The organism is Idiomarina seosinensis, assembly GCF_003987275.1.
GTDB lineage: Bacteria > Pseudomonadota > Gammaproteobacteria > Enterobacterales > Alteromonadaceae > Idiomarina > Idiomarina seosinensis.
The window spans coordinates 517,696-748,381 of the sequence record NZ_PIQF01000001.1 but is presented as its reverse complement, the minus strand read 5'-3'; the positions used below and the strand labels follow the sequence as shown (position 1 = coordinate 748,381).

At 46.7% G+C, this 230,686-nt stretch carries 227 protein-coding genes and 6 tRNA genes (3 of these 233 only partly in view); 101 read left to right on the top strand and 132 right to left on the bottom strand.

The window, feature by feature from the left end:
• Nucleotides 1-9, bottom strand: the start of a protein-coding gene (locus CWI81_RS03625) for a sulfite exporter TauE/SafE family protein (RefSeq protein ID WP_241970334.1). Its footprint begins 660 nt before the window's first position; only the first 9 of its 669 coding nucleotides appear in the window; the start codon lies at nt 7-9; the stop codon falls past the left edge of the window.
• Nucleotides 1-184: the 5' portion of a cbb3-type cytochrome oxidase assembly protein CcoS gene (gene ccoS / locus CWI81_RS03620; protein ID WP_126783855.1), read on the bottom strand. 2 nt of this gene lie to the left of the window's left edge; only the first 184 of its 186 coding nucleotides appear in the window; its start codon is at nt 182-184; only part of the stop codon is in view: it crosses the left edge, with 1 base visible at nt 1. Before ccoS ends, CWI81_RS03625 begins: the two co-directional genes overlap by 11 nt.
• The gene (locus CWI81_RS03615; RefSeq protein ID WP_126783854.1) at nt 181-2,580 is read right to left on the bottom strand and encodes a heavy metal translocating P-type ATPase; all 2,400 of its coding nucleotides are present in this window, start codon (nt 2,578-2,580) and stop codon (nt 181-183) included. The genes ccoS and CWI81_RS03615 overlap by 4 nt, the downstream gene beginning before the upstream one ends.
• Before the next feature lie 2 nt (nt 2,581-2,582).
• Nucleotides 2,583-3,080: a FixH family protein gene (locus CWI81_RS03610; RefSeq protein WP_126783853.1), complete on the bottom strand. Its 498-nt coding sequence runs from the start codon at nt 3,078-3,080 to the stop codon at nt 2,583-2,585.
• Between the two features lie 58 nt (nt 3,081-3,138).
• Nucleotides 3,139-4,089, bottom strand: coding sequence for a cytochrome-c oxidase, cbb3-type subunit III (gene ccoP, locus CWI81_RS03605; RefSeq protein ID WP_126783852.1), 951 nt, complete (start codon nt 4,087-4,089; stop codon nt 3,139-3,141).
• Nucleotides 4,082-4,273 carry a cbb3-type cytochrome oxidase subunit 3 gene (locus CWI81_RS03600; protein ID WP_126783851.1) on the bottom strand — a complete coding sequence of 64 codons (192 nt, stop codon included), beginning with the start codon at nt 4,271-4,273 and terminating at the stop codon, nt 4,082-4,084. Before CWI81_RS03600 ends, ccoP begins: the two co-directional genes overlap by 8 nt.
• On the bottom strand, nt 4,273-4,893 hold the full coding sequence (gene ccoO, locus CWI81_RS03595) for a cytochrome-c oxidase, cbb3-type subunit II (protein ID WP_126783850.1): 621 nt from the start codon (nt 4,891-4,893) through the stop codon (nt 4,273-4,275). Before ccoO ends, CWI81_RS03600 begins: the two co-directional genes overlap by 1 nt.
• An 11-nt stretch (nt 4,894-4,904) precedes the next feature.
• Nucleotides 4,905-6,341, bottom strand: a complete 1,437-nt coding sequence (gene ccoN, locus CWI81_RS03590; protein ID WP_126783849.1) for a cytochrome-c oxidase, cbb3-type subunit I — start codon at nt 6,339-6,341, stop codon at nt 4,905-4,907.
• Between the two features lie 151 nt (nt 6,342-6,492).
• Complete coding sequence (locus tag CWI81_RS03585; RefSeq protein ID WP_126783848.1) at nt 6,493-8,133, bottom strand: methyl-accepting chemotaxis protein; 1,641 nt, start codon at nt 8,131-8,133, stop codon at nt 6,493-6,495.
• Between the two features lie 122 nt (nt 8,134-8,255).
• Nucleotides 8,256-11,390: an efflux RND transporter permease subunit gene (locus CWI81_RS03580; RefSeq protein ID WP_126783847.1), complete on the bottom strand. Its 3,135-nt coding sequence runs from the start codon at nt 11,388-11,390 to the stop codon at nt 8,256-8,258.
• Complete coding sequence (locus CWI81_RS03575) at nt 11,383-12,456, bottom strand: efflux RND transporter periplasmic adaptor subunit (protein WP_126783846.1); 1,074 nt, start codon at nt 12,454-12,456, stop codon at nt 11,383-11,385. Before CWI81_RS03575 ends, CWI81_RS03580 begins: the two co-directional genes overlap by 8 nt.
• An 84-nt stretch (nt 12,457-12,540) precedes the next feature.
• Nucleotides 12,541-13,104, bottom strand: coding sequence for an FMN-dependent NADH-azoreductase (locus tag CWI81_RS03570; protein WP_126783845.1), 564 nt, complete (start codon nt 13,102-13,104; stop codon nt 12,541-12,543).
• Between the two features lie 99 nt (nt 13,105-13,203).
• On the opposite strand from CWI81_RS03570, the gene CWI81_RS03565 reads away from it, so the two are divergent.
• From CWI81_RS03565 to fabA, 3 genes are all read left to right on the top strand, one after another.
• Complete coding sequence (locus CWI81_RS03565; RefSeq protein WP_126783844.1) at nt 13,204-14,118, top strand: LysR substrate-binding domain-containing protein; 915 nt, start codon at nt 13,204-13,206, stop codon at nt 14,116-14,118.
• Nucleotides 14,119-14,234: 116 nt separating this feature from the next.
• Entirely contained in the window at nt 14,235-16,181 is a 1,947-nt protein-coding gene (locus CWI81_RS03560) for an AAA family ATPase (protein WP_241970333.1), read from the top strand.
• 95 nt (nt 16,182-16,276) lie between these two features.
• Nucleotides 16,277-16,789, top strand: a complete 513-nt coding sequence (fabA, locus tag CWI81_RS03555; protein WP_126783843.1) for a bifunctional 3-hydroxydecanoyl-ACP dehydratase/trans-2-decenoyl-ACP isomerase — start codon at nt 16,277-16,279, stop codon at nt 16,787-16,789.
• Nucleotides 16,790-16,873: 84 nt separating this feature from the next.
• Here fabA and rmf read toward each other — a convergent pair whose 3' ends face one another.
• From rmf to rlmKL, 5 genes are all read right to left on the bottom strand, one after another.
• Nucleotides 16,874-17,050 carry a ribosome modulation factor gene (gene rmf, locus CWI81_RS03550; protein WP_126783842.1) on the bottom strand — a complete coding sequence of 59 codons (177 nt, stop codon included), beginning with the start codon at nt 17,048-17,050 and terminating at the stop codon, nt 16,874-16,876.
• A 174-nt stretch (nt 17,051-17,224) separates the two neighbouring features.
• On the bottom strand, nt 17,225-18,946 hold the full coding sequence (locus CWI81_RS03545; RefSeq protein WP_126783841.1) for a DUF3466 family protein: 1,722 nt from the start codon (nt 18,944-18,946) through the stop codon (nt 17,225-17,227).
• Nucleotides 18,947-18,949: 3 nt separating this feature from the next.
• On the bottom strand, nt 18,950-20,866 hold the full coding sequence (gene uup, locus CWI81_RS03540) for an ATP-binding cassette ATPase Uup (protein ID WP_126783840.1): 1,917 nt from the start codon (nt 20,864-20,866) through the stop codon (nt 18,950-18,952).
• Nucleotides 20,863-21,099 carry a glutaredoxin family protein gene (locus CWI81_RS03535; RefSeq protein ID WP_126783839.1) on the bottom strand — a complete coding sequence of 79 codons (237 nt, stop codon included), beginning with the start codon at nt 21,097-21,099 and terminating at the stop codon, nt 20,863-20,865. The genes uup and CWI81_RS03535 overlap by 4 nt, the downstream gene beginning before the upstream one ends.
• Before the next feature lie 8 nt (nt 21,100-21,107).
• Nucleotides 21,108-23,231: a bifunctional 23S rRNA (guanine(2069)-N(7))-methyltransferase RlmK/23S rRNA (guanine(2445)-N(2))-methyltransferase RlmL gene (gene rlmKL / locus CWI81_RS03530; protein ID WP_126783838.1), complete on the bottom strand. Its 2,124-nt coding sequence runs from the start codon at nt 23,229-23,231 to the stop codon at nt 21,108-21,110.
• A gap of 185 nt (nt 23,232-23,416) precedes the next feature.
• Between rlmKL and CWI81_RS03525 the strand changes: the two genes are divergently transcribed.
• Nucleotides 23,417-23,493 (top strand) — tRNA-Met (locus CWI81_RS03525).
• Nucleotides 23,494-23,544: 51 nt separating this feature from the next.
• On the opposite strand, the gene CWI81_RS03520 is transcribed toward CWI81_RS03525, so the two are convergent.
• The 16 genes from CWI81_RS03520 to CWI81_RS03445 form a co-directional block, all read right to left on the bottom strand.
• On the bottom strand, nt 23,545-24,099 hold the full coding sequence (locus CWI81_RS03520) for a cell division protein ZapC domain-containing protein (RefSeq protein WP_126783837.1): 555 nt from the start codon (nt 24,097-24,099) through the stop codon (nt 23,545-23,547).
• Between the two features lie 77 nt (nt 24,100-24,176).
• The gene (locus CWI81_RS03515) at nt 24,177-25,184 is read right to left on the bottom strand and encodes a quinone-dependent dihydroorotate dehydrogenase (protein WP_126783836.1); all 1,008 of its coding nucleotides are present in this window, start codon (nt 25,182-25,184) and stop codon (nt 24,177-24,179) included.
• A complete protein-coding gene (locus CWI81_RS03510) occupies nt 25,184-30,028 on the bottom strand; it encodes an NAD-glutamate dehydrogenase (RefSeq protein WP_126783835.1) in 4,845 nt (1,614 codons plus the stop codon). Before CWI81_RS03510 ends, CWI81_RS03515 begins: the two co-directional genes overlap by 1 nt.
• A gap of 189 nt (nt 30,029-30,217) precedes the next feature.
• On the bottom strand, nt 30,218-30,445 hold the full coding sequence (locus CWI81_RS03505) for a DUF2835 family protein (protein WP_126783834.1): 228 nt from the start codon (nt 30,443-30,445) through the stop codon (nt 30,218-30,220).
• A gap of 49 nt (nt 30,446-30,494) precedes the next feature.
• Nucleotides 30,495-33,104: an aminopeptidase N gene (gene pepN, locus CWI81_RS03500; RefSeq protein WP_126783833.1), complete on the bottom strand. Its 2,610-nt coding sequence runs from the start codon at nt 33,102-33,104 to the stop codon at nt 30,495-30,497.
• A 9-nt stretch (nt 33,105-33,113) separates the two neighbouring features.
• Nucleotides 33,114-34,568 (bottom strand): Na+/H+ antiporter NhaC, encoded by a 1,455-nt coding sequence (gene nhaC, locus CWI81_RS03495; RefSeq protein ID WP_126783832.1) that lies wholly within the window; start codon nt 34,566-34,568, stop codon nt 33,114-33,116.
• A gap of 11 nt (nt 34,569-34,579) precedes the next feature.
• Nucleotides 34,580-35,962, bottom strand: a complete 1,383-nt coding sequence (locus CWI81_RS03490; RefSeq protein WP_126783831.1) for a sodium-dependent transporter — start codon at nt 35,960-35,962, stop codon at nt 34,580-34,582.
• 119 nt (nt 35,963-36,081) lie between these two features.
• The gene (gene prc / locus CWI81_RS03485) at nt 36,082-38,145 is read right to left on the bottom strand and encodes a carboxy terminal-processing peptidase (protein ID WP_126783830.1); all 2,064 of its coding nucleotides are present in this window, start codon (nt 38,143-38,145) and stop codon (nt 36,082-36,084) included.
• A gap of 25 nt (nt 38,146-38,170) precedes the next feature.
• On the bottom strand, nt 38,171-38,824 hold the full coding sequence (gene proQ / locus CWI81_RS03480; RefSeq protein ID WP_126783829.1) for an RNA chaperone ProQ: 654 nt from the start codon (nt 38,822-38,824) through the stop codon (nt 38,171-38,173).
• The gene (locus CWI81_RS03475; protein ID WP_126783828.1) at nt 38,817-39,107 is read right to left on the bottom strand and encodes a hypothetical protein; all 291 of its coding nucleotides are present in this window, start codon (nt 39,105-39,107) and stop codon (nt 38,817-38,819) included. Before CWI81_RS03475 ends, proQ begins: the two co-directional genes overlap by 8 nt.
• 9 nt (nt 39,108-39,116) lie before the next feature.
• A complete protein-coding gene (locus CWI81_RS03470) occupies nt 39,117-39,590 on the bottom strand; it encodes a GAF domain-containing protein (protein WP_126783827.1) in 474 nt (157 codons plus the stop codon).
• Nucleotides 39,591-39,598: 8 nt separating this feature from the next.
• Nucleotides 39,599-39,901: a YeaC family protein gene (locus CWI81_RS03465; protein WP_126783826.1), complete on the bottom strand. Its 303-nt coding sequence runs from the start codon at nt 39,899-39,901 to the stop codon at nt 39,599-39,601.
• Nucleotides 39,902-39,912: 11 nt separating this feature from the next.
• Nucleotides 39,913-40,242 carry an eL43 family ribosomal protein gene (locus CWI81_RS03460; protein ID WP_126783825.1) on the bottom strand — a complete coding sequence of 110 codons (330 nt, stop codon included), beginning with the start codon at nt 40,240-40,242 and terminating at the stop codon, nt 39,913-39,915.
• 28 nt (nt 40,243-40,270) lie between these two features.
• On the bottom strand, nt 40,271-41,947 hold the full coding sequence (locus CWI81_RS03455; RefSeq protein WP_126783824.1) for an alanine/glycine:cation symporter family protein: 1,677 nt from the start codon (nt 41,945-41,947) through the stop codon (nt 40,271-40,273).
• A gap of 54 nt (nt 41,948-42,001) precedes the next feature.
• Nucleotides 42,002-43,129 carry a M14 family metallopeptidase gene (locus CWI81_RS03450; protein ID WP_126783823.1) on the bottom strand — a complete coding sequence of 376 codons (1,128 nt, stop codon included), beginning with the start codon at nt 43,127-43,129 and terminating at the stop codon, nt 42,002-42,004.
• 77 nt (nt 43,130-43,206) lie between these two features.
• The gene (locus CWI81_RS03445) at nt 43,207-44,652 is read right to left on the bottom strand and encodes a glyceraldehyde-3-phosphate dehydrogenase (RefSeq protein WP_126783822.1); all 1,446 of its coding nucleotides are present in this window, start codon (nt 44,650-44,652) and stop codon (nt 43,207-43,209) included.
• A 99-nt stretch (nt 44,653-44,751) separates the two neighbouring features.
• Between CWI81_RS03445 and CWI81_RS03440 the strand changes: the two genes are divergently transcribed.
• Nucleotides 44,752-45,570, top strand: a complete 819-nt coding sequence (locus tag CWI81_RS03440; RefSeq protein ID WP_126783821.1) for a DUF2989 domain-containing protein — start codon at nt 44,752-44,754, stop codon at nt 45,568-45,570.
• Here CWI81_RS03440 and msrB read toward each other — a convergent pair.
• Entirely contained in the window at nt 45,545-45,958 is a 414-nt protein-coding gene (msrB, locus tag CWI81_RS03435; RefSeq protein WP_126783820.1) for a peptide-methionine (R)-S-oxide reductase MsrB, read from the bottom strand. The two genes, CWI81_RS03440 and msrB, sit on opposite strands and share 26 nt — an antisense overlap.
• An 85-nt stretch (nt 45,959-46,043) precedes the next feature.
• On the opposite strand from msrB, the gene pyk reads away from it, so the two are divergent.
• On the top strand, nt 46,044-47,474 hold the full coding sequence (gene pyk / locus CWI81_RS03430; RefSeq protein ID WP_126783819.1) for a pyruvate kinase: 1,431 nt from the start codon (nt 46,044-46,046) through the stop codon (nt 47,472-47,474).
• Here the strand turns inward: pyk and CWI81_RS03425 are convergent.
• The 4 genes from CWI81_RS03425 to CWI81_RS03410 are packed head-to-tail and all read right to left on the bottom strand — an operon-like array spanning nt 47,471 to nt 50,953.
• Nucleotides 47,471-48,319, bottom strand: a complete 849-nt coding sequence (locus tag CWI81_RS03425) for a DUF6279 family lipoprotein (RefSeq protein ID WP_126783818.1) — start codon at nt 48,317-48,319, stop codon at nt 47,471-47,473. The genes pyk and CWI81_RS03425 overlap by 4 nt on opposite strands.
• Nucleotides 48,319-49,146, bottom strand: coding sequence for a LytR/AlgR family response regulator transcription factor (locus CWI81_RS03420; RefSeq protein WP_126783817.1), 828 nt, complete (start codon nt 49,144-49,146; stop codon nt 48,319-48,321). The genes CWI81_RS03425 and CWI81_RS03420 overlap by 1 nt, the downstream gene beginning before the upstream one ends.
• Nucleotides 49,143-50,258, bottom strand: coding sequence for a sensor histidine kinase (locus CWI81_RS03415; RefSeq protein WP_126783816.1), 1,116 nt, complete (start codon nt 50,256-50,258; stop codon nt 49,143-49,145). The genes CWI81_RS03420 and CWI81_RS03415 overlap by 4 nt, the downstream gene beginning before the upstream one ends.
• Nucleotides 50,255-50,953: a flagellar brake domain-containing protein gene (locus tag CWI81_RS03410; protein ID WP_126783815.1), complete on the bottom strand. Its 699-nt coding sequence runs from the start codon at nt 50,951-50,953 to the stop codon at nt 50,255-50,257. The genes CWI81_RS03415 and CWI81_RS03410 overlap by 4 nt, the downstream gene beginning before the upstream one ends.
• A 54-nt stretch (nt 50,954-51,007) precedes the next feature.
• On the opposite strand from CWI81_RS03410, the gene CWI81_RS03405 reads away from it, so the two are divergent.
• Entirely contained in the window at nt 51,008-52,804 is a 1,797-nt protein-coding gene (locus CWI81_RS03405; RefSeq protein WP_241970332.1) for a M61 family metallopeptidase, read from the top strand.
• Here the strand turns inward: CWI81_RS03405 and CWI81_RS03400 are convergent, their stop codons facing one another.
• The 3 genes from CWI81_RS03400 to CWI81_RS03390 are packed head-to-tail and all read right to left on the bottom strand — an operon-like array spanning nt 52,805 to nt 55,173.
• Nucleotides 52,805-53,623, bottom strand: coding sequence for a M23 family metallopeptidase (locus tag CWI81_RS03400; protein WP_126783814.1), 819 nt, complete (start codon nt 53,621-53,623; stop codon nt 52,805-52,807).
• On the bottom strand, nt 53,616-54,500 hold the full coding sequence (locus CWI81_RS03395; RefSeq protein WP_126783813.1) for a 6-carboxytetrahydropterin synthase: 885 nt from the start codon (nt 54,498-54,500) through the stop codon (nt 53,616-53,618). Before CWI81_RS03395 ends, CWI81_RS03400 begins: the two co-directional genes overlap by 8 nt.
• Nucleotides 54,501-54,555: 55 nt before the next feature.
• Entirely contained in the window at nt 54,556-55,173 is a 618-nt protein-coding gene (locus CWI81_RS03390; RefSeq protein ID WP_241970331.1) for a LysE family translocator, read from the bottom strand.
• A 97-nt stretch (nt 55,174-55,270) separates the two neighbouring features.
• Between CWI81_RS03390 and CWI81_RS03385 the strand changes: the two genes are divergently transcribed.
• The 7 genes from CWI81_RS03385 to CWI81_RS03355 all read left to right on the top strand — a co-directional run bounded on the left by CWI81_RS03385 (nt 55,271) and on the right by CWI81_RS03355 (nt 63,070).
• On the top strand, nt 55,271-56,158 hold the full coding sequence (locus CWI81_RS03385; protein WP_126783811.1) for a LysR family transcriptional regulator: 888 nt from the start codon (nt 55,271-55,273) through the stop codon (nt 56,156-56,158).
• Between the two features lie 4 nt (nt 56,159-56,162).
• A complete protein-coding gene (alkB, locus tag CWI81_RS03380; RefSeq protein ID WP_126783810.1) occupies nt 56,163-56,801 on the top strand; it encodes a DNA oxidative demethylase AlkB in 639 nt (212 codons plus the stop codon).
• Nucleotides 56,802-56,821: 20 nt separating this feature from the next.
• Entirely contained in the window at nt 56,822-59,203 is a 2,382-nt protein-coding gene (locus tag CWI81_RS03375) for an intermembrane phospholipid transport YdbH family protein (RefSeq protein WP_126783809.1), read from the top strand.
• A gap of 12 nt (nt 59,204-59,215) precedes the next feature.
• Nucleotides 59,216-59,401, top strand: a complete 186-nt coding sequence (locus tag CWI81_RS03370; RefSeq protein ID WP_126783808.1) for a YnbE family lipoprotein — start codon at nt 59,216-59,218, stop codon at nt 59,399-59,401.
• An 18-nt stretch (nt 59,402-59,419) separates the two neighbouring features.
• Nucleotides 59,420-59,776, top strand: coding sequence for a YdbL family probable chaperone protein (locus tag CWI81_RS03365; RefSeq protein WP_126783807.1), 357 nt, complete (start codon nt 59,420-59,422; stop codon nt 59,774-59,776).
• Nucleotides 59,777-59,845: 69 nt separating this feature from the next.
• Entirely contained in the window at nt 59,846-61,237 is a 1,392-nt protein-coding gene (locus CWI81_RS03360; protein WP_126783806.1) for an amidohydrolase family protein, read from the top strand.
• A 90-nt stretch (nt 61,238-61,327) separates the two neighbouring features.
• Nucleotides 61,328-63,070: a sensor domain-containing phosphodiesterase gene (locus CWI81_RS03355; protein WP_126783805.1), complete on the top strand. Its 1,743-nt coding sequence runs from the start codon at nt 61,328-61,330 to the stop codon at nt 63,068-63,070.
• Between the two features lie 57 nt (nt 63,071-63,127).
• Here the strand turns inward: CWI81_RS03355 and CWI81_RS03350 are convergent, their stop codons facing one another.
• Nucleotides 63,128-64,150, bottom strand: a complete 1,023-nt coding sequence (locus CWI81_RS03350) for a hypothetical protein (RefSeq protein ID WP_126783804.1) — start codon at nt 64,148-64,150, stop codon at nt 63,128-63,130.
• Between the two features lie 172 nt (nt 64,151-64,322).
• Here CWI81_RS03350 and CWI81_RS03345 point away from each other — a divergent pair, with 172 nt between their 5' ends.
• The 5 genes from CWI81_RS03345 (at nt 64,323) to CWI81_RS03325 (ending at nt 68,190) form a co-directional block, all read left to right on the top strand.
• A complete protein-coding gene (locus CWI81_RS03345; RefSeq protein WP_126783803.1) occupies nt 64,323-64,997 on the top strand; it encodes an FAD-binding oxidoreductase in 675 nt (224 codons plus the stop codon).
• Between the two features lie 26 nt (nt 64,998-65,023).
• Entirely contained in the window at nt 65,024-65,815 is a 792-nt protein-coding gene (gene dkgB / locus CWI81_RS03340; RefSeq protein WP_126783802.1) for a 2,5-didehydrogluconate reductase DkgB, read from the top strand.
• A gap of 73 nt (nt 65,816-65,888) precedes the next feature.
• Entirely contained in the window at nt 65,889-66,746 is an 858-nt protein-coding gene (locus tag CWI81_RS03335; RefSeq protein WP_126783801.1) for a restriction endonuclease, read from the top strand.
• Nucleotides 66,747-66,845: 99 nt separating this feature from the next.
• Nucleotides 66,846-67,484, top strand: a complete 639-nt coding sequence (locus tag CWI81_RS03330) for an SOUL family heme-binding protein (protein WP_338067605.1) — start codon at nt 66,846-66,848, stop codon at nt 67,482-67,484.
• Between the two features lie 61 nt (nt 67,485-67,545).
• On the top strand, nt 67,546-68,190 hold the full coding sequence (locus tag CWI81_RS03325; RefSeq protein WP_126783800.1) for an SDR family oxidoreductase: 645 nt from the start codon (nt 67,546-67,548) through the stop codon (nt 68,188-68,190).
• A 21-nt stretch (nt 68,191-68,211) separates the two neighbouring features.
• On the opposite strand, the gene CWI81_RS03320 is transcribed toward CWI81_RS03325, so the two are convergent.
• Nucleotides 68,212-69,126 (bottom strand): LysR substrate-binding domain-containing protein, encoded by a 915-nt coding sequence (locus tag CWI81_RS03320; RefSeq protein WP_126783799.1) that lies wholly within the window; start codon nt 69,124-69,126, stop codon nt 68,212-68,214.
• A gap of 100 nt (nt 69,127-69,226) precedes the next feature.
• Between CWI81_RS03320 and CWI81_RS03315 the strand changes: the two genes are divergently transcribed.
• Entirely contained in the window at nt 69,227-70,075 is an 849-nt protein-coding gene (locus tag CWI81_RS03315) for a DMT family transporter (RefSeq protein ID WP_126783798.1), read from the top strand.
• Here CWI81_RS03315 and CWI81_RS03310 read toward each other — a convergent pair.
• Nucleotides 70,072-70,815, bottom strand: a complete 744-nt coding sequence (locus tag CWI81_RS03310; protein WP_126783797.1) for a thioredoxin domain-containing protein — start codon at nt 70,813-70,815, stop codon at nt 70,072-70,074. The two genes, CWI81_RS03315 and CWI81_RS03310, sit on opposite strands and share 4 nt — an antisense overlap.
• Before the next feature lie 197 nt (nt 70,816-71,012).
• On the opposite strand from CWI81_RS03310, the gene CWI81_RS03305 reads away from it, so the two are divergent.
• From CWI81_RS03305 to CWI81_RS03290, 4 genes are all read left to right on the top strand, one after another.
• Entirely contained in the window at nt 71,013-71,474 is a 462-nt protein-coding gene (locus tag CWI81_RS03305) for a GNAT family N-acetyltransferase (RefSeq protein ID WP_126783796.1), read from the top strand.
• Nucleotides 71,475-71,808: 334 nt separating this feature from the next.
• Nucleotides 71,809-74,280 (top strand): TonB-dependent receptor, encoded by a 2,472-nt coding sequence (locus tag CWI81_RS03300; RefSeq protein WP_126783795.1) that lies wholly within the window; start codon nt 71,809-71,811, stop codon nt 74,278-74,280.
• Between the two features lie 30 nt (nt 74,281-74,310).
• Nucleotides 74,311-75,885 (top strand): tetratricopeptide repeat-containing sulfotransferase family protein, encoded by a 1,575-nt coding sequence (locus tag CWI81_RS03295; RefSeq protein WP_126783794.1) that lies wholly within the window; start codon nt 74,311-74,313, stop codon nt 75,883-75,885.
• A gap of 51 nt (nt 75,886-75,936) precedes the next feature.
• Nucleotides 75,937-77,205 (top strand): MFS transporter, encoded by a 1,269-nt coding sequence (locus tag CWI81_RS03290; RefSeq protein WP_126783793.1) that lies wholly within the window; start codon nt 75,937-75,939, stop codon nt 77,203-77,205.
• Between the two features lie 33 nt (nt 77,206-77,238).
• Here CWI81_RS03290 and CWI81_RS03285 read toward each other — a convergent pair whose 3' ends face one another.
• Genes CWI81_RS03285 through CWI81_RS03270 form a run of 4 tightly spaced genes read right to left on the bottom strand, consistent with a single transcriptional unit; the run spans nt 77,239 to nt 79,571 of the window.
• The gene (locus CWI81_RS03285; RefSeq protein ID WP_126783792.1) at nt 77,239-77,925 is read right to left on the bottom strand and encodes a DUF799 domain-containing protein; all 687 of its coding nucleotides are present in this window, start codon (nt 77,923-77,925) and stop codon (nt 77,239-77,241) included.
• Nucleotides 77,922-78,275: a DUF4810 domain-containing protein gene (locus tag CWI81_RS03280; protein WP_126783791.1), complete on the bottom strand. Its 354-nt coding sequence runs from the start codon at nt 78,273-78,275 to the stop codon at nt 77,922-77,924. The genes CWI81_RS03285 and CWI81_RS03280 overlap by 4 nt, the downstream gene beginning before the upstream one ends.
• Nucleotides 78,268-78,597, bottom strand: a complete 330-nt coding sequence (locus CWI81_RS03275) for a hypothetical protein (protein WP_126783790.1) — start codon at nt 78,595-78,597, stop codon at nt 78,268-78,270. The genes CWI81_RS03280 and CWI81_RS03275 overlap by 8 nt, the downstream gene beginning before the upstream one ends.
• 2 nt (nt 78,598-78,599) lie before the next feature.
• Nucleotides 78,600-79,571 (bottom strand): CsgG/HfaB family protein, encoded by a 972-nt coding sequence (locus CWI81_RS03270; RefSeq protein WP_126783789.1) that lies wholly within the window; start codon nt 79,569-79,571, stop codon nt 78,600-78,602.
• A gap of 596 nt (nt 79,572-80,167) precedes the next feature.
• Here CWI81_RS03270 and CWI81_RS03265 point away from each other — a divergent pair.
• Complete coding sequence (locus tag CWI81_RS03265) at nt 80,168-80,389, top strand: TA system antitoxin ParD family protein (protein WP_126783788.1); 222 nt, start codon at nt 80,168-80,170, stop codon at nt 80,387-80,389.
• Nucleotides 80,382-80,672: a type II toxin-antitoxin system RelE/ParE family toxin gene (locus CWI81_RS03260; RefSeq protein ID WP_126783787.1), complete on the top strand. Its 291-nt coding sequence runs from the start codon at nt 80,382-80,384 to the stop codon at nt 80,670-80,672. Before CWI81_RS03265 ends, CWI81_RS03260 begins: the two co-directional genes overlap by 8 nt.
• Before the next feature lie 24 nt (nt 80,673-80,696).
• On the opposite strand, the gene CWI81_RS03255 is transcribed toward CWI81_RS03260, so the two are convergent.
• Entirely contained in the window at nt 80,697-80,912 is a 216-nt protein-coding gene (locus tag CWI81_RS03255; protein ID WP_126784452.1) for a TIGR02450 family Trp-rich protein, read from the bottom strand.
• 461 nt (nt 80,913-81,373) lie between these two features.
• Nucleotides 81,374-82,432: a hypothetical protein gene (locus CWI81_RS03250; protein ID WP_126783786.1), complete on the bottom strand. Its 1,059-nt coding sequence runs from the start codon at nt 82,430-82,432 to the stop codon at nt 81,374-81,376.
• Between the two features lie 162 nt (nt 82,433-82,594).
• On the opposite strand from CWI81_RS03250, the gene CWI81_RS03245 reads away from it, so the two are divergent.
• Nucleotides 82,595-84,031: a hypothetical protein gene (locus CWI81_RS03245; protein WP_126783785.1), complete on the top strand. Its 1,437-nt coding sequence runs from the start codon at nt 82,595-82,597 to the stop codon at nt 84,029-84,031.
• Between the two features lie 273 nt (nt 84,032-84,304).
• Nucleotides 84,305-84,988 (top strand): YagK/YfjJ domain-containing protein, encoded by a 684-nt coding sequence (locus CWI81_RS03240; protein WP_126783784.1) that lies wholly within the window; start codon nt 84,305-84,307, stop codon nt 84,986-84,988.
• A gap of 63 nt (nt 84,989-85,051) precedes the next feature.
• Here CWI81_RS03240 and radC read toward each other — a convergent pair whose 3' ends face one another.
• Entirely contained in the window at nt 85,052-85,525 is a 474-nt protein-coding gene (gene radC, locus CWI81_RS03235) for a RadC family protein (protein WP_126783783.1), read from the bottom strand.
• A gap of 134 nt (nt 85,526-85,659) precedes the next feature.
• Here radC and CWI81_RS03230 point away from each other — a divergent pair, with 134 nt between their 5' ends.
• The 6 genes from CWI81_RS03230 to CWI81_RS03205 all read left to right on the top strand — a co-directional run bounded on the left by CWI81_RS03230 (nt 85,660) and on the right by CWI81_RS03205 (nt 88,564).
• Nucleotides 85,660-85,866 carry a helix-turn-helix transcriptional regulator gene (locus CWI81_RS03230; protein WP_126783782.1) on the top strand — a complete coding sequence of 69 codons (207 nt, stop codon included), beginning with the start codon at nt 85,660-85,662 and terminating at the stop codon, nt 85,864-85,866.
• Between the two features lie 60 nt (nt 85,867-85,926).
• Nucleotides 85,927-86,475: a hypothetical protein gene (locus tag CWI81_RS03225; RefSeq protein WP_126783781.1), complete on the top strand. Its 549-nt coding sequence runs from the start codon at nt 85,927-85,929 to the stop codon at nt 86,473-86,475.
• 144 nt (nt 86,476-86,619) lie between these two features.
• The gene (locus CWI81_RS03220) at nt 86,620-87,249 is read left to right on the top strand and encodes a hypothetical protein (RefSeq protein WP_126783780.1); all 630 of its coding nucleotides are present in this window, start codon (nt 86,620-86,622) and stop codon (nt 87,247-87,249) included.
• Between the two features lie 128 nt (nt 87,250-87,377).
• Nucleotides 87,378-87,614 carry a hypothetical protein gene (locus CWI81_RS03215; RefSeq protein WP_126783779.1) on the top strand — a complete coding sequence of 79 codons (237 nt, stop codon included), beginning with the start codon at nt 87,378-87,380 and terminating at the stop codon, nt 87,612-87,614.
• A 265-nt stretch (nt 87,615-87,879) separates the two neighbouring features.
• On the top strand, nt 87,880-88,074 hold the full coding sequence (locus CWI81_RS03210) for a hypothetical protein (protein ID WP_126783778.1): 195 nt from the start codon (nt 87,880-87,882) through the stop codon (nt 88,072-88,074).
• Between the two features lie 7 nt (nt 88,075-88,081).
• Entirely contained in the window at nt 88,082-88,564 is a 483-nt protein-coding gene (locus CWI81_RS03205; RefSeq protein ID WP_126783777.1) for a type II toxin-antitoxin system YhaV family toxin, read from the top strand.
• Nucleotides 88,565-88,713: 149 nt separating this feature from the next.
• On the opposite strand, the gene CWI81_RS03200 is transcribed toward CWI81_RS03205, so the two are convergent.
• A complete protein-coding gene (locus CWI81_RS03200) occupies nt 88,714-89,055 on the bottom strand; it encodes a LytR/AlgR family response regulator transcription factor (protein ID WP_126783776.1) in 342 nt (113 codons plus the stop codon).
• Nucleotides 89,056-89,057: 2 nt separating this feature from the next.
• Nucleotides 89,058-89,435, bottom strand: a complete 378-nt coding sequence (locus tag CWI81_RS03195) for a hypothetical protein (protein WP_126783775.1) — start codon at nt 89,433-89,435, stop codon at nt 89,058-89,060.
• A 247-nt stretch (nt 89,436-89,682) separates the two neighbouring features.
• On the opposite strand from CWI81_RS03195, the gene CWI81_RS03190 reads away from it, so the two are divergent.
• From CWI81_RS03190 to CWI81_RS12855, 7 genes are all read left to right on the top strand, one after another.
• Entirely contained in the window at nt 89,683-89,886 is a 204-nt protein-coding gene (locus CWI81_RS03190; RefSeq protein WP_126783774.1) for a helix-turn-helix transcriptional regulator, read from the top strand.
• A 142-nt stretch (nt 89,887-90,028) separates the two neighbouring features.
• The gene (locus tag CWI81_RS03185; protein WP_126783773.1) at nt 90,029-92,011 is read left to right on the top strand and encodes a type I restriction-modification system subunit M; all 1,983 of its coding nucleotides are present in this window, start codon (nt 90,029-90,031) and stop codon (nt 92,009-92,011) included.
• On the top strand, nt 92,008-93,396 hold the full coding sequence (locus CWI81_RS03180; protein ID WP_126783772.1) for a restriction endonuclease subunit S: 1,389 nt from the start codon (nt 92,008-92,010) through the stop codon (nt 93,394-93,396). Before CWI81_RS03185 ends, CWI81_RS03180 begins: the two co-directional genes overlap by 4 nt.
• Nucleotides 93,389-96,553 (top strand): type I restriction endonuclease subunit R, encoded by a 3,165-nt coding sequence (locus CWI81_RS03175; RefSeq protein ID WP_126783771.1) that lies wholly within the window; start codon nt 93,389-93,391, stop codon nt 96,551-96,553. The genes CWI81_RS03180 and CWI81_RS03175 overlap by 8 nt, the downstream gene beginning before the upstream one ends.
• Before the next feature lie 36 nt (nt 96,554-96,589).
• On the top strand, nt 96,590-97,126 hold the full coding sequence (locus CWI81_RS03170) for an SIR2 family NAD-dependent protein deacylase (RefSeq protein ID WP_126783770.1): 537 nt from the start codon (nt 96,590-96,592) through the stop codon (nt 97,124-97,126).
• 11 nt (nt 97,127-97,137) lie between these two features.
• Nucleotides 97,138-97,605, top strand: a complete 468-nt coding sequence (locus CWI81_RS03165; RefSeq protein ID WP_126783769.1) for a hypothetical protein — start codon at nt 97,138-97,140, stop codon at nt 97,603-97,605.
• On the top strand, nt 97,583-97,705 hold the full coding sequence (locus CWI81_RS12855; RefSeq protein ID WP_276567835.1) for a hypothetical protein: 123 nt from the start codon (nt 97,583-97,585) through the stop codon (nt 97,703-97,705). Before CWI81_RS03165 ends, CWI81_RS12855 begins: the two co-directional genes overlap by 23 nt.
• Before the next feature lie 79 nt (nt 97,706-97,784).
• Here CWI81_RS12855 and CWI81_RS03160 read toward each other — a convergent pair whose 3' ends face one another.
• A complete protein-coding gene (locus CWI81_RS03160) occupies nt 97,785-98,345 on the bottom strand; it encodes a tyrosine-type recombinase/integrase (RefSeq protein WP_126783768.1) in 561 nt (186 codons plus the stop codon).
• A gap of 482 nt (nt 98,346-98,827) precedes the next feature.
• Here CWI81_RS03160 and CWI81_RS03155 point away from each other — a divergent pair, with 482 nt between their 5' ends.
• From CWI81_RS03155 to CWI81_RS03145, 3 genes are read left to right on the top strand one after another with little or no spacing between them, the layout of a single operon-like run.
• Complete coding sequence (locus CWI81_RS03155; RefSeq protein ID WP_126783767.1) at nt 98,828-100,060, top strand: ABC-three component system protein; 1,233 nt, start codon at nt 98,828-98,830, stop codon at nt 100,058-100,060.
• Nucleotides 100,050-100,715, top strand: coding sequence for an ABC-three component system middle component 1 (locus CWI81_RS03150; protein ID WP_126783766.1), 666 nt, complete (start codon nt 100,050-100,052; stop codon nt 100,713-100,715). Before CWI81_RS03155 ends, CWI81_RS03150 begins: the two co-directional genes overlap by 11 nt.
• Nucleotides 100,690-103,017: an AAA family ATPase gene (locus CWI81_RS03145; RefSeq protein WP_126783765.1), complete on the top strand. Its 2,328-nt coding sequence runs from the start codon at nt 100,690-100,692 to the stop codon at nt 103,015-103,017. Before CWI81_RS03150 ends, CWI81_RS03145 begins: the two co-directional genes overlap by 26 nt.
• A 90-nt stretch (nt 103,018-103,107) precedes the next feature.
• Here CWI81_RS03145 and CWI81_RS03140 read toward each other — a convergent pair whose 3' ends face one another.
• From CWI81_RS03140 to CWI81_RS03090, 11 genes are all read right to left on the bottom strand, one after another.
• Complete coding sequence (locus CWI81_RS03140) at nt 103,108-104,415, bottom strand: tyrosine-type recombinase/integrase (protein WP_126783764.1); 1,308 nt, start codon at nt 104,413-104,415, stop codon at nt 103,108-103,110.
• Nucleotides 104,416-104,576: 161 nt separating this feature from the next.
• A tRNA-Leu gene (locus tag CWI81_RS03135) sits at nt 104,577-104,663 on the bottom strand.
• A gap of 25 nt (nt 104,664-104,688) precedes the next feature.
• Nucleotides 104,689-104,762, bottom strand: a tRNA-Cys gene (locus CWI81_RS03130).
• A gap of 6 nt (nt 104,763-104,768) precedes the next feature.
• Nucleotides 104,769-104,843 (bottom strand) — tRNA-Gly (locus tag CWI81_RS03125).
• A 96-nt stretch (nt 104,844-104,939) separates the two neighbouring features.
• Nucleotides 104,940-105,488: a CDP-diacylglycerol--glycerol-3-phosphate 3-phosphatidyltransferase gene (pgsA, locus tag CWI81_RS03120; protein ID WP_126783763.1), complete on the bottom strand. Its 549-nt coding sequence runs from the start codon at nt 105,486-105,488 to the stop codon at nt 104,940-104,942.
• Between the two features lie 24 nt (nt 105,489-105,512).
• Entirely contained in the window at nt 105,513-107,336 is a 1,824-nt protein-coding gene (gene uvrC / locus CWI81_RS03115; RefSeq protein WP_126783762.1) for an excinuclease ABC subunit UvrC, read from the bottom strand.
• A complete protein-coding gene (locus CWI81_RS03110) occupies nt 107,333-107,983 on the bottom strand; it encodes a LuxR C-terminal-related transcriptional regulator (RefSeq protein ID WP_126783761.1) in 651 nt (216 codons plus the stop codon). The genes uvrC and CWI81_RS03110 overlap by 4 nt, the downstream gene beginning before the upstream one ends.
• A 177-nt stretch (nt 107,984-108,160) precedes the next feature.
• Nucleotides 108,161-108,766: a DNA-3-methyladenine glycosylase family protein gene (locus tag CWI81_RS03105; protein ID WP_126783760.1), complete on the bottom strand. Its 606-nt coding sequence runs from the start codon at nt 108,764-108,766 to the stop codon at nt 108,161-108,163.
• The gene (locus CWI81_RS03100) at nt 108,766-109,557 is read right to left on the bottom strand and encodes a thioesterase family protein (RefSeq protein ID WP_126783759.1); all 792 of its coding nucleotides are present in this window, start codon (nt 109,555-109,557) and stop codon (nt 108,766-108,768) included. Before CWI81_RS03100 ends, CWI81_RS03105 begins: the two co-directional genes overlap by 1 nt.
• Nucleotides 109,558-109,586: 29 nt before the next feature.
• On the bottom strand, nt 109,587-110,555 hold the full coding sequence (locus tag CWI81_RS03095; RefSeq protein WP_241970330.1) for a DUF3667 domain-containing protein: 969 nt from the start codon (nt 110,553-110,555) through the stop codon (nt 109,587-109,589).
• Nucleotides 110,556-110,709: 154 nt separating this feature from the next.
• Nucleotides 110,710-110,801: transfer RNA gene (locus CWI81_RS03090), tRNA-Ser, on the bottom strand.
• Nucleotides 110,802-111,098: 297 nt separating this feature from the next.
• Here CWI81_RS03090 and CWI81_RS03085 point away from each other — a divergent pair.
• The 5 genes from CWI81_RS03085 (at nt 111,099) to CWI81_RS03065 (ending at nt 113,119) form a co-directional block, all read left to right on the top strand.
• Nucleotides 111,099-111,767 carry a Bax inhibitor-1/YccA family protein gene (locus CWI81_RS03085; protein ID WP_126783758.1) on the top strand — a complete coding sequence of 223 codons (669 nt, stop codon included), beginning with the start codon at nt 111,099-111,101 and terminating at the stop codon, nt 111,765-111,767.
• Between the two features lie 83 nt (nt 111,768-111,850).
• Nucleotides 111,851-112,195, top strand: a complete 345-nt coding sequence (locus CWI81_RS03080; RefSeq protein ID WP_126783757.1) for a DsrE family protein — start codon at nt 111,851-111,853, stop codon at nt 112,193-112,195.
• Nucleotides 112,196-112,211: 16 nt separating this feature from the next.
• Nucleotides 112,212-112,526, top strand: a complete 315-nt coding sequence (locus CWI81_RS03075; RefSeq protein ID WP_126783756.1) for a DsrE family protein — start codon at nt 112,212-112,214, stop codon at nt 112,524-112,526.
• Nucleotides 112,523-112,780 (top strand): hypothetical protein, encoded by a 258-nt coding sequence (locus CWI81_RS03070; protein WP_126783755.1) that lies wholly within the window; start codon nt 112,523-112,525, stop codon nt 112,778-112,780. Before CWI81_RS03075 ends, CWI81_RS03070 begins: the two co-directional genes overlap by 4 nt.
• A gap of 9 nt (nt 112,781-112,789) precedes the next feature.
• Nucleotides 112,790-113,119 carry a TusE/DsrC/DsvC family sulfur relay protein gene (locus tag CWI81_RS03065; RefSeq protein ID WP_126783754.1) on the top strand — a complete coding sequence of 110 codons (330 nt, stop codon included), beginning with the start codon at nt 112,790-112,792 and terminating at the stop codon, nt 113,117-113,119.
• Here CWI81_RS03065 and serS read toward each other — a convergent pair.
• The 6 genes from serS to lrp all read right to left on the bottom strand — a co-directional run bounded on the left by serS (nt 113,116) and on the right by lrp (nt 119,775).
• Nucleotides 113,116-114,408, bottom strand: a complete 1,293-nt coding sequence (gene serS, locus CWI81_RS03060; RefSeq protein WP_126783753.1) for a serine--tRNA ligase — start codon at nt 114,406-114,408, stop codon at nt 113,116-113,118. The genes CWI81_RS03065 and serS overlap by 4 nt on opposite strands.
• A 7-nt stretch (nt 114,409-114,415) precedes the next feature.
• On the bottom strand, nt 114,416-114,811 hold the full coding sequence (gene crcB, locus CWI81_RS03055) for a fluoride efflux transporter CrcB (RefSeq protein ID WP_126783752.1): 396 nt from the start codon (nt 114,809-114,811) through the stop codon (nt 114,416-114,418).
• Nucleotides 114,798-116,153 (bottom strand): replication-associated recombination protein A, encoded by a 1,356-nt coding sequence (locus CWI81_RS03050; protein ID WP_126783751.1) that lies wholly within the window; start codon nt 116,151-116,153, stop codon nt 114,798-114,800. The genes crcB and CWI81_RS03050 overlap by 14 nt, the downstream gene beginning before the upstream one ends.
• Nucleotides 116,140-116,769 (bottom strand): outer membrane lipoprotein periplasmic chaperone LolA, encoded by a 630-nt coding sequence (lolA, locus tag CWI81_RS03045; RefSeq protein WP_157983290.1) that lies wholly within the window; start codon nt 116,767-116,769, stop codon nt 116,140-116,142. The genes CWI81_RS03050 and lolA overlap by 14 nt, the downstream gene beginning before the upstream one ends.
• A gap of 21 nt (nt 116,770-116,790) precedes the next feature.
• Complete coding sequence (locus CWI81_RS03040) at nt 116,791-119,208, bottom strand: DNA translocase FtsK (protein WP_126783749.1); 2,418 nt, start codon at nt 119,206-119,208, stop codon at nt 116,791-116,793.
• A 75-nt stretch (nt 119,209-119,283) separates the two neighbouring features.
• Nucleotides 119,284-119,775: a leucine-responsive transcriptional regulator Lrp gene (gene lrp, locus CWI81_RS03035; protein WP_126783748.1), complete on the bottom strand. Its 492-nt coding sequence runs from the start codon at nt 119,773-119,775 to the stop codon at nt 119,284-119,286.
• Between the two features lie 142 nt (nt 119,776-119,917).
• On the opposite strand from lrp, the gene ald reads away from it, so the two are divergent.
• From ald to infA, 5 genes are all read left to right on the top strand, one after another.
• Nucleotides 119,918-121,045: an alanine dehydrogenase gene (ald, locus tag CWI81_RS03030; protein WP_126783747.1), complete on the top strand. Its 1,128-nt coding sequence runs from the start codon at nt 119,918-119,920 to the stop codon at nt 121,043-121,045.
• Between the two features lie 148 nt (nt 121,046-121,193).
• Nucleotides 121,194-122,150 carry a thioredoxin-disulfide reductase gene (gene trxB / locus CWI81_RS03025; RefSeq protein WP_126783746.1) on the top strand — a complete coding sequence of 319 codons (957 nt, stop codon included), beginning with the start codon at nt 121,194-121,196 and terminating at the stop codon, nt 122,148-122,150.
• Between the two features lie 20 nt (nt 122,151-122,170).
• Complete coding sequence (gene aat / locus CWI81_RS03020) at nt 122,171-122,875, top strand: leucyl/phenylalanyl-tRNA--protein transferase (RefSeq protein ID WP_126783745.1); 705 nt, start codon at nt 122,171-122,173, stop codon at nt 122,873-122,875.
• Complete coding sequence (locus CWI81_RS03015) at nt 122,872-123,588, top strand: arginyltransferase (RefSeq protein WP_198678637.1); 717 nt, start codon at nt 122,872-122,874, stop codon at nt 123,586-123,588. Before aat ends, CWI81_RS03015 begins: the two co-directional genes overlap by 4 nt.
• Nucleotides 123,589-123,636: 48 nt before the next feature.
• Complete coding sequence (gene infA, locus CWI81_RS03010; RefSeq protein WP_105306291.1) at nt 123,637-123,855, top strand: translation initiation factor IF-1; 219 nt, start codon at nt 123,637-123,639, stop codon at nt 123,853-123,855.
• Between the two features lie 67 nt (nt 123,856-123,922).
• Here infA and clpA read toward each other — a convergent pair whose 3' ends face one another.
• A complete protein-coding gene (clpA, locus tag CWI81_RS03005; RefSeq protein ID WP_126783744.1) occupies nt 123,923-126,193 on the bottom strand; it encodes an ATP-dependent Clp protease ATP-binding subunit ClpA in 2,271 nt (756 codons plus the stop codon).
• Between the two features lie 26 nt (nt 126,194-126,219).
• The gene (clpS, locus tag CWI81_RS03000; RefSeq protein WP_126783743.1) at nt 126,220-126,534 is read right to left on the bottom strand and encodes an ATP-dependent Clp protease adapter ClpS; all 315 of its coding nucleotides are present in this window, start codon (nt 126,532-126,534) and stop codon (nt 126,220-126,222) included.
• Nucleotides 126,535-126,758: 224 nt separating this feature from the next.
• On the opposite strand from clpS, the gene cspD reads away from it, so the two are divergent.
• Nucleotides 126,759-126,974, top strand: a complete 216-nt coding sequence (gene cspD / locus CWI81_RS02995) for a cold shock domain-containing protein CspD (RefSeq protein WP_126783742.1) — start codon at nt 126,759-126,761, stop codon at nt 126,972-126,974.
• Nucleotides 126,975-127,056: 82 nt separating this feature from the next.
• On the opposite strand, the gene yejK is transcribed toward cspD, so the two are convergent.
• On the bottom strand, nt 127,057-128,100 hold the full coding sequence (gene yejK, locus CWI81_RS02990) for a nucleoid-associated protein YejK (RefSeq protein WP_126783741.1): 1,044 nt from the start codon (nt 128,098-128,100) through the stop codon (nt 127,057-127,059).
• A gap of 71 nt (nt 128,101-128,171) precedes the next feature.
• On the opposite strand from yejK, the gene CWI81_RS02985 reads away from it, so the two are divergent.
• Complete coding sequence (locus tag CWI81_RS02985; protein WP_126783740.1) at nt 128,172-129,812, top strand: DUF3413 domain-containing protein; 1,641 nt, start codon at nt 128,172-128,174, stop codon at nt 129,810-129,812.
• 82 nt (nt 129,813-129,894) lie between these two features.
• Nucleotides 129,895-129,971 (top strand) — tRNA-Pro (locus tag CWI81_RS02980).
• A 282-nt stretch (nt 129,972-130,253) separates the two neighbouring features.
• On the opposite strand, the gene CWI81_RS02975 is transcribed toward CWI81_RS02980, so the two are convergent.
• The 6 genes from CWI81_RS02975 to CWI81_RS02950 form a co-directional block, all read right to left on the bottom strand.
• Nucleotides 130,254-130,727: a hypothetical protein gene (locus tag CWI81_RS02975; RefSeq protein ID WP_126783739.1), complete on the bottom strand. Its 474-nt coding sequence runs from the start codon at nt 130,725-130,727 to the stop codon at nt 130,254-130,256.
• 81 nt (nt 130,728-130,808) lie between these two features.
• Complete coding sequence (locus CWI81_RS02970; RefSeq protein ID WP_126783738.1) at nt 130,809-131,462, bottom strand: hypothetical protein; 654 nt, start codon at nt 131,460-131,462, stop codon at nt 130,809-130,811.
• Nucleotides 131,463-131,558: 96 nt separating this feature from the next.
• Complete coding sequence (locus tag CWI81_RS02965) at nt 131,559-132,311, bottom strand: endonuclease/exonuclease/phosphatase family protein (RefSeq protein ID WP_126783737.1); 753 nt, start codon at nt 132,309-132,311, stop codon at nt 131,559-131,561.
• Nucleotides 132,312-132,390: 79 nt separating this feature from the next.
• A complete protein-coding gene (locus CWI81_RS02960; protein WP_241970329.1) occupies nt 132,391-133,344 on the bottom strand; it encodes an alpha/beta hydrolase in 954 nt (317 codons plus the stop codon).
• A 98-nt stretch (nt 133,345-133,442) separates the two neighbouring features.
• On the bottom strand, nt 133,443-134,021 hold the full coding sequence (locus CWI81_RS02955) for a hypothetical protein (protein ID WP_126783735.1): 579 nt from the start codon (nt 134,019-134,021) through the stop codon (nt 133,443-133,445).
• Between the two features lie 39 nt (nt 134,022-134,060).
• Nucleotides 134,061-134,579, bottom strand: coding sequence for a DUF1643 domain-containing protein (locus tag CWI81_RS02950; RefSeq protein ID WP_157983289.1), 519 nt, complete (start codon nt 134,577-134,579; stop codon nt 134,061-134,063).
• A 503-nt stretch (nt 134,580-135,082) separates the two neighbouring features.
• On the opposite strand from CWI81_RS02950, the gene CWI81_RS02945 reads away from it, so the two are divergent.
• The 4 genes from CWI81_RS02945 (at nt 135,083) to CWI81_RS02930 (ending at nt 137,708) form a co-directional block, all read left to right on the top strand.
• Nucleotides 135,083-135,628: a putative glycolipid-binding domain-containing protein gene (locus tag CWI81_RS02945; RefSeq protein ID WP_126783733.1), complete on the top strand. Its 546-nt coding sequence runs from the start codon at nt 135,083-135,085 to the stop codon at nt 135,626-135,628.
• A gap of 246 nt (nt 135,629-135,874) precedes the next feature.
• The gene (locus CWI81_RS02940) at nt 135,875-136,459 is read left to right on the top strand and encodes an alpha/beta fold hydrolase (protein WP_241970328.1); all 585 of its coding nucleotides are present in this window, start codon (nt 135,875-135,877) and stop codon (nt 136,457-136,459) included.
• Nucleotides 136,456-136,773, top strand: coding sequence for a hypothetical protein (locus CWI81_RS02935; RefSeq protein WP_126783731.1), 318 nt, complete (start codon nt 136,456-136,458; stop codon nt 136,771-136,773). The genes CWI81_RS02940 and CWI81_RS02935 overlap by 4 nt, the downstream gene beginning before the upstream one ends.
• Nucleotides 136,774-136,841: 68 nt before the next feature.
• Nucleotides 136,842-137,708 carry an AraC family transcriptional regulator gene (locus CWI81_RS02930; protein WP_126783730.1) on the top strand — a complete coding sequence of 289 codons (867 nt, stop codon included), beginning with the start codon at nt 136,842-136,844 and terminating at the stop codon, nt 137,706-137,708.
• Nucleotides 137,709-137,783: 75 nt separating this feature from the next.
• Here the strand turns inward: CWI81_RS02930 and CWI81_RS02925 are convergent, their stop codons facing one another.
• Nucleotides 137,784-138,395, bottom strand: a complete 612-nt coding sequence (locus CWI81_RS02925; protein WP_126783729.1) for a tyrosine-type recombinase/integrase — start codon at nt 138,393-138,395, stop codon at nt 137,784-137,786.
• Between the two features lie 134 nt (nt 138,396-138,529).
• Between CWI81_RS02925 and CWI81_RS12805 the strand changes: the two genes are divergently transcribed.
• The gene (locus CWI81_RS12805; protein WP_241970327.1) at nt 138,530-139,276 is read left to right on the top strand and encodes a hypothetical protein; all 747 of its coding nucleotides are present in this window, start codon (nt 138,530-138,532) and stop codon (nt 139,274-139,276) included.
• Nucleotides 139,277-139,285: 9 nt separating this feature from the next.
• Nucleotides 139,286-140,296 (top strand): hypothetical protein, encoded by a 1,011-nt coding sequence (locus CWI81_RS12800; protein WP_241970326.1) that lies wholly within the window; start codon nt 139,286-139,288, stop codon nt 140,294-140,296.
• 470 nt (nt 140,297-140,766) lie between these two features.
• On the opposite strand, the gene CWI81_RS02915 is transcribed toward CWI81_RS12800, so the two are convergent.
• The gene (locus CWI81_RS02915; protein WP_126783728.1) at nt 140,767-142,410 is read right to left on the bottom strand and encodes a diacylglycerol kinase family protein; all 1,644 of its coding nucleotides are present in this window, start codon (nt 142,408-142,410) and stop codon (nt 140,767-140,769) included.
• A gap of 98 nt (nt 142,411-142,508) precedes the next feature.
• Between CWI81_RS02915 and CWI81_RS02910 the strand changes: the two genes are divergently transcribed.
• Entirely contained in the window at nt 142,509-143,864 is a 1,356-nt protein-coding gene (locus CWI81_RS02910) for an MBL fold metallo-hydrolase RNA specificity domain-containing protein (RefSeq protein WP_126783727.1), read from the top strand.
• On the opposite strand, the gene CWI81_RS02905 is transcribed toward CWI81_RS02910, so the two are convergent.
• From CWI81_RS02905 to CWI81_RS02885, 5 genes are read right to left on the bottom strand one after another with little or no spacing between them, the layout of a single operon-like run.
• Complete coding sequence (locus CWI81_RS02905) at nt 143,821-144,819, bottom strand: Fic family protein (RefSeq protein ID WP_126783726.1); 999 nt, start codon at nt 144,817-144,819, stop codon at nt 143,821-143,823. The genes CWI81_RS02910 and CWI81_RS02905 overlap by 44 nt on opposite strands.
• Nucleotides 144,820-144,838: 19 nt before the next feature.
• The gene (locus CWI81_RS02900) at nt 144,839-146,914 is read right to left on the bottom strand and encodes a sensor domain-containing diguanylate cyclase (RefSeq protein ID WP_126783725.1); all 2,076 of its coding nucleotides are present in this window, start codon (nt 146,912-146,914) and stop codon (nt 144,839-144,841) included.
• 12 nt (nt 146,915-146,926) lie between these two features.
• A complete protein-coding gene (locus CWI81_RS02895) occupies nt 146,927-147,493 on the bottom strand; it encodes a biliverdin-producing heme oxygenase (protein ID WP_126783724.1) in 567 nt (188 codons plus the stop codon).
• A gap of 15 nt (nt 147,494-147,508) precedes the next feature.
• Nucleotides 147,509-147,928 carry an HIT domain-containing protein gene (locus CWI81_RS02890; RefSeq protein WP_126783723.1) on the bottom strand — a complete coding sequence of 140 codons (420 nt, stop codon included), beginning with the start codon at nt 147,926-147,928 and terminating at the stop codon, nt 147,509-147,511.
• A 2-nt stretch (nt 147,929-147,930) separates the two neighbouring features.
• Complete coding sequence (locus CWI81_RS02885) at nt 147,931-148,443, bottom strand: alpha/beta fold hydrolase (protein WP_126783722.1); 513 nt, start codon at nt 148,441-148,443, stop codon at nt 147,931-147,933.
• Between the two features lie 98 nt (nt 148,444-148,541).
• Here CWI81_RS02885 and CWI81_RS02880 point away from each other — a divergent pair, with 98 nt between their 5' ends.
• On the top strand, nt 148,542-149,072 hold the full coding sequence (locus CWI81_RS02880; RefSeq protein WP_126783721.1) for a hypothetical protein: 531 nt from the start codon (nt 148,542-148,544) through the stop codon (nt 149,070-149,072).
• Between the two features lie 16 nt (nt 149,073-149,088).
• The gene (locus tag CWI81_RS02875) at nt 149,089-149,928 is read left to right on the top strand and encodes a transporter substrate-binding domain-containing protein (RefSeq protein ID WP_126783720.1); all 840 of its coding nucleotides are present in this window, start codon (nt 149,089-149,091) and stop codon (nt 149,926-149,928) included.
• Here the strand turns inward: CWI81_RS02875 and CWI81_RS02870 are convergent, their stop codons facing one another.
• Nucleotides 149,929-151,206, bottom strand: a complete 1,278-nt coding sequence (locus tag CWI81_RS02870; RefSeq protein ID WP_126783719.1) for an acetyl-CoA hydrolase/transferase family protein — start codon at nt 151,204-151,206, stop codon at nt 149,929-149,931.
• Between the two features lie 188 nt (nt 151,207-151,394).
• Here CWI81_RS02870 and CWI81_RS02865 point away from each other — a divergent pair, with 188 nt between their 5' ends.
• On the top strand, nt 151,395-151,682 hold the full coding sequence (locus CWI81_RS02865) for a hypothetical protein (protein WP_126783718.1): 288 nt from the start codon (nt 151,395-151,397) through the stop codon (nt 151,680-151,682).
• Between the two features lie 5 nt (nt 151,683-151,687).
• Here the strand turns inward: CWI81_RS02865 and CWI81_RS02860 are convergent, their stop codons facing one another.
• Together CWI81_RS02860 and CWI81_RS02855 are read right to left on the bottom strand one after the other, a co-directional pair.
• Nucleotides 151,688-152,074, bottom strand: coding sequence for a glutaredoxin family protein (locus CWI81_RS02860; protein WP_126783717.1), 387 nt, complete (start codon nt 152,072-152,074; stop codon nt 151,688-151,690).
• Nucleotides 152,075-152,138: 64 nt separating this feature from the next.
• Nucleotides 152,139-153,119, bottom strand: a complete 981-nt coding sequence (locus CWI81_RS02855) for an LLM class flavin-dependent oxidoreductase (RefSeq protein ID WP_126783716.1) — start codon at nt 153,117-153,119, stop codon at nt 152,139-152,141.
• Between the two features lie 83 nt (nt 153,120-153,202).
• Between CWI81_RS02855 and CWI81_RS02850 the strand changes: the two genes are divergently transcribed.
• Nucleotides 153,203-154,426 carry a permease gene (locus CWI81_RS02850; protein WP_126783715.1) on the top strand — a complete coding sequence of 408 codons (1,224 nt, stop codon included), beginning with the start codon at nt 153,203-153,205 and terminating at the stop codon, nt 154,424-154,426.
• On the opposite strand, the gene CWI81_RS02845 is transcribed toward CWI81_RS02850, so the two are convergent.
• A complete protein-coding gene (locus CWI81_RS02845) occupies nt 154,407-155,180 on the bottom strand; it encodes a CLCA_X family protein (protein ID WP_126783714.1) in 774 nt (257 codons plus the stop codon). The two genes, CWI81_RS02850 and CWI81_RS02845, sit on opposite strands and share 20 nt — an antisense overlap.
• A gap of 25 nt (nt 155,181-155,205) precedes the next feature.
• Entirely contained in the window at nt 155,206-156,186 is a 981-nt protein-coding gene (gene asnA / locus CWI81_RS02840; protein WP_126783713.1) for an aspartate--ammonia ligase, read from the bottom strand.
• A 155-nt stretch (nt 156,187-156,341) separates the two neighbouring features.
• Here asnA and asnC point away from each other — a divergent pair, with 155 nt between their 5' ends.
• From asnC to CWI81_RS02800, 8 genes are all read left to right on the top strand, one after another.
• On the top strand, nt 156,342-156,800 hold the full coding sequence (gene asnC, locus CWI81_RS02835; RefSeq protein WP_241970365.1) for a transcriptional regulator AsnC: 459 nt from the start codon (nt 156,342-156,344) through the stop codon (nt 156,798-156,800).
• Nucleotides 156,797-157,834 carry a selenide, water dikinase SelD gene (gene selD / locus CWI81_RS02830; RefSeq protein ID WP_126783711.1) on the top strand — a complete coding sequence of 346 codons (1,038 nt, stop codon included), beginning with the start codon at nt 156,797-156,799 and terminating at the stop codon, nt 157,832-157,834. The genes asnC and selD overlap by 4 nt, the downstream gene beginning before the upstream one ends.
• Nucleotides 157,834-158,886 (top strand): tRNA 2-selenouridine(34) synthase MnmH, encoded by a 1,053-nt coding sequence (mnmH, locus tag CWI81_RS02825; RefSeq protein WP_126783710.1) that lies wholly within the window; start codon nt 157,834-157,836, stop codon nt 158,884-158,886. Before selD ends, mnmH begins: the two co-directional genes overlap by 1 nt.
• A 42-nt stretch (nt 158,887-158,928) precedes the next feature.
• On the top strand, nt 158,929-161,559 hold the full coding sequence (locus CWI81_RS02820; protein ID WP_126783709.1) for a M14 family zinc carboxypeptidase: 2,631 nt from the start codon (nt 158,929-158,931) through the stop codon (nt 161,557-161,559).
• Between the two features lie 129 nt (nt 161,560-161,688).
• A complete protein-coding gene (locus CWI81_RS02815) occupies nt 161,689-161,862 on the top strand; it encodes a DUF1328 family protein (protein WP_126783708.1) in 174 nt (57 codons plus the stop codon).
• Nucleotides 161,863-161,981: 119 nt separating this feature from the next.
• Nucleotides 161,982-163,661, top strand: coding sequence for a carbon starvation CstA family protein (locus tag CWI81_RS02810; RefSeq protein WP_126783707.1), 1,680 nt, complete (start codon nt 161,982-161,984; stop codon nt 163,659-163,661).
• Nucleotides 163,662-163,672: 11 nt separating this feature from the next.
• Nucleotides 163,673-163,945, top strand: a complete 273-nt coding sequence (locus CWI81_RS02805) for a cory-CC-star protein (RefSeq protein ID WP_126783706.1) — start codon at nt 163,673-163,675, stop codon at nt 163,943-163,945.
• A gap of 24 nt (nt 163,946-163,969) precedes the next feature.
• Complete coding sequence (locus CWI81_RS02800) at nt 163,970-164,986, top strand: ArsA family ATPase (RefSeq protein ID WP_126783705.1); 1,017 nt, start codon at nt 163,970-163,972, stop codon at nt 164,984-164,986.
• Here the strand turns inward: CWI81_RS02800 and CWI81_RS02795 are convergent.
• Nucleotides 164,953-165,696 carry a hypothetical protein gene (locus CWI81_RS02795; RefSeq protein WP_126783704.1) on the bottom strand — a complete coding sequence of 248 codons (744 nt, stop codon included), beginning with the start codon at nt 165,694-165,696 and terminating at the stop codon, nt 164,953-164,955. The two genes, CWI81_RS02800 and CWI81_RS02795, sit on opposite strands and share 34 nt — an antisense overlap.
• Nucleotides 165,697-165,809: 113 nt before the next feature.
• Here CWI81_RS02795 and CWI81_RS02790 point away from each other — a divergent pair, with 113 nt between their 5' ends.
• The 3 genes from CWI81_RS02790 to CWI81_RS02780 all read left to right on the top strand — a co-directional run bounded on the left by CWI81_RS02790 (nt 165,810) and on the right by CWI81_RS02780 (nt 171,193).
• The gene (locus tag CWI81_RS02790; protein ID WP_126783703.1) at nt 165,810-166,820 is read left to right on the top strand and encodes a zinc-binding alcohol dehydrogenase family protein; all 1,011 of its coding nucleotides are present in this window, start codon (nt 165,810-165,812) and stop codon (nt 166,818-166,820) included.
• Nucleotides 166,821-166,925: 105 nt separating this feature from the next.
• The gene (locus tag CWI81_RS02785) at nt 166,926-168,080 is read left to right on the top strand and encodes an efflux RND transporter periplasmic adaptor subunit (protein ID WP_126783702.1); all 1,155 of its coding nucleotides are present in this window, start codon (nt 166,926-166,928) and stop codon (nt 168,078-168,080) included.
• Nucleotides 168,081-168,091: 11 nt separating this feature from the next.
• The gene (locus tag CWI81_RS02780) at nt 168,092-171,193 is read left to right on the top strand and encodes an efflux RND transporter permease subunit (protein ID WP_126783701.1); all 3,102 of its coding nucleotides are present in this window, start codon (nt 168,092-168,094) and stop codon (nt 171,191-171,193) included.
• 60 nt (nt 171,194-171,253) lie between these two features.
• On the opposite strand, the gene CWI81_RS02775 is transcribed toward CWI81_RS02780, so the two are convergent.
• From CWI81_RS02775 to CWI81_RS02760, 4 genes are all read right to left on the bottom strand, one after another.
• On the bottom strand, nt 171,254-171,637 hold the full coding sequence (locus CWI81_RS02775; protein WP_126783700.1) for an FxsA family protein: 384 nt from the start codon (nt 171,635-171,637) through the stop codon (nt 171,254-171,256).
• 85 nt (nt 171,638-171,722) lie between these two features.
• Nucleotides 171,723-173,432 carry a M28 family metallopeptidase gene (locus CWI81_RS02770; RefSeq protein ID WP_126783699.1) on the bottom strand — a complete coding sequence of 570 codons (1,710 nt, stop codon included), beginning with the start codon at nt 173,430-173,432 and terminating at the stop codon, nt 171,723-171,725.
• Between the two features lie 35 nt (nt 173,433-173,467).
• Nucleotides 173,468-173,983: a DUF192 domain-containing protein gene (locus tag CWI81_RS02765; RefSeq protein ID WP_126783698.1), complete on the bottom strand. Its 516-nt coding sequence runs from the start codon at nt 173,981-173,983 to the stop codon at nt 173,468-173,470.
• 92 nt (nt 173,984-174,075) lie between these two features.
• Nucleotides 174,076-175,482, bottom strand: a complete 1,407-nt coding sequence (locus CWI81_RS02760; protein WP_126783697.1) for a protein adenylyltransferase SelO family protein — start codon at nt 175,480-175,482, stop codon at nt 174,076-174,078.
• 83 nt (nt 175,483-175,565) lie between these two features.
• Here CWI81_RS02760 and CWI81_RS02755 point away from each other — a divergent pair, with 83 nt between their 5' ends.
• Nucleotides 175,566-176,462 (top strand): gluconeogenesis factor YvcK family protein, encoded by an 897-nt coding sequence (locus CWI81_RS02755; RefSeq protein ID WP_126783696.1) that lies wholly within the window; start codon nt 175,566-175,568, stop codon nt 176,460-176,462.
• On the opposite strand, the gene dcd is transcribed toward CWI81_RS02755, so the two are convergent.
• Both dcd and apbC read right to left on the bottom strand, forming a co-directional pair.
• Nucleotides 176,459-177,046 (bottom strand): dCTP deaminase, encoded by a 588-nt coding sequence (gene dcd / locus CWI81_RS02750; protein ID WP_126783695.1) that lies wholly within the window; start codon nt 177,044-177,046, stop codon nt 176,459-176,461. The two genes, CWI81_RS02755 and dcd, sit on opposite strands and share 4 nt — an antisense overlap.
• A 35-nt stretch (nt 177,047-177,081) precedes the next feature.
• On the bottom strand, nt 177,082-178,116 hold the full coding sequence (apbC, locus tag CWI81_RS02745) for an iron-sulfur cluster carrier protein ApbC (RefSeq protein WP_126783694.1): 1,035 nt from the start codon (nt 178,114-178,116) through the stop codon (nt 177,082-177,084).
• A gap of 90 nt (nt 178,117-178,206) precedes the next feature.
• Between apbC and metG the strand changes: the two genes are divergently transcribed.
• The gene (gene metG, locus CWI81_RS02740) at nt 178,207-180,249 is read left to right on the top strand and encodes a methionine--tRNA ligase (protein ID WP_126783693.1); all 2,043 of its coding nucleotides are present in this window, start codon (nt 178,207-178,209) and stop codon (nt 180,247-180,249) included.
• An 11-nt stretch (nt 180,250-180,260) separates the two neighbouring features.
• Here metG and CWI81_RS02735 read toward each other — a convergent pair whose 3' ends face one another.
• Nucleotides 180,261-180,560 (bottom strand): PilZ domain-containing protein, encoded by a 300-nt coding sequence (locus CWI81_RS02735; protein WP_126783692.1) that lies wholly within the window; start codon nt 180,558-180,560, stop codon nt 180,261-180,263.
• A gap of 90 nt (nt 180,561-180,650) precedes the next feature.
• Between CWI81_RS02735 and hspQ the strand changes: the two genes are divergently transcribed.
• A complete protein-coding gene (gene hspQ / locus CWI81_RS02730) occupies nt 180,651-180,992 on the top strand; it encodes a heat shock protein HspQ (RefSeq protein WP_241970325.1) in 342 nt (113 codons plus the stop codon).
• Nucleotides 180,993-181,068: 76 nt separating this feature from the next.
• A complete protein-coding gene (locus CWI81_RS02725; RefSeq protein ID WP_126783691.1) occupies nt 181,069-181,437 on the top strand; it encodes a histidine triad nucleotide-binding protein in 369 nt (122 codons plus the stop codon).
• Here CWI81_RS02725 and CWI81_RS02720 read toward each other — a convergent pair.
• Both CWI81_RS02720 and ggt (CWI81_RS02715) read right to left on the bottom strand, forming a co-directional pair.
• Nucleotides 181,434-181,883, bottom strand: coding sequence for a hypothetical protein (locus tag CWI81_RS02720; RefSeq protein WP_241970324.1), 450 nt, complete (start codon nt 181,881-181,883; stop codon nt 181,434-181,436). The genes CWI81_RS02725 and CWI81_RS02720 overlap by 4 nt on opposite strands.
• 3 nt (nt 181,884-181,886) lie before the next feature.
• Entirely contained in the window at nt 181,887-183,653 is a 1,767-nt protein-coding gene (gene ggt, locus CWI81_RS02715; protein ID WP_126783690.1) for a gamma-glutamyltransferase, read from the bottom strand.
• Between the two features lie 74 nt (nt 183,654-183,727).
• Here ggt (CWI81_RS02715) and rrtA point away from each other — a divergent pair, with 74 nt between their 5' ends.
• On the top strand, nt 183,728-184,315 hold the full coding sequence (rrtA, locus tag CWI81_RS02710; protein WP_126783689.1) for a rhombosortase: 588 nt from the start codon (nt 183,728-183,730) through the stop codon (nt 184,313-184,315).
• Here the strand turns inward: rrtA and CWI81_RS02705 are convergent.
• The 14 genes from CWI81_RS02705 to pspA form a co-directional block, all read right to left on the bottom strand.
• Complete coding sequence (locus CWI81_RS02705) at nt 184,312-186,816, bottom strand: S9 family peptidase (protein ID WP_126783688.1); 2,505 nt, start codon at nt 186,814-186,816, stop codon at nt 184,312-184,314. The two genes, rrtA and CWI81_RS02705, sit on opposite strands and share 4 nt — an antisense overlap.
• A 10-nt stretch (nt 186,817-186,826) precedes the next feature.
• Complete coding sequence (gene maiA / locus CWI81_RS02700) at nt 186,827-187,465, bottom strand: maleylacetoacetate isomerase (protein WP_126784447.1); 639 nt, start codon at nt 187,463-187,465, stop codon at nt 186,827-186,829.
• Nucleotides 187,465-188,490 carry a fumarylacetoacetate hydrolase family protein gene (locus CWI81_RS02695; RefSeq protein ID WP_126783687.1) on the bottom strand — a complete coding sequence of 342 codons (1,026 nt, stop codon included), beginning with the start codon at nt 188,488-188,490 and terminating at the stop codon, nt 187,465-187,467. The genes maiA and CWI81_RS02695 overlap by 1 nt, the downstream gene beginning before the upstream one ends.
• Nucleotides 188,491-188,496: 6 nt before the next feature.
• A complete protein-coding gene (locus CWI81_RS02690) occupies nt 188,497-189,627 on the bottom strand; it encodes a homogentisate 1,2-dioxygenase (RefSeq protein WP_126783686.1) in 1,131 nt (376 codons plus the stop codon).
• Entirely contained in the window at nt 189,620-190,693 is a 1,074-nt protein-coding gene (hppD, locus tag CWI81_RS02685; protein ID WP_126783685.1) for a 4-hydroxyphenylpyruvate dioxygenase, read from the bottom strand. The genes CWI81_RS02690 and hppD overlap by 8 nt, the downstream gene beginning before the upstream one ends.
• Before the next feature lie 230 nt (nt 190,694-190,923).
• Complete coding sequence (gene tyrR, locus CWI81_RS02680) at nt 190,924-192,480, bottom strand: transcriptional regulator TyrR (RefSeq protein ID WP_126783684.1); 1,557 nt, start codon at nt 192,478-192,480, stop codon at nt 190,924-190,926.
• Between the two features lie 143 nt (nt 192,481-192,623).
• Entirely contained in the window at nt 192,624-192,962 is a 339-nt protein-coding gene (locus tag CWI81_RS02675; RefSeq protein ID WP_126783683.1) for a 4a-hydroxytetrahydrobiopterin dehydratase, read from the bottom strand.
• Between the two features lie 12 nt (nt 192,963-192,974).
• Nucleotides 192,975-193,778, bottom strand: coding sequence for a phenylalanine 4-monooxygenase (gene phhA / locus CWI81_RS02670; RefSeq protein WP_126783682.1), 804 nt, complete (start codon nt 193,776-193,778; stop codon nt 192,975-192,977).
• A gap of 16 nt (nt 193,779-193,794) precedes the next feature.
• Nucleotides 193,795-195,033, bottom strand: coding sequence for a methionine gamma-lyase (gene megL, locus CWI81_RS02665; RefSeq protein ID WP_126783681.1), 1,239 nt, complete (start codon nt 195,031-195,033; stop codon nt 193,795-193,797).
• Between the two features lie 124 nt (nt 195,034-195,157).
• Nucleotides 195,158-196,129, bottom strand: a complete 972-nt coding sequence (locus CWI81_RS02660) for a TIGR01620 family protein (RefSeq protein WP_126783680.1) — start codon at nt 196,127-196,129, stop codon at nt 195,158-195,160.
• Nucleotides 196,126-197,502: a YcjX family GTP-binding protein gene (locus CWI81_RS02655; protein ID WP_241970323.1), complete on the bottom strand. Its 1,377-nt coding sequence runs from the start codon at nt 197,500-197,502 to the stop codon at nt 196,126-196,128. The genes CWI81_RS02660 and CWI81_RS02655 overlap by 4 nt, the downstream gene beginning before the upstream one ends.
• 2 nt (nt 197,503-197,504) lie before the next feature.
• Entirely contained in the window at nt 197,505-197,885 is a 381-nt protein-coding gene (pspC, locus tag CWI81_RS02650) for an envelope stress response membrane protein PspC (protein ID WP_126783679.1), read from the bottom strand.
• A complete protein-coding gene (gene pspB, locus CWI81_RS02645; RefSeq protein ID WP_126783678.1) occupies nt 197,882-198,118 on the bottom strand; it encodes an envelope stress response membrane protein PspB in 237 nt (78 codons plus the stop codon). The genes pspC and pspB overlap by 4 nt, the downstream gene beginning before the upstream one ends.
• 25 nt (nt 198,119-198,143) lie before the next feature.
• A complete protein-coding gene (gene pspA, locus CWI81_RS02640) occupies nt 198,144-198,818 on the bottom strand; it encodes a phage shock protein PspA (RefSeq protein ID WP_126783677.1) in 675 nt (224 codons plus the stop codon).
• A gap of 209 nt (nt 198,819-199,027) precedes the next feature.
• Here pspA and pspF point away from each other — a divergent pair, with 209 nt between their 5' ends.
• The 8 genes from pspF to ggt (CWI81_RS02600) all read left to right on the top strand — a co-directional run bounded on the left by pspF (nt 199,028) and on the right by ggt (CWI81_RS02600) (nt 208,781).
• Complete coding sequence (gene pspF / locus CWI81_RS02635) at nt 199,028-200,110, top strand: phage shock protein operon transcriptional activator (protein ID WP_126783676.1); 1,083 nt, start codon at nt 199,028-199,030, stop codon at nt 200,108-200,110.
• Nucleotides 200,103-201,722, top strand: coding sequence for an ABC transporter substrate-binding protein (locus CWI81_RS02630; protein ID WP_126783675.1), 1,620 nt, complete (start codon nt 200,103-200,105; stop codon nt 201,720-201,722). The genes pspF and CWI81_RS02630 overlap by 8 nt, the downstream gene beginning before the upstream one ends.
• Nucleotides 201,719-202,747 carry an ABC transporter permease gene (locus CWI81_RS02625; protein ID WP_126783674.1) on the top strand — a complete coding sequence of 343 codons (1,029 nt, stop codon included), beginning with the start codon at nt 201,719-201,721 and terminating at the stop codon, nt 202,745-202,747. The genes CWI81_RS02630 and CWI81_RS02625 overlap by 4 nt, the downstream gene beginning before the upstream one ends.
• Nucleotides 202,734-203,627, top strand: coding sequence for an ABC transporter permease subunit (locus CWI81_RS02620; protein ID WP_126783673.1), 894 nt, complete (start codon nt 202,734-202,736; stop codon nt 203,625-203,627). Before CWI81_RS02625 ends, CWI81_RS02620 begins: the two co-directional genes overlap by 14 nt.
• On the top strand, nt 203,627-204,619 hold the full coding sequence (locus CWI81_RS02615; protein WP_126783672.1) for an oligopeptide/dipeptide ABC transporter ATP-binding protein: 993 nt from the start codon (nt 203,627-203,629) through the stop codon (nt 204,617-204,619). Before CWI81_RS02620 ends, CWI81_RS02615 begins: the two co-directional genes overlap by 1 nt.
• A complete protein-coding gene (locus CWI81_RS02610; RefSeq protein WP_420809716.1) occupies nt 204,613-205,416 on the top strand; it encodes an ATP-binding cassette domain-containing protein in 804 nt (267 codons plus the stop codon). The genes CWI81_RS02615 and CWI81_RS02610 overlap by 7 nt, the downstream gene beginning before the upstream one ends.
• 32 nt (nt 205,417-205,448) lie before the next feature.
• On the top strand, nt 205,449-206,972 hold the full coding sequence (putP, locus tag CWI81_RS02605; protein ID WP_126783671.1) for a sodium/proline symporter PutP: 1,524 nt from the start codon (nt 205,449-205,451) through the stop codon (nt 206,970-206,972).
• Nucleotides 206,973-207,074: 102 nt separating this feature from the next.
• Nucleotides 207,075-208,781, top strand: a complete 1,707-nt coding sequence (gene ggt, locus CWI81_RS02600) for a gamma-glutamyltransferase (protein ID WP_420809715.1) — start codon at nt 207,075-207,077, stop codon at nt 208,779-208,781.
• Here the strand turns inward: ggt (CWI81_RS02600) and rssA are convergent.
• The gene (gene rssA, locus CWI81_RS02595; protein WP_126783669.1) at nt 208,778-209,752 is read right to left on the bottom strand and encodes a patatin-like phospholipase RssA; all 975 of its coding nucleotides are present in this window, start codon (nt 209,750-209,752) and stop codon (nt 208,778-208,780) included. The two genes, ggt (CWI81_RS02600) and rssA, sit on opposite strands and share 4 nt — an antisense overlap.
• An 88-nt stretch (nt 209,753-209,840) precedes the next feature.
• On the opposite strand from rssA, the gene CWI81_RS02590 reads away from it, so the two are divergent.
• Entirely contained in the window at nt 209,841-211,052 is a 1,212-nt protein-coding gene (locus CWI81_RS02590; protein ID WP_126783668.1) for an EAL and HDOD domain-containing protein, read from the top strand.
• Nucleotides 211,053-211,070: 18 nt separating this feature from the next.
• Nucleotides 211,071-212,411: an anti-phage deoxyguanosine triphosphatase gene (locus CWI81_RS02585; RefSeq protein WP_126783667.1), complete on the top strand. Its 1,341-nt coding sequence runs from the start codon at nt 211,071-211,073 to the stop codon at nt 212,409-212,411.
• Here the strand turns inward: CWI81_RS02585 and recA are convergent.
• Nucleotides 212,408-213,484 carry a recombinase RecA gene (gene recA / locus CWI81_RS02580; RefSeq protein ID WP_126783666.1) on the bottom strand — a complete coding sequence of 359 codons (1,077 nt, stop codon included), beginning with the start codon at nt 213,482-213,484 and terminating at the stop codon, nt 212,408-212,410. The two genes, CWI81_RS02585 and recA, sit on opposite strands and share 4 nt — an antisense overlap.
• 65 nt (nt 213,485-213,549) lie before the next feature.
• Entirely contained in the window at nt 213,550-214,053 is a 504-nt protein-coding gene (locus CWI81_RS02575; protein WP_126783665.1) for a CinA family protein, read from the bottom strand.
• 34 nt (nt 214,054-214,087) lie between these two features.
• On the opposite strand from CWI81_RS02575, the gene mutS reads away from it, so the two are divergent.
• Nucleotides 214,088-216,661, top strand: coding sequence for a DNA mismatch repair protein MutS (gene mutS, locus CWI81_RS02570; protein ID WP_126783664.1), 2,574 nt, complete (start codon nt 214,088-214,090; stop codon nt 216,659-216,661).
• Nucleotides 216,662-216,671: 10 nt separating this feature from the next.
• Here mutS and rpoS read toward each other — a convergent pair whose 3' ends face one another.
• From rpoS to ftsB, 9 genes are all read right to left on the bottom strand, one after another.
• Nucleotides 216,672-217,673 (bottom strand): RNA polymerase sigma factor RpoS, encoded by a 1,002-nt coding sequence (rpoS, locus tag CWI81_RS02565; RefSeq protein WP_126783663.1) that lies wholly within the window; start codon nt 217,671-217,673, stop codon nt 216,672-216,674.
• A gap of 84 nt (nt 217,674-217,757) precedes the next feature.
• Nucleotides 217,758-218,660, bottom strand: coding sequence for a peptidoglycan DD-metalloendopeptidase family protein (locus CWI81_RS02560; protein ID WP_241970322.1), 903 nt, complete (start codon nt 218,658-218,660; stop codon nt 217,758-217,760).
• Nucleotides 218,661-218,699: 39 nt separating this feature from the next.
• The gene (locus tag CWI81_RS02555; protein ID WP_126783661.1) at nt 218,700-219,287 is read right to left on the bottom strand and encodes a YqaA family protein; all 588 of its coding nucleotides are present in this window, start codon (nt 219,285-219,287) and stop codon (nt 218,700-218,702) included.
• Complete coding sequence (locus tag CWI81_RS02550; RefSeq protein WP_126783660.1) at nt 219,284-219,922, bottom strand: protein-L-isoaspartate(D-aspartate) O-methyltransferase; 639 nt, start codon at nt 219,920-219,922, stop codon at nt 219,284-219,286. Before CWI81_RS02550 ends, CWI81_RS02555 begins: the two co-directional genes overlap by 4 nt.
• Nucleotides 219,919-220,671, bottom strand: a complete 753-nt coding sequence (gene surE / locus CWI81_RS02545; RefSeq protein WP_126783659.1) for a 5'/3'-nucleotidase SurE — start codon at nt 220,669-220,671, stop codon at nt 219,919-219,921. The genes CWI81_RS02550 and surE overlap by 4 nt, the downstream gene beginning before the upstream one ends.
• On the bottom strand, nt 220,649-221,686 hold the full coding sequence (gene truD / locus CWI81_RS02540; protein WP_126783658.1) for a tRNA pseudouridine(13) synthase TruD: 1,038 nt from the start codon (nt 221,684-221,686) through the stop codon (nt 220,649-220,651). The genes surE and truD overlap by 23 nt, the downstream gene beginning before the upstream one ends.
• Entirely contained in the window at nt 221,683-222,177 is a 495-nt protein-coding gene (ispF, locus tag CWI81_RS02535) for a 2-C-methyl-D-erythritol 2,4-cyclodiphosphate synthase (RefSeq protein ID WP_126783657.1), read from the bottom strand. Before ispF ends, truD begins: the two co-directional genes overlap by 4 nt.
• Before the next feature lie 19 nt (nt 222,178-222,196).
• Nucleotides 222,197-222,880, bottom strand: coding sequence for a 2-C-methyl-D-erythritol 4-phosphate cytidylyltransferase (gene ispD / locus CWI81_RS02530; RefSeq protein WP_126783656.1), 684 nt, complete (start codon nt 222,878-222,880; stop codon nt 222,197-222,199).
• Nucleotides 222,877-223,200: a cell division protein FtsB gene (gene ftsB / locus CWI81_RS02525; protein WP_126783655.1), complete on the bottom strand. Its 324-nt coding sequence runs from the start codon at nt 223,198-223,200 to the stop codon at nt 222,877-222,879. Before ftsB ends, ispD begins: the two co-directional genes overlap by 4 nt.
• 112 nt (nt 223,201-223,312) lie before the next feature.
• Here ftsB and CWI81_RS02520 point away from each other — a divergent pair, with 112 nt between their 5' ends.
• The 5 genes from CWI81_RS02520 to CWI81_RS02500 all read left to right on the top strand — a co-directional run bounded on the left by CWI81_RS02520 (nt 223,313) and on the right by CWI81_RS02500 (nt 226,423).
• Nucleotides 223,313-224,035, top strand: coding sequence for a sulfite exporter TauE/SafE family protein (locus tag CWI81_RS02520; protein WP_241970321.1), 723 nt, complete (start codon nt 223,313-223,315; stop codon nt 224,033-224,035).
• 28 nt (nt 224,036-224,063) lie between these two features.
• Nucleotides 224,064-224,357, top strand: coding sequence for a hypothetical protein (locus tag CWI81_RS02515; protein WP_126783654.1), 294 nt, complete (start codon nt 224,064-224,066; stop codon nt 224,355-224,357).
• An 11-nt stretch (nt 224,358-224,368) separates the two neighbouring features.
• A complete protein-coding gene (locus CWI81_RS02510; RefSeq protein ID WP_126783653.1) occupies nt 224,369-225,367 on the top strand; it encodes a branched-chain amino acid aminotransferase in 999 nt (332 codons plus the stop codon).
• 135 nt (nt 225,368-225,502) lie between these two features.
• Nucleotides 225,503-225,769: an autorepressor SdpR family transcription factor gene (locus CWI81_RS02505; protein WP_126783652.1), complete on the top strand. Its 267-nt coding sequence runs from the start codon at nt 225,503-225,505 to the stop codon at nt 225,767-225,769.
• Between the two features lie 3 nt (nt 225,770-225,772).
• The gene (locus CWI81_RS02500) at nt 225,773-226,423 is read left to right on the top strand and encodes an SdpI family protein (protein ID WP_126783651.1); all 651 of its coding nucleotides are present in this window, start codon (nt 225,773-225,775) and stop codon (nt 226,421-226,423) included.
• 8 nt (nt 226,424-226,431) lie between these two features.
• Here CWI81_RS02500 and CWI81_RS02495 read toward each other — a convergent pair whose 3' ends face one another.
• From CWI81_RS02495 to CWI81_RS02485, 3 genes are read right to left on the bottom strand one after another with little or no spacing between them, the layout of a single operon-like run.
• Nucleotides 226,432-227,118 (bottom strand): hypothetical protein, encoded by a 687-nt coding sequence (locus tag CWI81_RS02495; RefSeq protein ID WP_126783650.1) that lies wholly within the window; start codon nt 227,116-227,118, stop codon nt 226,432-226,434.
• Nucleotides 227,072-228,364, bottom strand: a complete 1,293-nt coding sequence (gene eno, locus CWI81_RS02490) for a phosphopyruvate hydratase (protein WP_126783649.1) — start codon at nt 228,362-228,364, stop codon at nt 227,072-227,074. The genes CWI81_RS02495 and eno overlap by 47 nt, the downstream gene beginning before the upstream one ends.
• A gap of 25 nt (nt 228,365-228,389) precedes the next feature.
• Nucleotides 228,390-230,027, bottom strand: coding sequence for a CTP synthase (locus CWI81_RS02485; RefSeq protein ID WP_126783648.1), 1,638 nt, complete (start codon nt 230,025-230,027; stop codon nt 228,390-228,392).
• Nucleotides 230,028-230,283: 256 nt separating this feature from the next.
• Between CWI81_RS02485 and CWI81_RS02480 the strand changes: the two genes are divergently transcribed.
• Nucleotides 230,284-230,562: a cation efflux transmembrane domain-containing protein gene (locus CWI81_RS02480; protein ID WP_420809712.1), complete on the top strand. Its 279-nt coding sequence runs from the start codon at nt 230,284-230,286 to the stop codon at nt 230,560-230,562.
• Here the strand turns inward: CWI81_RS02480 and CWI81_RS02475 are convergent.
• A protein-coding gene (locus tag CWI81_RS02475; protein WP_126783647.1) for a hypothetical protein crosses the window boundary here: on the bottom strand, nt 230,559-230,686 show its 3' portion. 325 nt of this gene lie beyond the right edge of the window; only the last 128 of its 453 coding nucleotides appear in the window; the start codon falls outside the window, past its right edge — the gene reads right to left on this strand; it ends in the stop codon at nt 230,559-230,561. The two genes, CWI81_RS02480 and CWI81_RS02475, sit on opposite strands and share 4 nt — an antisense overlap.

Genomic DNA, 230,686 nt, shown 5'->3' with positions numbered 1-230,686 from the left:
ATTTGTCATGGTTGCCGTTGTTGTCCTTCTTGTTTACCTGTTCTTCGTCGTCATCCAGTAGAATTCGCATTCCCTCGCGTTCGATGTCTTCAAACTGGTTAGATTTTACCGCCCAAAAAAATACAATGACCGCAATGATGACGAAAATAATGGCAACAGGAATTAGGGCATATATAACACTCATTCGCGATATAACCTCAGCGAGTTGGCAATGACCAACAATGAACTTAGCGACATACCCAAAGCGGCCGCCCAGGGAGCAATTAGTCCGAACGCGGCAACCGGCAGTATCGCAGTATTGTAGAGCACTGCCCAAGTAAAGTTCTGACGCATAATAGCACGTGATTGACGGGCACTTCGAATAACCTCGCCGACGCTAGTCAGTTGCTCTGACAAGATAACGACGTCAGCTGCGGTTTTTGCAAGGTCGGAGGCATTCGCAAAAGTCATCGATAAATGCGACTGAGCTAAAACCGGACCATCATTAAGTCCGTCTCCGACCATCCATACGGTATGTCCATTTGCTTGCAGATTTTTTATTAGTGCCAGCTTTTGTTCAGGTTTTTGCTCACTATGAGCTTCTTCTATGGCCATTTTTTCAGCCATATCCTGAACCCTTGGCTGACTGTCACCGCTAACCAGGATGGTCCGTATCCCTTGCGCCTGAAGTTGCTCTATCGTCTGTTTGGCATCGCTGCGAATATCATCTTCTATCCTAAACTGGGCCAATATCTGCTCTTGGTTAGCTAATACCACCGTGTAGCAATCGTCTAATTGAGCATCCGGATGCCACTCTCGAATAAAAGCGGGGCTACCGATACGGTATTGTTCATTTTCCGTAGGTTTAACCTCTAAGCCAGAGCCGGGAATATTATGAACCTGAGCCGAAAACTTACGCGGGTTTAGTGTCAATTGCTTTAACGGTACTGCCAAAGGGTGCTCGGAAAAGGCCTCAAGTCCTGCCGCAAGACGATTGATTTGTTCGCTATCAATAAAGTCTTTGCGCTGCGTTATTTTAAACTTGCCTTCGGTCAGGGTGCCGGTTTTGTCAAAACAGACAACATCAAGATTCTTAACCGATTCCAGCACTTGTGCGCCTTTTAGTAAAATACCGCGACGATTAAGTCGGTGAATAGTTCCGGTTATAGCGGTCGGCGCAGCCAGTGACAGTGCACAGGGACAAGTTGCTACCAACACAGCCAGGGTTACCCACAGTGCGTGTTCAGGTTCAATCCACCACCAACTGAAGAAAGTGATAGTTGCGATAACTAAGATACTACTGACAAAGTAGGTGGCCACACGGTCGATGACCTGCTGCACCTTAGGTTTATCCGCCAACGCCGAATCTTGCAGAGCGACAATTCCGGCTAATACTGTCTGCTGCGCGGCAGCAGTTACTTTTAACCGGATAGCTGACTGTTGGTTGATACTGCCAGCAACTAACAATTGTCCCTGTTGTTTAAAATTCGGTACGCTTTCACCACTCAATAAGCTTTCATCAACCCAGGCTGAATCAGATAGTAACTCACCATCTGCGGCTATCGTATCGCCGGGATTAACCACAATAACATCACCAACCTTTAACTGTTTAACCGCTACTGATTCAGATCCATCAGCAGTCTCCCGCGTTGCTAACTGAGGCATCAAGGTGAGTCGGTTAGTGGCAAATCGGAGGGCTTTTTCTTTTGCCAAAAGCTCCAGGTAGCGGCCAGATAACAAGAAAAATGTGAACATTGAAATAGATTCAAAATACACTTCTCCAGAACCTTTAGACACAGCATACAAACTAGCACTGTAGGCACCTAATAAGGCAATACTGACCGGCACGTCCATGTTCAGCGTGCGGGCTTGTAAGGCACGCATCGCCCCCATGTAAAATGGTTGAGCGCTGTATAAAATAACTGGCGTGGCAAATAGCAAGCTAACCACCCAAATATACTGGCGGGTTTCATCACTAAGATCGCTGACAACCCCAAAATAAAGGGCAAACGCCAACATCATAACTTGCATGGTGGCCAAGCCTGCAAGACCAAGCCGGCGGATGAACCCCTTGCGTTGCCGGCTAAATTGCTGCTCTTGTTGGTTCGCCTGAAACGGCAGTGCGTTATAACCGATCGCCGCCAAACGTTTAATCATGTCACTGATAGCAACTTGTTCTGGGTGCCAGGTTACCTGTAATCGTTGGCTGGATAGATTGACGACAGCACGCTCGACGCCTGGGGTTGCTTGTAACTCTCGCTCAATTAGCCAGGCGCAGGCGGAACAGGTCAGATTTGATACGGTAAGTGCTGCTTGTTGCAGATCGCCATTTAACTCGCGAACAAACTCCTTTTGCACGTCAGGATGATCGTAAACATCCAGATCTTTAAGCTCTTCCGGTAAAATCGGCGTTTGTTGAGGTTTGTCAGGATCCCGGTGCTTATAAAAGGCACTCAAACCGTGCTCAATAATCGTTTCAGCAACTGCCTGGCAACCGGCGCAACACACCGGCTGCTGTTGCTGCTGATAAGTCACTGTTAAATCGACTCCTTTGGGAATCGGCTGTAAACAATGAAAACAAGTAGATTGATTTGTTTTCATTGTTAAACACCATAGAGTAGGGGTTCAACAAGTGTCCATTCTGTTTTTGGTAAACGATATTTTTGGCTTACTTTCCATTGCCGGTCGAAAGGTTCAATCGTCACTGTCCATTTGCTATCGACATTGGCAGGGATGTCGGCTCGATAAATGCCGTCACTGGCGACAGTAACACGGCGAACAAAGTCTCTATCCTCGTCTGTCGCATGCACAAAGTTAACGGTTAACGCGCTAAGTTCTTCAGGCTCACCAGAATGATAACGAAGAGCTAGTTTGCCATCAGCCGCTTTAAACTGAAAACTAATATTCAGTTCCTGGGCCCGTTGCACGTTGGCAATAACTGCGTTTATTGTTTTACCGCGTTTGTAATAATCATCGACGACCATGGAGAAGTTGCCTTGCGTGACTGCAAGGTAAATGATGATCGCACATACAATCATAACCACAACCGGGACAGAAATTAGAAACCAAGGCCAAAACTGCTTATACCAGGGCTTCACCATAATTACTTACCTCATGTAAAAAACCCCGCCGTAGCGGGGTTTTGATGTTCAACGCTCGTTAATCGTTGGAAAGACTATAAATATAAGCCGAAACTACGTGGATTTTATCCTCACCGAGGATATCTTTCCAGGCCGGCATAACCCCGTTACGTCCATAGTGTAAGGTTTCTTCAATCTTATTGATTGAGCCGCCATACAACCAAACGTTGTCGGTTAAGTTAGGCGCGCCCAGCTGTTGATTGCCTTTACCATCCTGACCGTGACAAGCAGCACAAACGGCATAGTTTTGCTTGCCCGCTTCTGCCAGTTTCGGGTCAACACCGCGACCACTTAAGCTGGCGACATAGTTCGCCAATTCAGTGATTTCCTTATCGGAGAACTGTTCACCAAAGGCCGGCATATTACCCTGACGTCCATTTAGCAGCGTGTGCTTAATGTCCTCTGGCGCGCCACCATATAACCAGGCGTCATCCGTTAAGTTAGGGAAGCCGGGGCCGCCCATCGCATTAGAGCCATGGCATTGAGCACAGTTTTGCAGATACAGACGTTGACCAACGTCAAGCGCATCTTCATTCTTAGCCAGCTCAGGTATTGATTGCTCAGCAAAGGCTTCGAAGATTGGCCCGTATTTTTCTTCGGCATCACGTACTGCGCGATCATACTCTACGATAAGACCTTGCTCTTTTGCCTGTTCCATTGCCTGGCGTGATTCTTCCAGCGACTGCACGTCCTGATTAGAACTTTTCCAGCCTAACAGGCCCTGGAAATTACCCAGGCCCGGGTAAAGCGCCAGGTACAAGAAGCCCCAAACAAAGCAGGCCCAGAACAAATAGGTCCACCATTTTGGCAGCGGGTTATTAATTTCAACAATCCCATCGAATTCGTGGTCCATTTCCTGACCTTCTTCGATATGGGTGTAGTTTTTCATATTCCAACGCAGCAACCAAATTAGAACGACTAAGGTTCCTAACGTTAAAACGATTATCCATGCACTCCAGAAGCTACTCATCTTTCTTCGACTCCGGTTTGTCGCTGTCCTTTACTGATGAGGCATCCTCTTCTTCAAAAATTGAGTTAGCTGCTTCATCAAATTGTTTTTTTGCGCGTCGGCTAAAGAACGACCATAAAACGATGGCCAAAAACAAGACCAGTATTATGATCGTCCAAATGCCATGCCATTCACCAAATCCCATTACTTATCAGCCTGTGATAATGCGGTACCAAGTGACTGCAGATAAGCGATCAAGGCTTCCATTTCTGTCTTACCTTGAACAGCTTCACGAGCGCCGGCTATATCTTCTTCGGTATAGGGAACGCCCAGTTGCTTCATTACCTGCATCTTCTTCGCGGTATCTTCACCGGTTAGTTTATTCTCATCTAACCATGGAAACGCCGGCATATTAGATTCAGGAACCACGTTACGCGGATTCATTAAGTGAACGTGGTGCCACTCATCGCTGTAACGACCACCGACACGAGCCAGGTCAGGACCGGTACGCTTGGAGCCCCATAAAAATGGAAATTCCCAAACGTGCTCACCAGCTAATGAATAATGACCATAGCGTTCAGTTTCGGCACGGAAAGGTCGAATCATTTGGCTATGGCATTGGACACAGCCTTCACGCATGTAAATATCGCGGCCTTCAAGCTCCAAAGCAGTGTATGGTTCTAAACCATCAATAGGTTCCTGAACCTGACTTTGAAACAACAACGGTGTGATTTGAACGATACCACCAATGGATACCGCTAAAATCATTAGCACAGACAACCAGCCTAGGTGCTTTTCAACAAATTCGTGTTTAATGCGACTCATTGCTAACTCCCTTAGGCTGTTTGAACGATGTTACCGGCAGCCGTTTCGCGGCGACCTGCTTGGATAGTTTTGTAGCAGTTGTACGCCATTAACAGCATCCCAACAACAATGAAAACACCACCAACAAAACGTCCAGCCCAGAATGGATAGGAAGCTTGTACACTCTCTACAAAGCTGTAGGTGAGGGTGCCGTCTGCGTTCGTCGCGCGCCACATAAGGCCCTGCATAACGCCTGAGATCCACATTGATACGATGTAGAATACGACGCCAATAGTGTGTAACCAGAAGTGCATATTCACCAGTTTAATACTGTGAAGCTCTTTCTGGTTAAACAAACGCGGTACCAGATAATACATAGAGCCGATGGTGATCATTGCAACCCAGCCTAAAGCTCCAGAGTGTACGTGACCAACAGTCCAGTCGGTGTAATGCGATAGTGCGTTTACTGACTTGATCGCCATCATCGGGCCTTCGAAGGTCGACATGCCATAGAACGACAAAGACACAATCAGGAAGCGCAGAATTGGATCGGTACGCAGTTTATGCCAGGCACCAGACAGCGTCATGATACCGTTGATCATACCGCCCCATGAAGGCACAAACAGAATGACTGACATCACCATACCCAATGACTGTGTCCAGTCTGGCAGGGCAGTGTAGTGCAAATGGTGCGGGCCAGCCCAAATATACAATGAGATAAGAGCCCAGAAATGCACAACCGATAAACGGTAGGAGTAGACTGGACGCTCAGCTTGTTTTGGTACGAAGTAATACATCATTCCCAAAAAGCCCGCCGTCAGCAGGAAACCAACCGCATTGTGGCCGTACCACCATTGAATCATGGCATCTACTGCGCCAGAGTACATTGAATAGGACTTAGTGAATGATACTGGAACTGCCATGCTGTTAACGATGTGAAGCATAGCGATAACAACGATAAAGCCACCATAAAACCAGTTAGCTACGTATATGTGTGAGGTCTTACGTATCGCCAGAGTACCAAAGAACACAATCGCGTAAGCAATCCAGGTAACGGCAATCAGAATATCGATCGGCCATTCCAGCTCTGCGTATTCTTTAGTACTGGTTAAACCTAAAGGTAAGGTAATTACGGCTGAAACAATAACTGCTTGCCAGCCCCAGAAGGTAAAACTCGCCAACTTGTTCGAAAACAAAGGTGTGCGACAGGTTTTTTGCACCACGTAATACGAGGTTGCAAATAAAGCGCTGGTACCAAATGCAAAAATAACCGCATTAGTATGCAACGGGCGTAGTCGGGAGTAGGTTAGCCAAGGCGTATTAAAGTTTAATTCCGGCCACACTAACTGTGCCGCAATTAATACTCCCAACGCCATGCCGATGATACCCCAAATAATAGTCATAACGGTGAATTGCCGTACGACCTTCATATTATATTCGATCGGTTGTTGTGGAATTGTTTGACTCATCTTTTTATTCCGCGGTGATTGAGTTCAGGAAAATGGTGACTTTTACCCGCTTAACTAAAAGCCAGCATCCTTGTAAAAGTACTCGAATTTTACACCTTTAAAGAATAAAGGTACAGAGGGGATAATACTAATATCCCCATAATAATAAAGGCTATTCTGTCTTGAACCGCGACACCAATTGACTTAGATCAACACTGTTCTTGGTTAACTGCTGGCTAACTTGAGCAACTTGTTGATTTGCTGACTGATTGTCATTAGAGAGGTCGCTGATACCGGTAATGTTCTCACTTAACTCCCGGGTAACACGAGATTGTTCATCCGTGGCCGACGCAATTTGCACGTTCATTGACGAAATACTGGCCACCGCTTCCTGAATTTGTCCGATCGCTTGCTCAGCTTTAAGCGCCCCTTCATTAGTTGTTTTCGAGCGGTCCTCCACGGCTGAAATAATATGGGTAACATCTTTAATAGCCCCCTGGATACTGTCAACGATGGTCGAAATCTCATCGGTTGACTGTTGTGTCCTGGTTGCTAATGTTCTGACTTCGTCGGCAACCACGGCAAATCCGCGACCGGCTTCGCCGGCGCGGGCTGCTTCAATCGCCGCATTTAGGGCCAATAGATTGGTTTGTTCCGCGATCGCAACAATCACACCCAGGATATTGCCAATTTTATCTGAACCGTCTTGTAACAAACGAGCTTGATCGCCTGCTTTTTGCAGTTCGCCAGTAAGTGCCTCAATGTTATTAACCGCTTCCCGCACAATCACCGCTGAGCGACCCGACTCCTCATCAGCTGTATTTGCCGATTGCGCTGCCTCACGCGCGTGCTCGGCAACTTCGCTGGCAGAGGACGACATCTCATTAATAGCTGCTGCTACTGATTCAGTTTGAGCTTTTAATTCATCACTCTGAGCGCTACTTTGATTACTTAACTCTGACAGTCTTTCCGCTGCTTGTGCCTCTTCGCCGGCACTTACCTGGACGTTATGCACCAATTGCTGAATTTTACTGACAAAATCATTAAAAGAGGCGGCTAGTAATGAGAGTTCATCAGAGCCTGTTGAGTTTAATCGGCGGGTCAGATCGCCTTCACCCTGAGCAATATCAACCATCGCTGCATTAATATGTTTCATTGGGCGGGTAATGCTGCGAATGATAAGTACAAACAACAGTAACAAAGGAACCGAGAGAACGACTGCTAAGCCCGCGAGCTTGATGAATTCCTGCCACAACATGGAAGCGATGTTATCGGTGTACTGGCCTGTCCCCATAATCAAATTCCACGGTTCAAATACCCGAATGCGACTTATTTTGGGGACCAAATTACTGCTATCACTACCTTTTTGCCAAATATACTCGACGGTTCCGCGGTTTGAAGAGCGCGCCTTAGTCACCATTTGTTGGAACAGACGGGTACCTTCAGGATCTTCATAATCAAGTACATTTTTTCCAATTAACGACTCAGTGAAAGGGTGTTGCACCATGACACCTTTCTGGTTCAAGGTGAAAATGTACTCACTGCCTTCGTAGCGAATTTTATTGAGTCGGGCAAACGCCTGTTCCCGCGCTTGTTGCTCAGATAAGTTACCTTGCTGATATTGCTGGTAATAATGCTCAACAATAGTGTGTGCCGAGTCGAGTACCGCGTCGAGTTTACGCTTTTCTTCGTCGACCAGTAATCCGTTTAGAATAAACATCATAAACGCGACCATTAGTGCCGTGCCAAATGCTGCGATACCCAACAATGCAACCAGGCGTTGAGTAATTGTAAAGCGCTGAATAAAGCCCATATCGTTTCCTCTGATTATTCACGACTGCCTTGACCCTTAATCTACACAATAGTCACCCAAAACAAGTTAGACCAAAGTCAAAGTTAGTGCATAATCCTTTATCGGCCAATATGAGCTGTACTTCAGTGCTGAAGTTTTTTCTCCCTTTGTTTTAATGCAAGCACCGATAGCGCGGGCAGCGTTACCACTGTTACTATCGCTGCGCCGATCAGACCAAACATCACGATAATACCAACACCGCGATATAACTCGGTGCCTTCGCCGGGAATAAATACCAACGGCGCTATACCGCACAATGTCGTGAGCGTGGTTATAGCGATTGGCCTGACTCTCGATAACAACCCTTCTTTTACCGCATTAATCAATTGGTAGCCGTGTTCATCCCTTAAATACACCGCTCGTTCAATAACAAGAATTGGGTTGTTAATGACGGTTCCCATCAAAATCAGGAAGCCCAACATGGTGATCATATCGAACGGTTGATTAAACGGCTTAAGACCAATTAAAGGCATTAATTCACCAACCCCGTTCATTAGAGCAAGACCCAGAATACCGGCACTAATACCCATCGGTATGGTCAGCATAATCAACAGCGGATAACCCCAGTTAGCAAATATTGCCACCATTAATAAGTAGACAATAGCGATAGATAGTACGTAATTTTGACCAAGCGCAGCCTGAGTTTCTGCGAGTTGATCGGCAGCCCCCGACAGTTCAGTGGTAATATCCTGACCGATGTCGCCTTGCTCGCGTAAATAACCAATGACATTGTCACGCACAACCTCAACACCGTTTTCTAAGGCGACTGAATCCGGAGGGATGATGTTTAAAGTTACCGTACGCCGGCTATTAACGCGTCGCACGGTGCTGGTATCAACCGTTTCTCTGACTTCGGCTAAAGCTGACAGTGGGATAGGGTTGCCATTAACCTGATAGACTGGCATTTCTTCCAGGGACTGTGGGCTTACTTCGGTTCCAGCTTCACTGTAAAGATACATATCGATTTTGTCGTCACCCTGAAAATACTCGCCAACGAAAGCGCCATCAGTTAGTGCCGCAATGGTGTAACCAAAACTGTCCGAACCAATACCAACTTCACGTAAACGCGACCAGTCAGGTTTAATCTCCAATAACGGCTGCTGCAACGTGAGTGAATTAGGCGATGTTTGAATTCTGGGTTGTTCAAAAACACTTTCAGCGCGATTAAAAATGGCTCGCGCAGCCTGATACACTGAGGCTAAATCGGTGCCACCAACATCGACGTTAATACTGCGAGTACCACCGTCATTGCTGCTTATTATTGAGCCTTTAGTAGCAAAGGCCCGCATGCCCGGGTATCGCTGATAGACTTCTGTAATTCGATCCATTAGCTCTTCAATTCTGTCTGGATTGCGGGTCTCCGCGATAATTCGAATGTTTGTCGGCGACACGCTGTAACTAGCCGTTTGTAAAGCCGGAATGATAAGTCCTTGCTCAGTCTCCATCTGATTATCTTCGGTCGTTAATGCAGGATCAAATATGGCTCTAATTTCGTCGCCTATCGCTGACATTGTCTGCAAATTATAACCCGGTGGAGCGCTCATGGTTGCAAAGGTTTTCGCCTCTTCACCTTCTGGCAAGTATTCTGCTGGCGGGGTTAACAACCACCAGATTCCGACAACAATAATAAAGGTCCCGGACACTGTAGTAATTTGACGCTTTTTACTCGCCAATGTTTTATCTGCCAAAGAGGCTACTGCGTCGGTAAGTCGGTCAGTTACCTTTGTTTTGGCATGTGCCGGAAAGTACGCAGACAATAAAGGCACAAGGGTAACGGCGACAAACATTGAGGCAATGATCGCGGCAGAAATTGCGATAGCTATATCGGAGTAAAGTTGTCCGGCTTCCTGAACAATAAATAAAATCGGTAAAAACACCATTACCGTGGTTAAAGTGGAGGTAAGAACCGCCGTCCATACTCTTTGTACTCCGGCAATAGCAGCTTTTTTCGCAGATAACCCTTTTTGTCGTTCCAGCTCAATACTTTCTAACACAACGATGGTGTTATCCAGTGTCATCCCAATAGCAAAAGCAATACCGGCTAACGAGATAACATTTATCGTACGGTCCAGTAGTAGCAGGCCGATAAAGCCGGCCAATGTACATATTGGTATACCAACTACGGCGATGAGAGTAGCCCGAGTGGAACGCATCAAACCATACATGACAAGGGTTGCAAACAGCGCCCCCAAAGCAATGTTAAACAGTACGTTTTGTATCGAAGCCTCGACATAGCGCACATCATCGGAATTCAATACAATCTCCATACCGGCGGGGCGCAGCAACTCTTCGTTTATTTGCTCAACTTCATCCAGCATCGCGTATTTGATATCGATGACATTAGAGCCCATTTCCCGTTTTACTTGCAGACTTAAAACTTGTTGGCCCTTGTACCAGGATTCATTATTTAGCTCGAAATGCGTAAGTTCTACCTGCGCCACGTCATCCAGTCTTACGATCTGATCGCCGTCGCGTTTTAACAGCGTTGTCCGCATTTCTTCCAGGCTATCGAAGCGGCCGACAGTTCTTATCAGGTAACGTCGTTTATCCTGCTCCAGTTCGCCAGCCGAGGTATCCGTATTACGGATTCTTAAGGCTTGTTCTACGTCATTAACCGTCAGCCCGTGACTCAGTAGTGAATTTTTATTTAATTTGATTCTTACCTGTCGCTGGGCACCGCCACTGACATCGACTTGGGAAACACCACTGACTGATGACATCCGCGGACGCACGTTGTCTTCAATGTAATCGCGCATCCGCACCATATCGATATTTTTCGGATTACCGGGCAGGGGGCTTACCCGAAAGTACATAAACGCGTTGCTGGAAAAAGAAGCTGAAAATATTCTTGGCTGGTCGACGTTGTCCGGGTAGTTAGGTACCTGGCTTAACGCATTGTTAACTAGAATTAACGTTTCTGTCACGTCAATTCCGAACGGGAAGTCCAGTTCTATTGAGGCTTGACCATTACTGGCTGAACTTTCCATACGCTGCAGGTTGGGTACTGTGCGTAAATACTCTTCCTGCTCTACCAATATTTCTTTTTCAATATCCTGAGGCGTTGCCCCTGGCCAGGTCGTTTGTACCGATATCGTGCGAACTTCCAGATCTGGTATCATTTGCACCGGAATTTTAAGCGCTGCTGCGATACCTAACAGGCACAGAATCAGCACTGCAACTATGGTGACATGCTTATGCCGAATCAGTGCTTCAATCATAAGCATTAGACTCCTCGGCCTGAACAGTGTCGCCATCTGTTAATGCTTCGTTGCCGCGAACAACCACTTGTTTTTCGCCGCTAAGACCATCAACAATTTCAACCCAGCCTTTGAAGCGCTGCCCAAGCTTCACCCAACGTTCTTTTACGATGCTATTGCCGTCTTCTTGAACAACTTCCCAGACCGAAGTACGACCATCACTGTAGCGAATAACTGCATCCTGAGGAACTGTCGGAGTCGCGTGTTCGTCGACCATTGTCAGCACTACGTTAACCGAGGACCCTACTAATAGGTCGCTCTCTTGAGCTGGCTTAATTCGGACTCTAAAGCTCCGTTCACTACCGCTGGCGAAGGCGGAAATGTTATCGATTTTAGCCGTCGTTTCGCGGCCGTCAGAAGTTGATACAGAGACCTCAGTATTCAGAGTTATCCGTGGGAAATAGCGCTGTGCAACGAAGGCGTCGATATATATCGCATTAAGATCGACGAGTTGAAAGGCCTGTTGACTCTCAGTAACCCATTGCCCGGGATCTATGTTTCGCTCGGTAACTAAGCCGCTAAAAGGAGCAGCCAACTGATGATAACCGCGATCCACTTCCAGCTCATTGATACGGGCGTTCACTTCGGCCAGAGCAGCTTCCGCCACTTGAGCCTCCGCTCGTGCACGACGCAGTTCACTTTGTGCAACAAAATCAGTTTTAGCCAGGCTTTGTAACTCTTCTAGCTGCTGTCGTTCATCATTCAACGTAGCCCTAGCTGATTGCTGTTGAGCATTCAAAGACTGTAAGGCGGCATCCACTTGACGCTGGTCGAGCACGGCCAGGGCCTCACCTTTTGCCACCATATCACCGACATCGACAAGGTAACGCTCTACACGTCCGGCAATGCCGAAGCTTAAATAACTGTTGCTAAGAGAAGCAACCGAAGCGGGGAGTGTCAGTTGCTGCTGAACTGGTTGCTCTTTAACGGATACCACAGCAACTCTTGTTTGTGCTTTAGCATTGTTTATCGTTAGCAGGACCGTCAGCCACAGAAAAAAAGAACGGGTCAACAAAGAAGGTTTCATAAGTGCTCTTGTTTTTACTGGTTTAGAACACTTACGTTGGTTTCCGAATGACGGATTAATCCGCCAACCGAAAACGAGATCTAGCTATACTATCGCAGCAATATCAGCTGCTGCTTTGGCTAAACCTTCTGCGCGCGGCTCGTCTCCCATATTTAAGCCTTCTGCACGAACTACTTGCACATCAGTGATACCAATAAACGCTAATACGGTTCTCAAATAAGACTCCTGATGATCAAGTGCGGCTGCGTCACCTGAGGAGTAAATACCACCGCGACCAGAGGCAATATAGGCTTTCTTACCACTTAATAAGCCTTCTGGACCTGACTCTGTATAACGAAATGTAATTCCCGCCTGCAGTACTCGGTCAAACCAGGTTTTTAGCTGAGTCGGAATGGTAAAGTTGTACATTGGTGCACCTATCACCAGAACATCTGATTGTTGTAGTTCTTCAATCAGTTCATTAATCAACGGCTTATCTTCAGCTAATAGCTCTTCGGCCTGTAAATGAGGAATGGTCTGAGTCACCAGGTCACGATGGGTAACGGTCGCATCTGCTTCTTGCGTTAACTTACGTACGATATCAGCACTTAGCTGGCGACTTACTGATTGCTCCACAAAAATACCCGAATCCAAATGTAAAATGTTCATATCCACCTCCTATAAAGTATATAGGACTAGCTTACGTGTTCCGAAATTTAATAAAAGACGCTAAAATGGGACGTAACGTTCCAAAAATAGAACCCTAAAATGCCAATACCCGACATCGCTAATTACTATTTATTTGCCCGAACCATAAGAGCTGGCAGCATTAATGCAGCGTCCCGTGAGCTAGAGTTGCCAAAGTCGACCATTAGCCGGCGACTTTCACAGTTGGAAGAAGAGCAGGGCGTACGTCTAATGCACCGTGGCCGCACAGGGTTAAAGTTAACCGATGTTGGTGACGCATTTTTAGTGCACTGCGATTCCTTGGTGGAAGCATCGGAACTTGCACAACAAGTAACTCAAAGGCTGCTTGATAAACCAAGAGGCCGGGTCAACTTAAGTGCTCCGTATGCCATCAGCCAAAGCTTACTCGTGCAAATATTGCCAGAATTCATGACACTGTACCCAGAAGTACAATTGAACCTTATGGTAACCAACAGGCCTGTTGGTCTGGTCGAAGAGAATGTCGATCTAGCACTACGTGTGCGTACTCATATCGAAGACTCAAGCTTGATCGCGCGTCCGATTAGTCAGGCGCCATCGACACTTTATGTTGCGCCTAAGTTGGCACGAGAGATGATCATCGACACGCCTCAGGACCTGCAGAAGCTGCCTAATTTAAGTCTGCACTATACGAGTGGCAGGTACCGCTACCAGTTAACACATAAAACGACCGGCGAGCAACGAAGCGTTAGTTTCCAACCTCGGTTAATAACCGACGACATGATTGTTTTACGAGAAGCGGCTATCGCCGGACAAGGTGTAGTAGCACTGCCTAATTATTTATGTCAGCAAGCCGTCAACGAGGGACAGCTAGAAGCGGTATTACCGAGCTGGGAGTTGGCGATCGGTATAATGCATATGACGTATCCGCATCGGCGTGGATTAAAACCTGCAGTTCGAGTTTTAATTGATTTTCTAGCCGAGAAACTACCAGAAGTAGCAGAGCGCTCATTTTAAAAGTTAGTACTGACAGGTCTAGTTTAGTATTAAATAGATAGCATTTAACATAATATACATTATACGCAATTAGTGTTTAGGCGAGATTAGACGGTATTTTGGAAAAATCTGGTAGAATGTCTCCATTAACTAATAAGGAACTCGAGTTTATGCAATTAGATGTTCAGGCATTGCGTCCTGATACCTCAGTTTGGTTAAGCCAACGACCGACTTCCAGTGAAGAAAAATTGCTGGTTGGCCAACAGCGTGCAATGGATGCACTGACTCAGGCTCTGCGTCAGCGTGGCTGTTACTCAAATGTATTTGCAATTATTCCGGCTGGCTTGCAGAAACAGCAAGTACTGGACTGCTACTTCGAAGATAATGCGTGGCAACACTGTCGCTGGTACGACTGGTTGTATCTGGCTGATCCGGACGATCTATTACGACCACTTTGCGTTAATGCTCCCTCAGGGACAGCCGCGGAAGTTATGGATGCCATTGTTGAATTTATACAAGCCGACACAGCGACGCGAGCTGAGCTGCAGCAGCAAATCATCAGCCAATACGATACACCGAAGCTGCGCGACTATATGCAGCGAGTCAGTGATAAAACCAGTGAAGACTTTGCAGGTGGTCAGTTTGCAACGGTGTTAGTCGGCCACCATCACCCTGCACCTTTTTATTGGTGTGATCGGGTATCGGAAGCCCGTTTGTTTGGTCAAATTGGTGTGCAGTCGATTGAAGGCACTGTGCGTTCAGATCTTCATTTAATAGAGCCAGGCTTGATTCATAAAGCTAACGGCGGTGTGTTAGCGCTAGAAGTCAATCAGCTGCTGGAAAACCTTGAGTTGTGGCGTCGGTTAAAACATTTTCTGCTGAGTGGTTGGTTCGAATGGCCACAGTCATCTCCTGAAAGCGGCGCGGCCTACTTTTACCGCCCACAACCGGTCCCCGTCGATATTAAACTGCTGTTACTGGGTAATCGACATGAATACGCTCAATTGCGCGAGTACGATGAGGATTTTGATCATTTATTTCCGTTTTTAGCCGATTTTCACCGAGATTTTCCGTTGTATAGAGAGCCTGTTCAAGACTATTTTTGTTACCTGCAATACGTTTGGCAACGCGCCGATGTGCTACCACTTGAACAGTCGGGCTATTCCGCCCTGCTTTGCGCGAGTGCACGACGTACCGAATTTCAGCAGGAGTTAAGTTTAGACAGTATTTATTTAACACAATTGCTGCGAGAAGCTCATGATGTAGCCACCCAGGCGGCTAAGACGCAAATTGATGATAGCTCTATTGAGACGGCATTAGCACAACAACGAGCCCGGGAAAGCCAGTTCGCTGAACTCAGCCGTCGCAGTATCATTGAACATCAGGTTAAAATTGATACCGAAGGAGAGGTTATCGGTCAGGTCAATGGCCTTACCGTTATTACCATTGGTGGCTCGGAGTTTGGTGAACCATCACGAATAACAGCGACTATTCATTATGGTGACGGCGACATTATCGATATAGAAAGAAAATCTGATATGTCGGGCAATATACACACCAAAGGCGTCATGATTTTAAGCGCTTACCTGGCCAATCAGTTTGCACGACATGAGCCCATGTCGGTGTCTGCCACCGTTGTGTTTGAGCAGTCTTATTTTGAAGTGGATGGCGACAGTGCTTCTATGGCCGAGTTATGTTGTCTTATTTCCGCCTTGGCAGAATCGCCATTGACACAATCATTGGCAGTAACAGGCGCAATTGACCAGTTTGGTAACGTGCAGGCTATTGGTGCAGTCAACGAAAAAATTGAAGGCTATTTCGCCTTATGCCAGGAGCGTGGATTTAACGGCGAACACGGAGTGATTATTCCCGCTGCTAACCAGCCCCAGTTAAACTTGACTCCAGAAGTCATTAACGCCGTGCACAACGGTGATTTTTGCATCCACGCGGTCGATCATGTGGAGCAAGCATTGGAGCTGCTTAGTGGAACCTCTAATAAACAACTATTTGATCGCCTGCGACAACGCATTCATGACGATCACGATACGACCAGTAAACCTTGGTGGCGCAGACTATTTGATTGAACGATGAGTAAAATAACTAGTCGGAGTTGTTTGGCGTACACCTGTACGCTAAACTCGCTCTCATCTAAAATCTTTACTCAACAAAATAGGTTGTTATGAATCAATCCAGCTTTTCTCGCCAGGACTTAATTGACTGCAGTGAAGGTAAACTATTCGGCCCTGGTAATAGCCGCCTGCCCGCCCCTGATATGCTAATGATGGACCGCATTGTCGAAATTAATGACGAAGGCGGATCAGCAGGCAAAGGTTTCATCCATGCTGAACTCGATATTCACCCGGACCTTTGGTTTTTTGATTGTCACTTTAAAGGTGATCCGGTAATGCCTGGCTGTCTTGGATTAGACGCTATGTGGCAATTGGTCGGTTTTTACCTAGGTTGGCAAGGTGGCCCAGGACGTGGCCGCGCACTGGGTGTCGGAGAAGTTAAGTTCACCGGGCAAATCTTACCCGAACACAAGAAAGTCAGCTACTACATCGACATGAAGCGCGTAATAAAGCGTAAGTTGTTTATGGGTGTCGGTGATGGGCGTGTTGAAGTTGATGGGCGCCCTATTTATACGGCAAAAGATTTAAAAGTGGGTCTATTTACAGATACCACAACTTTTTAACTAACACAGACCAACTGTTGTTAAAAAGAAACGCCGGCAAATATCATTTAGCCGGCGTTTTTAATGAATTAAGTTAATGACAAATCAGCGGAACAAGCCGGTATTTCTTGCCTCCATAGCGTCGCGCCAACCTCCTAACCATTGTGAACGAAAATCGTCTTGTGTCTGATAGGGACAATACTCTTTAGAGCGTCCATGCAAGCCGGCTTTATAGCCTTGAGTGTGGGCTCGTTCAAAGCGGTCACGCTTTTGTCTTTTCATAAATCTACCCCTCTCCTGTTTTCACAGATTCTTGTTTAGATTATCGGAGAGCTTTTTTATGCCCTCACTTAATTGATAGTCTTATTTCGGGATAGTTCAATATGTAAAAGTAACACAGCCACCTTGAAAATCAGTAAAGGATTGAAACTGTGTTACTTTTTGATGAAGATTTTATTATGATTTTTTGCTTTGTTGTTCAGCATTTCGACGTGTAAATGTTATAAGCCCGCCGAATAATGCTAGTAACGCAAGTGGTAACCCACCGATAGCTGCGCCACTGCGCTCAACACGGTTTTCTTCCTCGAGACAGTTGTTCAATTCACCTTCAACAGGATCGAGTTTAATCGAAACTGATATTTCACGACTTTGCGTGTCACCATTGTCGTCAACGTATTCCTCTGTTTTTAACGCAGTAGCTAGTACTTCACCAGAGTCGGTTACGTCGTTACCTTCAACGATAAAGTAAGGGCTGTCACACGCAAGCGCATTGTTTAAGTCGATAAACTGAGGTTGTTCAGCGTTTGAGTCATACCAAAAGCCTGAACGCCGGCGTGTTGACTGAAGTGTCGCTTCAAACTCGCCTGTTCCTACAATAATGCCATCAGAGTTAATGGCATTAGGCACTGTCGAAGAGCCTGCAAAATAACCCGGTAACTCGGTTAACTCACCACTGTCCAGATCATAATAAAACCCGCGGTTGCGCAGGTTGCCGGAGCGGTTTTCCACTAAGTAACCAACCGCGCGATTGCTGTCATTGATATCGGTAGCGCCACCCCAAAAAAAGCTGTCGCTTTCGGTTACCGGCAGTGCTTCTCCATTTTGGAAGATAGCTGGCATACGGATAGCTCCGCGTTCCGGATGGTAAGTCCAGCTCTGACCAACAGCGATACCGTTGTTGTTAACAGCAAATGCATAGCTCGAGAAATCTTTATTATCGTCTTCACGACGTTCAGTCAGCGTCCCAAGTTCGGTAGAACTAATAACCTCACCGTTGCTGTCTAACTGCCATAAATAACCACGAATGTCATAAATTGAACGACGAGCCAGGTATTCACTACGCGAGAAAAAAGACGGCGCTATATTGCTGGCTCTTTGTGTATATAGGTCAAACCATGCCTTATGAATACACACTTGCGCAGGTTCGATAGCCGGAACATCCGCATCTTCCTCAGTACAGGCATCGATTCGATCCTGAGCAAAAGGACTGACTGCGGTACTGGCATAACCTGCCGCGAGGCCGCTGTCGTTAATATCAAGAATGGCGCTTTCGCCGCCTAATTCAGCGGTTTCAGGCGGTTCTATAGTGGTTGACTGACCATCGCGATACCAAACTGCACGGCTAATGTAGTCACGCACATAAAAGGTTTTATCAACTTGCTCGTCGTTACTATCGACGTAACTAAAATCAATTGGATAAAACGGCGCCGTCATTGAGCCGACTATTGAGTTAGCCGAGTTAATGTCGTAAAAAAAGCTATCAACCGAAATTGAATCTTGCTCAGCCGCTAGCAGCTCTGACTGAGTAACACCATCGTTCAAAAAACCACTGTACTGGCTGATCTGCAACTGCTCGAAGTTTATATTGGCATTAACAGCAGTACGCCCCAAAATGAATTCATATTGAGATTGAGTGAGATTCTCAACATTTTCCGGATCTTCGATACCAACACTTGCTAACAGAGACTCTGAGAGTTGTGTTAAATCAATATCGACATCTTTTGGATACTGACTGATACCGACAACATGGCCCTGGTCGTTCATTGCTTGAGGGAAGCTATTGCGATAGTTATCGGCTGTTGGCAACTCCTCAAGCTCGAATGTATCAGCATAGCTACCAACACTGACTGCGGCTAAAATGCCAGCACTTAAGCCTTTAAGTACGAATTGTTTCATCATTCACTAACTACTCTGTTTTGATAAGTTTTCAAGTTCTTCCCATCGCTCCAGCATTAACAGTAACTGCTCTTCTAATTGAGCGGCCTCGGTCATTACCGGCTCGGTCACATCAATTGGCTGGTTAAAGAACTCAGGTTCATTTAGTTTCTTCTGTATCGTTTCGAGTTTTTCTTCTTGTGCCTGTATTTCACCAGGGAGGTTATCGAGCTCTCTTTGTAATTTATAGGATAACTTTTTATTAGCTTTTCCTGAACCCTTGTCAGACAGTTGCGTCTGGCTTTTGGTTCCTTGGTTTTCTACAGCTGAAGCAGATTGCTGCGGACGAGATGCTAAATAGTGCTCCAGCTCGGTAAAACCACCAATAATTTCATTAATCCTGCCGCCGCCTTCAAAGTGTAAGACAGCTGTTGCAGTATTATCGACAAACTCCCGGTCGTGACTGACTAACAGCACGGTTCCCTGATATTCAGCAATAATTTGCTCAAGCAGCTCTAAAGTTTCGATATCGAGATCGTTGGTTGGCTCATCCAGAACCAGCAAATTACTTGGCTTGAGCAAAATCTTCGCCAGTAGTGCCCTGTTTCGTTCACCGCCTGATAATGCAGATACTGGGGTTCTAGCTTGTTTTGGAGTAAATAAAAAGTCCTGCAGATAACTTAGAATATGCCGGGGACGCCCCTGGAACACTACGTCCTGCTTACCGTCACCGACATTGTCCATAACGCTTTGTTTTGGATCGAGTTGCGCCCGATGTTGATCAAAGTAAGCCACCTCTAAATTGGTGCCGAATTTTAGCTGACCAGAATCGACTGACTGTTCACCTAGAATCACTTTGATTAAGGTGCTTTTTCCGCAGCCGTTGGGGCCAATCAGTGCAACCTTGTCGCCACGCTGCAGCATCAAATCGAGGTTTCTAATAATGGCTTTATCACCAAACTGAAGCTGTATATCTTCACCTTCAAATACCCGCTTACCCGAGCGCCCTGCTTCGTTAACCCGCAGATTTGCCTGACCCTGAAGCTCACGGCGTTGTTGTCTCTGTTTGCGTAATGCCTGAAGCGCCCGCACCCGACCTTCGTTACGCGTTCGGCGAGCTTTAACGCCCTGCCTGATCCAGCTTTCTTCAGCAGCTAGCTTTTTATCGAATTCTGCATTTTGCGCGGTTTCGACCTCTAACTGCTCTTGCTTCTTTTCAAGATACCGATCGTAATTGCCGGGGTAGCTGCTCAACTGACCACGATCAAGATCGACAATGCGTGTCGCTAAGCTTCGGATAAATGCACGGTCGTGGCTGATAAACAGAACTGCCCCTTTAAACTCCTTAACTTGCTCTTCTAGCCAGCGGACCATCTCTATATCAAGATGGTTGGTTGGCTCATCCAGTAGCAACACGTCTGGGTTAACGACCAACGCCCTTGCTAACGCTACCCGTCTTAGCCACCCGCCAGAGAGGTCAGCCATGCCTAGATCATGTGGTAAGTCTAAACGGGTCAATACCTGCTCAATACGGGTCTCTATCTGCCACCCGTTATTCGCATCTATTTTTGCCTGCAGCGCATCTATTTCGTTTAGTACTGCATCGGACGGGTTATCGGTAAGCTGCTCTGACAATAGATGATACCGGGCTAACTGCGCCCCGGTTTCTCTTAAAGCTTCTGCAACGTAATCATAAACTCGTTGCTCGGATTGCTGTGGTGGATCCTGAGGTAAACGAGTTACTACCGTATCGCCAACGTATTGAACCTGGCCGTCGTCTAACGCAATCTCTTGATCAATAACTTTTAATAAAGTCGACTTGCCAGCACCATTTCTGCCCACCAAACAAACGCGTTCGCCGGGCTCTAGCACAAAGTTTACATGGTCTAAAATGGCGTCTGCGCCAAAAGCCAGCTGTGCATCTTGCACACGTAATAAATTCATCGTTCGACAAACTCCAGTAACTGTTGCTGATCAAATGGCCAGCGCAGCTCATTATCTTGATGATCGACTAATACAGGAACCAGCCAGCCATATTCTTCCTGCAAATCGGAACGCGTTGATATATCAACCATAGATAAATCGACCGGCTCTTCCAGAGGCAATTCATGCAGCAACTGCAATGCCTCTGTACATAATGGGCAGTTCGGTTTTGAGAGAAAATAAAAGGTTGCCATATCAGCGCTTAAATTCTTGAAATAATGTAATAATGATGAATACCTTTATGGCGTTTAAAGTCCTCTGGAATGGACGCCTCGGTTTGATCATTCACCGAAAAGCCCGCCTTTTCTAAAGCTTCTTCGTCAATCTTAAATTTTCGGCGGTTATTGGAAAACAAAATAACGCCATCCTCAGTTAATAACCGTGCCGCGGTTTTTATTAAACCAACGTGGTCGCGCTGAATATCCAACGTTCCTTCCATTCGTTTCGAGTTACTAAACGTTGGCGGATCAAGAAAGATAACGTCAAATGGGTCAAGCTGGCGATTCTCTCGCAACCAGTTAAAGCAATCAGCCTGAATGAACTCATAGTTAGGATTGTTCAGACCATTGAGCCTGAAGTTACGCTCACCCCAGCGTAGATAAGTTTTTGACATATCCACCGATACAACACGGTTGGCTCCACCAAGTGCCGCCTGGACCGATGCGGAACAGGTGTAAGCAAACAAGTTCAAAACATCCAGACCATCGCATTTATCGACAAGTTCTTTGCGAACCAGTCGATGGTCAAGGAACAAACCAGTGTCCAGATAGTCAGTTAAATTAACTTCAAACTGCGCGGCGTATTCATTGATATGCAACACCACGCTCTCCGCGGGTTCTTTTTTCTTTTGATATTGCTGAGTACCCGATTGCCGCTGCCGCACTTTTAAAATAATGTGGTCCTCGGTGTAAGGCAGAACATCGCTAATCGTTTCGAGCAAATGCCATAAACGATCGCGGGCAACCCCTTCTGGAATTGTCTTCGGTGGTGCATATTCCTGTACCACTAAGTAGTCCTGATAAACATCAATTGCAGCGTTGTAGTCCGGCAAATCTGCATCGTACAAACGCCAGGCTTCCAGCTGCTCTTTACGGGCCCACTTTGACAGCTTCTGATGGTTCTTCTGGAGCCGGTTAGCAATGTCATTGTTTTGATTTTCGGTAAACTCTGGTTGCTCTTTGGTTAAGTCGTAATTAGCAAGCGTGACTTCAAGCGCGCCATTGTGGAAGCGATACTTTTTATCGCTACGAAGTTTTAAGCGTTTAAGTAAGCTCTCATCGCCGGCCAATATAGCTGCTTTCCAGCCACTAAACTGTGCCTTCAGCTGACGACCAAAACGGCGATATAACAATAACGTTTCCACTTCCTCACCGAGTCTCTCACCGTATGGCGGGTTGCTCACCAGCAGCCCATTCTCAGCCGGTGCCTCGACTTCCATAGCATTCTCATGGCGGAATTCTATAAACTTATCCAGTAACACCCGTTTGCTGTTAGTCTCAGCCATAGCCACTAATCGGGAATTAATATCACTGGCAACGATACGACCGGTAAACGTTGCGCGAGCTTTCTTGAAGCGCAGCTCCGCCTGCTCAAGCAGTTCATGCCAAACTTTTGGCTGGTGCCCTTTCCAGTTTAAAAAGCCCCAATTTGCCCGAGCTAATCCCGGAGCATGATCAAGCGCCATCATAGCGGCTTCAATCACCAGTGTTCCGGAACCACAGAACGGGTCGCAAAAGTTAAATTCGGGCTTTCCTAAAAACTCTTCGATGCCGGCACGGTATAGAATCGCAGCCGCCAAATTTTCCCGCAACGGCGCTTCGCCCTGCTGCAGTCGGTAGCCCCTTCTATGCAAGCCTTCACCACTAAAATCTAAAGACCAAACTAGTTCGCCCTTATGCAATCTTGCCGCTATACGGATATCGGGGTGCTGTTTATCCACTGATGGGCGCTGCTGACCCAAAGCTTTAAAGTAATCGACAATACCATCTTTAATGATTTGCGCACCAAACTGCGTATGTCGTATTTGTTCACTGTGGCCATTAAAATCGATGACTAAGGACGCACTCGGATCTAATACCTGCTGCCAGTCATATTGTGTAATCACCGCCTGAATATCGTCAGCGGTAGTTACCTCGGCTTTACCGAGTTCAAGCAGCACCCGGCTCGCAAGGCGGGACCATAAGGCAACCTGATAAGCTTGCTCCAGCGAAGCTTGAATCGTGCAACCTGCAAGCGTTTGTTTTACATCCGTTATTCCCAACGTTTGTAGTTCGTCAAAAAGTAACGGTTCGATGCCTTTTGCGCAGGCGATAAAGTATCTTTGCATGAAGTTCGTAAAACCCATAATAAACAATGGCAATGATTATACAGAAGGCAGGCATCGGTGTCTTTAATAGCGCCTGTTTTGGTGAGTTTATCAGCAAAGTGCCGAATATTTAATCGAACGGTAATAAATCTGAAAATAGCGCTTGCGTTAAACGCTAAAGGTCTCTACTATGCACCTCAATCGGACGCGGGGTGGAGCAGTCTGGTAGCTCGTCGGGCTCATAACCCGAAGGTCGTAGGTTCAAATCCTGCCCCCGCAACCAATTCTTCCGATTCCTTTCTAAAGAAATTACTCATTTTTAATAATCTTTTTTTTAAGCCAGCTTTTGTGTCCAGTCTTTTTGTGTCGATGCAGCCAGATCTATGGTCGCTGGTAACAAACGGTTATTGAGGACTTTCATGACTTGAAATTGCTTTAATGTCTTAATCGCAGATACCTGCATTGACGAACTCATTAATAGACAGCTGGCAAATTCATCATCAATATCCAGAATTAAAAACAAGCCTTGATCGAAACCTGAGTTTAACTCACAAAGCGTCCGCTCTCTGGACCACTGTTCCAGGTCAGACTTCTGAAAATGCCAACTCTGTGGCATCTGTGGGCAGCCGAAACGCTTAAATGCAACCGCGTTAACGGCAACTTGCTCTGGGGAAGCTTTTAGTGACTCTGCGGGATAGGATTGTAACGACTCCACAATCGACTGATACAAACTTGCATCCTCAATGTCCAGCGGCTGTTTTGTAAAACTAATATTTACCAGCTGCTGACTCTTATACGGCAAGGTATAAGGTTCAGGTTCATCTGTTTGTATCGCCAGCTGTTGTTTCTCCGGGCTGTACAGCCAAAACCACTGGGTTGAGTCGTGCAAAATCGTTCCTTGTTAATTATAATATGGGAATTTGCACATCTAAAATACTAAATGTAGCGACGCCTGACAAGTTTAGCTTACAGTTTGTTTACAATTTCTTTAACCAGCTTAGGGCCTTTATAAATAAACCCGGTATAGAGCTGCACTAAACTCGCTCCCGCATCCAGCTTCTGCTTAGCTGATTGTAAACTGTCAATTCCACCCACACCGATAATCGGAATGTCTTCATGCAGATGTTGGCGTAAAAGCTTAATCACGCCGGTGCTTAATGACCGCACCGGAACACCACTTAATCCACCGGCCTGCTCAGCTAATTGCTGATCTTTCAAACCTTCGCGAGACAAGGTCGTGTTGGTTGCAATGACTCCATCAATACCTTGCTGATTAAATGCCTCAGCCATGGTTTTGACTTCTTCTTCGGTCAAATCCGGTGCAATCTTAACCACTAACGGAACATAACGCCCTATTTCTTCAGCCAATGCCCGCTGTCGGCTTTTCAATCCTTCTAACAGTGCGTTTAATGCATCGCCATGTTGAAAGTTTCTTAAGCCGGGGGTATTCGGTGAGGAAATATTAATAGTGATGTAGTCGGCCAGCGCATACACTTTTTCCAGACAAATTAAATAATCTGACAGTGCATCAGCTTCTTCAGTGGTTTTATTTTTGCCGATGTTAATTCCGACAATGCCGTGATAACGGGCCTTTTTTACTTGGTCGACCAGCGCATCAACACCATCATTGTTAAAACCCATACGGTTTATGATGGCCTGATCTTTCGGCAGCCGAAACAAACGCGGCTTTGGGTTTCCCGGCTGGGGCTTTGGTGTCACCGTACCGATCTCGATAAAGCCAAATCCCATCTGCCCAAATGCTCGTATACAGCGACCATTCTTATCCAGGCCGGCAGCCAGACCTACCGGGTTTGGAAACTTAAGCCCCATAACTTCGACAGGTTTTGCAGGCAACCGTTGTCGCCAGAACAGCGACAACGGTGTATTTGCAAAGCGTCTTAAAATGCCAAGCGTTAAATCGTGAGAATCCTCAGCATCTTGTGCAAATAACCAACGTCTTAGCAGTTGATACACTAGCCGCCTACCTTAGGTGCACAGTTATGGCTTAGTAGCATTAATTCGCGCAAGGCAACTGAGAATTTTGCAAACTCATGACTTTTCGTTGTACGGAAGTCAGAAAGCATACTCTGCCAACGCTGCAACAAGGCTTCGTTTTGATCGATCCAGTCTTGCAGTTTTTGTTCTGGCTTGTTGGCTTCCTCAGTAGACTTCAACACCACCAATGTCAGCGAGCGTTGCTGCCAATCCAACTCTTCGCGGAACGCGGCGCGAGCCAACGCTTGCCAATGGTTGGCAACGGGTTGCTGGTTTATCTGATTAAGGAACCAATGCAGATTCAGTTTCGCTCCAAGGTGGAAGTAAAGCTCACCAACAATGTTAAAGCTTTGCTGCGTATCGTGCGCAATTTCTGCCACGTCCATTGCCGAGAATACCGTGCTAAGGCAGGCTATCTTCTTCGCTAAGTCAGCTGGATAGCCAAGCTCTTGATATTTCTTGGCGGAGTCGCGCAATACTTCTGCTTCTTCCTCGGTCATATAGTTTAAGCAGTTTTCACGCAAGTCATCGAACGCCGGCATGTAAAACTCTATGTGTTCCTGAATGCCGTTCAATGACGGATTACGGTGACGTAAGAACCAACGAGTAGCACGACGCACCATGCGGCGCAGCTGGAACAATATTTCGTTCTGCGACTCAGCAGGAACTTTGTTATCCAATTCTTCAATTTGCTGCCATAACTCTTCAACCCGGAAGCATTCGCGCGCCACCACATAGGATGAAGCAACCTCAGCGACTGATGCTCCTGTGGCTTCTTGCTTACGCAGGACAAAGTTAGGACCCATATCGTTAACAATATTATTGGCTAACTTAGTCGCAATTATTTGACCTTTAAGCGGATGCGACTCCATGGTTTCAGCAAATTGCTTTTGCAACGGTCGCGGAAACGACTCAAATAGCTCGCGAGAATGATAAGGATCCTCGGTAATTTCATCGGTAATCAGCTGCTCTTTTAGCACCATTTTGCCGTAAGCAGTAATTACCGATAACTCGGGTCGTGTCAGGCCTTGGTTTGCGGCTTGTCGTTCTGCTAGCTCATCATCACTGGGCAAAAATTCAAGTGAGCGGTTTAACGATCCCTGACGCTCAAGTTCATGAATAAAGCGCTGCAGCTCTTTTATCTGATCAGCTCCACGCAGAGCCGTTACAGATATCGACGATGTCTGGCGATTACAGTCATCCAGCACAATTTCAGACACTTCGTCGGTCATGTCATAAAGCAACTTATCACGCTGCTTTTTAGTTAAGTCGCCACTGTTAACCAGGCTATTCAGCAGAATCTTAATATTAACTTCGTTATCGGAGCAATCGACACCACCGACATTGTCGACAAAGTCGGTGTTAATCCGTCCGCCATTTTGTGCAAACTCAATTCGTCCCAACTGAGTCATACCGAGGTTGCCGCCCTCGCCAATAACTTTAGCATTGAGCTCCGAACCATTCACTCGTAATGCATCGTTTGCCCGGTCGCCAACATCAGAGTCAGTTTCCTGCTTGCCTTTAACATAAGTGCCAATGCCGCCGTTCCAAATCAAATCAACATCCATGGTCAGGCAAGCTCTGATCAATTCATTTGGCGCCATTGATTTCTTCTTGGTTCCCAGCATCTTTTTGATTTCAGGCGTAAGCTCAATCGCTTTCGCGCTGCGGTTAAAAATGCCACCGCCTTTAGAAATGAGATCTTTATCGTAATCTTCCCAGCTTGAGCGAGGTAATTTAAATAACCGGTCGCGTTCCTTCCACGACTTAGCCGCATCAGGGTTAGGGTCGATAAATATGTGTAAATGGTTAAAAGCAACCTGCAAGCGAGTATGTTTTGACAACAGCATACCGTTACCGAAAACATCACCACCCATATCCCCTATCGCTAAACAGGTGAAATCGGTCGACTGACAATCAATTCCCATTTCGCGGAAGTGGCGTTTAACTGATTCCCAGGCTCCACGAGCGGTAATACCCATTTTTTTATGGTCGTAACCAACAGAACCACCAGAAGCAAAAGCATCACCTAACCAGAAGTTGTATTCGGCCGAGATACTATTAGCAATATCTGAGAAAGTGGCCGTTCCTTTATCAGCCGCGACCACAAGGTAAGAGTCGTCGTCGTCATGGCGAACAACGTTCTCCGGTGCTACAACCTCACCTTCTACAATATTGTCACTAATATCCAGCAACGCCCGAATAAAGGTTTTATAACAGGATTTGCCTTCCGCCATCATCCCTTCACGGTCTTCCGGCAGCGCTTTACAGATAAAGCCACCTTTAGCACCGACCGGCACAATAACGGTGTTCTTAACTTGCTGTGCTTTGACCAGGCCAAGTACTTCGGTACGAAAGTCTTCCCGACGATCAGACCAACGCAGACCACCGCGAGCAACTTTGCCGCCTCTTAAATGTACCCCTTCAACTCGTGGTGAGTAGACAAAGATTTCATACTTAGGCAGCGGTAAGGGCATTTCCGGTATCAGTTCAGGTAAAAACTTCACCGAAATATAGGGTTTGTCATTTCCTTCAGCGTCGGGCTGGAAAAAGTTGGTCCGTAACGCCGCATCAATTAACTCAACATAACGGCGGATAATCCGGTCATCGTCCAGGTTTGCAACGTTGTCCAGTTCCCCATTTATTCGCGTGTGCAAAGATTCCAGTTTCTTATCCATGCCCTTAGTGCCCGGTTCGAAGCGGGTAAAGAACATTTTTACAACCAGTTTCGCTAACAGCGGATATTTGCTGAAGGTACTCTCGATATAGCTTTGACTAAATGTGGTGCCAATTTGACGCATGTACTTAGCTAACATACGCAAGATAGTCACTTGCCGCCCGGTCATGCCGGCGCCTAGCACTAAACGGTTGAAGCCGTCATCCTCGAGCTGGCCGCGCCAAACTTTGGCAAAGGCATTTTGGAACAGTTCACGAGTTGTTTCTAATTCAAGTGAGCCGCCAGTGTGGATCATTTGGAAATCAAGTATCCAATAAGTTACACCATCGGCCGTGCGAATTGGGTAAGGACTCTCACCGATAACTCGCAGCCCGAAGTTTTCTAGCATCGGCAAAACATCGGACAAATGAATAGGTTCGTCTTTATGGAATAGCTTTAGACGCAAATGAACACTGTCGTCTTTTTCCTCTTGCGCACGGTATAGCACCATGCCCAGTTTATGCGCATCGTCTAATGATTCCAGCTGCTTTAAGTCAGAAATAGCAACCGATGGCAGCACCTCCTCTTTGTAAGAACGTGGGAATGCCGAACCATAGCGCTTTAACAGTTGTGTGGCTTTAGCCTCACCAAAGGTGGAGTGAACAATACGCTCGAAGTTGTCTTCCCAAGTGCGAGCCGCTTCAATCAAGTTTTGTTCTAATTCCTTCACGTTCACATCCTGTTGTTCATCGCGTAAACGCACTGTGTAATGCGTACGAGCTAATGCGCTCTCAGAAAAATAGGTGGTAAAATCAACGTCGTAATCGGTGTTCAAGGTACGCTGCAATATTTGCTGGGTGCGCTCCCGTAGTATCGTGTTGTAGCGCTCTTTCGGCACATACACCATTATCGACATAAACCGCCCAAAAATATCACGCCGCACAAATACTCGCGTCATATCGCGTTCTTGCATCTGCAGAACACCCAAACCCACTTCCAGCAGGTCGGCATCGTTAGCCTGCACAATTTCATCCCGCGGATAGGTTTCCAATATATTCAATAGTGCTTTCGCCGCATGAGATTGTGGTGCAAAACCTGAACTTTCTATAACCCGGCCGATTTTCTCACTAACTAGCGGAATATCACGCGCACTATCGTTATAAAAATTAGCCGAATAAAGACCGATAAAACGCTCTTCACCAATAACATCACCATCTTCGTCAAAGCGTTTAATTCCAATGTAATCAAAATAAGCAGGACGATGCACGCGTGACTTAGAGTTGGTCTTGGTCAGCAGTAAGATACGTTTATCATGGCTAATTTCACGGCCGTCTTCTGGAAGCGTCGATATTAACCGCCCTTTATCCGACTCTGAGTTACGCATTAAGCCAAGGCTACTGTTTTTCACCTGCTTTAATTCATAATCTCCTTTCACCGGCTTCAAATCATATGAGCGGTAACCAACCAGAGTGAAATTATCGTCTGCTAACCAACTGAGAAACTTTTGAATCTCACTTTTCTGTTTCTTGCTGCATGGATATTGTTCGCCGTTCACATTGTCGGCAACGCTATGCAGACGTTCACGCATTGTTTTCCAGTCGTTAACTGCAAGGCTGATCTCTTCCATGACTGAAATCAGTTCTTTGCGTATGGCTTTAATCTCTTCGTTATCGGTTTGACGGTCGATCTCAATTAAGAAAACGGTATCAACGTGATTATCGCCCCGGGTACCGGGCTTCAGCATCTCAGTTACCTGGTTATCCGCATCCCGTTCGTGGCTGATCGGCATATGCAATAGCAAGTGCGTGGTAATGCCCATGCGTTGCAGCGCCATTCGCACAGAATCGACCATAAACGGCATATCACTTTGAATAATCTCAATAATGGTATGCGGGGATTCCCAGCCATCGTTGGGAACATCCGGGTTATAAACTTTAATCAGAGCCTTATCACCAGGCTTATATTCGTTAAAGCTGTGCCATAGTCCTAGTACCGCACCGTACATATCACTGTCATTACGGTGGCTAAGATCATCAGAGGCAATGTTGCGATACAAGCGTTTAGCAAACTCCTGTACCAATGAGGATTGAGAGGACGAGACTTTTTTCTTAATTAATTCAACGACTTTTTCCAGCAGAACTGGAGACTGACCATCGACCAACGACATAATTGCAGAGTCCTTGAGCTTTTAGTAGTGAAACGTCGTAGGTAAGCCGAACAGCGACCCACGGCCCGATAATCTATGATTGATGTTATTGTCGGACATTTGACGCGGGCTTTCAACGCTATTTCCAGTAATAGTTAACTCTTTAGACCAGCCACCTCATTAGGTTATGAGATTTTGTCTAATAACTATCTAGCGAACGCGCTGTAAAGCAACAAATTTATTGCTCTGATCAACGGTAAGGCGGAATAGGCCCCGAACCCCTGAAGAGTCGACAAAAGGCACCATGCGCCCGGCCGGAATAGACACACGAGTGCCTTGCGTTGATGTAACAACTAACTGCTGCGCACCACCACCGTAATAGATTTCGGTAAACTCCTGGTAACTCATCGATACAGAAAACAAGTAGTCAATCGTCATTGTTATCGATCACGGTGGTCGCTTATTGTTGAATGAAAACTCTAAATAATTATGCAGCTAAACTATTTTCGACTTTTTCAAATAAGTCGCTGGCCAACCCAGGTAAAGCCCTTAATTGCTCAAGCTCCTGCTTCATCAGCGCCTGCCTATCAGCGTCGTAACGACGCCAGGAGACAAAGGCACTTAACAGACGAGAGGCAACCTGTGGGTTGCTGTCATTAAGCTGACGGATGACCTGCCCGACCAATCGATATCCGGCTCCGTCGACTCGATGAAATTGAGCGACATTCTGAGTGAAAGCTGCCAGTAATGAGTATACCCGGTTCGGGTTGTCCAGGGTAAAGTCTGGATGTTCCATCAGTTTTTGTACCGCCTCTACGGTATTCGAACTGTCAGCCAGCGCCTGTGTTTGGAACCACTTGTCCATAACCAGCTTTTCACCACGCCACTGCTCATCAAATAATGTCAGTAATGGTTGTGCCTGCTGATGCTGAGTCCAAACCGTCGCCTGCAGCAAAGCCAGACTATCCGTCATATTATCGGTCTGACGGTACCGCTCAATAAACCAATCGCTTTCAGTTTCAACTTCCGCCAGATAACTCAACAATGTATTGCGCAATTGACGTCTTGCGATGTCCTGCCCCTGTAGCTGGTATCCATTACTGTCAAGTTCAGCAGACAACTGTTGGTAACGCTCGCGAATACTGTCTTCCAACGATTCAGCCAAATGCCGTTTCAAACGTTTAAGGTTATGCCGAAGTTTTTCCACCGGTATGACCGAGTAACTATCGGCAAGTGTGGCAATATTTGGCAGTGTTAACGCCAACGCGATGAGTGCCGGGTCTGTGTCACTATTTAATAGTTCACGACAAGCTTGCACCGTATCCGCATCCACCTGAACCGTTGTTTCTTTGGCTACCGCCTCATGAATTAATGTCGCAAACAATTGTTGAGAGGCATCCCAACGACTAACCGGGTCGGGGGCAAATGCCATTAACGTGCGTAATTCGTCGCGACTTATCTCACGCTCGACTTTTACGGGAGCAGAAAAGTTATCGAATAGCGATACTACCGGTTGTTGCTGCGCGGTTAGCTTATCAGTAAATGCACCACTGACCCGGAAATCCTGTTCTGTTTCGGTCAATTCCAGCACGGTATCAGTTAACTGAATAACCTCACCGGCAGGGTTAAGTGCCGATAATTTAACCGGGATATGGAACGGCTGTTTAGTTTCCTGACCCGGTGTTGCCGGCGTGTGTTGCCGCAATGACACCACGAGTTGCTTGTTGTCGTTATCATAGTCAACAGTCGCTTTAACTTGCGGCGTTCCTGCTTGCGAATACCAGCGACGAAACTGACTAAAGTCGGCTCCGTTCGCCGCTTCCATCGCGGCTACAAAATCTTCACAGGTAACGGCCTGACCGTTATGCCGTTCGACATAGCATTTCATACCGCGCTGAAAACCTTCTTCTCCCAGCAGCGTGTGCAGCATTCGGATGACTTCAGCACCCTTGTTATACACCGTAACCGTATAGAAGTTATTCATTTCCAACACTTTGTCCGGCCGAATTGGATGCGCCATAGGACCAGCATCTTCAGTAAACTGATGTGACCGGATAATTTTTACATCCTGAATGCGATTAACCGCTCGCGAGCCGAGATCAGAACTAAATTCTTGATCGCGGAACACAGTCAGGCCCTCTTTCAAACTAAGCTGGAACCAGTCCCGACAAGTAATACGGTTGCCCGTCCAATTGTGAAAATATTCATGGCCGATCACCGATTCTACGTTAAGAAAATCCTGGTCGGTTGCAGTCCTCGGGTTAGCTAACACGTATTTCGCGTTGAAAACATTAAGGCCTTTGTTTTCCATTGCGCCCATATTAAAGAAGTCGACCGCAACAATCATATAAATATCGAGGTCGTAGACCAGCCCAAAGCGCTCTTCATCCCATTTCATGGCGTTCTTTAGCGACGTCATCGCATGGTCGGAACGATCCAGATTGCCTTTATCAACAAACAGCTCAAGTTTTACTTCGCGACCTTCGCGAGTGGTAAATGTGTCACGCAACACATCAAAATCACCGGCCACTAATGCAAACAAGTAGCTTGGCTTCGGGAATGGGTCTTCCCAAACCGCAATCCGTTTGTCGCCCTCTTCGCTTTGTTTGATTAAATTACCGTTCGCCAATACAAACGGGTAACTTTGTTTGTCAGCAATAATTGTGGTGGTAAATTTAGCCAGTACATCAGGTCGGTCTAAATAATAGGTAATGCGTCTAAAGCCTTCAGCTTCGCACTGTGTACAATAGGTACCATCGGCCAGGTAAAGTCCTTCCAGGGCCTTGTTATCCCGCGGGTTAATACTGTTTACCACAGTCAGGGTAAAATGTTCTTTATCGGTCGTTATTGTTAACTGTTGATCGGTCACCGTATACTGCTGCTCTGGTATCGACTCTGAATCAATTGATACCGATTCCAGCGTCAAACCCTCACCGTCCAGTTCTAACGGTTGTTGATGATTGCCCTGGCGGCGCACCACCATAGTACTGGTCACCCGCGTATTAACGGGATCCAACTCTACCGTCAGGTCGACGGTGTCGATGGTAAAGTCAGGAGCTTTATAATCTTTACGATACTTCGCCGTTTTCTGTGACATATACATCCATTACTGCGTTTGTGTTTCGTGGTTAGGCTTCAAATATAAAATAGTCCAGCCAGTGTAAGCAAAAACAATAGCAATTAGCGGTGTTAAATAGTTAAAGAAAGCATAGATGCCGTATTCAAACGGGCTTACTGCCAGTACGCTGAACATGTAAGCACCACAGGTGTTCCATGGGATCAAAGCGGAGGTCAGCGTACCACTATCTTCTAAGGTACGGGACAGCACGCGGGGATCAAGGTTGCGGCGCTCATACTCTTCTTTAAACATCCGGCCCGGTAGCACAATCGCCATATATTGATCAGCGGTTAGTACGTTGGCACCAAAACAGGTAAAAATAGTTCCGGTAATTAATGAGCCAACGCTTTTAGCCCATGTCAACATACCCTGGATAAACCGTTTAAGCAGACCCAACTTCTCCATGATGGCGCCGAACGTCATCGCACTTAATATAAGCCACAAGGTGTTGAGCATACTCACCATACCACCGCCGCTAAGCAATGAATCAAGGTTGGTACTGCCAGTACTGACCACGGTACCGTCCGACATCGCCAGCCATACCACTTTTATGCCCGATAACAGGCTGGTATCACCAGCCATCTGTGATACCACATCCGGTTGGAACAATAATGCCCAAAAGCCACCCAGTAACGCGCCGAAGAACACTGTCGGCAGAGCCGGCTTGCGGGTTGCGGCCAGGTAAAGCAAAACAAACAGTGGAACTAACATTTCCCAGCCAATATTAAAGGCACCTTGCAGTTGCTGTTGCATTTGCTCTAAACGTGCCAGGCTGACATTGCTATCTGCGTTAAGGCCGAGGAACAGGAAAATAACGACTGAAATAACAAACGCAGGTCCGGCGGTATAACCCATGTAACGAATATGCGAGAACAGGTCCGTTCCGCTGACTGCCGGTGCCAGGTTGGTGGTATCCGATAACGGTGACATTTTGTCACCAAAATAGGAGCCTGAAACAATAGCACCCGCTGCGATAGCTGGCTCTAGTCCCATACCAGAAGCAACGCCCATTAACGCAACACCAATGGTTGCCGCTGTGGTCCAGGAACTGCCGATAGACAGCGCGACCAAGCCACAAATGATACAGCTGGCAGCATAAAATAAACTGGGATTTAACAGCTCTAGTCCGTAATAAATTAACGTGGGTACGGTCCCTGACAGTAGCCAGGTACCAATTAACGAACCGACAGCTAAGATAATTAACATGGCGCCTAAGGCGACAGAAATACCCTCGGTAATGCCCTCTTCTATCTGCTCCCAGCTAAAGCCGTTCCGAAAACCAACGATGATAGCTATACCCGATGCAACCCACAGAGCAATCTGGTTAGGCCCATACGACGAGTCTTGACCGAAAAAATAGACCGACGACGCTAACATAACAATTAGTGCTAATAGCGGTATTAATGCCTGCAGTAATGATGGCTGTTTTATAGTTTTTGTCATTGTTAAAAAACCTAAAGTTTAATTACGCCAATAAGCTGTAAAAAGATAATGATGATAGCAATCGGTGCTACGTATTTTAGACACAAGAGCCAAATGTCATAGAGCCCTTTAGTGGAATCCAGCTCGTCCTCTGAATGTTTTCTAAGCATCACCCAGCCCGCCAAAATGGCCAATAATAAACCACCAATCGGCAACAATAAGCTGGACGTAAGCACGTCAATAAAGTCAAAAATACTCGCTATGGGTTTTCCAAACCAAGAGAAATCTAGCTGGGTCCAGCTAGCTCCGGCAAAGGAGTGTACCGTTAACTGACCTAGTAACCAAAGTACAACACCGGAGATCAGTGTTGATGGCCAACGCCCTAATTTGAACTTTTCGGCAACAAAAGCAACGGACGACTCAATCATTGCAATGGCCGAGGTAAAAGCTGCCATTACGAGCATGACAAAAAAGATCGTGCCAACTAAAGCCCCTGCCGGCATTTCACTGAAAGCAATCGGCAACGTGGTAAAAATAAGCCCTGGTCCCTCACTCGGTGTTAAGCCAAAGCCAAACACCAACGGGAAGATAGCCAGCCCCGCCAGTAAGGCGACAAATGTGTCTAATATCGCTATCCAAATACTGGTCTGCACAATTGAGGTTTCGCGCGGGAGGTAAGCACCGTACATTATAACCACACCCGACGCTAACCCCAGGGTAAAGAACGAGTGACCTAATGCGATCATCACCCCGTTAACCGAGAGTTTACTAAAATCAGGTTCGAACATGAATTGCACAGCGGCCGAAAAATCTCCAATGCTGCCGGAGTAAATAGCTATACCGACCAGCAATACAACCATTGCGGGTAGCAAAAAGCGCACTGCTCGTTCAAGACCATCCTTAACTCCGTTGCCAACCACTAACACGGTAGCAACAATGATCAATGTGTGCCATAAGGTCAGCTCCCACGGCGACGCTAACAGAGCACCAAAATTGTTGGCAATAGCATCCGCACCAGCGCCGCTAAAGGTGCCTTTGGCCGCTTTAAAAACATAGGCAAGCGCCCAGCCCGCTATGACCGCGTAAAAGCTAAGAACTAAATAGCCGGTTAACATACCCAACCAGCCAGCAATCTGCCAGCCTGAGCTCTTCTCCGATTCCTCAGCCACAGCTTTTGCAGCATAGCCGGGAGAATGTCTGCCGCGCCGGCCAATGACCACCTCAGCCATCATGATTGGTAAGCCTATAAACGCGATACACAGCAGGTAGATAAGTACGAAAGCCCCGCCGCCATTCTCGCCCATCACGTATGGAAACTTCCAAATGTTACCCAGCCCAACCGCTGCTGCAGCCGATGCGAGTACAAAGGAGAGTCTACTTGACCAGCGACTTGATATTGTATTTGTTATTTTCATTGTTGTTCTAGGTCAATTTTTTATAACGGAATAGTTGACCATAAAATCCCCTTGTTTGCCACGCAAACAATAAAAAACCGCCGTAATCGGCGGTTTTTTAAACACTTATGGAGTTCTTACTAGCTTTTATTATTCGCTAACTGAGTTTCATCGATATAATCAAAGCCAATCGCTAATGTTTGTTGCAAGAATGGATCGACATCCAGCGTTTCTTCATCAACGTCATCAACCGACTCAACCGGCTCTTTACCCTGGCGCTTCAAGCGGTCATTCAGGCGCTGCAACCGAAGCTGTTTCTGTTGCTTTTGTTCAGCTTCACGCTGTTCGATGTTCAGGCTAACCCAAGTTTTATCCTGTTCAGTACGTAAGCGCTCGATTTCATCGAAAATGTACTCAAATTCGGGATCAGATTCGATCCGTTCATTCGCGCTCTTCTGTAACTCGGCAAACTCATCCTGATCGACCATGTTCAGTGCTTTATAAGACGCTTTTTCTACTTTATCCCAGGGTAACGCGTTATCTTCTTTACTCTCACCCCAGTCAGCAGCTTCTACATATGACGGTAGTTCGATATCAGGCTGCACGCCTTTCATTTGCGTACTGCCGCCGTCAATTCGATAAAACTTTGCGACCGTATACTGAACGCTGCCCAGAGGCTTATCATAGAAATCAAAACGACGTGTTAATCCGCGATGCTGCTGGACGGTGCCTTTACCGAAAGTGTTTTCACCGACAATCAAAGCACGCTCGTAGTCTTGCATTGCCGCCGCAAAAATTTCGGATGCCGAGGCGCTGTAACGATCGACCATAACCACCAGTGGACCGTCATAATAAACTTTACCATCCCTGTCGGCGCTGACATCCACTTGTCCGCGGCCATCACTAACTTGAACAATTGGACCTTTATCAATAAACAGACCACTCAGACTAATTGCTTCGCTTAATGCACCGCCGCCATTTCCTCTTAAATCAACAGTGATGCCTTCAACCTTTTGTTCGCGCAACTCATCGAGTAAGCCCTTAACGTCAGCGGTCAAATTATTATAAAAACCGGGGATTTCAATAACACCCATTCGCCGGCCTTTATAAGGCCCTTCCTCGGGCACTTCAACATCAGCTTTTGCTGCACGGTCTTCAAGTTTTACTTTGTCCCGCGTAATTTCAACGACTGTCGGAGTACCGCCTGTCCCCTGCGAGGCTTCCAAAATTTGTAGTCGAACTTTACTGCCCTTCGGCCCTTTAATTAACTCAACAACGTCATCAAGCCGCATGCCAATAATATCGACAAAATCTTCCGCATCATCGCCAACACCTTGCCCTACGGCAATAATTTTATCTTCCGGCGATAATTTATCGGTCTTGTCTGCAGGACCTCCAGGAACCAGACTTCTGATGACTGTGTAGTCATATTCTGATTGCAGGACCGCACCAATGCCTTCCAACTCCAGGTTCATATTCTGCCGGAACCGTTCCGAGTTTTGCGGTGATAAATAGCTAGTATGAGCTTCGACCGAGCGGGCGAAGGCATTCATCAATGTCTGGAAGACATCCTCGCTTTTCGATTTGGTCAATCGGTTAAGAGCACTGTTGTAGCGTTTACCCAGCATTTCAACAACTTCTGGCCACTCTTTACCGGTCAATTTTAGATTCAGCGCATCATACTTCACCCGCGCATCCCAAAGGTCATTTAACTCTTCTTCAGAACCCGCCCAGTTTTTATCTTCTCGGTCGTAATAGTATTTGTCGTCTTCAACAGTGAAGTCCATAGGCTGGTCTTCGTCGAGTAATGACAGCGCATACTGGTAACGCTCGAAACGACGCTCCAGACTTGTTTGATACAAATTGTAAGCGACATCAAGCTCACCACTTTCTAACATGTCATCAAACAGGTTGGCGTACTCTTCAGACCCTTCAACGTCAGACTCTAATAAAAACATCTTATTAAAATCTAACAGCTCTAAATAACGCTCATGGATTTTTTCGGACAGTTCATTATTGAGAGCAGGCTGCGAAAAGTGATATCGAGTAAAGTAAGCGGTAGCGCGCTCCGCGGCAGTATCGTGATGATCTTCTTGCTGTAGCTGAGGTAACTCAGAAATGTCATGCGTTGGTGGAACCGCCAACAGTGAAGGCGACACCAGCAACAAGGCCAGCGTGCTTTTCTTTACCCATGGATACTTCATTGACGACTCCTACCTCTTAAATTTTTTAGTCAGCCTTAACAAACACATTGTCAATTTTAACTTTCATACTCAAACCGTTATCTAAACGAACCTGAATATCATCTTTGTCAATTTCGGTAATAGTTGCCGGCATCGGTTGATTACCTGCTTTTACCTGTACCTGTTGACCAATAGATAATGCGTTTAGTTCCACATCATTAAGCTTTGGTGCAGGCTTCGCTGTTTTATTACGAGGCTTTTTATTCGTTGGTTTACTTTTATTCGCCGGCTTTGCCGGAACTTTGGCGCGAGCTTCGCGTTTTGCCGGATCCGATTGGCGTTGCTTGTTGCGTTCTTTATTTTTCTCGGCAACTTTAGCTTTCGACTCCCGCAACGACTCTTCGGCGTGCTGTTGATGTTCTTCGGTAACAGGTTCTACCTCGTTCCCCTCGAGATCAACGCGTTGTTGCCCTTGTTTGACACTGTGTAAATAGCGCCAACTATTGGTGTAATGGCGCAATGCCGTGCGAAGCCGTGTTTTGCTGACCGTTTCGTCGTCTTCAAGGCGCTTCGCCAAGTCATCAAAGATGCCAATTTTTAACGGTTTCGCATCCCCCTTTACTGAAAAACACGCCGGGAATTTCTCCGCTAAATAGGCGATAACATCTTTGCTTTTAGTCAGCTTAACCGGTTCATTCATTCCAATCTTCTTCCTGTTCACGAACAACTTTTAAAACGGACTTCACGTAGTCATCCATTTCTTCGAATTCTAATTCCAGTAAGGCAGGCTCCTCGATCCAATCGTATAGAGTTCTGCGCACTGCTTCTTCTAACTGCTCCACCGTATCAGATTGTTGTTGATACTGGTTTATTAAATGCAACATCTCGTTAATATTATCAGCCGCCTGCTCTTCATGGCCTTCAAAAAACCAAGTGTCACTATGGCTGACTAAAAACAGCTGTACATCAAAGGTATGCATCATAACAGTGGTTTATCCTAACTGCGACCAATCAAGTTGTGTGCAATGCTGTGCAATCTCAGCGATTACATCGGCATCTTTTACCGAAAAGCGACCAACGCTGGGGCTATCAATATCTAGTACCGCGACCACTTTGTTATTAATCACAATCGGAGCAACGACTTCACTGTTTGATGCTGCATCACAAGCGATGTGTCCACTAAACTGATGAACATCATCAACGTGCTGTAACTGCTGCTGTTGTGCAGCCACGCCACATACGCCTTTACCAAATGGGATGCGAACGCAGGCGACTTTGCCCTGGAACGGTCCTAAAACCAATTCGTCCTGGCCTCTAACTAAGTAGAACCCGGCCCAGTTGATATCGTCTAAGCCGTCAAAAATTAACGCTGAAATGTTAGCCAGGTTGGCAATTAAATCTGGCTCGTCAGCGGTAATTGCCTGACACTGCCTCAGCAATTCGCTGTTCTCGTTTGCATCAATCATTTAAAGCCTTAATCATTATTGGAGGATGAGTCATCGAGTGTAAAGCGAGCAATTGATTGCTCGGGTTGTTCGGCGAACTGTTGCTTTAAATCACGCTTACTCTTCATTAGCATATTACCGTCCTTACCAATACTCATATGCTGATCCGACGGTATGAATTTAGCCTGATAAGCCATTACCAACTGTAACGAATTTTCTCGTTGTTCATCAGTCAATTTATTGCCGTCAGGCCAACGCCCGGTTTCGACGGCTGTAACAAGACGATCATAAGTCTCACGACTCATTGAATTTATTAAATCATCAAACTGCACGCGATTCTGCCCTACCGTCTTTTTCGTTTTATAAATAACATTTGTACACGATTAATAATAAACCAGAGTAATCCGACAATCATTACGCCAATAGCTGTATTGTATTGCCAGCTGTCTGGTAGAGGCTGTTGCAAAAATAAATAGACAAACGCCGCAATTGCCAGCAGCAATGCTAACATCGAACGCGACAACAGCTTGTCTTTCTTTTCTTGCTGCAACCGGATAAATTCGCGTTGCAAATCTTCCTCAGACTGGCCCGCAAAGACAAAATGACAATGCGGGCACTCTTTGGCTTTTGACGAAACGCGCTTATTACATGATGGACATTGTGCTAACGCCATAAATTACCTAATTCTTTTGTTTAAGCCGTTACTTTTGCTTGTTTTCTTTATCAAAGTCTTTCCAGTAAGACTTTACCGTGCCTTTCATTTCTTTGTGCAACAGCAGCATGCCCAACAAGTTAGGCAGTGTCATTAACACAATGGCTACAGCAGATGCGGTCCAGACCAAGGTAGTATCCGCAAACGACGCCCAGAAAAAACCAGCGACATAAAGGATTCGATAAGGCATTACGCCTTTTTGACCCACCAGGTACACGACCGCTCTATCACCATAATAAGACCAGGCGATGGCCGTTGAAAAAGCAAACATTAACAAGGTTAACGGAATAATGTACTGACCATAATCGCCAAAATAACCGTTAGCGAATGCCAGTGATGTTAAAGCCGCCGAGTGTACCAAAGACTTACCGACAACCTCTATATCATCTTTAATCAGGTTACCATTATTTACCGTTACCGTGCCGGTATAAGCATCTTCACCAGCAACGATAAAGCGAACATCTTCAGCAACTGAGCGCGCGTGCAGGATAGTGAACTCACCATCACTTTGAGCCTCGCCGTCAATAACTTCTACCGTACCGTTGTAACGTTCAATTTCGTTATCCGAGGTTTGGTTTAAATAAGCATATAATGCTTCACGGTCGGGTTCATTTTTATCGCTATATTCCCCGGCGATAAAGTCGAGGTCACTGCGCGCAAAATTGTTTTCGAATTTTTCGCTCCAGACACCGGACGACAAGATAACTAAGCCGGTTAAGGTACAAATCAAAATGGTATCGAGGAAAGGCTCCAAAATAGAGACCAAGCCTTCTGATACGGGATCCGATGCTTTCGCGGACGCGTGCGCAATGGGTGCTGAACCCTGACCCGCTTCGTTTGAGAACAAACCACGGTTGACACCACGGTTGAAGGCGTAAGCAAAGCTTGCTCCTAAGAAACCACCTGCTGCTGCAGAACCACTGAAGGCGTTGGTGAAGATAGAGCTAAACGACTCGCCGATGTTATCAATATTAAAGAAAATAACGCTTAGTGAGCCAATAACGTACAGTAAACCCATTATTGGCACGATCTTCGAGGTAACCGCTGCAATTCGCTTAATACCACCGATGATGACCATGGCCAGCAGTATGGATAACACCGCGCCGGTGATTACCGGATCAATTTCGAACGTCTGTTCCATTGATTGAGCAATGTTATTGATCTGCGGCATGTTGCCGGTACCGAATGAACTAATAATGGTGGCAATAGCAAAGATGACTGCTAGCCACTTCATGTTTAACCGACGATCCATGTAGTACATAGGGCCACCGGCCATGGTGCCGTCTTCAGTTTTTACCCGGTATTTATGCGACAGTGTTACTTCCACAAACTTGGTTGTCATACCAAGAAAAGCGGTCATCCACATCCAGAAAATTGCCGCCGGTCCACCGAGAAATATAGCCAGTGCTACGCCACCGATATTACCGGTACCTACGGTGCCGGATAACGCAGTCGACAGCGCCTGAAAGTGAGTGGTGTCACCCTGAGTACCTTTTTTATCAAATTTACCACCAAGCACTTTCCAGGCATGACGAAAATACCGCACCTGCGGAAAGCCAAGATAAAGAGTAAAGAATAAACCAACCCCTAAGAGTAAAAACGGGAAATAGGCTGCAGAGCCTAAGAACCCGTCAATCCAGAGTAAAAAGTTATTGAGCGTTTCCAACGTGAGCTCCCCTTAATATTATTGTTATTTTTTGACGTGGGTATTTATCTATTATTAACGCAATTTAGGTGAGACTGCCAACATTGCCGTTAAAACATCTTCACCTAGACGCTGACAACGAGCAACTGACCAACCAAAATCCTCGTCCGGTAAATCAGCATTGTCTTTAAATGGCATTTCCAGCGTATAAGAAAGACACTTAAACTGTTCTGCGACCGCTGTGTTTGCCACTGTCATATTGGCTTTGCCAGGCTCATCAAACTCGTAGCCATACTGCGTTTGAAACTCTGGTGTAGCAGTCAGTAACGCAGCTTTAAAAGTATCTTCCAGATCTTGATGGCGTTCATCATAAGACGGAATACCTTCACAACCAGCGACAAAGTTATAAGGTAGTGCTTCATCGCCATGGACGTCCAAAAACATATCAACGCCAGTTTGCTGCATGCGTTTTAATACATAAAATACTTCCGGGCTCTTTTCCAGGCTAGGTTCAGCCCATTCACGGTTTAGGTTAGTACCTACCGCGTTGGTTCGTAAATGCCCTCTTACGCTACCGTCCGGGTTCATATTAGGAACCAGATAAAACACATTGTTATCGAGTAATTTGCGGCTAACACCGTCTTCATCATCCAGTAAGCGAGTGATAAAGCCTTCCATAAACCACTCAGCCATAGATTCACCCGGATGCTGACGAGCAGTCACCCAAATCGTATTTTTGTGTTCAGCCGGTTCACCGACAATCAACAAATTTAATTCACGGCCATCGAGAGTCTCGCCCAACAGCTCATGATAACAATCAACGGATTGCTGCGCTGTCTGCACAAGATCCTGATGACGTTCATAAGAATAAGGAATAAAGTAGGCATAAAATACCGACTCTTGCTCTGGGGTATGGCGAATGGTTAATTCCTTGCCATTGTATTCGGTTGGCACACGAAACCAGGTATCACGGTCGTAAGAGGCTAGCGCCTGATAGTCTTTCCAGCCATCGGGGTAAGCTGATTGACCCGCGTTTTTAATGGTCATTACGTGTTCTTCGCCAGCTTCAGCAAACAGTTTAAAATGGAACCACTGATAAAAGTCAGACTGGTTATCTTTGTTGATAGCCAGCCGAATGTCGTCCGGATGTTCGGCTTTTATAACATTGATATTACCGCTATCAAATGCAGCATTAATATGCATAGAGTTCCCTTAACGTGTGTTCTGTCTATTCTGTTAAAAAAAAGCGCCAACTCAGGCGCTTTGCTATTTCGTATAGTTTAACGAGGTAAGTTAGGTACTTTAAGACCAGCCATCGCTTCTGCAACGCGAACTACCTGACAACTGTAACCAAATTCGTTGTCGTACCAAACATAAAGTACGGCACGGTCATCTTCAACAATGGTTGCTTGAGAGTCGACGATACCTGCGTAGCGAGAACCAACCAGGTCCGAAGAAACAATCTCAGTCGACGCGGTGTAGTCAATCTGACTCTCAAGTTCCGAATGCAACGCCGTCTGACGCAAGTGGTCATTCAAGTCGTCTCGTGTTGCCGCTTTAGCCAGGTTCAGATTCATAATTGCCATTGAAACGTTAGGCGTAGGCACTCGAATCGCGTTACCCGTTAGTTTACCTTTTAGCTCCGGCAATGCCTTGGCAACTGCTTTAGCAGCACCGGTTGAAGTAATAACCATGTTAAGCGGCGCCGAGCGGCCACGACGTTCAGCACTGTGATAATTATCGATCAAGTTCTGATCGTTGGTGTAAGAATGCACAGTTTCAACGTGGCCATTATTGATGCCATATTCGTCATTAAGTGCTTTCAGTACCGGAGTGATCGCATTGGTTGTGCAGGAAGCTGCGGAAACAATACGATCGTCGTCTTCGATATCTTTATCGTTAACGCCAAATACAATATTTTTTATGTCGCCTTTTGATGGCGCCGTCAGCAACACTTTAGCAACACCTTTTGACTGAAGGTGCAGACCAAGACCCGCTTCATCTTTCCAGATACCCGTATTATCGATAACAATGGCATTATCAATGCCGTAATGGGTGTAATCAACTTGGTCAGGGCCGTCTGAGTATATAACCCGAATGCTGGTGCCGTTGGCTTTGATGCTATTGGTTTCTTTATCGACGGTGATTGAGCCGTTAAATTGTCCATGAATTGAATCACGGCGTAGCAGACTCGCGCGCTTTTCTAAGTCGCCTTTACGCCCACCACGGACCACAATAGCGCGCAACCGCATCTTATTATTGGCACCGTTACGTTCAATCAATAACCGGGCAAGTAAGCGACCAATACGCCCGAAACCGTACAATACGACGTCGCGCGGTTCGATACTATCTTCTACGTCGACAATCTCACTCAATTCCTGACGGATATAATCTTCTACTGATAACTCATTGGCTTTTCCACCAAACAAATAGCCGTAGGCTAGCTTACCGAGGTCAACACGTCCCGGAGCAAGCTGCATTTCTGCTAACGCTTTTAAGAACGGGAAACTCTCACGCAACCGGACTTTTTGCCCTTCATGCCGACGGATCAGGCGATGCGCTTTAATAATGTTAATAGTGTCAACGTTCAACAGCGAACGTCCATAAACCAAGATCTCTACACCAAAGTTACGGTATAATTTGCCGATAAGCGGCTGCATTAACTCAGCGTACTCCTGACGTTCTTGCCAGCTTGATAGGGTTGGATCTTGTTGGGTTGAGTTCATTAGCTCTGTCCTCGTTCTGTGGTAAGCTTAAAAATTCGGCGTTATTGTACTTAAAAGCCGGGCCATTAGCCAATCGAAACTAAAATCGAGAGTTATTTAATGCAAATACCGTTAAAAATGTCTTTTGTAACACTGATTTTCTCCAGCATGATAGTGGCAGCTTGCGGTGAGCGAATGCCTACCGTCCGCGAGATGTGTGAACAAGACCCGGCACTGTGTAATGACTTAAATGAAGATAACTGGTGTCGGTCAGAGCGCCGACAATTGATTATTTCACGTTTTTTACACCAGCAGAATAATAGCGCTGAACGACAATATTATCTATTAAAGGATTTACAGGCCTACTCACAATGCATCGAGCTTGCGTCCAATATTGAACATCACAAATTAAAAGATAAACAATCGCATCGTATCGAAGCTTATCTGAATAGCCTAAAAGCCATTAAAAAACGTGCTGAACAAAGCGCTAATAGTGAAGCTCCGCTGCTGTTGTACTGGCACTGGGCTAATCGCAGCGACGAGCAAGCTTTGGACAAACTGCTGGCGCTTGAAGATACCAAAGCCGTGCAAACCCACGAGTTGCAATTCGCGCTGGCCACCTACTATGCCAAGCAAGACCAGCAAAAACTGTTATCCCTATTGTTCAGCGCACTTCGGCTGTACCAACCCGAACAACGGTTTAATGTCGAAATTCCCGAGTCACTCGTCACTTATTATCTGGGGCAGGAGCAAATAAAGCCTGCCTACATATGGTCACAGGTAGCCATCGCTTTTGGCTCGAGAACGATGAATGAAGAGCAAATTCGGGCAATCGTCAATGCCACCGACGATGAATACGATCGGTGGCAAGACGCTGCTAAAGATATTGTCGCCGAAATAGAGTCCGGTACCTTTAATCGTTATCCGGATAATTCATAGCGACGGAGTTAACACAGTACCGCTGTCCCGTATCTGTTGGGCCATCTTCAAAAACATGGCCCAAATGACCATGGCATCGACTACAGACGATTTCAGTGCGAACCATACCGTGCGTTTTATCTTGGCGATACTCAACCGCACCTTCAATTGCCCGGTCAAAACTTGGCCAACCGCAATGCGCGTCAAACTGGTCTTTAGCCGCAAATATTGGCTGACCACACCCGGCGCAAACGTACTCTCCGGTTTTATCTAATGTGAGATATTCGCCAGTAAACGGGCGTTCCGTGCCCTGCTCCCTAAGCACCCGATACTGTTCATCGGTTAACTTTGAACGCCATTCTTCATCGGACACTGATCGCCACTGCTCGGTTTGGTTATCTTTTGTCATCACCCCTCCTGAATTGACTTACTACTGACACATAGCCTGTGCTAGACTTTTGTTATCATTAACGTTTTGCTTGCTGGAGTATTGCATGCTACGCCGCACTAAAATTGTTACTACCTTAGGGCCTGCTACGGATCAGGACGATGTTCTTGAAAAATTAATTTTAGCAGGTGCCAATGTGGTCCGCTTAAACTTTTCACACGGCACGGCCGATGAGCAAAAAAAACGCGCGAGTCAGGTACGCGAAATCGCTAAACGACTGAAAGCGCACGTAGCAATCCTGGGTGATCTGCAAGGACCGAAAATCCGGGTAGCCCGATTTAGTAACGACAAAGTTGTGCTTAAATCGGGTCAGGCGTTTACCCTGGATGCGGAGTTTGATGCTTCTGGCGGTGACGATTCGATCGTCGGTCTTGATTATAAAGAACTCCCACAGGATGTTGGCAAGGCGGATATATTATTACTTGACGACGGTCGTATTCGGCTCGAGGTCGATTACATCGACGGTAGTGCTGTCCACACAAAAGTACTCGTTGGCGGCACGCTTTCCAACAATAAAGGTATTAACCGCCTGGGCGGCGGATTGTCAGCCAAAGCGCTTACTGAAAAGGACTACGAAGATATTGAGACCGCCGCAGAAATTGGTGTGGACTACTTAGCTGTGTCTTTTCCGCGTAGCGGCGAAGACCTAAACACCGCTCGCCAATTGTTGCGACAGGCCGGCGGTAGAGGCGTTATCTGTGCAAAAATCGAGCGCGCAGAGGCGGTTGCGAGCGAGCATGCGTTAGACGATGTGATTCGCGCCTCTGATGCAGTGATGGTCGCCCGCGGTGATCTGGGTGTGGAGATCGGCGATGCGCAACTTGTGGGCAAGCAAAAGCTAATCATTTCCAGAGCTCGGCAAATGAACAAGGTGGTGATTACGGCAACGCAGATGATGGAATCGATGATCGAGAATCCAATGCCGACCCGGGCCGAAGTTATGGATGTCGCCAATGCCGTACTCGATGGAACCGATGCGGTTATGTTGTCAGCGGAAACGGCGGCGGGTAAATACCCTGTAGAAACGGTTAAGGCTATGGCAGAAATTTGTCTGGGCGCAGAGACTCACCCCAGCGCGCAATTGCGGCATGATGACTTAGAAGAGAGCTTTTCTAGTATTTCGGAAGCCGCTGCGATGTCAGCGATGTACGCAGCAACACATTTAACTGGGGTGAAAGCGATTATCGCACTAACAGAGTCGGGATTCACTGCAAAATTAATGTCACGAATCACTTCTCATCTTCCTATTTTTTCATTGTCGCGTCATGCCGGAAGCCGCAATAAGTGTGCTCTATATCGCGGTGTCTACCCGGTCGATTTTGACTCCACCAACAGTAAAAATCCGATTTTGGATTCGATCGAGGTGATCAAGTCACTCGGACATGTCAATAAAGGCGATTTGGTCATATTAACGCACGGCGACGTGATGGAAACCGTTGGCTCCAGTAATACCTGTAAGATTATTGAGGTTAGCTAATTACTGCTATCAAAATCCGCAATAAGGTCGCTGAGCAGTTCCAGGTACTCATCGGCCTTATTGACTAATCTGTCACGCTGTTTTTGATTCAGGCTCTGATACAAAGCCCACATGTATTTATGTCTAACATAACGGCGTTGCTCGTTGTACTGCAAGTGAGCTTCGCTACGAATCTCCCGTGGCTGAGTAATTAACCGGTTCAACGGCTGCTCAGGGATGGGTTGTTGTAGTAGTACCGTTTCGAATTCAGCCGTCCAGCGTTGCCGATAATCAAGCCAGAAGCTGCCCTCTGGCCGAGCCTTGACCCAATCGTGCAAGATCACTTGCTGTTCCTTAGTAACCTCTCCCATCCATTCTTTAAGCCGTTCTTCACGCCGATTGACTCGTTCAATTTCAGCCAGCAGCTCACTGGTATTGTCCTCTGCCCGCTCTGCTCGCTCTTCTTCAATATTTTCGTACAAATTACTGATTAACTGACGGCGCTGCCCGACTGTTAGCTGATTGAGTAAATCAGAGTGTTTTACAACCTGCTGCTGAACATTACTCCAAAACAGCCAGAGCTTGTCTTCAAACTCGCCAATATGCTCTCGTTGCAACGATTGTTCGGAGATTAACGTTCTTAATTTTAATAATTCCCGTCGATACTTAGGCAGCTCGGTTGTAGCGTGCCACTGGTGGAGTTGATCAATAACTTGCGACGCTTGTTGTTGCTGTTCACTGTCAAGCTCGACGTAGTCGTCGAGTTGCCATTCCACCAGTGTATCGGCGTAACGGTACCCTAATTGTGCCGCACAGCCAGTTAAAACCAGGGTTAGCGACAGCACCAAAAATGTCAGTCGTTTCATTAAGAGAGTATCAGTTGCTTGATTTGGTCTTTATAGCTACGACTTACTTTCAATTTTTGACCATTCTTTAAAATTAAATGATATTCGCCGTTGTGCCGAGTACACAGTTTTTCAACCTGGTCGACATTAACAATTGCTGAGCGATGAACCCGCTGAAACCGATTAGGGTTAAGTTCTTGTTCTAAATCCTTCATGGTTCGCCGTAAAATAAAAGTTTCTCCAGCCGCGTGGATACACATGTAATCGCCCGCGGCATCAACCCACTCAATGTTGTTCACAGGAACCCGGGTTATTTCGCCACTATCCTTTATCGCAATGTGTTCCGGATAGCGGTTAAGCTCCGATACACTTGCGCCGGCGGCTAATTTTTCAAGAATCGCATCACCATCATGGCCCGTCACCTCCGACACCAGGCTCACTAGCTTCTGTTGAGTTTGGTCATAGCTCGACGGCTGCAGCTCTTGTTGCACGCGTTCCAAAGTCTCTTTTAGCCGAGTTTCATCCACTGGTTTTAATAGGTAATCAAGCGCTCGTACTTCAAAGGCTCGAATCGCATATTGATCGTAGGCCGTTACAAATACAATGGCCGGTAATTGCGACATTCTTTGCTGTAATTCGCGCAGTAGCTCAAAACCATTCAACCCAGGCATTTGAATGTCTACAAACACCACATCCGGCTTTTTTACAATAATTTGTTCCAGTGCCTCACGGCTATTTCCCGACTCCCCCACCAATTCAACGTCACTAAAAGGCTCGAGCCGCAGAGCTAGTCCCTTTCTGGCAAGAGATTCATCATCTACGATATACGCGCTTAACGATTGCTTCATCTGTTCTCCGGAGTTTCGTAGGGCAATACGATTTCAACACACAATCCTTGTGGCTTATTGGGCTTCATCTGAAAACGAAATTGCTTGCCATATAACGCCAGTAAACGCTCCTGGGTATTTTGCAAACCAACCCCGCTATTTTTAAACAACGCTTGTGGGTCATTCGGTGCATCGGGCCCGTTGTCACACAACGTAATCTGCAACTGCCCGTCAGCAACAAAAGCAGCTAACGATAGCACCCCAACATCTTCCACTTTTGCTATCGCATATTTTATTGCGTTTTCTATCAACGGTTGCAGTAATAAACTAGGAACTAAAGCCCGACGAGCTTCTGGCGTTACATCAACCTGTATCTCAAGACGTTCATCAAATCGAACTTTCTCAATATCCAGATACAGCATTAACGCATCTATCTCTTTTTCTAAGGAAATCTTTTTAATCGGGTCATTATCTAATGAAAAACGCAGAAAGTGACTCAGTTTGTTGACCATGCGGTTGGCCACGTCATTCTCTTTTACCATGATTAGGGTAGAGATGGCGTTTAAGCTGTTAAATAAAAAGTGAGGGTTAAGCTGATATCTCAACATCTTTAATTGCGCCTGATGAGCGCGTGAGGACGCCATTAACGCTTTCTGTCGTTCGCCCTGCAGCATTTGGTAATATTTGATACCAAAATAAAGACCGCTCCAGCTTAAAATAATGTAGAACTTCGCCAAGTTATTTTTAAAGTAAAAAAACTGACTATCGGGCCGAAAGCCGAATTTATAAATCTCCCAGTAGGTTGCGTTATCAATCACCGCCCAGACTGAGGCACACAGGTAGGAGGTGAGGATAACCACTAGCATCAGCAATGCCGGGTGCAGCTCCCAACTGCGCTGGTATAAGTAACGTAATGGGATAGTTAACAAAAAGCCGGCATACGCGCCTAACAACAGCACAACGCCATATATGTCACGCATTTCGTGCATCAATGAGCCAATGTAGTTCACTAATGCATAACCCCCCCACCCCAATGTCTGCAGCACCCAAAACGATCGGTTTCGATGCTCAAACAAAGACGATCTGACGAGTCGATCAACTAAGCTTGAGGTAAAGTGATTACTGTTACTCATTCACCGGACCGGGATAACGCATTAATGTCTACCAGGCTCCCTGAGAACAACGCATTGATCGACTCTTTCTGATTCGAGTTAAACTGCATACCCAGCTCACAATGCTCGTCTTTACGTTTGATTTGACGGACAATACAGTTAATTTTCAGCTCTCCATTGCCATTTTGCTGAACCGTTAGCTGGGCTCTTTGGCCGCTATCCCAATCAGGGTTTTGAGGCTCACCTTCATCGTTTGTCTGGTAGGTATGTTTTACCCGACACCCGGTCTCCGATACATCCAAAATCACCCCGTCGACGGTTAAATCACTGCCATTATCTTCGGTAAGCCTCGAAATTTGAGTCGGTAAATAGGCATCAAAGCGGCGTCCTTGGCGAATAACCCGGCTCTCAACGCTGCTTGGCCAGTCAAGAAATAGCATCTTGGTGGGATGGGCAACAACAAAGTTAATATCGGAACGAAAAGCGCAAATCTCCCCATTACCGTTTTCCAACACAAACCTTACTATCACTGGCACACCCTCGTGTAGGTGCTCTCTCAGCTCTCCGTAGCGTTTAGACTCCGGCATATTTAATATAAACCAGCGCCCTTTTACAACACCGATGAAATCGGTTTGAAATCTAGCTGGTACATTGAGACCGGCAACCTGAATTTCTACGCGTTGTCCGACCGTCATTTGTAAAATTTTACCGGTCATATAGTCCTCTTTTTGGGATCCGTCCGTATGTTACTATGATCACCAGTTAGCCGCATGTGTCAAGAAAAGGAGTCGATATTGATTCATTACGACGTTAGCCCGATCGATCTTAGGGGCCACTTGTTCGAAGTTTCCCTGACAATAATGAAACCACAGGCCGGTCACCAGCTGTTATGGTTGCCAAACTGGATACCGGGAAGCTACTTAGTCCGCGATTTTAGCAAACATATCATTGGTTTGTACGCCGAACGCGACGGGCATCACCTGACTGTCGATCAGTTGAGTAAAAATCAATGGCAAGTGGAAACAGGTAATAGCGAACAAGCTATTACTGTCAGTTATCAGGTTTATGCCTTCGATCTCTCCGTGCGCTCTGCTTATCTGGACCAACAACAAGGCTTTTTTAACAACACCAGCCTGTGCCTGGCGGTGACCGGACAAGAACAAGAGCCGGTTAAACTTAGCGTCCACCCACCCGCCGACGCGCCGGATTGGCTGCTGGCCACAGGCATGCCCAGAGAATCCGGTAACGCCCATAGTTTTGGTACATTCAGCGCCGAGAGTTACGATGCTCTGATCGATTATCCATTTTTAATGGGCGATTTAACTATCGAAGAGTTTATCGCTCATGGTATCAAGCACTCGCTAGTACTGAGCGGTCGTCATTATGCTGATAGCTCCCGTATTACATCCGATTTGGCAAAAATATGTGAACACCAGATTAACCTGTTCGAGGAAGCTCCTTTTACTTCCTATACTTTCCTGACCATGGTCGTTGGCGATGGCTTTGGCGGGCTTGAACACCGCAATTCAACCGCGCTATTGTGCAGCCGTAAAAGCCTGATTAGTGCCAACCAAACGCAAATGAACGACGATTACCAGCTGTTTTTAAGTCTTTGCAGCCACGAGTACTTTCATAGCTGGAACATAAAAACACTGAAACCTAAAGTGTTTTTACCCTACCAGCTGGATGCTGAAAGCTATACCGAGCAGCTATGGTTTTACGAAGGAATGACCTCTTACTTCGATGACTACATTCTGCATGCTGCTGGCATTGTTGATTCACAACGTTATCTGCAGGCCCTTGGCGATACTATTTCGCGGGTCGAACGCGGCGTCGGCCAGTTTCAGCAAACGGTTACCGAATCAAGCTATTTAGCCTGGACCAAGTTTTACCAACAAAACGAAAATGCTCCCAATAGCATCGTCAGCTATTACGCAAAAGGCGCTTTGATTGCATTATGCCTTGACCTGACACTGCGTTTACAAAGCGACCACAAGGTTACTCTGGCGCATGTAATGCGCGATCTTTGGCACGAGTTTGGTAAAACATCACTAGGAACTGCCGACGATACAGTTTTTGAGTTTCTTAAAAGGTATTCGGGCGTTGATGTCAGTGAGTTGCTAGAGCAAGCGCTATACGCCAAGGAATCACTGCCAGTAACTGAGCTGTTAGAAAACTTCGGCGTTGCTGTCCGGCCGAAAATACCAACAGACGATAACAGTAGTAATGGCAAAGCCGTTAGCAATTCGGCATCGGTAACGCTGGGAGCCCGTTATAAAGCGACAAATTCGGGTCTTGAAGTTATCTCCGTATACCACGACGAAAGCGCTTATCAGGCAGGTATCTCGGCGGGAGACAAAATTGTTGCTATCGATCACCTGCAAGCCAGCGATGCAACAATTAGCAACCTGTTGTCGCGGTTTAACCCGGGCGACGAAGTGACTGTACATGCTTTCCGGCGTGATGAGTTGCTGACCTTTAAACTAATTTTTGTGACGCCGAAGAAATCCAGTTACAGCCTGTCAGTGCAGCGACCTGAACATTTAAATGGCTGGCTTAGTCATTAATTAATTAGCGTATAAGCTGGGCAGCAACGCCGGATCAAGGCGTTCGTTGCCCCAGTTGACCCGCCAGTCCAGGTGTGGTCCGGTCGCCCGGCCGGTCGCCCCAACCTCGCCAATCTTTTCACCCTGCTCTATCTTCTGCCCAACTTCAACATCTACCGAGTGTAGGTGCAGGTAGGTAGTGTTTACCCGATAACCGTGGTCAATAATGATGGTACCGCCCGAGTAAAACAGATCGGGCTCTGCCAGGGTCACAACACCCGACCAGGGTGCTTTTACGGGAGTTCCCGTTGGAACCGCAATATCCTCGCCATAATGGGGGTTTTTAGGCACTCCATTAACAATCCTCTGTGAGCCGTAATAGCCGCTAATTCTGCCCTCTGCAGGTTTTACCAACGGTGTTAAAAAATCGGTTCTGGCGGAATTGGTCTGCCGAGCTTTCCAAACCTTGGCGGCTTCTTTTTTGGTTCGTTTAACCTGCTCTGGATTCGGCGTAACCGTGCGTTGTGGCACCCCATCAACGCGCTCCACCTGATACTCTCGCTCAGCTAGCTCAATCACCTGCTGCCGCTCGTTGCCGTTCAAGCTTAACGTCAGTTGTTGTTCCAGTTCAGCTTTGCGCGCAAAACCAATAACAAAATAGCCTTCGGCTGTTACTTCGACCCGTTCGCCATTTAAAGAGACACTGGCATCGGGGCTGGTCTTACCCAGTAGCAAAGCGCCTTGAGTACGCTCACCGGTCAGCGACAAAGGAACTTCCTGCGCAAAACCCGAAAAGCTGAAAGACAATACGATTAATCCCAATAAACTCCGCTTAAGCATAAGCAATAGCTCCTTTTCCAACCCCTTCGTAGGCCCGCACTTGTACCGACTGATCCGGTACCTGCTGTTTTATGGTATCGGCCAGATACTGCGCGATACACTCGACGGTTGAATCTGTCTCGATCAGATAATTTTCAGCTTTCGGCACTGATAATTCAAACAACCCCTGATCCGCTGTATAGCTATAGCCAACGTGCGTTGCCGCAGTCGCAGCTTGCTTTGCCTGAGCAGAACGAAGCAAATTAGTCAGTTCACTTTGGTCTTCACTGGAACCCAAATAAATATCCGCCCATTTATCCGACCATTGCTTTTCTAATACCGGTTGGCGGATGTTATCTAAGAAAATTTGCAGTTTTGAACGGTGTCCATGGGCGATTCGTTGACAGTTGCCATCGTGCTTTTTCAGCCCATGGGTATAATGGTAATAAAAGCCGTCAATCGCTTCCGGTCGCAAAAACAACTTTAAACCCTCAACATTCCCTGGCAATTCACGCTTGATAACGGCCCGCAGATAGTCAGTCACTGTTAATGCGTTAACCTCTTGCGCGTCGATATACGCGAATGCATCAGCGGGACAAAACAAGTGAATGGACTTGCCGTTGGGCCGCATAAAATCAACCCACTGAGAACTGTCATCACTGTGGTAAGTAACATTGGTGTATTCGTGCTCGGTAGGCACTACCAGTTTATGATCGACTGAATCGTCAATAATTCGTTTAATCTGTTTTTTTACACGACCGAAATCGAGCACCATCGACTGTTCATTAAGCGCGCCATCAAGCACGATATCGACAATCCAGCTTTCCCCCACAATGCCGCGTTGCGGACACAAATAGGAACAATCAATTACGGTCAGGTCATTTACAAATAACTGCATTAATTTTTTACCTACACCCAGTTCTGTTTAGCATATCAGCGTTACTTGGCGCGTATTATAGCACCAACTGCAGCCACTCCCATAACAAACTCAGTGACAACAGAATCAGTATCGCGCCCATTAAGCGGTCTACCCAATGGCTGTAGGGCCACAACTTTTTGAACACCCGCGGTTGTGTCAGTAGCCAAGTTAGAAAAACAAACCATAAACCGGTCGCGATGGTCAAATAAATACCATACCCCAGTTTTGCAATAAACGGCGTGGTTGGGCTGATAACGGTAGTGAATAGCGTTAAGAAAAACAGCGTTGCTTTTACATTTAGTCCATTGGTCAAAAAGCCAACAGTAAATGCCTTGCGTCGTCTAGGTAGAGTGACCTCAGGCGTGTCCTCACCGACTTTTCCTCGCGGCTTAGCACCAATTGCGGTAAGCCCAATATACCCCAGATATAATGCGCCCAACATCAGCAATGACAGATACACCCACTCATGTTGATGGATAATCACGGCCACACCCACCAGTGAATAAGTCACATGAATAATAATGCCAACCGCTATACCCAGGCTGACCCAGTAGCCCGCTTTGCGACCAAAACTGAGTGCATAACGTGATACCACAGCAAAATCAGGTCCCGGACTGGCGACCGCCAGTAAATGCACTAGCGCAATCGTCAAAAACTCACCCCAATAAGACAAAGCTTGCTACTCCCTGCTACTTAGTTTACTTTTAGTTAATTGCAATTAGCATAAAATTAGAAGAGTGAGTTCCCATATGGCCAAGAAAAACGCTCCTTCCTTAAATGCTCTGCGTGTTTTTGATGTTGCCGCCCGCTGCCCGAGTTTTAAACAAGCCGCTCAACAGCTGGGCGTAACGCAAGCGGCTGTCACCCGACAAATTCAGGCGCTAGAACAACAGTTAGACATGAGCTTGTTCCATCGCGACAACCGCGTGCATTCGTTAACGCCTGCCGGGTTAGAGCTCGCTCCTCAGCTAGAGTCGATCTTTAAACAGCTTGATCAGACGCTCGCCAGAGCTAAGCATCTTAACGATAATAACACGACCACCTTGACCATCGCTATCGCCAGCGCTCGGCTGAGATTCTGGCTGAATCATCAATTAACTGATTTCCAATCGCTCTACCCACACGTACAGCTTAACTTTGTGAATTGCGAGGAGTTTCTTAGCTCCAAGGCAGCGGCCGAGCTCAGCACTCGCATTCAGCACGAGGGTGTAGACCTGGTGATTGCTGCAGGCGATATTAAAGACATTCACATTGGTAGCCAGAGTCTTGGGACCGTAGAGCTAGTCCCCTGCGCCAGCGACCCGAGCGAAGAGTTACTATGGCAAACTTCCTGGTTGGTTGATCGCGAAAACCGCAACCATCAGGACTATATCAAGCAACAGTCAAAGCAATTAAAACATACGCCATTTATTCATTGTAACGATACACAAATGGCACTCGATCTGGCGCAAAGCCAGCAACGTATTGCTTTAGTTGACAATCGCTATTGTGAATCGGAAAGTTTTCCAAAATTACACACCTTTGCCACTCACCGGATGACCACCAAACCGGAACTGAAGCTGCATTATCGCAAACGCCGGCAACAGTCGGTGGCTTTGGTCGCCTTTATGAAATGGCTACAATTGGTAACAAAGTAACCTTATGCAAGATGACTTATTCACTGGCAACAACCAGCCGCAACAATTCGGAGCAACGGCCTACTATTTGCCGGGTTTTGTCGAGCAGTCAGCACCGTCCATCATCGAGGCGGTTCGCAGCTGTGTGAGACAGGCACCATTGCGTCACTTCAGTACACCCGGTGGCCGCAAAATGTCGGTGCTGAGCAGTAATTGCGGTGAGTACGGTTGGGTCAGTGATAATAAAGGCTATCGATACCAACAACTTGACCCGGTTACAGAGCGCCCCTGGCCGGAGATGCCGCAGGTTATTAAAAAGGCAGCGATAGCAGCGGCAAAAGACTGCGGTTTTTCACAATTTGAACCTGACGCTTGCTTAATTAATGTGTATTCCACCGGCGCTGCTATGGGCCTGCATCAGGACAAAGATGAATCAGACTTTTCGCAACCAATTGTGTCGTTCTCATTCGGTTTGCCCGTTACTTTTTTATGGGGAGGTAGCCGCCGCACCACAAAACCAGCGAAAATTGAACTTAAACACGGCGATGTATTAGTTTGGGGTGGCGAAAGTCGTCTACACTTTCATGGGGTTAAAGCCTTGGCAGAAGGACACCACACACTAACCAGCAACGTAAGAATCAACCTAACGCTAAGAAAACGTTAGCGTTAAAAATGGCTTTTTAAATGAAACTATGGCGCGTTATCTCGTTAATAAGCAGTGTACTGCTCACCATACTTCTTGTTGCCTTTGCTTTAGGATTAGCAGGCTACTCCTATCTGAATCAGCAATTACATGCAGTCGGCGTTAAACACTGGCAGATTGAATTTGAACAATTAGCGCTGAACAACATTGTTGTCGATGAGCTCACGCTAACACTGCAAGCAACTGACACAGACAAAGGACAAAAAAGCAGGCCCCGCAGCAGCTTAAGCCAGCTGCTTTCCATTCAAGTGCCCGCCTTCCTGCCTGCTCGGGTCCAGATAAACTCACTAAAAATCAATGGCGATTTGTTGCCTGACGATATTGCTGCAACGCTGTTACTGAACAACAGCCATGAGCGACTGGAGCTTAAGCTAACCACCCAGCAACCGCTGGCCATTGAGCTAACACTGACCAGAATCAATAACCAGCTAAAACTAGCCGCAAGCCACGCAGGGAGTCATCTAAACGGCGTTTATGATTACCAAAATGGTCAGCTAACCGCAGATATTGAGCATCAACTGACGCCGTTAAATCTAACAGAAAATATTTTATTACATGGAACCGTCGTTAACGGCCATTACCAGGGCCAGTTATCGCCTGACTTGGTCGATTTCAGTCTCGAACCTGTTATCACATCGCTATCCGGCACAATGCTGATAACCACCGCTAAGCCAACTGCGGTAGAAATAAAAAATCTAGCCTCTAGCGCTAGCGCGTCGCTGAACCTTCGATTAAATAACGGCGTTATTAATAGCTATCAACTTTCGGTAAACGGAGATATGACCAACTTTGAGGGAGTGTCAGTGCCGCAATCGGACATCAAACCGACGTCATTACACTGGCAAATCAATAGCAAAGACCGTTTAGCTCTGCCATTACTAAACCTACAGCAGGCGTTGGCAAAAACTCAGTGGCCTCTCGAATTATCCGCAAGTGCTGCCGGTTCCAATCAGGAAAGTATCGAGCTCTCCGCTTACGCCAGCGTACGCCACCATCAGGGCCAATTTAAAGGGGTTGAATTCCCCCGCCTGGAATTAACAGCGAACAATATACGGTTTTCAGTCGGGCCGCAGCAGATGCGCGTAAATAGCATCAAATCAGAGCTCTCTGGCGAATTCAGCGAGGGTCAGCTAAGCACTCACAGTTTGTCGCCAATTTCTGCGAATATCGATGCTTTTAAAAACAATTTCGATGCCTTTGTGAGTTTAAGTCGTGCCGCAACCCAGATACCTGAATTTAATAGCACTTTCGCTGATTTTAAGCTTAAAATCACTTCTGATAGGTTGATTTTGCCGAACTTGAGCGCTTTTAAAGCCTATTTTGACAGCCAGTTTATTTATCAAAATAATCAATTGTCCAGTACCGGCGAATTGTCGCTGGATGATCACATACGGCTAACCCACGACAGTCGAATTACTGCAAATCGGCTCACCTCACGAGTCACACTACCAGAGATCCAATGGCAACAAACGCCGCTACTTTCTCGTTTATTAAAAAAACTTTCACCGGAGGTTGTGATTAACCGTGCCAGCATTAGCGGTCAAACCGACGTTAGTTATAATTGGCAAGACAGCAACTGGCAGCTTGAGAACGGCGAACTCTCACTGAGTAACAGCGACTGGGTTGCAGGTACCCTGTCAGCCACCAACAGTAACGCCGATGTTAAGTTTGCCGCTAATTCTGACGTCCTCAATGTTAACCAGGCAAAGGTGCACCTCGGCAGTTTGCAACAAGGCTTCGTCGTCGGTCCTATAGACGCTGACTTTGCGTTACAAGTGCCTTTCGCCTCGCCCATCGAGTCTGTCTTGCGTTTACAACGACACCAAATAAGAGCTCTTAGTGGCAGCATCACTATTCCAAATCAAGCGTACTCACTGGCTAACACTTTCTCAGTGCCAGTGGTTTTTGAGCGCCTTTCGCTCGGTGAACTGATGCGGCAATATCCCAGTAATAAAATATCAATTGATGGCGAGATCTCCGGAACCTTACCGGTTACGTGGGACTCTAAACAGTTAACCTTAAACCGTGGGTATTTTGATGCACTGGCGCCCGGCGGGCATTTACAGGTAGATTCATCAGCTTTGGTATCCATGGCAGGCAGTAACCCGAGTCTAAAAACATTGGCAGGCGTGCTGAGTAACTTTTACTATCAGGATTTATCCAGTGTTATCGACTATGATGAACAAGGTAAATTAACCTTAGCCATTAGCCTTAAGGGCTCTAATCCGGCGGTTGAAAATGGTCGTCCGGTTGAGCTTAATATAAACCTTGAGGAAGACTTACCGGCGTTAATAAAAGGTTTGCAGTTAACTAACAGTTTAAACGACGTAATACGTAAGCGAATACAGCAAAACATTAATTAGTCAGAGGATGATATGAAGCGACTGTTATTACTAGTAACCGCACTATCAGCACTTTGGGCGTGTACACCTACAGTGCAGGTGGCGGCCCCGAAAGAACCCATCACCATTAACTTAAACGTTAAGATCGAACACGAAATTTACGTTAAGGTTGATAAAGCACTCGACGATGTAATTTCCGAATCCAGCGGCTTGTTTTAACGACAAAGGAATGCACTTATGAAATTTATAATGACCAGCCTACTGTTAGCCATCGGCCTGAGTATAATGAGCCCTGCCGTTGTGGCACAAGAGTTAAGTTTGCAACAAGCGATGGAGCAACTCAGTGATGCTAAAGAACAAGGCTTAGTGGGTGAGAAACCCGATGGTTATCTGGGCGTTGTTGAATCAACCGCTACGGCTCAGCAAATCGCTGAAAGAATTAACGAAGCCCGTCGCCAGGAGTACGCCCGCATTGCTGATGAAAACGACATTGCCGTTGCCGACGTTGAACTGCTAGCCGGAAAACGTGCGATTGAACGAACCAAATCCGGACATTACGTGAAAATAGACGGAGAGTGGCGGAAAAAACCTTAACTGGATTTTATACCCGGTTCGTGATTAGTATGGATGGACAATAATTATCCATAAAAAGAGAGTTGCACGATGCGAAAGTTCTTATCCAGCACAGTAACGGTTGCTCTGTTGACCGTTTTTTCCCACTCTGCCGCGGCAGAAAGACTCGCTTTAGTCGGCGGACGCTTAATTGACGGGACCGCTCAGCCACCGGTTAAAGACAGCGTTATCTTAGTTAACGACGGTGTTATCGAAAAAGTAGGAACCGTCGGCCAGTTAGACGTTCCCGATAACTATCGAGTCATCTCTACCGAAGGGCACGATGTTTTACCCGGCTTATGGGAAAACCACGCACACATTCAACTTACCGGGCACGCCGACTATCCACACTGGCAAGAAAACTATGCCGACCGTTTTGTCGATGAAGTCATGCCCGCGGCACTGGTTCAGTTGTTATTAGCAGGGGTAACCAGCGTTCGCGATCTGGGCGCACCACTGGATGACACCGTGGCCATTAAAGATAAACTGGCGGCAGGTGAGATTCCTGGCCCGAACTTATATACCTCCGGCCCGTTTTTACAATGGGAAGTCGATGAATGGCAAAGCAGTTACCGCTGGTCGGTAAAAACCGAGCAGCAAGCTATCGACAAGGTTAACCAGTTAGCCGATGCCGGTATGGAAATTATTAAGTTAATTGATCAGGACGACATGCCTCGCAACGTGATGGAAGCGATTGTTACACAAGCCCATGAGCGCGGCCTGAAAGTAGTGGCTCATGCCCATAAGCCGGATGAAATAAGAGTCGGCGTCGAAGTTGGTGTAGATAACTTCGAGCATACCGGACTGACGACAGCGCCTGGCTACCCTGATGATGTATTAGCGACCTTAAAAGAGCGCACCGCCACCGGTATTTTTGATGGTCTGTTGTTCTGGACGCCTACCGTAGAAGGCTTGTGGAGCTATGAAGAGACCGTAGAAAACAGCGAACATCTTGATAGTACCTGTTGGCACCGTGGCTTAAAAGACGATACGGTTGCTGATATTCAACAGTCGATTGAGAAGCCCGGCCACTTAAGTTATTCGCAACTGGTGCCATTAAGAAAGCCAACTTTATACAACAAGATCCAGCAACTTAAAGAAACCGGTGTAGTTATGCTGGTCGGAACCGATGTCGGCATTCCAATGAAGTTCCACTGCCAAACCACCTGGCATGAAATGGCCGTATGGGTTAATGATCTGGACTTTGAACCGATGGAAACCATTCGTGCTGCAACCTACTGGCCAGCGGTTATGATGGGTGTCCAGGATAAATACGGCTCTGTAACACCGGGTAAAACTGCCGATATTATTGCAGTAAAAGGTGACGTGCTGGAATACATTAACCTACTACAACACGTGGACTTTGTTATGAAGAAAGGTGTTGTGTACAAGCAAGATGGCCAGGTTAACGAAGAGATTTTGCCTGAACCGCTGCGTATGTAGAACCAAAAACGCTTTCTTTTGAAAAGTTTTTGATTCTTTATTCAAAAAAAACCGTGTAAAATTAGCATTCAGTTTTATTGAGGACACTGAATGCTCCAGGATTATGAAAGAAAGCGTTTGGCAACGCTGCGCCAGCTGAACTTGCTGGATACGTCGCCCAGTGAAAGTTTTGACCGTATCACTCGCATGGCGAGTAAGTTATTTGATTTACCCATTGCCGCAGTGTCCTTAACTGATCAGGATCGGCAATGGTTCAAGTCTCGTATCGGTGTTGAACATATCGAAATTCCCCGCTTTAAAGCCTGTTGTGGAGAAGTAGCAGATACTGCCGACTTGCTGGTGGTGCCCGACTTATTACAGTCAACCCAATACCAAGACAGCGTACTGGCCGAGTCCGGTGTGCGTTTTTACGCTGGTGCCCCACTAACAACCCGCGACGGTTATACCTTGGGCTCTATGTGCGTACTGGGCAACGAACCCCGTCAAATAACCGAAGACGAGCGTGCTCTACTGCAGGATATGGCAGCCATGGTGATGGACCAAATCGAGCTACAGCACGCGTTTGGGCGTGTAGACCCAGTAACAGGACTGCCTAACCGTAATCAATTTATCGAAGATATTGAAGATTTAAAACGAGATAAAAGCGGACTTCGTTATGCCTTGCACGTCGATCTATTTGACGAAAACCAGATTCGATCGCTACAGCGAGTCGTTGGCCTGCCAAGCCTCGACAATTTAGCACGCGAGGTCGCCGATTATCTGAAGCAACGATTGCAAAACCGAGAGCGGCTTTATTACATTGGTGGGTGCGAATATTTGTACCTGCTCGACGGCAACGACGAGGACATTAATGATAAAGCGCAGGCTTTGTGGCAGTTAGTCAGTGACGTCGTGCTGGATGAATCCTCGCCCCTATTGCATACCCCGGTCATTGGTATAGCCCCATTTGAGCTCAGCGATGCCGTTGGCGCCGATATAATTCGGACCGTTCATAGTGCTAGCCAGGACGCGCGCCATACCGGTGAAGACGTCGTTTTATATTCGCAGCAACTGGATGCTGAGCACCGTCGCCGCTTTACAATTTTGCACGACTTTCGACAGGCACTGGACAGTGATAATCAGTTGTACCTGCATTTTCAGCCTAGGTTAAACCTAAGCAATAATAAGTGCCAGTCAGTAGAAGCCCTGATACGCTGGCAGCATCCCACTTTAGGCGTGATTTCGCCGGCTGAGTTTGTACCTTTGGTAGAAAATACATCGTTAGTGCGAGAAATGACGGACTGGGTATTACAGCGCTGTATTGAACAAATCAACCTATGGCACCAGCAAGGTTGTTCGCTGCAAATCGCGATGAATATTTCCGGCAGTAACCTGGACGAAGCAGGCTTTGCACAACGCATCTTATCGGCTCTGCAAGAAGCCGGTATAGAAACCCGTTGGTTCGAGCTTGAACTAACCGAAAGTGCAATCGTAAGCCACAGTAAACAAGCGATGAAGCAATTACAGGCGCTCGCTGACGCAGGCGTATCAATCGCTATTGATGACTTTGGAACCGGTTACAACACACTGACCTATTTACAGGAAGTGCCGGCTCACGTGGTTAAAATTGACCGCGCGTTTGTATTCAACCTTGAACAAGGACCACGCAATCAGGCAATCGTGAACGCCATGGTGAATATGGCACAAAAGTTGGGTTACCGAGTCGTTGCCGAAGGCGTTGAAAGCGAACAAAGCTGCGAGTATCTGCGCACAATTGGCTGCGATGAGATACAGGGCTATTGGTACAGCAAACCGAGCCCTGCCAACGAATGCTGTGCGCTGGCAACGAACTGATCTTTACGCTTGTTTAAACAGGCCAAGTATTCAACTTGGCCTGTGACAATCTGCCATCTAGTCTTGATATTGCTGGGTTACTTTCTTTTCAATGATCATCGGATCGCTACCATCGAAAAAAGTATAGGCATTACCGTTAAAAAATAGCTGCGACGGGTACAAATCATCGGAGCCATGAATGGTGTAAGGGGTGTTATGGAACGCTTGCATCAACATTCTTCCAAAAGGGACATTCAATAAGTCGCGGCGCGCACTAACGTACTCAATGGTATAACCCTCTGCTTGTTTGCTATCAACAATAACCTCGCCCTGCTCGTCACGCTTAACTTGGGTATAGAACCCTAACTTGAGCGTGTAATACGGTGGTAATTTCCAGCGTATCGGCTGCCCAATCATTATTGGTAATATGTCGTTTTCTTCTATTGCCTCGAATTCTGCCGGAATGTTAACCATAGCTACAAATTTTTTCGGCTCGTACCCATGCGGTTTATCGTTGCTTATCTCACCATCTTGTACAAATTCAAAAACTTTGCTGCGCTGAGCACAAGTGCTCAAGCAACGAACGGTGTACCCAAATTGTTCAGCCATATCCGCCATTTGATTATCAACAAATTGGGAAAATGCGCTATGAGCAGCAGCACTCGAGTCAATTTTAGTCCCGTCAAATTGCTCTGGAAGCCAAGCCTGACCAATAACATCATAATCAGAAGAAGACGCTGCTCCCAGCAACATGCTTCCGACTGAAACGATCGCTCCCAGGTCAGAACCTAACGCTGAACCAAGATCACCAACAGCCAGGTCAGTCAGCATCGCAGTCAGGTTTCCGTAGTCAGCTGATGACCACGATTCTAAGAATTCTTTCTCGTAGGCATTTGCAACGATTTCTCGACGCGTATCCGCATCAACCAAATAGCGCCCTAAATAAGACAACTGCTTATTTTTAGAAGTATTATCGAACGCTTCTGTTACTTCATCGTTACCAAATGACTGAATATACGGATCATCACTCATGGACACACACGATGTTAGCGTTAACAGAACAGCAGCTAAAGACACCACTGACTTGCTTAGTTTTTGCACTGTTTTACTCCTTTTTTGCAACCTCTCTTAAAAAGCCGACTACCATACTTAAAAATGCGTCTTAAATCAGTTTTTATCTGCCATTAGTTGACCTGGTTAAGCTAAGCGATCTTTTACTATGCTTACCAAGTAGTTAAATAATATCAGTTAAACAAACACTGTGAGGTACAGCATGAGCCATACAGTCGTTATTAAAGATATTCGTAACGTTACTCACGACGTAAAAAGAATACGGCTGGAGAAGCCTTCGGGTTACTCATTTACTCCCGGACAAGCCACAGAAGTTGCGGTCGACCGCGACGGCTGGCGCGATGAAAAACGGCCGTTTACCTTCACCTCGCTGGAAAGCGACTCGGTTTTAGAGTTCATCATCAAGATCTATCCCGATCATGACGGAGTAACCGAGCAGATCGGTCAGTTAACTGAAGGTGACTCACTAATCATCGGTGACCCGTGGGGTACTATCGAATATAAAGAAGAAGGCGTTTTTCTGGCTGGCGGAGCTGGCGTTACTCCGTTCATCGCTATTTTACGTGACCTGCATAACAAAGGCGAAATTGGCAACAATCAGTTGATTTTCTCCAACAAAACCGAAGAAGATATTATTCTTAAAAATGAGTTTGAGTCTATCTTGGGCAGCCAGTTTATTAACGTCATCACCCGCGAAGAGCCTGCTGGCGATCACGTTTTCCTAGATGGCGAAATCGGTAAAGACTTTTTAAAGTCGCAGATTAATGATTTCGGTCAGGCATTTTACGTGTGCGGCCCGGATGCATTTAACGAGAGCATTATGGACGCCCTTAAAGAACTCGGTGCCGACCCCGAAGCACTGGTTTTTGAAGAGTAAAGGATGAAGCTTTAACAGGAGGCATTATGATACCTAATTTTGGAATGGGAACGTTTCGTCTGAAAGGACTAACCCTGACTGAACTGGTTACAGAAGCCATTGAAATGGGTTACAAGCAGGTTGATACGGCGCAGGCTTACGAAAATGAAGCAGACGTTGGTAAAGCTCTGGCTCAGACCAAAAGCGATGATGTATTTGTAACCACCAAGGTTTGGTTTGATAGCTTCAAACACCAGCAGGTTCTGGATAGTCTGAAACAAAGCGCGGATAAACTTCAGCGCGACAAGATCGATCTGGCGCTTATTCACTGGCCGTCTCCCAACGACGAAGTCGCAATGGAAGAAACTCTTGATGCACTGACTGAAGCACGTGAACAAGGGTTGATTAAACATTTTGGGGTATCTAACTTCACCACCGGATTAATGGAACGCGCCATCAAACATATCGGCGCCGACAACATTATGACCAATCAAATTGAAGTCCACCCCTTTATGCAGAACCGCAAAGTTACCGACGCCTGCGACAATAACGGCATTAAGGTAACCGCCTATCTGCCTCTGGCCAAAGGGAAAGTGGTTGAAAACAGTACTTTGCAAGCTATTGCTGCTGAGCACAATGTAACTGCTGCACAAGTCGCACTTGCCTGGGAAATGCAAAAAGGCTTTGTCACTATCCCTTCAACCACCAAGACCGAACATTTGCGCAGTAACTTAAAAGCGCAAAAAATACAGCTAACGGATCAAGACATGGCCGATATTGCGGCACTTGATCAAAACGACCGGCTTATTGACCCGGACTTTGCGCCGAAGTGGGATTAACAGAGCCAACAGGACTAGCCCTGAGCGAGATATTTTATTATATTCATGCGATGTAATTGACCAAGGATGGACAATGGCTAGTCGCTCAAATGGCAAACCACTTGCTGAAGATCTTCTCAACCTTTTTGTTACCTGGCCTTGGTATGTCAGTCTCGCTCTGGCATTTATAATATTTTTTGGTATTGATATTTATCAGCAACTAGCGCCTGAGGCTGAAACTTTGCCTAAGTCTCAAAAACCAGGCGACCTTGTTATAGCCGCTTTCGAACCTTTTAAAGCGATTGGACTTGGTATCATTAAATATCTTATGCCAGTGCTCTTGATTACTGCGGGCGTTGTTTCATTTTTAAAGTCCGTACAAAGCACCAAACGTTACGAAACTGTGGCGCAATCACCCTCTTCTGACTCTTTAAATGAAATGACCTGGAAAGATTTTGAATCTCTGGTTGGGGAGTATTTCAGACGGCAGGGTTATCAAGTCAAGGAAACACCAAAGGGCCCAGATGGTGGTGTTGATTTAAGAATAAGAAAAGATGAGCGATCATACTTAGTTCAATGCAAACAATGGCGTTTTCGTAAAATCCCCGTTTCAGTAGTACGAGAGCTACTCGGGCTTGTGGCTTCTGAAAACGCAGCGGGGGGCTTTATTGTAGTGTCTGGTCTCTTAACTCAGGAAGCACAAAAGTTTGCCGAAAATAAACCCATCTATGTAATAGACGGTGACACTTTTTACAGCTTTATCAGTCAGCGTGAAAAAGAAGCCGCTTGCTTCCCACCGAACAACCAAAGTAACTTAAGAATTTATCGCTGCCCTGTCTGTAATAGTCGAATGGTAAAGCGAGTTGCTCGCAAGGGGCCTAATACCGGACAAGAATTCTGGGGATGTACGCGCTTTCCATCCTGTTTTGGAACACGAGATATTAGTGGTTGATAAATAACAATACATTAGTAATGAGACATTATCCGAAAGTCTACGTAATTACTTCTACATGCTCGATCCTTACGGGCTTTTTCAAACACTAAGAGACATATGATGAAACGCATGTTTGCCTTATTTACACCACTGTTACTCGCCGGTTGTTCTGTTTTTGGTCAAACAGATGTTGAAACGGCGCCCTATAAGTTAATCACTTCAATATCGGATAAGAATATTGAGATACGCGAATACCAATCAATGGTTTTGGTCTCTACACCGATGAGTGATGATAGTGAAGACAGCGCTTTTCGCCGCTTGTTTAACTACATTTCCGGAGAAAACAAAGCAACAGACAAGATTGCGATGACAGCACCTGTGTTTATGAATAACTCTAATGGCGAGAACGGAAAAGAAATAGCCATGACAGCTCCAGTCTTGATGAGCAAAGGTGGTGAAAAGATGATGTCCTTTGTTATGCCAAGTGACTTTACTCTGGAGACAACCCCGAAGCCAACCAATCCCAAGGTTCAGGTTAGCGAGATAACCGATTATAAAGTGGCGGCAATAACGTTCAGCGGCACATTAAGTGAGTCCAACGTGCGTAAGTACTCGGCTGAATTAACCAACTGGCTAGAGAGCAATGGTTATGAGATTACCGGTCCGGCGGTAGAAGCAGCCTACAATGGTCCGTTTACAATACCTGTGTTTAGACGCAATGAAATACTGATACCGGTGAAACTAACCAGCACCTAAACTAATTGCGTTTTTGCTGCGTAGATCCAATATAGATTTAAAATAGCTTATGGAGAAGACCATGAAAGTTGCAGTAATTGGTGCTAACGGAAAAATTGGTACGCATGTTGTTGAACAGCTTCAACACGCAAAAAAGTATCCCGTGGTAGCAATGGTACGCAAACAAGAGCAAGTAGATGGCTGGCAACAAAAAGGCACTGAAGCTCGGCTGTTCGATTTAGAGGGGTCAGTAGATGCCATTGCTAAAACCTTAGAAGACATCGACGCTGTTATTTTTACGGCTGGCTCGGGCGCAGCAACTGGTGACGATAAAACTATATTGGTGGATTTAGATGGTGCTGTAAAAACTATGGAAGCAGCAGGCGCCGCCGCAGCTGATCGCTTTATCATGGTAAGTGCCATTCAGGCTCACCACCGCGACAACTGGAACGAAGATCTGAAGGCCTACTATGCGGCTAAGCACTATGCTGATAAAGAGCTTATGCGTTCAGGCTTAGACTGGACTATTATTCGCCCCGGCGGACTCACTAGCGACCCAGGCACTAATAAAGTGCAACTGGCAGAAGATCTACCTTTAGGCACCATTCCACGTGAAGACGTTGCCCGAATACTGATTCGCTGTTTGGACACGCCAGACACTATTGGTAAGCACGTTGACGCCTTATCGGGTGATACCGAAATTGATAAAGCGGTACGCGGCCTTTAGTTAACAACGGCTAGGCCTGCATTAAGGCGGGCCTTTATCAGAAGAGCGTGCACGACAAAGTTTCACCAACCAGCTGGCTAGAGCCTCTAAGCCAGGACTTTGGGCTGTTGTTGATGGATAAACAAAATAGAAGCTGTCTTCGGTTTTAATGCCATGAAATGGCAGCTCAAACAAACTTTCAGCACGCTCTTGTTCGGTTGTCATAAACTCGTTAAGTAGCGCTATACCCTGCCCATACTTGGCCGCTTCTGCGGCTAATAGCAAATGACTAAAATGATGAATTTTTGCCTTAGCGGGCAACTGTATATTTACTTGCTTAAACCATCGCTGCCAGTCAGTGCCCGGCTTGCCACTGGCAAATGCACTGATGGCTGACAACAACGGATATTTTATCAGCTCATCTGCGGTTTTTAGTTGATGAACTTCAGACCACAATTCTTTAGAGCAATACGGTTTTAAGGTTTCATCGTATAAATGAAAACGCTGATAACCGGTTGCTGGTGGCTGTGTCGTAATAAAGCAGTCAGCCCACTGAGTATCAAAGTCCCCGTCTCGTGTCAGCATTTGCAAAGTGAGGTCGATATTCGGGTAGCGTTGGCGAAATTCGTTCAAGGCAGGAATTAACCATTTTACCGCTAACGAACCGTGCACGGCCAAACGAACCTTTCTTGAATCATCCCTATTAAAGTTGGTCGTTGCCTGTTCAATCGTGCTTATCGCGCCAGCAACCTCATTAAAGTAGCTTTCTCCGACAGCACTCAGCATCACCTGTCGGCCACGCCGAACAAATAGCTTAGCGCCTAGGCTCTCTTCTAACAGCGCAACCTGGTGGCTGACGGCACTTTGCGATACATGTAACCGCTCTGCCGCATTGGAAAAGCTCTGACAGCGGCCAACCTCAACAAAATAATGTATTGCGCGGAATGGCAAGCTCATTATCTAAAAACCTCATGTATACATGATTTAATATCATTATATTTTATAGATCCCTCCTCGTAAAATGCCCACTTAGTTTCGTCGTTACAAGGAGTAAAATATGGACCGCTCATTAATCACCGCTATTTTTCTGCTTGTAATCGGTAACAACATAGTTATTTTTTCCGACTCATTAATTAAACTGCTGGATGGGTTTGAAGCCCCGTTCCAGTTCGTTTTGTATCGCCAGTTGAGTGCCACACTGCTGTTGGCACCATTTATGTTAATTTTTAAGCGACCAATGCTGCCACAAAAGTTGCGTTGGCATGCGGTTCGGGCGCATATATTTTTATTGGGCACGGTGTTTATGGTGATCTCACTCACCACCCTACCGTTGGCGACGGCTAATGCGATCTTCTATGCCGCACCGATCATTACCGTAATACTTGCTCGCGTATTATTTAAAGAGCAGGTAACCCGCTTATCCTTAGTCACTGCGGTGCTTGGTATGGTTGGTGTATTAGTCATTATTAATCCGACCTCGGCAAATATTTTCGCCGTGGCCGCGCTGGTTGTTGCCACGACATTGGCGCTGAATAATCTGCTGATAAAAAAACTGCCCACTGAGCATAGCATCCTGGATACTCTGTACCTGACTAACTTATTAGGTATTCCAGTTGTAGCCTCACTGGCGTGGTTCGAAGGTGCCAGCTTCAACGCCCAGACGTTACTTATCGCTCTGGGGTCTAGCCTGTTTTCGATGGTTTATGCCGGAACCTGTGTTTTTGCCTACCGTGCAGCAGAAAGCAATAAAATTACCAGCGCAGAATACACAGGTTTGATAGGCGCTGTCGCTTTAGGCATGATCTTTTTTACAGAGACCCCTGATGCACGTTTTTACATGGGTTCAATGCTAATTATTGTGCCACTGACCATTCTCACATTAAGAAATTCAAAGGCTGTGGATTAAGACTCCCAGCTTTTTTTATCATAACTTGGTAGTTCAAGCGCCTTTGACGGGGCAGCCAAGGCTTTTTTATAGGCAGCAACGATATCTGCATGAACTTGATTTCGGAATTTAGCCACTGCCATCCACTTTTCTATAAAGCTTTGCGGGGGCTGCTTCGCTGCTGACTTTTTATAAGCCTTTAGGTGTGGAGCAACCCACATATAACCGGCTCTTATACGTTTCGCCTGTTGCTGTTTAAACGCCAACAGTTTCTGGCGATGCTCTTCGCTCAGCTTTTCATCCGTCATTGTTAAGAAGTTTTTTCCTATAAAATAGGCCTCAAACTCTTCAGCCGAATGTCGTGAAGCGTTCGTCCAATGCTGCCAGCTCGCAAAGTTTTTGATGTTTCCCGAATCCCCGTCAATGATCATTACCGTGGGTGTTCCATAATAAATGGGCTCACCATAGGCCTGAACCAAGTTATAACCGCGTTCAAAATAACTAATATCAACAATTTGAACTTGGTACTGCTGTTTTAGTTTTTCGCGAAACTGGGTCTGGTTAAATTGCTCTAAAAGCGCAGTGCTGTCATGGCACCACGTTGCCCCGAGCACCAGCATCAAATCCTTGTCATTATCAGCAGCTTGCTGCTGCCACTGTCTCGCTTCTTCAAGCGTGGGTGCTTGTCCCGAAAATTGCCACTCTTGCGCCGCTACCGGTAACGTTAAAACGCTGATAATAATAAGATAAAGGTACTTCATGTGTTGCCTAATCTAATGGATAACAACGTCACTATAGCGCAGTTACCTGGGCTCTTCGAGACGAATAAGAAAAGCTACCTTTTGCGGATCGGGGGATAGCCAAAAGAACTATAGTAAAGAACGATATTCGCGGTAGTTATTGCCGCGATTCTTGATAGAATAAAGCTCAAATATTCAAACAGTTAGCAGCATAAATTATGAACCAAGCCCATTCTAATCGATACAAAGTGACGCCTGCGAGCTACGAGGACATTGCCAGGCTCGCTTTTTTAGAGAAGCAGGTTTATGCCGACGACGCATACTCTGGCTTGTTCTTCTATCAGGCTTTACGACAATGGCCCGCGACCTTTCTGACGGTGAAAGACGCCGATAGCGCAGAAGGTTACAGCCTACTGGTACCTGTTACGGCATCTAAGCTGTCACTGATGTCAGTGCTAATTGGCGAATCCGCGCAAGGAAAAGGTTTAGGCAGAAAGCTATTGCAGGAATCGGTAACGCTTGCACGTTCTTTGGGCTACAAAGAAATAGAGCTAAGCGTTTCTCCAGCGAATACGCCGGCGATCGCGCTATACCAAAGCTTTGGTTTTAAAAAGACCGAAACAATCGCCGACTACTTAGGTCCTGGTGAGGATCGAACCATTATGACGTTGTTGCTGTAACAAGATTAATCTTATGGCACACATCTCAGATATGTGGTTTAGCCCCAAGCCGAAGTGACTTTTTATTCATTCTGACCTGACGTCATTTTGCCCTGCCTTTCTTTATATAAACTCCAGTTTATATCAGCCTAAAATTATAAAAAAACAAGAGATACAAAGGTGTTAAATAAAAGTTGTATTTTTTACTAATGAGTCAAACTCACTAAACCAAGTGAATATAAATCTACTTAATTAGCATAAATATCTATATTTTGCTTTTATCCCGGTTTTTTTCTGTTTATACTCTTAAAAAATCAGCTAATACCCATTTAACACTCGTTTAGTGAGAGCAAGCATGAAAATAAACCTACCCACCAGTCGCTCACTGATCGCCACGGCGGTGATGTCTGCGATATACGCACCAACGACACTAGCGCAGGATGCCCTGGCTGTAGAAAGACCCAAATCCATTGAAAAGATTCAGGTTACTGCGACACGACGCAGTGGTACCGTTCAGGATGTTCCGCTTAACATTACTGCTCTGAATGGCGATGTTATTCAGCAACAGAACATTACCGACGTATACGATATCGCTCGTTGGGTACCGGGTCTTACCGTACCTGACCAGGGCTCCCGAAGTGATGCGGCGCTTATTGTTCGCGGTCTGAATACCAATGATTCAGGCCCTGGCAGTGACGGCGGCACAGTGGCCACTTATGTGGGTGAAATCCCGCTTTATGTGAATATGAAGCTGGTTGATATTGAACGCGTAGAGGTACTTATTGGTCCGCAGGGGACACTATACGGTGCCGGCACACTGGGCGGCGCGATTCGTTATTTGCCCAAAGCCCCTGAACTCGATTTCACCTCGGGTGAAGTTTTTGGGGATATCTACTCTATCGCGGAAAGCGACAGTCTTAGCGGTGAGGCTGGCTTTATTTATAATTTACCGTTAGTTGACGATGAACTGGCGATGCGTGTCTCTCTTAATTACCTTAGTGACTCAGGCTTTATTGATTATAACTATGTGGTCAGAGAGCCCGGCACATCCTTACCCGATCCAGACTGGTCGAACGCCGCCGAGGTCGATGACAATATTCGTCAGGTAACAGATGCTAACGGCGAACAAACTCTGACAACTCGGATTGCACTGCGCTGGCAGCCAACTAACTGGGTTGATGCAACACTCAACTACTTCCGTCAGGATCAGGAGGCAGAAGGCCGTTCCATCGTCCATGCAGAATCGTTGGCTGATTCAAATCCGTTAAGCGATATTATCGGCGACTACGAGTCCGCTTACCGCGTAGAGGAGCCTTACGATCGAACTGACGATCTCTATAGCCTCGAAATTACGGCGGATTTGGGCTGGGCAGAGCTGGTATCGGCGACAGGCTATTCAACCTGGGAACAACTGGGACAACGAGACCAGACCGACCTACTGATCCGTCTTGATTACAGTTATGAAGAATTCCCCGCGTTTGCGGCATTTACTCGCGAAGATGGCGATCAGAACATCTTTACTCAGGAAGTCCGTCTGGTATCGCAGATAGATTCGGATTGGTCCTGGATTGTCGGCGGTTACTACAACAACAATGAATCCGATACCAGCAGTAGCGAGTTTACGCCTGGCTTTGACGAATATGCCATTAATGTCTGGGGTGTTGACGGCAATCTGAGACCCGATTCACTTGAGTACTACAGCGTCGACCAGACAGAAATCACCGAAAAAGCGATTTTTGGTGAGTTAACCTGGAAAGCGACCGAAAAACTTGAGTTTACTGCAGGCACCCGTTTTTACGAATACGATGTCTGGAATCGCTCTGCCGTCGACTTGCCGTTGTTCTACAGCGTATTCACTGGTCGCGCACCGGACTCTATCGAGTTGGATTATGAAACTAATTCCGTCAAAGACGATGGCAACCTGCTGAAGTTCAATACCAACTACACCTTTACTGATGACATTATGGGTTACCTTACAGTCAGTGAAGGCTTCCGTATCGGTGGTTCAAACGGTGTCGCCGCCTGTCCGGGAAATGTCGACGAGTTACCAAATCAGATTGTCTGCGCATTACCGAACGAGGTTAACTACCTGGCAGATACCACCACCAACTATGAGGTAGGTTTCAAGTCATCGTGGTTACGCAACAAATTCCACTTTAATGCCGCTCTATTCAATGTCGATTGGGAAAATGCCCAGGTCGGCGGTGCAACTGTTAACGGCCAACAACCGATTACTGCCAATGCCGGCAGCGCCAACTCCAAAGGCGTAGAAATTTCTGCCCGGGCCGTGCTGTCTAACAGCCTGACCAGCTACGCAACCTACGCCTATACTAAAGCAGAGTTGACCGAGGATGCGCCCTTTCTGTTTGATATTGTAGGCGAAACTGGCTCAGCCCTTCAGGACTTCTATGATGGTAAAGATGGCGACCGGTTGCCCGGGTCTCCTGAGACTCAATTTTCCTTCGGCAGCACTTATAGCAAAGAGGTCTTTGATGACTTGTTGCTGGATATTAACTATGGTCTGACCTATCAGAGCGATGTCATTACTAAAGTAGGCATGCGCGCCGATGGAGAGAAACTGCCGGGTTATGCACTGAGCAATTTATCCGCCAAACTATCGGATACAGACTGGTCGGTCACCTTCTACATTGATAACTTGTTTGATAAGTACGCGTTCTCTGCAACACGCCGTGACAAAGGTGATATTGGGCTGGCCCGTTTCCCTGAAATGAATACTAATGGTACTTCAATTCAGCGTAACTACGGCCATTACCTGATTACGCCACGGACCGTCGGTATGCGTTTTAGGTACCAGTTTGGCCTGTAAGCAATAATCCAATTTACCAACGGCTAAGCCATGCAACAACTTGAACAACTCTGCCGCCAGGCAGAACAGCAGATTAACCAGGGGAACTGGCAACAGGCGCATCAATTGTGCGCCGCAATCATCAGCCAGTCCCCGCAACATGCCGATGCCCACTTTTTAATGGGCATTATCAATTTTGAACTGGGCCAGGTGCGAAAGGCCATTGCGCTGATGATCAAGGCCATCAAGCGTGAACCCAAAGTAGAGTATCAGGCACATCTGGCCAAAGCCTTTGCCACTGCCGGTGATTTGGTTGCCGCTCGCAGGTTGTGTGATGCCAACCAGCCTCAGATATCGAACAGTGCGCTGACTGCCGATACCTTTGGTGTGGCACTGAGTAAAATTGGACTGCATGAGCGTGCATTAGGCTATTTTTCTCACGCCATTGCGATAAGCCCTTCACAACCGAGCTACCATTATAATTTTGGTGTGTCTGCCAAGTTTCTGGGGAATTTTGATAAGGCCCGAAACGCGCTGGAAAAAGCCATAGCCCTAAAACCGGATTATGTTCAGGCGCATTACGCGCTTGCTGATTTAGCGGGCATTACTAAGGAAAACCATCATATTGATAGGCTGAGTGCGTTACTGAGCAAAGTCACACAAGCCGACTCGCGTTTGCAACTTGCTCATGCACTGGCGAAAGAATATGAAGCCCTGGGCGAGTATTCAAAAGCCTTTTTAACACTGCAACAGGCCAAGCAACAGAAGCTGCAATCGGTACCCTATTCACGCGATGAGCAATCAAGCTTGTTTCAGCGGGTTGCAACACTTGCCGAAACCGCTAAACCCGATAACGGTTTCGATTGTGATCAGCCCATCTTTGTCCTGGGTATGCCGCGCTCCGGCACGACACTGGTAGATCGTATCTTGTGCGGACACACCGATGTAATGTCCGCAGGCGAACTGCAGGACTTTGGTATGGCAGTTAAAGACGTGACAAAAACGCCAACAAACAGAGTATTGGATACCGCAACACTGGAGGCAGCCTATCAGTGTGATCCTGCCCAAATAGGCAGGCGTTATATTGAGCGCACACGTGCGGTCACTGATGGCGCAACCCGGTTTGTTGATAAGCTACCATTTAATTTTTTCTATATTGACCTGATTACCAGAGCCTTACCTAACGCAAAAATCCTTTGTCTGCTCAGAGACCCAATGGACACTTGTATTGGTAATTTCCGCCAGTTGTTTTCTCTCAGCAGTCCTTACTATCACTATTCGTTAGATTTGATGAATACTGGTCATTTCTACGCTGACTTTTATCAATGGGTCACGCGCTTTGCGGAACAGCAGCACCAAAACTTTATGTTGATCGAGTATGAAAAATTGGCTCGCGATCCAGAGCCTTATGTCAAAGATATTCTGGCGTTTTGCAACCTGTCATGGCAGCAAAACTGTGTGCAGGTGGAACAAAACACGGCACCGGTTTCTACTGCCAGTAAAATGCAGGTAAGAGAGCCCATCAACACTAAGTCTATCGGTCGTTGGAGGCGTTATAAATCACATACCGAGGAGCTGCAAGCACTTCTCACCGACAAAGGCGTTCTCCCTATAGCTTTTAATTGACTAAGCTATCTGGCAGTCTATAGGAAGCTTTTTTAAGCTAGGGAACGTTTTATGACACAAATATCAGGCATGCGTTTTGCGCTGATCGGCGCCATTCTTATCGCTATAAGCTTTGGTCTGGCTCGCTTTGCCTTTGGTTTGTTCGTTCCGCAAATACGCGATGAACTCGGTATGGGCGCCAATGTTATCGGCATTATCGCCGCCCTTCCCTTAATTAGTTTCGTGCTTGTCAGTCTGGTCGCCCCTTTGATCACCAAGTATTTTGGCGCGCGTAACACCACTGTGTTATCTGCTGCATTTGGGGTTTTCGGTTTGGCTTTGATAAGTCAGGCGACTGGACCCATTAGCCTCGGCTTAGGTGTGCTGGCCTGCGGTATATGCACGGGTTTAATGATGCCTGCGCTGACATCCGCTATGCAAGCTTTGGTCGACCGCTCTATCCACGGCCGGGTCAGCTCAGTGATGAATGCCGGCACCAGTATTGGCGTCGCACTCTCAGTTCCGGCGGTGTTGTTTTTGGTTGGCGCATGGCGTTATGCCTATTTATCATTCACGGTACTGGCGATCATTGGCGTTATCCTCGCCTGGTATTTAATCCCGTCGGTTTCCCGAGTTACACCATCCAATGCAGCGCCCGCTCCTAAAATCACTGGTAAGCAGTGGTTACGTCTGCTAAGGCTAGCCTTGTTTGCTTTCGCAATGGGCTTTATTGCCTCCGCTTACTGGACCTTCGGGCCCGATTTAGTCACCAGTTTAGGTTCATTATCTTCTAAACAAAGTGGTTGGTTATGGTTAGCCGTGGGCATTGCAGGTCTGGGGGGCGCCATCATCAGTGATTTAGCAGATCGCAATAACCCAGCCATCACCCACGCGCTGATGCTGATGATGTTAACGACCAGTCTTACCTTGTTAGCGGCCAGCCCGAGTCACATTTATCTCGCCGTTTTTTCGGCTTTGGTGTTTGGCTTGGCCTACATGAGTTTGACCGGGCTTTACCTGATGACCGGCATTCGTTTATTGCCAGGGCGCTTATCCATGGGGCCTGTCTTACCCTTTTTGGCTTGTGCCTTAGGCCAGGCGGTGGGATCGCCGGTTATCGGCTACCTGGTTGGTGAGTTCGGCTATGCCGACAGCTTCTCAATTTTCGCCGCGATGGGGATCTTGGTCGCCTTAGTATCGCCTTTTTACCCAGGTCATACCGAACAAGAACTCGAAACACTTGATGAGGAAACCGGCCTTCAGGCAGCGTTTGACTATCAACTGCTCGATGAAGATGGCGAGCCATTAGAGAGTAGTGCTGAGGAAGCGGGAAATGAGTGACTTGCGCCTTAAGCGCAAGCCAAAGAATAGCCGCTATTCCGCATTCAGCTGTTTATAGTACTCATCGTAAGCTGGGCTGTAGGGACCTGGCGGTAAGCCGCGTTGCAGGTTATAAAACGTCTGCGCGTTAGCCGTGCGGGTTAACGGCAGATAATTGGGCGCTGCACGCTCAATCGCTGCCGTCACTGCCATGCTAATCAAGTCAGCCAACGGGTTACCGGTGCTGTTTTGATTGTTGGGGTTATAGCTTAGTTGCTTTCGTGCCCGCCACAACTCGGTGCCATCGGCGTTAACCAAACGGTATTCAAAATCAACCGTGGTGGTAGTCGAGATCAACATGTACTGGGATGTCCACTCGTGGATAGTCACATACAACACCGTGTCGGCACCAAACATCGACGCCAGGCTTTCCGGTGGCGCAGCGTGTACTTCTGCCGGTTCGTAATAGCCCTCGTTTTCCAGCAATGTTTTTACGGTGTTCACCGGGAAAACATAATACCCGCGCTCACCTAATACCATCGGTAATGTCGCTAGCACCGAGGTAGGCGCCTGCACATCAATAGTTTCGTTGTTAACCGGCACCACCAAAATCGAACGCGGTTTTTGCTCGTGTAATGGCTGTAAAAACGCCTTATCCGGTCCCGGTGCCGCACAACCCGCTAAAATAACGACCAGCAACGTGCCAATAGCCGCTCGATAAAGTCCTTTTAAACGATTCATTGGGTACGCTCCTTCAGGTTATTGATTAGCGTGGTCATTAACGCTTCACTCTCTGGCCAGTTGTCGCGTTCTAACTGATAAAATGCGATGGCTTCTTCGGCTTTGCCACGGTTAAGCATAAAGGTTCCCGCTTCAGCATAAAGCCCAGGGGCAATGGTTTGTTTGCCAGGCTCGTATTCGCGTACAAAAGCTAAATAGTTATCCAGCATTTCTTCTTTTACCGCGGGCTCGTGGTAATTAACGAACAGGGCTTCTTCGTAATTACCCCACTGATACAACCCATTATTACTGGCACAACCACTAAGCAAGGTAACCAGTCCAAGCGCCGCAAACAAATTACGTTTAATCATTGGTCACCTCAAGCTTGTAACTAATGCTCTCGCCAAAGTAATCACGTTTGGAATACAACACGGTGTCGCCATGGCGCACTTCAATGACATGCTCACCAATTAAAACCGGTACGGCATTATCGGGGTAAGCAAACTCTGAAACAGTGCCAAAGCGTTGACCGTCGACATAAACCTCAGCTTGATCGGCATCGACACTGTCGTGTTGCCAAACAAAGCTGACTTGCGGCCGATCATCAACGACCTGCGTTTCTTGATGAGGCTGATAAGCGCAGGCAGTCGTTAATAACGACAGCGAAGCGGCTAACAATAATGCTTTTTTCATAATTATTCCCCCATCTCGACGACTTGCAATTCGTCGACGTCATAACCGTCAATCGAACCTTCTGCTAATACACCAAAAGCGCCCTGATCAAGCTCCGTGCGGCCAAAAGTTCCTGCAACTTCTAATACACCCACTTGTTTACCCGGTAATGTGATGGTGCTACCCGTGGTGCTTGATTTAACTTGTTTACCCTTGGTCATTACCGCAAAGCGTTGACCCTGTTTAACGCCTTGTGCTTCGCCTCCACTGATAAAAATTTGGCCTTCTTCTACCGCCAACAGATCAGCTGTCCAGGGGTTATCCAGTAATAATTGTGACATTTTCGCAACAGCGGCAGTAACAGCAGCACCGATGGCTTTGTCGTTTAACGAGCCGTCGTAACCAGAGACCGAGCCAAAACCCATGGTGCGCGATTGTTCGGTTGACGAACTGCCGGTACCGGTAACTGATGCAACCACCTGCCCCGAACCGACATCTACTAAACGAATATCGACCGTGGCAGTGGCTTGCTGTTTTGCACTGCTGGATAAAAATCCGCGTTCGCCGGTATTTGAACGGCCAAACTCAGTTAACGAGCCGATGACCAATGTATCCACACCGACCAGCTCTTCGGGTTTGTTTTGCAGCTGCGTTTCGTTTTGCAGTAGCTCCAAATCCTGGCGTTCAAAAATCAGGAAATTATTGGTGTTAACGATTGCCTGGCTGAACATGTCAGCAATTTTTTTATCGAACTTGCCCTCATCCGCACCGCGTAGCAATGACCTGCCGTAATTGGTTTCGTTGGTTAAACGCCCGACTGCAATTTTGCGTTTAAGGGTGACCGATTCTGGCGCTTCAGACTGCATTTCTTGTTGTGCCGCAGCCTGCGACTGTTCATTAACGTCAGGCTTTGCCGGCGTAGGTGTCGGCGATTGTGAAGCACAGCCCGTCATGAGTACCGCAGCAATCGCAAGCGGTAATACTTTGATTTTCATAACAACTCCGTTTTGTGGGAATTCCGTTTATGTGGCGCCGATACTATCACAGCTGTTAATTGTTCGTTAACTAAATACTATGATACTTATCATCCTCAAGGAAGCGGCCAAGAGGTTATGGGAGGGAGCACTTACATGACAGTACACTCTCTTGAATCTCAAAAAAGTCTAGGGGTTAGGTAATTATGACTCCCCGTCGGCTGATGAACTCAAGTCTGAATGGTTGTCAGTTGCTAAAGATCGAGCCGCAAAATTAGATTCAGGCGCAGTAAACCCTGCTCCAAGCTATGTTGTATTAAAGAAAGCCCAAGCTCTGATTAAATGAGTTATACATTTCACCCAGCGGCAGAATCAGGTATCCAAAAAGCTGCGCTAAGTCGCTTCCCTTTATCGATAATTTATTGGCAATCCACAGGAAATATTCAAATTCTTGCTATAGCACATCACCATCGACGCCCTCAGTACTGGCTTGGCCTTGCACTTTAAGCACTGATTCGATCACGCAACAAATACGCATGGTGCATGAACGTTATAATAATTGACAAAACTGTAGCAATTTGCCACAATTGTAACGATTTAATTTATAGGTGACAGTTATGGCAACCAACAGTATCAGACTTGACCAAGCGCTAGTTGAAAAAGCGACGATTATGGCAAAAGCATACAACCGCACCCCACCCAAGCAAATTGAGCACTGGGCAAAAATCGGTGAAATGATGGAAGACAACCCAGAGCTATCGTATGAATTTGTTAAACAGGCAATCATCGCGCAAGCGGAAAAAGAAGCTGGCAAGCTAGAGCCGTACGATTTTGGCTAAGGTTAACCAGGTCTTACAAACGCCGACGTTCAAAAAGGCGGTAAAAAAGCTTAGGCCGAGCCAAAAGCAAGAACTCGATAATGCCATTAAAGAGTTGATTGAAGATCCTTTACTTGGCCAGCTAAAAAAAGGCGATCTTGGCTTTCTTAGAGTCTACAAATTTAAAATGGCTAAGCAACTGATCTTGCTCGGCTATAGTTACCACGAAGGACATCTTACGCTGGAGCTAATGGCATTAGGCGCACACGAAAATTTTTATCGTGACATTAAGCGGAAACGATAAAAAGTAGGAGTAAACTTTCGTGCTCTATTTCCAGCCTTGAACCCATTTTTCTTCGCTTTTAAGTTCAACCCAGTCAATTGAATACTCCTTTCCTGAAAGCACCGACTCGATCACACACGACATCACCGAGCCATCCTCATCATACTCAACTTCTGATACCAAAAAATGCTTTTCCCGATTTATCGGCGTCACGGCAGTCCACTTGCTATTGTGAAGCTTGGCTGGATTAATTTGGTTCATGTTAGCGCCTTTGACTGAATACGTAACTTCCATTTTAACTCATTAAGTTCACGTGCAACCAGTGCCGGTTTGGTTAGCTGCATCTCCTCTCGCATCACATAGAGGACAAAAAGTCGCACCTGACCTTCAAGATAAAAAACACGACATGGTGGAATCTATACTTTTAAATATACTGAATAAAAGGACGATAAAGACAGTGAAAATGGACTAAAGTATGAGTAACTCTTTGAATGCGTTTCACAGCAATTTGGAGTTTTAATTAAGATATGGTTTTCCTTGCGTCAGGACGCAAGCTACAACAAGATATAAATCGGAATTGGTGCCCGGGGCCGGACTTAAAAAATAACCATAAAAGAATGATATTAAACAACTTATTTATCATTAACCTCTATTGTAGCACCGCATGTAGCACCTCCGATAATTTATTGATTCAAAGGCTCATTTTAGGCCTTCTTTGCGGCCTAACTTGAAGTATCCTTGTCCTCACTGAGTTCTTCTACTTCTCTAGTAACACTCGCTCCTTTTTCCTGGGCAGAGCCATCGACATTGAGTGTTGCATTTTGAGCACGTGCTCTTTCGCGGGCATCGTCTCTCTGATTACGCTTTCCAGACTGAGGAGCTTCAGAGACTAGATTATCTTTAACTTCAGAATGTCTAGCTAGATCCATAGGAATATAACTTGACGGTTTTCTCCGGCGCTTCTTAACTGGTTCAGAGTGTTTCATTTCTTCGGTTTCAGTGGGCTGCTCTGCTACAAAAAGCTTATCTATTCTTGATTCAAGACGTTTAACTTCAGACTCTCCACGACTTGGCTCTGTATTGTCAGACTTATTCAGTTCGCGATAATCCAAGCCGTGAACGTCAAAGATATCTTCGTAACTCTCCAATCTCGAGTATAAGCTTCGTATTTCGCCAAATAGCAGATCAATCGTTCGCCGCTGAGCCTCCTTTTGGAAAGTTTCGTCTGCTGATAACTCATCTACCCTCTGCTTTAGGCTTATGATTTCGTTATCTTTTCTCCTTGTCGCTTCATCAACCCTTTGTTGAGTATTTCGCTCAATATCTTTCTCCCACTCCTTGTAGTAATCGCTTAGATCCTTATCAAGCTCGTTTAAATTATCGAAAGCAGACACGATCAACTCAGTGCGATTACTCAAGCCTTTCTTTCTTTCAATATAGCCATCCATCGCTTTTAATGTTTTTTTCGGTAGCTTGATTTGTGGGGATGAGTAAGGCGTTTTTTTACCAAATACCCGTATTGATTTGGGCCTTGATTTTCGAAATTCATCTTTCAGCTCGTCTAGAAATGCTTCTTCACCTTTCGGAACTGAATCTAAGGCTCGCTGGTATAGATCTGTCGTGCTGAGTTTCGCTGCTTCTTGTCGTGATTTTTCCGGCAGTTTTTTTATACAATGGGTGCGTACAACCCCTTCTTTGTGATCGTTTTTACTCTGGTCTCGCTGTTTAAACCACGTTTTAAAATCTTCCTTCTTACGTCCTCCACTTTTCCCATTTCCCATTTCAGAACCCCAATAAATTCAGCATAAAACCAATCACTTCCCCAGACATTACATTAATTATTAAGGCCCTACAAACTTTAAGTTTTATGACTGGTTTTATATTTACTTTTTGACTGGTTAATTGATATGTTATTTTAGCTGACTCTTTATTAATGGTGTTTTATGTATCATTTTCTACGGGAAATCGAAGTTCCACATTTAGGAACACATGCGGCAATTTTTTTGCCTCGTTTTCTTAATACAATCGGAGACTCTTGCACTCAACTTAACGCAAAAGAACTGGAAAGCAAATTGTTCCTACCTAAGTGGCTTATCGAGAAAGGAATTAGCGAGCTATTGGACAAAGGAGCCCTTGAAAAGGATTTTGTTGACCCAGGCATAAGGGGCAAAAGAAGCCTAACATTGTCGAGTAACACTCAAGCTTTGTTTGTAATGAGGAATAGAACAAAATGGCCATTTGAGCGAGGCTTGTATAATGAAATTTCACAAGCTGTTTTCGATAACTACCTGGACGTTGATTCAACAATTAGGATGCTTAACGAGCACTACCATGTTGGTTTAAGTTTAGAGATCACAAGCCAGGCTCATGCATTTTTCCAAGGTCTAGGAGCATCGTCTGATAAATATAAAATGGTTCACCTATTTTGTAGTATGTTTAGCCATACAGACGAAGGATTCGTTATTGAAGCGGGCTACGAAAAGCTTGGGAAAATAAGTGGTTTACGTCGTAATCAGATACGACGATATATAGAACAGCTTGTTTCTCACCGCTTAATAGTTCGGATGCCTCAACATAGTCGTTCCCCAAAATTAGGGTATGCCGAATCCAAGTATCAAATAAATATTGAACACCCTGCCCTAGTCAGCTGCCCTAGCTTCCCGTTTTTTAAATATTACCCTTTGGAACCAGCCTGTTTAAAACCGCAACAACTAAAAATACAACTGGATAGAATAGCTCCCTCCACTTCAGCACAATTTAAAGCATCATTCGATGATAGAGTTGTCGAAGCAGCTTGCTCTCTTAACTTATCAGTTGCTTACGGACTATCATCGCCAACAAGTATTTACCCCTTAGCTAATCAGGAGCTTTACGAGATAACTAAGTCACTAATTAATCGATTTACCCTACCAGAAAAAAAAGAACCTTTTCTTTTCGATAGACTAGCTAAAGCCCTAAAAACCTTGTCCCCGGAAATTGAAGCTGAAAAATCAGGTGTCTCTTATAGACAGCTGGCAAAACTGAAGTTAGATGCAGCTAACGTCGAGCACCGAGATGCTATTAATTTTCTTAGTATAGCCAAGGAAGTTCGCTCCATACTCAAACACGCAAAGTTCTTATCTCAGCCAGAAGGAAATGATAGCGATAATATTGATGAGGCACTTTTCGATTGGGCCACCTATTGTTTTTCCATAGCTGCAGTATCGGCCCACGCTAATCGAATCGAAGACTTGGATGTTAATCGGAATCTCAATAATCCGAAGAGACGTTTTGCCACATCCATTTTACCAGCAGACTACTCTAACCACCGAGAGCACACACTGTTTATAATTCCGGATCCTAAAAGCAATAGCTTTAAATTTAAAAGGTTACCGCTATAATGGGGATTCTAAACTATCAGAAATTTGGCTAATTGAAATTTACCGAGTGTGCTGACGAATCAAATTTGCAGCGGCGTAAATGCTGACCCCACTTGTGTTGGTAATAGTAATATATACAAACCTCATTACTACCACTGTTTACATCATTCATTGGTATATCTATTAACAAATGCTTAGCCAGTGATAGGTAAGCCCCAAAGCTTACCGTCTGCCTGATGGTTAAAAGTTACAGGATCAGATCTCCTATGAGTAATCACCAAAAGGAGATCGAAAATGACAAAACGAAACACCAATAACCATAACCACACACTACATTACGATGCTGAATATGCGGGCTTTGACTTACACACCGCTAATGCACCATACATCCTGCAGTTCCTAGACCGCTTACATACGGTCATGCAGCGGGTGCTTCAGAGCCATAAGCGAGTACTGGCAGTAAAGTTCGACCTGCACCTACCTACTCATACTAACCCTTACCTGCAACGTAACGCGATTACGGAGTTTATTGAGCGAGTTAAAGCAGGTATCGCTAGCTACCAAAACGCTGTAGCACGTCGTAATCAAAGGGTTTACCCAACGGAGGTCGAATACGTTGCTAAAGTTGAGCAGACAACAGACAGCGAATTAGAGCATTACCATGTCGTACTATTCACTAACAAGGACACGCTCTACCCAGTTGGTAACTTAAGCCATGAGGACCCCACCAAGCTGGGTAAAATTATCCGACAGGCGTGGTTAAAGACGCATGGGTTATCGGCTGATTCGCGGGTAGCGCTCCTTCACACATCAACGCCAGTGTTTAGGGTTCTGCAAGGACCACTCAGTACAGATGACCCAGTGCACAGAGACGCATTTCTGCACTTTAGTTACCTGTGTAAAGAGAAGACGACTAAGTACCAGGGCAAGCGGCAGTCGTTTTACAGCAGCAATGCAAAAAATAAAGCGCCAGCATAAGGCACTAAGCAACGTAGAAAAGGCCCAGGGAAAACCTCTTCTACGTGCTCAGCGACAGTACACCTACAACAACCCCCTTTCAGCAAACGAAACCGTGTCTTGACCTACTACGATGTGGTCAAGCACGGGGACGTCTATGTGATTGAGTGCGTCCTTGATACGCGTCGTCACACGCTTGTCAGCTTCCGATGGCTCAGTCACACCCGATGGATGGTTGTGTGCCAGGATGACAGCAGCAGCGTTTTGCTGAAGCACTTCCTTCATCACTTCACGGGGATACACCGGCGCTGCGTTAATGGTCCCGAAGAACAACTCCTTATACTCAATCAGGCGATGCTGCGAGTCCATCAGCATGATGGCGAACACTTCACGCTTTTGATGCGCCAGCTTGTACCTAAGGAAGTCTTTTGCCGCAGACGGACTGGTAAAGCCCTCCCCCTTCAAAAACTTCGTCTCCAGGATCTCTGACGCTTTATTCAGCACATCAACCTCAGTCATAGGCCCATTCGTTACATACTCGGCATTTTGCTCGTGCATTTTATGTCTCCTTGTTTTCGATTCTTGAATGCACGTGCGTGATATAGGCCTGAAACTCGGTGGATTCGTTGTTCATGGTTATTCGTTACAGCCCCTGCGAATACTCTGAGATAAACCAAACAGAGGAAATAGCGATGAGATTTTTAAGAATTAACGAAGTTAGAGACCGCATTGGCCTGGGACGTACTTCAATTTACAAGATGGTTAACGAAGGTACGTTCCCAAAACCTGTACGGGTACTTGGTAAAAAAGTTGCCTGGATAGATTCAGAGGTCGACGAATGGATGATGCAACGCATTGCCGATGAACGTGGCGATGCCATTCCCAATCTGAATTACTAGCGAGCCATTCAAACTACCGTGGCGGCGTCCTGTCGCCCCTGCCTTTTTCGGAGACACAACATGAAGCCAATTACTCTTATCCCTGATGAGATTCTTAAAATACATTTTGCTTTGCATCGTGAGATAGACTTTGAACCCAATACTGAGCTGCTCACTAAAATATGCATCGATACGCATCAGAAGTTTGTAGGTAAAACGGTAGATATCAGCACCATTTTTACTATCGCAGCAGAATACGGCGTAAAGCTGGCGCATTTCGATTGGTCTCCGAACACCAATAGAGCGGCAGAAACGGCTTTCGCGGTTTGCATGATTTACCTTAATAGTTACGGCCTTTCCCTGGGTTGCCAAAATCAGGCGCTATTCGAGCTAATGCGTGAGAACTGCACAACGGTCAATAAGTTCGCTGTTCGGCTGTTGTGTGAATACCTCGAGGTTATTAGAAAGCGCCATGGCCTAACTGGAACGGCCGCTGAACTTATTAGGCTAGCAGAAGCATCGATAAATCCAATTAAAAACCAGACACAGCTATTCGATATCGTCGACAATATCAGGAGTACTTTTACTGTCGACTCGAGTGAAGAGTTTCATTGGGCAACCAATGACTAATAACAAGTCAGATCCGTTGTACGTGTCATTCCTGGTTAACGCAGTAACGCCGATCTAAATGCTCATTGTTTTTACGTTAATAGACGCCTTTCATTTCAAATTTCCGGGCTAAATTAGCCCCACTGACATCACCTGGAGACTCTTATGTGGATCCATACGTTCACACCTGACCAAGTGGCTGAGATACACCATCGTCTACACGGAGCTGCCGCTTTAGCGCTTGATATGAATGAGCTAACTCGGTTGTGCGAGCGGGTAAACCTTAACAGCCGTCGCACTGATACTTTTTTTAACGTCGATGCTATTCAGGTGGCGGCTGATTACGCCGTAACGCTTAACAAAGCTCGTTGGGCTGAAGACAAACAACAAGCTGTCGAAACTGCTTTCATCACAGCTTTGACATACTTGCGACTCAGTAATTATCTCGTTGATTGTGCAGACCCAGTGGTTTGGCATTTGTTTACTAGTGGTGGGCTTACGCACTCGGTATTCGAGCAAATACTCTACCGCGTTTTCATGAGAAAACCCTTATCGGCAAATAACTCGAGCTATGAGGACTTGCCCCGTGAACGCCTTCCACTAACTCAACTTGGATTAGATGACTACCGGGGAACAGCCAGATTGCGAGGTTACGTTGACGAAGCATTAAATAGCTGCTGCTTAAGAGCGCCAGCTTCAGATTGGGAAGCAAGTAACCAAGAAGTTGAAGCAGACCGCCAGTTTCGACAGCAACTGTTCATGGAAGCACTTGAGCAGGGGATTTTTGGTAGTTAAAAGGGGCATATTTCTACTGCCCTAACACAAATCACTTAAGTGGAGAGTTCCATGCAGTGCCTGTAAATTCCTTGGCTCTACGAAGCCTGGTTATTAGACGGTTACCACCTGCTTTAATTAAGATTTCTTTGTATAAGGAAGTATTCTCCGAGGCCGCCGACTCAACTGAGCAGGTCAGTAGCCATGTTCAACAGCTTAAAAGCACCAGCTACGGCAATCTGTTGAACATACTTAACAATCGCGCATCAAACGCCGATGCAAAAGAAAAAATGGCCGCCAGAGCGAGCGCAGAAGAACAGTTCTTATGCCGGGTGAAACGTTTTGCCTTACTCTATCTCGCGACAGGTCCACGATACATGCTTTAAACTATTTTTACTGGCGATACGTATTTATAAGGAGAAAACCACTGGTTAAGTTTATTGTTACAAGACAAACTACACGAACTTATCAGTCACAGAAATAACACATAGCACTGTATAAAAGGACACTGTTTACTTTATCTACAGTATGCCGATATAGTGAAGGAAGGGAATGAGTTGATTAATTGAAAATTAGTCTATACTCATTGTCCAAGTTGCAATATTGTGCATTTAGCGTACAATATCGCACCCTTGAAAGGAGGTATAAGCAATGGGTAAAGTTACACGCCTAGCTGATGTCAGACAAGATATTGAAGCAGAAAGTCACTTTGTTGGCCTCATCTCTGAAGACATGGAACAAGGCAATGGCATTTCTGAAGTACCTTCTTCAGTATTTGACCGCGTCAACAAGCTCCGAGCAAAAGCAGAAGAAAATGAGCGTCGGGAAGAACTAATAGAAGGCTAGTGTTCACATGGAAGGATGGAGCCCCGAAGAGCAAGGAGCGCGTATAAATGGGTGGCACTTTTACTGGTATCATTTATTCCAAAATTACTATCTAGAACTTCTTGAGGAGGTTGAATCCCTCCTCGAGAAAGATCCAGAAAACTTCCATCATCATTCCCTATACAAGCTACTTGACTGTATAACAAAATCAATTCAAGACCGCATAGCGACTAACCCCCAACACAAAGATTTCATATTGGGGAATACACTCGGACGACATAACCGGCATTGGAAAAGAGTAAAACAAGGACTACCTAATAGGTACAGGATGTTTTTTCAGTTTAATAAAGTACCTGAAGCTAACGTGGTAATTGCTTGGATCAACGATAAAAACACACTGCGTAAGGCAGGGTCGCGTTCTGATGTCTATGAAGTATTCAAAAAGATGCTGAAGAGAGGAGATGTTCCAAACAGTATGGATGAGTTACTTAAAGCCACCAAAATAGCTTAGATCCAACAGCATAGTAGTGCCTGCCCAACGCCGAACACTGCATCCAACCTCTAGCACACGAAAAATACTTGTGGCTTTTTAAGTTTTGTAACCTGTAGCTAGATTTTATAAAAAATAAGCCCAGGGTTCAGCCTCCCTGAGCTCATTACTTACAAACCAAGATCAAGCATCAGCTGGCGCTTATAATTACCTCCAAGCGGTAATATAGTCTCGTCGGCTAGCTCAACTTCCTGGTAACGTCCAAGCTCTGACAGAAGCTTTCGCAAACAATCGCGCCTTACAATGTGGCTTCGGTGAATGCGAATGAATCTGTCGTCCAGTAATTCCTCCATGTCCGATAACGTTGCTCTGTGCAAAACGCGCTCACTACCGAAGTAGATTTTTACGTAGTTACCAAACGCTTCAATACGCTCAATAGACGCAATAGCGACAAAGCGAACCTCACCAGGACGCGTTTTAACGGCAATAATGTTTCGTATCATGCCAGCCATAGTTAGTCCCTCTCCATAACCAAGTCAGCATCAATGCTGCTGCCACCGGCCAGTCGAACCGATGTGCGTCCCTTTATCGAATAGTCATTGTAAATAGCAAATAGCAATGTCGTGCTGAGTCCAATCGCTATAATCGCTGTTATGAGCGTTCCGGTCGATAAAGTACCAACAATACCTGAGCCCCACCCCAACGGATTCCAGAAGTTAGTGGCAAAGACTCCTGCTGAGCCGATAGCTAAAGCAAAGGCACCGGATGATGCTGACTTCAGTGTTTTCACGTCCTCAGCCAGCGACGCACTTTTTACAGCAATTGTTTTATCCCGCCTTTCGATAGCTCGCTCTAGTTCAGACTTGGTGTGTACCACTGTTACGTTCGACATAAATGTTCTCCTAATTGACAGTTAATTAACTGCAGCCGTAACTGCCATTAGGTGATATAGGTTTGATTTGTTTTCCTTTGCTAATGAACGTCAGCGAACGCCTACGTCTTCTGAACAGGGGGTCGCCAAAGCGCAGAAGCTATTGATAGCTGAGCGTGTTAAAGCAAATTTTCTCGTCTGTTGTTAGTCCCCAATGTAAAAATTTACAGCCCTACATCATCCTCTGACACTAGAGAGGAGAAGCACTATGAAATTAATGAAAGTTAAAGAAGTCATGCACGTAACCAGTCTGGCCCGCCCTACTATCTACAAGTACATGGCTAAAGGGCAATTCCCGAAACCGGTATCGCTCGGTGGCCGAGCCGTAGCCTGGGTAGCGGATGAGATTGACGATTGGATTATGCAGTGTATTGCGGAGCGTGATGCGGAAGAAGAAAAAGACGAGCAATAGCCGAGCGAAGGTCGTGGGTCATTTGTTGGTCTGCGACCTATATTGTCGTAAACATCGATTATGCTACTGACAGTGACATCGGATTTATCCGTGGCATAATGGCCACAACTTAAGGACGATATAACAATAAACAGGGTGTGCTGTGAATACTGAAAACTACTCTCAAACCGCTTCCTTTATCTGGTCGGTGGCAGACCTGCTGCGTGGCCATTTTAAGCAATCTCAGTACGGACGGGTCATATTGCCCTTTACCCTATTACGTCGCTTAGAGTGCGTTTTAGCGCCGAATAAACAAAAGGTACTAGAAGCCGCAAAACAGCACCATAACAGACCCGACGCAGTGCGTGAGCAGTTATTGCTACGCGAGTCACAGAACGACTTCTACAACGCTTCGTCTTTGACTCTGGCAACCTTGTCAGATACTCAAACAGCGGAAGACTTAATCTCTTACGTACAGTCATTTAGCAGCTCTGCCCGTGAGATATTCGAGCACTTTAACTTTGAAGAGTTTGTGCTGAAACTGGCTGAAGCTGACCTTCTGTATCAGGTCACTCAGCAATTCGGCTCTAAGATAGACTTATCACCCGACAATATCTCTAACTACGGCATGGGCCTTATTTTTGAAGAGCTCATACGCAAGTTTGCTGAAAGTTCAAACGAGACTGCCGGTGAACACTTTACCCCTCGTGACTGTGTGCATGCAGCAACCTCGTTATTGATGACCGGTCAGGAAGAAGTGCTTTCACCCAACAGCATCATTACCATCTACGACCCGACTGCTGGCACCGGCGGCTTCTTGTCAGAGTCCGAAGAGTACATTCAGTCCATCAGTGAAAAGGTTACCGTTAAGCTGTTTGGCCAGGAGCTCAATTCAGAGTCCTATGCCATCTGCAAAGCAGACATGATGATCAAAAGCCAGGAAGTCGACAACATTAAACTCGGTAACACGCTGTCGAACGATCAGCTGGCGCATGAGAAGTTCAAATACATGCTGGCTAACCCTCCGTTTGGCGTCGACTGGAAAGCCTCACAACGTGTCGTTAACGACGAGCACAAGGTAAAAGGCTTCGATGGTCGCTTCGGGCCCGGCCTACCCCGCGTTTCCGACGGCTCACTGCTTTTTTTGTTGCATCTGGTCAGCAAAATGCGAGACACACGTGATGGTGGCTCGCGTATCGGTATTATCTTAAACGGCAGTCCCTTATTTACCGGCTCTGCGGGTAGCGGTGAATCTGAGATCCGCCGTTACCTATTGCAAAACGATTTGGTCGAAGCCATCGTCGCCTTGCCCACGGATATGTTCTTTAACACCGGCATCAGTACCTATATCTGGATCTTATCCAACGCCAAAAAGCCTGAACGTAAAGGCAAACTGCAATTGATTGACGGCAGCGAAGCTTTTGCCAAAATGCGTAAATCACTCGGTAGCAAGCGTAAATACCTGACCGAAGAGAACATCAATGAACTGGTGCGTTTATACGGCGCTATGGAAGAAACAAAAAACAGTAAGGTCTTCCCTAACGAAGCCTTTGGTTACCGTCGTATCACCATCGAGCGCCCATTACGGCTTAACTTCCAGGCCAGTGAAGAGCGTGTCGCCCTGTTAGACGACGAAAAGGCATTGCAAAAGCTTAAAACCGACGACTTTAACCAACTTAAACAGACCATTCAGCGCATTAACGCTGATACCCTGTTAACGAGTCGTGATGACTTCACCAAAGCACTGAACGCCGAACTCAAAGCAAGCGACGTAAAGCTAACCGCTGCACAACTAAAAGCCGTGCTCAATGCCTTAAGCGAGCGCGACAGCGACGCTGATGTCTGTGCCGACAAAAAAGGAAATGTAGAAGCTGACGCTGGCTTACGCGATTACGAAAACGTGCCGCTAACAGAAGACATCTACGAGTACTTTGAACATGAAGTCAAACCACACGTACCAGATGCCTGGATAGACGAAAGCAAGCGCGACGAGCAAGACGGCGAAGTCGGTATAGTTGGCTTTGAAATTCCGTTCAACAGGCACTTTTACGTATTCGAGCCCCCTCGCCCACTCGAGGAAATTGACGCAGACCTCAAACAATGCACCGATAAGATCAAGCAAATGATTGAGGAGTTGTCGGCGTGAGACCATATACTCAAATGAAAGATACTCCACTCGCGTGGATTGGAGATATTCCTTATCATTGGAAGTTGTCAAAAGCAAAGAGACTCTTCAAAATTGTCTCCGGCTCTACACCATCCTCGTCAATAGACAACTACTGGAATGGTGATATTGACTGGATAACACCTGCCGACTTGAGCCAGTTAGGTAATGATTATGTGGAGTTTTCTGCACGTCGCATAACTAAATCGGGACTGGATTCCTGCGGTGCTGAACTTGTGCCTCGTAGCTCAATTATATTGTCTACAAGAGCTCCAATAGGAAGCTTGGCTATTGCCATGAAGAGTATGTGCACGAATCAAGGTTGTAAAGCCCTAGTCCCAGAGGGGGGGCATGCCGTTTATGCCTACTATTTCCTTAGTATAGCAACAGAACAATTAAACCTTCGGGGCAGAGGGACTACCTTCCTAGAACTATCGACAGATGAGCTTAAATCTTTCCCCTTTCCAGCTCCACCTTTTATTGAACAACAAAAAATAGCCCAGTTCCTCGACTACGAAACGGCAAAAATTGATGTGTTGATTGATGAGCAAAAGCGGTTGATTGGGCTTCTAAAAGAAAAGCGCCAGGCGGTTATCAGCCATGCGGTGAGCAAAGGGCTTAATCCAGACGCACCGATGAAAGACTCTGGTGTTGAGTGGCTCGGGGAAGTGCCCGAGCATTGGAAAGTTGCTAGTTTAAAGGCATTTATAAGGTTGGTTGAATCAGGTACAAGCGTTAACGCGGCAGATACTCCAGCCTCCGAAGGTGAGCTTGGGGTTTTGAAAACTAGCGCAGTTTATGGTGACGAACTCGACGTTAATCAAAATAAAACAGTAGTAAAGGAAGAAGAAAGCCGTGTTTCATGTCAGCTGAAGGCTAATAGGCTAATCGTATCCAGGATGAATACCCCGGAGCTCGTCGGTGCTACAGGCTTCAGTTTAACAAACCCTGGCAACTTATTTCTTCCTGATCGTCTCTGGCAAATTACGCTTGAAAATGTGGAGGCTCAATTTATTTTCATGTTCACGCTGTCAAAAAGCTACAGAAGCCAGATTAAATTAGTTTGCGCTGGTGCAAGCTCTAGCATGCAAAACATAGCTCAAGAAGACTTTAAAAATGTGAAGGTTGCTGTCCCACCGTTGATAGAACAAAAAGCGATCGTCGAGGAATGGCACAGGTTTAAATCAAACTCAAACCAGTTAACGGAGCAAGCCGAAAAGGCGGTTGAACTGCTACAAGAACGCCGCTCTGCCTTAATCTCAGCCGCCGTTACCGGCAAAATTGATGTCCGTGACTGGCAACCGCCTGCAGGTTCCGATACAGTGGATTCAAACGCGTTAGTGCAAACGGAGAGGCATTATGGCTGACACCAAAGAGCGTCAGTTCCAGACGGACATACTTAACAGCCTGGAAAAAGATGGCTGGTTAATTGGCTCCGCTGCTAATTACGATAAAGCGAACGCGGTGTATACCGAAGACTTAATCGGTTTTGTAAAAGACGCCTACCCTGACCGGTGGGAGCGCTTTTCCAAATCTAACCCGGGTGAGCCGGAAAAGCTCTTAGTTCACGCCGCTGTTAAAGGCATGACTCGTGACGGCGCGCTGCACGTGTTGCGTCACGGCTTTAAAGCCATTGGCGGCACCATCAAAGTCTGCGCCTTTCGCCCCGACCATGGCATGAACCCCGATACCGAGCGCCGCTATCAATCCAATCGGTTGCGGGTGGTTGAGGAAGTCTCCTACTCGCCCCACGCGCGTGAAGGCGACTATAATCCGCGCATCGACCTGGTGTTTTTTGTCAACGGCATTCCAACCGCGACCATGGAACTGAAAAGCGAGTTCAAACAGACCGTTGAACACGCCAAACGCCAGTATAAAAACGACCGTCCAGTAAAAGATCCGGTCACCCGCAAGCCAGAGCCGCTATTAACGTTTAAGCGCGGTGCCCTGGTGCATTTTGCGGTCAGCCAGGACGAAGTGGCCATGACCACTAAATTAGCAGGCAAGGAAACATTTTTTCTGCCGTTTAACTTGGGCACAGAAGACGGCGCTGCCGGTAACCCGCAATCGACGTCTGAAAATAGCTACGCCACCAGTTACCTGTGGGAGCGGTTATTTAACAAAGACGCCTGGCTAAAAGTCATTGGCCGCTTTATGCACCTGGAGGTCGAAGAAAAAGAAGGCTTCGACGGGCGCACACAGAAAAAAGAAACGCTAATATTTCCCCGTTATCATCAGTGGGACGTGGTGAATCAACTCATCGATACCACACGCCGTGAAGGCCCAGGCAGTAAGTACCTTATTCAGCATAGTGCAGGCTCGGGCAAATCCAATTCAATTGCCTGGACAGCTCATCAGCTATCATCGCTATATGCTGACGACGGCTCTAAGCTGTTTAACTCCATTGTGGTGGTCACCGACCGCACGGTACTCGATTCGCAGTTGCAGAACACCATTCGGCAGTTTGAGCACGCTGACGGGGTGGTGCGGGCGATCACACGCGATGTCGGCAATAAGAGTAAGTCTGAGCAACTGGCCGAAGCACTGCAGGAGCAAGTACGAATTATTGTTGTGACCATCCAGACCTTCCCGGCGCTGTATGACGCCATTGATAAGTACCCTGCTCTGCAAGCCGGTAACTATGCAATTATTGCGGACGAAGCCCATTCGTCACAAACTGGTGCATCTGCCAGTAAGCTAAAAGCACTGCTAGGCTCTGACCGTCCTGAAGGTGATGACATCAGTGCAGAAGAGCTGTTAGACGCCGCCGTGCAGGCGCGAATGCCGAACGAGAGCATCAGTTACTACGCGTTTACCGCGACACCAAAAGGTAAAACGCTTGAACTGTTCGGTCGCCCAGATGACCCGCATTCACCTATTAGCGATGACAATAAACCCAAAGCGTTTCATGTGTATTCCATGCGTCAGGCCATTGAAGAAGGCTTTATTCTCGACGTACTGAAAAACTACACCACCTACGCCACGGCCTGGAAGATTGCTCATCCCGAGGGTGAGGACAAAGAAGTCGACAGTAAAAAAGCTCGCATTAAGCTGGCTAAGTGGGTGCGGTTGCATCCTTACAACATTAACCAGCGTGTTGAAATCATCGTCGAGCATTTTCGTGAAAACGTCCGTCACTTGCTGAACGGCCAGGCCAAAGCCATGGTGGTCACCGGCAGCCGTCAGGAAGCAGTTCGTTATCAGTTAGCGATGACCAGTTACATTGTCGATAAAGGCTATCAGGACGTGCATGCGCTGGTGGCATTCTCCGGTGAGGTTCCTGCGGATGATTACATTACCGAGAGCGTGACCGAGTACGATAAAAAATTAAACCCAGGTTTGAACGGTCGCAAGCACGATAACGCGCTCGACTCCGACGACTTCAACGTGATGATTGTCGCCAACAAGTACCAGACCGGCTTTGACCAGCCCAAGCTCTGTGCCATGTACGTCGATAAGAAACTGCAAGGCGTTGAGTGTGTGCAGACGCTGTCGCGCTTAAACCGTACCTTCCCGGGTAAAGACCAGACCTTCATTCTCGACTTCTTTAACAGCGAAGAGGACATTCTGGAGTCGTTCAAGCCCTACTACACCACCGCAGAGCTTGATTCCGTTACCGACCCACACATTCTGTTCGACATTATGAGTAAGCTGGATGAAGAGCATATTTACGAATGGTCGGAAGTGGAGAAGTTTGCCGAGGCGTTTTACGACCCGAATGCGCCTTCTTCAAAACTAGGCTATTACTGTAAACCAGCCAAAGAGCGTTTTATGGCTCGGTATAACCATGCCGTTGATACGCTAAAGCAGGCTAAAGACATGCTGAACCAGGCGCGTATTTCGGGTGATAAGGTCAGCATTAATAAAGCTGAGGACTCGGTTAAAGCCGCTGGTGAAATGGTCGACCAACTTGACCTGTTCAAGAAGAACCTGAACAGCTACGTGCGGATGTATGAGTTTCTGTCTCAGATAACTCCTTACAACGACCATGAGCTCGAGTCGCTGTGCGTTTATGCTAAGAGTCTACTCCCGCTACTTCGTGTCGAACGCTTGGACGATGAAGACGATGTCGATATATCTGGAATGACACTGACGCATTACCGCACCACCAAGAAAGCCGAAAAAGAATTGAAGCTTGGTGAAGAAGATGGAGGCTACCTAAGCTCTGTAAAAGCCGTCGGTAGTGGTAAACCACATGACCCCGAGAAGAAAAAGCTGCAGGAAATCATCGATGCCTTGAATGACTTATTTGGTGCCGAAGTTGGTGACGAACACAAACTTCGTTACGCCGAAGGAATAGCCGGTCGCTTACGTGAAGACGATGAAATCATGGCCCAGGTCAACAAGCACTCAGAAAACGAGGTAATGCATGGCCTACTGCCACAGCGTCTATTAGACCGTGTTGTTGATTCGATGGATGATCATGAAAAGCTATCGATGGAAGTGCTGGAAAACCCTGCGGTAAGAGATGGGTTTGCTAGATTGATATTGAAGATGTTGGTGGAAAATCGTGACGCTTCATAATTCCCTGTAGATACTGCGAAACTTCGGAGACTAAAGATGGGTATTTTAATTATATCTGGAGCAGGATTGTCAGCACCATCAGGCGCTCCCACCTTCAACGGAAAGTATCCCATCTACAATAATGTCGATCTACTGCGGTCCGGGCTTGAACAGCTAGAACAGCTAAAACCTAATAAAGCACATAAAGAGTTATCTACGCTTCAGTCAGAAGCTGTAAAACAAAAAATCAAAGTGCGGCACATTACTCTTAATGTAGATGACTTAAATGAGAGCTGTGGAGCCACCGTTGAACATGTATATGGTAGAGCACGTGACCGAAGTATTAGTGAACTGGCAACTATCGATTTCTACGACCTATCATGGATCAGCGAGAAGCTTATAATTTTGGTCGGAGTCAGTGGGCTTGGCTTTCCATTAGCATGGTTAGAGTCATATTGCCGGAGTAAGCAAAAAAAGGTTATTAGTTTTAATTTAGTAGTAAACCCGGAGCTTGAATGTTATCAATGCGTCGGAGATGCAGCATGTTCGATTAATGCCGACAGGTTGCTCAGTTACTATGAATCACTGACGTAAGGATACAAGTTGTGCAGGTTCAGGAGTTTGAAGTAGCTAATGATGTCGTCGCTCATATCTACTCAGTAGAAATAACAGGGGTAGACTATAAGGTGTTTTTTGTACCAACCACCTTTCACTATGTCGAAGGCTCTGAAGAAAGGGATTTTTATGCTGAAGAGCTAGGTTTCCCGGTGGCTGACGACTGCTACGAAGTGAAGTTTGACCTTGAGAGTAACGTCGAGCAAAATATTCAGTTCGAGCCTCCGTCAGTAGGATGGAACATAAATATGTATGAGCTGGGCTCAGTAGTCTCCGCCGTTATAGATGATCATTGCAACCGCTTCTCAGCAAAAGCATATACCGCCATGGCCGCAGACCCTAGGCTTGTAAAATACTATAAAAGGCTTGCCAAGTGGCATGCACCTAGACTAAAATTCAATTATGTTCAAAATTTGGGCAAGGAGGGACTCCATTATGCGTTCATCAAAGAAAACTGAGTATTCTGTCCATCCTGCAAAGAAAGCTGGTATGGCTAAATTGGTTGAAGCTTACAAAAAAGCTCAAGCCGAAAATAAGGTTAAAACGATGCAAGTCTGATAAGACTTTACGTTATGAAGAGGCGAGGACTTTCCTCGCCTTTTGCTTTAGATTCCCAAACCACTATTTCAATCGTTTTCTATAGCTCCAGCTCAACAAAGTCCCTATCAACATCTTCCTGGGTTATTCCGATGTATCGCAACGTGACGGCCTCTGAGCTGTGACGCAGCATTTTCATAACCCTGGCAATATCGTTAGTGTTCTTGTACAGATGGTAACCTCTGGTTTTACGCATAGAGTGCGTACCTAAGTCGATACCAACCTCCTCACCTATTGCCGCAAATGCTCGCGACACGTAACGGCGGCTTAATGGTTTTGCAGGTGTATTTTTAGACCGTTGGTTTCGATAAGACTGAAAGAGATAAATGTGGTCAGGGTGCTCAGCGCGAATACGAGCGATGACCGACCTCGCCTTTTCATTGAGTTTAATTGTCGCTAGCTTCGACGTTTTGCCTTCAACCAGCAACAGCCGGTCGTGCTCGACATTTTCAAACTTGATGGATAGTAAGTCTGAGATCCGCAACGCCAAGTTCAAGCCAACATCCCAGACGTCAGCAATTTGCTGACCGTAAGTTCGTCTGAGAAGGTAGCTGATTAGCTTCACGGTATCCAGATCCTTAACCGCTTGTACTTCGGCCATGGTCTAGTTCCTTTTTTGCTGTAAAACGTGATTTTTAGTACTTAAGGGGGTATAAAGAGGTAAGTAACCCGTTTTTAGTGGGTTTGCTTGTTCCCATTTCGTTAATTTGGGAACCAGTTGTAGGAAGCAACGCATTACATGCCTCGCTGTTATAATGTATGTCTCAAAAGTTGAGGTTCAGAGTGCCGTGGATAGTTTTCTATAACTGCAACGAACATCTGATTTTATTAATCGGTTCATAACGACTAACCTCCATCAGGAATCATAATGAGATCCGTTTTTTGAAGGTTATATTTGGTCTGTTAACGTTGAGAGGTAATGTTTAGCTCTATTTATGCGTACAGAGCCGAAAATATTCGTGTAATGTGTATTGAGTCATTTAAGCCAATTACTTACCGTTCACATTTAAGTGTGACTGAAAATTTCTAGTCGCGTTTTCGGCATAAATTAAGTAGCTAGAAAGGATTAATGGGGTTTAGGAAGTGAATGTAAATACGGATGTTAAATATCCACCAACTGCAGTTACGACATGGAGTGGGTACGTTTATCAGGGGAAAATTGCTCTATACCACTGCCTCAAACTTATCAATCAAGGTGATGTGGATTTCGAACTACAGTTAGATAGTAGTGACGACTTTGCCATCTATAAAGAAAATACTTTAACCAGCGCGCATCAAGTGAAAGCAAACATAGGCTCCTACCGTAACCAATACAAGGAAGCTTTAGAAAAATGCGCAGCGATAGAGCTTGATCGTACAAAAGGTATTTCGCGTTATTTCCACGTTTCTTTAAAATTAAACGATACCAGCGATTATACAGCGAGCAATGGAGAGACCGTCACGTTCTACGATTATGGTCAAAAAAAATATTGCGGTTTAGGTGAAATCGAGGAGCTAACAAAAGAAATAATTCAGCAAATATGTACTACGAAGAATATCACACTTAGCGATGACCTTTTACATTACAATTACTGCCTTCTGTCTAACAAGATAAGTTCTAAAGCAATAGAAATTCATCGCTTGGTGCAAGAAGATCAGTTAAAGGCAACTAGAGCCGCCTACGAGAATCGTATTTCAGCAGCCAGCCTACTTAACGATATATTGACCAAGAACCCTTATGATAGCACCGAGTATTTTGCTGTGGAGCTGAAAGCTAGGCTTTCTAATTACCTTGAAGATAGAGTCAATCAGATTTTACCAAACATGAATGACACAACCTACGCCAGAGCGCAGCGCCTTTTTGAACATATACGGCTCGCAGAACCCCCCGAGCTTATAGGACTTTGTCAACTAATGAAGCCGTCGGAACGGTTTTCAACTATTCAGAAAGCTGATATCCGACGTTATTCATCACTTATCGAAACTATGAAAGTTGAGCCAATTCTAAAACAGTTCCCCCACTATTTAGACTGCGATAAGAAATTTTATCTTCCTACAGCCCTTGATCTTCCTTTACCAGAAGATCTCGAAGGGTGTACTTCAGACCTGATAGAAGAAATGGAAAGTAACGAGGACCTTCTCAAGCTGTTGTTCGAGTACAACAACCTTATTGCTAGTAGATCCTCGAAATCTTTTACTATTGATACCAAATTTACTCACTCTGAAGATTTAAGCGATCAAAAAATGAGAGAGCGTGTTGATAGCAATATCGTCAAGTCATTTTGCTTAAACGTTATGACCAAAGAAGACGCAGAGGATTTAATAAATGATAAATAGGATTATTGACGAGGCACTAAAAGCTCATGACTTTGTAAAGGAGTGTGAAAACGAACACACAAGTTTTTATATTCGTGAGTCCGGATCTGCGGTTAGGTTTGCCATTCTCCATAAGCTGGACAAGCTTGAAACCCCAAAAGAATTAAATACCACTATCAATCAGTCTGCACCTGATTCATTCCTTAGCAACCCGGCTTTTAAAAAGAACTGCGACCTAATCTGCACTCACCAAATAGAAAGACTGGCCGATTTCAAGAGTCTCGAAGAGCGCATATTTGCGATTGAAGAAGATCCTCATTTCTTCAAAAAGTATGTTTTGTACTACAGCAATACCGAACAGAAAATTATTGAGCAGTGCTCGTATGAAAGCCTAGAGGTGACCATTTCTGATAAAGACGGATTCAGAGAGTATAAAGAAGATCCACTAGCAGCCTCTCAATATAGCGTAGCTGCAAAGATTTTTATAAAACTTCCATTTCTCGAGCTCCCATTCACTCGCAGACAGCTTACTCCTCTTCGAATGCAAGCTAGCGAGGCGGTTGCTGAAGAGGGTCTGGATTCAACATACGCAACGGTCCAAAAACTCACTAATAATAATTCAGATGAACTAATAAAGGAACTAATCGCCAATGAATTGGAAAATAGCTCGAATTGAGATTTCTAGCTTCAAAGCTTTCAAACACATTGACTTAGATTTAGGTAGCTCATCTTTGTTGACTCTTGATGGCCCGAATGGATACGGAAAGACAACTATTTTCGACGCAATCGAATTACTTCTAACTGGTAAGATAAAGAGGATTGAAAATCTCTTCGCGACTTTGATGACAAAACAGAAAAAAAATTATGATGACAATCTTTTCTGGAATAACCGCTCTAGAAACCAAGATCTATCAATCAAAGTCGAATTCGTTAACGGACCACGGAAACTAATTTTAGCTAGACATGCGCCTGTAAAAGCATTTAAAACAAAAACAAACAACCGAGCAGACGAATTCAAGCTATTCTCACTATACGAACTACCTGAATTTGATTCCGATGATTTTTCGTCGGCTAATATTCGTGAAAACGAATTTTTGGATGAAGTCTTTGGGGAAAACTTTAGAGAAAACTTTCCATTTCTTAATTACTTAGAGCAGGGACAAAATAAACTTCTTCATACGCGGGTGGATGAGCGCAAAGATGAACTAGGAAATCTTTTCAACATCAGTGATATTGCTACAGAAATTGAAAACTGCCGTTCAATCTCAACCAAGCTTTCTAGGTTTTTAAGTGACGAGAAGCGGAAAACTGATGAGTCTTCTCTCCAAGCAGAATATGCTGCTTTGCGTGAAATGATTGGGGCTGATTTTGCCAGCGCGAAATATAAAAGACTTTCCACGATTGATTCCGAACTAGGCTGGGATAAGAAGGAGCCGTTTCCTATCTATGACCAAGAAAGTTACGATCAATACATCGAAGCTATTAGGAGGCTAGATGAACTGCTCACTAGAAAATCCGTCGTCCGCATCAGAGCAAACAATGAGGAAATTGAAGCAGAAATTAATAGAAATAAGGAATTACTGACTCGTTTAGCTAAGCTAGGAACGGACAGAAGTAGGCTTGAAGAACTCAACAAAACTAAAAATAAACTTAACCGATTGACTGCAGCTTTAGCCGTAATAAAACAAGGAGCTGCCAATATTACTACAGAACAAGCAAGTGAGTTACCTGGGTGGAAAAACGAGCAGTTCAAGCAGTTTAAAGCTCAAATTACCGAGCGCAATAGTTTGCAGTCTAAGAATGTACAGAACGAGGTCGCGGCCACAGAACTTGCTCGCCTGAAGAAGCAGGTTCTCGAAGAACACGCAAAAATTTACCCCGATGACACGCTTTGTCCACTCTGCGGCAATGATTGGAAAGTCCATAAATCAATGCTTGAAGCAGTAGAAAAAAGAGCTGAGGATATTTCTAACTCTCTTGGAGAGGATGGCCAAGCTCTCATCAAGTTGGTCGATAAGATGACCATCCAACTAGATTCACTTGAAACCTTCATCAAGGCACGCGAAACAGATCTGAAACGTCAATACGACGAAGCATTACATAGAGTTCTACATGAAAATAGAACTCACCTAACTGCTATAGATCAATTGGCTGAACGGCTTAATGCTAAAGGCATTCCTGTAACCTTTTCATTCAGCGAAGATGAGGTGGTTGTAGATAGCCGCCATAAAAAGCTTTTAGACTTGATTCGCTCAAAGAAGAAAGAAGATAGCGGAGGCCTTCCGGATAACTGGCGTGAGATTATTTTTTCTGCTTTTAAAGAACTGCAGGACTTTTATATGCTTGATCATCAAGATATAAAAAACAAAGAACTCTATATCAAGTTTAAAGCCAATGAGGCAAGAAGTAACAGACTTCAACAATGCCAAGCAAACCTTAAAAAGATTCAGCAAGAGAATGAGGCTGCTAACCTTGCGAAGGAAAAAGTAAATAAACTGCGGACAACTTTGAAAAAAGCAGAGCAAAAGTATGCAGATCAAACTATATCTGAGGTTGAGCTAATATTCCATATATACAGTGGGCGTCTGATTCAGAATTACCAGCGCGGTCTTGGTCTTTTTATTGAAAGCCAAGACGGTAAACAGCTTCGTTTTCTAACTGCGGAAAAGTCAGATCATGATGCGGTTTTATCCATGAGCACAGGACAAGTATCTGCTTTAGGCCTTGCGTTTTTTCTCTCCCTCAATAAGGTTTACGCAAACGTTCCACTTATGTTTATTGATGACCCATCTCAATCTTTAGACGAGGTAAACATTGCTTCGCTTACAGATTTGCTTCGCTGCGAACTTAAGCGTTGCCAACTCATCGTATCCTCGCATGAGGACGATATTTCAGCATATATGCGTTATCGCTTCAGTCGTGCCGGTCTGAAATCAAGGTCTCTAAACATGCAGCAATTGGCGAAAGAAGCCCCATAAAACCTTTGAAGAGCGCGGCAAATAAGAAATATGCATCACTAGCACCGGGCCTGAAGTGACTTCAGGCCCGGTATCTAGAGATCTTTAAGCCTATCGCTTATTCTGATCATATAAAAACTCTCCCCACCACTCCATCATCTCGACCCGCTCATCCCAATACTCAGCCTTATGCGAATAAGCGCCCTTCACCTTATTCTGTTCAACGTGTGCTAATTGACGTTCAATAGCGTCAGACCGAAACTTCTGATCACTCTCATGCAATGTCGATGACGCCATGGTTCTAAAGCCATGTGGCACCGCCTTCTCTTTCAAACGGCCATCAGGGTAATGGGCGTTATCCTGGTACTTAAGGTAGGTTTTAGCAATCTTGCCGTCTTTGGTATCTTTCGCCTTCGGAAAGTAGCCCATTTTGAACATAGCCTGGCGCATTGTGTTATCAGACATGGGCTCATCCGGCTTAGTTTCAGACGGGAATAACAGTTCATAGTGGCCGGTAATGCATTTGATGCGTTTAATGACATCAAGAGCCTGGACTGATAACGGTACGTCATGTGGCCGCTTCATCTTCATACGCTCTGCAGGAATCGACCAAACCTTGTTATCAAGGTCAAACTCCTCCCACCGAGCGCCTCTTAGCTCGCCTGAGCGCACAAACGTTAGAATCAGTAACTCAATGGCCAGAGCCGTTAATTCCCTACCCGTCTGCGTATAGTTAGTTAGATCCTGCATGAAGAACGGCAAATTGTTGATGTCCAGCGCTTCACGGTGAACAACCGGCTTGGAAATAACTTTGACGGGTCGCAGTAAACGAATGTCGACATCGTCTTCAAGCGAATACTGATCGACTACGTATTCAAATAGACGCTGTGTATCGTCCGCTATGCGTTTGGCTGTTTCATGGTGACCCTTGCCCTCAACATTCTCAATTAAACGTCTAATATCTTCTTTACGGACGTCAGTGATCAGCTTATCACCTAATTTTTTGAGGATGCCGTTTTCAAGACGCTTCCATACCCTCGCCTTGTGGTCTTCAGACCAGATCCGGGCCGTTGCCTGGGATTGGTATTCCAACCATTTAGCCGCATAAAATCGTAAACTGTTATCATTCGCATTTGATGATTTTGTTTCACCAGGATCGATACCATCAGCCAACATAGCTTTGGCCTTAATAACTCCATCTTTTGCTTGCTTGAGAGTTACTTCAGGAAATACACCTAGCGCCAGCGTCTTCTGCTTTTTACGAAACCGGTACTTTAAACGCCAATACTTACCGCCCTGCTTTCTTACAAGAAGCCTTAAACCGGTGCCACCTGCTACCCGATACCATTCATCACGGTCCGAGGGTTTGAGGTGTTCGACGTGCTTATGTTTTTCGATGACTAGCTTGTCGTCTGCCATGGTGCTACATCCGCATAACCGAATTGATGTAGCACCAAAAGTAGCACCACTTAGTATCGATTTGCAACGATTTGATGTAGACAGAAGGAATCAGTATTTGCCTTGAAAGCCAGTAAAATCAATGGCTAGCGGCATTTAATAGACTTTGAAATAATCGGAATTGGTGCCCGGGGCCGGACTTGAACCGGCACGAAGTTACCTTCGAGGGATTTTAAATCCCTTGTGTCTACCAATTCCACCACCCGGGCACTTTATAGAAGTGTTCTCGAACAATGGAGGCGGGTCCCGGAGTCGAACCGAGATCCACGGATTTGCAATCCGCTGCATAGCCATTCTGCCAACCCGCCGATGTTTGGAGCGGGAAACGAGATTCGAACTCGCGACCCCAACCTTGGCAAGGTTGTGCTCTACCACTGAGCTATTCCCGCACCGTCATCTGCCGTGGCATTCTACTGTCTATTCGTTTTCAGTCAATGACTTTTTGCTATTTTTATGACTGTTTGGCTATTTTTAAGACAAAGCAGTTAATTTCTAGTCAATTGACTCCCTGCAGAACGCAGGTACTCCCACATAGACCACAGCGTCAGCACGAATGCGAACATAAATAATACCAAGGCCAGCCAAAAAATAAAGACATTGGCGTTCCATAACAGACCAATTAACGCCACCATTTGTGCGATGGTTTTAAATTTACCCAGATTAGACACGGCTACTACCGAGCGACTGCCCCGCTGTGCCATCCACTCACGGAGTGCGCTAACAATCAGTTCGCGGCAAATCATGGTCAATGCAGGCACGGTAATGTACCAGGCGTTGTAATCTTCCACGATTACCACCAATGCGGCCACCACCATGGCTTTATCCGCCACCGGATCCAAAAACTCGCCAAACTCCGTGAATTGATCAAACTTGCGTGCGATATAGCCATCGAGTGCGTCTGTCAAAGCTGCCACTAAAAAGATAAACGCCGACCAAAAACGTGCCTGTTCAAACGGTAGATAAAAAACAACTAAAAATACCGGAATTAATACAATCCGGAAGCTAGTTAAGATGTTCGGGATATTCCACTTCATTATCTACAGTTTCCTTGTGGGATGTTACTCATCTCTAAATGAATAATAAATTTTTTCTGCTAACGCCCGACTGATTCCCGGAACATTCGCGAGTTGCTCAATACTAGCGTTTTTTACCTCATGTAATCCACCCAGATTTTTTAATATTTTCTGGCGACGCTTAGCACCGATACCTTCAATTTGTTCCAGACTTGAGGTTTTCTTGGCTTTACCACGTTTTTGCCGGTGACCCGTTATGGCGAAACGGTGCGATTCATCGCGGATATGCTGAATTAAGTGTAGCGCACTGGCATCTTTATTAAGAGGAATGGTTTCGTGGCTGCCGGCCATGATTAATGTTTCCAGCCCCGGCTTGCGTGACTCACCTTTGGCGACGCCAATCAATAGGGGCGTCTCCTTACCCCAGTCGGCAAAATACTTTTCCGCCTGAGCCAGCTGCCCTTTACCACCGTCAATAAAAAGGATATCCGGGATGTTACCGGCTTCCTTGGCGTTGTCGTACCGTTTTGCCAGGGCTTTCGACATTGCTGCGTAATCATCGCCCGGGGTAATACCGTCAATGTTATAGCGCCGGTAGTCGGTTTTTTTAGGTTCGTTCTGATCGAACACTACGCATGAGGCAACGGTTTGCTGTCCCATGGTGTGGCTAATATCAAAACATTCCATGCGCTGTATCGGCACACCGAGTTCCAGTACCTGCTCCAGTGCCTTCGTACGACGGTTCATGGTGCTCTGCTGATTAAGCTTGCTTTCCAGCGCATTAACTGCATTTTTCTGAGCCAACTGCTGGTATTGCTTACGCTCGCCGCGCACATTTTGCAGTAACCTTACTTTCTTATTAACCGCCTGCCCCATCACTTCGGCCAGCACATCATCGCGGCTGGCATCCGCGGGCAAGATAATTTCCGAGGGCACTTTACGGCCCGCAGTATCAGACAGATAAAACTGCAACAGGAACGCTCTCAACAGTTCATCGTCTGGAGTATCTGCCGGAACTTTCGGAAAATAACTGCGGCTGCCCTGCAAATGATTATCACGGACAAACAACATCTGCACTGTAACAAAGCCATTGCCTCTTGCCAGGCCAATCACATCCAGTTCCTGCTGCGCACCGGTCACTGAGTTACGCTCTTGGGTGCGTCTGAGCATCGCAATTTGATCGCGATAACGGGCCGCGCGCTCAAAGTCTAGCGCTTCGCTGGCGGTTTCCATTTTGCTCACCAACTGATCGATAACCTGCTGGTTTTTACCGCCCAGAAACTGCTTAGCAAAACGAACCTGTTCCGCATACTCTTCGTCGGTACAGACATTGACGCAAGGCGCCAGGCAGCGTTTTAACTGGTACTGCAAACAGGGTCTGCTGCGTGCCCGGTAATAAGAATCCTCACACTGACGCACCGGAAAGATTTTTTGCATTAAACGCAGGCTCTCGCGCACTGCCGCGCCGTTCGGAAAGGGACCAAAGTAATCGCCCTTTTGGCGCCGCGCGCCCCGATGAAAGCCTAACCGGGGATGTTGGTGATCGGTCAGAATAATATAAGGATAGGATTTATCGTCCCGCAGCAAAACGTTATAACGGGGACGATATTTTTTGATAAAGGTGTTTTCCAGGATCAACGCTTCGGCTTCGGTATTGGTTACCGTCACGTCCATGTCCGCGATTTGCTTAACCAATACCTGCGTTTTCACTCGATCCACTTTTTCGCGGAAGTAGCTTGAGACCCGCTTACGCAGATCTTTCGCCTTACCCACGTAGATCACGTCACCCGCCTCGTCATACATCCGGTAAACACCGGGTTGATGGGTCAGGTGACGTAAAAAGTTTTCAGAATCAAAGGTTTTTGTCATAGTTCCTTGTGCTGATTAACTTCGACTAAGCCGCTATGAATAGCAAGATGCGTTAATTGTACATCACCCTGCACACCGAGTTTGCTAAAAATGCGATAGCGAAAGGTATTAATTGTTTTACTGCTGATACTTAAGTGATCAGCTATCGATGACACTTTAACTCCGCGGCTGATCATTTGCGCGACCTGTAGTTCGCGTTCACTCAACTTATCGACAATCGGCGTATTGCGATCCAAGTGCGGGTTTTGCGCTAGGTACCGCGCTACCGGCGCTGCCACATAAACACTGCCTTGTTTTAACGCGAGTACGGCTTCTTTTAATTCCTGACCACTGCTGGATTCTAACAAATAACCATCGACGTGCGGCACACTGCACTGAAAATCGAGTACGTCCTGATAACTTTTGCCCCAGACAATCAGTCGTAATTCTTTATAACGCCGAACCAGTCGGCGCCAAGTTTCTACCGTGGCATCATCGCCTAACCGGCTGCATAATACGACAATGGCGTCGTCACGCTTGTTGCAGGCAACTCTTAACTGCATGAGCGAGGTTACCGTTTCGATAGTATGTCCTAGTCCATCTTCGAGTATTGAAGCCATACCAGCACTAATAAATGGGTTCGAAATTGCTAAAATAATGTGATTCATAACAGCGTTCCTTGTCAAAATTGTCCATTAATCGATAATGTAAAATGATGCTTGCGCCTATTTTAGGACGGCGACATCACGACTAAACATTTAACGAAATTAGCCAAACTGCAAGACGCAATTAAGAAAACCATTAGATTAGCTTCATGCTCTATTTACCCTAACTTCACGCTGAAGTTAAATACGTTTTTGGTCAAGAAATTGCCATAAATAGCAGGCCAGATAGCTGCGGTAAGGACTGGCGCGTTCAGGGATTATGTTGATATCGCGATCGGCCAGCAGCGCTATCGCTTTGCGCAAAGAGCTGTCTTGGGTCGGGAACAGATCCTCATGCGCATAATGAAACATCGCCAAAATACCTGCTGACCAGGGGCCAATACCCTTAATTGAGGTTACCTCTTTTAACAGACGCTCCGTGGGCAGCTCTGCCCAACCCAGCATTTGTTCAGGGGAACTCTGATAATAAGATTCTATCGAGCCAATGGTTGCGGCTTTGCTCTTACTGATACCGCATTCGAGTAAATCATCGCGTCGCAACTGGGCTAACCGACAGTTTTGCTGTTTGGCCTTCGCTTCAGCGCGTTCGATAATTGTGCGTGATGCTGCCAGCGACAACATCTGTCGAATCACAATACGTGGCAGCGCCTCTACCGGGTGCACTTCTGAACGCGTTAACACCGGTTGCTTTTCCACTTCCAGCATCAACAGCTCTAGTCCCGGCTGAGTATCGATAAGATGCTGCTGAATGCTGGCGGCAGTTTTAGGGTTAGCTGCGGCACCCATTAAGCGAACACCGTAAACGTTTGTCGACTAATAGCTATCAGTTCGCCCTGCTCGCTCCATAATCCAGCTCTGCTGTGACCGTAGCCATCGGCAGCCTGTTCAATAAATGCCTCATACTGAAACCAGTCATGCGTATTAAAGGGGGCTAGGTCAATATCCGGAAACTCGATGGTCCAGGTTAACGACGACGCCGGTGCCGGCTGCTTTAAATGCGGCAAAACCGCTGGTGGCCACGCATCAACCAAAGCAAGAATCGCCGCTGTTGTTAAGCGCTGCTGCTCATGCCGAAAACGCACCCAGCCACCAAAGGTTCTGCCGGGCTGACCACTAAACGGCATGCCGCCTGAGGTAATGCGATAATCAAAGTTTTTCGCAAATTCGGGCACGATGTCAGCTTCCGGTAAGCCAGGACCATCGTTAATGGTTTTAAGGTCCGGCGAAGCTTCACCTTCCACCTTTACCACCGAATCACGTTTTTTGCCCAAACTGGCCAGACAGGACAACATCACCTGTCCTTGTTGCTGCAGCTCTGCTGCTACCTGAATAACAGACTTCCCTTCGCGTAAAATGCGCAGACTTAAGCTTGCCTCGCCGGCTTCGGCCGGTGCAACAAAGGATGTGGTCATGCTACGTAAGTGATATTCCCGCGGAAATTGTTTTAGCACAAACTCCGCCACCAGCGCGGCACTGAAGCCGCCAAAGAATGCGCGGCCCTGCGCCCAGCCCGAGGGTAACGTAATAGTCTGCTCTGCCTGTTTTTGTATTTGCGCTAAGGTTTCGTGAAACTGCATTTGATGTCCCTATTAAACAACCGTTTAAATTAGCTACTCAGAATACCAATGATCACCATGATTACAAAGGACGCGACTAACAAACCTAAATAGATGACTCCGGAAACCAAAAACTTAAAGATGGTGAACGGCCAGCTTTGTTGATAAAAGCGTTTTTGCGTCAGCAATAAATAAAGTATCAGCCAAATCAGCAGTAGGTTGCCTACCCAGTCAGCTAACACATAGACCCAACGCCAGTAATCGTAAGCCAACAACGGCGTTGTCAGCTGTTCAAGCACGGTTACCAGCATTAATGTCAGCAAGATAAAAGCATGGGTATGCAACGCAACTGTCAGGTGTTCAAGGTAATAGCGGTGTCCGAATAAATAGATCAGCTTTAAGAACAACGCCCAAAATGGCAGCATTAACAGCATCATTTGCGGTGTCATTGATACCAGTTTTTGCGAGAACTGCTGCGGATTCTGCATCAAGTAAGCAATTTTATTCTCTAACTGTTTTTCTTCTTCGGGACTCATCAAGGGTAAATCAGTTTCTTCCAGGTTAAGGCCTGTGGTTTTTGAAATATCGGCACCTTCTGGCAGGTACGTCTTAGCTTCCTCGGGAATTGACTGCTCGAGTTCTTTTTGGACTTCTTCTAACTTTTGCTGCTCTTCGGCGGAGGGTGGCTTTACCTCAAAATCTATAAGAGAGGTCAGGACCATAAACGACACTAACGAAATGAAAAAATACAGGCGCAACGGGGGAACGTAAGACGCATGCCGACCTCGCACAAACTCAAGTGACAAAAAGCCAGGCTTAAAAAATAGACCAACCAGGGTGCGATAAAAGCGTGAATCCCAGTGCCCAATTTCACCAAATAAATCGCCGACAACGGCAAACATGCTGCGAATATATTGTTTGTCCTGCTGTCCACAATGATGACAATACTCTCCCTGCAGCTGCTCATGACAGTTCTTGCAGGTGTTGTCTTTAGTCGGCATCGGCGTTTCAGTATTCATGATAAATTCCGTTTTCTATGGAATATATCAGTTTAGGGGGATTTGTCGACTTGTTACGAGGGTGGGATTGACTCGCGCCATCCTTGGCGCTCTATCTCCAAGAATTAAAAACAAAAAGGCCCGCTCGATTGAGCGGGCCTTTTTGTTTTTAATTTGGCGGAGAGGGAGGGATTCGAACCCCCGGTGGGTATGAACCCACGCCTGATTTCAAGTCAGGTGCATTCAACCGAGCTCTGCCACCTCTCCGAATTGTCCGTTTGGGTTATTCCCCGTCAAGACGAAGCGAATATTAAAGGGCTAGGTTTCGCTTGTAAAGTAAAAATTTAAACAAAGTTGCAGTTTTAAGTTTGTTTGGTGACTAAATAGCCAAAAAGACGGTATTTCGACCAGCAAGGCCCCTATTTCGTTAAAAATAGCCTTGTTATTACTACCCAAGCCCCCTACTTATAAGATAGTATCGACAATAGATAATTCATTCACAGACGTAGAAACTTTTTTCCCAATTAAAAGTCTTATAATTAGTGATTTAACACGGAGATAACTATGAACGACCGTAGTCAGACGTATGTCGGTCAGCAGGACTCGACACTGGCCGTAAACAAAGTACTAAGAAATACTTATTCGTTGTTAGCAATGACACTGGCATTCAGTGCCATTACTGCAACCATCAGCACCATGATGAACTTGCCTTATCCTGGCTTCATCCTAACGCTGATAGCTTACTTTGGCTTATTGTTCGCGGTTCATAAAACCAAAGACAGTGCCATGGGTATCGTGTTTACCTTCGCCCTAACCGGCTTCTTAGGTTACACCTTAGGTCCGCTACTTAATATGGCGTTAGCGATGCCTGGTGGCGGCGAAATGGTCGCGACAGCATTAGGCGGCACCGCACTAACCTTCTTTGCCACATCGGCTTACGTGTTAACCACGAAAAAAGATATGTCAAAATTGGGCGGCGTTGTCATGGCAGGTATCATCATGGTGTTTGTTGCCATGATTGCTAACTTCTTCTTCCAGATGCCTGCGCTGCAATTAGCTATATCAGCGATTATGATTCCATTAATGGCAATGTTGATTATGTGGCAAACCAGCTCGATCATTCATGGTGGTGAGCGTAATTACATTATGGCAACCGTAACCCTGTATGTTTCGCTTTATAACTTGTTCGTTCACTTGCTATCATTACTGATGGCGTTTGGCGGCGATGAATAATCCGCTTAAACAGCAGCGAATTTAACAAACGCCCCGCTCAGCGGGGCGTTTTTGTTTCTTCAGTCATAAACTTGAGATAGCCGATGAGTAAATTGTGTTTGGTTTTGCAGCGCAGTATCAATGAGGCGTCGTTTAGCGAGCGTGCATTGCGCTTCGCCCGACAAGCTGTGAGCGAAGGCCACCAGCTTAACTGTGTGTTCTTTTATCGACAGTCAGTTGACCATGCGCAAAATAACTTAAACGGCGACAGCAAAGCACTGCAGCAACAATGGCAGAGCTTCTCGCAGCAGAGTCAGGTACCATTAGTTGCCTGTCATACGGTCGCTGAGCGGCTCAATATCAATGACTTTGCAGAAGGCTTTGAGGATTCGGGTTTGACCGCGCTGGTTGCGGCCATGGCCCAAGCCGATCGCACGTTACAATTTTAATCCGGAGCCAGCCAACATGAGCAAACGCACTGCCATTTTACAAACCGCTGCCGCCAATACCGATGCGGCCACCGAGGCGCTGGATCTGGCGTTAGCAATGGCGAGCATGGACCAGTCGGTGCAGTTAATATTGGCTAGTGAGGCGGTAAACTGCATCAGCGACAACCCCAGCAAACGTTACGCAATGCTGGAGTTACTGGAGGCGGAGCCAATTCTGGTGTTTACCGATGAGCCGCTGAGCAATCCCCATCAGCTGGATATTGAGATAATCTCGAGCCAACAACTTGCGCCACAGCTAAACAGCTACAATGAGGTTTTACAGTTTTCATGACACTGCACTGGATAAGACATCAAACACTGACAGGCTGGCTTAAGCAACACGGACAATTGCTCGCGGCAAATGATAAAATACTGCTAACGGACACCGCTTTAACAGAGTTACCCGCAACCTGCGACTGCGGCAACGCAATCTACGCCCTAAGCGAAGAGTCGTTAGCAACAACACTGCCTGACTACATAGAACAACTTGATGATAAACAATGGCTAGAGCTGGTGTTAGACTGTTCTCAGCAACTGACCTGGTAGTAACGAACAATGATTGAATTTAACGGCAAGCACTACGAAACCGATAAGCACGAATACCTTGCGCACCTTGATGACTGGAGCGAACCGCTGGCTTTGCATATTGCGCAATTAGAAAATATTGAAATGTCCGATGCGCACTGGGAAGTGGTTTACTTTGTGCAGAATTTCTATAAAGAGTTTGATACCAGCCCGGCCATGCGGGTGCTGGTTAAAGCCATGAAGAAACAACTGGGCGAGGATAAAGCCAACAGCCGCTATCTTTATAAGCTGTTCCCAAAAGGACCAGCGAAGCAGGCAACCCGTATTGCCGGGCTGCCTAAACCGGCTAAATGCATTTAAGCAGAAATACGCTCTAGCCCGCCCATGTATGGACGTAGTACTTCCGGCACGATAACCGAGCCGTCGGCCTGTTGGTAATTTTCTAATACCGCGACCAGAGTCCGGCCCACAGCTAATCCAGAGCCATTAAGGGTGTGCAGCAGCTCCGGTTTTTTCTGACCTTTACGACGGAAACGGGCTTGCATACGGCGCGCCTGAAAATCACCCATGTTAGAGCACGAGCTGATTTCACGATAAGCGTTCTGAGCCGGTAACCAAACTTCCAGATCGTAAGTTTTGGTCGCACCAAAGCCCATATCGCCGGTACACAACAACATCTTCCGGTACGGCAGTTCTAGCTTTTGCAATACCGCTTCCGCGTGCGAAGTTAACTGCTCCAGTGCATCCATAGAGTCTTCTGGCTTAACCATCCACACCAGTTCCACTTTATCGAACTGATGCTGACGGATAAGACCACGAGTATCCCGACCATGAGAGCCGGCTTCGCTACGGAAACACGGCGTATGTGCAGTCAGTTTAAAAGGCAGCGCATCTTCGTCCGCAATTTCATCACGCATCATGTTGGTCAACGGGACTTCAGCCGTTGGAATCAATGACATCGGGATCTGATCTTGTGATTCGCCTTCGATATGAAACAGATCTTTGCCGAACTTTGGTAACTGACCGGTGCCGTACAAAGAATCGTGATTGACCATGTAAGGTACATAAGTTTCGCTATAACCGTGCTGGTCGGTGTGCAAATCCAGCATAAATTGCGTTAGCGCACGATGTAACCGGGCAATGCCACCGCGCATTACGACAAACCGCGCGCCGGTTAGCTTAGCTGCCGTTTCAAAGTCCAGACCCTGCGCCAGGTTTTCGCCGACATCAACGTGATCTTTAACCTCAAAATTAAACTGACGGGGTTCGCCCCAGCTTGCGATTTCTTGGTTCTGCTCTTCGTCTGCTCCAACCGGTACGCCTTCAGCAGGAAGGTTTGGCACACCCATGATGATGTCCTGCAGCTGCTGTTGTACCGATTTTAATTCTTCTTTGGCAGCATCCAGCTGATCACCCAAATCACTTACCGCATCCAGTAGCGGTTGAATATCTTCACCGGCGGCTTTGGCTTTGCCAATCGCTTTTGAGCGGCTGTTACGCTCCGCCTGCAATTGTTCGGTGCGTACCTGAATCTGCTTGCGCTGCTGTTCTAGCTTTTGCAAGGTATCAACATCCAACTCGAAACCACGGGTTTTAAGCTGTTCAGCCGTCTGTTCTAATTCTTCGCGGAAATATTTCGCGTCTAGCATGAGTGTCCTACTTAACTGAGATATTCAACAAACTGTTCATCAACATCATCGCGACAACAACTGCCGCGACACAAAGTATTACATTAAGACCAACGTGCAGCAGTGCTTTTGCCAACTCGCCTTGTGCCATCATTGCTACCACTTCCACCGAGAAGGTCGAGAACGTGGTAAAAGCACCGAGTACACCAACACCGATAAACAATCGCCAGCTTTCTGCTACCGACTGCTGTTGCGTATAGGCAAACAACAGGCCCAATAAAAAAGAGCCCAATATGTTAACGGTCAACGTCGCAAAAGGGAACCGCGGCGCGTGACTGATTAGCGCTAAACTAACTGCATAGCGTGCTCCTGCACCAATCGCACCACCCAAAGCAACCCATAGCAAAGCACTAAGATGCGCCATTATCTCTGCCTCGCGCCCAGGGGCTGCGTTCATCCAGTGACTGCAGTCTTAATAGTTTTTCTTTTATTTTTATTTCTAAACCGCGTTCGTTGGGTTGGTAAAAGCGCGTATCCGCTAACTCATCCGGTAAATACTGCTCTCCGGCCACATAGGCATTGGGGTAATCATGCGCATACTTATAATCATCGCCATAGCCCTGCTCTTTATGAACCTTAGTCGGCGCATTGCGCAGATGCTCCGGCACCTCGCTGTCACCATATTCTTTAGCCGTGCGTAAGGCTTGTTTAAAGGCATTATAGACGGCATTACTTTTTGCCGCACAGGCACAGTAAATTACCGCTTGAGCAATCGCCCGTTCACCCTCTGCGGGACCCACTCTGTGAAAGGTATCCCAGGCATTTAACGCGAGCTGCATAGCACGCGGGTCAGCGTTACCAATATCTTCTGAAGCAATCGCCAACAGCCGCCGGGCAATCACCAGCGGATCGCCGCCACCGACTAACAAACGAGCATACCAAAATAGCGCACCATCCGGCGATGAACCTCGTACCGATTTATGAAACGCCGATAGAATATCGTAAAAATGATCGCCTTGATGATCAAAGGCAGTGGCTTTTTCGCCAATAGCATCCGTGACCATCTCAACCGTTACCTGTTGCTCATCTAACGGCAGATAATCAGCCACCACTTCCAGGTAATTCAGCAACCGTCGCGCATCCCCGCCGGCCAGATCCAGTAATCTGGCCCTGGCTTGCTCGTCTAATTGCAACTGACGGCTACCCAGGCCTCGTTCAGTATCCGTTAAAGCACGCTCAAGCAGTTGCTCTAAATCATCCTTTGTCAGCGCCTGTAAACGGTAGACACGAGCTCTGGACAACAGTGCGTTATTCAGTTCAAAGCCGGGGTTCTCGGTGGTTGCACCGATAAATACCACGGTGCCATCTTCAATATGCGGCAAAAAAGCGTCTTGCTGGCTTTTATTAAAACGGTGCACCTCGTCCACAAATAATAGGGTTCGGGTACCTTGTTGTTGCGCTCGTGCTTTCGCTTCTTCGATCGCTTGTCGGATATCTTTAACGCCGGAAGTAACAGCGCTCAGTCGACTAACCGTTGCATTCGCATGAGCCGCAATAAGCTCTGCCAGCGTAGTTTTCCCGGTGCCGGGCGGGCCCCATAAGATCATTGAATGTAAATGACCCTGCTCTACGGCAGTGCGCAAGGGTTTACCGACCGCCAATAAATGTTGCTGGCCAACATAATCACCGAGCTGACGCGCCCTTAGCCTTGCTGCTAACGGCTGAAAGTCCGGACTAAAGTCTAATCCAAGGCTATCGTTGGTCATCCACGTCCACCCCGTCAGGGATATCAAAATGGAACAAATCTGCCTTCAGCGACGGATTAATAGCGACATCCTGCAAACTTAGCTCAATGGTATCGCCCTGCTCCTGCTTTAGACGTATTTGCTGTAACACATCGTCCGCAAAAGTCAGTTGCAGCGAGTTACTGCCTTCAATCTGTTCGACTAAATATTGGTCCTCACCCGTTACTGACACCCGATAGTCCTGCCACTGGGCTTCGCTACCGGTCAATAGCAATAACATCGGGCTATTGGCTGCTGCATCGTCTTGTCGATACAGCGTTACTTGCTCTACAAACGGGTTGTAATACCAAACAGTATCGCCGGAAGCGATCATTAAGGTATCGTCCGGTGGATCTGTCCGCCAGCGCAGCTTGTTAGGGCGCTGAATCGCCAGCTCACCGGTTAACTGCTGCAGCATATCGCCGTTATCAGCGGTTACCGTTTGGCTAAAGTCTGCTGACAAGCTCTGCATTTTAGCTAACTTTTCTTGTACTTGTTGCTTCGCTGAAAGGTTATTGTCCTGGGCAAAAGCCTGGCTGGTTGAGCCAATAAACATCAGCAACGACAAACTAACACCAGACACTACTTCTTTTAACATGTGCATTCCTTTTATTGGCTGTTAGCGCGCCGGTGGAGGTGCGATAACGTCACGCTGGCCATTATTGCCGGCACGACTTACGACACCACTTGTCTCCATTTGTTCGACAATTCGCGCTGCTCGGTTATACCCAATCCGGAATTTTCGCTGAACACTGGATACTGACACCCGCTGTGTCTCGGTAACAAAAGCAACCGCATCATCATAAAGCGGGTCCGATTCGGCATCATCATCTTCGTTTTGCTCGCCCGGCAATAGGGCTTCATCGCCCTGGTCTCCGGACAATATCTCTTCCAGATAATTAGGCGAGCCGCGTTTTTTCCAGTCGGCGACAACGGCGTGCACTTCGTGATCGTCTACAAAGGCACCGTGAACCCGCACCGGCGAGCCACTGCCCGGCGGCAAGTACAACATATCGCCCTGCCCCAACAACTGATCAGCGCCCGGCTGATCGAGGATCGTGCGCGAGTCCACTTTAGATGAAACCTGAAAGGCAATTCGGGTCGGAATATTCGCTTTTATCAGACCGGTTATAACGTCTACTGACGGACGCTGGGTCGCCAGTATCAGATGGATACCGGCCGCACGGGCTTTCTGTGCAATACGTGCGATAAGCTCTTCCACTTTCTTACCGACGATCATCATCATGTCGGCAAATTCGTCGATAACCACCACAATGTTCGGTAATTTTTCCAGCTCTGGCGGCAATTCATCCATTGAATCGCCCGGTTTCCAGATGGGATCCCGCAGTGGTTTACCCTGCTCCTTCGCTGCCGCTACTTTTGCGTTATACCCTTTTAAATTACGCACCCCAAGGGCCGACATTAACTTATAACGTCGCTCCATTTCGCCAACACACCAGCGCAACGAGTTGGCAGCGTCTTTCATATCGGTGACCACTTCGGTCAGCAGGTGTGGAATACCTTCGTAAACCGACAGTTCGAGCATTTTCGGGTCAATCATGATCAAGCGCACATCTTCGGGTGTGCTTTTGTACAGCAGGCTCAAGATCATGACGTTAACGCCAACCGATTTGCCGGAGCCAGTGGTACCAGCTACCAATAAATGTGGCATTTTAGCTAGGTCTACCACCACCGGATTACCGGCAATGTTTTTACCTAAAATCATGGTTAACGGAGACTGACTATTCTGAAACGCATCGCAGTTAATCACTTCGCTCAACTGCACCACTTCGCGGTGTTTGTTCGGTAACTCTAAGCCAACGTAGGATTTGCCCGGGATAACTTCGACCACACGTACCGCCACTGCGGATAAGGTGCGGGCGATATCTTTTGCCAGGTTAGAAATTTTAGAAACCTTCACACCCGGCGCTAAATCGAGTTCAAATCGGGTAATCACCGGGCCTGGTTGAACGTGCGCGACCGTCACATCAACACCAAAATCCTTAAGTACGGTTTCGACTGTGCGCGATACTTGTTCGAGTTCTTCCTGGGTGACTGGATGCTCTTTCTTATTGGGTCTATCCAATAACTCTATAGAGGGTAGCTTAGTCAGATCAGAGTCTTCTTGTTCTGTCACGGTCAACGCGGTGGATGCACCTTTTGACTCTGCTTTTTTAATATCTGGTTTGGTTTCTGCTGCTTGCTTTGAAAACTTAGGCGGCTGCTGATTATCCCCGTCTTCATCGTCAAGTGCATTTAACGACGGTAAATCCAAAGTTGGTTCTGCCCGGTCGTCAGCCGATTCGTCTTTGCCAAACAAGCCCTCAAGGTCAACCTCAGGTTCATCGGCACGACCTTTTTCGTCGCTGTCTATGGCTAACAGGCTATCATCGGGGGCCGCAGCGTCATCCGCGCCTTTTTTGTTTGGCTTGTCGCTCTCGCTGCTGCGGTTATTCCAGGTCTTGCTGACTTTTTCGACCAGCCACAGCACACCGTTAATGGTCCACTCACCCAGCCGGTCCGCGATATAAAGCCAGCTAACTCCGGTTACCAGAGTTAAACCCGTGGCTAAAAACGTTAACAGCAACAATGTCGAGCCGACAAAATTGAGATAAGGCAATAAAGACGCGGCAATGACATCGCCGAAGATACCGCCGGCGGAAAAGTAATAAATATCATCAAAGTTAATTGAGGATAAAGCCGAGGCCCCAATTAACGTCAACAATGCGCCAACCAGGCGTAAACTAACGGCCAGGTAATCAAGTTCCAGTAGTCGGTGCGTCTGACGGAAGATAAGGTAGCCAAGCCCGGCAAAAGCGAACGGAATTAAATAGGCCACAAAACCAAAGGTAAATAACAGGACGTCCGCGGTCCAGGCGCCAATAGCACCTCCCGCGTTATTAATAGAGCCCTCGAAACCTGTTTGTGACCAGCTCGGATCGGCCGGATTAAAACTCACCAGCGATAAAAAAATAAATATCGCCAGTGCTCCGCTGAGCAATAAACCTGCTTCGAGTAATCTTTGTACACCTGTCATAGTGCGTAAAATAGATCCTGTTATAGTTGTTATATCCTGCTGATGCTTCGATTGTAGCGAAACTGACGCCGAATGTTAGCCCTTTACTAATACTTTATTTTCTTGCTTCACTTCTTCCATGACCACATAAGTACGCGATTCATCCACACCGGGCATCATTAACAGTGTTTCACCCAACAGTTTTCGGTAAGCACGCATATCGGGAACCCGAGCTTTAATCAGGAAATCGAAATCTCCGGCAACCAGGTGACACTCAAGAATTTCATCGGTTTTACGGGCTGCCTCACTAAATTCGGCGAAAGCATCAGCAGAAGTGCGGGTTAATGTTATTTCGACGAACACCATGAGGTTAGCACCCAGTTTTGCCGGGTTAATTTTCGCGTAATAATGCTCAATCACTCCCTCGCGCTCTAACTTGCGAACTCTCTCCAGACAAGCAGTGGCGCTCAGGCCCACCTGTCGGGCCAGTGCGACGTTAGATATACGACCGTCGCCTTGCAAAATGCGCAGGATCTTCCGGTCAATTCTGTCAATAGTGATTTCTGCGGGTTCTTCAGCAATAAACATAATTTTTATTTATTATTTAAATCAATAGCCAAATATAACACGGTTTTAGCCCCTAAAAAAAGTACGTCATACACTGCCCTTTCCGTCTATAATTTGCGCCATTAATCCACTGTACTAAAAACCTTAATTTAGAGGCTGTGAAATGCTAATTGGTGTTCCTAAAGAAATTAAAAACCATGAGTATCGTATTGGTTTAACTCCTGCAGCAGTGCGCGAATATGTTGAAAATGGTCACGACGTTATTGTTGAAAATAACGGCGGTGCGGCAATTGGTTTTACCAATGACCAATACCTGGAAGCCGGGGCTAAAATCATCGACACGCCAGAAGAGATTTTTGCTCAAGCGGATATGATTGTAAAAGTAAAAGAACCACAGCCTAATGAGTGCAAAATGCTGCGTGAAGGTCAAATCTTGTATACCTTCCTGCACCTGGCCCCAGACCCTACCCAAACAGAACTGTTGGGTAAATCAGGCTGTACTGCTATTGCCTACGAAACCGTTACTGACACTCGCAATGGTTTACCATTATTAGCACCAATGAGTGAAGTCGCCGGCCGTATGTCGATTCAGGCAGGCGCCCATTACCTGGAAAAAGTTCACGGCGGTAGCGGTACCCTGTTAGGCGGCGTACCAGGTGTTGCTCCAGGTAAAGTTTTGATCATTGGCGGTGGTGTTGTCGGCACTAACGCAGCGAAAATGGCGATTGGCCTTGGTGCCGAAGTAACTATTCTGGATCGGTCATTACCACGCTTGCGTGAGCTTGATGATATTTTTGCCGGTCGTGTTCAAACCGTTTACTCAACGGTAGATGCTATCGACAAATATTCTCGCGAAGCAGACCTTGTGGTCGGCGCCGTGTTAATCCCGGGCGCTGCAGCACCTAAGCTGCTTACCCGTGACAACATCAAAAATATGAAGCCAGGCTCAGTGTTGGTTGACGTCGCTATCGATCAGGGCGGCTGCTTTGAGACGGCTAAAGCGACTACCCACCAGGATCCGGTTTATATCGTTGACGACGTAGTTCACTACTGTGTTGCTAATATGCCAGGCGGCGTTGCCCGTACCTCAACCATTGCACTGAACAATGCAACATTGCCTTACGGCATCGCGTTGGCTAACAAGGGTTTGAAAGCGATGTTAGAAAACGATCACCTGTTGCGTGGTCTGAACATGCATAAAGGCAAGATTACTTACAAAGCCGTGCACGACGATTTAGGCGAAAAGTTAGGGCTGGATTACCAGGACCCTCGCGACGCGTTGCAAGCGTAATTAACGCGACGAGCTAAATAACTAATAAAAGGCCTGCACTCGCGCAGGCTTTTTTGTTTTCGCTCTTGTCGCTCAGCCTTGCAAACCCTACAATCGACCCCAATAACTTATTAAATATTGTAACGAACAAAGAGGTTAGGAGTATCCAATGGCCGACGCCAAACACTGCAAATTATTAATTTTAGGATCCGGCCCCGCCGGCTACACAGCCGCGGTTTATGCCGCTCGCGCCAACCTTGACCCAGTTATGGTCACCGGCATGCAACAAGGTGGTCAGTTAACCACGACCACTGATGTTGAAAACTGGCCGGGCGATGCCGAAGGCCTGACAGGTCCTGATTTAATGGTTCGCATGCAGCAACATGCCGAGCGTTTTAATACCGAAATCGTATTCGACCACATTAATAGCGTCGACTTTTCGGAGCGCCCTTTCCGGCTTAAAGGCGATGTCGGTGAGTACACCGCAGACTCGGTTATTATCAGCACCGGAGCCTCGGCAAAATACCTTGGCTTAGATTCCGAAGAAGCCTTTATGGGTAAAGGTGTTTCGGCCTGTGCGACTTGCGATGGTTTCTTTTATAAAAAGCAAAAGGTGTGTGTTGTTGGCGGCGGTAACACCGCAGTCGAAGAAGCACTATACCTGTCGAACATAGCCAGTGAAGTCCATGTTATTCACCGTCGCGATACTTTCCGTGCAGAAAAGATCCTGGTCGATCGCCTGCATGAGAAAGAGCAAAACGGTAATGTCGTCTTCCACCTGAACAAAACTCTGGACGAAGTTCTGGGTGATGAAATGGGTGTCACCGGTGTCCGCATTAAAGACACTAACGAAGGCAGCTATAAAGAGCTTGATGTAGCTGGCTGCTTTATCGCTATCGGTCACCAACCTAACACCGGTATCTTTGATGGCCAGTTAGAGATGAACAACGGTTATATTCAGGTACAAAGTGGTTTAGAAGGCAACGCCACAGCCACCAGCATCCCGGGCGTATTTGCCGCTGGCGATGTTATGGACCATGTTTACCGTCAGGCAATTACTTCTGCTGGCAGCGGTTGTATGGCTGCACTCGATGCGGAACGTTACCTTGATGCTCTAACAAAATAAATGCAGGAGATTGAGCGCCTATGATTGTGCAGTTAAACAGTCGCTCAATCAGCTTTCCTCCGCCAGCGACAGCGTTATACGAGCCTAACGGGCTACTCGCTGTCGGTGGCGATTTATCACCCGAGCGTCTGATGCACGCCTACCGGCATGGTATTTTTCCGTGGTTTGGCGATGGTGACCCAATTCTCTGGTGGTCGCCTAATCCACGAGCCGTATTTTTCCCGGACCAGATTCATATTTCTAAGAGCTTGAAAAAAGCCAGTCGCAAGCTGCCCTGGCGGGTTACTATTAATCATGACTTTGAACGCGTTATCGAAGGCTGCGCCACTACCCGCGAGCACGAAGGCACCTGGATAACCGACGAGATGTACAATGCCTACCTGCGACTCAGTCAATTGGGTCATGCTCATTCCGTAGAGGTGTGGCTCGACGATAAAATCGTCGGCGGTTTGTACGGCATTTCTGTTGGACGGGCGTTTTGTGGCGAAAGCATGTTTCACACCTATACCAATGCGTCTAAAATCGCTTTATCGGTTTTTGCTCAGGAATTTGGTCGAGCCAGTGGTCAGCTTATCGACTGCCAGGTGGCTAACCCTCACCTAAGCTCGCTGGGGGCACGCAATATTGATAGGGATAAGTTTTTATTACAACTGCAGTTAGCGCAGCAAGCTAACCTTCCCGCTGGCTTCTGGTCACCGCGAGAACTCGAGGTTTCAATCACATGACACTGCAATTCGGCATTACTCGCGAAACAAAGTGCGGTTACCTGCCGGACCGCAATGAACGACTGCTGGTTGCGATCACTGATGAGCAACCGCCAATGTCGGTAGCGCTTTACCAACATTTATTAACCCATGGTTTTCGCCGTTCTCACAATGAGGTGTATCGGCCTTACTGTGCGTTATGCCAGGCATGTCAGTCATTACGCGTATTGGCCAATGAGTTTAAACCGAGTAAAAACCAACTACGCGTGATTAATAAAAACAGCGACTTACAGCGCACGATTGTGACCAAGCCCGGCAGCGATTATGACGCTCTGTTCTGTGACTTTATTGAGCAACGCCATAAAGATGGTGGCATGTATCCACCCGATGCTAAGGCGTTCTGGCATTGGTGCCACTGCGATTGGATGACAACCCGTTATGTTGAATGGCGCGATGCCGACAACAAGCTGGTCATGGTGTCGGTAATCGACACCGTTCCTGACGCATTATCAGCCATGTACACCTTTTTTGCACCGGATCAGCACAAACGGTCACTGGGTACTTTTTCAATTTTACAGCTAATTGAACTGTGTCAGCAGCAAAACAAGCCATTTTTATACCTTGGCTACCAAATCGATGACTGTGACAAAATGAACTACAAGGCCCGTTTTACGCCAAACGAACGACTCATTGGCAATCAGTGGAAAAAAGCGGTAAAATCGCACACACTTTAAGTTATCCGTACGAAAAATCGTACAACAACCAAAAATCAGAGGATATTAATGGCGAAAGAAGACAGCATTGAGATGCAGGGCACCGTATTGGAAACCCTGCCCAATACAATGTTCCGTGTTGAGCTAGAAAACGGACACGTCGTTACTGCGCATATCTCAGGTAAAATGCGTAAGCACTACATCCGTATTTTGACAGGTGATACGGTGACGGTTCAGTTAACTCCTTATGACCTTAGTAAAGGTCGCATCGTCTTCCGCGCTCGTTAACAAGTACCAATAAAAAAAGCTGCTCAAATGAGCAGCTTTTTTTTGCTTCTAGCCCGGCGTTCAGGCGTTAACTTTCTACCGCCTGGCTACTGCTGTCATAGTCAAAACTCAATTCACCATCTGAGCTTTTCGAGACTTTGACGCTACCGCCTCTGGCCAGTTGACCGAACAAGATTTCATTGGCAAGCGGTTTTTTCACGTGCTCCTGAATCACTCGACTCATTGGACGTGCGCCCATCTGCTTGTCATAGCCTTTCTCGGCTAACCAATCAATTGCGCCTTGATCAACTTGCAATGAGACACCCTTACGATCCAGTTGCGCCTGCAATTCGGTAATAAACTTATCAACCACCTGCTTGATAATTTCTTCACTAAGGTGATTAAACCAGACAATACCATCCAGACGATTTCGGAATTCCGGCGTAAAGGTGCGGTTAATTTCGGCCATCGCATCGTGGCTGTGATCCTGCTGCTTAAAGCCAATAGACTTGCGAACCGTCTCACGCACACCCGCGTTGGTTGTCATAACAATGATGACATTGCGGAAGTCTGCCTTGCGCCCGTTGTTATCCGTCAGCGTACCGTTATCCATTACTTGTAATAAGATATTGAATACATCCGGGTGAGCTTTTTCAATCTCATCCAGTAACAGTACACAGTGCGGCTGTTTGATGACCGAATCGGTTAACAAGCCGCCCTGATCAAAGCCGACATAGCCCGGAGGTGCACCAATTAAACGACTGACCGCGTGACGCTCCATATATTCGGACATATCAAACCGAACCAGTTCAATGCCCATGGCCTTAGCCAGTTGTTGGGTAACTTCTGTTTTCCCCACCCCGGTAGGACCGGCAAACATAAATGAACCGATTGGCTGATGTTCGTTGCCCAAGCCGGAGCGCGACAAACGGATGGCCGAGGTGAGCTTATCAATCGCTTCATCCTGACCAAACACCACCATTTTAAGGTTCCGATCAAGCTGCTTTAACACGTCTTGGTCGGTTCTCGACACCGATTGCTCCGGTATCCGTGCAATCTTCGCAACAATGTTCTCAATGTCTTGCACGCCGACAGTCTTACGCCGTTTAGACGGCGGCAATAAACGCTGCGAGGCGCCGGCCTCATCCATAACATCGATAGCTTTGTCCGGCAGATGCCGTTCATTGATGTATTTTGCCGATAGTTCTGCTGCGGCTTTTATTGCCGGTTGCGTATAGCGAATGCCATGGTGGCTTTCGTAACGGTCCTTTAAGCCCATCAAAATCTTGGTGGTGTCCTCGACTGAAGGCTCGACCACATCCACTTTCTGGAAGCGGCGTACCAGTGCTCTGTCTTTCTCAAACACGTTCTTAAATTCAGTGTAGGTGGTTGAGCCAATGCATTTTAGCTGACCACTAGAGAGCAGCGGTTTCAATAAGTTTGAGGCGTCAAGCACCCCACCACTGGCCGCACCCGCGCCGATAATGGTGTGGATTTCGTCAATAAATAGTATTGCGTCATCCTTTTCGCTTAACTCTTTTAACAGCTGCTTAAAGCGCTTTTCAAAGTCACCGCGGTACTTGGTTCCTGCCAGTAAGCCACCTAAATCTAATGAGTAAATAACTGCATTTTCGAGAATTTCTGGCACATCTTTGTTAACCACGCGATAAGCCAGACCTTCGGCAATAGCCGTTTTACCAACGCCCGCTTCACCCACCAGCAATGGGTTATTTTTGCGACGACGACACAGAATTTGAGCGCAGCGCTCAACTTCGTGATCGCGACCAATTAGCGGGTCGATCTTGCCTTCCTGCGCTTGTAGGTTCAGGTTGCTGCAAAAGCGTTTCAGATGGCTCTGTTGTTCTTCCTGAACTTCTGCGGCTTCTTCTTCGTCCAACGGCTCATCCGGCGCTTCTTCGCCCTGCATACGAGATATGCCATGAGAGATAAAGTTAACAATATCCAGCCGGGTAATATCGTGTTTATTCAATAAATAAACAGCCTGCGACTCTTGTTCACTGAAAATCGCGACCAGCACATTAGCACCGGTAACCTCAGCGTTACCCGATGACTGCACATGAAACACAGCGCGTTGTAAAACTCGCTGAAAGCCCAGGGTAGGCTGCGTGTCGACGCTTTCATCGTCAGATTCAAAGCTAGGCGTACTGCGATCTATGTAGCTAAGTAACTCTTCTTTTAGCTGGTCAAACTCCGTTCCGCACGCGCGCAACACCTCTGCTGCATCCGGATTATCCAGCAACGCGACTAACAGGTGCTCTACCGTCATTAACTCGTGATGACGCTCACGCGCTAAACGAAACGCGTCATTTAACGTCAATTCAAGGGCTTTGTTCAACATATACCACTCCTTACGGTCACGCTGGTTTACTCCTGCTCCATTGTGCAAAGCAATGGATGCTGGTTTTCACGAGCATACTGGTTGACCTGTACAACTTTTGTCTCTGCAATTTCTGCGGAGTAAACTCCACAGACCGCTTTCCCTTTATAGTGCACCTGCAACATGGTGTCAGTCGCACGTTCCTGGTTCATCTTAAAAAATCTCAACAACACTTCAATAACGAAGTCCATCGGTGTGTAGTCATCATTATTAAGTATGACTTTATACATCGACGGAGGTTTCAGCTCCTGTTTTTCTTTTTCTTCAAGATCATGCAGATGTTGATGGTCAGACTGACTCATGAGTTAACAACCTATTCTCACTATAGTGTATTTGTTACGAGCTTTCTCAATCTATTTTCGAAAAAAGTTAACAAAAGTGTTGATTTTTTCACCGCAAATGCTTGACTATTACACTGCGTTTCCTAGAGTAAAACATGGTGTTGCTCGTTAAGGATTTCAAGCAGGATCCGGCAACACTTACATAATAATAAACATTCTCTGTTGCAAAAGAAGGAAGTAGAAGTATGGCTACCGGAAAAGTCAAATGGTTCAACAACTCAAAAGGCTTCGGCTTTATTGAGGCGGAAGACCGCGAAGGTGACATTTTCGCGCATTACTCAACCATCGATATGGAAGGGTACCGCACTCTCAAAGCAGGTCAAACCGTTGAGTTTGAATTGGAGCAAGGCCCTAAAGGCTTGCACGCCTCCAATATTGTTCCGGGAACCACCGACAAATAGTGGTTTTACCCTAACACCGTATTTATCCTCAAAACGCCGGTTTAAACACCGGCGTTTTATTTTGCCTCTCACTCATCTCTTGCTAACTATCAATACCAAAATAACGCCGTAATTGATCACGCAAATTAGGTGGTGTGCCATGAATTGTTAAGGTATCAGTGGCTACGTCGTACTTTATACGCTCACCCAACTGAGTATGATCAAAACCAACGCTGACACCGCCGCCCTGCCCCTGAAACTTGACCAGCTTACGTAATGTTGATTTGTCTGCCGGAAACTCTTCAGGTAGTTCTGCTTCGCGCTGTTTTGCATAATCACGGCTAAAGTCTTCAAAGCTCAGCTCCTGTGGCTGCGCTTGTTCAAAATGTTGCGATAAATCCTTTACGCTAACATCTTCGCCCTGCTTCCACTGCTGATCACAATATTCATAGGCGACCGCATTTAAAGACTGCCGTTGCTGCGGCTCCAGGTCGGATTCTTTGCCATATTCGGTGACCGCTTCAATTAACGTCTGGGTTTGCGACTTTGAATTTAAGCGCTCGGTACAGCCCAGAAAATCCAGGAAAAAGTCAGACACTTTACGACCGACACGCCCTTTAATAAAGGAGATGTAACGTTCGCTGTCCTGATTCGTTTCCCACTCGGTTAAATCAATTCGAGCCGCCAGTTGCACCTTATTAATATCCAGCTGCGACGATTTATTAACCGCCAAATCTGGATTGATAGAAACACCCTCTTTTACCGGCAAAAAAGCCACCAACAAATAATCAGTGCTTAAATGCTGGTAGCGCGTAACCAATAGAAAACCAGCCTCCAACATGTTGTAGTTTTGCAGCTGCTCGAGCAACAATTTGGCAGCCTGCTGACTGAAATCAACAAACTGTAATTGACCGCCGTGCCATTGTTTTAGCTGCTCCGGAAAAGGACCGCTGTCGCCCTCATCGGATTCGGTCAAAAAGCTCGCGTATCCCTTTGCCGGTTTATTGGTATAAACTTGGGTTAGCTCCTCTAATAATTCATGAAGCTGTTCGTCTTCAGGTAACGCTTCCGGAGCCAAACGCAGCCCAACTTTGTCGTCGTGGCTGTAAAATTGATGAATGATGCTGTTTTCAATGCGCAGTTGCATATGTGGGACTATCCTTGCAAAATCGCTGTGTTAGACTAATGGCTAATAGTGTATCACGGGAATAATAAAGAATGGGAAAACACCAACGCCGGGATAAAATTGCTCGACTTATCAGTTGGGGACACTGGTTCACCTTTATTAATATTATTCTTTGTCTGGCACTCGGTAGTCTGTATATCGAAGCTACCCCTTCCGCAGAATCGGCTTTAGGCACTCTTTATACGATCGTTAGCTGGATCGGACATTTCGCGTTTTTGCCTTTTGTATTCTTTATCGTACTTATCTTCCCGCTGTGCCTGGTGCTTCCCTATTCGCGCATATTAAGAGGCTGGTCCGCGCTTATCGGCTCGTTGGGCATTATCGCTCTGGCAGCCGACTTATTGTTCTTCCGTCAGTACGGCTACCACCTTAACGCCTACTCTCTGGCGCAGATGGCGAAGGATGCAGAAACGGTATTTACCGGAGCCAGCTTTCTAATCATCTTAGCCGTATTGCTGGGCTTTTTGGTCTTACTAGGCTTTGAGCTGCTGATTGCCAATTACACCTGGAAACACTTACAAGAACTGCAAAAACGCCGCCTTGGAGCACCTGCCGTATCAATTTTTGTATTGTGCTTTTTTGCCAGCCATTTAACCCACGTTTGGGCCGATGCGGAGCTTTATGAGCCAATTACGCAACAGGACGATATGTTCCCGCTGTCTTATCCCACGACGGCTAAAACATTAATGGCCAAGCATGGCGTTATCGACGTCGAGAGTTATCAAGCTCAGCAGCAGATGCTGATGGCCGCCGATAATATTAAGCTGCGCTACCCACAAAACGAAATGCTGTGCACCAAGCTCAACGACGACACGTCGATTACTCTTATCGTGTTCGATCGATTGAATGCCGAGAACCAGGAAAAGTTAGCCTATGTTGCCGACCAGGTTCCGCTTAGTCCGGTGAATACCCAAATGTTAGGCCATCCAAGTCGCGAGGGCGGCCTATTCCAGCTGCTGTATGGTTTGCCCGACTTTTATCTGGATACGATTGAAACCCAGCAGGTAACGCCCGCCTATATAAAACCCTTGGATGATTTTGGCGTGCAAAGTCACTGGATTGAAACCGAAAACTGGTCAAACAACCTGCAGCTGGATCAATTTAACCAGCAATGGCAGTTAACCGCGCTGGATGACTTTATCCCACGTCCGCGCAATCAGTTTAACGTTATTTTTATATCTCAGGATGACGTTGAAAGCATGTACAAACTATTTGCGTTAACAGCCAATCACAAAGTCATTGTCACTTCGCTAGCGCCGGCAGACTCAGAGTCTTTGCTTGGGCAGCAACAGTTTATGCCGAAAAATATGTCGGTACCTTTGTATGAACGTGGCTTTAACTTGCCAAAACAGCCAATCGCCGGCTTGATGGATGTTGTACCCACTGCCCTTGGTGACATGATGTCGTGCGCCGGTGGCACCAAAAGCTTTAGTAATGGTGAGAACCTATCTAAAGGTGGCGAGCGCTGGCCGCTGGTTGAAACCTATAGTCCCTACATTGTTATTTACGATGCCGCGGAAATTACGATTTTAGACAACACCGGCCAATTTAGTGTCTACGACAACCAGACCTTTGACCTTAAAAAAGGTGCCGAACCACCGGTTCCGGTATTGATTGATGCGTTAAAGGATCTAAAACGTTTTAGCCGCGACAGCAGCAACACAAACGATTGATTATTTTTACAGCAGTCGTGTGGGATTGGTGACAATAAACCTTGCTAAATTCCCTCAGATCCGTAACATATCGCTCCACGGTCGGCGTGTGGCGCAGCTTGGTAGCGCACTGTCATGGGGTGTCAGGGGTCGGAGGTTCAAATCCTCTCACGCCGACCAATTCTTCTTAGTTTAATCTCATTTATATCAAGCCTTTATCAACTCTCTTTTAAAAGTCTATGCTTCACTAATCTTGTTTCTTAAAGTGAAATGTTTATCTCGTGTCATTGCCATCAAGTTTTCTTTTAGCTTTTCAATTGAAAGGATTATAGGTCTAAAGACTGAGAAGCAGCTAAAAAGCCGATAGCTAAAACTCTTTCTCACCGGGCTGCTTTGTGCCAACAGCGGACGTTAACGCGGAGCGCGCCGGCGCACTTTAGTGCCTCCGAGTTACGCGAATTGTTATAAATTTTCTCGGACAAACTGCTCAACGCTGAGATGCCGTCCCTTGCTTTGGTAATGCCCATCTAAGGCATAGGCCATATTTTCCAGCGGAGCGTTGTTATACCCAAAATATTGAATCTCTCGAATGTAGCGCTCGATGAAACCTTGAGGAGCGAGCTCTCGCCACTGCAACACATGAACCAACTCGTGGAAGTGAACCCGAAGCTCGTTTGCAGCCTCTTTCTTTATGTAATAGGTATCATTGTAGGTAATACCTGCTAGGTCCATGTCGATGAAGTCTCCTAAACCTGCTTCCCGGAGTCCTGGAAAGTCAGGCTTCGGGATTTCGTCGGTAACAACGAAAAACGCTGTTTTCATAAATTCAGGCGAGTAGAAACCGTTGAAATGCTCTTCAAAGATGGAGCAAGATCGACGCACTTCCTTATGTGAGGAGTTCACCTGATATATCCATGACTCGATCTCTTCAATCATTACTCCTCCTATTCATAACGCTTCAATAACCGGCGCAGCTTTGCTGCGTCCGGCGCCGTAGGCGCGAAGATGATTGACTTGTTAAGCGCCTTGTAGCAGCGCACTGATTGTATTCCAGTTGTTTATTGCCAGCGAAATGCAAGCAGACAAAATAATACTAATTACAGCCCACTTTACCGTAGCCTTTACGCCTGACCGCCCCTCTTCCTGTACAGGCCGAATTATATTCTTGTATATATCTTCGTAGTTCGACGACACTGCACTAACACTTTGAAAGTGATGCCTGATTTCTTTAAGTGGTTTCTCTATGGGTTTTAAAAGTTCATTGCCACCAATATGGGCAGCAACCTCATCAAGCTTTGCCTGCGTGTCAGAGATCGTTTTTGATAACAACTTTGGATTGAATGTTAGTATTTCTGAAATTCGATTTTCTAGAGCGTCATGCTCTTCGTTGACGGACTCAATAAGGCCCGCCAGATATTCATGTGTATGGGATGAAACACCAGCCATGATAATTGGTTTAAAGCCATCCTCTCCGATTTCTTCATAGTGAATAACTCCGGCCTCATTAAGCTTATAGAGCAAACTGTCAATCCAATTTCCATTCCAAGCTATCTTTCCAATGTCTTCGCCTATATTAGTTTTTTCAAAGTCGACATTACCTTTTTCATCGGCATGCCTTATGAATGCCAACAAAAGCTTTATTTCCTGAAATTTTGATATGTTCTCGTTCATAGATACTCGGTAATGATTGATTGCGCTTAACGCCCGGCTCACGCGCCGGTTTGGAGCCGCGCAGCGGCGGAAAATCGGTCGCTGTGCAGCCGATTGTTAACTGTTGATGTCCAACGTCAACGGGACGTGGTCACTTATTGAAATCCACTCGTCGTGCTGACCAACCTGCAAATTACATTCTTCGGAAAAGTCTGACGAGGTAAAAACATAATCAATGTGATACGCCTTCTCGCGGTTCCGTTGCAAAAAAAATGTTGGACTGCTTTCACTACCCTGCTCTTCCTCGAATACTCGATGATACTGGCTCTTGAAACCCATATCTCCGAGCTCAGCAACTACGTCTGAGTGATTCCACCAGCTATCCGGCTTATCCCAACGCACATTGCTATTAAAATCGCCGAGAATGACTGTCTTTGACCCGCTAAGATCGTCACGGTGAATCTGAAGGTACTTCCAGAATTGCCCCATGTAGCCAAAGGCTTCTTCGTTACGCCCCTTCGTCCAGACAGCCAGCACAGTGAAATCTCTGTTGACAGTATAAGGGAGAAAAAGCCTGAGATCTTCCGTGCTCCAATTCAGCGTTTCACTTTTTCTGAACAGCCCAGGGACGGAAAAGCTGCCCCTCCAATCTAATTTTTCAACTCGATGACCGTTTCGGGGAAAAATTCCGATGCCACGATTTTTGGACTCACCCACCCACAAGTAAGAACCGGCCCACTCTCTATATTCGGGGGTCGATAGCGCAGGGTCTTCACACTCCTGAACCACCAAAACATCAGCTCGCAAGCTATCTGCTTCTGCAAGCTTTCGTCTGAGTGCTCCATTACAGTTCCAGGTTACAACTTTCATAGATAGAGACAGTTAACGTCTAAATAATAGGCAAATAACAGTTGGTTAAAATAAGCGACGAAGAAGCAAAAACCAACTGTTATTTGTCCTGATTAATTTGCTTGTTAGCTTTCTGGTTGCTGATCCATGCATAGACTGTCTCATTAACTTCTTGCATTATTGGAGAGCTACATGAATTGGCATAGCTTAAAATCGAAGGCTCTTCTTTTTGAAACCTAAGCATATGATCCATGCCCTCAACAATATAAGCATCAGCTTGGCTTGGGGATATTTCTGGTATTAAAAGTGTATCATCTGGATGGCACTGAAAATCCTTGCTGCCTCCAATCGCTAAAATCGGATGCTTGGTATTTTTCAAGAATGATTTAACGTCATAGTTAAACGTCTCTCGATAAAACTTAGTACTCACCCTAGAAAAAGAAATCCACATTCGCTTGGCTTTAGTTTTTTCAACCTTGTGCCTAAGCTTTGTCATGGTTCCTAATGGATCTTTAGTATATAGGAACATTCGGGCTAATATTCCTTTTAAACCTGTCATTTTGTTTAAATCTCGATTCAAAACTTCGGCGTTTTTAACTCCGTCCTCTTCAAAACTTCTTAGACTAGCGCATAACATCAATATACCAGCAAGGTTATGTCTTTTTGATGCGATCTCAGGAGCTAAAACAGCGCCTTCACTATGTCCAAGCAGGTAAATTTTATTTGAATCTATAGCATCTGTTTGCTCACTAATGAAATCTATTGCAGCACAGGCATCTTTAACCATTTCAGATAAGCCGGCAACTTTAAAATTCCCTTCACTTTTTCCACACCCTCTTTTGTCATAACGAAAAGAAGCAATTCCTTTATCCGCTAAAAATTCTGCAATGTATTTAAAGATTTGACTGTTAAAACCTGAGATGTTCCCATCTCGATCTTGTGCGCCACTACCATGAACCATGATGACACAGGATAACGGTGAATCACCTTTAGGAACTGTAAGCGTGCCTGAGAGGAAAATTCTATCCGATGGAAAAGTTACTTCTGAATGCAAACCAAACTCCTTTTGAAAGCTAACGACCGCCATAAGCGGCCGAGTGAAACGAGGTCCGGCGCACGAAGTGTGTGAACTTAATGGCTTGGTTATACATGTCAGAGATCTCCTGCTTGATGAATTACTTCAGACCAAGATTTACCTGAGTGCCAGTCGCTGTATTTTGCCATCATGGGTAGGTAATGCTCAGGAATATCTGATTCCGGCGCGCCACTGTACACATACGCCATGCCTTCTCTAAACCATTCCGGTTTCATCATGGTCGAAACTGCCCCAATTTCGGAAAACTGAAACCAATGAATCAATTCATGCTGAGTGATGTAACTTTGCCAAGACTCGGGAGCTATTACCGTACCAAGAAAAGGATATGAAATGGCCCGCTCACTGCCTCCTCCGAATGACTCGTAGCACTCTGCAGTAGAGCAGTAAATGAAGTTGGGGCTCGCGCTGAGAGAAATGCGTACAGCAGCTAGATTTGCTACGGCGGAGTCATACAGATCAGCTGCTTTATCTATTTTCTTGGGGTCCTCGACGCAAATTGCGCCGTTACATTGCATTCCATTTAAATTGGGTAAAAGCAACCTAATCGGCTTTGCATACGACCAAGCCAGTGCAGGTATTAGAACAACGACAAAAATCAAAGCTACCTTCTTAACCACATCGAGTCCTTTTTGCATAACGCCGCATTCAGCCGGCTTGTCCGCTGCAATACTTTGTTAGGCGAAGCGCTGTGCATAGACTGCTGTATCAAACTTTGAAAACGCCCATGAGTATGAAAGTCTAGACGGGTGTCGTGGATGTCCGTCGTTTCGAAGTTCACCATAATTAACCCAACTTCCATTCAAATCTTTAACTATCGAATCTAGTTCCTTAAAAGATTCCGCCAAGTACGAGCGCAAATCGATATCACCACCCCAAGCAGCCCAAAAAGTTGGATTTGACTCTAAACGCGCTAACATCACAATATGATCTAGGTTGCGTTTAAACTCTTCTTCATCTTTTGCAACTGGAAGCCCGTTTGGGTCTGTTGAGCGATGTGGATATAAATTAGCCATTACGAATCCATCAAAGCTATTATTACTCGCGACCTTTTCCACTTTAGCAACGGTTGTATCAGATTTTTCTTTGTTTGCGGTACTCGGATTCAGGCCAATTACAAATAACTTTTTAGATCCCTCTTTTCCAAGAATGTAACGGGATGTGTCTTCATCATTGCATTTATATAAATCGTACACTGTTTTTATTTCCTTGTGCGCCTAACATTTGTATATTGTGCGTGCGCATTTAGAAACTCGTCCAATTGATAGTTTTCGGTTCTTAACTTACTGATCAAGCAGGCACTCCTGACTTGAAAGAGCCCGAGTTAGCACAGGCAATTTGAGCATGCTCAGTTACACTCTACCGAGCGCACAATATCCAACCTTTATTTTTTGTTATGTCATTGACAGTAAACGACTTAAATACACAACACAACAACAAAACGCGCAATATTGCCGCAGTGAATGTGCCGTGCATCGCTAGTGACACCCACACTTACTAATGACGGGGCAGCTAGTCACTAGTTGAAGTAATTTGAAAGACAGAAGGTCCGCTGCTCGCTCAAAGCGGAATGAACTCTTGATGCTCATTAAAAGAATTTCATGCTTACCGATCGTGCCGTCCAAAAGGGCTAAACAAGCTAACATTGTCACATATACTGTTTTTATGTACAGTTCCTTTTTTAACGAAGGGGGAACCAATGAACTTTATTGCTGAAGCACGCTGGCGGAGTAAGGAATTAAACAGTACTGAAAACTGCCAGCTAATTCGTCAACAGAATCAGTGGCTCCTGAGAGGGGATGTAACTATCGTCGAATCGAGCAAATCTGTTCAATGGGTCTATCAAATTGTCTGCAGCAACAGTTGGCATACCCAAGAGGTTCGCCTTCAACAATCAACGATGTTCCCAATTACCTTTTCACGAACTAACGACGGGAAATGGTATAAAAACAGAGTTTATCTACCCTACCTTGACGGGGCTCATGATATCGATCTCGGATTTACTCCAGCGACTAATACGCTGCCGATTCGACGCCAACAACCTAAAATAAATGACACCATGGTTTGTCATGCAGCTTGGCTTCGGGAAAATGACTGCAGCATCCTTCCAGTTGAGCAATATTACACTCGGCTAGGAGATAATTTATATGAATATCATAACCCTACTAGCGGCTTTCGGACTCAACTTGAAGTCGACAAGCACGGCCTTGTGAAAGATTACGGTGATATCTGGTTTTCAGAATAAGGTGAATGGCCGCTTAGAGCGAATGGCGGACATTTAGTATAAACCGTAGTACAGTCACGAGTCGCCAAAAATCAAATCGTAAAGGACTATAATTTGAAACTCCTCACATTATTAGCAAGTTTACTTCTCAGCACCTCTAGCTTCGGAGGCGACAAGATTTACGATGAATCCAGGGACAGGCACATTCCGATAGAAGTCTCGCATCCTGTTGAAAAAGAACATTGCAACGAGACCGAGAAGTGCCCCGTGGCATTACTTAGCGCGGGCTACGGCGTATCACATACTAAATACACTTTTTTGTCCGATCAGCTAAACCAGCTGGGTTACATGGTGGTGGCTATTGGGCACGAGTTAGAGAACGATCCTCCGCTTTCGGTATCGGGTAATTTGTATGAAACTCGAAGTGAAAACTGGATGAGAGGTGCCGAAACACTGGACTTTATTAAACGCAGGCTGGCATCTACTTACCAAAACTATAACTTCAATGATTTGTTACTTATTGGTCATTCAAACGGTGGGGATATTTCCTCCTGGATTGCGAATGCCGGCAAGGATTATGTTGATACCTTGATCACGCTTGACCATCGTCGCGTTCCGCTTCCTAGAAGTGAGGATATTAAAGTCTTCTCAATTCGAGGTAGTGATTACCCTGCTGACGAGGGCGTATTACCTTCACCGGGAGAGGCTAAAGAGTACAGTACGTGCGTTAAAGAAATACCCGAGTCCCGTCACAACGACATGACTGATTACGGCCCTAACTGGCTTAAAGACGAAATTACTAACGTTATAGATGATTTTCTAAACGGCGCAGGCTGTCGAGTTGATTCATGATGAATACTAGCACGACAACTATTGCGGTATATGCGGGGTTAATTTCTGTTGTTATTGGCGCGGCAACATTTGCGTTGAGTTGGAATTTATACGACATGCTTTGTGGTCCTATGCCCGGCACCAAGGTGTTATTGTTTCCAGGGAATTTAACGCTGATATATGTTTGGCACCCACTTTTTACCGAAGAAATTAACTTTTGGCCTAAGCTCGCGCTTCAAATGTTCGGACAATTTTTTGTTGTTACGACTGTGGCGGTGCTATTTGTTGGTGTTGCTAAAAAGCTGCTGCGTCGAAAAAACTTCTCTCGGTACTGAGCAACCTTAGTCAAGATTATCCCTCCATTAAGTTTTAGTCTTAAATCGCTAAGGGGAGAATTATTTATATGTCGAACTATCAAGATCGGTTTGAGAAAGTTATTAGTCACATTGAGGCGAATCTGGATGCTGACCTTGATATTGATACGCTGTGCAAGCTTGCGCATTTGTCCAAGTATCACTTTCACAGGCAGTGTTCTGCATTCATGGGTATGTCAGTAATAAAACTAGTGCGGTTGCTTAGGCTCAAAAGGGCTGCTTATCAGTTGGCCTACAGAGATCATGAAAGAGTTCTGGATATAGCGCTGGCAAATGGCTACGAGAGTCATGAAGCCTTTTCTCGGGTGTTTAAAAAGCACTTTGATAAAAGTCCATCCGAATTCAGAAAGGCGGCTAATTGGACCCCTTGGCACGAGAAATATGAACCTATATTAATGCTAAGGAAAAATATTATGGATAACGGCACAAAATTTAACGTTGATATTAAAGCGTTTCCCGAAACGTTAATCGCGGTAATGGAACATCGCGGGGCGCCAAATTTATTGGGGGCTTCGCTACAAAAATTTATTGAATGGAGAAAGCTTAGTCATCTCCCACCCAGCAAAAGTAAGACGTTTAACTTGGTTTACGATGACCCGAATGTTACTGCACCAGAGGACTACCGACTCGATATAGCCTGCTCTGTCGATAAGCCTGTCGCCGCCAATGACTACGGCATAGTCAACAAAGTTATTCCTGCGGGACGATGCGCGGTGGTTAGGCATATTGGTAGCGACGACTCTATCGGTGTGATAGTAAGTTTTCTTTACACTCAATGGCTGCCAAAGGCTATGGTTGAAGTGCGGGATTTTCCTATTTACTTCGAGCGAGTCAGCTTTTTCCCGGATGTGCCAGAGAACGAAATGATAACCGATATTTATTTACCCATTGAGTAAAATACAGTTGTCGGCTAATTACTGACCCCGATCTGCTTTTGCCACAGAAGGGCTGCGAACGCAGCCCTACGAATCTTAAATCTCAATTGATTCCGATATCTCCAAAGCATCATCTACTTCAATGCCTAAATAACGGACCGTACTTTCCAGCTTTTTATGACCTAATAAAAGCTGGACTACTCTTAAGTTTTTTGTCTTTTTGTAAATCAAATATGGCTTAGTTCGTCGCATGGAATGTGTGCTGTAAAGCGCGGTATCAAGGTGCAGCTTTTCAATCCATCCATGAAAAATCCGGTTATATTGCCTGGTAGATATATGGTTTGAGCCGTTGACGCGCGACTTAAATAAGAAATCCGACTCGCTCAAATTGGCCTTCTTAATCCATGCTTGGATTGATTCGCCAGTATTTTGCGTAATTTCAAATTGAACCGGACTTCCTGTCTTCTGCTGGATAACGTGTGTTCGCTTCAAGATTGAACGACCACAAAAAACATCTGAGACTTTTAGTTTAACAAGGTCACAACCGCGTAGTTTACTGTCTAGGGCAAGGTTAAAAAGTGCGAGATCTCGTTTTCTGTCCTCAAGTTCGAGACGAATTCTAATTCCCCAGACTTGCGATATTTGAAGTGGTCTTTTCTGACCGATAATGCGATCTTTATTCCAAGGCGTTGGTATTTGGGCTGTCATAACTAATCTCCCGTGCTAAAGGAGGTTTAAGTATGGCAGCTACGAGCGATAAACAGACGTTGGACTCTCTGACCTTACAAGGTAATCTAGCTCGCACGGTTGGCATAATACACTGTTAGCAAGGAGGCAAGATAATGCCAGAAAGACTCAGATTGACTAAGAATGCACAATTTTACAGAGTTAATGAACCTGTAGAGGATGAATTGCTTAGAAAAATCCTCGACACTGCCTCTGATAACATGAATCCAGATAGTGGATTTATAATTGATCAATTTAGGCAGGAAAGAAATGTAGATGAGCTAAATTTAGGTTTTGTCTATTCAGTAAGGGTGTTTTCTTCTAGTAGACCAGTTTACTTCTTGGACGATGACTTCGAAGACACGGTTTATGCATTTATATTGATTATTGAGACTGGCGGCTACCTTGCTGTTCTTAAGAAAAGCTGTGGCAATATATTCGACTTGATGGATGAAAACTTTACTCTCGTCGGCAGTAAAGAGTTTTCATCTTCATTCTCTGATGATGATGTGGAATTTCAGAGATTGGCGCTTAGAAATATGACAGTTTCAGATCGAGCAATGAGATCAAGATCATATGAAGCGGCCGACTTAAAAGGATTGCTTTCGACTCATTCAGCAGGAAGATCAATTCCCTATTACTTTAAGCTCCGGCAAGGAGCCAAGACCAGGTCTATATCAGGAACTGGTCGGGTTGTTGAATCATCCAGTAGAGAAACAATCGACAATATCGCTGCATGGGTTTCGGAGCAGATCAATCTTATAGAAGCTCCTAGCAATACAAACTTCTTAGATGCTTTCGCAAGTAAAGTGGAGCTAAGTGAAGTCTTAACTATTTGCTCGCCTAATGCCATTCTTATATAGAGTTCCCCCTTGTTTGATCGTCTAAAGAAAGACGGTATCCAGCTAAAATATAAAACAAAAAAGGGTAAGGTCATCAGCGTTTCCAATCGCGTCTACAAAAATCTAGAATCTGCGCTAGAGAAGGTATATGAGATAGATTCAGATTTGAACGTCATCGGAGTTAATGATGGTTCTCGGATTCGAGCTAACAAGAAAAGTCTTACTTTATATTCGAAATATCTTGCAAAGTTGCGTGTGTCTGAAAACGGCAAGCTAATAACTCTTCAAAAGTATATTGTTAAGCATGGATTCTATAGTGTTACTTTTGACGACCCCAAATACATGTACTTTATGGGGGCGTGTTTCGAAGATTCTTCTGGAATTTCCGAGATCGACAACATCCTTGAGATTTTTCAACCAATAGAGTTAATGCCAGCGGTCAAATCGGAAAAAGGCAGTTTTACGGTAGAAAGCGAAAATTTTACAGCCGATTCGATGTTTGATGCCGTTGAAAAAATTCATGCTCAAGATGATTTTATATTCTGTGACGATTTAGGTGATGAGTGGGCTGATCACATAACATTTAATAAAGAAAAATCAAACATTTGCTTTATTCACTCGAAACATGGTGATCCCAGTACATCAGCTAGTAACTTACATGATGTCGTAGGCCAAGGGATTAAGAATCTTGGAAACATGTATTTCGATGCAAATGCTATGCTGTCAAAATTAGAAAAAACATTTAAGAAAGATTACAAGTCAGGAAAAGGCGTTCAGACAAAAATACCTAGGATACGGCAGGGCAACACTGATGATTTTGAACTGTATCTGGCTAACTTGCTTAAAGATTACAAGCTGAATCGTAGCTGCGTATTATGCTGTTCGTTTCTTTCTATCTCAGGTATTAAAGAAGAATTTAATAAAATAAAAGAAGAAGAACCTGTTAGAGGAAATATTGTCCAGCTATTATGGATTATTTCTTCCTTCGCGCATGCGGTCAAAGATATGAACGTAAGGCCAATAATATACTGCGCTAAGTAATACTTGCTAACAAGGCGCTACTGTCGGGCAAGTCTTTCTCTGCGCTACAAATTTGCCGAAGAGCGCGGCTTAAAAAGTCCGCTCTTGGCACTGAGCAGACTTCCAGACTGGTTGAACCGCAGAGAATTCCAAAGAAAATTGAGTCTAGCCTAAATGTATCCTATATAAGTAATGGCATTCTGCCATCTCATGAATTTGAGAAAGCTATTACTATAAGGATCTATCTAAATGAGCATAAAACCAGGACCGAAACCTCGGAAAGAGGACGGGACACGAGAAAAAAGGCGTCGTGTGACACCGGAAAACCAACCTAAGCACCCTCCTCTTAAGCCCCACAAACATGAAAAGTAGCAATGCCTTTGAATACATGACTTACCGCGTTAACAGCCGTGCATCTATCTTCAGCTCTTTAAATTAATTTCAGCGCCCAGCCTTTTTGTCGTTGTGATAGCTGCATTATAAACTCCTTTTTAATAGTCAATTCGCTCTGGTACCAATACCGTCAGCGCCTGCTTATCGACCGTTATCTCAAGCTCGTCGTGTTGCTGTGGCTCTCCGTCAACGGCGTATTTTAATGGTTGTTTATCGCGTCGCTGAATGTGGACCTTCGCGGCTTGCTGATAGCCGGTATTAATTCCTAAGTTGTCTTCGGTTAAGCCGGAGTACAATAATTCAATTAAACTGAATACATGCTTATTACCGCTTTCTTGCGGCTCGATCCAGGTCAGATCAAGCTGACCGTCGTCCATCATGGGGCTGCCATTGCCCTGTGCTAGCAAGGTTGTGATTGGTGCTGCGTTGGCAACAATTAAGCTACTGGTCTGCCAATTTTCTACCGGCTTATCATCCAGTGTTACCTGCAATTCCAGTACTTCGTTTTCGTTGCAGGCTCGCCAAAGTCCTTGCAAATAGGCCAACTGCCCTAATTTATTTTTCATTTGCCGATCGGCCTTTTCAATCATTTGCTGCTCAAATCCAATAGCCGCGCACAGCAACATCGTCTGCCCATTAACATTGCCCACATCGATAGCTCGGGTGCGGCCCTCAATAATAGTGTGGCAGGCCGCAGCAACGGGAGTAATTTTAGAACTCATTCCCCATAAGGCCTGGCTCAGCGAATTTGCTGTTCCCATCGGAATAATCGCCATCACTACGTTGGTGCCTTTTAATACGCTGGCGACCGCCGTTAGTGTGCCATCGCCGCCGCAGGCAATGACCAGCTGTGCGCCCTGCTCTACCGCATCTTTAGCAAGTTGTTCAGCACCGGTTTCTAACGAGGTTTCCATAACCTCAAGTTCAAAATAAGGCTCTAATGTTTGTTTAATTGCGGACTGCTCATGTTGCCATTTACCACCGCCCGATACGGGATTGGCGATGACCCAGGCACGTTTAGCCAGCAGTAACTGGTTATCGTTGGCAAACTGAGTCAGTTTTTTTCGCTGAACATCATTCAACCGAGCGACTTGCCGCTGTTGTTTAATTTTATTAAGTACCGAATCGATATTGTTGTCTGACGCTGTCGTTAATAAATAAACCGCAATCATAAAAACGGAACGGCCACGCCCCAACGCACAGTGCACCAGCACCTTTTTGCCTTGCTGATGCTGATTCTGTATCCATTGAATAGCCTGATGTATTTGTTGTTCAGACGGAGCTTTATGATCCAGTACCGGCACATTTAAATAAGCAATATCAGCGTTATCAGATGACCAGTCGAGCGCATCAAATTCGGCAGTAACATCCAGTATTGCCGTTATCTTTTCCGCTTTTAACTGTTCAATATCACCCGGAAATAGCCGCCGGCCGACGTACAGATCGTCAGTTATTGCATGCCAACCTGCTAAGCCGTCCTGGCGTCTGGCCCAGGCATTGTAAAGCTGCACGCCCAGTAAAAAAGGAACCAATAGCCAGCGTATGTAAGGCGGGATTTTACCGCTCTGGCGCTTTCTAAAAAGAATCGCCGTGTTCAGCCAATAAGCAGAGGCCACCATAGCCAGTGCCAAAAATGTCCAGCCGAACACCACCTTTAATGGCCACCCGGGTATTATAAAAGCAACGATAAGAGATAATATTGCAGCAGACAGGTAGTAACCCGGTATGTAATTTGCGCTCATTCAGTGGTTCCTTTCCTACAAAAATTTCCGCTTTGCCAGCTTGCTACAAAGCAACTGTCTGTGCCAACTTATCTCCTACACACAGCGGAGGTGACTTAGTGAACATTATCCATCACGGCGGCTTTAATCAAGTAACGGGCTCTTGTCATCAATTACAGCTATCGGCAACAGAGTCGTACCTAATCGATTGCGGGCTGATGCAGGGCGAGCAGCAATCTCAACCGCCTGAAGTCGATTTTTACAGCGCAGACATTAAGGCTCTATTAGTAACCCACTGTCACCTGGACCATGTCGGCCGAATTCCTTATTTATTGGCGGCCGGCTTTAAAGGCCCTATTGTGTGTACCCAGGCCACGGCGCGTTTGTTACCGCTGGTCATCGCTGATGCGATAAAGGTCGGGATTACCCGAAATGCTGAACTCATTGAAGGAGTTCTTAGCCAGCTGCAACAACAACTAATGCCGGTTGCCTACGATCAGTGGCTCGGTTTGTCTCAACACTTAAAAGTTCGCTTTAAAAATGCCGGACACATTATGGGGTCGGCTTTTATCGAATGCAGTATCGACGATCATCAACGCGTTGTTTTTTCGGGTGATATCGGTTGCCGCGGAACGCCGCTGTTGCCAGACCCGGACACTTTAGATGGTGCCGATTTATTGCTATTAGAAAGTACCTATGGTAATCGTCTGCACGAGTCGCGAAAGCACCGGCAACAGCGGTTAAAATCTATTATTAGCCGATGTATTGAAGATCGTGGCGCCGTGCTAATACCAGCTTTTAGTATCGGTCGTACTCAGGAACTGTTGTACGAGCTGGAAGCGATTTGGCACGAACTTGAAGTTGCCCAAACCCACAACTTTCCGGAGGTGGTAATCGACTCTCCGTTGGCAGCGGAATTTAACGAGGTCTATGGCGAACTGAGTCAGCTTTGGGATGAACAAGCAAAAGCCCGGCTTAAGGAGGGCCGTCACCCGTTAGATTTTAACCATTGTCATACAGTGCAACAGCACAGTACGCATTTAGAGCTGGTTAACCGTATTCGCTCCACCTCTGAGCCTGTCATCATCATCGCTGCTAGCGGAATGTGTTCAGGTGGTCGTATTGTCAATTATTTAAAAGCGCTACTACCGGACCGCCGCACCGACGTTCTTTTTGTTGGCTACCAGGCGAAAGGAACTGCAGGAAGAGATATTCAGAGGTACGGGCCAGAAGGTGGTTACGTCATACTGGGAGGCGAGCGGATCGATATTAAGGCTCAGATTCATACCCTTGGCGGTTACTCAGCTCATGCGGATCAACAGGAGCTACTGGATTTTATTGGCTCATCACAATCACCTGTTAAGCGCGTCCGTTTAATCCATGGTGAATACGATGCCCAGGCGCAACTGGCTGAGAAGATTTACCAGCGGTTTAGTATTCCGGTAGAGACAGCTGCTGGGTCGATTTACGAGTAACACGCCAGCGCCCAGCGCGCGCCGAGCCTTCTCGATCCAATAAGCCATCTCGTTTTAGCCGCGAGATATGCTTTTCAACGGCTCTTGCCGAAATCCCCAGTACCTCTGCCGCACGAGCAGCACTCCACTGTGGTTGCTGTTCAAGTAACAACAATAATTTTTCTCGTGTTGGCCTATTCTCCGAACCTTCAGGAAGCTCTAGTTCGGCGTTGAGCTGGGGGCTTTTATCCGAACTCTCGGTCACTTTTTGGTTCGGAGTACTCTCAATCATTTGTTCAACACAATGCTGGATTTGCTCCAACAGAAACGAAATGAAACGATTGCTGTCATTGTCACTAACGGATTTTTTTAACGTCGCATAATAGCTATGCTGTTGTTTAAGCAGCTGTTGTTCAAACGGGAGTATTAATAAAAACGGTTTCCATTGTTGTAACAGACCCGTAAACCAGAGTCGGCCCAAACAGCCATTGGCTTGAGCAAAAGGCTGAATAAACTCAAATTCGTATAGGAAGTTAACCGCTTGCAGCAACGGATGATGTTCATTATCGTTCAACGTCAGTAGCAGCTGACGCGTTAATTTAGCCGCTTGGTTGGCACCTGCCGTCATATGCACCAGTTTATTATCCCGATAAAACCCCATACCTGTACTACGATAACTCCCCGCTTGCGAAAAGTGATCCTGCAATAACTTGTTATGAGTGTTTTTAATATCCCTATCACTGGTTAAATTGGTATTTGCAATAGAGTGATACAACGATAATAAGCGTTGCTCTAAAGCAGGTTCCGTAAGGTTATCGAAGGCCAGGCTGGCTTGCCCTTTTTGCTCAAGCAACTCACTTTCAGAAAAGTCTGAATGACTACCTAGTAATGCTTCCCAATAGCCGATTTTTTCACAGACTTCCGCCAGCCGGCTTAGAATTGGCGAAACGGTGATTATTTGGTTGGATAAAGGCATCTATTAGGCTCCGGCGTTGCTAGTCAGCAGATTGAACTTGGTTGCGCCCTTGATCTTTTGCTTCATATAAAGCGCTATCCGCGTTTCGTACTAAATCATTACGCGTTTCACCATGGCTAAATTCTGCTAAACCAAAGCTTGCCGTGACCACACCGACCTTGTCAAACTCAATACTTTCTAATCGCTCACGCAAACGTTCAGCTAACTGCGTACTGTCAGATAACGTTGATTCTTTGGCAATGACCAGAAATTCCTCGCCGCCCCAGCGTCCCAATGAGTCAGAGGTTCTCATTTCAGCTGCTAATGCGCGACTAATGCCTTTCAATACGTCGTCACCAACCTCATGCCCATAGCTGTCATTAATGTCTTTAAAGTTATCAATATCAAAAATAATAACGCTGAGTGGATGGTCATGCCGTTCACTACGGGCAATCTCTTCATCCAGCGTCTGCTCCATGTGATATCGGTTCCACAATTGTGTTAAGGCATCTGTGTGGATTAAATGTTCTAGTCGGTCATTGGCCTTTTGCAACTGCTCGTTAAGTTGCTCAATCTGATAGGCCGAAGCACCAATTGCTAAATCTTCAGCGAGAGTTCGTGCGGCTTGTTTTTGCTCCGGCGTCCATTCAAATGAGCGCCCTTCTATTTGTTGCTGGAATTTATCAAACGACTGGCGCGGCGATAGCACCGTCTTGCCCTGGTATTCCTGAACCTCGGATTTTTCAGGACGCCCTGCCCAGTCGCGAACTTCGACAGCTTCATGTCGCAGTAGGATAAGCCAGCCATTAAGCTCTCTTTCATAGGGCATTGATACTGCAAGCATACCGCAGAATTTAGTGCCTTTTAAAAACTCCTTGCAGCTTGAGGCGCCTAACTCGCGGGTGGAATATAACCCGGTAACCCAATGGTTTTTCCTTAGCCAATTCGCCAGCTCCATTATATTTTTACGATCAGCCTTATCGCCCACTTGGCTCACTTCGTTACCGTGCACAAGCGCCACACAGTTAACATCGAAAAGATCCAACCACTGCTTGCCTTGGCTTGATAGTAATTGTTTTGGCGGCATGATCTCTTTATCGGGATCAAGCAATGCCTTACGGCTTTCCTCAACTGAATCAAAAAACCGTTGTGACTGATACTGTCTTTGCAACATTAGCCGTTGACTGGCCATTAGTACCAAAGAGTGTAAAGCATGTTGCTGGTAGGGTGTCGTCCGTGCAGGCTGAGTTCCGTGGCACGACAGTAGGCCCCAAAGTTTATTCTCATCGAAAATAGCGACCGATAGCGAGCGACATACGCCCATATTCTGCATGTAATTTGCGTGTATCGGAGAAACTGCTCGTAACGTTCCTGGGCTTAAATCGATTGCTTCCAGCGGGGTTTCTACATTAGGATTTTGTACCAACTGACTGGATTCTGCGTCGGCGGCCACTATTTTCCTCACCGCATTAGCGCTATACATTGCTCTTACTTGCGGAGGAATATCACTGGCTGGAAAGTGTTGTCCAAGATAACTATTCAAGGATGATTCTTTTAAGTGCTCGGCAACCACTTCACCATTCCAGTCAGCATCAAACTTATACACCAATGTTCGATCGTAGTTACTAATAGCAGCCGCACTTTTAACCAGTTGTTCGAGTGTTTGCCGTTCGCTTTTTACCTGTGTTAACTGATCAAACTGACGTCGGACCGTTGCGGTGAAATCACCCGCCAGTTGGACGTAAACAGGTTCTATTTCCAACACCAGCAGGTTATTTGCCTTGTAGACCGTGCAGAAGCAATGAGTGTTTTCAATTCCTGGCACTGCGACTTCGAAGTAATCTGTGTGTCTACCCTTAGTGAGCCTTTTAAACGACCGTTTTAGCAAACCCAGCATCTTTTCCGGCGCCCATTGCTCAAGGGGCTGAGAAAAAATTTGGGAAAGCTCACAGTCAAAAAAGGAGACGCTACTTTTGCTGGCAACAATCACGTTTTTCAGTTTGTGATCGAGCGCCAGCAAGGCTCCGTGCGGTTGCACAGCACCTGGGATATGTATTGGCTCTTTGGCACAGTTCTCCATGGCTTCTGAAAGGTCAAACTGTTGCTCAGTATTCAAACGTAAGCTCCTTTATCGTTGATTTTTACAGCCATCTAACAGTACCCGAAAGCTGGTCGTTGCGCCTTCTACTATCCAATTTATCTGCTGGGCTTCTAGTTCGAGCTGTTGCAACCAACTAATAAACAGTGAGCGAGTCCCTTTACGATGAAAATTAAAAAATTTTAAGCCGTTGGTTTGACTACGATTTAGCGTCTGACTCAAACGTTTGGCTAGTACCTTTCCACCCATGGTAGCACCCTCGACTACGTATGCAGCACCAATAGCTTGATAATAGCCAAGTTTCAGGGGCTCCACTGACTCTGTTGGGCGGGAGCCGCTAAGACAGTTAATATCATCATTCAGAGCTTTCATTCTTGGCAAATAACAGTAATCACCACGATTTAGATCAAAAAAATGCTTCGATAGCGTGGGTTCTAATGCCCAAAATAGTCTGCGAAGCCTGAGCAACGCAATAAGATAATCGTCATCCGTTACTTTGGGTGACATTAACCGACTCATGTCCGGTAACTGCTCAACTTGATCATGCAATGACGCTGTTGCTGCGCGCAACTGTTCCAATATATTGTTTTTATTCATAAAAGGTTACGACAACTATAGACTTAATTCACGAAACATGTCCCGTAACCGAACAACTCGGTCTTCGGCTAATGGTTGTGGCGCCACTTTTCCCCAAACGGGATCGGGCCAGGCAACATCGGTTTTAAAACGCGCGATATGGTGTACGTGTAACTGCGGCACCACGTTACCCAGCGCTGCGATATTCAGTTTGTCAGGACGATACTCTGCCTTCAGCCAATGGCTCAGAAAGCTACTTTCATGCCAAAGTTGTTGCTGTTCTTGTTCTGATAACTCAATAATTTCAGCAACTCCATTTATTCTTGGCACCAGAATAAACCACGGATAATTAGCATCATTTATAACGCGCACCTCGGATAGCGGCCAGTCGATTAAATGAATGCTGTCCTGCGCAAGCTGCGGGTGAATCTCAAAGTTATTTTCGTTGTCACTCATCGCTAACCTCTAGCTTTACGTTGGGCTTGGGATAACACCTGCTTAAACCATTTAACGCTATCGTCCAGCGTTTCGATCAACCTGTGGTCATCATTAACCAGATATAAATTGGCTTTGGTTCGGTTAGCGAAGCGCCAGCTATTTTCAACCGGAACAATATCATCGTGCCAACCATGAACAATGTGCGTTTCACAGTTAACGGTAACGCTGTCAAAGTCGACATTGCCACCTAAATAATAGGCCGGTGCTAAGACAAATAACCCCTTACACTCAACTTGACCAGCTACCGCCGTTGCGACGTAACCGCCCATACTGGAGCCGACCAGGAAAATATCGTCGTCACTACTATCGGTGACCGCTTCGAGTAAGGTTTCAACTCTCTTATCGACATCCATTTGGCCTTGATAATCAATACTTCCCACAGTGCAATCGAGTTCTCTGGCAGCTGCTGCCAGTGCCTTAATTTTTGTGCCCCAGGGGCCACTTTCTTTGCCATGATTAAAAATAACGTGCATAGAGCCTTGTTTGCCTGTCAATTATTAGGTTATATATAACTATGTTGTTTATTTGTAAATAATAATTCATTTTAACACTCTTAGGTAGGATATCACTGATGCGATTAAAAGTGTGGTTATGCAACATTTTTACCCTCTCTGAACTCGCACAAAAGCTGGTTAAGCAATATGGTTCTCCAATAAGCTTCCAGCAACTAGCTGCCGGGACTGAGTTAAAACTTGCTCAGCCAAGTGGAAGAAAATACGGCGATATTCAGCCAACACTTGACGACTACCCGATTGATGGCCCCAAGCACCGGACTATCTTTGGCCAAAATGCCTTATTTAATTTACTGACCATGATTATTAGCAACCGCGTTGATTACACTGTCGACTACCAATTTATGATTAACTTTTATAACAAATTATCTCCCCCCAACAAGCAGGCCTTACTGGCATTTATTCCTATCATTGAATATGGCCAACGGCCAATTACCGGTGCAATAGGCTGTGCACGTAACCCTTGGGGGAAACGTGCTATCGAGCATATTAATAGAAATATTGAAGCAATAACTGCAGATCCAAAGCTATTAAAAAGCCTGGATTTCTGGTTAGGTCCTGACCGCTTGCTGGTTGATAAAGACGAATAGTCAGTAGGAGAAGATAATGCAAAAATTGTGGTTTATTTTGGTGTTTGCCGTATTCGCTGCCGCTTATTCTCAGCGGGCACAAGCTGATGAAAAACAGCTGGAAGAAGTGATTTGGGCAGTTAACGCTTACCCTCCCTTTTTTATTGTCGATGGCGAAAATACTGGCGAAGGTTTTTGTGATGTTTTAGTTAATAAAATGCAACAACAACTTACCGATGTATCTCATACTATTCGTCGCCTACCGCCACGCCGAATTACCTTGTTAATGAAACGAGAAAAAAATCTATGCTTTCCGTGCTTGATTAAGCGCGCTAGCTACAATGCTGAATTTAACTATACCGATACCACTCATCTTTACCCACCGCATGGAATTATCGCGCATGCGGATGCGGCACAGTTAATTACTCAGCGTTATGGCAACCCTGCGTCCTTTGCTGCGCTAGTCGGTGATCAACAACTACGTTTTGCTCACCCCATAGAACGTCGTTACGGAAAGTTACAGCCCCTGTTAGAAGAATATCTTATTGGTCAAGAAAACTATCGCATTGTAACGGGTGATAACGCTCACATTAACTTGATGACCATGCTATTGAATCGCCGTGTTGACTACACCATCGACTACCGGATGATTAAACGTTATTACGAGGAAACACATCCGCACATCGACGAACAGCTGGTGTTTATTCCGATTCAAGAGCATCAGGGCAATATTATCGAGGGCGCTATTGGCTGTAGTAATAATGCCTGGGGTAAAAAAGCAGCGCAAAAACTAAATGGTGCTATTGACTCGTTAAGAGCAGATAGCACCTTTCAGCAAACACTCGATAAGTGGCTGGGCGAGAGCCGGCCCAAATAGCTAGACTTTAAGGCCCCAATCTTTGTACGCCTGGCTGGCAAGCGCCTCACGAAACTGTGGTGCCGCAACATTGATTAAAGCACGGGCCCGTTCGGTCATACTTTTTGCCCGTAAATTAGCAATACCGTGTTCAGTGACAATATAATGTACATGAGCACGCGTGGTAACAACGCCAGCTCCTGGCGTCAGCAATGAACTGATCCGCGACACTTCACCACCGCATGCGGTTGACGGTAATGCAATTACTGAGCGCCCACCTTCTGATAAACTAGCACCACGGACGAAGTCCATCTGTCCGCCGACCCCGGAATATATCTTGGTACCGATCGAGTCAGCACAAACCTGACCGCTTAAATCGACCTGCAGTGCACTATTAATCGACATGACCTGTTTGTTTTGCCGAATAACCGCCGTATCGTTGGTGTATTCGACATCAAGAAAGAATACTTCCTGATTGTCATCGACAAAGTCATAAAGTTTTTGCGAACCCATAGCAAAAGTCGTTACGATGCGGCCGCGATGTTTTACTTTACGCGAGTTATTGATTACGCCCTTCTCGACCAGTGGTAGCACACCATCGGAAAACATTTCGGTATGAATCCCGAGGTCACGGTGATTACCCAAACAACCTAACGTCGCATCCGGGATCGCGCCGATCCCCATTTGTAAGCAGTCGCCGTCATCAATCAGGCTAGCCACTTGCTCACCAATTTTTTGCGTTACCGGGTTTTGCACCGGCTGCCAGTGCTGAGGCAATTCCGCTTCCTGCTCGAAATAGCGATCAAACTTGGCTAGCGGTACCAATGCGTCGCCATGCGTTCGTGGCATTTTAGGATTAATCCAGGCAATCACTTTTTTGGCGACCTGCAGAGCTGCTCGCGTTGCTTCTACCGAAATACCCAAGCTGCAATTACCATGTTTATCGGGAGCAGAAACCTGAATAATGGCGGCATCCAAAGGCTGTTCGCCCGAGCGAAATAATTTGGGGATTTCCGACAAGAATATTGGAACATAGTCGGCAAAACCATCATTAACAGCTTTGCGCGTCGACGCGCCGACAAAAAACGCGCGTTGCCTTAAGTGTCCATCTAATTCCGGGTCGGCTAACGGTTCGCTATATTCAGTATGCAATTGTAATAAGGTTAAGTTCTTACGTTGTCGGGCAACGTTCTTCAGTCCCTCAAGTAGCTTGTAAGGGGTTGCGGCCATCGACTGACACCAAATTACATCGTCGTTTTCTAAAATTGATAATGCTTGTTCAGCAGTATTAACTTGCATTTTACGTCCTGTTTAAAGCAATGGTTCTGAGACAAATTTTACCACACGGTCGAAAATTAAATTTTATAAAATTCAACGATATTCCAATTTGATCTAATCAATTAGCGCTGGATCAACAACTAGCCCAAAATCCTCGACTACACTTATACATGGCTACTATCTGAACTTTGTTTAAGGGAGGTGCCGTCATGGATAAGTCGGTTAAACAAACCACGAACTCGTCGGCGTTCTACGTGACTACTGCGATAGTCTACTTATCGCTTGGACTACTGGCATTGTCTCCCATTGCGATTATTTGGTTCGCAGCGGGCTGGCTGCATGATATTTTTCAACAGTCATCAACTTTTTTTGCTGGTGAACCGCGTTTATATACCGTATTAACCATTGTAGCGATCGCCAGTACGTTGACGATCATTGCCGATAAAATTTATCAGCACATTAAAGCGCGACGCAAACGAGAGCTTGAGCACATTTAAACGTTCTAGCCAAAGCGCTGCTGTAAATATTGGTTAATGTCGTCGGATTCGTACATCCATTCGCTGGAGCCGTCGTCTTTTTCAATCCGCAGGCACGGAACTTTGATCCGGCCTCCGCCTTGTTCAAGCTCTGTTCGGCGTTGCTGATTATTTTGTGCGTCTCTGACTTCGATCGGCAATGACAGCCGCGCCATCTGCTTGCGTACTTTGATGCAAAATGGGCAGGTTTTAAATTGATAAAGTGCCAATTTCTCGCACTCCTTATCAACCTCTTCCTGCTGCTGCGACGTGCGCTCAATCCCTTTAGGCGTGCTTAGTTTTTCTCCAACCAGCATAAATGGCGTTAACACCAAACGAAGGAAACGAAAGAAATACCGAATAATAAAACGCATAATCACCCTGACTGCTACTAGAAAATCGACGCTCAGTTTAGCATAAATTGTGTGCTGTTCTCAGCTAGTTAATGAGCGCTTGTGCTGCTAACTCGAAACTGCGCAATCTTGCGCTGTGGTCGTAGGCATGACAAGTTAAGATAAGCTCATCAACTTGAGTTTCCGCAACAAATTGTTCCATACTCCGCTGGACCTGTTGCTGATTGCCGACCGCCGTATAACTCAGTGCATGATTTGCAGCCGCAAGCTCATGCGGCGAAGCAAGCTTAGACAAATCATCGACCGGAGCTTTTAAGCGACCCGGGTTACCCCGTCGTAACGACACAAACTGCTGCTGCATGGAACTCATCATGTAACGCGCTTGTGCCTCTTCATCAGCGGCAAATACGTTCATCGCTGCGGCTGCATACGGTTTATCTAAATATCGTGATGGCTTAAAATTATCGCGATAGGCTTGCAGCGCCTGGTGCAACTGATCAGGGGCAAAATGCGAAGCAAAAGCATAGGGCAACCCTAAGTGAGCGGCTAGTTGAGCGCCAAAGGTACTCGATCCCAACAACCAGACCGGGATATTCTCACCGAATCCAGGAATTGCTTTTATCGGCGCTGATTCATCAGTTTCGGCAAAGTAATGCAGCAACTCTTGTACGTCGTTAGGAAAATTTTCCGCGTCATCAGGCTTGCGCCGCAGCGCCCGTAGCGTTCTACCGTCTGTTCCCGGAGCTCTGCCTAAGCCGAGGTCTACTCGCCCAGGATATAGTGCGTTTAATGTACCAAACTGCTCCGCAACCACATAAGGAGCATGGTTTGGTAACATTATGCCTGCCGATCCTACTCGGATAGAGTTGGTCTGGCTGGCAACATAGCCCAGCGCGACAGCAGTAGCAGCCGAAGCAATGCCCGCCATATTATGATGTTCCGCCATCCAAAAACGATGGTAGCCCCACTGCTCGGCATGTTTTGCAATATCGGCTGAATGATGCAGTGCTTCAGCAACCGAACCTTGTTCGGTCACCGGTGCTAAATCCAGAATTGAACACTTCATGGCGATCCTTAACTGAGCTAAAAATTTACTTGTACCGTAGCAACTGACATGGATCGATGTTCCAACTAATTCAAGGTAAAGATATGGAAAGCTTTATAGAACGTTGGGCCGAAGCTGCCTACACCAGTGTTGGTTTTTTCTGGATGGCACTTTGGGCGTTTGTGCTTGGCTACTTAATCAGTAGTTTAATTCAGGTTTTGGTCACCCGACAGCGAATGCGTAAGTCTATGGGTTCAAACGACCTGAAGTCGGTATCGCTAGGCTCCTTTTTCGGCTTTATCTCCAGCTCCTGTAGCTTTGCCGCGTTAGCCACGACTCGCGCGTTGTTTAATAAAGGCGCCGCCTTTAGCGCATCCATGGCTTTTCTACTGGCATCCACCAACTTAGTTATCGAGCTGGGTTTCGTTATCGCCATATTCCTCGGCTGGCAGTTTGTCGTCGGTGAATACGTTGGCGGTATCCTGCTGATCTTATTCGCCTGGCTATTCATCACTGTTACTAACCCAGCCAAGTTGATTAAGTCAGCCCGCAACGAAGAGAGCGATGACGATAATCAATCATCCGATAGTTCACTGGCTGATCTGCTCAAGCTGCACACCTGGCACCAGGTCGCGATGAAATTCGTGATGGAATGGCAAATGGTGTGGAAGGATATTTTAATTGGCTTTACCGTTGCCGGAATTATATCCGCCTTTGTGCCAAGTAGCTTTTTTGAATGGCTGTTTTTAGGTGTTGGAGGCAGTTCTGAATTAAGCTTTTGGGCAGTACTGCAACAAGCAGTGGTGGGCCCCATTGCGGCTTTGTTCACGTTCATTGGCTCGATGGGCAATATTCCTCTTGCCGCGGTTCTGTTTGGTGAAGGCGTTGCCTTTGCCGGGGTAATGGCATTTATTTTTTCAGACCTGGTGGTGTTGCCGGTACTGCGTATCAATGCCGGTTATTACGGCTGGAAAATGTCTTTATACATTGCACTGATGCTGTTTGTCTGCTTAGTCGCAAGCGCAATGGTCATGCACTACGGACTTTTAAGCCTGGATTTATTACCAAATTTGGAAAACTGGGATTCCCCCAAAGAGCAGCAACACTTTAGCTTTAATTATGGGTTTGTGCTGAACATCGTCTTTTTGTTAATAAGTGCCGTTCTGGTCAAGCTGTGGATTGCGCACAAAAACAGTCATCAGCATGACCATGGCCACCATCACCATGACCACGGCGGTCGCAGCTTAAGTGACCGCATCATGTTAACGTTAAGCGCTGTTAGCGTAATCTGGCTAATTGGCGGGCTGCTCATTTATTGGTTGGGTTAAGCGCACGGCCCAGTTGATGAAAGTAATCGAACCAACATTCGGCCACCTGATTTTGCAGCTCGACCGGCGGATATAAACCGGCCCGGGCTGTAGCCGTTTGTTGGGTACCAGCCACTAGAAAATGATTTTTTAATGATTGACGCTGGATGATGGCCTCAAAACAGCGAGCTGCTATTTCTTCCGGCATTGCAAAGTAACGGCTGTTTAAACGTTTATCGTAAGCAATGCAGTGGCGCATAAAGTCCCCTGTCTGCTTGCCGTCAGCATTTAAATACAAACGCTTAAACGCCAGGTTTAAACAGTCATTTAAGGGATGGGCAACAAGCTGTCTGGATAACAGCCAGTGATGGCTTGCAAAGCGCAATGCCGGGGGAGCATCAGTGAACATTTTGTCACAGATATAGTGATCGAACGCGTGAAACCATTCATGCGCCAGGCTTCCGCCTCCTGCATTTTTAGCTAACGCCAGCACCCGGCCACTCGGCATATAGTGAGCCGCCGCACCGGGTCTGCCGCCAATGCCATAATGTAATGCCAATGTGCCCCGCAACGACAGCACATGGTTAGGTACGTGCAGGATCTGTTGTAAATCGCATAGCGCATCAAAAAACAAATTCGCTGCCCGCTGCTGTTCAGCAGCAGTTACCCAACGACCGACTCGCACCGAATAAAAACCAAATAACCGCACAATATCGGCAAAAGAGACATCAGCGCCCGCTCTGTGTTCAGGCCCATTTCTAAAGTATTCTCGCATGCGCAAAGATTACCACAAACCGGCTTTATAACGCTCCCTCAATTGCCATCGGCCACACACCGCACTGTACCTTAGCAATATGGTCCAGCTGCAATAGCTGCATGGCAACTCGTGACTGTCCGATACCGCCGCCTATGGTTAGTGGCAACTGGCCTGCAATTAACTGTTGGTGCCAGGGTAACTCTGCACGGTGCTGCTGCCGGCTAATTGCTAATTGCCGCGCTAACGCTGTTTGATCCACACGAATCCCCATGGACGACAATTCCAAAGCATCGTCCAGCCCCGGATGCCATACTAATAAATCACCATTTAAACCGGTTCGTCCGCCGTCTATCGGCGTTGACCAGTCGTCATAATCCGGCGCCCTAACGTCGTGCGCTGCGCCATCCGATAGCACCCCGCCGATGCCCAGAATAAATACCGCCCCGTATTGTTTGGTAATTTGTCGCTCTCGCTGTTTTGGCGTTAGCCCCGGATACTGTTGCAGTAGATCCTCACTATGAATAAATTGGAGGCTCTGCGGCAACAAAGGCGACTGCTGATACTCTTTACAAAGCGCTTGCTCGGTGGCCTGCAGAGCCTGATAAACTTTTTCGACAGTGGTTCGTAAAAAGTTCTCACTGCGCTGCTGCGCGTCAATCACCAGTTCCCAGTCCCATTGATCAATATACACCGAGTGCTTTGCTCCCAGCGTCGTTTCGTCAGGCCGCAGCGCCTTCATTTCGGTCACTATTCCTTCGCCAACCCCAAATTGATAGCGCGCTAGCGTTTGTCGCTTCCATTTAGCCAGCGAATGAACCACTTCAAATTGCTTGTCCGGGATCGCCTTAACACTAACCGCAACCGGCTGTTCCCAACCAGACAAGTCGTCCTGTACACCAGTCCCTGTCTCACTTAATAACGGCGCCTGCACCTCGACCAGTCCGAGTCGGTGAGTCAGCTCCGTGCTAAACTGTCTTTTGGCACGCTGGATTAGTTGTTGCTGTCGAATAAACTGATGTTTCATGTGATTGACCTTTTAGCTGCGTTATTTGTTAAACCATTAACAACGTTCAGCGACATATATTCAATACCATTTAAATAAAACAGCTTTACAGGGTGATTATTTTTAACTTTAATGGATTAAAACCAATAATTAGTTAAAATTAGATGGCGAATTTTATCAAAAACTATCAAATCGATAATTTAGACCAGGCCATTCTTACCGAGCTCATCAATGATGCCCGCATACCCTATAGCGAAATTGCTAAGAGAAATCGGGTCAGTCCGGCAACCATCCACGTTCGAGTCGAAAAAATGCGTAGCGCCGGAATTATTGCCGGTACCCGTTTACAGATTAATGCCAAACAATTGGGTTATGATGTGTGCTGCTTTATCGGTATTACATTGCGCCACGCCGGCGATTATCCAACAGCGATAGAAAAGTTAGAAAAGCTGGAAGAAGTGATTGAAGCCTATTACACCACGGGTCAATACAACGTTTTTATTAAAATAATGACCCCCTCGATTAACGATCTGCAGCATGTTTTAATCAACCGTATACAATCCATTGAGGAAATTCAGTCGACCGAAACACTGATTTCGTTGCAGCAGCCAATTAACAGGGATATCCAGCCATGAACAACATTCGACTGACAGAATTCAGCCACGGCGCCGGTTGCGGTTGTAAAATTTCGCCCAGCGTATTGTCGACTATATTAGACTCCAAACTGTCGTTAACTCCCGACCCTAAATTGCTGGTCGGCAATAGTAATCGTGATGATGCGGCAGCTTACGACCTCGGCAATGGTCAGGTTATTCTCAGCACCACCGACTTTTTTATGCCGATTTGTGACGACCCCAGAGACTTTGGCCGAATTGCGGCAACCAATGCGATTAGTGACATTTATGCCATGGGCGGACAGCCACTGATGGCGATTGCTATTTTGGGCTGGCCACTCGATAAGCTGCCGGCTGAAGTTGCCCAACAGGTGCTAGAGGGCGGCCGAGAAGCCTGTGCCAATGCCGGCATTACCGTGGCCGGTGGTCACAGCATTGATGCGCCGGAACCTATTTTCGGGCTGGCAGTTACCGGCCAGGTCGCCAAAGACAAACTTAAGCAAAATCATACGGCCGGTGACGGCGACGTGCTGATGTTAACCAAACCATTGGGCATCGGTATATTAACCACCGCCCAGAAACAAAAGAAATTGAAGCCAGAGCACGATCGCATCGCTATCGAGACCATGTGTCAAATGAATAGCATCGGTTATCACCTCGCAGCACTCGACTGTGTTACTGCAATGACCGATGTTACCGGCTTTGGCTTAGCCGGACACTTAGTGGAAATGACCGAAGGAGCAAATTTAAAAGCCCGCGTGCAGCTCGACCAGGTGCCGCTATTACCTCAAGTCATGGACTATCTTAAGTTAGACTGTATTCCCGGCGGCAGCCGCCGTAACTATGAAAGTTATGGTTCAGAACTTAGCCCAATGGATGTGCTAAACCGTCATCTGGTCTGCGATCCCCAAACCTCCGGCGGTCTGCTGCTAAGTGTCCGTAAAGCCGATATTGACTCGGTTTACCGGGTTTGTAAGCAACATCAACAATCGGTAACACTTATCGGCGAATTACATACTAATCCGTTACAGTCACCACGCGTCGTGTTTGAATAATGACCACATTAGATTTCTTGTGGCTTGAACCTGAGTCTTTTCGTCAGTTATTTACCCGGCAACGACCAATACTTGATCTGCGTGCCCCCGCTGAATTTGCCAAGGGCGCCTTTCCCGGCGCCATCAATATCCCGTTAATGGACGACGACGAACGTGCTCAGGTTGGACGCTGCTACAAACAACACGGCCAACAAGCGGCTATCAATCTCGGCCACCGACTCGTTAGTGGCGACACTAAGCAGCGCCGCATTGACCAGTGGCTGGCGTTTTTTCAGCAATACCCTGACGGCGTTTTATATTGCTTTCGCGGTGGCCTCCGCTCACAAATAGTGCAGCAGTGGCTGGCGGATAACAACTGTCGGATACGTAGAGTGAGAGGCGGCTATAAGGCCCTGCGGCGCTACCTTATTGACAGTTTAGAACAGCTGGCACCACAATTTGACTGGGTGGTACTTGCAGGCCGAACTGGCTGTGATAAGACACAACTGATCCAACAGCGAGCCAATAGCATTGATCTAGAGCATTTAGCTCACCACCGCGGTTCCGCTTTTGGTCATTTCCCAGAGCCACAACCCACACAAATAGATTTTGAAAATCAACTGTCAATAGAATTGCTTAAACGCGCTGATGCAGGTCATCAAACGTTATTTATCGAAGACGAAGGCAGTCACATCGGTAGCATCTCAATTCCCGAGATATTACGTGAGAGTTTGCGAGACGCCGACGTTGAAGTTATCGAGAAGCCGCTGGAGCAGCGTATTGACGCTATCTACCGCGATTATGTGCATCGGGCGTCGCAAGCTTATCCCAGTTATCAACAATTCAGTGACGCATTGCTGAAGAGTTTGGCGAAAACCCGCAAACGGCTGGGGGATAAACGCTATCAACAGCTACATGAGGTGATGCGGACAGCGCTGGATACGAATTCAGAAAAGCTACATAAGCTATGGATTGAGCAACTGTTAACTCACTACTACGACCCAATGTACGATTATCAGCTCCATCGCAAGAATGCGACCAGACACCGAAAAGATGTCACTAGCAGCAGTTGATTTGTTAGAGTAATGCGTAATTAAAACCAAGAGGAACTTACTATGCTAAGAAAACTCATTCGTGGTATCAGCGCAGTGGCGTTGGTCAGCGTCGCCCTGCCCTCGCTGGCGGCCGACAAAGACCTGTCGTACTACCTGCCGACTGATGTTGACTACGATCCTTCAATTACCAAACCGTCAGAAATTCTTGGCCACGAAGTTGGCGAATGGCATGCCCGTCATGATTTGATTGTTCGGTATATGGAGGTTTTGGCTGAAGAATCCGACCGCATTACTTTTGAAGTTACCGGCCGCACGCACGAACAGCGCCCTTTAGTGCTGCTGACTGTAACCAATCCAGATAACCACAGCAATATCGATCAGGTTCGCGAACGCCATCTGGCAGCAGCCGATCCTAACCGCGATGCCGATCCTGAAAATACACCACTAGTCATGTATATGGGCTACAGCATCCATGGTGACGAATCCAGTGGCAGTAACGCTGCTTTAGTATTTGCATACTACCTGGCAGCAGCTCAGGGTGAAGCCATTGAGCAAGTGTTGCAGGACTCGGTCATTTTACTGGACCCTTCACTGAATCCGGACGGTCTAGCCCGGTTTGCACAATGGGCAAACCAGCACCGCAGCGAGAACTTGGTGGCTGATCCTGATCATCGTGAACATGTGCAGCCGTTTGTCCGCGGTCGTGTCAACCACTACTGGTTTGATATGAATCGTGACTGGTTGTTGCTGCAACACCCGGAATCACGGGCCAGAATTGCAAACTTCCAAAAATGGAAGCCTAACGTACTGACCGATTTTCACGAAATGGGAACCGACAGCACCTTTTTCTTCCAACCCGGTATTCCATCGCGGAAAAACCCAATTACCCCGGATGAAAACGTTCGTCTGACCGAAATATTGGCTGCTGAGCACGCCGACTCTCTCGATGAGTTTGGCAATTTGTACTACACCGAAGAATCATTCGATGACTTCTACTATGGGAAAGGTTCGACCTACCCTGACGTACAAGGCGCTGTTGGTATTTTGTTCGAGCAAGCATCGAGCCGCGGTCACTTGCAGGACTCCGTGAATGGCGAAGTCGAATTTCCGTTTACGATTCGCAACCAGTTTATTACGTCGCTAAGCACCATTTATGGAGCACATAAAAACAAAGCCCGCTTTATAAAATTCCAGCAGGATACTTATAACCGTTGGATGGAAATGGGCGACGACGCAAACTTCGATGGTTACCTGATTGGTGACAATAGCGATCCGAACCGTTTGCAAGGCCTTATCGAGATCCTGAAGCAACACGACGTTAAAGCCTATCGGGTGGAAAAATCGGTAGAGACTGATGGTAAACGTTTTGCCGCCGGACGCAGTTATTTTGTCCCGGCGGAACAGCCGCAATTCGGTCTGATTCAGGGAATGTTCAGCACCCGTAAGGACTTTCCGGACAACACCTTCTACGATGTGTCTGGCTGGACCTTACCAATGGCATTTAACCTGGAGTTTAGTCAATATCGTGGACGCATCAGCTTGGCTGACCAGGCCTGGGATGAGCCGCAACGCGACTCCTACACCTTAGCCGGCGATGCCTACGCCTACGCATTCGACTGGAATGATTACCTGGCACCGGGCCTACTGCAGGAATTACTAGAGCAGGACATTCATGCTCGTCAAAGCTTTAAACCGTTAACTGTTGAGACACCTGGCGGCATAAAAGAATTGAGTGCAGGCTCAATCGTGGTCACCCGCGCTTATCAACAACATGATTGGGCACAGGTGCAAAAAACGCTAGCGAGTGCTGCCTCGGAACGTGATATTCCGGTTGTTTCAATAGAGTCTGGATTAACACCTGAAGGTATTGATCTGGGTAGTCGCAACATTCAACCAGTAGCCGAGCCTAGTGTCATGATGCTAACCGGTGACGGTGTAAACCTCTACGAAGCGGGTGAAGCATGGTATTACTTTGACCGCCACGTTGGTATCCCCTTATCAATGGTCGATACCGATCGTCTGTCACGAGTTAATATCAGTAAATACAGCCACATTGTGTTGGTCGACGGTAGCTACTATACGCTGGGCAAGCGAGAGCGTAAGCAGCTTACCGACTGGGTCAACAAAGGTGGTGTTATTATCGGCCAGCAAGGCGGCGCCGAGTGGTTAACAGAAAGTGGCTTGTTACGCGCCGAGTGGGTTGCCGACGATGCCTATGAAAGCGCCTTTGATAGCGAAGGTTTAAGCTACGCTGAACGCGACGATTTTTACGCACAACGTCGGGTCGCAGGCGCGATTTTCAATATGGATGTTGATAAATCTCATCCACTGATGTTTGGATTTCCACGTGAGCAGATGCCGGTATTTAAGGACGAGCTTAATGCCATGCAAGTGCCGGAGAGTCCATTTATTAGCGTCGCTCACTATAATCAGCAGCAGCCACTGCTGAGCGGTTACGCTGATCAGCGCAATCAGGACGTACTGAAAGGTAAAGCAAACATTGTTGCGCATCGCTACGGCTCAGGCCGCGTTATTGGCTTTGCTGATAATGTTAACTTCCGCGCGTTTTTCTGGGGTACTGCTAAGCTACTGAGTAACGCTGTTTACTTAGCGCCTGCTATCGAAGCTTACGCTAAACCGATTGAAGACAAGAAAGCCGCCGATGCGGCAGCAGCAGAAGCTGCTCACTAAGCGTTTACTATACGCCGTAAAAAGCCGGTAAAGCCATTGGGTTTTACCGGCTTTTTTTATGCGCGGTTGGTCTTTCCCTAGAATCTCAACTATTGTTAGTTTGATATTTAAAAAACAGGGAGATTCAATATGTTACGTTGGGTTTTAATCTTTTTAGTAGTTGCGGTGATTGCCGCCGTACTTGGTTTCGGCGGAATTGCCGGAGCGGCCGCAGGCATCGCAGAAATCATTTTTTATATCTTTATTATTTTATTTGCTGTTTCACTAATTATCGGCTTATTGGGAGGGAAACGCCGGCGTTAATGAATAAAAAGCAGTCTATTAGACCTTGGTCGAATGACGCTCGCCATTAAAGATGCGGTAGTATTATTGCGCTCGATCAAGGTTTTTTTTACTGTTCAAAATAACAAGAGGCACTTTCCATGAATGCAATCTTTGTGATGCTTCTGGGTCTCGGCGCGATGTTTCTCGGGTATGTCTTCTATTCCAAGTTCATAGCCGAAAAAATCTATAAGCTTGATCCAAACTTCAAAACACCGGCTCACGAGTTTGAAGACGGCGTTGATTTCGTCCCGACTAACAAATTCGTCCTGTGGGGCCATCACTTTACATCTGTTGCTGGCGCAGCCCCGATTATTGGACCTGCAATAGCTGTCATCTGGGGCTGGGTCCCCGCTTTCTTGTGGGTCATTTTTGGCACCATATTTTTTGCTGGCGTACACGACGCCGGTGCCATTTGGGCGTCAAACCGCAATAAAGCACGGTCAATGGGTAGTTTAACTGGCGACGTCGTCAGTAAGCGCGCTCAAACGCTATTCATGATTGTTATTTTCTTAGTTCTGCTAATGGTCAACGCAGTATTTGCTACTGCCATTGCCGGTCTGTTGATTAACTTCCCAAGTGCCGTTGTACCGGTCTGGGGCGCCATTTTTGTAGCACTTATCATTGGTCAGATCATATTCCGTAAGTGGATGGGACTAGGCGCTGTATCGGTGCTGGGCGTCGTTGCTCTGTATATTTTAATTGGCGTCGGTCCATCGGTTCCGCTGACATTGCCTGATATGGCGATGGGGCTGTCTGACAACGCGCAATGGATATTGATCTTGTTCGGCTATGCTGCAATTGCTTCGTTGTTGCCGGTGTGGATGTTGTTACAGCCGCGCGATTACATTAATGGCCTGCAATTATTTATTGGTCTTATCCTGCTCTATGGCGCTGTGTTGTTGCTGGGGCCCGATATGACCGCCCCCGCCTTTAATGCCAATACGCCGGAAGGCACACCCTCCATGTTACCGCTATTATTTGTAACCATTGCCTGTGGCGCAATTTCCGGCTTCCATGGTCTGGTCGCATCAGGAACTACCTCGAAGCAGCTGGATAAAGAAACGGATTTACGCTTCGTTGGTTACTTTGGTGCAATCGGTGAAGGCTCATTATCACTGGCTACTATCATCGCTGCCTGTGCTGGCTTTGCAACATTAGCTGACTGGGAAGCGGTATACACGTCCTTTGGTCAGGGTGGCGTATCTGCTTTCGTTGAAGGTGGCGCGCGTATCATCAGTGAAGGCGTAGGACTGGACGTTGGTATTTCGGAAACCTTGCTGACCGTAATGGCTGTGCTGTTTGCCGGAACGACCATGGATACCGGGATCCGTCTGCAGCGTTATATCTTCCAGGAATGGGGTAATATCTATAATATTTCGGTCATCCAAAAACCCCTCGTCGCGACCATTTTAGCGGTAGGCAGCTGTTTGCTACTGGCTTTCGGTGCTGGCGGTGCGGATGGTTCCGGGGGGCTGGCAATTTGGCCATTATTTGGTACCACCAACCAGCTGTTGGCAGGACTGACCTTAATGGTAATTACCGTGATGTTGGTGCGGTTAGGCCGGCCTATGTACGTGACCTTGCTGCCGCTGATTTTCCTGCTTATCATGACGGTGTTCGCGTTAATTATTCAGTTACAAGGATTTTACGAAAAACAAGATTACTTCCTGTTCTTCTTAGATATTGTGGTGTTAATTGCTGCTATCTGGATTATTCTGGAAGCCACCGCGACCCTGTCAAAGGTGAGTAAAGAAAATAAGCGTAACTTACAACGCTAGGAGGCAATAGCATGAACATTCATTCGATTCGTCAATGGTTCGAGCGCGCCGGTGAGTTGGTTAACGAGTTTTACAACGCTCCTTACCGCTCCGCTATTGCTCGCGCTAAACGTGACGAAGATGACTTGTTCATGCTACTTGTTTTTTCGGAAATGATGGGCGTGCCGAACCCGGCCGCCTACTATACGCTTGAGCTGCAGCCGCTGATGTTAGAACGTTTCCATGAATGGCACCAGCGTATGGGAATGGAACACTCTCCGCTTGACCACTTCCGCTGCTGTTAAGCAGCCAAACCGAGATAGTTAATTATGAAGAACTTGCTAGACCGGAAAATATTACTGGTCGGCGGTAAAGGCGGCGTCGGTAAAACAACGGTTTCGTCTGCACTGTCGATTTTAGCGGTTCGTGCCGGTAAACGCGTATTAATTGTATCGACCGACCCGGCTCATAGCCTGGCTGATGCTTTCGATACCCCTATCGGTGATAAGAAAACGGCGATAAAGAACAATCTGGATGCGCTTGAAATCGACCCGGATCATGAGGTGAAAGCCCATATCAAGCGTGTTACGCAACAAATGAAACGCTTTACCAATCCGGATCTGTTTCCAGAGATTGAGCGCCAAATGCGACTTTCCCAACAATCTCCAGGGGCGCAAGAGGCCGCCCTGCTCGAGCGTATTTGTCAAATCATCGACGAGGCCGAGCAAGACTACGATTTGCTGATCTTTGATACCGCCCCAACCGGCCATACCTTACGCCTGTTAACCTTGCCAGAAGCAATGGCTGCATGGACGCAGGGCATGCTGCGTTCGCAAAATCGTTCGGAAGAATTTGAAGGGGTATTGCAACATTTAGCACCCAAAGCCGGTAAGGACGTGAGTAATCCAATGTCAAACCCGGAACAACATGCCACTGACGGAATGACCGACAGGACTAAAGCAATTTCTGAACAGCTACTCACCCGGCAACGTCTGTTCCAGCGCACACGGCGCTTACTGCAGGACGCCACCTACACCGGTATTTTGTTTGTACTAACGCCAGAACGATTGCCGATACAGGAAACGGACCGGGCGTTAAAAGCATTGACTCAGGAAAAGCTGCCCATTGCAGGCGTAGTCATTAATCGGATTTTACCGGAGCAGGCAGACGGACAATTTTTGGCCCGCCGCCGCAAGCAAGAAGTTAGCTACCTGGAAGATATTGGCAAACGCTTTAATAGTTGGCCCAACTATCGACTGTCACTTTTGCCCGAAGATCCTCAAGGACTGTCTGCACTCGAGCAGTTCGCTGATCATTTATCCGACGCGGGTTTTGGAAAAACCTGATAATCGGAATATTCGCGAACCGTATAGTCGTCAAAATCTTTAAAGTATAAGTAACTACCGGCTACCTGTTCTTCGGTTCGCTGAGGAACAGTATAGGTTTTCCCTTCACGCTCGATTTGCATTAATTCAATCTGCAATTTAAACCGCTCCAGCTTCACCGACATCGCGGGTGAAAAGGATTCCTGCAGAGTAATCGACAAGCCCTTTAGCTGCTCACTGTCTACCGACAGGTATAAATGCCCCTGTAACTTATCGTTATGTTCACTAAACTTTTCTAAGTTAGGCTCAAAACTATATGCTCTTAACGTCTGGCCCTGCCACTGTCGCTGATCCAGGTATTGCAGTGTTTGTTCTTGCACCAGGGTCGTTAACGATAACTTGACACTTTGTTGCTCTTCATCGGTGGTTTCTGACGCAGCTTCCTCATCCCGCTTCATACGACGGTATTCATCCAGTCGGTGAGCCGATGGCGTCTCAGCATTTTCCTGCAACAGCTGCCAGGGTTGTTCTTTAACCTGTGGTTGATGCAATTCCAGCATAGTGCGGTCGTCAAACCTTGAGTGACGCTCATAGCCGAACTCAACCGCCTGTTGTTGCCGCAATTGATTTAATGCTTCCTTTGCGTCTTCAATCTGGGTATCCGCGGTAGCCACAAACGATATCAATAAACAGCTAACCGCAGCACTCACCTGCCAGTAGAGAATTTTCATCAACATCTCCGTTTGAAATAATTTTGGTTCACAATCGATCGGTTTTAGTCAATAACCACGTATTATCAAGCGAACAACTAATCCTTTATTGACTATGGCCAAGGAGAATAGCAATGAAAGCCGTCGGCTACCAGAAGTCGTTAGCAATTTCCGAGCCCAATGCTTTAATAGATATTGAGCTACCAGCCCCCACGCCCGGCGACAACGATCTATTGGTTAAGGTTACTGCTATTGCTGTAAACCCAGTGGATACAAAAATCAGACAGCGGGTTAGCCCGGAACAAGGCTACAAAGTGCTTGGTTGGGATGCTGTTGGCGAAGTGATCGACGTCGGCCAGTCAGTAAGCGGTTTCAAGCCAGGCGACAAAGTCTGGTATGCGGGCGATATTACCCGTCCGGGCTGTAACGCACAGCAACAACTTATCGATTACCGAATTGCCGCTAAGGCCCCGTCAACACTGCAGGACATTCAAGCAGCGGCGATGCCGTTAACATCAATTACCGCTTGGGAGCTGCTATTTGATCGATTAAAACTAAACAGTCACTCGCCCCACAGCAAACGTTGCCTGCTGGTCGTTGGTGCTGCAGGCGGCGTCGGTTCGATCATGGTGCAACTGGCTAAGCAGTTAACGGGCGCAACCGTTATCGCGACCGCTTCAAGGCCCGAATCGCAACAGTGGGTAAAGGCGCTGGGTGCTGATCACGTTATCGATCATAACCAACCATTAGCAGCGCAGCTAAATGATATTGATGCAGTTACCGACGTCGCCCTGTTGACCCACAGTGACCAATATTTTGATGCTGTAGTGGACCTCATAGCAGCACAAGGTCAAATTGGTATTATTGATGACCCTACGGCGCCACTGGATATCACCAAACTTAAACAAAAAAGTGTCAGTTTACACTGGGAGTTTATGTATACCCGCTCGATGTTTCAAACTGAAGACATGGCCACGCAAGGCCAACTGTTAGCAAAAGTGGCTGAGCTTATCGATAACAATCAGCTACGCTCAACGCTCGGACAAAACTTTGGTGCTCTTAATGCCGCTAATCTTATCAAGGCGCACGCCGCCGTTGAGTCAGGTAAAACGATTGGAAAAATCGCATTAACGGTACCGGAATAGTCGGTCGGCAGCCTTATGTAACCGATTTTTAATTTACAAACATACAAGTATGTATGTATAATTCCGGGCAATAAAATGAGCAAAAGAACTAACTCGAGGTAATGGATGAATAATCGGTTGAAGTTAATTCCCATCGTTGCCGCTGGCCTTTTAGCGACCAGCTCGTTAACAGCATGCAGTGAGCAACAAGCTGGCCAGCAACAACAAGCACGTCAAGCACCGTCGGTAACGGTGACTGAAGTTGCCCCGCAATCGGTGTCAATATCGACACAGCTGCCGGGCCGTACTTCTGCATACCGAGTAGCACAAGTAAGACCTCAGGTTAGTGGTGTGTTGCTGGACAGAAAATTTGAAGAAGGTACGACTGTCGAACAAGGGCAACAACTTTATCAAATTGACCCAGCCGTTTACGAAGCTGAATTTGCCAGTGCTGAAGCCGAAGTAGAGCGCGCCAAAGCAGTACTAAAAAGCTCCGAATTACGTTACCAACGATTCAAAGAACTGTTGCAGGAAAATGCTGTTAGTCAGGACGAATTTGATACTGCGGAAGCGACCTACTTTGAAAATAAAGCCGCCGTTGCTTTAGCCCAGGCGCAGCTTAAAACCGCGCAAATCAATTTGGAATACACCAATGTTCATGCGCCTATTAGTGGTGTCATTGGTCGCTCTAATTTTACTGAAGGCGCGCTGGTTACTGCATCACAGGCCGATCCTCTGGTGACAATTAATCAGCTTGACCCTATTTATGTAGACATTAGCCAATCCAGCAAAGAATTTTTACAGCTGAAAGCAGATATCGAGTCAGGCCGCATTGAAGCTACTCCTGAGGGTAATGCGGCAGTGCAACTGAACCTGAATGGACTCGACTATAAACAGCAGGGTGAATTGTTGTTTTCTGAAGTAACAGTGGAACAAGATACTGGCGCCATTTTGCTTCGAGCTAAATTTCCAAACCCAGATAATCATTTATATCCTGGTATGTTTGTTCGGGCTGAAGTAAGCGAAGGTACCTTAAGTGATGCTCTTTTGATTCCACAACAAGCGGTTACTCGTGATCCAAGGGGCCGGCCTTATGTAATGCTAGTGGTCGACGGTAACAAGGTTGAACAACGTATGATCGAGACGGTCCGCGCCATCGGTAGCGACTGGTTAGTCGGTAGCGGCATCGAAAGCGGTGATCTTGTAGTAATCGAAGGCTTACAAAATATTCGTTCTGGCGACAGCGTACGCATTGATAACTCAAGCTCTGAACAGCAATAAGGGATTCGGAAATGGCTAAATTTTTTATTAACCGCCCGATATTTGCTTGGGTTATAGCGATATTGATTATGATGGCCGGCGCGATTGCGGCCATTCAGCTGCCAATTGCTCAGTACCCGACCATTGCTCCGCCAGCGGTGGAAATTCAGTATAACTACCCAGGCGCCAACTCTGAGACTGTTGCCAATACAGTCACCAAAGTTATCGAACAAAACATGACAGGTATCGATAACTTACTCTATTTTTCTTCCCAGAGTAATTTTGGTAATGGCAGCATCAGTCTAACCTTTGCCTCGGGTACGGATCCTGATATCGCTCAGGTACAGGTTCAGAATAAGCTGTCCCAGGCGACACCTCAGCTGCCACAAGAAGTTCAGGCACAAGGTATTACGGTCAGCAAGTCCAGTAGTTCATTTTTGATGGTGCTGGCATTAGTCGCTAAAGATGACCGCTACAATCAAACCGATCTCAGCGATTACATTGCCTCGAACATTCAAGATGAAATATCCCGTACCAGCGGTGTCGGTAACGTGCAGTTATTCGGTGCTCCATACGCAATGCGCATCTGGGTCGATCCTGCCGCGCTGGTTAACTATGGGTTGACCATGGCTGAACTGAAATCGGCCATACGCGCGCAAAACGCCCAGGTCGCTGCCGGTGAACTTGGTGGTACCCCAGCTGTTGACGGTCAGCGCTTAAACGCAACGATTATCGCACAAACACGCATGTCCGATCCGGAACAGTTTGAAAACATTATTCTGAAAGTGCTGCCAGATGGCTCTCAAGTTCGTATGCGCGATGTCGCCAAGGTTGAACTGGGTGCCGAAAATTATTCAGTAAACGCTAATTACAATGGTAACCCGGCAACGGGTCTTGCAATAAACCTGCAAACTGGTGCTAACGCCTTAGAGACGGCTGAAGCGATAAAAGCGCGGGTTGCAGAGCTGGAACAGTTCTTTCCTGAAGGGATGGAAATGGTGACGGCCTACGATACCACTCCGTTTATCAAGATATCCATCTCGGAAGTGGCACAGGTACTGATTGAAGCCATTATTCTGGTGTTCCTGTTAATGTTCGTATTTCTACAAAACTTACGTGCAACCTTGATTCCGACACTCGCCATTCCAGTGGTTATTTTGGGTACTATGGGTGTTCTGGCACTTGCCGGTTTCTCCATCAATACCTTGACCATGTTCGGTATGGTGTTGTCCATCGGACTGTTGGTTGACGATGCCATTGTTGTTGTTGAAAACGTCGAACGATTAATGTCCGAAGAGGGATTATCACCAAAGCAGGCGACCATTAAGTCAATGGGACAAATAACCGGTGCCCTGGTGGCTATCGGTGTGGTCATGGCTGCGGTATTTGCGCCGATGGCCTTCTTCCCTGGTGCGACAGGTGCCGTTTATCGTCAGTTCTCGTTAACCATTATTACCTCTATGAGTTTGTCGGTGCTGGTTGCTATCATCTTCTCACCAGCACTGTGTGCCACCATTCTAAAACCTGTAAAAGGGCATAAAAGTGAAGGCTGGGGTCCACTTGGCTGGTTTAACCGCACTTTAGAGAAAGCCACCGATAAGTACACCAATTCCGTGCACAGTATTCTTCGTCGTGGTATCCGTTTCGGTCTTTTGTATCTGGGTATTATTGCGGTTTTAGCCTTTTTATTCACACGCCTGCCGTCGGCCTTCTTGCCAGAAGAGGATCGCGGAGTCTTTTTGACCCAGATGAACCTGCCAGTAGGCTCGACTCTTGAGCAGTCCAATCAGGTAATGAATAAAATTGAAAATTACTACTTAGAGCAGGAGGATGCGGTAAAATCGGTGTTCTCAGTAGTTGGCTTTAGTTTTTCCGGTCGTAGTCAGGCCAATGGTATTGCCTTTGTGCGGCTTAACGACTGGTCAGAACGTGATGAAAGTCAAAGCGTACAGGCCGTTATTGGCCGCGCCTTTGGCTTCTTCTCGACGATTAAAGAAGCAATGATCTTCGCCTTTAACTTACCGCCGATTCCTGAACTCGGAAATGCCACAGGTTTTGACCTGTACTTACAGGACCGCGGCAATGTAGGCCATCGACAACTAGTCGAAGCCCGAAATCAATTGTTGGGAATGGCGAGTCAAAATGACAAGCTGCAGCAAGTTCGGCCTAACAGCCTTGAAGATGCGCCACAGTTAAAAATTGATATCGACTTTGAGAAAGCACAGGCTCTGGGACTTACCATCAGTAGTATTAACGATACCCTGAGTACCGCCTGGGGTTCTGCCTACGTTAATGACTTTATCGACCGCGGTCGGGTCAAACGAGTCTATGTTCAGGGCGAAGCCGATGACCGTATGTTGCCACAAGATATAAACGAGTGGTACGTGCGCAACAACCAGGGCGATATGGTACCGTTCAGTTCTTTCTCTAGCTGGGAATGGACCTACGGACCGCAGCGTGTCGAAAGCTATAACGGTGTAGCCGCGATGAACATCCAGGGTCAGGCAGCCCCCGGTGTGAGTACAGGGGCGGCACTGTTAGAGATGGAAAAAATGATTGCTAAGTTACCTCAGGGCATTGGCTTTGAGTGGACAGGCATCTCTCTTCAGGAGCGTCAGTCCGGCGACTTCGCGCCTATTTTATACACCGTATCGCTAGTGGTTGTATTCCTGTTCTTAGCGGCCTTGTACGAAAGCTGGTCGATTCCATTCTCGGTGATGTTGGTCGTGCCTCTCGGTATTTTAGGTGCAGTTATTGCCGTCTCCTTACGGGGCATTTCTAACGATGTTTACTTCCAGGTCGGTTTGTTGACAACGGTCGGTGTCTCAGCAAGGAACGCAATACTGATTGTCGAGTTTGCTAAAGATCTGCAGGAGCAAGGTAAAGAATTGCTGGAAGCGACCCTGGAAGCAGTGCGACTGCGTTTACGCCCTATCCTAATGACCTCGTTAGCCTTTATCTTCGGGGTAATGCCACTGGCATTAAGTGACGGCGCTGGTGCTGCCAGCCGAAATGCAATCGGCACCAGTGTTATCGGCGGTATGATCGGTGGTACTGTGTTAGCAATATTCTTTGTGCCGCTGTTCTTCTATGCAGTGCGCAGAGTATTCCCGCCTAAACAACAAACCGAATAATCGGTATTAAAAAAGCCCCGGTCGCGAAACTAGCGCCCGGGGCTTTTTTTATCTGCTTTACTACTTTTTCTTAGATTCATCGACCTCTTCGTACTCACCATCAATGACAGTGTTATCTTCGCGGTCATAAGACTGTTGTTGCTGTTCCTTGTAGCGATTCTTACTCTCTTCAAACTGTGCCTTCGCCTGCTTTCTTAACTGCCAAAACTGGCGAATGGCATGTCGTTGTTTCCACAGCAGCGGTATCATTAAAATAACACCAATAATGAGAATGAAAACGCCGAAAGTAATAGCCAAGCCGACCATCACCAGCAATAAAAAAAGGCTCAGTATCTTACTGAGCCAGTTTCCTCCAGGACCACCTCCCGGTTGTCCGGGGCCTCCTGAAGCTGAATGACGACCCTGATTAAAGCGAATATACATCTGTTTTCGCTGTTGATTCATGCGTACTCCTATTAACTATCTATTATTAATAGACCACAAAAACAGCCGCATGTTCAACCCAAAGCCGTCAATCCAACAGCAAATTTTAGTCTTTACGTTGATCTTCCGTTGCTTTTCGAGCAGCTTCAAACTCATTTCCTGGCGTCCACTGTGGCCAGTCCCGAGAATTAGCTAAATCGTAGCCTAGCTCGAAAAACGCTGACAGGTCCTGCTGCGCGCCACGCAGATCCCAGTCCTTATTGTATTCGTCAGCTGGCTTGTGGTAAGCCTCTGCCACATATTTAGCTCGTTGCTCCTCAACCCACTCTTTGCCTTTAGTCAGGTGATCGTTACCGCCTTCTGCATACAGCATTGGCACACCTTTCTTGGCCAGACTAAAGTGATCAGAGCGATAGAAAAAGCCCGCTTCCGGTGTTGGATTAGGCGCTAAATAGCGATCCTGTTTTTCGATATACGGCTTAAGGTACTGATCCATTTCTGAGTTACCATAACCGATAACCACCATATCTTTGACCGGCCCATAGACGTTCATAACGTCCATATTAATACCGGCAACGGTTTTACTCAGCGGCATTAATGGCTCTTCGGCATACCATTTAGAACCCAATAAGCCACTTTCTTCTGCACCTACGGCTAAAAACATGATCGAGCGCTCAGGCTGTGGCTGTTGTGCAAATTTTTCGGCCAACGCCAGCAGCCCTGCTGTACCCGTAGCATTATCCTGTGCCCCATTGTAAATAGGATCATCTTCGCGCACCGGATCGGTTCCCAGGTGGTCATGGTGGGCCATGTAAATAACATGTTCTTCGGGGTGTTTGCTCCCTTCAATGTAGCCAACCACGTTATAGGCACTTAACTCTTCAAACTTATTACTAACCGATAAGTTTGCTTCGGTATTTAAAGACATCGCTTTAAAATCATCGCTTAACGCAAGTTGTCGTGCTTCTTCCACCGACAAATCAACGGTAGAGAGTAACTGTTCGGCACTGTCTTTGGTCAACCAGCCTTCAACTTTGGCCCGGTCCATATTATTATTTTCTTTTTTCAGGTCATAACGCACCGGCGAACCACCCGCAACAACACCCCAGCCGTAGCCGGCGGCACCCGTTTCATGAATGATTAATACGCCAGCCGCACCTTGCCGGGCAGCTTCTTCATATTTGTAAGTCCAGCGCCCGTAATAGGTCATCGCATTACCGTTGAACAGTTCTGGATCCTGAGTCGCGTAGCCGGGGTCATTAACAAACATCACCACGGTCTTGCCTTCTACATCCAGCCCTTCATAGTCATTCCAATCGTATTCAGGCGCTACTATTCCATAACCGACAAATACCATTTCGCTCTGGCTTAAGTCGACTTGTTCTGTTACCTGCATACTCCAGGCCATCATATCGGTACGATAGTCCATAGTTTCCGGCGCCTGATCACCGGAAAAACTCAAGTCACTCACTTTGTAAGGCATGATCTTAACCAGTGGTACCGATTGGCGGTAGCTGCCAGTTTCTTCGTTATATGGCTTAAGCCCCCACTCTTCAAAGTGGTTTTCGATAAACGAGACGACTTTCTCCTCACCTTCGGTCGAAGGCTCGCGCCCTTCAAATTCGTCAGCCGATATGGTTTTTAAGTAGTCCCGGAAATTAGGATTAAATGCAGACCCTTCCAAATCAGGCTTTTCTGATTGAGTGTCGGCCTGCTGATCGGCTGCTTCAGCATTGCTTTGCTGTGACGATTCATTAGCAGGGCTGCAAGCCATTAATAAACTCGCGGCAATCGCGCTAAGCGCAAAATGTTTCATGGTTTTCCCCTATTATTCTTATTGATGTTGTAACTCTATTGAACAATATCGTGACAACTACTCTCGGCGTCCTGCTGCCCGACAATCGTCACTTTATCGCCCATACGAATATCATGCTCGGCGAAAAAGCCTGCGTTCATTTCTAACGCAAATTGATAAGGTTTTCCCGGCGCATAACTTCGACAATTGTACGGATTGTCACTCCCACAAGGCAGCATGGTAAAAGTTTTCACAATTTCCTGGTGCTGGTTTAAATAGGCAATATCTAACGGGATCAGGGTTTGATACATCCAAAAGCCGGTATCGCCGTTGCGTACCTCTGGATAGCGAAATAACATCCCGGAAAACTCTCCGAGCGACTCACGCTGCATCAAGCCTCGTGCATGTTGAGCGGGCTTATCGGCTAATTCAACGGTTAATGGTTGATCCAGCTCGCCCAGACAGATCATTGTCTGATCAAAGCTTTGAGCCGATGGTACCCGCCAATTTTGTGCGTAACTGCCAGCGCTGATAAGCACGGCGCTAGCAATCAGAAATACGAGTCGTTTCATTGAAAATTCCAGTAAGCTGATGTTTTGGACGCTTCTGCGAAGCTCGCTTTTGATTCTGTCCTATCCATCGCTAAATCGCAACATTGGCGTGGTTAACTTGAGCAGGACAACTGTCCGACCTGATCTTCAGGTGCTGGCGGTTGCGCCCACTGTGATTGCCAGTACTGACGGTTAAACGGATCGGTTAAAGCCTTCAGATAATCCTTCAACAGACTATCATCGCCCTGCTCCGAAGCCTCAATAACCCGGGTTAAATGATGGGTTCTCAAGCTTACTAAAGGATTAACCGATTGCATCGTAGCAATGTCAGGCTGTCCTCCGACCGCCTGCTGATACTCCTGCAACCAACTTTTGCCCAGCTCATTAAAAGGCACAGGCTGCTGATGAGTATACCAACGTTCCAGTTGCAGAAAGCTCATATTGTAATCCAGCTGGTGTTGTTGCAGCAGTTGCAACCAGCCTCCCACTAACGAATAGGCCTTCTCGTCCGCTACCTGTGTTAGCCCCAACCGCTGTTTCATTTGTTTAAAAAACGCTTGTTGAATCACGGCTTCGTAATCATCTAACACCGCAGTAAAACCGTCGACTGGGAGCGAAAGACTTAACGCCATTTGCAATCGTTTCAGATTCCATAAGCCGATGCCGGGTTGCTGTAAAAAACCGTAACGACCGGTTTGGTCGGTATGATTAAAAATCTTCTCCGGCTGATATTGGTCCAGCACTGCATAGGGGCCATAGTCAAAAGTTTCGCCAACCAGGCTCATGTTGTCGGTATTCATCACGCCATGAATAAAACCATAGGACTGCCACAGCGCAATCATCACCGCCGTACTCTCCATCACTCGTCGAAACTGTTGGTCGCGGCTGGCATTTTTTAGCTCTGGCCATTGTCGCTCGATGACATAATCCCACAACTGTCGCTGCTCAGCTTCTAACTTCCGGTAGTAACAGTGTTCAAAATGACCAAAGCGCACGTGCGTCGCAGCAACTCGCAATAGCATAGCGCCCGGCTCCAGTTGCTCGCGCTGAACATGACCTTCGGTGCTGGTTAGCAGCAGCGCGCGCGTGGTGGGAATGCCCAACGCGGCCAGTGCTTCGCTACCAAGATATTCACGAATCGAGGACCGCAACACAGCCCGCCCATCGCCACCGCGGCCATACGGAGTTGGCCCTGACCCCTTTAGGTGGAGATCTCGGTACGATCCATCAGGGGTTTTTACTTCGCCAAGCAGAAGCCCTCGGCCGTCACCCAGATAGGGATTAAAATGACCAAATTGATGGCCTGCGTATTTTTGTGCGAGCGGCCGGATACCGGGCCAGTCCTGTTCGCCATCTAACTGTTTTAGCAACTTGTGTTCAGCGTTTTCTGAACCTCCTAACTGCTGCCACAATGTGCGGTTAAATAACCGTAGCTGTGACATTCCGTTGGGCTGTATCGGTTGCTCAGTGACAAGATCAGCGAACTTTTCTGCGTATTGGTTAACAAACTGTAAACTCATAGACTCTTATCTTACAGAGCGGTAGACTATTTATCGAGTCTAGCGGACTAAATTAAAATAACGAAAGGTAAAGGGACCGCTGCATGCAAATTACTGCAATGCGCCGAATTACAGCTATCGGTGGAGGCCATGGACTAGGACGGGTACTGTCCACTCTGGCCTTTATGAAACACAAATTAGTAGGCGTTGTTGCCACAACAGATAACGGAGGGGCGACAGGCCTTCTTCGTCAAGCCCACCATACCATCGCTTGGGGGGATATCCGCAATTGTCTGTCGCAGCTGGTTGAACAACCACTGGCAGCCGACGTATTAAACTACCGCTTTGACGGCAAAACCTCTTTGGCGGGTCATAATCTTGGTAATTTGTTGTTATATACACTGGATCAAGTCAGCGCTCGGCCCATTGATGGCATTCAGTTACTCAGTCGCTTATTGAATATAAACACGCGTTTGTTACCAATGTCAGAATGTCCTACTGACTTAATTGCAACAACCGACGAGGGCATTCAATGCCATGGCGAAATTCTTATTGATAAGCTGGAGCACATGCCACGCTCGTTAACGCTATCAGGCGACGCTCAGGCAACTCCTGAAGCTGTTCGGCACTTGTACAAAAGTGATTTAATTATTCTGGGGCCTGGCAGCTTTTTAACATCGGTATTGCCGCCGCTGCTGGTAAAAGATATTGCCCAGGCAATAAAGCAATCAGCCGGTAAAGTAATTTTTGTCGATAACCTTGTGCACGAAAAAGGTGCCTCGGGGCAGTTATCGCTGACTGAAAAGCTCGTTTTTCTGGAACAGCACATCGGCTCAAATGTCATTGACCTAGTACTGTCCAACCATAGGGACCCGGCCCTTAGCGTTCCACAAGTTGACGGACTGCGAGCAGATAGCGACGTGCATTATCGGCACGATCCTCAGTCGTTACTCGAACAACTGAATTTTGCCGTAGAGACGTTGTTTAAAAAGCCAGCCTAACCGCCATCTGCAGATATCCGCGACGCAACAGCACCGTGTTGATCACGGTATTTTGCATCTTCTCGCTTATTGTACGGTCTAGCGCAAGGGCCGCTTAAGCGTTCAAAGCTAATCGCACCAATTTTCATTCCCGGCCTTAACGCCAGTGGCAACTTACCACTATTAAAGAATTCCAGTACGATTTGACCGGACCAGCCCGGATCAATCCGGTGTGCAGTAACATGCACCATAAGCCCTAAACGCGCTAATGATGAACGGCCATCGAGCCAGCCCACCATATCCTCCGGCAGACGGATCGATTCGTGGGTGACGGCCAGAGCAAATTCACCAGGGTGGATAAAGAATGCCTGTTCCGGGCTTAATTGTATTTCGTCACCCATAACTTCTTTAATGGCACTTTCTATAGCTTCGCGCGAACCACTGATATCAATATAAGGAGCCGCGTGGTCCTGCAGAACTCTAAATTCTGAGCCCAAATGAATATCCAGAGTAACTCCCGAGATATTCTCTTTTGACGGAGCGGGCTCTACACCGATAGTGCCTTGTTCAAGAAATTGTTCGATTTCTTTGTCATTTAACCGCATAGCTAGTTTGCCTCAGAATGACTAATAGAGTGATATTACACGTTTTTTGTTGTTTTATGATAGAGCTGCGCTGCAATTGTCGCCGAGGTTTTGCGTATCAGCTGACTCAGCTCATGATCAGGTTGCTCTATCATCAATGGCTTTTCATGATCCAGACTCTCCCGCAACGCGGTCGTGAGTGGCCACTGAGCAAGTAACGACACCGCATGTTTTTCTGCTATTTGCTGCCCGCCACCTTCACCAAAAATGGCTTCCTGATGACCACAACTTGCGCACCGATGGTAGCTCATATTTTCCAATACGCCTAATAGCGGAATCTGTAATTTGTTAAACATCGCAATGCCCTTCTCAGCATCTCGTAGCGCCACGTTTTGTGGTGTTGTAACAACTACAGCCCCGGTAATTGGTAACTTTTGCGCCATAGTTAACTGGATATCACCGGTACCGGGTGGCATGTCGACGATCAGGTAATCCAGATTTTGCCAGGCTGTATCGTTATAGAGTTGTTGCAAAGCACTGCTAGCCATAGGCCCCCGCCAAATAGTGGCATCATCATCTGAGACCAGATAACCCAGCGAATTTACTTGCAAGCCAAAGCGCTGCAACGGCTCCATCTTATTACTGGCGTTAACCTCGACTGTATGATCACCGCGTCCCAACATGGTTGGAATAGACGGGCCATAAATATCGGCATCCAACAACCCAACCCGCGCGCCAAGCTGCTGCAGGCCTAACGCTAATGACACACTGACAGACGATTTACCGACCCCTCCTTTGCCCGATGAGACCACGATGACGTTACCGGTAATCATCGGTAATTCCGGCTGCGAATTGCTCAGTTTTTTAACCTTACACAGAACTTCCCAGTCGTATTTAGCCAGTTCTGGCTGCTCGGCAATTTCATGCTTAATCGCCTCTACATCGGTAATAAAGGGAATAACCAAACGAATACTGGAACTGCCTGGTTCCTGCTCAAGCCAGTCCGGATCGATTCCAGTTGGCAAATAATCCGAGCGCAATACCTGTAATGCCTGACTAAAGGCATCGTTATTATCAAAAAACTGTGACATCAGCCACCTCTTGGCTCTGTGTATCATGCGGTTCCTATGCTAATATTTAGCTTCAGTTTCATACTAACATTGATGGAAGCAGATTTTCGCATGAGCCATACCGAACGTAAAATTTTGGTAACCAATGCCTTGCCCTATGCTAACGGGCCAATTCACATTGGACATTTATTAGGTTACATCCAGGCCGATATCTGGGTGCGCTTTCAGAAGCTACGTGGCAATGAGTGCCACTACATGTGCGCTGATGACGCCCACGGTACACCCATCATGCTTAAAGCTCAGCAGTTGGGCATAAGCCCTGAGCAAATGATCGGTGACATGCAAAAATCTCACGAAAATGATTTTGCCGATTTTCACATAGGTTTTGATCATTATTACAGCACGCATAGTGATGAAAACCGCGAGCTTGCCGAAACTATCTACAATCGTCTGGATAAAGCCGGACATATTAAAACTGAGGTCATCGAGCAACTCTACGATCCTCAAAAACAAATGTTTCTACCGGATCGGTTTGTAAAAGGCACATGCCCTGACTGCGGGGCTGAAGATCAGTACGGCGATAACTGCGATGTTTGCGGTGCCACATACGCTCCCACCGATCTAAAGAACCCGCGCTCCGTAGTCTCCGGTGCAACCCCGGAAATGCGCAATTCTGAGCATTACTTTTTTGATCTGCCCGCCTTTGGCGATATGTTGAAAAGCTGGACCCGCTCTGGTTCGCTACAAAACGAAATGGCGAACAAGCTTAACGAGTGGTTTGAACAAGGCTTGCAACGCTGGGATATTTCCCGTGATGCGCCCTATTTTGGTTTTAAGATCCCCGGCACCGAAGACAAATACTTTTATGTCTGGCTGGATGCACCGATTGGCTACATGAGTAGTTTCAAAAATTACTGCGAAACCACCAGTAAGGCTGACTGGGATGAATACTGGCAAGCGGATAGTGAAGCCGAGGTATATCACTTTATTGGTAAAGACATTATCTATTTCCATAGCCTATTTTGGCCGGCAATGCTCAAAGGCGCAGACTTTAGACAGCCAACCAACGTTTGGGCTCATGGATTTATCACCGTTAACGGCACCAAAATGTCTAAGTCTAAAGGTACCTTTATTAAGGCACGTACCTATTTAGACCATTTGAACCCGGAATACCTGCGCTATTACTTTGCTGCTAAGTTAACTAGTCGTATTGACGATCTGGATTTGAATTTAACCGACTTTGCACAACGGGTTAACTCGGATCTGGTCGGTAAGGTTATCAATATCGCCAGCCGCTGCGCGGGCTTTATTACCAAAAAGTTTGATGGAAAACTATCCGGCGACATCGCCGATTCAGCATTATTGGAAGACTTTCAAAAAGCGGGCGATCAAATTGCTGAGTACTACGAAAAACGTGAATTTTCGAAGGCGATACGTGACATTATGGCGCTTGCTGACCGCGCCAACCAATACATCGCTGACAAGGAGCCCTGGCAGCTGATAAAGCAACCCGGCCACGAAAACGAAGTTCACGATATTTGCTCGTTGGGCATTAACCTGTTCCGTATTCTAATGATTTACTTAACGCCGATAGTGCCTGAGTTATCTAAGTCGGTGCAGCACTTCCTGAACGACAGCTTTAGCTGGAGCAGTCACCGTTCAATGCTAACAGACCATCCGATTAATAAATTTAAAGCGCTAATGCAGCGTGTTGATATGGACGACATAAACACCATGTTAGAAGCTTCTAAAGAAGAACAGATACAAAACGCTCCTCAGGATCCTGCGGAGACCGTTAATGATGAACTGACGAAAGAACCAATTGCTGAGCAAATTAATTTTGATGAGTTCGCAAAAGTTGACCTACGCGTAGCCCGAATTGCCAACGCTGAACATGTTGAAGGGGCCGACAAGCTATTAAAGTTAACGCTTGATTTGGGCGGCGAACAACGCCAGGTTTTTGCTGGTATCAAATCGGCTTACAAACCGGATCAATTAGTTGGTCAATTGACCGTCATGGTCGCCAACCTGGCGCCACGAAAAATGCGCTTTGGCCTGTCCGAGGGTATGGTTCTTGCCGCAGGTCCTGGCAAAGACGAAATTTATATTTTAAACCCACACGACGGCGCTAAACCTGGAATGCGAGTCATGTAACAAAACCTCGGTTAAAGGATTTTGGTGATTTTACAGCCTAGCTGATAATCACCGTCGTCCAGGCGCTGGCTGCGAACTACTTGCGCCAGCGCTTTTAATGCCGGCACATTGCCTCCCGATTCAATCAGTATCGTTAGTTCACGCCCTTCTTCTAGCGGCTGCTTTATTTGTAAAGATGCGCCCGTCGCACTTAAATCCAGACAGATTGCGTCAATCACCTGTTGCCCGTGCTGTTCGTCTTCTAAAATCAGTTGCGCGTCGGCATTCACCGACATCCGCATAAAATTTCGGTTCTCATCCGAGCCTAACATTGGCTTTTCCTTAATTTTTTACACTTTATCTATTCAGTTTTAGCAGAACCATGCCGATAAGAAAACAGCAATTATGTTAAGGATGATGTTATGGCAAATTCTGCAGCAGAGAGTCAAAAAATGGTAACGGCTAAATTCGCAATCGGCCAGCTTATTACACACTCACTTTATGGTTATCGCGGTGTAATTATCGATGCTGATCCAACCTTTAGTCTCTCCGATGATTGGTATCAGCGGATGGCGACCTCACAACCATCAAAACAGCAGCCTTGGTACCATGTATTGGTCAACAACTCATCGATACAAACTTACGTCAGTGAGTCTAATTTAGATCCTGACTTTACCGAACAAGCAATCCAGCACCCGATGGTGGATTTGGTATTTTGTGGCCGGTCGCAGGGTCAATATCTACTGGCCGACAAAATAAACTAAACAACAGAATGGATAATTGCTCCTTACCGCTGCTATTAGTACTATGGAGATAAATCAGTAGCTAGAGGGAAACGTTATGGCCGAAGAAACCATATTCAGCAAGATTATTAATCGCGAAATACCCGCCGATATTGTGTACGAAGACGACCATGCGTTGGCGTTTAAGGACATCAATCCTCAGGCACCGGTGCATCTGTTAATTATCCCAAAACAGCCGATTGCTACCATTAACGATATTGACGATGAAACAGCGGCAACGGTCGGGCATCTGTACGTTGTTGCCAGTAAGATAGCCGCCGAGCAAGGATTCGCAGAGGACGGCTATCGCTGTGTTATGAATTGTAACGAACATGGTGGGCAAACCGTTTACCATATTCACCTACACCTGTTAGCCGGTAAGCCATTAGGTTGGCCACCCTACACGGACAATAAAAAACAGGGTTAAGGACGGTAGCGTGGATCGAGAATCTGGTCCACGCGCCATTTACCCTGCTCCTGCACTAACACCACGTCGCGACTATCTTTAACATCTTCACCCTGATACTCGCCTTCGAAAATAACGGTTGCTCTGATTTCCTGCGCTTTATTCAGATAGGGAACCAGCGAATCGGTATCCACCGATAATTCAACCTGATCGAAATAACGACCTAACACATAACGCTCCACCCCTTGAAGCGTTGCATAATGGTCGATCAAACCATCCATCCGATCTGACGCGTAAGTTTTTGCTTTCTGCAAATCATCATCTCGATAAATTGCCTGATAGAAACTTTTTATTGCCACAACCTCAGGGGTTTCGCCTTCATCCTCAGCATGTCCAAAGTTTTGTTCAGAGCAAGCGGTCAAAGCAACCAATGGTAAAATTATTGATAACAGCTTATAAGATTTCACCAACTACTCTCCTTTTACCTGACCTTCGCGACGCGGATCAGCTCCACCAGTCAGCGTTCCATCGGAATTAATGGTAATACCATGCAAGCCACTATTTAAATCTATCACTCGCACTTCGTGCCCGCGAGCTCTTAACGCTTTTGCGTGCTCTGCAATCGGTCGACCTTTTTCCAGCGAAGTATAGTCGTTACGATTGGTCACATGTCCCATATTTATGGCTTGCTGCATATCCAGTTTCCAGTCCAACAGACCGACCACAGTCTGCGTCACATAATTAATGATACGACTACCACCGGGTGAACCCAGCGCATGCAATACTTGATCACCTTGTTGGTTTAATACCATGGTTGGCGCCATAGAACTGCGTGGCCGCTTACCAGGCTCTACCCTATTCGCTATTTTTACCGACCCATCCATTGGCACAAGTGAGAAATCGGTTAATTGATTATTCAGCAAAAAGCCCCCGGCCATTACCGTTGAGCCAAAGCCCATTTCGATACTGGTTGTCATAGACACAACATTACCGTCATTATCAACGATACTAATATGGCTGGTGTTTGGCCGTTCGTACGCCATGTCTTGTTGATTTTCCGGCATTAAGTACAGACCCGGCTTAGCTTTACCCATGTCATTTTCATTAATTTTACCAGCACGTTCAGCCAAATATTCATCATTCAGCATTGCAGCCACCGGTACCTCGGCAAAATCGGGATCCGCAATCCATTGATTCCGATCGGCATAAGCAAGCCGCGAGGCCTGAGTAAATAAGTGAGCAGCCTGCTCACCGTTAACCGTCATCTGCGGGATATCGTAATTCTCCAGCACACCCAGAGTCTGCAATGTCGTTAAGCCGCCTGAACTCGGTGGGCCCATGCCACAAACCTTATATTGGCGGTAATCATCACAGACCGGCTGACGTACTTTGGCTTCATAGTTAGCCAGATCCGACAGGCTCAGTACACCGGGCGCGACAGCACTGTTTTTTACCGCGGAAACAATTTTCTCAGCAATTGGGCCATGATAAAAGGCGTCCGCACCTTGCTCAGCGATTAAGCTCAGTGTTTCTGCGTATTCTGGGTTTTTTAATAAATCGCCCGTTTGCAGAGGTTTGCCATTAGGGAAAAAGTAATCCTTAGTAACCGGCATTTTGGTAACACCCGGATTGATTTCCATAGCCACTAGTTTGGCTAAACGCGGCGATACCTGAAAACCTTGCTCTGCTAGCTCTATACTATCTTTGAACAAGTCAGCCCAATCAGAACTTCCCCATCGTTGGTGTGCAAGCTCTAGCCCCTTTAGCAATCCCGGAGTACCAACAGAACGGCCACCAACAACGGCCTCAATCCACCGTGGCGCATTACCATTGTCGTCTAAAAATAGTTCTTCAGTGGCGGCCATTGGCGCTGTTTCTCGTGCATCAACGGTATACAGTCGCTGTTCCTGTTGATCCCAGTAAAGTATAAAGGCCCCGCCACCAATTCCGGATGATTGCGGTTCGGTTAAACCAAGCATTGCCTGCACCGCTATTGCAGCGTCGATGGCATTACCACCTTGTTTAAGAACTTTGTACCCAGCATCGACAGCGTGCGGATTTGCAGCTGCCACCATAAACCGTTCAGTGGTTACTGCTTGCTTATCCGCAAAGCCCGTAGCTGCCTCTGGCTCACGAACTTCGTTGGCCGTTTTTTCTGGCGTTAATGGACTTCCGCACCCAACTAGTAGTGTGCTGAAAGTAACAGCGAAAACGCCCCGCTTAAACGACAATTTCATGCAATCCCTTTTTCTTTACGGCAATTTGGCACTATCATACGAACCCATCAACAGCTGTGCAATGAAAACGACCCATGAAAAACATACAACATTACTTATTTGCTTTAATTTTGAGCTTAGCCGTTATGGCGTTTTTACAATTAATGCCCGAGTGGCACGATAGCTTAGCCTTTAATAGCGATACTGCATTGAGCGAGGGTTGGCCGCTGGTGGGCGCACACTTTATTCACCTTAACTGGTCTCATGCGTTATTTAACTTCGCCGCACTGGTGGTTATCGTTGTGGTGTGGCGACAGTTTTTTACCACTCGTTGGTTAATCAATGCGTTATTGCTCAGCGCGGTCACCACTAGCTTGCTGCTGTTACTATTGCCCTGGGAAATTGAGTTCGTGGGTCTGTCCGCGGTTCTGCACGGTCTATTGATGTATTGCGTGGTCAAATATGCCAAACAGAATCGCTGGGTGCTGATTCTTGGGTTAGCCATTATCGGCAAGGTAGTTGCGGAACTACTGGGCTGGCGACCAACTCACTTTATTGGTGAGTACGTTGCATATATTCATGCCGCCGGACTATTAAGCAGTCTGGTGCTGCTAAAATTAGAACGGCGCCGGGTAAGCGACGCCGTTCCTGAACCTTTAAAAAATACTGATTCCGAGCGTTAGTCACGCTCGGGATGCAGGTTTTCTTCAAATAATTTAAAGATCCGACGGTATTCGTTCAGCCAACTTTCCGGCTGACGAAATCCGTGGGGTTCTACCGGATAGATAGCCGTTTCCCAATCCGTTTTCTTCAACTCAATTAGACGTTGAACCAAGCGCACGCTGTCCTGGAAAAAGACGTTATCATCAATCATCGGCGAGTTAATCAATAACGCGTCCTCGAGCCCTTCGGCAAAGTATATCGGCGAACTCTGACGATAGGCAATGGTGTCATCCTGCGGCAAATTCAGAATATTGGACGTATAACCAACATTGTAATGAGCCCAGTCAGTGACCGGCCGAAGCGCAGAGCCTGCTTCAAATAACCCTGGCTCTTTAAATAACGCCATAAACGTCAGGAAACCACCGTAGGAGCCACCGTAGGTGCCTAACCGGTCGGTATCGACGTTAAGATCGCTTTCTAAGTAGCGAGTAACGTCAACCAGATCTTCTACCTCTGGCGTTCCCATTTGCCGATAGATAGCTGTACGCCAGTCACGGCCATAGCCTTTAGAACCGCGATAATCGAGATCGGCGACCACGTAGCCTTCTTTGTTCAGCAAGCTATGGAACATAAATTCACGGAAATAACCCGACCAACCCATATGGGCGTTTTGTAAATATCCTGCACCATGAATAAACACGACCGCTGGGTATTCCTCGGCACGGTCAGCATCAAAGCCTTCTGGCTTATAAATGCGTGTGTAAATTGGGTCTTCAACATTAGAAGAAGCCACCGGAACAACATCCGGAGCGCTCCAGTCAATGCTCAGGAACTTCTCAGACACGGTGTGTGTTAGCTGTTCTGGCTGGTCTCCCGGCGCTGTCGTTTTATGATAAAGCTCTGGCGGCATTAATGGCGTTGAGTGGGTAAGAATCAACTCATCATCCATTGGGCTCAACTCGAACGCGGTCATACCGTTCAGGTTAGTTAGCGCTTCAGGGTTTTCACTGCTGCCATCGGTTTTTACCCGATAAACTTCATAAACACCTGGATGCTCAATGTTTGCCTGAAAATATAGATGCTCTGAGTCGCTGCTGAGTTTCGGTGACTCGACCACATACTCACCCTTAGTTAGCTGACGCGTCTGCCCTGAGAGTGGTTTTGCATACAGATGCGAGTAACCATCGGCTTCGGACATAAACCACAATGCCTGTTCGTTTAACCAGCCAAATTCATTGTGAGTGTAGTTAATCCAGGCGTCATCATGCAACCGGTCTTGGGCGACCAACTGCTTAGCCGCAAAGTCGACGGTTGCAATCCAGCGATCCTTATTGTCCCAGGCTTCTAACATCAATGCCAGTTCTGAGCCATTTTCATTCCATTGCAACGCACCATTTTCCCAACCCCAGTCGGACATCAAGTGAATCGCACGAGGCTGTTGTTCTGTTTCATACTCTTCGCCGCGAGCTTCATGGTTTTCGCGCTTCACCTCAGCCAATACATCTTCGTTCCAACCCGGTAACTGGTTGTAAGTTAACGTGGTATCTGAATGTTCCGCGAGATCAAGCAACACCAACTGATGCTCAGTGGGTTTTGCATCAGCCACCCGACGACGTACACGTTCGCTGCTAATACGGCCATCTTCGTTAATATAATTAGGCATTATGTCGCCGTCTTCACGCCAGCTCTGAGGCTCGCTAATAACGGCGATGAGGTAATTGCCTTGCGGCGACAAGCTGGCTTGAACCAATTGTTTGGACTTGTCTAAATAAAACGACTTTGGCGTCAGTGACGGGTTTTCATTCTGAAGTTGCTGTTGCTGGTCAAACCGCTGCTGCGCTGCTTCACGCTCTTTTTGCACGTACTGTATCAACTGCTGTTCTTCTCGTGCCAAGTAGTCAGCGGGTTCTTTATTCGCTTTAGGCTCGTCAGCAAACTTAATGGAGGCGACTTGCTGGGTCAGCCCGGATTTTACATTAACCTGATAAAAATCGTTGCCTTCCTGAAAGCTTAAGCTGCCATCTGTCATCGCTTGTAAGTTATGTTGGCGAGCTTCATCGCGAGTTAACTGTGCTACCGAACCATCACCAAAACGAACAAAAATATTCCCCTCAAAGGTGTAGGCCAGCCAATCACCAGCGACGGATGATTCTTTTTCATCGGCAATATATTTGTGCCAGCGCGACAAGGGAACTTTCTGAGCTTCACCCTGTGCATTCTCTAGCATCATCAGGTCACGGACTTCGCTCCCCTCACGCTTTTGCTTGAACAAAATATGTTGTCCGTCCATGCTCCAAAAAGCACCTTCAGGGAAACGTCCCATCCAGTCCGGGTTGGCCATTATTTGTTCCATGGTCAACTGCGCAGTCCCCTCCGCAGAGGCCAATGGGTCGGCACTTAACGTTTTTACCTGGGGTTGTGGCACCGCATTAGCTGATGCTTCCTGTTGCGCAGAGGTAGAAGCACAAGAGGCAGTCAGTAGTGCAGCCCCGATTGCTATCACTAAACGTGATTTAACCATTTTATAATCCTTATTGAGCGTCTGGCTGATTTTCTGGGCGAGCTTGCTGTACCGCTGTTAACCGTTGCAGGCGATCGTGCACGGCCATTAGTGTTGGGTAAGCGTCCAGGGCAACTTTAAAGCGTTGCGCGTTGTACACTTGGGGCAGCAAGCAAACATCCGCTAATGTTACCGAATCTCCATAGCAATATTCACCCGCAGTTTCGGTCAGTCGCTGTTCAAACGCGGTGAAACTCTTTTCTATCCAGTGATGTATCCAGTCGTTACGCTGTTGATCGGAACACGACAGCGTGCCGGTCAGGTATTGCAGTACTCGCAAATTTGTCACCGGTTGTAATTCGCATGCAAGGTCATAGGCCAAAGCCCGAACTTTAGCTCTATCAACTGCTGCTGCCGGGAGCAGCGGGTGTTGTGCATATCGCTCGTCCAGGTATTCAATAATAGCCAGTGATTGATTTAACGTGACATCGCCGTCTACCAGGCTTGGTACCAGACCAGCTGGATTCAACTTGCGGTAAGCCGGCAAATGCTGTTCACCGCCATCCTTTACCAAATGTACCGGACTGTAATCAAACGGCAGACCTTTTAAATAAAGCGCGACCCTGACACGAAAACTGGCGCTTGAGCGCCAGTATCCATAAAGTTTCATCATTGTTGAGGACCTTTATACTCCGCTACTTTCTGATCAATTTGGCCGAAAATAGACTGGCCTCCGTTATCGATCATCTGCATTCGGATTGTGTCACCAAACTTCATAAATTCGGTAGTTGGCTTGCCGTCACGAATGGTTTCGATCATTCGTACTTCGGCAATACAGCTATAACCAACACCACCCTCGTCAATAGAGGTACCGTGATCGGTGCCCTGCTTATTCGATACGGTGCCAGAGCCGATAATGGCACCAGCGCCTAAATGACGAGTTTTAGCGGCATGAGCAACCAACTGACCAAAATCAAAGGTCATGTCTTCGCCGGCATTCGGTTTGCCAAAGGGTTTACCGTTGTACTCCGATAACAGTGGTAAATGAACCTTGCTGTCTTTCCAGGCCGAGCCCAGTTCGTCAGGAGTTACTGCCACCGGTGAAAACGCGGATGAAGGTTTACTTTGGAAAAAGCCAAAGCCTTTGCCCAGTTCTCCAGGGATAAGCCCACGCAACGACACATCATTAACTAACATTAGTAATTTGATGTGGCCGGCAGCCGATTTTGCATCAATACCCATAGGTACGTCGTCAGTTACTACCGCGACTTCGCCTTCAAAGTCGATACCCCATTCGGTACTCGCCATTTCGATATCATCGCGTGGCCCTAAAAAGTCATCCGAACCACCTTGGTACATCAACGGATCTTCCCAAAAACTGGCTGGAATTTCAGCACCACGTGCTTTCCGAACCAATTCCACGTGGTTGACGTAGGCACTGCCATCAGCCCATTGATAAGCGCGCGGGAACGGTGACTCACAGAGCACCTCGTCAAAATCAACCTGTCCATCGATTGCCTCGGAATTCAGCTTTTGATAAACGTCGTTGAGCTTGGGCTCAGCTTCATCCCAGTTATCGATTGCTTCTTGCATACACGCAGCAATCGCCGGAACCGCAATCGCCCGGGTTAAATCTTTACTGACCACCATTAACTGGCCATCACGCGTTCCATTTCTATAAGTGGCTAATTTCATAAGTTATTATTTCTCCTGCCAACTGTAGACGTAGTCTGGGTTTTCAACCGCCAGCGCTGCATCACCCGGCTCCAATGAGTCACGAGTATCCAGCATGACTGCTACTTCGTCAGTGAATTTCTTTTTGTGCTCTCTACCCGCTTTAAATGCTTTCGGATGCGGGCCGTGAGTAAAGCCTGCCGGATGGAAGGTTACCATACCGCGGTCGATATTATCACGACTGAAAAAGTCGCCCTCGTGATAAAACAACACTTCATCATAGTCATCGTTGTTGTGATAAAACGGTACCTTAAGAGCCCCCGGATCGGACTCGATCGGACGTGGCACAAAGGTACAGACCACGAAGCGTTCAGCAACAAAGGTTGTATGAGCCGATGGCGGTAAGTGGTAACGGTGACTCATTAACGGCCGAATATCACGCCAGTTTAGTCGTACCGGCGCTAAGTCACCATGCCAGCCAACAGCATCCAACGGGTTGAACGGATAAGTAATAACGCTCACCTGCTGGTGACGCTTGACATAAACTTGCCACTGCTGCTCACTGTATTGCGCTTTAAACGACTCATCAATTGCTGGTGTATCAAGCACCGCTGGGTCAAAAATAGCATGATTACCGACCAATCCTTTCTCAGGCAATTGATACGCGCCGTTAGTCGCCTCAATCATCAAGATTTGCATCGGTTCATCGGGCTCAAGCCGCCAACTGGTCGAGCGCGGGACTAAAAAGTAGTCGCCTTTCGTCAACCGAATATGACCGTAATCACAGTACAAATCACCGCTGCCTTCATGAACAAACAGCAAGTCGTCGCCGTCGGCATTACGAACCAGGTACGGCATATGTTGATGACAGTGCCAGAGTCGAAACTTACAGCTGCTATTTGACAGTAAATTTGGTGTTAACCACGGGTTTTCCGGGGCTAAACCTTGTAACTGGTTAAAGTCGAATGCGCGTGGGCGCAGCGGGCCTTCCCATTCGGACCAACCGGTAGGCGCATGTTGATGATGAAAATGCGTCGCAGGGCCAAAAAAGCCACTGCGCCCCGCTTCACGTTCATAAATGGCCTGCTCCGGAAAATCAGCATGGGCTTGTCGAGATGACTTACCCTCCTGTTTCGGAAAGCTAATCCATTTACGCATCGTCTAATACTCCCCGGCGAATTTGGTCTTCTTCGATACTTTCAAACAGCGCTTTAAAGTTACCTTCGCCAAAGCCTTCATTACCTTTACGCTGAATAATTTCGAAAAATACCGGGCCGATTACAGTTTGCGTGAAGATTTGCAGTAAAATGCCGTCTTTCATTGGCGCACCGTCAATCAGGATGCGTTGTTCACGTAACGCTTCAACATCTTCATCGTGGCCTTCTACACGCTCATCAATTTTCTCGTAATATGTTTCTGGCGTGTCCATAAAGTCCATGCCAATTGAGCGCAGATCTTTTACCGTCTTGTAGATGTTATCGCTGGTTAATGCGATGTGCTGAATACCTTCACCTTTGTACTCTTTCAGGTATTCTTCAATTTGCGACTTGTCATCGTGTGATTCATTAATTGGGATCCGAATTTTTCCGCAAGGCGCAGTCATTGCCCGGCTCAACAGCCCGGTTAACTTACCTTCGATGTCAAAGTAACGGATTTCACGGAAGTTACCGATACGCTCATAAAAGCCAGCCCAGGTATCCATATTGCCACGGAAAACGTTATGGGTTAGGTGGTCAATCTCGTATAGACCCGCGGCGTGGTCATTCATTTTGCCCTGCCAGTCTTCATAAAAATCGAAATGTTCTTTATAGACCGCGTTGTCCTGGTAATTATCGACAAAGTAAAGCGCACTTGCACCAATACCGTAGACCGCTTGCGCACCGTCAATAGCGCCTTTTTCAGAAGGAAACGGTTTCGCACCGTTACCAACAGCGTGTTCAAAAGCGTGTTTAGCGTCTTGTACGCGCCATGCCATGCCACAAACACTCGGGCCGTGTTGTTTGGCGAATTCTTCCGCCTGACCACCCGGCTCCGCATTGATAATAAAGTTAATATCGTTTTGCTTATACAACCACGCCTGCTTAGTTTTGTGTTTCGCTACTTCGGTAAAGCCAAGTTTGTCGAACAGGTCCTTTAACGCAGCAAAGCCTTGCTGATCCGGAGCGGTATATTCAACAAATTCAAAACCATCGGTATTCAAAGGGTTGCTTGTTACTTCTGACATAATAATTCCTTCCAGTTATGCTGGTATTTGTAATTAGACACAATAACTGTAGGGCCTGGCGTTAGAACTGGCGAGTGTTGAGGAAAATCAATAAATAGCTAACACCGGGGTCGGTTTGTAACGTTTTTTATACAAAAATAAAAAAGCCGTGCAACGGCTTGTAGCGGCACGGCTTTGCAAAACCACCCGTAAACTTAAAGTTACAGCTGAGTTTTTTTGTCCGTTAATGTTTACGAACTGCGTTTGCGTTGTTTGCCAATTCCGTACTCGCGTAATTTATTGGCCACTGCCGTATGCGACAACCCTAATCGTTTCGCCAGTTGCCGGGTACTTGGGTAACTTGGGTAAAGACGACGCAAAATACTGGATTCAAAGTGACGTACGGCTTCGTCCAGAGTGGTCTCTTTCATATCGACCGCTAAGCTATCCTCAGTTTGTTGAATTTCCGGCAGTCGAATATCCTGAGGCTCGAGTATATCTCCTTCAAGCATAGAGACAGAGCGGAACATGGTGTTTTCCAACTGGCGTATGTTGCCAGGCCACTGATAACGACGCAGCTTTTCTCTGCTGGCACGGCCTAGTTTTACCTGGCTACGGCCCAGCGACTTACATGCCTCAGCGATAAAGTGCTCTGCCAACAACAATACGTCATTTCGGCGTTCTCTCAATGGCGGTAAGCTGAGTACCAACACATTAAGCCGATAATAGAGATCTTCGCGAAACCGTCCCTGTTCAACCAGTTCAAACAGGTGATTTTGCGCGGTACAAATGATTCTCACATTAACGCTGACTTCTTTTTCTTCACCAATACGGCGAAAAACACCGTCCTCGAGAAAACGCAGTAATTTTGCTTGCAGGCTAATCGACATTTCGCCGACAGAATCAAGCAATACCGTCCCACCAGCGGCTTGTTCCAGCACGCCAGTTTTGCGTTGACTCAAATCACTTAAACTACCTTCACCATGTCCAAACAGTTCACTTTCAGCGACGTTGTCCGGTAATGCGGCACAGTTAATGGCTAAAAAAGGTTTGTCGAAACGCGCGCTGGCATAGTGACATGCCTTTGCCAGCAGCTCCTTGCCTACCCCAGTTTCGCCTTCTATCAGCAGCGGCGCCTCCAGCTCTGCCATGCGTTGTGCATCTTTGATTATCTGCTTTACTAGCGGCTGCTCGGTTAATAGCGCGGTAAATGCCGATTCGTTGTCACCGCGCTGCCAATTGGCCGTTATGGGGTCGCTTTTACAGGTAATAACTGCGCCAGCAAAGGTCTCATTACCATCTTCTGCCGTTACCCAAATAGGCAGCAACTGGGCGTGATATTCGGCTAAGCCAATATTAACCGCCTCGTAGGTCGGTTCCTTCGGTTCATTATCAAGCCAACGTAAAATCGAAAAACCATGAATATACTGACTGATCGTTTCGCCTTTTAACGGCTCATTAGCACCCGCCAGTAACTTAGCGCCGGCATCGTTAATGATGTCGATACGGCCTTTTGCATCAATAGAAAGCACCGGATCCGGCAAGGTACTCAGCAATAGATCAAATTCGAAATGCTCCCGCTCAAACGGCATATAAGGAATCGTTTTTACGTCTTTCACATTTGGGATGCGACGGATTTTCGGCATCAAGTGACTAAAGTCGTCGAATGCCAACTCTGGAAAGTTGAGAAAAATTTTACCGACCGGATCAACCTCGATACCCCGCAAATCAATTTCATGATCACGCAATATCTGCAATACATCCTGACAAATGCCAAGCCGATCGTCACAGCTTATTTCTAATCTCATAAACGTTGTCTTTGCTTCTAATTGGAACCTTTGTAAAGTAAATAATACAGCAAATAACGCCGTTCAGATAGTAAAAACCCCAGCACTTTGGCTGGGGTCTTATCACGCCAACAAATAGCGTGTTTTAATTTTCTATTGTTAGGCTATTCGTCAACCGCTTTATCGGTTTTCGCCGCCATAATAAAGTCATTGCGATGCAGTCCATCGATTGCGTGGGTCCACCAGGTAACCGTTGTTTTACCCCATTCGGTGGTAATTTCCGGATGATGTTTTTCTTGTTCCGCTAATTCACCAACGCGATTGGTAAACGCTAACGCTTGTTTAAAGTTTTTAAACTCGTACTCACGTTGTAGCATCATTACGCCATCCCGAGTTATCGGTGTCCACTCCGGGATTTCCCGCATCAACTCTTTCAGCTCATCTTCGCTCACTTCAGGGACGTCTCCACGACACGCTTCACATTTTTCGCTGTCTAATGACATTTAAGGCTCCTTTTACGCTACGTCAGTTTTAGGTTTTGGTGGGAACTTAGCTTCGAACAACCCAAGTTCCATTGCTTCATGTACCAGTGACATGATGTCCATGTCAGAAATCTCGTACAGCTCATCCACACTCTCAATGGTATAGTAGACTGGCTGGATAATATCAATCCGATAGGGTGTCCGTAATGCGTCCAAAGCCTTAAGTGGCTTGCGCTCGGGCTTATCACTATTGACCGCGTACTCAGTCTCCGCCGGCGAAGAGAGAATACCGCCACCATATATACGGATTCCCTCAGCTGTTTTCATCAGACCGAATTCCACCGTAAACCAGTATAAACGAGCCAGATAAACTCGCTCTTTAGGCGTTGCAGCGTAACCCAATTTACCATATTGATGGGTAAAGTGAGCAAATGCCGGATTAGTCAGCAGTGGACAGTGGCCAAATATTTCATGAAAAATATCAGGCTCCTGCAAGTAGTCAAACTCTTCCCGGGTACGAATAAAAGTAGCTACCGGAAACTGTTTGTTAGCCAATAACCGGAAGAATTCATCAAATGGAATTAACGCTGGAACCGCTGCTACTTGCCAGCCAGTTTCGCGCTCCAGAACTTGGTTTACTTCATCCAGCTGCGGTAATCTATCCGTTGGCAAGTCAAGTAACTCGAGTCCTTTCATGTACTCGTCACACGCTTTTCCGGGAATGCACTTTAACTGACGTTCAACCAGATCACGCCATACGGCATTCTCCTCGTCGCTCCAGTGAATAACGCCATTCTCGTCAGGCTGTCTAGATACGTATTGACTCTGTTTACCCATACTTTCCTCTTGTTGTTTAAGCCGTTTTTTGCCAGCGCTGCCGGCTGGCTTCTAATGCTTGTTGTAAATCGGCGATGATATCTTCGACCGCCTCCAGGCCTACGGCAATACGTACTAACGTATCGCTAATACCGGCCCGTTGGCGGGCTTCGGCTGTATAAGGTGAATGCGTCATCGAGGCCGGATGTTGAATCAAGGTTTCAGCATCACCCAGACTTACCGCCAATGGGATCATTTTTAATTGATCTAAGAAGTAACGTGCTTGCGCCTCGTCCCCCTCTAGCTCCATCGCGATAACGGCACCAGCATGTTGCATTTGGCGCCCTATCAATTCATGTCCCGGATGCTCTTTCAGGCCCGGGTAATAAACTTTTCTGACACCATCATGCTGATCTAAAAACTGAGCCACTCGCTCGGCGTTTTCACAATGACGTTGCATGCGCACGTCCAGAGTTTTCAAGCCACGCAAAATTAACCATGCGTCATGTGGACTAATTGTTGCCCCCATATCTTTTAGGGTCGTCCCCTTTATCTGCATAATGTCTTGGTGACTACCGCAAACCAGTCCGGCAACCACATCGCCGTGACCGTTTAAGAATTTAGTTGCACTGTGCACCACTAGATCTGCGCCTAATTGCTTTGGTTGCTGCAGCAATGGTGTCATAAACGTATTGTCGACAATCAACCGAATCTCTGAGCCTGCCAGGACATCACTAACAGCCTTGATATCCACTAATTTAAGGTGCGGATTGGCCGGTGTCTCAAGAAATACTAATTGGGTATTTTCTTTTATTGTTGCTTTTAGCAACTCAAGATCATTCAAATCAATAAAGTCTGCAGTAATTCCAAAACGCTCGAACAACTCACTAAATAGCGCAAAGCTGCAGCCATAGATAGCATCAGACACTATGATGTGATCGCCGGCCTTTACAAATGCCATAGTAGTCGCCGCAATTGCACCCATTCCGGTCGCCGTTGCCGCAGCCGCCTCGTACCCTTCGAGTTCTGCGACACGAGTCTCAAGCTCGACAGTCGTCGGATTACCTAAACGACTGTAGATATACCCGTCTTCTTCGCCTGCAAAACGCGCAGAGCCCTGCGCCGAATTAGCGAATTTAAAGGTTGATGTTTGATACAGCGGTGGCGCCAGAGATCCGTGTGGGTCGTCGTGCCCACAACCGCCATGTATCACTTTTGTCGCAGGTTGCCAGTTTGAATTGTTATTATTGTTATTCACTGTTGATTTATTCGCCATACTGAGCCGTCAAAAGACGGATTCTTTATAAGTTTGTTAACACTAAGAGTGCATCGGTGAACGGTAATCTGGCAATAAAAAAGCCCGCAACAGCTGCGGGCTTTTCTGTAACGTATATTTTCCACTAACGACTTTCTGTACTGCTGCGGCGTTTATAAATACTGGGAACAACTTGGCTAAGCTGACGCAGCAGATCTTTTTGCAGGCGCCCATAGCCGGGCCTTTTGCAATATTTAAAAGGAATTGGACGACTCAGGTTCATTACCTGGTAGCCAAGTCTTGCTGTCAACAATCCAGCTCCCAAACCCTGGCCGGCTCGAGCGGATAACTTGGTCATCAGCTCCGCACTTAACCACTGAGCACCAAAGTCTACTGCCAGTTCACTGATGCCCGCATAGGCTAAGTTGGTCAATACCTGGCGCCATAATCGCACGCGGCTCCAGTAACCCAGTTCGATACCGTAACACCGCGCGATATCTGTCATCATCCGCTGGCTTCTCCATAGCAATAGCACCATATCGGCGACCGAACTTGGACTAACCGCAACTAATGCGGCGGCCTCCGCCGACCGCTTGCTAATCAGCCGCTGTGCCTGCTGATCAACGCGACTAACAATATCAAGTTCAAATCGCTCTATACGTTCCTCATCGCTCCAGTAATACTGGTCGATTTGCTGCCACGCAACCTTTAAATCGGGATGCTTTAAGCCCGCCAGCAAACGATCCGGTGATGGCTTTTGTTGTTGCTGCCAGCGCTGCTTTAAGCGTCTTAATAACCACGCTTCACGCACCACAAATACCAACAATAAAGCGACTAATAGCCCTAGAGCTGCCGTCCAGAGACTGCCAAGCACCCAGTGCTGTTGAAAGCTTTGTGCAATCAGTAAAAAGCTCTCGACACCGACAGCAACCAACAACAACACCAACGCGACCGCTAGCCAACGCTTGAAAGGCCGTTTTTTTGATTGTTTGGTAGGGAGCTCCGCTAACGTATGCTGCACCTCATCTGCCGGCTCTTCCAGTTGCACCGGCTCAATCGCTTCGCTGTCTGGATCAAAATAAGTGAGCTTACTTTTATCGTTGTTATAAGAACTCATTCCAGCTTATCTCCCAGTAAATAATCCAACAATTGATCCAACCGAATATGCGGCAACGGCGATTGCACGCTGGAAAAGTGTGGGTAGAACCGGGGATACGCGAAGCCGATTTGCCAGTCTTTTTTGTTAGGCCAGGTTGCTGGCACTTTAGGGGCTCCAACACGAACTCGTTGTCGATCGTGATCAAACCCATCCAGCACCACCGTGCCGTCACTTAACTGCCCGGCTTGGCTAACAGAGATACCAGCCACACTAAAGGTCTTGTATTCAATCCGTTCAAAATCCAACTGTTGTCGACTGTTTTGCAGCAACTGAGCTAACAACTGGCGCAATGCAGCGTGCTGATCCGGGCCAATATGGTCCACCTTGGAGGCGACGAGTGCAACGCGGTCAATTTGCGGTGATAACAGACGTTTGAGAAAATGATTGTTTCCGTACTCAAAGCTTTTCATCAGCTCAGTCAGCGCCAGCTTGAGCTCCGACAAAGCATCCTCACCGGCCTCCAAAGCAGTTAACACATCAACCAGGATGACTTGCCGGTTAAAATCTTGGAAATAGCTTTTATAGAAAGGTTTAATCACCTGTTGCTGGTAGTAATGATACTTTTGCTGCAGCAACTCGCCCCAGCTCTCCGGCAAATCCAGATCGGTTGGCCAGGGAAAGAAATCGAGGGCCGGCGCATCGGCCAGTTCACCGGGCAATAAGTGCCTGCCCGGCTGCAAAAAATACAAACCAAACTCTTTTTTACAACGCTGCAACTGCTGTTGATAATCTCGTGCCAGCCGGCGAATGGTCTCGTCCGCATCACCCTCTAACTGCATGCTTTCACGAACACGATTATGCCAACCAGCAAACACCTCGGCCCGAGCTCCTTGCTCACTCAGTCGTGACTGTTGTTCACTCCATTGTTGATAATTTTGTGCCAACATTGGCAAATCGAGTAACCACTCTCCCGGATAGTCGATAAGGTCAACCGTCACTTTGCGGCTATCACTGAGCTTGCTGGCTAAGCCCTTAACCGGCTTGAACTTTAGTTCGATCCGGATCTCGCTCACATCGCGTGTCGATTGCGGCCAACTTGAGTTTTCTCCGGTTAGCGCGTTGACTGCGCCTTCGTAATCAAAGCGTGCTATCGACCAATCACTGCTTGGAACCAGTCGTGCTCCGATTAAACGTTGTTGTTTTGCTACGCGCCAATAGGGCAATGCCGAACTGTCATTCGCATACAACATTTGTTCCAGCAGACCGCTCAGTAATGCGGTCTTTCCGGCACCGCTTAAGCCAGTGATTGCCAGTCGGATATGACGATCGAGCCCGCGATCGATAAGGTCGCGGGCTCGGTGCGAAATGTTTTTTGTTAATTTATCGGACACTCTCACAGCTTGCTGAATTCTCTATGTAAGTTGTACTGATTCGAAGTAACGTACTTCTCCATACGCTGTAATTGTTGGTCGAGTTCGGTCAACTCTTGATTTAATTCACGGAACGCCCGGTGTGGCGGCTCACCTGCTTGATAAACACTGCTTTTTACATGAAAGTTGTGATCGTTCTCGAACTGAGCAGGCGCTTTGTCCAGTATCAACCAGCCGGCAATATACAAAATTAAGAAAAAGCCGCTGGAGAAAATAAAACCGGTGAAAAAAACCACCCTTACAATCCAGGTTTCAATATTCAGGTAGTCCGCTAAGCCGGCACAAACGCCGGCTAGCTTACCCTTTTCTGTATTACGTCGCAGTTGACGTTTGGCTGAAGTCATTTGTGTGCCCTCCAGTTAGGTGAATCGGCATCCAAAATACGCTCCAGAGTACGAATCCTATCGCGCATTTTTTCTACTTTTTCCACCATTTGATTGAGTTGGCTACGCTCTTCTTCGGTCAGTCCTTTATTCACCTGCTTTTTACTACGATAATGCAGTATCAGCCAAATCGGCGCTACAAACAGGGTGAAGATTATAACCGGCGCTATCAGCGCACCTATTACAGTTTCCATAACGTCGTCCTAAATTATGATCGGTTTACTGGCTGTCGTTTTGTTTGGCTTTCATCCGCGCCTTTAACGCTTCCAGTTCGTCGTTTACTTTACCTTCATTTTCCAGCTCGGCAAATTCGTCACGTAAACTACGCTTACCCATATCATAGGATTCAACCTGAGCTTCGATACCATCAATCTTAGACTCATAGCGGTCGAATTTCTCCATCGCGTCATTAACTTTATTACTATCCACCTGCTGTTTAACTGCTAAGCGACTGGTTGCCGTTTTCTGACGCATTAAAATGGTTTTCTGGCGCGCTTTGGCATCAGCTAATTTTTCCTGCAACTGGCCAATTTCACCATTCAGTTTATCCAGGTTCTCGTCGACTCGGTCAATTTCTTGTTGCAACGAATCGACCGCATCTTGCGCTTGTCGCTTTTCAATTAAAGCTTGCTTTGCTAAGTCTTCGCGCTCTTTAGAAAGCGCTAACTCGGCTTTATTTTCCCAATCCAGTACTTCGTGCTCAGCTCGTTGTTGCTGGCGTTGAACATCTTTTTTCTCGGCCAATAGGCGGGCTGATGTGGAGCGTACTTCGACCAGTGTGTCTTCCATTTCCTGAATGATCAGGCGCACCATTTTCTGCGGATCTTCCGCTTTGTCCAACAATGCATTTAAATTGGAGTTCACGATATCGCTAAAACGTGAAAAAATACCCATAATAATTACCTCACAGTTGAGTTGTTCAAGTTGTAGGTTACGATAACCTCTGCTGTTAGGTATTCAACAATCAGGCCAACTTTTAAAACTACGGTAACTAACTGTATTTATTTGGTTTTTTGTTTTACCCTACAATTTAAAGCTTGCGCTAACTTGTGAGCTCTACTAATAATTGGCAAAAATAACTACAAAATGGGGTTTTCGCTAACATGAGCGAATTTCGTCAAAAAGATAATTTAATTGGTGAGTCAAATAGCTTTGTCGAAGTGCTAGAGCATGTTTCGCAGGCCGCCCCTCTAAACAAGCCGATTTTGATCATTGGCGAACGTGGCACCGGTAAAGAGCTAATCGCTCAACGATGCCACTTTTTGTCGCAACGCTGGGATCAAAAATACATTACGCTAAATTGCGCATCGTTAAATGACAATTTACTAGAAAGCGAGCTGTTTGGTCACGAGTCGGGAGCTTTCACCGGCGCCACCAAACGTCATGAAGGTCGCTTTGAACGCGCCGATAACGGCTCATTATTCCTTGATGAGCTAGCCAACACCTCGATGCTAGTCCAGGAGAAATTACTACGCGTCATTGAGTACGGAGAATTTGAACGGGTCGGCGGCTCACGCCCGGTGAAAGTCGATACCCGACTTATTGCCGCGACCAATGAGGATCTGCCATCCTTGGCTAGCAGCGGTAAGTTTAGGCACGACCTACTCGATCGCTTGGCGTTTGACGTTATCACCTTACCGCCGCTGCGCGAACGCCGAGAAGACATTATGGTACTCGCCGAGCATTTTGCTATCGCTATGGCCAGAGAGCTCCACTACGAACTGTTCAGTGGCTTTACCGAGAAAGCCAAACGGTTATTACTCGATTACCATTGGCCCGGCAATGTCCGGGAGCTAAAGAATGTGATCGAGCGCAGTGTTTATCGGGTTGGTAACGGCCATGTTCCGGTGCATGATATTGTGCTCGACCCATTTGCCAGTCCCTATCGACCGGCACCGCAACCATCGTCTGGCGCTGACAAAACCAATGTTGAGGCGCCGCGCCAGGAATCAGCAGCCGAACCTACAGTCGCACCTAGCAGCAGTAGCCCCGTCGATTTGAGTCAACCTGTGGACTTAAAACAACAGTCGCAAGACTTTGAAACAGGGTTATTAAAAGAAGCCTTAAAGATCTGTCAGTACAATCAAAAGAAAACAGCAAAGCATTTAGGTTTGACGTATCATCAATTGCGGGGATATCTAAAAAAATACCAACTGCTTGAAGGTACTAACGGCGAAAATGATTAAACTACGCAGCACTTTCCCGGTTATTGTCACCTTACTGGTGACCGCCTGCGGTGGCGAACGTGAGATCCCGGAACCTCTAAGAGAAGGTTTGGTTTACTGCTCTGAGGGCAATCCCGAAGGCTTTAATCCACAACTGGTGACATCGGGCACCACCGTTGATGCAACAGCCGCTCAGTTATATGACCGGCTGATTGACTACGATGCGAGCAGCCAACAATTCGTGCCCGCACTAGCAACTCGTTGGCAACCCCTAGACGAAGGCACTCGCTATCGCTTCTATTTACGAGAAGATGTCTCTTTCCATGAAACCGATTACTTTTCACCTTCGCGTAAATTTAACGCGGATGATGTCATTTTTAGCTTCAATCGCTGGCTTGACCCGACCTCGCTCTACCACAACGTAGGCGGTGGTGATTACCCATTCTTTACCGCAACCGGATTGGATAAACTGATCAAAAGAGTGGTGAAAGTAGACAGGTATACTGTCGATATTATTCTACGCAACGCCGACAGCTCTTTTTTAGCCAATTTAGCCACCGACTTCGCGGTTATTTTGTCAGCCGAGTACGCTGGACAACTGGCGGTTAAAGAAACCCCGGAGCAGCTTGATACACAACCAGTAGGGACTGGTCCTTACCGGTTTCGTCGATTCCGTAAAGACTACTTTATTCGTTACAATAGAAACCCTGACTACTGGCGCCAGGGCCCTGGGATTGAGCACTTAGTTTACTCGATAACCCCAAACGCTAATAAACGTATGCTAAAACTAGTGACCGGTGAGTGTGATGTTATCCCCTACCCACTAGTTAGTAAGCTACAGTCGCTTAACCAAAAGCAGATCAAGGTTCAGTCAGAAGTAAGCCCCAATGTAGGCTTCTGGGCCTTCAATACGGATAAAGAACCGTTTAATGATCCGACTGTGCGTCAGGCCCTGGCCTTTGCCATTAATCGTCAGGCCATTATCGACGCAATTTATTACGGTAACGCGGAACTTGCCGATTCAATCCTACCGCCGACTTCCTGGGCCTATACCACGACCTCTCAACAGTACGAATACAATCCGGAAAAAGCCCGGCAACTGCTCGACCAAGCCGGAGTAGAGCCTGGCTTTAAAATGACCATTTGGGCGATGCCGGTGCAGCGCGTATATAATCCTAACGCTCGCCGTATGGCCGAATTGATGCAATCCGATTTAGCGCAAGTTGGTGTCGAGGCACGTATTGTTAGTTACGAGTGGAACAGTTTTCGTCGTCGGCTAAGTCGAGGGGAACATGATACTGCTCTAGTTGGTTGGTACGCCGACAATGCCGATCCTGACAACTTTTTCCGGCCTCTATTAAGCTGTGCTGCCGTTAGCACCGGCAGTAACCGGGCAAACTGGTGTCATCGCGGCTTTGATCAGATTCTAGTTAATGCTATTTCGACCACTGACACCGAAAAGCGTAAGCAGCTCTATCATTCGGCTCAACAACTTTTAAATCAGCAGTTGCCGCTGCTTCCCATTGCACATTCGATGCGTTACCAGGCACAACAAGATTATGTCACTGGTGTTGAGCTACCTCCCTATGGCGGTATTAGCTTTCGAAAAGCGGGTAAGGAGTTGCAGCAATGACTCGCTTTTTAATCAATCGTCTGTTGTATCTGGTGCTGGCAATATGGCTACTGACAATTTTCAGTTTCTGTCTCAACTGGTTATTCCCGGGTGATGTAATTACCAATATGTCGGGCATTCGACCATTAAGCCCGAATTACGATATGGCCTTTCAGCTGCGTGGCGGCGACAGTAATTTGTTCATTCAATACAGTTACTATTTGCAGAACCTGATTAACTTTGACTGGGGAGTATCTTTAGTCAGTCAAAAACCAGTTTGGGCGGAAGCAACCCGAACATTTATGGCTACTTTTGAGATTCTGTTATTAGGTCTGTTGTTAGCGTTACTAACCGGTTTGCCACTAGGTGCGCTTGCCGCGGCCAGATACAAGTCACCGGTCGATAAAGTTATTATTTCAACAGCCATTGGCGGCTACTCGATTCCGGTGTTCTGGCTGGCTCAATTACTGATTCTGTTGTTTGCGGTAAAAATTCCCTGGTTACCGATTACCGGCCAAATAGATCCCCTTTATCTTATCGAACCTAAGACCGGCTCTATTTTAATCGATGTTATGTTGAGTCAGTCGGAACATAAAACAGACGCTTTGTATAATGCTCTGGCTCATATGGTACTGCCGGTGGTTGTTCTGGCCAGTCTTCCCTCAATGCTACTGTTAAGAATGATGCGCAATACCACCGTTGAAGTTATGCAAAAGCCCTATGTTAAAGCGGTTAGAGCTCGTGGTTTATCGCCTTTCCGAGTGGTTACCAGGCACGCTGTACCCAATGCCATCCAGGGGATTATTCAACAGCTGACCTTCATTTTCGGCCTTATGCTAGCTAACAGTGTCATTGTTGAATCCATCTTTAACTGGCCTGGTATTGGCTCATGGTTATTAAAAGCAATCATAGAGCGGGATTATCCGGTCATTCAGGCAGCCTTGCTCATATTAGTCGCGACCACCCTGGTGGTGAATTTTATCTTCGATATATACCGCGGCTGGCGTTTTCCGATAGTTCGGGAGGAACGATATGGCACAGCCTGATCTGTACTATAAAGACAATAACCCGTCTCCACTGCAATTAGTTTGGTATTCGTTTCGGGGCCGTACAGCAGCGATGTTCGCTCTTTGGGTATTGATTGCGCTATTAGCAGTCACTCTGCTATCACCGATTTTAATACCCTACTCTCCTGCTCAACAATTCAGCGACGCTATTTCTTTACCGCCATCGTGGACGCAACAAGGCAACATTCAGTTTATGTTTGGTACTGATGACCTCGGTCGCGATATGCTGTCACGGATGCTGATCGGGTCTCTGTATAGTTTTGCGCTGCCACTTACTATTGTCATTGTATCCTCGACCTTTGGAATATTTATTGGCGCGTTAGCCGGTGTTGACCGTAACTTTAAGTACCAACTGCTTGGCCACGTTTTTGACCGAGTATTAACCATCCCGTCCTTCTTGCTAGCCTTGGTCATCATCGCAATTTTAGGACCAGGTTTAGGTAACGCGATTATTGCGATCACATTGTCACTCATACCCCAGTTTATTTATGTCACCCGAAATGCAGTACATAGTGAGTGGCAAAAAGATTATGTAACTGCATCGCGGCTGAATGGCTGTTCAGACACCTATCTTATGTACCGGGTTATTTTGCCCAATATTACCCCAGCACTGGTAATGCAGTTAACCGTGGCTCTGTCTGTTGCTATTATGGATATTGCCGCATTGAGCTTTTTGGGGCTTGGTGTCCAGGCGCCTACTCCAGAATGGGGAAGCATGTTATCCCGCAGCCTTGATGAAGTGTATTTATCACCTTGGTCGATGGTGTTGCCAGGGATTGCATTGTTTATCACCATAACGTCGATTAATGTTGTTGGTGATAGCCTGCGACGCTCGATAAAACAACGGATGGATAATTGATGGATTTATTAGACATTCGCAATTTGACCATTGAACTGGATATGCCGCAGGGACGGGTGCGAATTCTTGACCGCGTGAATCTACAGCTAAAAAGTGGAGAGATTCATTCGATTGTCGGTGAGTCCGGCTCCGGTAAAAGTCTGTTAGCCAAAGCGATTATCGGTGTTATCAATCCGGCCTGGCGCGTAACAGCTGATCGCCTTTGGTGGAATGGCCAGGATCTGTTAGCAATGGACTTAAAACAGCGGCGAGCAGTGACCGGCCGCGATATGGCAATGATCTTTCAAGATCCGGCCGCCTACCTGGATCCAAACAACACCATTGAACAACAAATAAACGAAGCAATTCCCACCGGTGATGTCACCGGAACTTTTCTGCGCCGGCGTATGGATCGTAAAACTCGCGCCAAACAATTACTGCACCGAGTGGGTATTCGCGACCACGATATGGTGCTTAAAAGTTATCCTTTTGAACTGTCAGAGGGCATTGCGCAAAAAGTCAGTATTGCTATTGCGGTGGCTCACCGGCCAAAATTGCTGATTGCTGACGAGCCAACCACGGCTATGGAGCCATCAACCCGCGATCAAATTCAGCGGTTATTGACCAAGTTAGCGGTGAGTCAGGATATGTCAGTATTACTGATCACACAGGATGTAGCTTCCATTTTACCAGCCACTCAGAATCTAACATTGCTTTATTGCGGCCAGTTAATGGAAACCGGCGATGCCAGAAAAATTCTTGAGCGCCCGGCGCATCCATATACTGACTCGATGATTCGGATGTCTTTGCAAAGTCACAGTGACTTACCCCGTAAGTCGCGCTTACCAACCTTACCAGGGGCTGTGCCAACTTTACGTCATATGCCGATCGGTTGCCGCTTAGGGCCAAGGTGCCCTTACGCGCAAAAACAGTGTGTTAAAGCGCCGGAAGTCAGTTCTCGCGAGCAGCAATTATTTCACTGTCACTTTCCGTTAAATGAGCCTGAATCATGAGCCAGGTACTTGAAGTAAAAAACTTAACTAAGACCTTTCGCGGGCGGCGTGACTGGCCATGGAGCCCAAAATCGGTGGCGGTAGAGCCTATATCCTTTACTCTGGGGGCCGGAGAAACCTTAGCCATCATGGGTGAAACAGGCTCCGGCAAGTCGACTTTGGCGAAGCTAGTTGCGGGCGTGGAATCGGCTTCTGGCGGTGCGATTTATCTAAACGGACAAAAGCTTTACGATAATAATACTAAGCAGCGCTGTCAGAATATTCGGATGATTTTTCAAGATAGTGAAAAATCACTGAACAGCCAACGTACTATTGGTCAACAGCTGGAAGAGCCGCTGCTATTCAACACCAAAATGAACCCCGAGCAACGTTATCATTCCGTTGTGCAGGTGCTGCGCAAAGTTGGCTTATTAAGCGAGCATTACGAGTTTTACCCGCACATGCTATCAACGGGTCAAAAGCAACGGGTAGCGATTGCCCGAGCCATCACCTTAGAGCCACAAATTATTGTTGCCGATGAAGCATTGGTCGCTCTTGACCCATCCGTTAGAGCACAAATTATTAACCTCATGCTCGATTTGCAGCAAGAAATGGGAATTTCCTATATTTTCGTGACTCATTCACCGCAGATCGTGAAACACATTGCCGACAAGATCTTAATTTTGTATCGTGGTAAAATGATCTCGTTTGAACAAACAGAACTATTATTAAACAAGTCGCAGGAACCTTATGTAGAACAGTTGCTGCATGAACATTTATCGACAGAACACTCAAATAAAAAGCGACAGAAGCGCTAACGTCGCTCTAACTAAAATTAAGGGAGTTTAATGTGGAAACAGGTACTCTGATATCGCTAGCGCTGTATTTTATTGTAATGCTAGGCATTGGGCTATACGCCTATAAAAAAGCAACAGACTCTGTCTCCGGCTATATGCTGGGTGGCCGTGGCTTAGGCCCCGCAGTAACCGCATTATCTGCGGGGGCTTCAGATATGAGTGGTTGGATGCTGATGGGCTTACCCGGAGCGATTTACGTCTCGGGCGTTTCGCAGCTGTGGATTGCTGTGGGTTTGGTCATCGGTGCTTATCTTAACTACATCATTGTTGCCCCTCGCTTACGTACTTATACCGAGGTGGCCAACGATTCCATTACCATTCCTGATTACTTCGCTAACCGCTTTAATGACGAAGGTCGTAAATTACGCATTTTCTCATCAGTGGTCATTATTATTTTCTTTACGCTATACACTTCAGCCAGCTTAGTTGCAGGAGGCAAGCTATTCGATAGCTCCTTCGGCTTGGATTACACCACTGGCCTCTGGGTTACAGCCGGTGTTGTCTGTGCCTATACGCTATTTGGTGGGTTCCTGGCAGTCAGCATGACCGACTTTGTGCAAGGTTGCATCATGTTTGTTGCGCTCATACTGGTACCTATCGTGGCCTTTTCCGAAATGGGCGGATATAGCGATGTGGTAACCGGAGTACGTGAGATAAACCCAGATTTCCTCGACTTCTTTAAAAACGGAGCCACCGGTGAAAATCTCGCAGCCTTGGGCATAATATCGTTATTAGCGTGGGGCCTTGGTTATTTCGGCCAACCTCATATTATCGTGCGTTTTATGGCAATTCGTTCGGTTAGTGCGATTAAAAGCGCACGTCGCATCGGTATCACCTGGATGTTTTTTGCCATTATCGGTGCTATGGCGACAGGTTTCGTTGGTATCGCTTATGTCGACGAGACGCAAATGACCTTAGGTGATGCAGAAACCATCTTTATTATCTTCTCACAGTTCCTGTTCCATCCTTTGATTGGTGGCTTCTTATTAGCGGCTATTCTGGCAGCTATTATGAGCACCATTTCATCGCAACTGCTAGTGAGCTCAAGCTCATTAACCGAAGATTTCTACAAAGCATTTTTGCGCAAAGACGCAAGCCAGAAAGAACTAGTGGCTGTAGGTCGTCTATCAGTACTGTTGGTATCTTTGGTAGCAATCTGGTTAGCATGGAACCCGGAAAATACGGTACTAACGCTAGTTTCTAACGCTTGGGCAGGATTTGGCGCAGCCTTTGGTCCAGTAGTTATCCTGAGCCTGTTCTGGAAACGAATGAACCGCCACGGTGCATTGGCCGGCATGGTTTTAGGTGCCATTACCGTGCTGTTCTGGATTTATGGTCCAGAGTTCGGTGGTCAGCAGTTAAGTGCCTATGTTTATGAGATAGTACCAGGCTTTATTGTGTCAGTGCTTGCTATCATTATCTTCAGTAAACTTACCGCTGAGCCGGCACCAGAGCTGCAGGATAAGTTCGAAGAGATGGAAAAAATTATCGACGATCACTACCACACGCAAAAGTAACTTGCGGACAAGGTTATTAATCATCGATAAATAACGATAAAAGGGTCGCTGCTGCGGCCCTTTTTTGTGTCTATAGTCATAGAAGCGTTTTTAGAGGACAGAATAATGAAAACTACTTTGCTCTCGTGCGCCCTTGCGTTGGGTTGCACCTTGTCAGTATCCCCGGCTAACTCGTCAGATCGTATTACCGGTCACCATTTTGCAACACGCTCCGAAGCTATGGCACCTAACGCAATGGCAGCGACCAGCCAACCGTTAGCGACTCAGGTGGCATTAGACATCATGCAGCAAGGCGGTAACGCCATAGATGCAGCAATCGCCGCTAACGCAGTACTAGGTCTTGTAGAGCCAACCGGTAACGGTATCGGTGGCGATTTATTTGCGATTGTCTGGAGCGCAGAAGACCAGCAACTGTATGGACTTAATGCCTCGGGCCGGTCACCTAAGTCGCTGAGTCGTGAGTATTTCATAGAAAATGGTTATGACAGTATTCCTGCTCGGGGCGTTCTGCCAATCTCAGTTCCCGGAACGGTAGACGGCTGGTTTGAGTTACACCAAAAATTCGGTAATTTATCGATGGATAAAATACTAAACCCGGCGATTCAATACGCTAACGACGGTTTCCCGGTGACGGAGGTGATTGCCTATTATTTTGGACGCAATGGTGAGGTGTTAAAAGATATTCCCGGTTTTGCCGAGGTTTTTATGAAGGATGGCGAAATGCCCCAAAAAGGCGAGCGTTTCAAAAATCCAGATTTAGCCAATACACTACAAAAACTGGCGGAGCAAGGCCGTAGCGTATTTTACCAAGGTGAAATTGCCAAAACTATGAGTTCTTTTGTTCAGCAACATGATGGCTTTTTAAGCTACGAAGATCTCGCTGAACATGAATCAACCTGGGTCGAACCGGTTTCAAGCAATTACCGAGGCTATGATCTGTGGGAACTGCCTCCCAACACTCAGGGAATTGCGGCCCAGCAAATCTTAAATATTTTAGAAAACTTTGATCTGGCTGAAATGGGTTACGACAGCGCGGAATATATCCATCACTTTGTCGAAGCCAAAAAGCTAGCATTTGAAGATCGCGCCAAGTACTACTCGGACCCTGCATTTAATGACATTCCGGTACAGGGTTTACTGGATAAAGGCTACGCACGCGAACGAGCAGCACTAATAGACCCTAATATGCCGGCGGCAGCGGTTGAGCCAGGCAACCCACCGACAGAAGGCGATACCATCTACCTGACAACTGCCGATAAAGACGGCAATATGGTCTCGCTTATTCAAAGTAATTATCGGGGTATGGGTTCGGGAGTCACACCACCAGGGCTTGGTTTTGTGCTGCAAAACCGCGGCGAATTGTTTTCTTTACAAAAAGGACATAACAACGTATTTGAACCAGGCAAGCGTCCATTTCATACCATTATCCCTGCGTTTGTCACTAAAGATGGTAAGCCAGTCATGAGCTACGGGGTAATGGGCGGCGCGACCCAGCCTCAGATGCATGCCCAAATTCTGATCAATATTCTGGATTTTGGTATGAACTTACAGGAAGCCGGCGATGCGCCACGTATCTTACATACAGGTTCAGGTCAGCCTACCGGTGAAACCATGACTGATGGTGGCACAATTCACTTAGAAAATGGTTTTTCTAAACACACCCGTCGGGAACTAATTAAAATGGGCCATACATTGCAGGAAGCTGTCGGCCCATTTGGGGGTTATCAAGCTATCTGGAAAAACCATAAAGAAGATGTGTATTACGGCGCTTCAGAGAGCCGCAAGGACGGCCACGCGGCGGGCTATTAACCACGCCGCTCCCGGTACAGCTCTATCTCATCCATAATGAGATCACGCATGCGATGCGTGGTCTCATAACCGATATCGATACCCTCGTTGCCACGATCAAATTCCATAATACCGATATGGCCTAATTTGGGCTGAATCAATATATCTGGCGGATCGCCCGCCATTCGCGCTTTAGTGATACGCTCCTGCATAATATCAATAGAGCTAGACATCACACTAAACATACCCGGAGGCTTATGCGGATTTGCTTTGAAGCGCCCTTTTAGATGGTCAAAGTAATGTTGACTGCCAGACCAGAAATTTTCAAAGAAGCCAGATTCTTCCGACTTCTTATGAGCCTCGGCTTCGCGCTTCTGTGCTTCCTCAGCTTCAGTTTGCGGAGGAATATTACGTCCTCTTCGTTCTAACGACTTGGAGTTAAGCTGGGAATTCAAATGCACAGCAATAACAAAGTCGGCACCTAAGGCGCGACATAAAGAAACCGGTACCGGATTCACCAATCCACCATCAATTAGCCAACGGCCATCAATAGCTTTAGGCGCTAGAACCCCTGGCATTGCGCAAGAAGCGCGTGATGCATCGTATAAGTCGCCCTCCCGCAACCATATCTCTCGGCCGCTGTACAAATCGGTAGCAACGGCACCGTAAGTAATGGGTAATTCTTCGATGGTTTTTGAACCAAACTGTTCGCGAGCTTCGTTAAATACTTTTTCGCCGCCGATCAGTCCCCCCTGATTAAAACCAAAGTCGAGCAAGTTCCAGACCTCCCAGCGGCCCATATTACAAACCCAATCCTCGATCTCAGCTAACCGACCAGAGGCGTAACCGGCGCCAACCAAAGAACCAATCGACGTACCGCCGACCATGTTTACGCGTACACCCATCTCTTCTAAGGCCTTGATAACGCCAATATGTGACCATCCTCTGGCCGCGCCTGACCCCAACGCTAATGCGACTTTTACTTCAGACATTGATTCTCTTCCCAATTCCCTATTTTGCCCGTACACTAGATAGCAATATTTGTAGCATAAATAGCAACCTAGCGATAAGGAAAACTCGGTGATTTTTTATCTTGCCAGGCAGCCGATTTTTAATACGAAAAAAGTACTTTACGCATACGAGCTGCTATTTCGGGACGGATTTGACAATGCATTCCCTGCTATTGATTCTGATGAAGCAACCCAGCGCCTTATTGAGAACAGCGAATTTAGCAGCGGTATCGAAGCACTGACCGGGAATAGTAAAGCATTTATAAACTTTACCGAAGAATCTATTTGTTCTGGTTTACCGGAACTGCTACCTAAACGCTCCGTTGTGGTCGAACTTTTGGAAACTATCCGTCCTACCGATGAGGTTTTTGCCGCCGTAAAATCGTTAAAAGAGAAAGGCTATACTGTTGCACTGGATGATTTTGAATTTTCCCCGCAATGGGCTAGGTTTTTACCTTATATCGACATCATAAAAATGGATTTTAGACTGTTGTCTATTACCCAGATAAAGCAACAGATGTCCGCTCATAAAGGTTTTAAAGGTGACTACCTGGCAGAAAAAGTCGAGGATTACAACGAATTCTCAGAAGCTTTAAAGCTTGGTTTTATTTATTTTCAAGGCTACTTTTTTGCGCGTCCAGAAATTATCCAACGCCGTTCACTCTCTGCTTCGCAAAAAGTCTACATGGAGTTACTGGAGAAGGTTACCGCCGAGGACTATAACCCCGATGAGATCGCTGCAATAGTCGAACGTGACACCGGCGTTTCGTATAAGCTATTACGCTTTGTCAATTCGGCTTTTTTTGCCCGCCAATCAGACATAACTTCGCTAAAGCAAGCCGTTGTAAGATTGGGACAGCAGGAAATAAGAAAGTTTGTTGCAATTATAGCAACCGCGTCACTTGGGGAATCTAAGCCTAATGAGTTGACTCGGTTATCCATTGCCCGAGCTCGTTTTTGTGAACAACTAGCGCAAACTGATCATCGTTACGGTGCGGAGCCGGGAACCGCATTTCTATCGGGACTCTTATCAAAACTCGATGCTTTAATGGACGACGAATTAGAACACCTATTGAATCATATCCACGCGGGTAACTCGATTCGATCAGCGCTGCTATCAAAAAAGGGCGCCATTGCGTTTTTCTTATCCACGGCAGAGTCGATTGAACGGGTTAACTGGGACAGTATTACTCGCGCCGCCAATAAATTGAAGCTGCCGGAAAAGGACCTTATAGACATGTACCAAAAAGCATCGAGCTGGGCGGCGTCGGTACAAAACTAAGGCAAGCAGGAAGTAATCATGCACATATCAGAATCTTGGTTTGAGCGAATACACGGCTCTGTCTCAGCAGAGCGCGCCGGCGACACGCGCAATCCGTTTCAAAAGGACAAAGCCCGTATTCTGCATTCGGCCGCCTTTCGCCGCTTACAAGCTAAAACTCAAGTTATGTATATCGGTATGCACGACTTCCCCCGTACTCGACTCACTCACTCATTAGAAGCCAGCCAAATTGGCAGTAGTCTGGTGGTGCATTTTCAATATCATCAATCGGATCTAGCACGCGACCTAAAGCTATCAGAGCCGTTAATAGAGTCTTTATGTCTGGCTCACGATATAGGCCACCCGCCCTACGGGCATGGTGGTGAAATCGCCTTAAACTATATGATGCGACACCACGGCGGATTTGAAGGCAATGGGCAGACATTCAGAATAGTGACGCAGCTTGAAGCCTATACACCATCGGCAGGAATGAATTTATCTCGACGCTCCCTGCTCGGGTTACTCAAATATCCAGTCACAATGAATCAGGCATGCCGACAGACGTTACCTAGCGACATTAGCGATTTTCGTCATCTGCCAACCCGCGACTGGTTACCGGCAAAAGCCTTATACGACGACGATCAAACCGCTTTGTCGTGGGTTTTAAAGGTATTGTCAGACAGTGACAAGCAACAATTACAGACATTTTCAATGGCTCCTTCGGCCAGCACACATGGCCAGAGTCAATTTAAAAGTGTCGACGCTTCTATTATGGAGTTGGCCGATGATATTGCCTACGGCGTCCATGATTTGGAGGATGCAATTGTTGTTGGACTGATTAATAGAGAGCTGTGGATGGCTCAAATGTTTGACCTGTTGCAGGAGCTGGAACAGCAACTTAGCGACTTTAACGCTACTGAGCTAACCGATCAGCTATTTTCTGAACAACATTATAAGCGCAAGCGCGCTATCGGCGGATTAGTTAATCGCCTACTGACTTCTGCCAGACTAGAAACTTATTCGGCACAGTTTAAAGAGCCTTTATTACAATACGAGGCGAACTTAGGCTCACCGGAGCAACAGTTGTTAAACGCTCTCAAGCAGTTTATTTTTCGCTTTGTTATCAGAAAGCCGGAGATGCAGGTGCAGGAATTTAAAGGACAACAAGTTGTTATGGAGCTATTTGACGCTTTATCCGTTGATCCTGAGCGACTACTTCCGGAAAATACTAAACATCGATACTTGTTAGAAAAAGACAAGCTTGATGAGGGAAAAGCAGGTAATCCACAACGGGTTATTGCAGATTACCTTGCTGGAATGACAGATGCCTATGCGGCGAAACTACATCAAGAGATGTTTTCCGCTCGCATCATTGGTTAGGTCAGAGATAAGTCGTCGTCGGCTTTAGCTTTAGCTGCCTTCTCGGCTTTTTCTGCTTCTCTGTCTTCTTTTGTTCTTTTTACTGGTTTTGCCAACAACAACTCGCGTAAACGACCTTCTAACTCATCAGCAATTTTTGGGTTTTCCTGCATAAACTTCATTGAGTTAGCTTTACCCTGACCAATTTTATCGCCGTTGTAGCTATACCAAGCACCGGCTTTATCAACCATTTTGTGCTTAACACCCAGGTCAATAAGCTCACCTTCTTTTGAAATGCCGCGGCCATAAAGAATTTGGAAGTTGGCTTCTTTAAATGGAGGCGCTACTTTATTTTTCACCACTTTTACGCGGGTTTCATTACCAACAACTTCATCACCCTCTTTCAAAGCGCCTGTGCGGCGAATATCAAGACGTACCGATGAATAGAATTTTAACGCGTTACCACCGGTAGTGGTTTCCGGGTTACCAAACATAACCCCTATCTTCATACGAATTTGGTTGATGAAGATACACATGCAATTTGATTTTTTGATGTTCGAGGTCAGCTTACGCAATGCCTGCGACATAAGGCGGGCTTGCAAACCAACGTGGCTATCTCCCATTTCGCCTTCAATTTCAGCTTTTGGCGTCAGTGCTGCCACCGAGTCAACAATCACGACGTCGACACCCCCCGAACGTACTAACATATCGCAGATTTCCAGGGCTTGTTCACCGGTATCAGGTTGAGATACCAGCAAGTCATCGACTTGCACACCCAACGCTTCAGCATAAATTGGATCCAGAGCATGTTCAGCGTCGACAAACGCACAGGTTTTACCGGATTTTTGCGCCTCGGCAATTACTTGCAACGTCAGCGTCGTTTTACCGCTGGCTTCCGGGCCGTATATTTCAATCACTCGGCCAAATGGCAAACCGCCAATGCCTAGTGCAACATCCAGCCCTAACGAGCCAGTAGAGACCGAGTCAATATCCATGGTCTGGTTGTCGCCCAGACGCATGATTGAACCTTTACCAAATTGACGTTCAATCTGTCCAAGTGCTGCATCCAGTGCTTTTGAACGATCGTTGCTCATATTATGCTCCAAATATTAATTACTGGTTTTATAAACAGTATACTGTATGTTTCCACAGTATCAAGTCATTGTTCTAAATTTTTTAACAACACCGATAATGCCTTTACAATGGTCTTTTCGCGCACCGTTTGTCGGTCTCCGGTAAACACCTCTGAGAGTGTTTCGCAGTAGTTTTCCCCAGCGATACTCAACCAAACTAAACCAACAGGCTTGCTGGCACTGCCCCCTCCCGGTCCAGCAATGCCACTCACCGCAATGGACCAGTCGGCTGCTGCGGCTTTACGTGCTCCTTGCGCCATTGCTGCTACACATTCAGCAGAAACAGCACCAACGGAATTCAACACCGACTCTGGCACTTGCAGCCACTGTTGCTTTAACGCGTTAGTATAGGTTATTAATCCGCCATTAAACCAAGCAGAGCTTCCCGCGACTTCGGTAATCACGTATCCTATACCTCCGCCAGTACAAGACTCTGCGGTCGCCAAGGTCTGTTTTTTTTGTGTCAGGGCTTCGCCGACTACCGTAGCTAGTGATATCAGTTGCGCCCAGTTTTGTTGGCTTGTTACCATAACTTTCGCATCCCAAAAAAAGATAATTTAAAGTATGCCAGCATCAGCCATTTCTGAACAGACGATCCAATCACACACACCCATGATGCAGCAATACCTTCGTATAAAAGCTGAACATACGGACATGTTATTGTTCTATCGAATGGGCGATTTTTACGAGCTTTTCTTTGATGATGCTAAACGTGCGGCACAATTACTTGATATTTCTTTAACCAAACGCGGTGTTAGCAACGGCGAGCCAATACCAATGGCCGGCGTTCCTTATCACGCGGTGGAAAATTATTTAGCACGATTAGTGAACAAGGGCGAATCGGTTGCCATTTGCGAGCAAATTGGCGACCCGGCCACCAGCAAAGGCCCGGTAGAGCGTAAAGTTGTTCGCATTTTAACACCCGGCACTATTACTGATGAGTCTTTGCTGACCGAGCGTCAGCAAAACCTTCTTACCGCCATAAACCCATTAAAAAACGGCTTTGCCATCGCCGCATTAGAATTAAGCAGTGGCCGCTTTTGGTTGTCCTCCGCTCAGTCACGTGAACAATTAGCTGCCGAATTACAGCGGTTGCAGCCAGCCGAACTCCTCTATCCAGAAGGCTTTGAATTAAACCAACTACCGCTGGCCAATAGCCGCTGTTGTCGACGGGCTGTTTGGGAATTTGATATCGATACAGCTCAGGGTCTGTTAACCCGTCAATTTAATACGCAACATTTACGTGGCTTTGGAATCGAAGACCACAGTCCACTATTAAGCGCAGCAGGCGCCGTTCTGCATTATGTGCAAGAAACGCAGCGAGCCGCTTTGCCGCATATCCGCGCGTTGCTGCAAGAGCCACCTGATGACGCTATTATTCTGGACGCGGCGACACGCCGTAATCTGGAACTGCAGCAAAGCTTAGCGGCAGCGGACACGCATTTGTCCGCAGTACTCGATGAGACAGTATCAGCAATGGGCAGTCGCAATTTCCAGCGCTGGCTGCAACGGCCGATCAGAGACCATGAAATACTGCAACAGCGCTACGACGCCGTTGAGGGTTTGAGCGATGATGAGCGGTACAAAGCGTTACAACAACAGTTAAAACAGCTGGCTGATATTGAGCGAATTGTCGCCCGAATAGGGCTGCGCAGCGCCCGACCCAAAGATTTCGCCCGGCTGCGCGATAGCCTGGAGTTGCTACCTGAGATAAAAGCCGAGTGTAATCTACCATCGCTAGCTTTTATCGCTGAGCGTATTGCCGAGTTTGAACCACTACAAGACTTATTAGCCAAAGCTATCATTGAACAACCACCGATGCTTATTCGGGATGGAGGAGTGATTGCCAAGGGTTATGATGAGCAACTGGATGAACTACGCGACTTGGCTTCAGGCGCCACTGACTATCTGACCCAACTGGAAAGCAGAGAGCGACAACGGACGGGTATCGCTACGCTTAAAGTTGGCTATAACAAAGTGCATGGCTATTTTATTGAAGTATCGCGCAATGCCTCAGGCGATATACCTGCGGAATATCAACGCCGGCAGACTCTTAAAAATACTGAACGCTATATTATTCCAGAGTTAAAAGCGCACGAAGACAAAGTGTTAACAGCACAAGCAAAATCATTAGCCCGCGAAAAATGGTTATACGATCAACTATTTGACCATTGTTTACCCTGGGTTGCCGAACTCCAGCAAAGCGCTGCAGCCGTGGCTGAACTGGACACTTTGGCAGCCTTTGCACAGCTGGCATTAGAAGAAAATTACTGCCGCCCCAAATTAGCGAACGAGAATAACCTGTTACAGTTAAGCCAATCGCGTCATCCTGTTATTGAAAGACTTAGCGACGAGCCGTTTATTGCTAATGACATCAACCTAACACCCGAACGTAAAATGCTGATGATTACCGGCCCGAATATGGGTGGTAAATCAACCTATATGCGACAAGCAGCGTTAATTGTCATCCTGGCTCATATGGGTTGCTTTGTGCCTGCAAAATCAGCCAGCATCGGTCAATTCGACCGAATCTTCACGCGTATTGGCGCTGCTGATGATATTGCCTCCGGGCGTTCTACGTTTATGGTGGAAATGACCGAGACCGCCAATATATTACATAACGCCACTCCGCAAAGCTTAGTGCTAATGGATGAAATTGGTCGGGGTACTTCAACCTATGACGGTTTATCACTGGCATGGGCGGTAGCTGAACACCTGGCCATTAACAGTACCTGTTTAACGTTGTTTGCAACCCATTATTTCGAGCTCACCGAGCTGGCTGAGCGATTGCCGGCAACAGTTAACGTGCATGTAGAAGCTCAACAACATAACGACAGCATTGTGTTTTTACATCGCGTCAAAGATGGCTCTGCAAACCAAAGTTTTGGTTTGCAAGTCGCGGCTCTGGCAGGTGTTCCGCAAATGGTCATTAAAGCGGCAAAAGTGAAGTTACAGAGTTTGGAAGCAGAGGCTCAGACAGGCCAACAAACATTGCCGTTACCGGAGCCCTCACCAGAACAACCTATTGATGACTCCGTGACGGCACTGGAAAGTCAGTTAAAAGAATTAGAGGTTAACGATCTGACCCCTAAACAAGCACTTGATTTGCTCTATGAATGGAAAAAGGCGCTCAAATGAGCGCCTTTCATTAATTAGGAGAAAATAGCGAGTCCAGCGTAAGACCGCGCTGTTTAAGAAAGTCACGTAGCTTACGCAGAGCTTCTACCTGTATTTGCCGCACCCGTTCGCGGGTTAATCCAATCTCATAGCCCACATCCTCTAAAGTAGAGGCCTCGTAGCCTAGTAATCCAAACCGGCGGGCAAGTACCTCTTTTTGCTTGGGACTAAGCGCGTCTAGCCATTCCGTAATACGCTCTTTAAGATCGCCGTCTTGCAGAACACCTTCCGGACCACCATCGCTGTCATCGGTTAATAAGTCCAATAAGGCTTTGTCACCATCGCCGCCCATCGGCATATCCACAGACGCGATACGCTCGTTTAAACGCAGCATTTTGTTAATGTCCGCGACCGGTTTATCCAGACTGCGAGCAATGTCTTCGGCAGTAGGTTCGTGGTCCAGCTTATGCGCAAGCTCTCGAGCTGCGCGAAGGTAAACGTTGAGTTCTTTTACAACATGAATCGGCAGCCTGATGGTTCGCGTCTGATTCATGATAGCGCGCTCTATGGTCTGCCGAATCCACCAAGTAGCGTAAGTCGAAAATCGAAAGCCACGCTCAGGATCGAATTTTTCGACCGCTCTAATCAATCCTAAGTTGCCTTCTTCAACCAAGTCTAACAGCGCCAGTCCCCGATTAGAGTATCGCCTTGCTATTTTAACCACCAACCGCAGGTTACTCTCAATCATCCGTCGGCGTGCCGCTTGATCGCCTTTCAGTGCGCGCCTGGAGTAAAACACTTCTTCCGCCGCTGTTAATAGAGGTGAAAAGCCTATTTCACCCAAATACATTTGGGTGGCATCCATTTTTCGCTGATATTGTGAGCCTGACGATAATGCCTCTTCTAGTGCTGCTTCTTCGACCTCTGCAACTCGATCAATAACGTCCCCAGTTTCAGAAGTTTGGCTCTCTTCATCCACAGCGTCTGCATTTATGCCATCATTTTCTGTCAGCTCTGGCTTAGTCCTACTCATAACAACTTCCCCTTGTTTTCTACTTCGTGACGAACGACACGCTGACTTCCTTATCCTTTTTTATAATTATAATCCGCGCCTTCACTAGCGGGATTTTGGTAAATAATGGCGTGGGTTCACAGATTTTCCGCGATAACGTACTTCAAAATGAAGCTTCACTCGCTGCGAACCCGAATCCCCCATTTCTCCAATCGTTTCACCAACATCTACCCAATCTTGCTCTTTAACAAGAATCTTGTCGTTGTGGGCGTAGGCAGTTATAAAATCATCGTTATGTTTCAATATAATTAAACGACCAAAACCGCGCAACGCGTCTCCCACATAAACTACTTTTCCAGCGGCTGCTGCGATCACCGGATCGCCTCGCTGGCCAGCAAAATCTAATCCTTTATTACCACGTTCCGCGACCGAAAAGTCCTTTATAACTTGTCCAGTTGATGGCCAACGCCATTGAATATCGCGGTTTTTCACGTTTTCCTGGCGAGACCTTGGTGCCGCCGTTATTACTCTTTTCTCTCGTTTTTTCGGTGTTTCGCTTTTCGCCTTAGTTGTTTGTTTTGCAACTGTTTTTTTCTTGTCTACTTTTTGACCATACTCTTTCTGTTGAGTCTTGGCAACGGGCTGCTTTATATCTTTTTGAGAGCTAGAACTAGTATTGTTATTCGGTTTAGTTTCAGCAACCGGAGAAGTAGGACGTGGTTGTGCGACATCACCCTTTAGCTTTAGCCGTTGTCCCGGGTAAATAACGTAAGGCTTTGACAAATTATTAAGTTTTGCCAGTTGATTGACATCTTGGTTAGCTCGAAAAGCAATGGAATAAAGTGTTTCGCCGGCTTCTACCTGATAGGTTTTGTCCGTTAGAGAATTGGCTTCGTAGTCTTTATAAGTTTTGCCAGTGTAAAGCTCCTCCACCGGCGCCGGGGTTGACCTACTCGAGCAACCGCTGATGAAACTGATCAGCCCAATAAAAACAATAACAGTTGTCATTGGCAATGAGTGCCGGTGTCTCACGTCCATGAGGTGTCCTTAACGACTTGCTCGATAAATAACATACCCGAGCACAGCGAGTACCACAACACCCCAGCCAATCCGATCCACGTATAGCCGCAACTTGACGGCCATCGCTGGTCCACCGGTTTTTAGTAGCCAGGCAACCAAATAGAATCTTAAGCCGCGGCTAATAGCAGACGCAATAACAAAGGGTAAAAACGCCATCTGCATAACACCGGCCGTTACCGTAAACAATTTGTAAGGAATTGGTGAAAAGCCCGCAATAAACACAATCCAGATGCCATAGTGCTTAAACCATTCAGTAACTTGCTCCAGCTTTTGTTGATAACCCAGTGATTCAACCGCTGGCAAAACCAGGCTTTCGTACGCCCAATAGCCCAGTAGATAACCCAGTATTCCACCGGCTACCGAGGCTATTGTGGTTAGCCCCGCTAATCGCCAGGCTCGCTTTGGCTGTGTCATGGCCATCGGCGCCAACATCACATCTGGCGGGATAGGAAAGATAACAGACTCGGTAAAACTCAAAGCAGCGAGCAACCAGTCAGCCTTGGGATGTTGCGTCCATTGCAGCACCCGGTCGTATAATGCCGAGAATATTTTCAAAGTAGTTCACCCTTTACCAAGGGTACAAATCGAACATCACCAATCCGTTGCTGTTCGATATTATCCCCAAAGCGGCGTAATACGGTCAGCGTCTGCTGTTGCTCACCGACCGGGATAATTAATACACCACCATCAGCTAATTGTTCGACTAACGCATCCGGTATTTGTGCGGCAGCTGCAGTAACGATAATTCCATCAAACGGCGCTTTGCTGCGCCAGCCTTCCCAACCGTCGCCATGACGCATCGCGACATTATGCAAATCTAAATTACGCAGACGCCGCTTTGCCTGGTATTGCAATTGCGCTATCCGCTCTACGCTAAACACCTGATCCACCAGTTGGGCCAAAATCGCCGTTTGGTAGCCGGAGCCCGTTCCAATCTCCAGCACCCGGCTGCAGTTATGCTGTATCAGTAGCTGCGTCATCGTCGCCACCATCAACGGCTGCGATATTGTCTGACCATTACCGATAGGTAGTGCGGTATTTTCATACGCTTTATGTGCCAACGATTCTGGCATAAAAAATTGTCTCGGCGTTTGCTCGATAACGGATAGCACTTTGTCGTTGGTAATGCCGGCCTGACGTAAAACATTAACCAGTTTTTTAGCGCCCCCGGATGAAGAGAATTTTGTCATTTTTCTGCAGATAACCATTCAGTAAGAGTGTCTTTATGTCGCTTAGCAGTCATGTCCGAACTTAACGGTGTAATTGATACATAACCTTCGTGGACAGCAGTAAAGTCTGTGTCGGGCGCATCATCTGCATGATGCCCGATAGGACCATACCAAAAGATTTCGCGACCAAACGGGTCTCGATCATGCACCATCGTTTCAGCACGATGACGACGTCCCAGGCGAGTTACTCGAGTACCTTTTATTTTATCAAACGTGGTGTACGGAACGTTAATATTAAGCACTGTATCAAGTCTAAGCGGATTATCTTCCATTGCCTTTACGATGTCAGCGACCACGCGTCCAGCTGTCTCGTAATAATCATGGCCTTTGCCGCCCATCGATACTGCGATAGCGGGCAATCCTTTAAAGCGCCCTTCCATCGCGGCTGCAACGGTTCCTGAATACAACACATCATCGCCCATGTTAGGGCTATCATTAATACCTGATACGACCAAATCGACTTCGTCTGCAAACGGCGAGTTGGTGCCTAAATGAACACAATCCGTTGGCGTACCATTTAACGAATAAAAGCCATTGTCGAGCTTTTGTAAGCGCAACGGATTGTGCAATGTTAATGAGTTGGAAGCACCACTGCAGTTACGGTCTGGCGCAATGACGCGTACATCCGCTACTTCTTTTAATGCCCGGTATAAGGCGTGAATTCCCGGAGCATGCACTCCATCGTCATTACTCAACAGAATTTTCATCATTATCAGTCACCGCCAGGTCGATTAGTTCATTGATACAGGTCGTTGCAAAACTTCCCGTAGGTAATGCAAATTCAATAGTTACGTCGGCTTGCTGCCAGGTTAATTGAGGTTGGTGTAAAAATAACTGCCACGGGCGCCGCGAGGCCTTAAGCCGCACCTTCGCAAAATCGGCAATCCAGTCGCTGTACTCGGCCAGCTGTTGCTGCTCAAATTCGCTTGCCTGCCCTTCAACTTTACCAGGGCCATCTTCTCCTGGCATTGGACAGGTTAATTGAATGTCGCCACTGGCCAGTCTGGCAAGTAATTCATCGTCCCACTGCTGCACCGTAAATACTGACTGCGAACCTTGTAACATGACACAGTCGCCGGCTAATGGCGTGAAACCGTGCTGCTGGAAACGTGCCGCGGCTATATGATTGAATAAATAAGAACGCATAGCAGATAACCACAAACTGCGTTTAGCTTTGGAAATTTTACCCGGTTTATCAGCCGCTATCCATTGGCGGGCTGAACTTACATTCTGGCCGTCATGGCCAAATCGCTGACTGCCAAAATAGTTCAGCGTACCTTTCTCACAGAGGGCCTTCCAATTCTGTTCAAACTGAGCTTTATCAACAACATCACGCAGCCGGATGACAAAATGATTCGCCTTATGAAAACCTAGCTTTAACTTTTTAGTACGGCGAATAATTCGTTCAACAGAAACCCCGGGCACGTCCAATTGCGACCAGTCCAGCAAATCACTACCCGGCAGCTGCACCGAGTACCACTGCCAAGTTATCGCGTTGCGATCTTTCATACCTGAATAGCTAACCTGGCGCGGATTTACTCCCGCAAATTGCGCCAATCGCTCAGCAACAAAGCGTGTATTAGCGCCCTTCTTTCTGATCCATAGCCATTGATGCTCGCCCTCTCCTTCGTCCTCAACTTGCAGCTGCTCGCGGACTTGAAAGTCTTCGGGCTGTTGTTTGAATACAGCCGTTGTTCTTACCTGATTTAAGCGGGGTAATGTCATTTTTGGGTCCCGTCCTGAGCTGCCATCAAGATCACACAATGGCAGGCTATTCCCTCTTCCCGGCCAACAAAGCCGAGTTTTTCTGTGGTCGTTGCCTTAACGTTAACCGCATCAACGGTAATATTCAGCCCACTGGCAATTGATTCGCGCATGGGCTGAATATAAGACGCTAATTTCGGAGCCTGCGCGACCACGGTTACATCTAAGTTTGCCACTGCAAACTTCTTTTCAGTAGCCAGCCGCAAAGCTTCCTGAAGCAAAAGCATACTATCGGCGCCCTTATAGCGACTATCGGTGTCCGGGAAGTGCTGACCAATATCACCAAGCGCCATAGCACCGAGCAAAGCATCAGTAATAGCATGCAGGACTACGTCGCCGTCAGAATGTGCTATTAAACCAATATGGTGAGGGATATCAACGCCAGCTAATATCAGCGGTTTATCGGCCCCCCACTTGTGCACATCATAGCCGTGTCCAACTCGTATCTGCATTACTACTATTCTCCTTTAATTACACCTTTAAAAAAGCAGTTATCAATTCTAAATCTTCAGGATGAGTTATTTTTAGGTTCTTAAGTGATCCCATAACTAGTTTTGGGTGATAACCGATGAACTCCATTGCCGAGGCTTCATCAGTAAGTGCTGGATTATCTGTGCCCATCTCGCTGATAGCATCGGCCAGCAGCGACGCAGAAAATAACTGCGGTGTCTGTGCCTGCCAGAGGTTGTCTCTAGCAACATTGGTGGAAATAATGAGCTGGTCCGGTTCACTGCGTTTTAACGAATCTCGAACAGGGACTGCAACAATTGCGCCGTTATCATCGTGGATACCCGCTTTAATAACCGCTGCCAATACTTCTGCGGGCAGTCCGGGCCGTGCGGCATCATGCACCAGCACATGCGTATATTGTTGGGTTATTGCGTGTAACACACCGGATAATACGGACTCTGCACGGGTATCACCACCGGCCACGAAGGAAACTTTCGGCCGGCTTAATGGCAATTGATGCTGAGCATTTTCACTAACCGCAATAAATACGTGTTCTACTGCCTCGTTTTGTAATACCGCATCAACGCTATGCTGCAAGATTGAGCGCCCTTGTACCGTAAGAAACTGCTTGGGTACGGATGATTGCATCCGTTTGCCATAACCAGCAGCGGGAATAACCGCCGCAATACGCACTGGCTCACTCATGAGCTCGGTCCTTCAGCTGATTGCTCAATTAACCGCGGATTCGATATTGTGGCGGGAACAATACGGAAAAATACTTCGTCTTTTTTTATCATGCCTAGCTCGTTGCGAGCACGCTCCTCAAGCGCATCTTCACCCTCGCGAAGATCCTCGATATCAGCGTAGAGCACCTGATTCCGGCGCTCTAAATTTTGATTGGTTACTTGCTGGTTCTTGACTTCTTGCTGCAAACGCCAATAATCCGGCAGACTGTTTTTTCCAAACCATAACCGGTATTGTAGCGCCAGCATTAAGGTCAACAGCAGCAAAATCACCACTCGCATGCTCTGACTCCATTGTTATTATTTGTCTCATTATGAAGACATATCTGCGGCGTGAAAAGGCTGCCGCGCGGATTTTATTGTCTGACAGGTTAAATATAGGTAATACAACTCAGTGATCGAATATATTATCGCAGGAATAGTGTTGTTATTGGCAACAACATTACAAGGTATTAGCGGGTTTGGTTCAGGTCTTGTCGCCGTGCCTATCCTGGCCCTTTGGTTTCCGCTAACCACGCTAACACCAAGTTTATCCGTTATTAATATTTTTGTCGCCGCGATTATCTATTGGAAAAATCGCGAAGCGGCTCGCCCTTCGCAATGGAAATGGTTAATTATCTCCGGCGTATTAGCATCATTGGTGGCGGGCAGTCTGCTGCTCAATATTAATGAGCAATGGTTAAAAATAGCACTTGGTCTGGTGATTCTGCTGGTCGCCGCACTGTTGGCCTCCGGTCGCCAGCTTCCCACCGCTGAGCATACGGCAGGTTATATCTCGATTGGTACCGGGTCTGGTATTTTAAACGGTTTAATGACACTAGGCGGACCTCCAATAGTGTTGTTTCTAGCCAATGCCCGCCTACCGAAGCAACAGTTCCGAGCCACGCTCAGCCTGTTCTTCCTTGCCATCGCCGTAGCTAATGTGGTTAATTTTTCCCGTCAGGGCATTTATCAGACCGAACATTTGCACTTAGTCGCCACACTTTTACCCGCAGCCATCGTTGGTGCAGCTATCGGGCAACGATTGCAACATCATTTTTCTGAGTCTCGATTTCGGCAATTAACCATTGCCTTAATGCTATTGTCAGGAATGATTGTTATCCTACAAAGCATTTAGAACAGCGCGATGAATTTAGGAGTAGTGAATGCCGGCTGAGTTGTTGGTGGTCTTATTAAACCTGATTATTATTTTGGTCAGTTACTTACACCTGTACCCAAAAGTTGCCGGTAACAATATTAACAAAATTGCGTTTTTTGATCTGTTTGCAACTGGGCTAGCGTTATTTATCGTTGGCTTTAAGTATTGGGGAACCGGCTATCAATTTGCATTAATGAGCTTCTCTCTTAACTGGTTCTGGTACACATTCATCATCTATTTAGTACTTGAGATACCCATTGTGCTTTGGTACTGCAAAAAACACGACGTAAAATTTAAATAAAGGATAACAATATGGCCGCATTCGGTACCGTATTTATGCCAAAGATGACCTTGGCAACCTACGAAAATGAACACTGGAGCCCAGCACGACTGGTTAATTCAGACGCCATTCAGTTACACCCTGGAGCACACGTACTGCACTACGCAAGCACCTGTTTTGAGGGTTTAAAAGCATTCAAACATAGCGACGACTCGATTAACATTTTTCGCATGGATCAGAATATCGAGCGGATGGCTCAGAGCAGCCAATTACTGTCATTACCGCCGATCGATAAACAACTACTGAAACAGATGATCATCGATGTGGTGCGCGAACATATTCATCAGGTACCGGCACCTCCGGGCTCCATGTATATTCGGCCGACTCATATCGGTACCGAACCCGCTATCGGTAAAGCGGCGCATCCGACTAATAGCTCCATGCTGTATATATTGTTGTCACCGGTTGGTGATTATTTTTCAGGCGGTATCAAGCCACTCAAGTTACTTATCGAGGAAAATGGCTCACGTTGCGCGGCCCATATGGGAATGATTAAAAGCGGCGGCAACTATGCCAGTGCATTGGGACCAATATTAGCGGCTCACTCAGAATACCAGGCGGATCAGGTGCTGTTCTGCCCTGATGGGGATGTACAAGAGACCGGCGCGGCTAATTTCTTGTTAATTGATGGTAACGAGATCATTACCAAAAGTCTGGACAGTAGCTTTTTACATGGTATCACCCGTGATTCAATTTTAACCCTGGCACGCGATTCCGGAATGACGGTGAGTGAACGCGAATTAAGCGTTGATGAACTGATCGAACGTGCCGAAAAGCGAGAATGTGAAGCAGCATTGTCCGGTACGGCAGCGGTGTTAACACCGGTCGGCACCTTAATTCGTGATGGTCAGCAAGTAACTGTTGGCAATGGCCAAGGCGGCCCAACGACCCAACGTCTGCGCGAGAGTCTGAACGCGATCCAATGGGGCGAACAAGCCGATAGTCATAACTGGTTAACCCGTATTGATTAAACCCGTATAGTTTTTAATTGGCCCGCCAATAAGTCGTACCCTTTGCTGGGGTGCGACTTTTTTATGTCTAGCACTATTTGCCTTTATTAGATATTTAGACTAATCTCTAAATATCTAATAAAGGACATTGCCATAATGCAACAACAAATCGTTTTTAAAGCGTTATCCGACCCCACAAGACGCCGGATACTCCATTTATTAAAGCGACAATCAATGAGCGCGGGTGATATTGCCGAGCATTTTGATATCGCTAAGGCGTCATTATCTCACCACTTCAGTATTTTAAAGCAGGCCGACTTAGTCCGCACTGAGCGCCAAGGCCAGCGAATTATTTACTCGCTTAACCTTTCTGTGTTCGAAGATGTGGCGTCTTTAATGTTTGATCTTTTCTCCGGGAGTTAACTTATGAACGATAAAAAAATTCCAGCAAAACACCGATGGATTAGCCTTTTATTTATAGCTGCTATAAGCCTGATAACAGCGCTAGCTTATCCCTACTTGTCAGACTCGATACCGGTACACTGGAACCTGGCAGGCGACGTCGACGGCTGGATGAATAAACCTTGGGGGGCACTTATTCTGCCACTGACAATGGTTGGTACCTGGCTATTATTTGAGGTACTTTCCTTTATTTCGCCAAAGGGCTTTAAACTGAACGAGTTTATCGATGTGGTTGGGCTGCTGATGTCCATCATTATTGCCTTTCTGGCGGTTATCAGCTTAGCTCAGATAGCCTATGCGCTAGGCTACCAAGTAGCAATGACACGAGTCATATCAGGCGCTTTAGGTTTGTTATTGCTGCTCACTGGCAACTACTTTGGCAAGTTGCGAAAAAACTTTTTTATTGGTATCCGTACGCCCTGGACTCTTGCCAACGAGGAAGTCTGGAATCGCACTCACCGCTTGGCCGGCTGGCTGTTCGTACTGGCTGGTTTAGTACTATTTATCAGCGCATTGCTGACCACCAGTAGCTGGTTGATACTACCGGCAATACTAATAGCGGCATTAGTTCCGGCGGGCTATTCGCTATGGATCTATAAGCGTCTTGAGGGTTAGCAAACGGTTTAGCGGGCAATGGACAATGCAACCTGAAACTTCTTCCAGTCCAGGGTCGCTACTAACAAGAGTTCTCTTAAGGTTAAGGTGCGCGGGTTAATCCGACTTTTGTGATTCCACTGATGGCCGCAACTGGCAGCGGTCATCACGCGTTTGTTTGGTTTTAGTAGCGTTTCTGCTGAGCTTTCGCCTTCGCCGCTAAAAGTAAACCAACCGCGATAGTTTAAATGCACCCGATTATACTTGGTGTCGACCCGGTCGATACTGTCGAGAAAAATCGTTTTAAGCTCGGCAGTTTGATAGGCTACCGGCACCACTAAGCCAAGCGCAGCGTGCTTTTCAAACCACTGATGTTGAGTTTTGGCGGCGCTTGCGGTGCTGCTAGTTGTTGGACACTTGCTGGCTTGGGGAGCTTGCCAACTGGCATTTTGTACATCCAACGTTAGCGGCGATTCCTCCGCCACACGAATACAACCATGCGCCGCGCGTTGAATATAAAACGGCAGACTGGCCAGACGCCGCTGTAGTGCAGCAGCTGGCATATCGTCCACTTGCGCCAGCTGGTTTAATTCCCGTTCGTACAAGGCAACGCACAGCTCGGCGAAATCACCGTGCTGTGCGATAGGCTGGAAAATGTCAGCCTGTTGTTTAACCAGCGTTGACTTCCTGTCGGCCGCGGTAAGGCGCTTTGCCATTCAGTTCGCCCTCAATACGCAAAAGTTGGTTGTACTTGGCGACGCGATCAGAGCGGCACAGTGAGCCCGTTTTTATTTGGCCTGCCGCTGTGCCCACTGCAAGATCAGCAATGGTCGCATCTTCGGTTTCGCCGGAGCGATGCGAAATTACTGCACTATAGCCCGCGTCACGCGCCATCTTAATCGCTGCCAAAGTTTCCGTCAGGCTACCAATTTGATTAAACTTGATCAAAATTGAGTTGCCAATCGACTTATCAATACCCTCTTGCAAAATACGAGTGTTAGTAACAAACAGGTCATCCCCTACCAGTTGAACTTTATCGCCCAACTTCTCGGTTAAGACTTTCCAGCCATCCCAGTCAGCCTCGTCTAATCCATCTTCGATGGAAACAATCGGATAACGATCGCAAAGCTCGGCAAGGTAATCGGCAAACCCGGCAGCATCGAACTCTTTGCCTTCGCCACTCAATTTATATTTGCCGTCTTTATAAAATTCTGACGCCGCGCAATCCAGTGCAAGAGTAACGTCTTTACCCATTTCATAGCCGGCTGCTTCGACCGCTTCAACGATTACTTGCAGCGCTTCTTCATTTGAAGACAGATTAGGAGCAAAACCACCTTCATCACCGACAGCCGTGCTCAAGCCGCGTTTTTGCAGGACCTTTTTCAGCGCATGAAAAATTTCCGCGCCAATACGCAAACCTTCTTTAAAGCTCTCTGCGCCAACCGGCTGAATCATGAACTCTTGAATGTCTACGTTGTTATCTGCGTGCTCACCACCGTTAAGAATGTTCATCATCGGCAGTGGCATGCTGTATTTTCCAGCAGTATTGTTTAAGTTTGCAATATGCTCGTACAGCGCAATGTTCTGACTTGCGGCTGCAGCTTTAGCCACAGCTAAAGAAACCGCTAAAATTGCGTTGGCACCGAGCTTTTCTTTATTGTCGGTACCATCCAGACGCAGCATTACGTCATCAACTGCCGTTTGGTTATCGGCATCGTTACCTCTTAGAGCTTCAGCGATCGCCTCATTAATATTCGCAACCGCTTTCTCGACACCCTTGCCTAAGTAACGAGACTTATCGCCATCACGCAATTCTAATGCTTCACGAGAGCCAGTCGATGCGCCACTAGGAGCGGCAGCGCGGCCCATATGACCGGATTCTAAATACACATCGGCTTCAACCGTTGGGTTACCACGAGAGTCCATGATTTCACGGGCAACAATACGAGTAATTTTGCTCATTATTCTGTCCTGTCCTTAAATTCGATTAACCTAAACGTTCTTTTTTGTAGTTACCGGCAGCTTCAATAAAGCCCTTAAATAGCGGATGCCCATCGCGTGGAGTCGAGGTAAACTCTGGATGGAACTGAACCGCAACAAACCACGGATGATTTGGGTTTTCGATAATTTCGACTAACTTCTTATCGTGTGAATACCCGCTAAATTTTAAGCCTGCTTGCTGCAGCGGCTCAATAAAATGATTATTAACTTCGTAACGATGGCGATGACGCTCTTCAATGGTTTCAGAGCCGTACAGTTCTAACGCTTTACTACCCGGCTCTAAGTGACACTCTTGTGAACCTAAACGCATGGTTCCGCCAAGATCTGAACTCTCGTCACGCAATTCTTTTTGGCCCGAAGCATCCATCCACTCGGTAATAAGTCCCACGACCGGATTGTCGCTGTCCGGATCAAATTCGGTACTATTGGCGTCAGCCAGCTTTGCTACGTTGCGGGCGTATTCAATCATCGCAACTTGCATACCTAAGCATATTCCCAGGTAAGGAATATTGTTTTCACGAGCATACTGCGCCGCGATCAATTTACCGGGAACGCCACGATCACCAAAGCCACCAGGCACCAGAATCGCATCAACGTCCGCCAGTTTATTCGTACCTTTGGACTCCAGATCCTGGGCATCAATATAGCGAATATTAACCGTCAGACGGTTTTTTAAACCAGCATGCGCTAATGCTTCATTAACCGACTTGTAGGCATCCGGTAGCTCGACATACTTACCGACAAAACCAACGGTAACTTCGCCGTTTGGATTCGACTCCTGATACAGCACTTGTTCCCATTCGCTCAAATCTGCTTCCGGGCAGTCCAGCCGGAATCGATGCGTAACAATTTCGTCCAGACCCTGCGATTTTAGCATCGATGGAATCTTGTAAATGCTGTCGACGTCACGTAAACCAATAACGGCTTTCTCTTCAACATTAGTGAACAGAGCAATTTTGGAACGCTCGGACGCAGGTAATGAGCGATCTGAACGACAAATCAAAATATCCGGTTGAATACCGATAGAACGGAGTTCTTTTACTGAATGCTGGGTGGGCTTGGTTTTTACCTCTCCAGCAGCACCCAAAAACGGCACCAGCGTGAGATGCATAAATAGCGTGTGGTCGCGCCCAACTTCGGTCCCGAGCTGGCGAATTGCTTCTAAGAACGGCTGTGATTCGATGTCACCAACCGTTCCGCCAATTTCAATAATGGCAATATCGGCGCCTTTGCCACCCTCGACTATCCGACGTTTTATTTCATTAGTAATGTGAGGGATAACCTGGATGGTTGCGCCCAGAAATTCACCTTTACGTTCGCGGCGAATAATATCCTCGTACACCCGCCCGGCTGTAAAGTTGTTATGGCGCGTCATGCGGGTACGGATAAAGCGTTCATAGTGACCCAAATCAAGGTCGGTTTCGGCCCCGTCTACGGTGACAAATACTTCACCGTGCTGGATCGGACTCATTGTTCCGGGATCCACGTTAATATAGGGGTCGAGTTTAAGGATGGTTACGTTAAGGCCCCGTGCTTCAAGAATCGCTGCTAAAGAGGCTGCAGCAATACCTTTACCCAGCGAGGATACAACTCCGCCGGTTACGAAAATATAATTTGTCGCCATGTGTTACCCAGTTGGTCAGGTCAGTGTAGGGAATTCTTTAAGACGGGAAAATAGTATACCGAAAGAGCTACCTTACGACAAATAAAAAGGCATCTGTTATCATGTCGCGCTATAGCTATTCAGGGAGTTTTTACATGTCATCCTGCTGCGGCACATCCTCACAAGATAAAATTGATAGTAGTCAGCGACGTTTGTTATAGACCGTGTTGGTTCTAAACGGCGTCATGTTTTTTGTCGAGTTTATCGCGGGCTTGCTTTGGCAGTAAATATCGCCTGTTTTTTATTGCTCTACAGTCACCGCAATGGCGATATCAATATTCGCGCCAGTTGGATCTGCTCGCGCAATGATATGCTGATGAATACCGGCGTTATAACTTCCGCCCTACTGGTAGCTCAACTTCAGATGGCATGGCCGGATCTATTAATTGCCACACTGATTGCTTTAATTGTTTTACAGTCGGCACTGCGTATTATTCGTGACGCGAAAGCGGTAAAAGCCGGCGAAAAGACTGATATCTCAGGCTGTTGTGGTTAATGTCGCTTAAAGTACTGGGAAATTAACGATACTGTATGGAACAGTGCGTAGCCAGCAGACCCTAAAACCAGTGCCCAGATCGGAATAAATATAACAGCTAGTGCTGAGGTCGAAGATGCACTAT

Coding starts and splice junctions, on each gene's coding strand:
- CWI81_RS02855 (WP_126783716.1), bottom strand. CDS start 153,119: ATGAAGTGTTCAATTCTGGATTTAGCACCGGTGACCGAACAAGGTTCG.
- CWI81_RS03175 (WP_126783771.1), top strand. CDS start 93,389: ATGGCTGACACCAAAGAGCGTCAGTTCCAGACGGACATACTTAACAGC.
- CWI81_RS02735 (WP_126783692.1), bottom strand. CDS start 180,560: ATGTTAGGCTCGGATGAGAACCGAAATTTTATGCGGATGTCGGTGAAT.
- CWI81_RS03580 (WP_126783847.1), bottom strand. CDS start 11,390: ATGATTGAAGCACTGATTCGGCATAAGCATGTCACCATAGTTGCAGTG.
- fabA (WP_126783843.1), top strand. CDS start 16,277: ATGAATCAATCCAGCTTTTCTCGCCAGGACTTAATTGACTGCAGTGAA.
- uvrC (WP_126783762.1), bottom strand. CDS start 107,336: ATGACAAAAACCTTTGATTCTGAAAACTTTTTACGTCACCTGACCCAT.
- CWI81_RS02810 (WP_126783707.1), top strand. CDS start 161,982: ATGAATGCAATCTTTGTGATGCTTCTGGGTCTCGGCGCGATGTTTCTC.
- rmf (WP_126783842.1), bottom strand. CDS start 17,050: ATGAAAAGACAAAAGCGTGACCGCTTTGAACGAGCCCACACTCAAGGC.
- CWI81_RS02815 (WP_126783708.1), top strand. CDS start 161,689: ATGTTACGTTGGGTTTTAATCTTTTTAGTAGTTGCGGTGATTGCCGCC.
- apbC (WP_126783694.1), bottom strand. CDS start 178,116: ATGTCACAGTTTTTTGATAATAACGATGCCTTTAGTCAGGCATTACAG.
- yejK (WP_126783741.1), bottom strand. CDS start 128,100: ATGCAACTGCGCATTGAAAACAGCATCATTCATCAATTTTACAGCCAC.
- CWI81_RS03145 (WP_126783765.1), top strand. CDS start 100,690: ATGAATTGGAAAATAGCTCGAATTGAGATTTCTAGCTTCAAAGCTTTC.
- rrtA (WP_126783689.1), top strand. CDS start 183,728: ATGAAAAACATACAACATTACTTATTTGCTTTAATTTTGAGCTTAGCC.
- CWI81_RS02625 (WP_126783674.1), top strand. CDS start 201,719: ATGACTCGCTTTTTAATCAATCGTCTGTTGTATCTGGTGCTGGCAATA.
- CWI81_RS02860 (WP_126783717.1), bottom strand. CDS start 152,074: ATGCGTTTTATTATTCGGTATTTCTTTCGTTTCCTTCGTTTGGTGTTA.
- CWI81_RS03300 (WP_126783795.1), top strand. CDS start 71,809: ATGAAAATAAACCTACCCACCAGTCGCTCACTGATCGCCACGGCGGTG.
- CWI81_RS03360 (WP_126783806.1), top strand. CDS start 59,846: ATGCGAAAGTTCTTATCCAGCACAGTAACGGTTGCTCTGTTGACCGTT.
- CWI81_RS03505 (WP_126783834.1), bottom strand. CDS start 30,445: ATGACGATTGACTACTTGTTTTCTGTATCGATGAGTTACCAGGAGTTT.
- CWI81_RS02515 (WP_126783654.1), top strand. CDS start 224,064: ATGCCGGCTGAGTTGTTGGTGGTCTTATTAAACCTGATTATTATTTTG.
- CWI81_RS02985 (WP_126783740.1), top strand. CDS start 128,172: ATGGGAAAACACCAACGCCGGGATAAAATTGCTCGACTTATCAGTTGG.
- alkB (WP_126783810.1), top strand. CDS start 56,163: ATGCAAGATGACTTATTCACTGGCAACAACCAGCCGCAACAATTCGGA.
- CWI81_RS03225 (WP_126783781.1), top strand. CDS start 85,927: ATGAAGCCAATTACTCTTATCCCTGATGAGATTCTTAAAATACATTTT.
- maiA (WP_126784447.1), bottom strand. CDS start 187,465: ATGAAACTTTATGGATACTGGCGCTCAAGCGCCAGTTTTCGTGTCAGG.
- CWI81_RS03065 (WP_126783754.1), top strand. CDS start 112,790: ATGATTGAATTTAACGGCAAGCACTACGAAACCGATAAGCACGAATAC.
- CWI81_RS03070 (WP_126783755.1), top strand. CDS start 112,523: ATGACACTGCACTGGATAAGACATCAAACACTGACAGGCTGGCTTAAG.
- dcd (WP_126783695.1), bottom strand. CDS start 177,046: ATGCGGTTAAATGACAAAGAAATCGAACAATTTCTTGAACAAGGCACT.
- CWI81_RS03080 (WP_126783757.1), top strand. CDS start 111,851: ATGAGTAAATTGTGTTTGGTTTTGCAGCGCAGTATCAATGAGGCGTCG.
- ccoN (WP_126783849.1), bottom strand. CDS start 6,341: ATGAGTCAAACAATTCCACAACAACCGATCGAATATAATATGAAGGTC.
- hppD (WP_126783685.1), bottom strand. CDS start 190,693: ATGTCAGAAGTAACAAGCAACCCTTTGAATACCGATGGTTTTGAATTT.
- CWI81_RS02935 (WP_126783731.1), top strand. CDS start 136,456: ATGATGAATACTAGCACGACAACTATTGCGGTATATGCGGGGTTAATT.
- CWI81_RS02885 (WP_126783722.1), bottom strand. CDS start 148,443: ATGCACGTTATTTTTAATCATGGCAAAGAAAGTGGCCCCTGGGGCACA.
- CWI81_RS02560 (WP_241970322.1), bottom strand. CDS start 218,660: ATGACAACTGTTATTGTTTTTATTGGGCTGATCAGTTTCATCAGCGGT.
- CWI81_RS02500 (WP_126783651.1), top strand. CDS start 225,773: ATGAACGATAAAAAAATTCCAGCAAAACACCGATGGATTAGCCTTTTA.
- CWI81_RS03170 (WP_126783770.1), top strand. CDS start 96,590: ATGGGTATTTTAATTATATCTGGAGCAGGATTGTCAGCACCATCAGGC.
- truD (WP_126783658.1), bottom strand. CDS start 221,686: ATGACATTACCCCGCTTAAATCAGGTAAGAACAACGGCTGTATTCAAA.
- prc (WP_126783830.1), bottom strand. CDS start 38,145: ATGAAGTATCCATGGGTAAAGAAAAGCACGCTGGCCTTGTTGCTGGTG.
- CWI81_RS03310 (WP_126783797.1), bottom strand. CDS start 70,815: ATGAAGTACCTTTATCTTATTATTATCAGCGTTTTAACGTTACCGGTA.
- CWI81_RS03100 (WP_126783759.1), bottom strand. CDS start 109,557: ATGCAGTTTCACGAAACCTTAGCGCAAATACAAAAACAGGCAGAGCAG.
- ispD (WP_126783656.1), bottom strand. CDS start 222,880: ATGAGTGAGCCAGTGCGTATTGCGGCGGTTATTCCCGCTGCTGGTTAT.
- CWI81_RS12805 (WP_241970327.1), top strand. CDS start 138,530: ATGCCAGAAAGACTCAGATTGACTAAGAATGCACAATTTTACAGAGTT.
- recA (WP_126783666.1), bottom strand. CDS start 213,484: ATGAGCAACGATCGTTCAAAAGCACTGGATGCAGCACTTGGACAGATT.
- CWI81_RS03575 (WP_126783846.1), bottom strand. CDS start 12,456: ATGAAACCTTCTTTGTTGACCCGTTCTTTTTTTCTGTGGCTGACGGTC.
- CWI81_RS03475 (WP_126783828.1), bottom strand. CDS start 39,107: ATGATGCATACCTTTGATGTACAGCTGTTTTTAGTCAGCCATAGTGAC.
- CWI81_RS03270 (WP_126783789.1), bottom strand. CDS start 79,571: ATGAAAATCAAAGTATTACCGCTTGCGATTGCTGCGGTACTCATGACG.
- mnmH (WP_126783710.1), top strand. CDS start 157,834: ATGACCACATTAGATTTCTTGTGGCTTGAACCTGAGTCTTTTCGTCAG.
- CWI81_RS02800 (WP_126783705.1), top strand. CDS start 163,970: ATGAAGAACTTGCTAGACCGGAAAATATTACTGGTCGGCGGTAAAGGC.
- CWI81_RS03245 (WP_126783785.1), top strand. CDS start 82,595: ATGTATCATTTTCTACGGGAAATCGAAGTTCCACATTTAGGAACACAT.
- CWI81_RS03075 (WP_126783756.1), top strand. CDS start 112,212: ATGAGCAAACGCACTGCCATTTTACAAACCGCTGCCGCCAATACCGAT.
- CWI81_RS02875 (WP_126783720.1), top strand. CDS start 149,089: ATGCAAAAATTGTGGTTTATTTTGGTGTTTGCCGTATTCGCTGCCGCT.
- CWI81_RS03160 (WP_126783768.1), bottom strand. CDS start 98,345: ATGGCCGAAGTACAAGCGGTTAAGGATCTGGATACCGTGAAGCTAATC.
- CWI81_RS02765 (WP_126783698.1), bottom strand. CDS start 173,983: ATGAAACGACTCGTATTTCTGATTGCTAGCGCCGTGCTTATCAGCGCT.
- CWI81_RS03490 (WP_126783831.1), bottom strand. CDS start 35,962: ATGAAAATAACAAATACAATATCAAGTCGCTGGTCAAGTAGACTCTCC.
- pspC (WP_126783679.1), bottom strand. CDS start 197,885: ATGACTTCAGCCAAACGTCAACTGCGACGTAATACAGAAAAGGGTAAG.
- CWI81_RS02805 (WP_126783706.1), top strand. CDS start 163,673: ATGAACATTCATTCGATTCGTCAATGGTTCGAGCGCGCCGGTGAGTTG.
- CWI81_RS02930 (WP_126783730.1), top strand. CDS start 136,842: ATGTCGAACTATCAAGATCGGTTTGAGAAAGTTATTAGTCACATTGAG.
- CWI81_RS02725 (WP_126783691.1), top strand. CDS start 181,069: ATGGCCGAAGAAACCATATTCAGCAAGATTATTAATCGCGAAATACCC.
- CWI81_RS03410 (WP_126783815.1), bottom strand. CDS start 50,953: ATGACCGGTAAAATTTTACAAATGACGGTCGGACAACGCGTAGAAATT.
- CWI81_RS02675 (WP_126783683.1), bottom strand. CDS start 192,962: ATGTCATTAGACAGCGAAAAATGTGAAGCGTGTCGTGGAGACGTCCCT.
- pspB (WP_126783678.1), bottom strand. CDS start 198,118: ATGGAAACTGTAATAGGTGCGCTGATAGCGCCGGTTATAATCTTCACC.
- CWI81_RS03275 (WP_126783790.1), bottom strand. CDS start 78,597: ATGAAAAAAGCATTATTGTTAGCCGCTTCGCTGTCGTTATTAACGACT.
- CWI81_RS02945 (WP_126783733.1), top strand. CDS start 135,083: ATGAACTTTATTGCTGAAGCACGCTGGCGGAGTAAGGAATTAAACAGT.
- CWI81_RS02780 (WP_126783701.1), top strand. CDS start 168,092: ATGGCTAAATTTTTTATTAACCGCCCGATATTTGCTTGGGTTATAGCG.
- CWI81_RS03365 (WP_126783807.1), top strand. CDS start 59,420: ATGAAATTTATAATGACCAGCCTACTGTTAGCCATCGGCCTGAGTATA.
- CWI81_RS03420 (WP_126783817.1), bottom strand. CDS start 49,146: ATGAAGCAATCGTTAAGCGCGTATATCGTAGATGATGAATCTCTTGCC.
- CWI81_RS03370 (WP_126783808.1), top strand. CDS start 59,216: ATGAAGCGACTGTTATTACTAGTAACCGCACTATCAGCACTTTGGGCG.
- CWI81_RS02770 (WP_126783699.1), bottom strand. CDS start 173,432: ATGAAACATTTTGCGCTTAGCGCGATTGCCGCGAGTTTATTAATGGCT.
- CWI81_RS03140 (WP_126783764.1), bottom strand. CDS start 104,415: ATGGCAGACGACAAGCTAGTCATCGAAAAACATAAGCACGTCGAACAC.
- CWI81_RS02630 (WP_126783675.1), top strand. CDS start 200,103: ATGATTAAACTACGCAGCACTTTCCCGGTTATTGTCACCTTACTGGTG.
- CWI81_RS02505 (WP_126783652.1), top strand. CDS start 225,503: ATGCAACAACAAATCGTTTTTAAAGCGTTATCCGACCCCACAAGACGC.
- CWI81_RS02955 (WP_126783735.1), bottom strand. CDS start 134,021: ATGCAAAAAGGACTCGATGTGGTTAAGAAGGTAGCTTTGATTTTTGTC.
- pyk (WP_126783819.1), top strand. CDS start 46,044: ATGCTACGCCGCACTAAAATTGTTACTACCTTAGGGCCTGCTACGGAT.
- CWI81_RS02890 (WP_126783723.1), bottom strand. CDS start 147,928: ATGAGTGACAACGAAAATAACTTTGAGATTCACCCGCAGCTTGCGCAG.
- CWI81_RS03040 (WP_126783749.1), bottom strand. CDS start 119,208: ATGACAGGTGTACAAAGATTACTCGAAGCAGGTTTATTGCTCAGCGGA.
- CWI81_RS03335 (WP_126783801.1), top strand. CDS start 65,889: ATGGCTAGTCGCTCAAATGGCAAACCACTTGCTGAAGATCTTCTCAAC.
- CWI81_RS03110 (WP_126783761.1), bottom strand. CDS start 107,983: ATGAATCACATTATTTTAGCAATTTCGAACCCATTTATTAGTGCTGGT.
- CWI81_RS03280 (WP_126783791.1), bottom strand. CDS start 78,275: ATGATTAAACGTAATTTGTTTGCGGCGCTTGGACTGGTTACCTTGCTT.
- CWI81_RS02880 (WP_126783721.1), top strand. CDS start 148,542: ATGCGATTAAAAGTGTGGTTATGCAACATTTTTACCCTCTCTGAACTC.
- CWI81_RS03545 (WP_126783841.1), bottom strand. CDS start 18,946: ATGATGAAACAATTCGTACTTAAAGGCTTAAGTGCTGGCATTTTAGCC.
- CWI81_RS02550 (WP_126783660.1), bottom strand. CDS start 219,922: ATGACAAAATTCTCTTCATCCGGGGGCGCTAAAAAACTGGTTAATGTT.
- CWI81_RS02575 (WP_126783665.1), bottom strand. CDS start 214,053: ATGGTAACAAGCCAACAAAACTGGGCGCAACTGATATCACTAGCTACG.
- CWI81_RS03345 (WP_126783803.1), top strand. CDS start 64,323: ATGAGCCATACAGTCGTTATTAAAGATATTCGTAACGTTACTCACGAC.
- hspQ (WP_241970325.1), top strand. CDS start 180,651: ATGGCAAATTCTGCAGCAGAGAGTCAAAAAATGGTAACGGCTAAATTC.
- CWI81_RS03415 (WP_126783816.1), bottom strand. CDS start 50,258: ATGAGTAACAGTAATCACTTTACCTCAAGCTTAGTTGATCGACTCGTC.
- aat (WP_126783745.1), top strand. CDS start 122,171: ATGATTGTGCAGTTAAACAGTCGCTCAATCAGCTTTCCTCCGCCAGCG.
- rssA (WP_126783669.1), bottom strand. CDS start 209,752: ATGTCTGAAGTAAAAGTCGCATTAGCGTTGGGGTCAGGCGCGGCCAGA.
- CWI81_RS02790 (WP_126783703.1), top strand. CDS start 165,810: ATGAAAGCCGTCGGCTACCAGAAGTCGTTAGCAATTTCCGAGCCCAAT.
- CWI81_RS03610 (WP_126783853.1), bottom strand. CDS start 3,080: ATGGTGAAGCCCTGGTATAAGCAGTTTTGGCCTTGGTTTCTAATTTCT.
- CWI81_RS03460 (WP_126783825.1), bottom strand. CDS start 40,242: ATGGCGTTAGCACAATGTCCATCATGTAATAAGCGCGTTTCGTCAAAA.
- cspD (WP_126783742.1), top strand. CDS start 126,759: ATGGCTACCGGAAAAGTCAAATGGTTCAACAACTCAAAAGGCTTCGGC.
- CWI81_RS02690 (WP_126783686.1), bottom strand. CDS start 189,627: ATGCGTAAATGGATTAGCTTTCCGAAACAGGAGGGTAAGTCATCTCGA.
- CWI81_RS02615 (WP_126783672.1), top strand. CDS start 203,627: ATGGATTTATTAGACATTCGCAATTTGACCATTGAACTGGATATGCCG.
- CWI81_RS03320 (WP_126783799.1), bottom strand. CDS start 69,126: ATGAGCTTGCCATTCCGCGCAATACATTATTTTGTTGAGGTTGGCCGC.
- pepN (WP_126783833.1), bottom strand. CDS start 33,104: ATGTCACAGAAAACGGCGAAGTATCGTAAAGATTATAAAGCTCCTGAC.
- pgsA (WP_126783763.1), bottom strand. CDS start 105,488: ATGAAGTGGAATATCCCGAACATCTTAACTAGCTTCCGGATTGTATTA.
- CWI81_RS03405 (WP_241970332.1), top strand. CDS start 51,008: ATGTGTCAAGAAAAGGAGTCGATATTGATTCATTACGACGTTAGCCCG.
- rpoS (WP_126783663.1), bottom strand. CDS start 217,673: ATGAGTAGGACTAAGCCAGAGCTGACAGAAAATGATGGCATAAATGCA.
- CWI81_RS03205 (WP_126783777.1), top strand. CDS start 88,082: ATGGAAGGATGGAGCCCCGAAGAGCAAGGAGCGCGTATAAATGGGTGG.
- CWI81_RS02760 (WP_126783697.1), bottom strand. CDS start 175,482: ATGAGTTTACAGTTTGTTAACCAATACGCAGAAAAGTTCGCTGATCTT.
- uup (WP_126783840.1), bottom strand. CDS start 20,866: ATGAATTTATTACGTGTGCAAGATGCACAGCTGGCTTTTGGCGCAGAC.
- CWI81_RS03150 (WP_126783766.1), top strand. CDS start 100,050: ATGATAAATAGGATTATTGACGAGGCACTAAAAGCTCATGACTTTGTA.
- CWI81_RS02975 (WP_126783739.1), bottom strand. CDS start 130,727: ATGATTGAAGAGATCGAGTCATGGATATATCAGGTGAACTCCTCACAT.
- CWI81_RS03615 (WP_126783854.1), bottom strand. CDS start 2,580: ATGAAAACAAATCAATCTACTTGTTTTCATTGTTTACAGCCGATTCCC.
- CWI81_RS02705 (WP_126783688.1), bottom strand. CDS start 186,816: ATGGTTAAATCACGTTTAGTGATAGCAATCGGGGCTGCACTACTGACT.
- CWI81_RS03445 (WP_126783822.1), bottom strand. CDS start 44,652: ATGAACTCAACCCAACAAGATCCAACCCTATCAAGCTGGCAAGAACGT.
- crcB (WP_126783752.1), bottom strand. CDS start 114,811: ATGGCGCATCTTAGTGCTTTGCTATGGGTTGCTTTGGGTGGTGCGATT.
- asnA (WP_126783713.1), bottom strand. CDS start 156,186: ATGAAACATCAGTTTATTCGACAGCAACAACTAATCCAGCGTGCCAAA.
- CWI81_RS02905 (WP_126783726.1), bottom strand. CDS start 144,819: ATGCCTTTATCCAACCAAATAATCACCGTTTCGCCAATTCTAAGCCGG.
- radC (WP_126783783.1), bottom strand. CDS start 85,525: ATGCACGAGCAAAATGCCGAGTATGTAACGAATGGGCCTATGACTGAG.
- CWI81_RS03195 (WP_126783775.1), bottom strand. CDS start 89,435: ATGTCGAACGTAACAGTGGTACACACCAAGTCTGAACTAGAGCGAGCT.
- CWI81_RS03535 (WP_126783839.1), bottom strand. CDS start 21,099: ATGGCAACCTTTTATTTTCTCTCAAAACCGAACTGCCCATTATGTACA.
- CWI81_RS03050 (WP_126783751.1), bottom strand. CDS start 116,153: ATGACCAACGATAGCCTTGGATTAGACTTTAGTCCGGACTTTCAGCCG.
- CWI81_RS03250 (WP_126783786.1), bottom strand. CDS start 82,432: ATGGGAAATGGGAAAAGTGGAGGACGTAAGAAGGAAGATTTTAAAACG.
- CWI81_RS02915 (WP_126783728.1), bottom strand. CDS start 142,410: ATGAGCGCAAATTACATACCGGGTTACTACCTGTCTGCTGCAATATTA.
- CWI81_RS03105 (WP_126783760.1), bottom strand. CDS start 108,766: ATGGGTGCCGCAGCTAACCCTAAAACTGCCGCCAGCATTCAGCAGCAT.
- ftsB (WP_126783655.1), bottom strand. CDS start 223,200: ATGCGAGTGGTGATTTTGCTGCTGTTGACCTTAATGCTGGCGCTACAA.
- ggt (WP_126783690.1), bottom strand. CDS start 183,653: ATGAAATTGTCGTTTAAGCGGGGCGTTTTCGCTGTTACTTTCAGCACA.
- CWI81_RS03440 (WP_126783821.1), top strand. CDS start 44,752: ATGCAAATACCGTTAAAAATGTCTTTTGTAACACTGATTTTCTCCAGC.
- CWI81_RS02660 (WP_126783680.1), bottom strand. CDS start 196,129: ATGAGTTCTTATAACAACGATAAAAGTAAGCTCACTTATTTTGATCCA.
- msrB (WP_126783820.1), bottom strand. CDS start 45,958: ATGACAAAAGATAACCAAACCGAGCAGTGGCGATCAGTGTCCGATGAA.
- megL (WP_126783681.1), bottom strand. CDS start 195,033: ATGGCGAATAAATCAACAGTGAATAACAATAATAACAATTCAAACTGG.
- CWI81_RS03220 (WP_126783780.1), top strand. CDS start 86,620: ATGTGGATCCATACGTTCACACCTGACCAAGTGGCTGAGATACACCAT.
- serS (WP_126783753.1), bottom strand. CDS start 114,408: ATGCTAGACGCGAAATATTTCCGCGAAGAATTAGAACAGACGGCTGAA.
- CWI81_RS02620 (WP_126783673.1), top strand. CDS start 202,734: ATGGCACAGCCTGATCTGTACTATAAAGACAATAACCCGTCTCCACTG.
- CWI81_RS03190 (WP_126783774.1), top strand. CDS start 89,683: ATGAAATTAATGAAAGTTAAAGAAGTCATGCACGTAACCAGTCTGGCC.
- mutS (WP_126783664.1), top strand. CDS start 214,088: ATGCCAGCATCAGCCATTTCTGAACAGACGATCCAATCACACACACCC.
- CWI81_RS03230 (WP_126783782.1), top strand. CDS start 85,660: ATGAGATTTTTAAGAATTAACGAAGTTAGAGACCGCATTGGCCTGGGA.
- CWI81_RS03095 (WP_241970330.1), bottom strand. CDS start 110,555: ATGAATACTGAAACGCCGATGCCGACTAAAGACAACACCTGCAAGAAC.
- CWI81_RS02785 (WP_126783702.1), top strand. CDS start 166,926: ATGAATAATCGGTTGAAGTTAATTCCCATCGTTGCCGCTGGCCTTTTA.
- CWI81_RS03450 (WP_126783823.1), bottom strand. CDS start 43,129: ATGCATATTAATGCTGCATTTGATAGCGGTAATATCAATGTTATAAAA.
- phhA (WP_126783682.1), bottom strand. CDS start 193,778: ATGGGTAAACAGAGTCAATACGTATCTAGACAGCCTGACGAGAATGGC.
- CWI81_RS02495 (WP_126783650.1), bottom strand. CDS start 227,118: ATGGCAAAGCGCCTTACCGCGGCCGACAGGAAGTCAACGCTGGTTAAA.
- CWI81_RS02795 (WP_126783704.1), bottom strand. CDS start 165,696: ATGAAAATTCTCTACTGGCAGGTGAGTGCTGCGGTTAGCTGTTTATTG.
- CWI81_RS02755 (WP_126783696.1), top strand. CDS start 175,566: ATGCAAATTACTGCAATGCGCCGAATTACAGCTATCGGTGGAGGCCAT.
- CWI81_RS03470 (WP_126783827.1), bottom strand. CDS start 39,590: ATGATTGATGCAAACGAGAACAGCGAATTGCTGAGGCAGTGTCAGGCA.
- CWI81_RS02775 (WP_126783700.1), bottom strand. CDS start 171,637: ATGAATCAACAGCGAAAACAGATGTATATTCGCTTTAATCAGGGTCGT.
- CWI81_RS02850 (WP_126783715.1), top strand. CDS start 153,203: ATGGAAAGCTTTATAGAACGTTGGGCCGAAGCTGCCTACACCAGTGTT.
- rlmKL (WP_126783838.1), bottom strand. CDS start 23,231: ATGCAAAGATACTTTATCGCCTGCGCAAAAGGCATCGAACCGTTACTT.
- lrp (WP_126783748.1), bottom strand. CDS start 119,775: ATGTTTATTGCTGAAGAACCCGCAGAAATCACTATTGACAGAATTGAC.
- CWI81_RS02895 (WP_126783724.1), bottom strand. CDS start 147,493: ATGAATAAAAACAATATATTGGAACAGTTGCGCGCAGCAACAGCGTCA.
- CWI81_RS03285 (WP_126783792.1), bottom strand. CDS start 77,925: ATGAATCGTTTAAAAGGACTTTATCGAGCGGCTATTGGCACGTTGCTG.
- CWI81_RS03210 (WP_126783778.1), top strand. CDS start 87,880: ATGGGTAAAGTTACACGCCTAGCTGATGTCAGACAAGATATTGAAGCA.
- CWI81_RS03330 (WP_338067605.1), top strand. CDS start 66,846: ATGATGAAACGCATGTTTGCCTTATTTACACCACTGTTACTCGCCGGT.
- infA (WP_105306291.1), top strand. CDS start 123,637: ATGGCGAAAGAAGACAGCATTGAGATGCAGGGCACCGTATTGGAAACC.
- CWI81_RS03425 (WP_126783818.1), bottom strand. CDS start 48,319: ATGAAACGACTGACATTTTTGGTGCTGTCGCTAACCCTGGTTTTAACT.
- nhaC (WP_126783832.1), bottom strand. CDS start 34,568: ATGACAAAAACTATAAAACAGCCATCATTACTGCAGGCATTAATACCG.
- CWI81_RS02585 (WP_126783667.1), top strand. CDS start 211,071: ATGCACATATCAGAATCTTGGTTTGAGCGAATACACGGCTCTGTCTCA.
- CWI81_RS03265 (WP_126783788.1), top strand. CDS start 80,168: ATGGCAACCAACAGTATCAGACTTGACCAAGCGCTAGTTGAAAAAGCG.
- metG (WP_126783693.1), top strand. CDS start 178,207: ATGAGCCATACCGAACGTAAAATTTTGGTAACCAATGCCTTGCCCTAT.
- pspA (WP_126783677.1), bottom strand. CDS start 198,818: ATGGGTATTTTTTCACGTTTTAGCGATATCGTGAACTCCAATTTAAAT.
- CWI81_RS03325 (WP_126783800.1), top strand. CDS start 67,546: ATGAAAGTTGCAGTAATTGGTGCTAACGGAAAAATTGGTACGCATGTT.
- trxB (WP_126783746.1), top strand. CDS start 121,194: ATGGCCGACGCCAAACACTGCAAATTATTAATTTTAGGATCCGGCCCC.
- proQ (WP_126783829.1), bottom strand. CDS start 38,824: ATGAATGAACCGGTTAAGCTGACTAAAAGCAAAGATGTTATCGCCTAT.
- CWI81_RS03385 (WP_126783811.1), top strand. CDS start 55,271: ATGGCCAAGAAAAACGCTCCTTCCTTAAATGCTCTGCGTGTTTTTGAT.
- CWI81_RS02510 (WP_126783653.1), top strand. CDS start 224,369: ATGGCCGCATTCGGTACCGTATTTATGCCAAAGATGACCTTGGCAACC.
- CWI81_RS02485 (WP_126783648.1), bottom strand. CDS start 230,027: ATGGCGACAAATTATATTTTCGTAACCGGCGGAGTTGTATCCTCGCTG.
- ald (WP_126783747.1), top strand. CDS start 119,918: ATGCTAATTGGTGTTCCTAAAGAAATTAAAAACCATGAGTATCGTATT.
- CWI81_RS03315 (WP_126783798.1), top strand. CDS start 69,227: ATGGACCGCTCATTAATCACCGCTATTTTTCTGCTTGTAATCGGTAAC.
- CWI81_RS03565 (WP_126783844.1), top strand. CDS start 13,204: ATGCCAATACCCGACATCGCTAATTACTATTTATTTGCCCGAACCATA.
- CWI81_RS03510 (WP_126783835.1), bottom strand. CDS start 30,028: ATGTCGTTGGTCGATGGTCAGTCTCCAGTTCTGCTGGAAAAAGTCGTT.
- CWI81_RS02695 (WP_126783687.1), bottom strand. CDS start 188,490: ATGAAATTAGCCACTTATAGAAATGGAACGCGTGATGGCCAGTTAATG.
- CWI81_RS12855 (WP_276567835.1), top strand. CDS start 97,583: ATGCGTTCATCAAAGAAAACTGAGTATTCTGTCCATCCTGCAAAGAAA.
- eno (WP_126783649.1), bottom strand. CDS start 228,364: ATGAGCAAAATTACTCGTATTGTTGCCCGTGAAATCATGGACTCTCGT.
- CWI81_RS03375 (WP_126783809.1), top strand. CDS start 56,822: ATGAAACTATGGCGCGTTATCTCGTTAATAAGCAGTGTACTGCTCACC.
- lolA (WP_157983290.1), bottom strand. CDS start 116,769: ATGTTAAAAGAAGTAGTGTCTGGTGTTAGTTTGTCGTTGCTGATGTTT.
- ccoP (WP_126783852.1), bottom strand. CDS start 4,089: ATGAGTAGCTTCTGGAGTGCATGGATAATCGTTTTAACGTTAGGAACC.
- ispF (WP_126783657.1), bottom strand. CDS start 222,177: ATGCAGATACGAGTTGGACACGGCTATGATGTGCACAAGTGGGGGGCC.
- clpS (WP_126783743.1), bottom strand. CDS start 126,534: ATGAGTCAGTCTGACCATCAACATCTGCATGATCTTGAAGAAAAAGAA.
- CWI81_RS03255 (WP_126784452.1), bottom strand. CDS start 80,912: ATGAACCAAATTAATCCAGCCAAGCTTCACAATAGCAAGTGGACTGCC.
- CWI81_RS02865 (WP_126783718.1), top strand. CDS start 151,395: ATGGATAAGTCGGTTAAACAAACCACGAACTCGTCGGCGTTCTACGTG.
- CWI81_RS03015 (WP_198678637.1), top strand. CDS start 122,872: ATGACACTGCAATTCGGCATTACTCGCGAAACAAAGTGCGGTTACCTG.
- clpA (WP_126783744.1), bottom strand. CDS start 126,193: ATGTTGAACAAAGCCCTTGAATTGACGTTAAATGACGCGTTTCGTTTA.
- CWI81_RS02870 (WP_126783719.1), bottom strand. CDS start 151,206: ATGCAAGTTAATACTGCTGAACAAGCATTATCAATTTTAGAAAACGAC.
- surE (WP_126783659.1), bottom strand. CDS start 220,671: ATGATGAAAATTCTGTTGAGTAATGACGATGGAGTGCATGCTCCGGGA.
- CWI81_RS03560 (WP_241970333.1), top strand. CDS start 14,235: ATGTCTCCATTAACTAATAAGGAACTCGAGTTTATGCAATTAGATGTT.
- selD (WP_126783711.1), top strand. CDS start 156,797: ATGAACAACATTCGACTGACAGAATTCAGCCACGGCGCCGGTTGCGGT.
- CWI81_RS02970 (WP_126783738.1), bottom strand. CDS start 131,462: ATGAACGAGAACATATCAAAATTTCAGGAAATAAAGCTTTTGTTGGCA.
- CWI81_RS03400 (WP_126783814.1), bottom strand. CDS start 53,623: ATGCTTAAGCGGAGTTTATTGGGATTAATCGTATTGTCTTTCAGCTTT.
- CWI81_RS03305 (WP_126783796.1), top strand. CDS start 71,013: ATGAACCAAGCCCATTCTAATCGATACAAAGTGACGCCTGCGAGCTAC.
- CWI81_RS03295 (WP_126783794.1), top strand. CDS start 74,311: ATGCAACAACTTGAACAACTCTGCCGCCAGGCAGAACAGCAGATTAAC.
- CWI81_RS02925 (WP_126783729.1), bottom strand. CDS start 138,395: ATGACAGCCCAAATACCAACGCCTTGGAATAAAGATCGCATTATCGGT.
- CWI81_RS03240 (WP_126783784.1), top strand. CDS start 84,305: ATGACAAAACGAAACACCAATAACCATAACCACACACTACATTACGAT.
- CWI81_RS03600 (WP_126783851.1), bottom strand. CDS start 4,273: ATGGGATTTGGTGAATGGCATGGCATTTGGACGATCATAATACTGGTC.
- CWI81_RS02820 (WP_126783709.1), top strand. CDS start 158,929: ATGCTAAGAAAACTCATTCGTGGTATCAGCGCAGTGGCGTTGGTCAGC.
- CWI81_RS03290 (WP_126783793.1), top strand. CDS start 75,937: ATGACACAAATATCAGGCATGCGTTTTGCGCTGATCGGCGCCATTCTT.
- CWI81_RS02965 (WP_126783737.1), bottom strand. CDS start 132,311: ATGAAAGTTGTAACCTGGAACTGTAATGGAGCACTCAGACGAAAGCTT.
- dkgB (WP_126783802.1), top strand. CDS start 65,024: ATGATACCTAATTTTGGAATGGGAACGTTTCGTCTGAAAGGACTAACC.
- pspF (WP_126783676.1), top strand. CDS start 199,028: ATGAGCGAATTTCGTCAAAAAGATAATTTAATTGGTGAGTCAAATAGC.
- CWI81_RS03395 (WP_126783813.1), bottom strand. CDS start 54,500: ATGCAGTTATTTGTAAATGACCTGACCGTAATTGATTGTTCCTATTTG.
- tyrR (WP_126783684.1), bottom strand. CDS start 192,480: ATGAGATTAGAAATAAGCTGTGACGATCGGCTTGGCATTTGTCAGGAT.
- CWI81_RS03085 (WP_126783758.1), top strand. CDS start 111,099: ATGAACGACCGTAGTCAGACGTATGTCGGTCAGCAGGACTCGACACTG.
- CWI81_RS03570 (WP_126783845.1), bottom strand. CDS start 13,104: ATGAACATTTTACATTTGGATTCGGGTATTTTTGTGGAGCAATCAGTA.
- CWI81_RS03585 (WP_126783848.1), bottom strand. CDS start 8,133: ATGGGCTTTATTCAGCGCTTTACAATTACTCAACGCCTGGTTGCATTG.
- CWI81_RS02845 (WP_126783714.1), bottom strand. CDS start 155,180: ATGCGAGAATACTTTAGAAATGGGCCTGAACACAGAGCGGGCGCTGAT.
- ccoO (WP_126783850.1), bottom strand. CDS start 4,893: ATGAGTCGCATTAAACACGAATTTGTTGAAAAGCACCTAGGCTGGTTG.
- CWI81_RS03355 (WP_126783805.1), top strand. CDS start 61,328: ATGCTCCAGGATTATGAAAGAAAGCGTTTGGCAACGCTGCGCCAGCTG.
- CWI81_RS03200 (WP_126783776.1), bottom strand. CDS start 89,055: ATGGCTGGCATGATACGAAACATTATTGCCGTTAAAACGCGTCCTGGT.